139 protein-coding genes and 1 other RNA gene (2 of these 140 cut by a window edge) are annotated in these 230,686 nt (G+C 68.0%); 54 read left to right on the top strand and 86 right to left on the bottom strand.

The features are described 5' to 3' along the window. The 6 genes from KEG38_RS17680 to KEG38_RS17655 form a co-directional block, all read left to right on the top strand. A protein-coding gene (locus KEG38_RS17680; RefSeq protein WP_272420835.1) for a hypothetical protein crosses the window boundary here: on the top strand, positions 1-977 show its 3' portion. The gene continues 850 nt to the left of window position 1, outside the view; the window shows 977 of its 1,827 coding nt (coding positions 851-1,827); its start codon lies beyond the left edge, outside the window; it ends in the stop codon at positions 975-977. 18 nt (positions 978-995) lie between these two features. Next, positions 996-2,057: a hypothetical protein gene (locus tag KEG38_RS17675; RefSeq protein ID WP_272420833.1), complete on the top strand. Its 1,062-nt coding sequence runs from the start codon at positions 996-998 to the stop codon at positions 2,055-2,057. A gap of 136 nt (positions 2,058-2,193) precedes the next feature. Then, complete coding sequence (locus KEG38_RS17670) at positions 2,194-2,835, top strand: hypothetical protein (RefSeq protein WP_272420831.1); 642 nt, start codon at positions 2,194-2,196, stop codon at positions 2,833-2,835. 394 nt (positions 2,836-3,229) lie between these two features. After that, entirely contained in the window at positions 3,230-4,507 is a 1,278-nt protein-coding gene (locus KEG38_RS17665; protein WP_272420829.1) for an SPFH domain-containing protein, read from the top strand. Next, positions 4,504-6,195 (top strand): prolipoprotein diacylglyceryl transferase, encoded by a 1,692-nt coding sequence (locus KEG38_RS17660; protein ID WP_272420827.1) that lies wholly within the window; start codon positions 4,504-4,506, stop codon positions 6,193-6,195. The genes KEG38_RS17665 and KEG38_RS17660 overlap by 4 nt, the downstream gene beginning before the upstream one ends. Before the next feature lie 7 nt (positions 6,196-6,202). Beyond that, positions 6,203-7,579 carry a S28 family serine protease gene (locus KEG38_RS17655; protein WP_272420826.1) on the top strand — a complete coding sequence of 459 codons (1,377 nt, stop codon included), beginning with the start codon at positions 6,203-6,205 and terminating at the stop codon, positions 7,577-7,579. A gap of 1 nt (position 7,580) precedes the next feature. On the opposite strand, the gene KEG38_RS17650 is transcribed toward KEG38_RS17655, so the two are convergent. Together KEG38_RS17650 and KEG38_RS17645 are read right to left on the bottom strand one after the other, a co-directional pair. Further along, entirely contained in the window at positions 7,581-8,909 is a 1,329-nt protein-coding gene (locus tag KEG38_RS17650; RefSeq protein WP_272420824.1) for a polysaccharide deacetylase family protein, read from the bottom strand. Positions 8,910-8,963: 54 nt separating this feature from the next. Next, positions 8,964-10,583: a peptide chain release factor 3 gene (locus KEG38_RS17645; RefSeq protein WP_272420822.1), complete on the bottom strand. Its 1,620-nt coding sequence runs from the start codon at positions 10,581-10,583 to the stop codon at positions 8,964-8,966. 226 nt (positions 10,584-10,809) lie between these two features. Here KEG38_RS17645 and KEG38_RS17640 point away from each other — a divergent pair, with 226 nt between their 5' ends. Continuing rightward, positions 10,810-11,763 carry an RpnC/YadD family protein gene (locus KEG38_RS17640; protein WP_272420820.1) on the top strand — a complete coding sequence of 318 codons (954 nt, stop codon included), beginning with the start codon at positions 10,810-10,812 and terminating at the stop codon, positions 11,761-11,763. 23 nt (positions 11,764-11,786) lie between these two features. Here the strand turns inward: KEG38_RS17640 and KEG38_RS17635 are convergent, their stop codons facing one another. The 10 genes from KEG38_RS17635 to pilM form a co-directional block, all read right to left on the bottom strand. Further along, positions 11,787-12,227, bottom strand: a complete 441-nt coding sequence (locus KEG38_RS17635; protein ID WP_272420818.1) for a hypothetical protein — start codon at positions 12,225-12,227, stop codon at positions 11,787-11,789. Further along, positions 12,224-15,037 carry a hypothetical protein gene (locus tag KEG38_RS17630; protein ID WP_272420816.1) on the bottom strand — a complete coding sequence of 938 codons (2,814 nt, stop codon included), beginning with the start codon at positions 15,035-15,037 and terminating at the stop codon, positions 12,224-12,226. Before KEG38_RS17630 ends, KEG38_RS17635 begins: the two co-directional genes overlap by 4 nt. Positions 15,038-15,055: 18 nt before the next feature. Next, positions 15,056-15,781 (bottom strand): hypothetical protein, encoded by a 726-nt coding sequence (locus KEG38_RS17625; protein ID WP_272420814.1) that lies wholly within the window; start codon positions 15,779-15,781, stop codon positions 15,056-15,058. A gap of 120 nt (positions 15,782-15,901) precedes the next feature. Continuing rightward, complete coding sequence (locus KEG38_RS17620) at positions 15,902-17,626, bottom strand: MopE-related protein (RefSeq protein WP_272420812.1); 1,725 nt, start codon at positions 17,624-17,626, stop codon at positions 15,902-15,904. Positions 17,627-18,011: 385 nt separating this feature from the next. After that, complete coding sequence (locus tag KEG38_RS17615; RefSeq protein WP_272420811.1) at positions 18,012-19,850, bottom strand: MopE-related protein; 1,839 nt, start codon at positions 19,848-19,850, stop codon at positions 18,012-18,014. 44 nt (positions 19,851-19,894) lie between these two features. Further along, positions 19,895-22,204: a type IV pilus secretin PilQ gene (locus tag KEG38_RS17610; RefSeq protein WP_272420808.1), complete on the bottom strand. Its 2,310-nt coding sequence runs from the start codon at positions 22,202-22,204 to the stop codon at positions 19,895-19,897. 45 nt (positions 22,205-22,249) lie between these two features. Beyond that, the gene (locus tag KEG38_RS17605) at positions 22,250-22,882 is read right to left on the bottom strand and encodes a pilus assembly protein PilP (protein ID WP_272420807.1); all 633 of its coding nucleotides are present in this window, start codon (positions 22,880-22,882) and stop codon (positions 22,250-22,252) included. Continuing rightward, positions 22,879-23,523: a type IV pilus inner membrane component PilO gene (locus KEG38_RS17600; protein WP_272420805.1), complete on the bottom strand. Its 645-nt coding sequence runs from the start codon at positions 23,521-23,523 to the stop codon at positions 22,879-22,881. The genes KEG38_RS17605 and KEG38_RS17600 overlap by 4 nt, the downstream gene beginning before the upstream one ends. Continuing rightward, positions 23,523-24,161 (bottom strand): PilN domain-containing protein, encoded by a 639-nt coding sequence (locus tag KEG38_RS17595; protein ID WP_272420803.1) that lies wholly within the window; start codon positions 24,159-24,161, stop codon positions 23,523-23,525. Before KEG38_RS17595 ends, KEG38_RS17600 begins: the two co-directional genes overlap by 1 nt. Next, the gene (gene pilM, locus KEG38_RS17590) at positions 24,158-25,216 is read right to left on the bottom strand and encodes a type IV pilus assembly protein PilM (RefSeq protein WP_272420801.1); all 1,059 of its coding nucleotides are present in this window, start codon (positions 25,214-25,216) and stop codon (positions 24,158-24,160) included. Before pilM ends, KEG38_RS17595 begins: the two co-directional genes overlap by 4 nt. A 254-nt stretch (positions 25,217-25,470) precedes the next feature. Between pilM and KEG38_RS17585 the strand changes: the two genes are divergently transcribed. Next, positions 25,471-26,520 carry a peptidoglycan L,D-endopeptidase MepK gene (locus KEG38_RS17585; RefSeq protein ID WP_272420800.1) on the top strand — a complete coding sequence of 350 codons (1,050 nt, stop codon included), beginning with the start codon at positions 25,471-25,473 and terminating at the stop codon, positions 26,518-26,520. Positions 26,521-26,880: 360 nt separating this feature from the next. Continuing rightward, complete coding sequence (locus KEG38_RS17580; protein WP_272420798.1) at positions 26,881-27,525, top strand: sigma-70 family RNA polymerase sigma factor; 645 nt, start codon at positions 26,881-26,883, stop codon at positions 27,523-27,525. A gap of 40 nt (positions 27,526-27,565) precedes the next feature. Here the strand turns inward: KEG38_RS17580 and KEG38_RS17575 are convergent, their stop codons facing one another. Both KEG38_RS17575 and kal/cle read right to left on the bottom strand, forming a co-directional pair. Beyond that, positions 27,566-30,085, bottom strand: coding sequence for a hypothetical protein (locus KEG38_RS17575; protein ID WP_272420796.1), 2,520 nt, complete (start codon positions 30,083-30,085; stop codon positions 27,566-27,568). 34 nt (positions 30,086-30,119) lie between these two features. Continuing rightward, positions 30,120-31,457: a bifunctional 3-aminobutyryl-CoA ammonia lyase/3-keto-5-aminohexanoate cleavage enzyme gene (gene kal/cle, locus KEG38_RS54840; RefSeq protein ID WP_276073191.1), complete on the bottom strand. Its 1,338-nt coding sequence runs from the start codon at positions 31,455-31,457 to the stop codon at positions 30,120-30,122. Positions 31,458-31,534: 77 nt separating this feature from the next. On the opposite strand from kal/cle, the gene uppS reads away from it, so the two are divergent. The 3 genes from uppS to KEG38_RS17550 all read left to right on the top strand — a co-directional run bounded on the left by uppS (position 31,535) and on the right by KEG38_RS17550 (position 34,649). Then, positions 31,535-32,311: a polyprenyl diphosphate synthase gene (uppS, locus tag KEG38_RS17560; protein ID WP_272420794.1), complete on the top strand. Its 777-nt coding sequence runs from the start codon at positions 31,535-31,537 to the stop codon at positions 32,309-32,311. Between the two features lie 2 nt (positions 32,312-32,313). Then, positions 32,314-33,141: a phosphatidate cytidylyltransferase gene (locus KEG38_RS17555; protein ID WP_272420792.1), complete on the top strand. Its 828-nt coding sequence runs from the start codon at positions 32,314-32,316 to the stop codon at positions 33,139-33,141. Positions 33,142-33,323: 182 nt separating this feature from the next. Further along, positions 33,324-34,649: a Glu/Leu/Phe/Val family dehydrogenase gene (locus KEG38_RS17550; RefSeq protein ID WP_272420791.1), complete on the top strand. Its 1,326-nt coding sequence runs from the start codon at positions 33,324-33,326 to the stop codon at positions 34,647-34,649. A 76-nt stretch (positions 34,650-34,725) separates the two neighbouring features. Here KEG38_RS17550 and ygfZ read toward each other — a convergent pair whose 3' ends face one another. After that, on the bottom strand, positions 34,726-35,649 hold the full coding sequence (gene ygfZ / locus KEG38_RS17545) for a CAF17-like 4Fe-4S cluster assembly/insertion protein YgfZ (protein WP_272420790.1): 924 nt from the start codon (positions 35,647-35,649) through the stop codon (positions 34,726-34,728). A 180-nt stretch (positions 35,650-35,829) separates the two neighbouring features. Between ygfZ and KEG38_RS17540 the strand changes: the two genes are divergently transcribed. The 5 genes from KEG38_RS17540 (at position 35,830) to KEG38_RS17520 (ending at position 42,449) form a co-directional block, all read left to right on the top strand. After that, positions 35,830-37,815: a DUF4215 domain-containing protein gene (locus tag KEG38_RS17540; RefSeq protein WP_272420788.1), complete on the top strand. Its 1,986-nt coding sequence runs from the start codon at positions 35,830-35,832 to the stop codon at positions 37,813-37,815. Between the two features lie 100 nt (positions 37,816-37,915). Beyond that, positions 37,916-39,229: a serine/threonine protein kinase gene (locus tag KEG38_RS17535; protein WP_272420786.1), complete on the top strand. Its 1,314-nt coding sequence runs from the start codon at positions 37,916-37,918 to the stop codon at positions 39,227-39,229. Next, positions 39,207-40,205 (top strand): outer membrane protein assembly factor BamD, encoded by a 999-nt coding sequence (locus KEG38_RS17530; protein ID WP_272420785.1) that lies wholly within the window; start codon positions 39,207-39,209, stop codon positions 40,203-40,205. Before KEG38_RS17535 ends, KEG38_RS17530 begins: the two co-directional genes overlap by 23 nt. After that, positions 40,205-41,725, top strand: a complete 1,521-nt coding sequence (locus KEG38_RS17525; RefSeq protein WP_272420784.1) for a hypothetical protein — start codon at positions 40,205-40,207, stop codon at positions 41,723-41,725. The genes KEG38_RS17530 and KEG38_RS17525 overlap by 1 nt, the downstream gene beginning before the upstream one ends. Positions 41,726-41,753: 28 nt before the next feature. Continuing rightward, positions 41,754-42,449: a biopolymer transporter ExbD gene (locus tag KEG38_RS17520; RefSeq protein ID WP_272420782.1), complete on the top strand. Its 696-nt coding sequence runs from the start codon at positions 41,754-41,756 to the stop codon at positions 42,447-42,449. Here KEG38_RS17520 and KEG38_RS17515 read toward each other — a convergent pair. The 3 genes from KEG38_RS17515 to KEG38_RS17505 all read right to left on the bottom strand — a co-directional run bounded on the left by KEG38_RS17515 (position 42,439) and on the right by KEG38_RS17505 (position 44,969). Continuing rightward, a complete protein-coding gene (locus KEG38_RS17515) occupies positions 42,439-43,185 on the bottom strand; it encodes a hypothetical protein (RefSeq protein ID WP_272420781.1) in 747 nt (248 codons plus the stop codon). The genes KEG38_RS17520 and KEG38_RS17515 overlap by 11 nt on opposite strands. A 439-nt stretch (positions 43,186-43,624) precedes the next feature. Next, the gene (locus KEG38_RS17510; RefSeq protein WP_272420780.1) at positions 43,625-44,143 is read right to left on the bottom strand and encodes a hotdog fold domain-containing protein; all 519 of its coding nucleotides are present in this window, start codon (positions 44,141-44,143) and stop codon (positions 43,625-43,627) included. A 34-nt stretch (positions 44,144-44,177) separates the two neighbouring features. Then, entirely contained in the window at positions 44,178-44,969 is a 792-nt protein-coding gene (locus KEG38_RS17505) for an EF-hand domain-containing protein (RefSeq protein ID WP_272420778.1), read from the bottom strand. 176 nt (positions 44,970-45,145) lie between these two features. Here KEG38_RS17505 and KEG38_RS17500 point away from each other — a divergent pair, with 176 nt between their 5' ends. Continuing rightward, positions 45,146-45,325 (top strand): hypothetical protein, encoded by a 180-nt coding sequence (locus KEG38_RS17500; RefSeq protein ID WP_272420777.1) that lies wholly within the window; start codon positions 45,146-45,148, stop codon positions 45,323-45,325. A 145-nt stretch (positions 45,326-45,470) separates the two neighbouring features. On the opposite strand, the gene KEG38_RS17495 is transcribed toward KEG38_RS17500, so the two are convergent. Next, the gene (locus KEG38_RS17495) at positions 45,471-45,908 is read right to left on the bottom strand and encodes a hypothetical protein (RefSeq protein WP_272420775.1); all 438 of its coding nucleotides are present in this window, start codon (positions 45,906-45,908) and stop codon (positions 45,471-45,473) included. A gap of 265 nt (positions 45,909-46,173) precedes the next feature. Between KEG38_RS17495 and KEG38_RS17490 the strand changes: the two genes are divergently transcribed. From KEG38_RS17490 to KEG38_RS17455, 8 genes are all read left to right on the top strand, one after another. Next, on the top strand, positions 46,174-47,442 hold the full coding sequence (locus KEG38_RS17490; RefSeq protein ID WP_272420774.1) for a vitamin K epoxide reductase/DsbA family protein: 1,269 nt from the start codon (positions 46,174-46,176) through the stop codon (positions 47,440-47,442). After that, complete coding sequence (locus KEG38_RS17485) at positions 47,439-48,137, top strand: OmpA family protein (protein WP_272420772.1); 699 nt, start codon at positions 47,439-47,441, stop codon at positions 48,135-48,137. Before KEG38_RS17490 ends, KEG38_RS17485 begins: the two co-directional genes overlap by 4 nt. Beyond that, the gene (locus KEG38_RS17480) at positions 48,116-48,793 is read left to right on the top strand and encodes a TlpA family protein disulfide reductase (RefSeq protein ID WP_272420770.1); all 678 of its coding nucleotides are present in this window, start codon (positions 48,116-48,118) and stop codon (positions 48,791-48,793) included. The genes KEG38_RS17485 and KEG38_RS17480 overlap by 22 nt, the downstream gene beginning before the upstream one ends. A gap of 35 nt (positions 48,794-48,828) precedes the next feature. After that, on the top strand, positions 48,829-51,225 hold the full coding sequence (locus tag KEG38_RS17475; RefSeq protein WP_272420768.1) for a bifunctional serine/threonine-protein kinase/formylglycine-generating enzyme family protein: 2,397 nt from the start codon (positions 48,829-48,831) through the stop codon (positions 51,223-51,225). A gap of 162 nt (positions 51,226-51,387) precedes the next feature. Further along, entirely contained in the window at positions 51,388-51,609 is a 222-nt protein-coding gene (locus KEG38_RS17470) for a hypothetical protein (protein WP_272420767.1), read from the top strand. 11 nt (positions 51,610-51,620) lie between these two features. Then, the gene (locus tag KEG38_RS17465; RefSeq protein ID WP_272420766.1) at positions 51,621-51,911 is read left to right on the top strand and encodes a hypothetical protein; all 291 of its coding nucleotides are present in this window, start codon (positions 51,621-51,623) and stop codon (positions 51,909-51,911) included. A 12-nt stretch (positions 51,912-51,923) separates the two neighbouring features. Continuing rightward, complete coding sequence (locus KEG38_RS17460; protein ID WP_272420764.1) at positions 51,924-52,193, top strand: hypothetical protein; 270 nt, start codon at positions 51,924-51,926, stop codon at positions 52,191-52,193. A 17-nt stretch (positions 52,194-52,210) separates the two neighbouring features. Next, on the top strand, positions 52,211-52,504 hold the full coding sequence (locus KEG38_RS17455) for a hypothetical protein (protein ID WP_272420762.1): 294 nt from the start codon (positions 52,211-52,213) through the stop codon (positions 52,502-52,504). Positions 52,505-52,508: 4 nt separating this feature from the next. Here KEG38_RS17455 and KEG38_RS17450 read toward each other — a convergent pair whose 3' ends face one another. Then, positions 52,509-53,198, bottom strand: a complete 690-nt coding sequence (locus tag KEG38_RS17450) for a YkgJ family cysteine cluster protein (RefSeq protein ID WP_272420760.1) — start codon at positions 53,196-53,198, stop codon at positions 52,509-52,511. Positions 53,199-53,268: 70 nt separating this feature from the next. Between KEG38_RS17450 and KEG38_RS17445 the strand changes: the two genes are divergently transcribed. After that, on the top strand, positions 53,269-54,012 hold the full coding sequence (locus KEG38_RS17445; RefSeq protein WP_272420759.1) for a glutamine amidotransferase: 744 nt from the start codon (positions 53,269-53,271) through the stop codon (positions 54,010-54,012). A gap of 110 nt (positions 54,013-54,122) precedes the next feature. Here KEG38_RS17445 and KEG38_RS17440 read toward each other — a convergent pair whose 3' ends face one another. Then, complete coding sequence (locus tag KEG38_RS17440) at positions 54,123-54,764, bottom strand: TetR/AcrR family transcriptional regulator (protein ID WP_272420757.1); 642 nt, start codon at positions 54,762-54,764, stop codon at positions 54,123-54,125. A gap of 152 nt (positions 54,765-54,916) precedes the next feature. Between KEG38_RS17440 and KEG38_RS17435 the strand changes: the two genes are divergently transcribed. The 3 genes from KEG38_RS17435 to KEG38_RS17425 are packed head-to-tail and all read left to right on the top strand — an operon-like array spanning position 54,917 to position 61,345. Further along, the gene (locus KEG38_RS17435; RefSeq protein ID WP_272420756.1) at positions 54,917-58,513 is read left to right on the top strand and encodes a BadF/BadG/BcrA/BcrD ATPase family protein; all 3,597 of its coding nucleotides are present in this window, start codon (positions 54,917-54,919) and stop codon (positions 58,511-58,513) included. 25 nt (positions 58,514-58,538) lie between these two features. After that, positions 58,539-60,464, top strand: coding sequence for a 2-hydroxyglutaryl-CoA dehydratase (locus tag KEG38_RS17430; RefSeq protein ID WP_272420754.1), 1,926 nt, complete (start codon positions 58,539-58,541; stop codon positions 60,462-60,464). 56 nt (positions 60,465-60,520) lie between these two features. After that, positions 60,521-61,345, top strand: coding sequence for a phosphate/phosphite/phosphonate ABC transporter substrate-binding protein (locus tag KEG38_RS17425; protein WP_272420753.1), 825 nt, complete (start codon positions 60,521-60,523; stop codon positions 61,343-61,345). Here KEG38_RS17425 and KEG38_RS17420 read toward each other — a convergent pair. From KEG38_RS17420 to KEG38_RS17410, 3 genes are read right to left on the bottom strand one after another with little or no spacing between them, the layout of a single operon-like run. Continuing rightward, on the bottom strand, positions 61,342-61,890 hold the full coding sequence (locus tag KEG38_RS17420; RefSeq protein ID WP_272420752.1) for a thioredoxin domain-containing protein: 549 nt from the start codon (positions 61,888-61,890) through the stop codon (positions 61,342-61,344). The genes KEG38_RS17425 and KEG38_RS17420 overlap by 4 nt on opposite strands. After that, the gene (locus tag KEG38_RS17415) at positions 61,877-62,521 is read right to left on the bottom strand and encodes a hypothetical protein (protein WP_272420750.1); all 645 of its coding nucleotides are present in this window, start codon (positions 62,519-62,521) and stop codon (positions 61,877-61,879) included. Before KEG38_RS17415 ends, KEG38_RS17420 begins: the two co-directional genes overlap by 14 nt. Next, positions 62,518-62,886 (bottom strand): DUF4911 domain-containing protein, encoded by a 369-nt coding sequence (locus tag KEG38_RS17410; protein WP_272420749.1) that lies wholly within the window; start codon positions 62,884-62,886, stop codon positions 62,518-62,520. The genes KEG38_RS17415 and KEG38_RS17410 overlap by 4 nt, the downstream gene beginning before the upstream one ends. A 146-nt stretch (positions 62,887-63,032) precedes the next feature. Here KEG38_RS17410 and KEG38_RS17405 point away from each other — a divergent pair, with 146 nt between their 5' ends. After that, complete coding sequence (locus KEG38_RS17405) at positions 63,033-64,574, top strand: hypothetical protein (protein ID WP_272420747.1); 1,542 nt, start codon at positions 63,033-63,035, stop codon at positions 64,572-64,574. A 10-nt stretch (positions 64,575-64,584) separates the two neighbouring features. Here KEG38_RS17405 and KEG38_RS17400 read toward each other — a convergent pair whose 3' ends face one another. The 3 genes from KEG38_RS17400 to KEG38_RS17390 form a co-directional block, all read right to left on the bottom strand. Then, positions 64,585-65,820 (bottom strand): aspartate kinase, encoded by a 1,236-nt coding sequence (locus tag KEG38_RS17400; protein WP_272420745.1) that lies wholly within the window; start codon positions 65,818-65,820, stop codon positions 64,585-64,587. Between the two features lie 88 nt (positions 65,821-65,908). Then, positions 65,909-68,251: a tetratricopeptide repeat protein gene (locus tag KEG38_RS17395; protein WP_272420744.1), complete on the bottom strand. Its 2,343-nt coding sequence runs from the start codon at positions 68,249-68,251 to the stop codon at positions 65,909-65,911. Between the two features lie 176 nt (positions 68,252-68,427). Then, on the bottom strand, positions 68,428-69,024 hold the full coding sequence (locus KEG38_RS17390) for an MlaC/ttg2D family ABC transporter substrate-binding protein (RefSeq protein WP_272420742.1): 597 nt from the start codon (positions 69,022-69,024) through the stop codon (positions 68,428-68,430). A gap of 198 nt (positions 69,025-69,222) precedes the next feature. On the opposite strand from KEG38_RS17390, the gene KEG38_RS17385 reads away from it, so the two are divergent. After that, a complete protein-coding gene (locus KEG38_RS17385) occupies positions 69,223-69,474 on the top strand; it encodes a hypothetical protein (RefSeq protein WP_272420741.1) in 252 nt (83 codons plus the stop codon). A gap of 4 nt (positions 69,475-69,478) precedes the next feature. Here KEG38_RS17385 and KEG38_RS17380 read toward each other — a convergent pair whose 3' ends face one another. Beyond that, the gene (locus KEG38_RS17380; protein WP_272420739.1) at positions 69,479-70,786 is read right to left on the bottom strand and encodes a sensor histidine kinase; all 1,308 of its coding nucleotides are present in this window, start codon (positions 70,784-70,786) and stop codon (positions 69,479-69,481) included. Next, positions 70,786-72,006 carry a type II secretion system F family protein gene (locus tag KEG38_RS17375; RefSeq protein ID WP_272420737.1) on the bottom strand — a complete coding sequence of 407 codons (1,221 nt, stop codon included), beginning with the start codon at positions 72,004-72,006 and terminating at the stop codon, positions 70,786-70,788. The genes KEG38_RS17380 and KEG38_RS17375 overlap by 1 nt, the downstream gene beginning before the upstream one ends. A gap of 148 nt (positions 72,007-72,154) precedes the next feature. On the opposite strand from KEG38_RS17375, the gene KEG38_RS17370 reads away from it, so the two are divergent. The 3 genes from KEG38_RS17370 to KEG38_RS17360 are packed head-to-tail and all read left to right on the top strand — an operon-like array spanning position 72,155 to position 75,654. Next, a complete protein-coding gene (locus KEG38_RS17370) occupies positions 72,155-73,297 on the top strand; it encodes a serine hydrolase domain-containing protein (protein WP_272420736.1) in 1,143 nt (380 codons plus the stop codon). A 9-nt stretch (positions 73,298-73,306) separates the two neighbouring features. Then, positions 73,307-75,073, top strand: a complete 1,767-nt coding sequence (locus KEG38_RS17365; protein WP_272420734.1) for an ABC1 kinase family protein — start codon at positions 73,307-73,309, stop codon at positions 75,071-75,073. A gap of 56 nt (positions 75,074-75,129) precedes the next feature. Then, positions 75,130-75,654 (top strand): hypothetical protein, encoded by a 525-nt coding sequence (locus KEG38_RS17360; protein WP_272420732.1) that lies wholly within the window; start codon positions 75,130-75,132, stop codon positions 75,652-75,654. 3 nt (positions 75,655-75,657) lie between these two features. On the opposite strand, the gene KEG38_RS17355 is transcribed toward KEG38_RS17360, so the two are convergent. Then, complete coding sequence (locus KEG38_RS17355) at positions 75,658-76,467, bottom strand: M48 family metallopeptidase (RefSeq protein ID WP_272420730.1); 810 nt, start codon at positions 76,465-76,467, stop codon at positions 75,658-75,660. Positions 76,468-76,575: 108 nt separating this feature from the next. On the opposite strand from KEG38_RS17355, the gene KEG38_RS17350 reads away from it, so the two are divergent. From KEG38_RS17350 to KEG38_RS17340, 3 genes are read left to right on the top strand one after another with little or no spacing between them, the layout of a single operon-like run. Further along, positions 76,576-77,271, top strand: coding sequence for a TIGR00266 family protein (locus KEG38_RS17350; RefSeq protein ID WP_272420729.1), 696 nt, complete (start codon positions 76,576-76,578; stop codon positions 77,269-77,271). A gap of 34 nt (positions 77,272-77,305) precedes the next feature. Next, positions 77,306-77,974 carry a TIGR00266 family protein gene (locus KEG38_RS17345; RefSeq protein ID WP_272420728.1) on the top strand — a complete coding sequence of 223 codons (669 nt, stop codon included), beginning with the start codon at positions 77,306-77,308 and terminating at the stop codon, positions 77,972-77,974. 13 nt (positions 77,975-77,987) lie between these two features. After that, positions 77,988-78,677 carry a TIGR00266 family protein gene (locus KEG38_RS17340; protein ID WP_272420727.1) on the top strand — a complete coding sequence of 230 codons (690 nt, stop codon included), beginning with the start codon at positions 77,988-77,990 and terminating at the stop codon, positions 78,675-78,677. Here KEG38_RS17340 and KEG38_RS17335 read toward each other — a convergent pair. Beyond that, entirely contained in the window at positions 78,658-78,783 is a 126-nt protein-coding gene (locus tag KEG38_RS17335; protein WP_272420725.1) for a hypothetical protein, read from the bottom strand. The genes KEG38_RS17340 and KEG38_RS17335 overlap by 20 nt on opposite strands. 48 nt (positions 78,784-78,831) lie before the next feature. Between KEG38_RS17335 and KEG38_RS17330 the strand changes: the two genes are divergently transcribed. Together KEG38_RS17330 and KEG38_RS17325 are read left to right on the top strand one after the other, a co-directional pair. Continuing rightward, a complete protein-coding gene (locus KEG38_RS17330; RefSeq protein ID WP_272420723.1) occupies positions 78,832-80,340 on the top strand; it encodes an FHA domain-containing protein in 1,509 nt (502 codons plus the stop codon). A 10-nt stretch (positions 80,341-80,350) separates the two neighbouring features. After that, entirely contained in the window at positions 80,351-82,048 is a 1,698-nt protein-coding gene (locus KEG38_RS17325) for an SGNH/GDSL hydrolase family protein (protein WP_272420722.1), read from the top strand. Positions 82,049-82,053: 5 nt separating this feature from the next. Here KEG38_RS17325 and KEG38_RS17320 read toward each other — a convergent pair whose 3' ends face one another. The 6 genes from KEG38_RS17320 to KEG38_RS17295 all read right to left on the bottom strand — a co-directional run bounded on the left by KEG38_RS17320 (position 82,054) and on the right by KEG38_RS17295 (position 86,730). Continuing rightward, complete coding sequence (locus KEG38_RS17320) at positions 82,054-82,563, bottom strand: ATP-binding protein (protein WP_272420720.1); 510 nt, start codon at positions 82,561-82,563, stop codon at positions 82,054-82,056. Further along, on the bottom strand, positions 82,563-83,132 hold the full coding sequence (locus KEG38_RS17315) for a SpoIIE family protein phosphatase (RefSeq protein ID WP_272420719.1): 570 nt from the start codon (positions 83,130-83,132) through the stop codon (positions 82,563-82,565). The genes KEG38_RS17320 and KEG38_RS17315 overlap by 1 nt, the downstream gene beginning before the upstream one ends. Positions 83,133-83,135: 3 nt before the next feature. Then, a complete protein-coding gene (locus tag KEG38_RS17310) occupies positions 83,136-83,816 on the bottom strand; it encodes an anti-sigma regulatory factor (RefSeq protein WP_272420717.1) in 681 nt (226 codons plus the stop codon). Between the two features lie 43 nt (positions 83,817-83,859). Further along, a complete protein-coding gene (locus KEG38_RS17305) occupies positions 83,860-84,288 on the bottom strand; it encodes an STAS domain-containing protein (RefSeq protein ID WP_272420716.1) in 429 nt (142 codons plus the stop codon). After that, positions 84,279-85,286 carry an STAS domain-containing protein gene (locus KEG38_RS17300; protein ID WP_272420714.1) on the bottom strand — a complete coding sequence of 336 codons (1,008 nt, stop codon included), beginning with the start codon at positions 85,284-85,286 and terminating at the stop codon, positions 84,279-84,281. Before KEG38_RS17300 ends, KEG38_RS17305 begins: the two co-directional genes overlap by 10 nt. A 316-nt stretch (positions 85,287-85,602) precedes the next feature. Next, positions 85,603-86,730 carry an esterase/lipase family protein gene (locus KEG38_RS17295; protein WP_272420712.1) on the bottom strand — a complete coding sequence of 376 codons (1,128 nt, stop codon included), beginning with the start codon at positions 86,728-86,730 and terminating at the stop codon, positions 85,603-85,605. Between the two features lie 163 nt (positions 86,731-86,893). Here KEG38_RS17295 and KEG38_RS17290 point away from each other — a divergent pair, with 163 nt between their 5' ends. The 3 genes from KEG38_RS17290 to KEG38_RS17280 all read left to right on the top strand — a co-directional run bounded on the left by KEG38_RS17290 (position 86,894) and on the right by KEG38_RS17280 (position 91,479). Beyond that, on the top strand, positions 86,894-87,667 hold the full coding sequence (locus tag KEG38_RS17290) for a hypothetical protein (RefSeq protein WP_272420710.1): 774 nt from the start codon (positions 86,894-86,896) through the stop codon (positions 87,665-87,667). A 20-nt stretch (positions 87,668-87,687) separates the two neighbouring features. Then, positions 87,688-88,155: a hypothetical protein gene (locus KEG38_RS17285; protein ID WP_272420707.1), complete on the top strand. Its 468-nt coding sequence runs from the start codon at positions 87,688-87,690 to the stop codon at positions 88,153-88,155. Between the two features lie 96 nt (positions 88,156-88,251). Beyond that, positions 88,252-91,479 carry a DUF4215 domain-containing protein gene (locus tag KEG38_RS17280; protein WP_272420706.1) on the top strand — a complete coding sequence of 1,076 codons (3,228 nt, stop codon included), beginning with the start codon at positions 88,252-88,254 and terminating at the stop codon, positions 91,477-91,479. Positions 91,480-91,501: 22 nt separating this feature from the next. On the opposite strand, the gene KEG38_RS17275 is transcribed toward KEG38_RS17280, so the two are convergent. After that, complete coding sequence (locus KEG38_RS17275) at positions 91,502-91,777, bottom strand: oxidative damage protection protein (RefSeq protein WP_272420704.1); 276 nt, start codon at positions 91,775-91,777, stop codon at positions 91,502-91,504. A 308-nt stretch (positions 91,778-92,085) separates the two neighbouring features. Here KEG38_RS17275 and ssrA point away from each other — a divergent pair. Further along, positions 92,086-92,433: a transfer-messenger RNA gene (ssrA, locus tag KEG38_RS17270) on the top strand. A gap of 20 nt (positions 92,434-92,453) precedes the next feature. Here the strand turns inward: ssrA and KEG38_RS17265 are convergent. Next, the gene (locus KEG38_RS17265; protein WP_308216884.1) at positions 92,454-93,278 is read right to left on the bottom strand and encodes a tyrosine-type recombinase/integrase; all 825 of its coding nucleotides are present in this window, start codon (positions 93,276-93,278) and stop codon (positions 92,454-92,456) included. A gap of 346 nt (positions 93,279-93,624) precedes the next feature. Here KEG38_RS17265 and KEG38_RS17260 point away from each other — a divergent pair, with 346 nt between their 5' ends. Further along, positions 93,625-94,038 carry a DUF7478 domain-containing protein gene (locus KEG38_RS17260; RefSeq protein ID WP_272420702.1) on the top strand — a complete coding sequence of 138 codons (414 nt, stop codon included), beginning with the start codon at positions 93,625-93,627 and terminating at the stop codon, positions 94,036-94,038. A 50-nt stretch (positions 94,039-94,088) separates the two neighbouring features. On the opposite strand, the gene KEG38_RS17255 is transcribed toward KEG38_RS17260, so the two are convergent. Together KEG38_RS17255 and KEG38_RS17250 are read right to left on the bottom strand one after the other, a co-directional pair. Continuing rightward, the gene (locus KEG38_RS17255; RefSeq protein WP_272420700.1) at positions 94,089-96,080 is read right to left on the bottom strand and encodes an ATP-binding protein; all 1,992 of its coding nucleotides are present in this window, start codon (positions 96,078-96,080) and stop codon (positions 94,089-94,091) included. A gap of 20 nt (positions 96,081-96,100) precedes the next feature. Then, complete coding sequence (locus KEG38_RS17250) at positions 96,101-97,057, bottom strand: hypothetical protein (protein WP_272420698.1); 957 nt, start codon at positions 97,055-97,057, stop codon at positions 96,101-96,103. Positions 97,058-97,126: 69 nt separating this feature from the next. On the opposite strand from KEG38_RS17250, the gene KEG38_RS17245 reads away from it, so the two are divergent. Continuing rightward, positions 97,127-98,047 (top strand): pentapeptide repeat-containing protein, encoded by a 921-nt coding sequence (locus tag KEG38_RS17245; RefSeq protein WP_272420697.1) that lies wholly within the window; start codon positions 97,127-97,129, stop codon positions 98,045-98,047. Positions 98,048-98,076: 29 nt separating this feature from the next. Here the strand turns inward: KEG38_RS17245 and KEG38_RS17240 are convergent, their stop codons facing one another. From KEG38_RS17240 to KEG38_RS17085, 32 genes are all read right to left on the bottom strand, one after another. Beyond that, complete coding sequence (locus KEG38_RS17240; RefSeq protein ID WP_272420694.1) at positions 98,077-99,087, bottom strand: hypothetical protein; 1,011 nt, start codon at positions 99,085-99,087, stop codon at positions 98,077-98,079. Next, positions 99,066-109,814: a hypothetical protein gene (locus tag KEG38_RS17235; RefSeq protein WP_272420692.1), complete on the bottom strand. Its 10,749-nt coding sequence runs from the start codon at positions 109,812-109,814 to the stop codon at positions 99,066-99,068. The genes KEG38_RS17240 and KEG38_RS17235 overlap by 22 nt, the downstream gene beginning before the upstream one ends. Positions 109,815-109,832: 18 nt before the next feature. After that, entirely contained in the window at positions 109,833-111,527 is a 1,695-nt protein-coding gene (locus tag KEG38_RS17230) for a hypothetical protein (protein ID WP_272420690.1), read from the bottom strand. Further along, positions 111,524-115,972: a hypothetical protein gene (locus KEG38_RS17225; protein ID WP_272420688.1), complete on the bottom strand. Its 4,449-nt coding sequence runs from the start codon at positions 115,970-115,972 to the stop codon at positions 111,524-111,526. Before KEG38_RS17225 ends, KEG38_RS17230 begins: the two co-directional genes overlap by 4 nt. Before the next feature lie 23 nt (positions 115,973-115,995). Beyond that, positions 115,996-117,843: a hypothetical protein gene (locus tag KEG38_RS17220; protein ID WP_272420686.1), complete on the bottom strand. Its 1,848-nt coding sequence runs from the start codon at positions 117,841-117,843 to the stop codon at positions 115,996-115,998. A gap of 49 nt (positions 117,844-117,892) precedes the next feature. Then, positions 117,893-119,182: a hypothetical protein gene (locus KEG38_RS17215; protein ID WP_272420684.1), complete on the bottom strand. Its 1,290-nt coding sequence runs from the start codon at positions 119,180-119,182 to the stop codon at positions 117,893-117,895. Between the two features lie 21 nt (positions 119,183-119,203). Beyond that, positions 119,204-120,154 (bottom strand): hypothetical protein, encoded by a 951-nt coding sequence (locus KEG38_RS17210; RefSeq protein WP_272420682.1) that lies wholly within the window; start codon positions 120,152-120,154, stop codon positions 119,204-119,206. Next, on the bottom strand, positions 120,151-122,610 hold the full coding sequence (locus KEG38_RS17205) for a phage tail protein (RefSeq protein WP_272420681.1): 2,460 nt from the start codon (positions 122,608-122,610) through the stop codon (positions 120,151-120,153). The genes KEG38_RS17210 and KEG38_RS17205 overlap by 4 nt, the downstream gene beginning before the upstream one ends. Position 122,611: 1 nt before the next feature. After that, entirely contained in the window at positions 122,612-124,978 is a 2,367-nt protein-coding gene (locus tag KEG38_RS17200) for a putative baseplate assembly protein (RefSeq protein ID WP_272420679.1), read from the bottom strand. Position 124,979: 1 nt separating this feature from the next. After that, positions 124,980-125,381, bottom strand: coding sequence for a GPW/gp25 family protein (locus tag KEG38_RS17195; RefSeq protein ID WP_272420677.1), 402 nt, complete (start codon positions 125,379-125,381; stop codon positions 124,980-124,982). After that, positions 125,378-126,997, bottom strand: a complete 1,620-nt coding sequence (locus tag KEG38_RS17190) for a hypothetical protein (protein WP_272420675.1) — start codon at positions 126,995-126,997, stop codon at positions 125,378-125,380. Before KEG38_RS17190 ends, KEG38_RS17195 begins: the two co-directional genes overlap by 4 nt. Then, positions 126,991-127,686: a phage baseplate assembly protein V gene (locus tag KEG38_RS17185; RefSeq protein WP_272420673.1), complete on the bottom strand. Its 696-nt coding sequence runs from the start codon at positions 127,684-127,686 to the stop codon at positions 126,991-126,993. Before KEG38_RS17185 ends, KEG38_RS17190 begins: the two co-directional genes overlap by 7 nt. Next, the gene (locus KEG38_RS17180; RefSeq protein ID WP_272420671.1) at positions 127,686-128,771 is read right to left on the bottom strand and encodes a phage late control D family protein; all 1,086 of its coding nucleotides are present in this window, start codon (positions 128,769-128,771) and stop codon (positions 127,686-127,688) included. The genes KEG38_RS17185 and KEG38_RS17180 overlap by 1 nt, the downstream gene beginning before the upstream one ends. Before the next feature lie 27 nt (positions 128,772-128,798). Continuing rightward, positions 128,799-128,987 (bottom strand): hypothetical protein, encoded by a 189-nt coding sequence (locus tag KEG38_RS17175; RefSeq protein WP_272420669.1) that lies wholly within the window; start codon positions 128,985-128,987, stop codon positions 128,799-128,801. A 2-nt stretch (positions 128,988-128,989) separates the two neighbouring features. Next, on the bottom strand, positions 128,990-130,330 hold the full coding sequence (locus tag KEG38_RS17170) for a CIS tube protein (protein ID WP_272420667.1): 1,341 nt from the start codon (positions 130,328-130,330) through the stop codon (positions 128,990-128,992). Continuing rightward, on the bottom strand, positions 130,327-130,818 hold the full coding sequence (locus KEG38_RS17165) for a phage tail protein (RefSeq protein WP_272420665.1): 492 nt from the start codon (positions 130,816-130,818) through the stop codon (positions 130,327-130,329). Before KEG38_RS17165 ends, KEG38_RS17170 begins: the two co-directional genes overlap by 4 nt. Further along, positions 130,815-132,353 (bottom strand): phage tail sheath C-terminal domain-containing protein, encoded by a 1,539-nt coding sequence (locus tag KEG38_RS17160; RefSeq protein ID WP_272420663.1) that lies wholly within the window; start codon positions 132,351-132,353, stop codon positions 130,815-130,817. The genes KEG38_RS17165 and KEG38_RS17160 overlap by 4 nt, the downstream gene beginning before the upstream one ends. A gap of 77 nt (positions 132,354-132,430) precedes the next feature. After that, positions 132,431-132,889, bottom strand: coding sequence for a phage tail protein (locus KEG38_RS17155; protein WP_271926574.1), 459 nt, complete (start codon positions 132,887-132,889; stop codon positions 132,431-132,433). A 20-nt stretch (positions 132,890-132,909) separates the two neighbouring features. Further along, entirely contained in the window at positions 132,910-135,273 is a 2,364-nt protein-coding gene (locus KEG38_RS55540; RefSeq protein WP_272420661.1) for a phage tail sheath family protein, read from the bottom strand. A gap of 24 nt (positions 135,274-135,297) precedes the next feature. Next, entirely contained in the window at positions 135,298-136,068 is a 771-nt protein-coding gene (locus tag KEG38_RS17145) for a hypothetical protein (protein WP_272420658.1), read from the bottom strand. Continuing rightward, complete coding sequence (locus KEG38_RS17140) at positions 136,065-136,685, bottom strand: Pvc16 family protein (RefSeq protein ID WP_272420657.1); 621 nt, start codon at positions 136,683-136,685, stop codon at positions 136,065-136,067. Before KEG38_RS17140 ends, KEG38_RS17145 begins: the two co-directional genes overlap by 4 nt. Before the next feature lie 1,811 nt (positions 136,686-138,496). After that, entirely contained in the window at positions 138,497-139,843 is a 1,347-nt protein-coding gene (locus KEG38_RS17135) for a hypothetical protein (RefSeq protein ID WP_272420655.1), read from the bottom strand. A 16-nt stretch (positions 139,844-139,859) separates the two neighbouring features. Continuing rightward, positions 139,860-141,131, bottom strand: a complete 1,272-nt coding sequence (locus KEG38_RS17130) for a hypothetical protein (RefSeq protein ID WP_272420654.1) — start codon at positions 141,129-141,131, stop codon at positions 139,860-139,862. 53 nt (positions 141,132-141,184) lie between these two features. Beyond that, positions 141,185-142,204 carry a hypothetical protein gene (locus KEG38_RS17125; RefSeq protein ID WP_272420652.1) on the bottom strand — a complete coding sequence of 340 codons (1,020 nt, stop codon included), beginning with the start codon at positions 142,202-142,204 and terminating at the stop codon, positions 141,185-141,187. Then, entirely contained in the window at positions 142,201-144,738 is a 2,538-nt protein-coding gene (gene tssI, locus KEG38_RS17120) for a type VI secretion system tip protein TssI/VgrG (RefSeq protein WP_272420650.1), read from the bottom strand. Before tssI ends, KEG38_RS17125 begins: the two co-directional genes overlap by 4 nt. After that, positions 144,735-146,318, bottom strand: coding sequence for a hypothetical protein (locus KEG38_RS17115; protein ID WP_272420647.1), 1,584 nt, complete (start codon positions 146,316-146,318; stop codon positions 144,735-144,737). The genes tssI and KEG38_RS17115 overlap by 4 nt, the downstream gene beginning before the upstream one ends. Further along, positions 146,318-150,328, bottom strand: coding sequence for an RHS repeat-associated core domain-containing protein (locus tag KEG38_RS17110; RefSeq protein ID WP_272420645.1), 4,011 nt, complete (start codon positions 150,326-150,328; stop codon positions 146,318-146,320). Before KEG38_RS17110 ends, KEG38_RS17115 begins: the two co-directional genes overlap by 1 nt. Positions 150,329-150,330: 2 nt before the next feature. Beyond that, on the bottom strand, positions 150,331-150,822 hold the full coding sequence (locus KEG38_RS17105) for a hypothetical protein (protein WP_272420643.1): 492 nt from the start codon (positions 150,820-150,822) through the stop codon (positions 150,331-150,333). After that, complete coding sequence (locus KEG38_RS17100; RefSeq protein WP_272420641.1) at positions 150,819-153,014, bottom strand: type VI secretion system Vgr family protein; 2,196 nt, start codon at positions 153,012-153,014, stop codon at positions 150,819-150,821. The genes KEG38_RS17105 and KEG38_RS17100 overlap by 4 nt, the downstream gene beginning before the upstream one ends. Then, complete coding sequence (locus KEG38_RS17095) at positions 153,014-155,203, bottom strand: type VI secretion system Vgr family protein (protein WP_272420639.1); 2,190 nt, start codon at positions 155,201-155,203, stop codon at positions 153,014-153,016. The genes KEG38_RS17100 and KEG38_RS17095 overlap by 1 nt, the downstream gene beginning before the upstream one ends. Further along, positions 155,200-155,760, bottom strand: coding sequence for a hypothetical protein (locus KEG38_RS17090; RefSeq protein ID WP_272420637.1), 561 nt, complete (start codon positions 155,758-155,760; stop codon positions 155,200-155,202). Before KEG38_RS17090 ends, KEG38_RS17095 begins: the two co-directional genes overlap by 4 nt. Further along, entirely contained in the window at positions 155,750-156,763 is a 1,014-nt protein-coding gene (locus KEG38_RS17085) for a DUF2169 family type VI secretion system accessory protein (protein WP_272420635.1), read from the bottom strand. The genes KEG38_RS17090 and KEG38_RS17085 overlap by 11 nt, the downstream gene beginning before the upstream one ends. Before the next feature lie 610 nt (positions 156,764-157,373). Between KEG38_RS17085 and KEG38_RS17080 the strand changes: the two genes are divergently transcribed. Further along, the gene (locus tag KEG38_RS17080; protein WP_272420634.1) at positions 157,374-157,649 is read left to right on the top strand and encodes a hypothetical protein; all 276 of its coding nucleotides are present in this window, start codon (positions 157,374-157,376) and stop codon (positions 157,647-157,649) included. A 398-nt stretch (positions 157,650-158,047) separates the two neighbouring features. Next, positions 158,048-158,926, top strand: coding sequence for an alpha/beta fold hydrolase (locus KEG38_RS17075; RefSeq protein ID WP_272420632.1), 879 nt, complete (start codon positions 158,048-158,050; stop codon positions 158,924-158,926). Between the two features lie 30 nt (positions 158,927-158,956). On the opposite strand, the gene KEG38_RS17070 is transcribed toward KEG38_RS17075, so the two are convergent. The 4 genes from KEG38_RS17070 to KEG38_RS17055 are packed head-to-tail and all read right to left on the bottom strand — an operon-like array spanning position 158,957 to position 202,329. Next, on the bottom strand, positions 158,957-169,501 hold the full coding sequence (locus tag KEG38_RS17070) for a non-ribosomal peptide synthetase/type I polyketide synthase (RefSeq protein ID WP_272420630.1): 10,545 nt from the start codon (positions 169,499-169,501) through the stop codon (positions 158,957-158,959). Between the two features lie 14 nt (positions 169,502-169,515). Then, positions 169,516-191,124: a type I polyketide synthase gene (locus KEG38_RS17065; protein ID WP_272420628.1), complete on the bottom strand. Its 21,609-nt coding sequence runs from the start codon at positions 191,122-191,124 to the stop codon at positions 169,516-169,518. Positions 191,125-191,139: 15 nt separating this feature from the next. After that, a complete protein-coding gene (locus tag KEG38_RS17060) occupies positions 191,140-194,586 on the bottom strand; it encodes a non-ribosomal peptide synthetase (RefSeq protein WP_272420626.1) in 3,447 nt (1,148 codons plus the stop codon). 6 nt (positions 194,587-194,592) lie between these two features. Next, a complete protein-coding gene (locus KEG38_RS17055; protein WP_272420624.1) occupies positions 194,593-202,329 on the bottom strand; it encodes a type I polyketide synthase in 7,737 nt (2,578 codons plus the stop codon). A gap of 738 nt (positions 202,330-203,067) precedes the next feature. Between KEG38_RS17055 and KEG38_RS17050 the strand changes: the two genes are divergently transcribed. The 6 genes from KEG38_RS17050 to KEG38_RS17025 all read left to right on the top strand — a co-directional run bounded on the left by KEG38_RS17050 (position 203,068) and on the right by KEG38_RS17025 (position 209,578). After that, the gene (locus KEG38_RS17050) at positions 203,068-203,388 is read left to right on the top strand and encodes a DUF6312 domain-containing protein (RefSeq protein WP_272420622.1); all 321 of its coding nucleotides are present in this window, start codon (positions 203,068-203,070) and stop codon (positions 203,386-203,388) included. 31 nt (positions 203,389-203,419) lie between these two features. Next, positions 203,420-203,695 (top strand): DUF6200 domain-containing protein, encoded by a 276-nt coding sequence (locus tag KEG38_RS17045; protein ID WP_272420621.1) that lies wholly within the window; start codon positions 203,420-203,422, stop codon positions 203,693-203,695. A 139-nt stretch (positions 203,696-203,834) separates the two neighbouring features. Beyond that, entirely contained in the window at positions 203,835-205,661 is a 1,827-nt protein-coding gene (locus KEG38_RS17040; protein ID WP_272420619.1) for an ABC1 kinase family protein, read from the top strand. Positions 205,662-205,706: 45 nt separating this feature from the next. Next, positions 205,707-207,206 carry a flavin monoamine oxidase family protein gene (locus tag KEG38_RS17035; protein WP_272420618.1) on the top strand — a complete coding sequence of 500 codons (1,500 nt, stop codon included), beginning with the start codon at positions 205,707-205,709 and terminating at the stop codon, positions 207,204-207,206. A gap of 10 nt (positions 207,207-207,216) precedes the next feature. Continuing rightward, positions 207,217-208,074, top strand: a complete 858-nt coding sequence (locus KEG38_RS17030) for a 50S ribosomal protein L11 methyltransferase (RefSeq protein ID WP_272420617.1) — start codon at positions 207,217-207,219, stop codon at positions 208,072-208,074. A gap of 10 nt (positions 208,075-208,084) precedes the next feature. Then, a complete protein-coding gene (locus KEG38_RS17025; RefSeq protein ID WP_272420616.1) occupies positions 208,085-209,578 on the top strand; it encodes a substrate-binding domain-containing protein in 1,494 nt (497 codons plus the stop codon). 344 nt (positions 209,579-209,922) lie between these two features. On the opposite strand, the gene KEG38_RS17020 is transcribed toward KEG38_RS17025, so the two are convergent. The 9 genes in view from KEG38_RS17020 to KEG38_RS16980 are tightly spaced (at most 26 nt apart) and all read right to left on the bottom strand, a layout consistent with a single transcriptional unit that may run on beyond the window. Then, complete coding sequence (locus tag KEG38_RS17020) at positions 209,923-210,957, bottom strand: prohibitin family protein (RefSeq protein ID WP_272420615.1); 1,035 nt, start codon at positions 210,955-210,957, stop codon at positions 209,923-209,925. Then, complete coding sequence (locus KEG38_RS17015; protein WP_272420613.1) at positions 210,954-211,142, bottom strand: hypothetical protein; 189 nt, start codon at positions 211,140-211,142, stop codon at positions 210,954-210,956. Before KEG38_RS17015 ends, KEG38_RS17020 begins: the two co-directional genes overlap by 4 nt. Before the next feature lie 7 nt (positions 211,143-211,149). After that, complete coding sequence (locus KEG38_RS17010) at positions 211,150-211,746, bottom strand: YcjF family protein (RefSeq protein ID WP_272420611.1); 597 nt, start codon at positions 211,744-211,746, stop codon at positions 211,150-211,152. Between the two features lie 2 nt (positions 211,747-211,748). After that, positions 211,749-213,476 carry a cyclic peptide export ABC transporter gene (locus KEG38_RS17005; protein ID WP_272420609.1) on the bottom strand — a complete coding sequence of 576 codons (1,728 nt, stop codon included), beginning with the start codon at positions 213,474-213,476 and terminating at the stop codon, positions 211,749-211,751. Then, positions 213,473-215,209 carry a carbamoyltransferase family protein gene (locus KEG38_RS17000; RefSeq protein WP_272420608.1) on the bottom strand — a complete coding sequence of 579 codons (1,737 nt, stop codon included), beginning with the start codon at positions 215,207-215,209 and terminating at the stop codon, positions 213,473-213,475. Before KEG38_RS17000 ends, KEG38_RS17005 begins: the two co-directional genes overlap by 4 nt. A gap of 26 nt (positions 215,210-215,235) precedes the next feature. Next, positions 215,236-223,842, bottom strand: a complete 8,607-nt coding sequence (locus KEG38_RS16995; RefSeq protein WP_272420606.1) for a non-ribosomal peptide synthetase — start codon at positions 223,840-223,842, stop codon at positions 215,236-215,238. Next, positions 223,839-227,324: a non-ribosomal peptide synthetase gene (locus KEG38_RS16990; protein ID WP_272420605.1), complete on the bottom strand. Its 3,486-nt coding sequence runs from the start codon at positions 227,322-227,324 to the stop codon at positions 223,839-223,841. The genes KEG38_RS16995 and KEG38_RS16990 overlap by 4 nt, the downstream gene beginning before the upstream one ends. Positions 227,325-227,343: 19 nt before the next feature. Further along, the gene (locus tag KEG38_RS16985; RefSeq protein ID WP_272420604.1) at positions 227,344-229,440 is read right to left on the bottom strand and encodes a RiPP maturation radical SAM C-methyltransferase; all 2,097 of its coding nucleotides are present in this window, start codon (positions 229,438-229,440) and stop codon (positions 227,344-227,346) included. Beyond that, positions 229,437-230,686, bottom strand: the final stretch of a protein-coding gene (locus KEG38_RS16980; RefSeq protein WP_272420602.1) for a non-ribosomal peptide synthetase. 3,838 nt of this gene lie beyond the right edge of the window; the window shows 1,250 of its 5,088 coding nt (coding positions 3,839-5,088); the start codon falls outside the window, past its right edge; its stop codon occupies positions 229,437-229,439. The genes KEG38_RS16985 and KEG38_RS16980 overlap by 4 nt, the downstream gene beginning before the upstream one ends.

Here is a 230,686-nt window from a genome sequence, read left to right as displayed (position 1 = left end):
TCGGCCTGAAGACCGCCACGATCGTGCAGGTCGAGCAGACGCTGACGCCGGGCACGAGCGAGGTCGAGGAGATCCGCATCGGCCAGACGAACTACGGTGTGCTCGGCGGCGGCAGCGTCGACGTGAACGATTACCTCCACATCGACGTCGGCGGCGGCTTCTTCCAGCAGGGCAAGTTCGATCTGCCCGACGTCGCGGGGCAGAGCATTCACACGGCCGGCGCCTCGATGCGCATCCTGCTCCACGACAAGACCACGCCGGTGCCGCAGTCGATCGATTTCGCGCTGTACCGGAACGATCCGAACAAGCCGATGATCATCTTCAAGCCGGAGGTCTATAACCCCGGCAAGACGACGTGGTCGCTCGCGCTCGAAGGGACGAACCTCTGGCAACGCGTGAAGGACTTCGACGTCGCCGGCGGGACCACGTACCAGCAGGCACGGGCCGCGGCGGTGCAGGCGAACGTGAAGTCCGGCTTCTTGCGCGGCAGCTTCACGGCGATCTATCGCGACCTGCCGTACGTCCTGCGCAACCAGCCAAGCTACATTCCGTTCCAGTCGCTGCCGAACGACGCGGCGACCGCGAACGAGTTCTTCCTGGCCGTCGCCTCCGATTATCACATCCCGGCCCCGCGGCTCACGTTCGGGCTCGGCGCGGGCCTCCAGTTCCCGTCGACGTTCTCCACCTCCACGGTGGACCAGTCCGACGCCCCCATCTCGCGCACCGTCGTCGTGCGCGAGCAGGGCAACATCGCCATTCTGCCCGTCAACCAGGGCTCGGTGCCGATCTTCCAGGCGCGCGCGAGCCTGAGATGGGACCTCTCGTCCATCATGTCGGCGCTCCTGTGGCTCCAGTACGTGCGCGACAACAACGGCACGTACGTCGAGCGTGACCCGAGCGAGGGCACGCTGGCGCTCCGCACCTTCATCAGCCCGAACTTCCTCGGCTTCGGCGCCAGCGTCTCGGCGCGCTTCTGAGGCAACGAGGGCCATGCCGTGTCGCCCCGGCTGACCCTCCACCTCGACCGTCGCGATGCCGTCCACAGGCCCGGTGAGCTCATCACCGGGCGCGTGGAAATCGTTTGTCCCGAAAGCAAACGCTGCGACGAGCTCGTGGCCTCGCTCGATTGGGACGTCGAGAGCCGCGGCGAACCTTATGCCGTGCGCGGCGCGCCCCTCGTGCTCGCCGCGGGCCTCGCGCTCCCGGCCGACGAGCCGATGTTCGTGCCGTTCGAGATTCCCGCGCCGGCCGGCCCGCTCACGTACCACGGGCACATTCTCACGGTGAGCTGGACGTTGCGCGTCGAGGCGAAGCTCGGCTGGACGTCGCGCGAGCGCGTCGAGGCGCGCATTCTGCTCCTGCCGTGGACCGAGGAGGCGCGCGCGCTCACGGCGACGAGTTATCGAACGGCGCCGTCGCGCCATGCGCTCGTGTACAACCCCGGACCCTTGCCGGACGCTTCGCTCGGCAAGCGTGACGAACCGAAGACGCTCGAGCATCCCATCGTCGGCGTGGCGCTCGCGGCGGCGAGCGCGGCGCTGCTCGTCCTGCGCGCGGGGGCGTTCGCGCGGGTCTTCGCGTTGGTCCTGCTCGTCGGTGGGCTCTCGGCGCTCTTCGCGCATCTCCGGCGGCGCACGCTGCGCGAACGGCTCGGCCCGCCCGAGCTCGCGGTGCATCCGGAGATCGTGCGGGCGGGCGAGGTGATCACGGTGTCGGTCTCGTTCAAGCCGGGCCGGCCCGAGGTGCTGAAGGAGATCATCGTTTCGCTCGCGGCGCAGGAGGTCGTGGTGCGCCCGTCGAGCGAGCCGGACGAGCCGCGGCATTATCGTCATTCGCTGCACGGCGAGCGGCGCTCGGTCGATCGGGCGCGGCTGCGCTTGCCGCCGGGACACGTGACCGTGGTGCAGGAGATGTTTCGTATTCCGCTGCGCGCGCCGCCCTCGTTTGGCGCGCCGAACAACGAGCTGCGCTGGGAGGTCTCGGCGACCGTGCGCACGGCCGACCTCGTGTCGTGGAAGCAGACCCAGCGGATCCTCGTGCATCCGCCTGCGCCCTGAGCGGGCCTGAACGGCTCGGCCGTCGCCTGGCTGCTTTCCCCGCGACAACGGGAAAGACGAGTCTTATGTTCGGCCGCCAGGAGTCGGAGCCAGAACGATGAGATGCCAGAACTGCCGTCAGGATGCGCCCACCATCGTGCGAGGAGCTCGCGCGTATTGCACGGCCTGCGGCGCGCCTCGCTCGCTTCTGGAGGACACGCCCGTCAACGTCGCGGGCCAGCCGTCCAAGATCGGCGGCGGCGTGGCGAGCGTGGCCGGCTGGGTCATTCTGATCACGGGTCTCCTCCTGGCGGGTACGCTCGGGGGGCTGATCGGGCTCCTGAATGTGACGGTCGCGTGGATCGTCGGCGGGTTCCTGGGCGGCATGAGCGTGCTGTTCGGCCTCCTGTTCATCCTGGGCGGCCGCTTGCTCTGGAAGACGGGCAAGGAGCGCGAGCGCGGGGCGCACGAGCAGGCGGTCCTGGCGGTGGCGCGGCGGAATGCCGGATCGGTCACGCCGGCCGAGCTCGCGCGCGCCGTGAACATCACCGAGGCGGAGGCGGACGCCCGGCTCACGGAAATGGCGAAACGGCCGGATGGACGGGTCACGCTGGAGGTCGACGACGATGGGACGCTCCGGTATTACGTGAAGGACATGATGGGCGCGCGTATCGGCGCGCCGCGGGTTCGTGTGGGGACGGGGGCGCGGGTGCCTCCGCATTCGGCCGAGCAGGAGGCGCTCGCCGAGGCGGAGATGGGCGAGGAAGAGGCCCGCGCACGGGCCGAGCGGCGGCGTTAATCGAGCACAACGCCCCAGGAATCGACCTTTACGGCCTCGGGGATTGATCCTCGAAAGAACTGGTTTGGCCGGGCGTCGGGGCGGCGGTCTTTCACGTAGCGGGACCTCCGAAAGGCGACCGCAATGGGCAGGCCGCTCCGCCCACGCCTGGTGCCACGCCATTTTCGCAGTCCGGCCCGGAAGGGGCCGATACGGATTGCGTAGCTTTGCAAAAACGTGCGTGGGCTGGCCACCGACATGATTTTGACGCGGGGCGACGCGTAGCAAGAATCACGATCTCGGGAGGGGCTTGGCGCGCGGTAAAGGGTCTGATATTCGTGGATCGCCCGGGAAACGGAAGGGGGCGACGATGGGGAGGTTGGGGAGGCTTTGGGGGAGGTGCGGGGCGCTGGCCGTGACCGCGTTGCTCGCCGCGGGGTGCGGGGAGGAGGCGCCGCCTTATGATGCGCTTCCGCTGCGAGACGCGCTCCGCGCAGCGCCCGAAGTGATGGCGTCGCTGCCCAAGGAGACGCGACGCGAAGTGGCGCAGCGGCTGGAAGAGGCCGGGATCGGTCCCGTGGAGGAGCGGCTCGTGATCCCGCCGCGGGACATCACGACGATCGACGCGCTCGCGAGCGCCGCCGACGAGGAGCGCGAGGAGCAAGGAAAAGATGCGCTCGTGCTCGGCGCGATCGAGCGAGAGGGCGCGGAGCTCCACCTCGAAGCGCGTGAAGCCAAGGAGACCGGCGTCGCGAGCGAGGGGCCGCCGAAGATGCGGGGGCGCCCGGGGAACGTGACCGCGGCGCTCGAAGAGGCGGCGCTCGAAGGGCGCGCGGGGCGCTGGGTGCAAGACCTCGCGAAACGTTCGGAGGCGAAGGAGATCGTGCGGACCACGGGTCTGCCGATGGGCGCCTGGGCCTTCGAGGACAAGGTCTACGTGAATGCGTCGTGGCTCGTCGCGCTCGCGGCACTGGAGGAGGAGGGCGCGCAGGTCGTGCCCGTCCCCGCGGTCGTGCCGATGCCGGAGTGGCCGGGATCGAAGCCTTTGTCGGTCGATTTCAATCCGTACAAGCTGCCCGACAGCCTGGAGGAGTGCTCGCTGCAGGTGCAGACGACGTGCGGCTGCGCGGCGAGCGGGACGTGTGATCACGACGTGACGGATCCGACGTTCTCCGACGCGAATGCGGAGTGCACGTGGGTGAACCAGGCGGAGGCGAACGCGGCGGCGCTCTGCGTGCTCGCGCTGATGAACATCGATGGGGTGCGGGCGTGCGTGGAGTCGGGCGGATCGATCTGCGCGGCGCTGCCGGTGACGACGCGGGACGACGCGCTCGCGTTCCTGGCGAGCGAGAGCTGCATGAGCTTGCTCCAGCAATGCCTCTCGGACGGGAGCCTCTCGGGCGAGCCGTCGGGCGGCAGTAGCTCGTCGAGCTGCGGGGGTTGCTCGGGCGACTCGTGCGGCGGTTGCAACGACGATTGTTCGAAGTGCAACGACAATTGCTCGAAGTGCAATGACAATTGCTCGGATTGCAACCAGAACTGCAAGGACTGCAACAACAACTGCAAGGGCAGCCAGTGCGCCGTCGCGCGGCGGCCCGGGCGGTCGCCCCTGCCCGCGCCGGTCGGGACAGCGTTCTGGCTCGCGCTCCCCGTCGCGTATCTGTATCTCCTTTCGCGTCGGAGGCGGCCATGAGAACCCTCATCGTGGCTTGGCTCGAGCGCAACGGGCTGCCCGGGTGGCTCGCGCCCGATTACATGGTGATGGTCGGGCTCGCAGCGCTGCTCGGCGCGGTTGCAACGCAAAAACTGTCGCGGCGCGACGGGGCCGACGCGGGACTCGAAGGGCGGGCGCTCGTCGCGGCCTATGCCGGGGCGCTCGCGGGGGGTTACGTCTTCGAATGGCTGCGGGCCGTGCCGGAGGCGATCGCCGCGGGATCCCTGAATCCGCTGCTCCACGCGGGACGCGCGGCGTATGGCGGGCTCTTGATGGGGGCGCTCGCGGCGGCCTGGGTGCTGCGCCGCGGGGGCGCGAAGGCGCTGCCTTTTTTGGATCGAGCGGTTCCGCTTTGCGGGATCTCGTACGGGTTCGTACGAACGGGCTGTTTCCTCGCCGGGTGTGATTACGGCAAACCGACGGCGGGGCTGTTCGGGGTGCGTTTCCCGGCGGAAAGCCCGGCGGCGCTCGATCACGCGTCGCTCGGCTGGGTGCCGCACGGCGCGCCGAGCCTGCCCGTGCACCCGACGCAGCTCTACGAGGCCGCGGTGGGGCTCGTGGCGGGCGCGATCGCCTCGCTATGGCTGCTCGGGCCGCGGCGCGACGGGCGGGCGTTCGGGACGTGGATCGCGCTTTATGCGACGGGGCGGTTTTTCGTGGAAATGCTGCGCGGCGACGCGTCGCGCGGGACGTACGGGCCCTTGAGCTCGGCGCAGGTCGTGTCGATCGTGTTGCTCTTCGCGGTGGGCGCGGCGGTTCTGCTCGCCCGAAAGGGCCCGCGGTTGTCCCTGGCGTCGGCGATGCTGGCAGCGGCGGCGCTCGTCGTGCCGGAGGAGGCCGCGGCGCAACCGGCGAAGGCGGGACAAACCACGCAGGCGCCGGCGGGGCAGACGCCCAAGCAGCCGGCGGGACAAACCAGCGCCCCGCCGCCGCCCGCGCAGCAGGCGCAGCCGTCTCCGCCGCCGCAGGGCTCGGCGTATCCCTATCCGTATCCGCCGCCGCCGCAGGGCGCTGCGCCGTATCCGTACCCCTACCCGTATCCGCCGCCGCCGCAGGGCGCCGCGCCTTATCCGTACCCGTATCCGTACCCCTACCCGTATCCGCCGCCTCCGCAGGGCGCCACGCCGCCGAAGGCGGGCGTGAAGTCGGTGCCGGCCGAGGAGCTTCCGCCGGAGGAGAAGCCCGCGGATCCGCAGAAGGATTACAACAAGCTCCGTTTCGGGATCGGCCTCGCGGGCGGAGGGTATTTCGCGCCGGGCAGGTTCGCCGTGAAGGACGGCGCGCTCGTGGATCTCGAAGCGACGTACCGCATCTCGACAGGGCCCCGGCAGCGCTTCGAGGTCGGCCTCGAAGGGCGCTTCGTGGGGACGAGCGATGCGGCGCAATGGGGCATCGGCGTGCCGATCCGGTTCGTGACGGGGCTCGGCAGGTACTCGGAGATCGAGTTCACGGCCCTGCCGTTTTATTCGCGCGTGGTGTTCGACTCGGCCTATTTCGAGCCCGCGAACGGGTTCGGCGCGCGATTCCAGCTCGGCTTCGGCTTCCCGCTCACCTCGCATTTCGCCATCGGATTCACCCCGCTCGGCTTCGGGATCATGGGGTCGGGCAGTGTCAACACGCTCTTCACGTACGAGCCGCGGTTCTGGGTGAAGGTCGCGCCGCTCTGAGGGAACGATGATGTCTCGAAGGATGCGGGGCGCGCTTTGCCTCGTCGCCCCGCTCGCCCTTGGCTTTCTGCCCGCCTGCTCGGACGAACCCACGCGTCCGCCGCCGGAGGTCGATATTTTCGACCGGCTCGCGGCCATCCCCGGAATGGTGGTGACGGAGGAGAACTCGGGGGCCGAAGGATATCGTTACTTCGTGATGGAGTACGAGCAGCCGGCGGATCACGGCGCGGCAGGCGGGTCGGTCTTCCGGCAGCGCTTGCTCCTGCACCACAGGGACGCGGCCGCGCCGTTCGTGCTCGGCACGTCGGGGTACAACGTCAGTCCGACGCGACAAAGGATCCGGGAGCCGGCCATGTTGCTCGGCGCGAATCAGCTCTACGTGGAGCAACGGTTCTTCGCGCCCTCGCGGCCGGAGCCGGCCGACTGGTCGCTGCTCACGATCGAACAAGCCGCGGCGGATCACCACCGCATCGCCCTTGCGTTGAAGCCGATCTACACGGGCAAATGGATCTCGTCCGGCGGGAGCAAGGGCGGGATGACGTCCGTGTATCATCGGCGGTTTTTCCCCGACGACGTGGACGGGACGGTCGCGTACGTGGCGCCGCACAGCTTCGGCACGGCGGATGCGCGGTACCTCGATTTCGTGGGGTCGCTCGGGAGCTCGACCTGCAAGGACGCGCTGCGGTATTTCCAGCGGGAGGTGCTCGTGCGGCGCGAGGCGATGCTCGCGCGGATCGACGCGCAGGCCGCGGAGAACGGGCTCGGTTACGAGCTGCTCGGGCGGGAGAAGGCGCTCGAGGTGGCCACACTGCAGCTCATCTTCACGTTCTGGCAGTATTACGACGAGAGCGTTTGTCCCGACATGAGCATCGTGCCGACGGACGACGATGTGTGGACGTTCCTCGACGAGATCGCCTCGCCGAGCCTCTGGTCGGACGAGGAGTTCCTCACGTACGAGCCTTATTACTGGCAAGCCGCCACGGAGCTCGGGTATCCGGCGGTCACGGAATCGAACGTCGCGGATCTGCTACAGTTCCCCGGGATCGACGTGCCGGAGACGTATCTCACGCCGGGCAAGACGCCGGTGTTCGATGCGTCGGCGATGCAGGACATTTCCACCTGGATCTCGGCGGAGGGGGAACGGCTCCTTTTCGTGTACGGGGAGACCGATCCTTACACGGCGGCGGCCTTCGAGCTCGGGAGTGCGAAGGATAGCTACTGGTTCCTCGCGCCTGGGAAAAACCATTCCGCGTCGATCGTCGATCTGATGGAGCCGGACCGCGCGAAAGCGCTCGATGCGCTGGAAGCGTGGACGGGCGTCACGCCGGTCCTGCCGCCGGAGACGGCGTTCCGGGTGCGGAGGACGCGGCGCGATCCCGATTGATTCACCAGACGTTCGTGGCGTCGGTCATGTTGATGTAGATGACCGGGCCCTCGTGCTTCGAGGCGAGGAACTGGTCGACGTACGTGAAGAACGCGTCGAGGCGCTCGAACTCGTTCGGGGAGTAATACTGCGTGGTCGCGGGGTGGAAGCCCGTCGAGACCTGCGTGGGCGCGGTGAGCGCGCCTCCGCTCCAGTTCGCGTCGAAGATGTTTTCCATTTCCTCCACGGCCCAGTAATCGACCATGCAGCCATTGTCCGGGACCTCGAGCAGGCCGAGCTCGGGGCCCTTGCCGCCGGCGACGATGCTGTCCTCGGTCGGACGATACGGCTGGCTCGTGTCGCCGATCGGCGCCCATTGCGTTTTGTTGAACTCGTAGATGTCGTAGCCGATCCACTCCTCCATGAGCTTCCAGTTGTTCGCGGAGGAGTCGACCAAAAAGCCCGTATCGACGAGGGCCTGCGCGACGTGCGTCTCCAGCGTCCACGCGCCGGCGCGGAAGGAGGTGGGCTTGCCGAAGCCGACCTGCTCCCAGATCTCGTTGGCCTTGCCGAAGAGCGTTTTCCATTCCTCGCGGCTGTAGGCCCCGAGGCGCACGGTGTAACCGGTGGGGTCCCCGGCCGGATCGGCGACGGATGGCGAAGTTTTACAAGCCACACCCGCCGCCTCGACGAAGTTGCAATATGGATGGATGTGGAGGCCGATCTCGTCGCCGTACGTGCTGCGCATGCCCTGGGCCCAGCTCACGAGGTCGTCGCGGCGCTGCTGGGGAATGGCCGGATCCGTGAAGGTGTACGGGCCGATGAGGTGCGTGATCTTGAGCTCGGGGTGCGCCGTGTGAAGCTCGGTGTGGTGGTCGAGGACGCGGTCGTCGACGTCCGAAAAATCCCAGTCGGTCGAGATGACCATGTAGAGGGCGTGGCCCTTGACGAATTCCGCGCGAAAAAAGGCGTCCTTCGAGCCACGCACGGAGAGCATGAAGGAATGGTTGCCAATCGGGAGGTCGAGCGTCCCGATCTCGCCCTCCGACTGGTTGCCGTTGAAGACGAGCGGAACCGGCTCCGCGGCGCCGTCGATCCAGGCGTCGATGTCGACGATGTCCTTGGGGGCCGTGACGTTGATCTGAAAGGCCTTCGTGGGCACCGTGAGGCCGTCACCGGCGAGGACGTAGCGCGGGACGCCGGTCACGGTGAACGCAGGGTCGTTCTCGGCCGGCGGCTCCGGCCGGACCGGGGCAATGGTCGGGGGCGTTTCCGCGTCCGGGCCGCAAGCCGGCGCCACGAGGAGGGAGAGGGCCGTGAGGAGAAGGAAAGAGGGAGATCGAAGGCGCATGATCCCTTGTATCATGCGCCGGTCGCGCCCCGAAGGGCGTCCTGAGACGCGCGCTCAGTCCGCCGTGGGCAATTTGAGCGCGCCCGCGCCGAGCTCGACGAAGCGGGTCTTGGGGAAGGCCTTCGCGCAGGTCTCGAGCTGCCAGTCGCCCTTGAAAAGGACGACGGGCTGGCCATGCACGTCGAGCGCGCCATAGCCGTAGAGCTGCGATTCGAGCTCCGCGAGGGGCACGGGCTCGCCCTCGACCCAGCGCGCGATGTTCCACGAGAGGCGCTCGATACGGACGTCCGCGCCGTATTCGTTGAGGAGGCGGTGCTTGACGACGTCGAACTGGAGCTCGCCGACGGCGCCGAGAATGGACTCGCCCTCGCGGCCCTCCGGTGGCCGGAAGAGCTGCACGCTGCCCTCCTGCGCGAGCTGCTCGAGGCCCTTCTTGAGCTGCTTGCGTTTCATCGGATCGACCATCACCACGCGGCCGAAATGCTCGGGCGGGAACTGCGGGAGCGGCGCATATTTGACGTTCGCGCCGTCCGTGAGGGTGTCGCCGATGAGGAAGATGCCCGGATCGAAGACGCCGATGATGTCGCCCGCGAATCCGTCGTCGACGACGGTGCGCTCCTGCGCGAGGAATTGCACGGGGTTCGTGAGGCGAATGTCGCGATCGAGCCGGACGTGGCGGACCTTCATGCCGCGCTCGTACTGGCCCGAGCAGACGCGGACGAACGCAATGCGGTCGCGATGGGCGCGATCCATGTTCGCCTGGATCTTGAAGACGAACGCGGTGAATCGCTCGTCGTCGGGGGTGATCGCGCCCTTGTCGCTCGCGCGAGGGGCCGGCTGCGGCATCATCTCCACGAAGGAATCGAGGAGCTGCGGGAGGCCGAAATTCGTCAATGCGCTGCCGAAGAACATCGGCGTGACTTCGCCACGCGCGAGCTTGCCCGTGTCGAGGGCGTCGCCGGCCGCCTCAAGGAGCTCGACGTCGTCGCGGAGCTGCTTGACGCCCTCCTCTTCCACGGCCTGCTCGAGCTCGGGCGCATAGAGGTCGTGGGCCTGCATGGGCGCCATCTCGGCGCCGTGGGCGACCTGCTGAAAGAGGAACACCTGCCGGAGGAGGCGGTGGTAGACGCCCTTGAACTGGCCACGGACGGTGATGGGCCAGGTGATCGGGTAGACGCCGATGCCGAGGACCTCCTCGACTTCACCGATGAGCTCGAACGGATCGCGGCCGGGCCGGTCCATCTTGTTGACGAAGCTGAAGATGGGCATCGAGCGGAGCTTGCAGACGCGGAAAAGCTTCTTCGTCTGCGCCTCGACGCCCTTGGCCGAGTCGAGGAGCATGATGGCCGCGTCGGTGGCCATGAGCGCGCGGTAGGTGTCCTCGCTGAAGTCGGCGTGGCCCGGGGTGTCGACGAGCGAGAGCAGGCGGCCCTTGTAAGGGAACTGCAGGACGCTCGACTGGATGGAGATGCCGCGCTCGCGCTCCATCTCCAGGTAGTCGCTGACGGCGTGCGCGCGCGCGCGCTTGGCCTTGACGGCGCCCGCGAGCTGGATGGCCCCGCCGTAGAGCAGGAGCTTCTCGGTGAGCGTGGTCTTGCCCGCGTCGGGGTGGGAGATGATGGCGAAGGTCTTGCGGCGAGCGATCTCGCGCTGGAGGAGTTGAGGGTCGGACACGGCGGCGCGCGCACCTTAGCACCGGTTCCGCCCCGGGCTACGCTCGCGAAGAGCCACGGCCGAGGCCGAGGGGTCGCTTGGGCGCGCCTGGCGGGCGCCTGGCGAAAAACGGCGGCACCACCCCCGGAGGGCCGAAGTTCGCAGGGATTGCAGGGGCTTTGTCCTGGCACGAGGATCGCTCTCGGCCCCGCGCGTGCAAGCGACCGAGCGAGGAGCGGGGCGAGTCTTGGCGGGGGACGACATCGATCTGATCCTCCGGCACGTGTCGCGGAAGCTGCCCCACGCGGTCGCGCGGGCGCTGCTCGATTGCGAGGGGCCCATCGAGCCTTTGGAATGGGTCGATACGCAGGTGACGTCACGACAGCGGCGGCTCGATCGCGCGCTGCTCGTGAAGGCAGCCGAGGGAAAACGGCTGCTGCACGTGGAATGGGCGCGGACCATGACACGGGACGTGTCGTGGCGGATGTTCGAATACAACACCCTGACGGCGCTCGCGCTGGGGGACGAGGCGCGCGCGCGGCGCGGGACGAACCCGGACGAGAGGCCGCCGCGCATCGAGAGCGTACTCGTGCTCCTGGCCGGCCGCGACGAACCCTGGCCCGAGCAAGGCGTGTACCGAACCTCGCCGGACGATCGGCCGTTTTCCGGGGTCTCGTTCCGCGTGGAGCCGGTCTACCAGCGGACCGTGGCCGAGCTCGTACGACGAGCAACCGAACAAGGAAGTCCGTTCTGGTTGATCTTCGCGCCCCTGACGCGGGATGTGGACGCGGACAAACTCGCGCAGGTCATGGAGATTTTGCGCGCGCAGTGCTCCGCCTCGGAGCTCGAGGAACTCTGCGCAGCCATGAGCGTCCTCGCGGAGACAAACGATCGTGTGAAAGGGCTTGGGGATGTGGTAGCTTCTGTGGGGTCCGGGAGGTTGGTCATGCAAAACTGGATCTTCAGAGAAGGGCGTAAGGAAGGGCGCAAAGAGGGACGCAAGGAAGGGCGTCTCCAGGGACGTCTCGAAACACTCGCCCACCAGTTCGAACGGCGCCTCGGGCGCCCGTTGACCACGCCGGAACGACAAACCCTGGCCGACCGGCTCGCCAAACTCGGCGCGATTCGCGTCGGGGACGTCGTGCTCGATCGATCGCCGGACGAGCTCGCACGCTGGCTCGCGCCGCGGAACGAGGGGTAACCCGCGACGAAGCGCGCGCGGGGTTACGCCCTCGCCGCGCCCGCGAGCTTCGGGCGCATGTCCGTGAGCCACGCGCGCGCCTCGGCCTCGTCGTGGCCGTGGAAGAAGTATCGATCGCGGGCGCCGAGCACGGCGGTCGCGCGCATGAGCATTTCGACGGACATGCGTAAAGCAAAACCTCCCCCATAAAGGGCGAGGGCGCGCGGCGGGAGGCGAATCTGGTGCGACGACAATGCGACCTTCCGCGCCCCCGCGGTCCAGGTCGTGACGCGCGAGACGGAGGCGAGCGTGAGTATGTAGGGGCGGCCGACGGACCAGGCCTCGAGGGCCTCGACCAACGACTGGAGCTCGTCGCCGAGCTCGCCGCAAAGCTCGATATGGACCGTGTCCGGCTCCTCGAACGCGAGCCTGTGCGCGCCGAAACGTAGCTCCGTGCCCACCGATGGATCCCCCGCCGTCGTCACGCGGACCGGAGCTTACGCTCGATCCGACGTCTCCGCAGGAGAAAAAGCGCGGCAAGCGAGAGGAGAGCCGGCGATGTCCCCGAAGCGTCGTCGGTCATCCGGCACCCACAACCGTCATCCACGAGGATCGGACCCGAAGGCCGATCACCGCCCCCCGACGAAGCCCCACCGCCCATTCCACCAAGGCCCCCCTCCCCGCCCGCGCCGGCGCTGCCGCCAGCGCCGCCGTTTCCAGCGATGCCGCCAGTCCCGCCTGCGCCGCCACTTCCGCCACCGGCTCCGCCAGCGCCTGCGCCACCGCTTCCGCCTGCGCCTGCGCCTGCGCTTCCGCCTGCGCCTGCGCCTCCGTTTCCGCCTGCGCCACCGCTTCCGCCTGCGCCTGCGCCCCCGCTTCCGCCCCCGCTTCCGCCTCCGCCTCCGCCTCCGCTTCCGCCTCCTGCGCCGCCGGCTCCGCCGCCTCCATCGTCGGTCACGACCCTCGCCCGGACGCGAATTCGATCCGTCACGTCGTCCTGCGCCCCGTATGCGACGAGCACACTTCCAGGCGGCCCCGCGCAAGCGATCGACGGATTCTCCTCCGCCGGCTCGGCGCTGATCACGAAAGGCATCGCATCCACGGGCGTGCCATCCGTGTGCAGCCGAAGCCCCGCAATGTCGTTCGCGCTGTCCGAGGCAATCGAATACGTGACGACGTGGCGCGCGCCGTCGAAGGCCACGGAAGGCGCACGCTCGGCGCTGGGGGTCGCCGCGAGCACGAGGCTGTCCGGATCGAGGACGACCCCCGCGGCCGTGACCCGCGCGGCGTGAATATCGGGGGCCGTGGCCGCTCGGTCGTCCGACCACACGACGAGGAAATCCTTGCCATCGAGGCCGACCGAGGGGCTCGTCTGCGCATTCGGCGCGACCGATACGGGAATGCCCGCGGCGTCGAGGACTACGCCGCTCGGGTCGATCCGGAAGGCATACACGTCGCCTGTCGTGTCATTGCGGTGATCGGTGGCCACGGCGAGGTAGAGCGAGCCATTCGAGGCCATGTCCGAGATGTACTGGGAGCCCGGCGCGGTCGTGATCGGAAAGCCCTGGGGGTCCTGCACCGCGCCAAAAGGCGAGACACGCGCGCCATAGATGTCCCACGCCGTGGCACCCGTGCGATCGTCGAGCCATGCGACGAGCCAGGCGCTCCCCGTGGAGGCGACGGACGGCGACTGCTGCGACGAAGTGCCCGTGGCGACGGGAAATCCACCGGGATCGAGGACGGCGCCGGCAGGGGTCACGCGCGCCGCGTAGACGTCGGATTGGTTTTGCATCGTGCGTCGGTCGGTCCAGACGACGAGATGGTTTTTCCCGTCGAACGCGACGCGCGGGTCCGCGACGGGGCCCTGGCCGGTGGCGATGAGGATCGCCGAGGCATCGAGGACCGCCCCCGCAGGGCTCACGCGGACGCCGGCAATGACGCTCTCTCCATTTCGCGAGTCCGCCCAGACGACGAACCAGTTCGTCCCGTCGAACGCCGCGTCGCCGATGCGCTCCTCGTTCGGCGCCGTGGAGAGCAGCGCCGGAGGCGTGTCAACGGCCGTGCCGCCCTGGCTGATACGCGCGCCGACGATATCGCGGTTGTCCCGGTCGACATCCCAGACGGCGAGGGTGTGGGTCGCGCCGGGGGCAAGCGCGACGGAGAGGTCGTCCGTGCCGCCTTTGATCACGGCGAACCCGGCCGGATCGAGGACCGTGCCCTGGGAATCGACGCGGGTGGCATACAGATCGTACACGCCGCCGCCATTGCGCAGGTCTTCCCAGACGGCGACGAAGTTCACGCCATCCCAGGCGATCTGGGGATATCGCTGGGAGCCCGACGCGGCCGAGACGAGCACGCCCGCGGCGTCGAGCACCGTGCCGTTCGGATCGATACGCGCGCCGTAAATGTCGTACGAGCTGCCGCTGCGGTAATCACGCCAGACGACGAGCGAGCTCATGCCATTGCTGGCGACAGACGGATACATCTGGCTGCCCGCGACCGTGGAGACGACAATGCCCGCAGGATCGAGGACGACGCCCGCGGGCGTCACGCGCGCCGCGTACACATCCTGGTTCGTGCCGCTGCGATAGTCCTGCCAGGCGACGACGAAGCTCGTGCCATCCCAGGCGACCGCGGGGCGGCTCTGCTCGTTCGTGGCGGCGCCGATGGAAAGGCCGAGCGGGTCGAGCAGGACGCCGTTCGAGAGGAGACGCGCGCCGAAGATGTCGTTCGAGGTGCCATTACGGAAATCCTCCCAGACGACGAGGACGCGGCTATTTGCCGCGGCGATGGCCGGGGCGCGTTGCGCATTGGTGGCGCCGCCGAGGACGAACGAGTCGCCGAGCGGAGTACCGGTCGGCCCGAAGCGCCGCGCGCGAATGTCCCAGTTCGTACCGTCGCCCGGAACGCCGCTTTCCCAGGCGACGACCCAGTTCGCGCCGTCCCACGCGGCGGCGGGCGCGAAGTTGTACCCGACGGACGGCTCGATCTCGAAGCCCTGCGGGTCGAGCGGCGCGCCGGACGGGCCCACGAGGACGCCGCGCAGGCCCGAGGAAAAACCGTCCGCCGCGTGGTGTTCCCACACGACGAGCCAGTTCGTTCCGTCGTAGGCGACCGCGGGGGTCGCCTGTTTTCCCTTGGAAGGACCATAAGCCGGCGCGTCGAGCGGGATCCCGGGCGAGACGACGCGGGCCGCGCTCGGGCCGGCGTCGGGCAGGCGCGCGCCCGCGCCGACGAAGGCGAGGATCAGGGCGCCGAGGCCCGAGGACAAGGAGAGGAAGCGCTGCCGTGCCATGCCGGCAGGATACGATCGTCAGCGGGGTCGTTCGAGCGAGAAGGTGACCGTGACGCCGACGGGATCCGAGCTCGGGGCGCCCACGGCGCGGTTCTTGAGGAGCAAGCGGATGCAGGACGCCGCCTCCTCGGTGATGCCCTTCTTGCTCTCGATCTCGACGCCCTCGGCGCGGCCGCGCGCGCGGACGAGGAAGCTCACCTTGATCGAGCCCTTCGCCGCCTCGAGCCCGCCATTGTCGGCGATGCACTTGGCAATGCCTTCGAGGTTCGACGTGATGAACTTCTCGGCGCGGGGCACGTCGCCGCCCTCGAATTTGGGCGTGGAGATCGTGACGAGGGGCGGAGGCCCCGGCTTCGGTTTTTCCGGCGGAGGCGGCGGCGGAGGCGGCGGCGGCGGAGGCGGCGGCGGGGCCGTTTCAGGCGGCGGGGCCGCGTCCGTGCCGGCGTCCGGGGAAGACGGCTCGGGTTGCGGGGGCGGCGGGAGCCAGCCGGCGTCACGCTCGTCGGGGCGCAAGCAACGGACGAACCCGCGGTGCGGATCTTCGAGGGCGCCGTGGGGGCATTTCGACGGAGAATCGGCGCCTTCGCCGTCCGCGCGCTTGCGGGCGAGCTCGTCCGCTTCGGACGTGGAGGCGGTTTGCTTCGTGGAATCGGCCTCGGGCATGGCCGCGCCGCACGCGCCCGCCGAGGCGAGGCCGAGGAGGGCCGCGGTGGCTGCGCGAAACCAGTTCGAGTGCGGGGTCATCGGGGGGAACCTAGCGGCCGCGGGGCGGGAGGCAAAGAAATCGGCGGCGGATTCTTGGCCCGGCGCGCGCGTCGACGCGGGGGGCGGGCCTCACGTACCATGCAGTGGTCATGCGCACATTCAAGGCGACAGCTTGGCCACGAACACGTCGGACTCGCCCAGGTCCCCCGACGGGATCGTCCCGGTACCGAAATCGATGTTGGCCTCGAAATGGCCGGTGAGCACGACGTGGCCCATGGGATCCGTCGCCAGCGCGGCGCAGCCGTCGCTCTCGGGCGCCGGGGCGCCATAGTGCCTGCTCCAGATGGGGACGCCCGAGGGGCTCAGCTTGAGCACATAGACGTCGGTCTGCTTGCCCCCGCTCTCCATCGCGCCGCCGCCGAGGTCCATGGTGCCCGAGAAGCCACCGGCCACGAGGACGTTGCCAGCCGGATCCACCGCGAGTCTTGGCGTGCCAACCGTCTGGCCGGGGGTCGTGCCGTAGGTCCTGGTCCAGACGCACGCGCCGCTCGGATCGAGCTTCGCCACGTAGAACCCGGCGTAGTTCGGCGGCGACGCGGGCCCGCACCCGAAATCGATGGGATCCACGTGGGGGCCGGTGATCAGCATGTTGCCTTGCGCATCAAAGGCCACCTGGCTGACGGTCTGCTGCTCCGCGGTGCCGTACACCTTGCTCCACAGGTGGGTCCCGTCCGCGGAGAACTTCGCGATCGCGATGTCGCTGCCGCCCGCCGACGTGAGCACGCCACCGCCGAAATCAGCCGCGCCGTTGAGGTCGACGCCGAGCACGATCTCGCCTGCCGCGTTGACGGCGACGGTCCGGCCGTTCTGGCCCAGGTCGTCGTTCCCGAATCGTTTGCTGAAGACGTGGGCGCCCGCGGCGTCGTAGACGGCGAGGTAGGCATCGGCGAACGAACCTTTCAAGGCGCCGCCGCCGAGATTCACGGTGTCTCCCAAAGACGTCCCGGTGATCACGAGGCCGCCCGCCGGGGTCGGGGCGATGTCGAACAGGTTCTCCGGCTCGGTGGATGCGCCAATGACTTTCCTCCAGAGCACCGCGCCCGTGGAAGCGTTGTGCTTGAGGATGAAAATGTCCTTGCCGCCGCCGTTGGGGACGAGGGACGTGCCCCCCACGGTCATCTCGCTGGAGAAGGTTCCGGCCGCGAACACGTTGCCGGCCGGATCAAAAGCGACGGAATTGATACGGTCGTACTCGCCGGCGTAGTCGAATTGCTGCTGCCACAAAAAGCCGCCGCTCGGGTCGAGCTTGACGAGGAACGAATCGTCCGTGCCCGTCACCTTCATCTTGCCGCCGCCGAAATCGATGTCGCCGCCGCTGAGCTGGCCGATGACGGCGATGTTCCCTGCCGAATCCGTGGCGATGCCTTGTGCGTACTGCGAGGCCGCGTCGCTCCCGTATCCCTTGGCCCAGAGCCCGTTGCCGAGGGAGAGGCCGTCGTCGACCTGACCATTGCAGTCGTTGTCGAGCCCATCCGGCGCCTCGGGGCTCGGCTTTACGTTCGGCTCGCAGGTCACCGCGGCATTCTTGCAGGTCGAGGTGCCGGCCGCGCAGACGCCAGGGAGCGCGGTGTCGCACGAAAGGCCGGCGCCGGGGACGTCCTCGTCGACGCTGCCGTCGCAATCGTCGTCGAGGTCGTTGCAGATCTCGGGGACGCACGTCTGCCCGCCGGCCCCGCCCATGCCGCCGGCCTGCCCGCCGGTTGACGTGGACGCCGTGCTCCCGCCGTCGCCACAGCCGCCGATCGCGATCGCAGCCGAGCCGCACAGGCCGAAGAATACGTGGTGGAGAGAAAAGGAAGGACGCTTGGGTCGGTGATCGTTCAAGGTCATAAGCCTCACGGTACCTGGCTTTCGGGCGACCTGCCAAGGCGGTTACCTGCCCAGCGCCTCCCCCGCGGTCGACCCATCGGATCAGGACGCGATCCCCCTCTTGCAACGCGTGCAAACCGCGCTTTGCGCGTACCGGATGCCGCCTGCACGCGTTGCAAACGGCTCCGTGACCATACAAAGAGCCGTTTGCAAGCGTTGCAACCGGCTCCCTGTACACACAAAGAGGCGCTTGCAAGCGTTGCAAGCGGCTCCGTGACCATACAAAGAGCCGCTTGCAAGCGTTGCAACCGGCTCCCTGTACACGCAAAGAGGCGCTTGCAAGCGTTGCAAGCGCCCCCCGGTACGCGCAGACGCTACTTTTCGCGCGATTCCGCCCGGTTCAGGGCGAGAGCTTCGCCACGTACGCGTCTTGGTGGTTCAGGTCGACGGCCGAGATCGTCCCCGAGCCGAAGTCGATGTTACCGCCGAAATCCCCGCCGAGCAGGATGTTCCCCATCGGATCGGTCGCCACGTCGTTGCCCGAGTCCATCTCGTACACGACCGGGTCGCCATAGTGCTTGCTCCACACGTAGGCGCCCGTGGAGCTCAGCTTGAGCACGAAGATATCCTGAGACGATTCCACGGCGGTCATCATGCCGCCGCCGAGGTCCATGCTGCCCAGGAACGTGCCCGTCACGACGACGTTGCCCGTCGGATCCACGGCCATCTTGGATGCGTACACCCCTTTGACAGGGGTCGTGCCGTAGGTTTTCGTCCAGAGGCACGCGCCGTTCGGATCGAGCTTCGCCACGTAGAATCCGTAGTTGTTCACCGCCGATACGGGCCCGCATCCGAAATCGATGGGATCGTAATGGGTACCCGTGATCAGGATGTTGCCCTGCGCATCGAAGGCGACCCTGTTGACTGCCTGCTGCATCGCGGAGCCGTAGTTCTTGCTCCAGAGGTGGGTCCCATCCGCGGCGAATTTCGCGATCGCGACGTCGGTGGAGCCCGCCGACGTGAGCACGCCGCCGCCGAAATCGACCGTGCCCTCGAGGTCGACGGCGAGGGCGATCTCGCCCGCCGCATTGACGGCGACGCTCTTGCCGGACTGAATCAAGCCGTCCCCGAATCGCTTGCTGAAGAGATGGACGCCCGTGGCGTCGTACATGGCGAGGATGGCGTCGCTGGAAGATCCGGCCAAGGGGGCGCCGCCAAGGCTCACGGCGCCACCATGCACGGTCCCCGTGGCCACGAGGTTGCCGGCCGGCGTGGTCGCGAGGTCCGACACGCCTTGCGAGTTGGTGGACTCGCCAAACACCTTGCTCCAGAGCACCGCGCCCGTGGCGGCGTCGTGCTTGAGGATGAAAATGTCCCCGCTGCCGATCGGGTTGAGGGTCTTGCCCCCCACGGTCATGTTGCTGATGAAATATCCGGCCGTGTACGCGTTCCCCGTCGAATCGAAGGCGAGGGCCGAGACCCAGCCGAGATTGTTCGAGGCGCTGAACTGCTGTTGCCACAAGAAGCCGCCGTTCGGGTCGAGCTTGACGAGGAAGGCGTCTTCCAAGCCCAAGACGGTCATGGTGCTGCCGCCGAAATTGACGAACCCGCCCGTCATCCAGCCGACGACGCCGATGTTTCCCACGGAATCGGTGGCGATGCGGAGGACGCTCTGCGTCGACGTGTCATTGCCGTACCCCTTGGCCCAGAGCCCCTTGCCGAGCATGAGGCCGTCGTCGACCTGGCCATTGCAATCGTTGTCGAGCGCATCCGCCACCTCGGGGCTCGGAAGGACGTTCTGCACGCAGGTGAGCGCGGAATCCTTGCAGGCCGTGGTGCCGGCCGCGCAGACGCCCGAGAGGGCGGTGTCGCAGGACATGCCGACGCCGGGGATGTCCTCGTCGACGGTATCGTCGCAATCGTCGTCGACGCCGTTGCAGGTCTCGGGGATGCAGTTCTGCCCGCCGGAACCACCCATTCCACCGACGCCGCCAACGCCGCCAACGCCGCCGGCGCCGCCGGCGCCGCCCATTCCACCGACGCCGCCCATTCCGCCGGCTTGCATCGAGCCGCCCGCGCCGCCGCTGCCGCCCGTGGAGGGCGCGCCCGCGGAGCCAGACGTGCCGGCGCCGTCGTCACAACCGGCGATCGCGACGATCGCAGCCGTGCCCCAGATGCCGAGGAAGACGCGAGAAAGGGAAAAAGACGAGCGCTTGGTCCGGTGGTCGTTCGAGGTCATTCAGGTCGCCAGTTACCTGGCTTTCCAGCGACCTGTCAACGACCTCACTTCCCCAGCGACTCGGCCCGGTTGACGATGCGCGGCGTGATGAAAATCACGAGCTCGCTGCGGCTGTCGCTCGACCTGCGGCGCTGGAAGAGCACGCCGAGGATCGGGATGTCGCCGAGCACGGGGACCTGATCGAGGTTTCTGCCCGTGTTGCGCGTGAAGATGCCGCCGATGACCGCGGTGTGGCCGTCCATGATGAGCAGATCGGTCTCGGCCTCGCGCTTCAAGATGGTGGGATCGCCGCGCGCCGAGGTCTGGTTGAAGTCGGGCTCGTCGCGGTTGATTTTGACGTGCATCGAGACGCTGCCGTCACTCGTGACGTGCGGCTTGACGAGGAGCTGGAGCTTCGCCTCCTGGAACGTCGTCTGCACGCCCTGCGCGCTGATCTGCGAGAACGGGATGAGCGTGCCCTGGCTGATGCGCGCCTCGCGGTTGTCGAGCGTGAGGATGCGCGGGCTCGAGACGATCCGCAAAAGGCCGCTCGCCTCGGCCGCCGAGAGGCGCACGGAGAGGTTGACCGTGTTGTCGATCGAGCCGAGCGTCATGCCGATCGCGCCGCCGAGGCCCGTGCCCGTGGTGGCCGGCAAGTTGACCGCAAAGTTCGGGTTCGGGACGGTGTTCTGGAACGGCGAGAGGCCGCCCGTGGGCGTCGTCTGATCACTCGCGCCGCCCGTGAGGCCAATCTGCGAGGGGAAGACGAGGCCCGTCGGGTTGCCGGTCGCAGGGCTGAAGGTGCCGTCGCCGCCCCACTGGATGCCGACGTCGCGCAGGTAGCGGCTCGTGGCCTCGACGATACGCGCCTCGATGAGGACCTGCGGCGTCTGCGTGTCGAGCGCGCGCACGAGCTCTTCGAGCTGGTCGAGGTTGCCCGCAACGTCACGCGCCACGAGGACGTTCGTGCGCTCGTCGACGGCGAGTGAGCCGCGCGGTGAGAGCAGATCCTTGCCGCGCGCCTGGAGTTCCTTGGCGACGGCGTAGTTCACCGGGATGAGGCGCGTCTCCAGCGGCGCGAGCGCGAGCTCGCTCCTTCGCCGCGCGAGGTCGAGCTCGCGCTCCTTGTTGAGCTCGGCCTGGGGCGCGACGCGGATCATGTTGCCCTGGCGGACCATGCCGAGGCCCTTGGCCTGGAGGACCGTCTCGAGGGCCTGATCCCACGGGACGTTGCGCATCCGGATCGTGACGTTGCCCTTCACGTCGTCGGACGTGACGATGTTGACGCGGCCGACGTCGGAGATGAGGCGCAGGACGTTGTGGACGTCGGCGTCCTTGAGGTCGAGGTCGATGCGCCGGCCCGTGAAGCGGCGTTGCTGCGCGAGCGTGGTCGGCAAGAAGCCCGCGGCCTCTTCGCCGTCGATCGTCGTCTCGGTAGCGCGCGAGGTGCTCGGCGTCGCCAGGACGTCCTCTTCCCGCGCCACCGTGCGCACGCGGCGCGCGGCTCCGCCGTCGGCACCGACGCCGCTGAGCATCGGGTGCGCGGCCGTGTCCGCGAACGTGAGGACGAGCGTGCTTCCTTCCCGCGAGACGACGCCGATCGCATCGCCCTTGGGCTCGACCTCGACGACGACGCGCGAGGAGTCGCTCTTGCGCCGGTACGTGGAGATCGCCGTGATGGTGCCGCCGAAGGCGCTCACGTCGAGCTTGCGTTCGAGCGCGTCGGGCAAGCGCGCGCCTTCGAGCTCGAGGATCGAGCGGCCGCTCGGCGAGGTCACGTGCGAGAACTTCACGCTCTCGTTGAGCTCGACCGTGACGCGATCCTTGCCAGCCTGGTGGTCGTAACGGACGTTCGTGACGGCCGCGCCGGAGGCTTGCTCGACCTTGCGCGCCTCGGCCTTCGGCGTCGTCGCGGAGGGCGACGAGGACGTCACCACGGGCGCGGGCGCGCGCATCGGCGCGGTCGCATCCGCGGCCGCGAGGTCGACGACGAGGCCCGTGGGCGTCGCGCTGATGCGGTACTCGGCCGTGCGCGCGAGCTGCACGAGGACACGCGTGATCTTCTTGCCGTCCTGATCGAAGGTCTGCGTGAGGACGCCGCCGACGAGGGCGTTGCCTTGCGTGATGGCCGCGGGCGCGCCCTTGATCTCCGCGCCCGAGACGTCGATCACGAGGCGCTTTCCACCGCTGTCGACACGCGCGAAGAAGCGAGGCTCGGCGCTCGTCGTGATCGAGACACGCGCCTCGCCTTGACCCAACGATGCAAGCTTGACGTCCCGTACTTCGAGCCGCGTGTTCCCGTCGGCGGATGCCTTCGCGGGGACGAAGGAGAGGAGCGCCGCGAGAAGCATCGCGGAGCGCGGTTTCGTCAGCATGCCCCCGATCCTACCCAAACCGCGCGAAGGGGGCCCAATTCGTCGCTACCGCCGGGCTTCGTTCCCGGCGTTTTCCTCGGGGAAGAGCGCGATCACGCGCGTAACGGGGGCAATTTCCGGGTGTGCCGGGTCCTCGCGAACAAAGACGACATCCCCCTCGCGAATACGATCGACGCGCCAGTTGATGGCGACGTCGATCCCCGCGGGCCCGCCGGTGCGCACGATCTCGGGCTTGCCCACGTAATCGCCGACCTTGACGACCCACCCGACGTTGGCGGGGTCGATGAAGAGCGCGCGGGGCTGCGAGCGCGTGACGAGGCCGGAGAGCTTGAGCTCGTCGAGCGCGTACCGCTCGATCACCACCGTCCGCTGCACGACGGCGCGGCCCTTGGCTTGCTGCGCGAACACGCTCGCGAAGCCGCGGAACGGGTCGCGGTTCTTCTCGGTCTCGGTGAAGTCGGCCTCGACGAACTCCCGTTGCGGCAGCTCCGGCTGATCTTTCTTCGCGGCCGTCTGCGGCCCGCCGTCCGTGCCCACGCCGCCGTCGGGCGCAGCGCCGGGCGATGGAGTCGCGCTCGGCGGCGGCACCCAGAGCTCGTCTTCCTCGCAGCCGGAGGCGAACACGATGAGCACGAGCGCGGCGAAGAGGAGCCAGAAGAGCGAACGCGCGCGCTTCATTTGCCGGTCCCCCTGCGCTTCGCGCCGTCCTTGCCGTCGAGCCGGAGGGCGCGGAACGCGGTCGCGAGGCACTCGACGTTGACCTCCGGCTCGCCGGGGTTCTCGGGCTTCACCGTGCCGTTCTTCGTCGACAGCTTCATCTGGATGTCTTCCATGTTGATGATGCGGTCGATCTGCCCCACGCCGTGGAAGAACTTTGCGATCTGGTGGTAGCGGCCGGTGAGCGTGAGCTTCATCGGCACCTTCGCGAAGAACTCTTGCGGGATCTCGTCGACGGGCGTCCAGCTCGTGAGGTTCACGCCGGCGATGGTGGCCGTCTGCTGGAGCGAGGCGAGGAACGCGGGCGTCTCGGGCTCGTCGGGCAGGATCTTCTTCGTCTGCTCGGCGCGCGCTTCGCTGCGGATCTTCTCGTCGCGGTCCTTCTGGTAGGCATCCCTCACGGCCTCGGCCGCGCGCAGCTCGCCGCGGAGCGTGCCTTCGCGTTGCTTGGCGGCGGCGAGCTCGTTCGAGAGGTCCTCGTAGACGAAGACGAAGAAGAGCGCGCCGACGAGCGTCAGGAAGAGGAGGCCGACACCAATCTTTCCGGCAAGGGGCAGGCGATCGAGCGACGAGCTGCCCGCCGCGGGTGCTTTGGCGGCCATCAGTACCTCACCTTGAGCTGGAGCGCGAAGCTCACGAGATCGATCTTCGAGACGCGGTCCTCGTCCTTCTTTCCCGGCAAAAGTGTGACCTCGTAGAAGTAGGGCGAGAGCTTGAGCCGCTGCGCGAGCTCGTAGACGTCGTTGCCGTCGCGCGCGAGGCCCTCGACGCGCACCGTGCGCTGTCCTTCGAGGTAGCCCGTGAGCCAGAGCCTGCGCGAGTCCCAGGCCGGGTTGAAGACGGCGAGGGGGTTGTCCTTGCGCAGCTTCGCGAGTTTGTCCGGATCGGCCGAGGGCCCCTTGCCGGTCGTCATGATCTGCGCGAGCTCGAGCAAGACCGCGGTCGGCCCGGTGCGGCCCGCCTGGAGCTTCGCGATCGCCTCTTCGCGCGCGCGCAGGACGGCGAGGGCCTTCTTGAGCTCGTCGTGATCGGCGACGAGGCGCTTGATGTCGTCGATCTGGCTCTTGAGCTGCGCGTTCGTGCGGTTCTGCGCGTCGAGCTCCTCGCGCTTCGACTGGTAGAAGAGGAAGAGCCCCACGATCTCGAGCAGCACCACGGCGAGCACGACGAGCAGCCAGCGCTGGCTCGGGGCCCCCATCGCCGCGCCGCGCTTGTGCGGAAGGAGGTTGATCCGGATCACGCGCGCTTCTCCTTGTCTTTGCGCATGGCGAGACCCAGGGCCACGCAGAGCTGCGAGCCGCGGGTGCGGAGCATGTCGGCGCTGACGTCCTTGCCCTCGACGGACACGCGCTCGAGCGGCTGGAGCAGCTCCACCTGCACGCGCGAGCGCCGCGAGATCGCCGCCGGTAGCGCCGGCAGGTTCGAGGTGCCGCCCGTGAGGTAGATCCGGTGCATCTCGGGCTCGCCGCTCGTGGCGAGGAAGAAGTCGAGCGAGCGCTGGATCTCGCCGGCGATCGTGTCGCAAACGGCGTCGACGATCGGCGGCACCTGGGCCGTCGGGCCGAAGGGCTGCGCCACGCTCTGGCACTTGAGCTCTTCGGCCTGTTCGAACGTGACGCCGAGCTGCTTCTGGATCTGCTCGGTGACGTAGTTGCCCGCGTTCGGGATGTCGCGCGTGAACGAGCTCGCGCCGCGCGAGACGATGTTGATCGAGGTGAGCGAGGCGCCGACGTTGATGATCGCGAACGTCTGATCGGCGGGGATGCCGCGGCCGTACTCGAAGAGGTTCTGGACAGTGAAGGCGTCGATGTCGAGGACGAGAGGCTTTAACTTTGCTTGCCGTGCGATCTCCAGGTAGTCGCTGACCTCTTCGCGTTTTGCGGCGACGAGCAAAAGATCCATCTGCCCTGCTTCGGGCCGGCGACGGAGGACCTCGTAGTCGACGTGCACGTCCTTGATGTCGAAGGGGATGTGCTGCTCCGCCTCCCACTGGATCTGCTCGTCGAGCTCGCTCTGGGTCATGAGCGGCACCGTGATCTTGCGGATGATCACGGCCTGGCCGCTGATGCTCAGCGCCACCTCGCGCTGCTTGATCTTCGCGTCCGCGAGCGCCCGGCCCACGGCCGCGACGATCGCCGAGGCGTTCATCACGTGGCCGTCGACGATGCTCTGCGGCGGCAGCGTGCAGTAGCCGGCCCGGACCAACGACAGCCCTTTGCGCCCTTCCTTGAGCTGGCACACCTTGATGGCGCTCGAACCGATGTCGACGCCCACCAGGTTGTTTCCGTCCGCCATCGATCAGTCCTGGTCCTCGCAGCTGCGGCGCGGGAGGGCTCCGCCGGCCAGACCCCGGGAGGGGGTCGGAGCCAGCATCGCACCGCCGCCAATCCGCGGCCAAAATAGTGCTTTACGCATCGCACGGTTCCGCGTACCGAAGGTAAGACAGCCTTGGGTGCGCGTTCGTAGGGAGCCCCCGGGCAACGTTGAACACATCACACATGGACGCTTTCGCCTCGAAACCGGCTCGATCTTCGTTCCGGCTCCGCTGCGTGGCCTTGCTGGCCGGCGCCGCGGTCGCGCTCACCTCAGTATACGCCGAGGCGGGGGACGTCGTTCACGTCGTTGCCAAGGGGCAGGTGCTCGTCCAGATCGCCAAGCGGTATCGCACGACGGTGGACGCGATCCGAGCGGCAAACGGGCTGCGACCTGGGCAGCTTCTCAAGCCGGGTCAGGAGCTCGTGATCCCCGAAAAGGGGAAAGAAGCGGAGGCCGCGAAGAAGGCGGCGGCGGAACGAGCGAAGAAGGACAGCAAGAAGGCGGACACGAAGGAGAACGCCGCCGCTGGCAAGGGAAAAAAGAAGGGCGACGCGAAACCCGCGAAGCCCGAGCCGCTCGTGATGAAGCCGAAGCGGCCGGGGTTCGTGAAGCTCGTGCGCGGCACCGATCGGCTCGAGACGCAGCTGCTCACGAAGCACGGGCGGCTCGTGCCGTCGGCGCTCACGGGGCTCGGCAAGATGATGCGGCACGGGCCTTCAGGCGCGAAGACCGCGATCGATCCGCGCCTCGCCACGCTGATCGGCATGGTGAGTGATCACTTCGGCGGGCGTACGATCCACATCACGAGTGGGTTCCGCCCCTATTCCCCCACCCAGTACACCAAGCACTCGAACCACAACCTGGGCAGGGCGATCGATTTCAGCATCGAGGGCGTGCCGAACACGATGCTGCGCGATTTCTGTCGGACCTTCCGCAATGCTGGGGTAGGTTACTACCCGAACAGCACATTCGTTCACCTCGACGTTCGAACCACGAAGGCCTTCTGGATCGACTACTCCAGGCCAGGTGAGGCCCCCCGCTACGATTCCCCCGTGGCCCAAGCTTCGGCGGACGAGTCGACCGCGGACGTGGATCAAGCGCCTTCGGGCGCAACCCCTGCCCCCGGTGGGGCAGGAAAAGAAACGCCGCCTACACCCCCCACGCAGGGAGGTGGGTCCGGGGATACCCATCCCCCCCCTTCGCAAGTCGTTGATCCTTCAACTGGAAACTCCAGCACGCAGGATCCGACGCCTCGAAACGCGCCGAAGGCGGGTCAGAACTGACCCAGCCCCGGCGGGGCAACCGTAGGGATTTTCCTGATAGTCTGAGGGAATTTCCTGGTGCAGAATGCGTGGTGTAGATTCGTTTGCGGTCCTTCTCTGGAGGACGGGACCAGTGTACGTTTGGGACGAGCCGTTCCTTGCCACCTCACAAGGATGTGCCACGAACGTTGCTTACATCACGAGGTCCCTGAACAGATGCAGCAGTCCTACTTCCACCGACAGGATGTTCAGGAACGAGACGCGACCGTCATCACCCAGGCGGATCTGAGCGGGTGCACGGCCATGGTGTCGCCCTGCGCCCCGCAAGAGCCCGCCAGCATGGTCAGTCGCCGCTCGATCCCCGAAGGCCCGGTGTCCGACGTGAGACCTCGACGAGCGCGCGCGCTCCAAGAGGGGAGCCTGGCACCGGTGTGCGCGCAAACCCTCAAGAGCTACCTGCCGCTCGTGAACCAGATCGTCGCGCAGATCGCGCGGCGACTGCCGGCCAACGTGCTGCGGGACGACCTGCTCGCCGCAGGCGTGTTCGGGCTGCTCGACTCGCTCCGCAGAAACGGTGGCAACGGGGGCGAGACGTTCGAGTGGTACGCGCGCATGCGCATCCGCGGCGCCGTGGTGGACGAGCTGCGCGCCCAGGACTGGCTGAGCCGGCGAAGGCGCGCCGCCGTGACGGCCGCGCGAGAGGGCGACTCGAGTACCGCGCGGCCGACGTGCCTCGTGAGCCTGCACGAGCTCACGCCGATGGAGGAGCAGGTGCACCTCATCGCCGAGGACGAGGATCCGGCAGCGGCGTACGAGGCCCGCGAGTCGTACCGCGCGCTCTTCCGGGCGATGGAGCAGCTCCCCGAGCGCGAGCGGCAGATCGTCGGGATGCACTACTTCGACGGCGTGAAGCTGAAGGACATCGGCGCGCACCTCGGCGTGAGCGAGCCGCGCGTGTCGCAGCTCCACGCGCGCGCCCTCGGGCGGCTGAAGATCCTCATCCAGCGCGCCGCGGCCGCGGCCTAGCCGCACTCCCCTCTCCCGCTCGGAAGAGGGGCGCACGCAACTAGTTTGCTTTCGTAGAATCGATCAACGTGGACGCGCGGCCCCGCATGGGGCTCTCGAGGGCGTAGAGCGTCGTCTGCTCGTAACGCGCCTCGGGCGGCGTTTCGCCGCCGGCGCGGTGGACGAAGGCGTTGAGGTGCGCGCCGCGATCGAGCGCCACGACACGCGTGCAGCCAGCGTCCACGAGCGCCTCGGTCGTGGCCTCGTCCGTGTCGAAGGTGGTCGACGCGAGGAGGACCGCGCCGTCGCCGAACGCGCAGAGGGCCGTGCGCGGGCGCATCGAGCCGACGACACGCGCCTCGGGGAGAGGTCGGCCTTCGTCCGCGGTGAGAGGAAGCTCGGTCGCGTCGGCGTCGGGCGTGGGCGTGAAGGCTTCGCTTTTGTCGATGCGCACGGGGCCGTCGCCGACGACGAGCACGCCGGCGCCGGGGCCGAACTTGAGGCCGATGGAGCCGTCGATGGCGAGGCCACGCGGGCCCTTGCGGCGGCCCGTGCCGAGGCCTGTGGCGGCGAGGACGTGGGGTCGCTCGGCGTCGGAGAGCGCGGCCGGGAAGGTGCCGCCGAAGCGGTGCGAGAGCTCCTTCTCGCCGGCGCGGATGTGGAAGGTGAAGCGCTCGGGGGCAAACCACGCGAGGCGCACCTGCGCGCCGAGCTTGGAGACGGTCGCCGTGTAGATGCCCGGTTGCCAGAGCGGCGCAGGCTGCGTGCCGAGATCCGGCTCCCACGCGACGCCCTCGGGCAGCGGCGCATCCGGGTTCGCCTTGCGCACGACGACGTAGACGAGCTCGGTGGGCGAGCCGCTGAGCGCGCGCTCCGGGGCGAGGGACATGCCGGCCACGTGCGCGCGCGCGCCGATCTCGTCGCCCGTTCGCTGGAAGAAGCCGATGCCCGTGGGATCCGGGCTCGTGGCGAGCGGGAGCGCGTCGCGGCAGCCGGCGAGCACGAGCGCGCGCGCGAGGAGCTCCGCAGGCAGGGCCTCGCCCCAGCCGTAGATCAGGTGGCCCGCCTCGGTCACGCAGAGCGCCGAGCGATCGGCGAGGACGGCATCGGCCTCGGAGAGTTTTCCGATGTGGCCCGACGTGACGAGCGGCGCGCCAGTTTGCCGGAGGGAGCGAATCCCCACGGGCACGTCCGCGCCGAAGGGCCAGGCGCCGATCGAGGGACGGCCGAAGCGATCGACGGCGAGCGTGGAGGCATCCGGGCGCGGCGAGAGGAAGGTGCGGCGCTCGACGACGAGGCCGAGCGGAGGCGTGTTTGCCGGCGGGCCGCCCGCGAACACGGCGACGGCGGCGGGCACGTCGGCGGCCGGGATGCGGCCCTCGCCGCGCAGGCCCGTGGGCGTGCGTGGCGCGAGCGTGCCGGGCATCGGGCGCAGCTCGAGGCGACGGCCATCCATCGCGACGAGGTGCACGACGGCGTGCGGGCGATCGGGATCGGGGCGGACGAGCGTCGTGAAGATTGCGGGCGGCGCTTCGGGCTTGCTCATCGGCAAGGGATGCGCCGCGGGCGCCGGGATCCACAGGCCCTCGCCGGGCAAGGTCCGGTCGCGCTTCGTGGCCACGCGCGGCGGCGGGAAACCTTCGTCCGAGGGCGTCTCGGGCGGCGGCGCGGCCGGGAGCTCGGGCGGCGGCGATGCGGTCGCCTCGCGCAGGCGAATGGCGATCGTCCGGGCGCTCGTGGAGATCCGCTTCACGCGACCGGCCGCGCCCTCGCCGACGAGCTCGCGCGTGGTCTGTTCGAGGAACCGCGACCACGGGGTCACGTCGTGCGGGAGTCGCTGCGCCGCGAGCACGTGCTCATCGCGCAGGCCGGGGTTCACCGAGGCGTCGGCGAGCGTCACCGCGGCGGGCAGCGCGGCCTCGCCGAGGGCCATGACGAGCATGTCCTCCGTGAGCTCGAAGCGCGCTTCCTTGGGCGGCACGCCGAAGAGCACCGCGGTCTCCCCGATGCCACGCAGCGCGCCCTCGGAGAGCCAGTTCTCCACGGAGGCGCGCAGGCGCTCGCTTCGGGTGCGCGCGGCCTGCGAGGCCGCGTCGCCCGCGAGATCGAGGATCGTGATCCCCTGGACGAGGCCGTCGGCGCTCGTGGCATACGCGGCCCATCGGCCGTGCGCGACGAGGTCGTGCTCGTGCCCGAGCGGCGTGTTCGTCAGGTTGACGACCCTGCGCACGGAGATCGGACGACCGCCGCGCGAGATACGTACCTCCGCACGGTAGAGATCGTTCGTGGGCGTAGCATTCGGGCCACTCGGCCGCGCCGCGATGAACAGCACGCGACGACCGATCATGGCGTCGTGCACCAACCCGCCGCGCTCTTCCCACACGAAATCTTCGGGCTGGACGGAGCCGCCGACGGAGGCGCCGAGCATGGCCGCGATCGCCTCGACGCTGCGCGCGGGAGGCGCGGGGCTCGTGGCGACGCGGATCAGGAGCGCGACGAGCGCGATCCCGAGGACGAACGGTCCACGCGAGCGCGCGTGCGCCGCGAGGGTGTCGAAAAAAGGGCCTCGCGGCGACGTCATGGCTTCCGGGCGGGGATGTTCTGGGCTCGCACGATCACGCGGCGGCCGTGGTGATACCGAGGAGCACGCGGGCGCGATCGGGGTCGACGACCTCGCGACCGAGGCTCTTCGCGTACGCAGCGGCGCGCGCGACGAGCGGCGCGCTGCCCTCCGCGAGGACGCCCTTCTCCAGGTAGATGTTGTCTTCGAGGCCGACGCGCGCGTGGCCCCCGAGCTTGATCGCGAGCTCGGTCATGGGCCGCTGGTGACGACCAACCGCGGCGACGGCCCAGGTCGCGCCCGCGGGGATCTGCGAGCGCATGAACTGGATGACCGCCTCGCTCGGCATGATCGCGCCGGGCACGCCGAGGACGAACTGGAAGTGCAAAGGCTCGCCGATGAGGCCTTCCTTGAGCAGCGCGATCGCCTCGTGGATGTGGCCGACCTCGTAACACTCGAGCTCCGCGATGCTGCCGGCCTCGCGGATGCGGCGTGCGATCGCGCGGATGTCGGGACGCGTGTTCACGAAGATGTCGTCGCCGAAGTTGATCGTGCCGCAGTTCAGCGTGGCCATCTCGGGCTTGCACGCGAGCGGGCCGAGCCGCTCCTCGACGCTCATGCCGACGGCGCCGCCGGTCGAGGTCTGGATGATGACGTCCGTCTTCTCGCGGATGCGGGCGATCGCCTCGCCGAAGAGCTCGCTCGATTGTGACGCCGAGCCGTCGGCGTTGCGCACGTGCAGGTGGATCACGGCGGCGCCGGCGTCGCGGCAACGAGCGGCCTCGTCGGCGAGCTCCTGCGCCGTGATCGGCAGGTAGGGCGTGTGCGCGCGCGTCACCTCGGCGCCCACGATCGCGGCCGTGAGCACGAGCGGCGACTCGGGCGGCGTGACGATCACGTTCGGAGGCGGCGTGATGATCGGGCGCGGCTCGGGCAACTTGGCCACGAGCTCGGGGCCGGGCGAAGAGAGCGCGGGGAGCACGAGGCGCGGCCGGCGCTGCAGATCCTTCGGCACCACGCACGTGCCGATCGCGCGGCAGACCACGACGGGCTCGGCGAACGCGTCCGCCGCGGAGGGCGAGAGCGCGGGATCACGCACGTTCGCCACGACCTTGCGGGCCTCGAAGGCCATCGTGCGCGAGGTGTTGCCGACCTTCGTGATGACGCCGGTCGCCTCGATGTAGTCGCCGGCACGGACGGGCGCGAGGAACTCCACGGCCTCATAGGCACGGAAGAGGCCCTCGTCGCCGTCGAGGCGGATGAGCAGCTCCGTGGCGACGTCGCCGAAGAGCCCGAGGATTCGCGCCCCATCGACGAGCTCGCCCGCGTAGTGGGCGTCGTGGGCTCCGATACGGACGCGAAGCGTGACGGTCAAACCTAGGCCGATGCTCATGGCGGGAGACTCAACAGTCGACAGTCGGTAGTCAACAGGGGAAACTGCGCCGCGCCTTTCGGGCGTTCGAGACTGTGATGACGTACGTAGACGCGAGCAACCTCCCACACCACGTCGGGATCATCATGGACGGCAACGGCCGTTGGGCCGAATTGCGCGGCGAACCTCGTGAGGCTGGCCACAAGGCCGGCAGTGCAGCGGTCCGAAGGGTGGTCCGAGCGGCGCGGCGGCTCGGGCTGACGGCGCTGACGCTATACGCGTTCAGCGAGCAGAACTGGGCGCGACCGACCGGTGAGGTCGACGCCCTGATGGGGCTCTTGCACGAGTTTCTGGTCGCCGAGCGGAACGAGATCCTCGACAACGAGATCCGGCTCGTGGCGATCGGCGACCTCGAGCGACTGCCGCCGTTCGTGCGTGACGCGCTCGATCCGCTGCGCGCGGCCTCGGGGGACAACCGCAAGATGACGCTGGCGCTGGCGCTCTCGTACGGCGGCCAGGAGGAGATCGCGCGGGCGGCGCGGGACCTCGCGATCGAGGCGCGTGAGGGCAGGCTCGACCCGCAGACGATCGACACCCGGGCGATCGCCTCGCGCCTGCCGAGCCTCGGCGTCGGCGAGCCCGACCTCATCATTCGCACGGGCGGCGAGCATCGGATCTCGAACTTCCTGCTCTTTGGCGCGGCCTACGCCGAGCTCGCCTTCACCGACGTCCTCTGGCCCGACTTCACGGAACAGGACCTCTTCGAGGCGCTCGCGAGCTACCAGCGTCGCGAGAGGCGCTTCGGTCGCGTCCTGTCGCATGCTACGTCTCCGCGCACGGCTTCGCCCCTTGGCGGCGGGGCGATTGGGGTTTGACCTTGGCCCGTAGCAACCTCGCGATGCGCCTGCTCTCGGCGCTGATCGGCGTCCCAGCCATCCTGGCGCTGCTTTATCTCGGCCCCGCGTGGGGCTGGGCGATCTTCCTCGCGGTCGCGCTCATCGTCGGCGCGATCGAGTTCTTCGGCATGACGCATCCGCAGGACGGCCCGTCGCGGATCCTCGGCGTCGGCGTCACGCTCGCCGTGATGGCCGTGCTCTGGTTCTTCGGCACGGATGCGCGTGCCCTCGTGGCGCTCGTCTTCCTGCTGCCGACGGTCGCGCTTTTCCTCACGCTCTTCCGGCTCGGCTCGATCGAGACGGCGGCGTTGCGGGCGGCGGCGATGGGGTTTGGCCCGCTGTGGCTCGGGGGCGGGCTCGGCTCGCTCGCGCTGCTCCGGCGCGACGCAGGCGATAGCGGGCCGGGCTTCGTGGTGCTCGCGCTCGTGCTCTCTTGGTTCAGCGACACCGGCGCATACTTCGCGGGCCGGTTCCTGGGCAAACACAAGCTTTACGAAGCGGTCAGCCCCAAGAAGACGATCGAGGGCGCGATCGGTGGACTCGCGGCGGCCGTCATCGGCGCTGTCGTGGGGCACTATGTGTACGTGAAGAGTTTGCCCTTGAACCACGCGATCGTGCTCGGCCTCGTGGCGGGCGCGCTCGGCCAGGCGGGTGATCTCGCGGAGTCGATGATCAAGCGATCGGCCGGGGTCAAGGACTCGGGCGGCATCGTGCCTGGGCACGGCGGCATCCTCGATCGTGTTGATGCGCTCATGGTGACGGGGACGTTCACATACATCTACGTCCTCTTCTTCTGGGTTCGACCTTGATCGATCGAGTGACCACCCATTGACGCGCATCGTCGCCCGGGCGCGATGTTGCAGCGCACAATGGCAATTTTTTCGCAAAAGGGTCGATGCCGCGCGTCATCGGCGAATGACGCGCGGCGCGTGCGCAGAACCTCGAAACAAAAAATGGATTTGGGCTTTGGCACGGACTAGAACGGCCACCCATGGATAACCAACAGACGGTGAGCACTGCCGGGTCCGTGAGCGTGCCGCCCGCCTCTGTCGAGAAGCACCACAAGTACGAGTTCTTCAAGGTCGTACAGGGCTATCTGGACGAGGCCGCCCGCGTCATCGATTTGCCCGAGTACATCAAGACGATCCTCAGCCAGCCGAAGAACGAGATCATCATCAACTTCCCCGTGAAGATGGATGATGGCTCGATCCGGCTCTTCAAGGGCTACCGGGTCCAGCACAATAACCTGCTCGGCCCGTACAAGGGCGGCATTCGTTATCACGAGGGTGTCTCGCTCGACGACGTCAAGGCGCTCGCGGCGATGATGACCTGGAAGTGCGCGCTGATGAACCTGCCGCTCGGTGGCGGCAAGGGCGGCGTCAAGTTCGACCCGAACAAGGTCTCGCGCGACGAGCTGCAGCGGATCACGCGTCGGTTCTTCCATGCGCTCGGCTCGAACATCGGCCCGGATACGGACATCCCGGCGCCGGACGTCGGCACGGACGCGAAGGCCATGGCGTGGGCCATGGATACGTACATGAACACCGTCGGCAGCCTCTTCCGCCAGTCGGTCAAGGGCGTCGTGACGGGCAAGCCCGTCGCCTGCGGCGGCACGCTCGGGCGCGAGAAGGCCACGGGCCAGGGCCTCGTGTACTGCATCCAGGAGTGGGCCGAGGAGCGCGACTTCCAGCTCGGCGGCGCGACGCTCATCGTGCAGGGCTTCGGCAACGTCGGTTCGTTCACCTCGCTCATCCTGTCGCGGCTCGGCGCCTCGACGATCGCGGTCGGTGATCACACGGGTTACCTCTACAACCCCGAGGGCTTCAACCCGCACAAGCTTCAGGATTACGTCAAGAAGAACCGCTCGATCGCGGGCTACCCGGGCGGCAAGCACATCAGCCGCGAGGAGTTCTTCAAGATCAAGGCGGACATCTTCATCCCCGCCGCGCTGGAGAACCAGGTCGGCATCGACGAGGCGAAGGCGCTGAACGTGAAGCTCGTGGCCGAGGGCGCGAACGGCCCCTGCTCGCCCGAGGGCGAGCGGATCCTGATCGATCGTGGCATCGACATCCTGCCCGACGTGCTCGCGAACGCCGGCGGCGTGACCGTCAGCTACTACGAGTGGGTGCAGAACAAGCGCTCGGAGCACTGGACGCTCGAAGAGGTCGACGAGCGCCTGGAGAAGGCAATGCAGCGCGCCTACCGCGAGGTCGTCGAGGTCGCGCGGCAGAAGAAGTGCTCGATGCGCGTCGCCGCCTACGCCGTCGCGCTCCAGCGCATCGCCGCCGCCTACGGCGAGCGCGACATCTTCCCCTGATCCAAGCCCGATAAAGGCCGTCTTTGCGGCGCGCGAGATCTCGGATCCGCGCGCCGCTTTTTTTTCGGCCGATCCTTCAGGAAACGACGGCCGGCCGCCCTGCCACCGAGATCGCCGTGCCTTTCGCCGCGTGCTTGTACTTCACGTACCCGAGCGCGAGCACGCGACCCGCCTCGGGGCCCTTCGCCGCGCTCGTCACGGCGCCGATCACTTTGCCCGTGGGGTCGGTGATCTCCGCGGAAGCAGGCACCTCTGCGTCGCCCTCGATCGAGATCGGCACGAGCTTCTTCTTCACGTGCCCGCGGTTCTGCAGCATGAAGACCGCTTCCTGCCCGAGGTAGCAGCCCTTCTGGAACGAGACCGCGAAAGCCTCGAGCGAGGCCTCCTGCGGATAGTTCTCCCCGGAGAAATCCTTGCCCCAGCGGCCGAGGCCGATCTCCACGCGCAACGCGTCCCACGCGGCCTCGTCCGCGAGGAGCAGCGGCGCTGATCCTTTGCGCTCCAAGCGTCCGAGCGCGGTGTCGACGTCTTTGGGCTCGAACGCGAGCAGCGCCCCGCCCTTGCCCGACATATCCACCGACGCTGCGGCGAGGGCGCCGTGTGCACGCGCGAGCGAGCCGAGATCTTTCGCCCCGGGGCCGTGCGCGACGATCCAGGCGACCTCCTCGCTCACGTCCTCGAGCTCGACGTCCTCCATGATCACGTAGTGATCGAAGTGCTCGACGAGCGTGGCGATCCGATCCCGCGGCGCGCCCACGAGGATCCGGTCGTCCTCGATCAGGATCCGCAGCTCCGCGAGCATCTTGCCGGTCTTGGCGACGGCGAATCCATACGCGCCCTGCCCTGCTTTCAGCGGCCCAAGGTCGCAGGTGATCATCCCGTTCAGCCAGGTTTGTCGGTCCTTGCCGCGCACCGACAGCGTCCCAAGCTCGGGCGCGCGGAGGAGGAGGGCGCCTTCGGTGAGGGCGCGGCGCAGGGTGGCGATGTCGTTTTCGCTCATGGGGCTCGGCGTTTCATGGGGGTTCGGAGGGGAACGGGGCAAGGCCTCGGGGCTCTTCGGGCTAGAGCGAGCAAGCGGACCCGTCAAGCCCTTGCCATCCGCGAGCTTGCTCGCCCGTTCGCGCTATCTTCCATGATTGTGCCCAAAGCACACCCGAGGCCCCAGCAAAGGAGCTTGCCCATGCGACACAAACACGCCTTGCTTTTCTTCCCCCTCGCGGCCGTTTCCCTCGCCTCCGCGATCGCCGCCGGCTGCGGAGGCGGGTCCAATCCCGGCACGCCGGGCGGGACGGGGACGGGAGGCGCGCCCGACGGCGGCGATTCGGGCGGCGGGGGCGAGGGTGGGGACATTTTCGTCGGGTCCGGTGGCTCTGGCGGCGCGGGGGGCGAGGGCGGCGCGGGGGGCGGCGGCGGCGGCGATTGCGACGGCGGGCCCTGCGGGCCGGTGTGCGGCAATGGGATCATCGAGCCCGGGGAGACGTGCGACGACGGCAATGTGAACGCGGGGGACGGCTGCTCCAACGATTGCACCGTGATCGAGAAGGATTACGCGTGCCCCATGCCGGGCATGGCTTGCGTGAGCACGGTCGTCTGCGGCGACGGCAAGGTCACGGGCGCCGAGACGTGCGACGACACGAACGCGGCGCCGGGGGACGGCTGCGACGCGCTTTGCCAGGTCGAGCTCGGCTGGCAATGCCCCGTGATCGGCGCCGCCTGCCAGGCGGCTGCGTGCGGCGACAGCATCCTCGCGGGACAGGAGGAGTGCGAGGACGGCAATGTGGCGCCCGGCGACGGTTGCGACGCGAATTGCCAGCTCGAAATCGGGTGGGTTTGTCCGCCTGGAATGCCTTGCAAGCCCACCGTCTGCGGCGACGCCGTGGTCGAGGGCAAAGAGCCCTGCGACGACGGCAACAACGACATGGGCGACGGCTGCACGCCGTTCTGCCAGCGCGAGCCCGACTGCGCCATGGGCGCGTGCAAATCGACCTGCGGCGACGGCCTCAAGCTTCCGGGCGACGACGAGCAATGCGAGGACGGCAATAGCGCGAACGGCGACGGCTGCTCCTCGACGTGCCAGATCGAGCCGGGTTTTTCCTGCCAGGACGTCGCGCAGAATGCGGGCGACACGCTGGAGATTCCGATCGTCCTGCGCGACTTCAAGATCGCGCACCCCGATTTCGAGGGACCGAACGGCAGCGACCTCGGGATCGTGCAGAACATGCTCGGCCCGGACGGCAAACCCGTCTACGCGGGCAACCCGACCACGCCGACCACCTCGGGCAAGGCGAACTTCGATCAATGGTACCGCGACGTCGCCGGGGTGAACTTCACGGTCCTGCAGAATCTCACGCTGAACAAGTTGCCCTCGGGCGCGTACCGGTTCGACGACACGACGTTCTTCCCGCTGAACGGGCTCGGCTTCGGCAACGAGGGGAACGCGAACAATTTCCATTTCACGAGCGAGGTCCGGTACTGGTTCGAGTACAAGGGCAACGAGCAGCTCGATTTCACCGGCGACGACGACGTGTGGGTCTTCGTGAACAAGCGGCTCGCGGTGAACCTCGGCGGCGTGCACGGGGCGCAGACGGGCGGCGTCTTGCTCAACGCGGCGAAGGCGCTGGAGCTCGGGCTCGAGGTTGGCAAGATCTACGAGACCGTCGTGCTCCAGGCCGAGCGGCACACGTCGCAATCGAACTACCGGCTGACGCTCTCGAATTTCGTGAACACGAAATCGACCTGCCAGAGCGTCTGCGGCGACGGCATCGTCACCCCAAACGAGGCCTGCGACGACGGGACGAACGACGGCAGCTACGGTTCGTGCACGCCCGATTGCAAGAAGGGCCCGTACTGCGGGGACGGCATCGTGCAGGCGGAAGGCAACGAGGAGTGCGATGACGGCGTGAATTTGACCCCGTACGGCAATGGGTGCGCGCCGGGCTGCAAGACGGCCGCGTCCTGCGGCGACGGACAGATCGACAGCCTCTTCGGCGAGCTCTGCGACGACGGGACGAACGACGGCGGCTACGGCGAATGCGCCGCGGGCTGCGCGCTCGGGCCCCGCTGCGGCGACGGCATCGTGCAGGCGGGCTTCGAGTCGTGCGACGACGGAAACAAGACGCCGGGTGACGGCTGCGATCAGAAATGCGTGATGGAATCGCCCAAGTGAAACGCGTCACGCGGACGCCGGCAATCGCCGTCACGAGCACTCCCCCGGCGTCTCCTCCTTCTTGAACCGCCGCGCGAGGCCGGGGTACGATGGCGTTCACGTGAACGTCCCCTCGCGAACGGAGCTCTCCGAAGGCTCGATCTTTCACGGGCACTACCAGATCGTGCGTTCCGTCAACGCCGGGGCGATGGGCGTGGTCTACGAGGTCGTCGACCTCAAGACGCGGCGGCGGCGCGCGCTCAAGGTGATGCTGCCGAGCATCATCCAGAACGCCGAGATGCGCGAGCGGTTCAAGCTCGAGGCCACGATCACCGCGGACATCGTGAGCGAGCACCTCGTCGAGACGTTCGACGCCGGGGTGGATCCCGAGACGGGCGCGCCGTTCCTCACGATGGAGCTCCTCCAGGGCGACGACCTCGCGACGCTCCTCTACGACCGCGGCCGGTTCGCGCCCGACGAGGTCGTGACGCTGCTCTGGCAGGTCGCGCGCGCCCTCGACAAGACCCACGCCGCGGGCATCGTGCACCGCGATCTCAAGCCCGAGAACCTCTTCGTCACGCACCGCGACGACGGCTCGCCGCGCGTGAAGGTGCTCGATTTCGGGATCGCGAAAATGGTCGCGCAAAGCGAGGCCGCGGACCGGCAAACCCGCAATCTCGGCACGCCCCCGTACATGTCGCCCGAGCAGATCACGGGCGACGGGACGATCGGGCCGCGCTCCGATCTGTATGCGCTCGGGCACATCGCGTATGCGCTGCTCGTGGGGCATCCGTATTGGATGGACGAGTCGAAGACGAGCGACTCGGTGTATGCGTTCCTGATGACCATGATGCAGGGCGCGAAGGAGGCGCCGACGCAGCGGGCGAAGCGATATGGCGTGACGCTGCCCGAGGCGTTCGACGCGTGGTTTGCCCGGGCAACCGACATCGTGCCTTCCGTGAGGTTCGAGCGCGCCTCCGAGGAGATCACCGCGCTCGCGACGGCGCTCGGCGTGGCGCTGCCGGGGCCCGCGGAGGCCGAGGTACTCCGGCCTCTGGCCCCGGCGCCCGCGGTCGCCTCGGACAAACCCCAATCGAAGACCGGCGTGGCGGCCGTCCTCGTCGCCCTCATGGCCTTGCTCCTGGGCGCGTCGCTCGTCGTCGTTTTTGCGCGGTGGCCTGCACAGGAGGAAACCAGGACCACGCATGCGGCACCGCCCGAGAGCACGAACGCGGCACCGCCCGAGCCTCGGCCGTCCGCGCAGACGCCGCCCACGACAGCCGAGCTGGTTCCGGTCGCGGCAACGGCCTCGGCGCTCCCGACCGCGCCGACCGCCAGCGCTTCTGCTTCGCCCCGCGGGAAACCTCCGTCGCAGAATGCACCGTCCAAGCCAGCCCGCAAGACCTCCGTTTATGATCAGCTCAAGACTCTCTAGGCATTCCCGGCGCGCCGCCTGGGTCGGCCTCCTCGCGGCGGCCGCGTGGGCCCGTCCCGCGGCCGCCGCGGAGCCTTCCGTGCCGGATCCCGCGGCGCTCGCGCTCTTCGAGAGCGCGCGGGAGCTCGTGGAGAAGGGCGACTGGGCCGCCGGCTGCGCGAAATTCGAGGCGAGCTTGATGGTGTATTCAGCGCCGAGCACGATGCTCAACCTCGCGAAGTGCTACGAGCACGAGGGCAAGCTCGCCAAAGCCTGGTCCGCGTACAAGCGGGCGCTCGTCCTCAATCAGGAGACGCCCGGCGCGGAGCGGAAAAGCGCGCTCGACACGATCGCGAAAGAAGGCATCACGCAGATCGAGCCGAAGCTACCGCGCGTGAAGCTCACGGTCGTGAACCCGCCCGCCGGCCTTTACATCACGCGCAATGGCCAGGAGGTGCCCGCGGCCATGCTCGGGAGCGTCATTCCCGTGGACCCGGGCCCGCAGACGCTCGCCGTGCAAGCGCCGGGCTTCCGCGCGATCCGGAAATCGTTCACCGCGGCCGAGGGCAAGACGGAGGAGATTGCAATCAAGCTCGAACCAGAGAGCGGCGACGCGGCCACGCCGGGCGGCGGGCGCATTCCGGCATGGGCGTGGGTCGCCGCGGGCGGGGGCGTCGCGCTCGGCGTCGCGGCCGCGGCCTTCCGCATCGATCAGGCCCACATCGAGGGGCGGCAGGAGGCGCGTTGCAACGGCGACCTCGAGCGCGGGTGCCCGCCGCTCTCGGAATACGATCCCACGGAAGACAACGCCCGCAAGAAGCGGGATTTCGCGCTCTTCGTGGGCCTCGGCGCCGGGGGCGTCCTTGCGCTCGGCGCGGCGGTGACGGGGTTTGTCCTCGGGTCCCGGTCGCCCTCTTGGGGGACGTCGGCGGGCCCCGTGGTCGTCCCTTGGATCGGACCGAATGTCGCAGGTGCTGCCGTCGGGGGTCGATTTTAATGAAACCTATCGTCGCTCTGAGCTCGTCGGTCATTTTCCTCGCGGCTTGCCTCACGCCCGACGCCGTCCCGTCGCCCGAGCGCGACGGAGGCGCGGGCGGCATGGGCGGGCCGGGCGGCTCGAGCGCGGGCGGCGGCGGGGCCGGCGGATCGGGCGGCGCGGCGACGGGTGATGTCCTCTGGGGAAAGGCGTTCGGCGGCCAGTTCAACCACCAGCGCGCGTCGGGCGTCGCCGTGGATCCGATGGACGACTCCATCTACCTCGTGGGGAACTACGACGGGGGGTTCTCGTTCGATGGGGCGAACAATTCAACGAATGGACAAGGCTGGGACATCTACCTGGCCAAATTCAACCCGCTGGGCGCATTTCAATGGGTCGTGTGGTCGGGCGACTGGCAAGCCCAGTACGTCAACGCCGTCACCGTTGGCCCCGACCAAAACATCTTCATCGCCGGCTCTTATCAGGGGGAGCTCCAGCTGCCGAACGGCATCAAGCTCACGGACCTGGGCGGCCAATCCGACGTGTTCGTCGCGCGGCTCGACCCGGAGGGCGCGACCGTCTGGGCGAAGGGATTCGGGGACGGCTCGTCGCAGCCGAAGATTGCGACGACGATCGCCGTCGATTCGAAGGGTGAAACGATCATCGCCGGGTATTTCGAGGGCTCGCTGCAGTTCGCCTCGGGCCAGCTGATCAACGCGATAGGCGGTCGAGACGTCTTCCTCGCGAAGCTCGACAAGGACGGCAATCCGGTCTGGAGCAAGCGCCTCGGCAATGGGGCCCCGGGCGACCCGCCGAACCATATCCTCTGCCGCGTCGCGCTCGATCACCAGGACAACATCGTCCTGGAGACGGCCTTCGCGGGCACCATGAGCCTCGGCGATCCGCTCCCCGATCAGGCGAGCCCCGGCAGCCGCACCATGTTGCTCGCCAAGTTCGACACGAACGGCGTGCCGCTCTGGCAGAAGGTCTTCGGCGCCGCCAATACCGAGCAACGCAGCCGCGCCCTCGCGATCGACTCGAAGAACAACATCCTGCTGACCGGCGAGCTCGCCGGCACCATCAACTTCGGCGGAGACCCGCTCTCGAGCCCTTCGAACAGCGATCCGGACCTGTTCGTCGCGAAGTTCGATCCCGACGGGGCGCACCTCTGGAGCTTCCGCGCCGGCAGCGTCGGCCCGCAGGAAGGCAAGGCCATCGGCGTCGACGCCGACGACAACGTGATTGTCACGGGAAGTTATAAGGGCGTCCTCCAGTTCACGGGCGACGACGCGCTCATCAATAGCGGGCTCGACGTGGGCCGCTACGACCTCTTCGCGCTCAAGCTCGATCCGAACGGAAAATATCTGTGGGCGAAGCCGTTCGGGGACAAGGACGACGACCAGGTGACCGAGGGAATGGCCATCGATCGCGCGGGCAACACGATCTTCGCCGGCTCGTTCGACGGCAACATCAACCTCGGCGTCACGGAGCTTTCGAGCACCGGGTACGACGATATCTTCGTGATGAAGCTCTCGCCCTGAGCCCATCTCGTGGCAGGATACGGGTTCGATGCGACAACCCGTGCCCTTCCGCCGAGCCCTCCTCGGCTTGCTCCCGCTGCTCGCGGCGTGCCAGGCGACTGCGCCGCCGCCTGCCGCGTCGTCGCCCTCCACCACCCCACCGGCCGTGCCGGCGATCCCCGTGGACCTTCCACAGGCCGCGGAATGGTCGAACGTCGTGACGGTCTTCGTCGTCGTGGTCAACGCGAACGGCGCGACGATGATCGACGGGAACGTGGTCCACTCCGACGAGGAGATCCGCGCGGCGGCGGCGCGCGCGCACGAAAAAGCCCCGGACGTGAGGGCCGTCATCCAGGCGGATTCCGCGGCGCCGTGGAAAGACGTCGTGCACACGATGGATCTCTTGAGACAAGGCGGGATCGCGAAAATCGCATTCGGCGTCGCCCCGCAAAGGCCGGCTCCGAGCGACGCCGCGCCACCGCCGGGCGGGGTGAACACGTGGGATTGCCAATTCCCGAAGGCGGCCGACGCGGCGGAGATCGACGACGCCACCGTCATGCTGAGGGTCTGGGTCACCACCAATGGATCCCCGGAGTGGGTGCAGATCCTGAACGACCCGGGCCACGGGTTCGGCATGGTCGCAGCGCAATGCGCGATGGTGAGGAAGTATTCGCCAGCGCTCGACAAAGACGGCCGGCCCATGGCGGCGAAGACGCCGCCGATCCGGGTCCGATTCATCCGATAGCGGCCGCGTCCTTCTTTTCTTTCGCCGCCTTCGCCGCGCGATTTGCGACCTCGCGTCGTTGCTCCAGCTCGTCGAGGTAGCCGAAGATCTGCGCGTCGAGATCCCGCGGCAATTCGGGCATCGTCGCGACGTCGTCCGCGATCGCATTCCGCACCCGGTTCAGCAATGCCACCGTCTCCGACCGGAGCTTCGACGCGTGCTTGCGACCGTCCGTCTCCACGTCGGCCCGCTTGCTGAGCAGTGTCGACAGTTTTTCGCCTGCGGCCAGGTATGCGATGGCCCAGTCGTGGAGTGTGCCGCCCTTGGCGGTAGGGAAGAGCTTGAGATCGGCTTCGAGCGCGGGCAGGTCGTCCTTGCGCCGGACGGCGGCGGCGGCCTCGTCGGCATAGCTGTCGCGAAGGTCTTCGAGCTCGGGAATGAAAGCGGCGCGAATACGCTTGGCCGCGGCCACGAGGGCCGGATCCGCGCCTGGAAGGCGCAGGTATACCTCGGTCGTGTAGTAAAGCGCGGCGCCGAAGCCGTCATGCGCGCGGTCGGTCTCGTCGAGCTCCTCGGCGAGCGGACGCCCTCCGGTAAGGGCAGGTGGGAGATCATCGACGAGCTCTTTCTTGAGCTTGAGCGAGGGGACGTAACCCTTGCCGAGGGAAGACAGGGTCAGCGCTGGAAGACGCTGGGTGAAAAGGTCGTCGAGACCCAGCTTCAGGTCCGAAAGGTTGAGAAGGCGGAGACGTCGCATATGTAGCGGACGGTACGACGAACACAGCGAGCTTGGCAAGCGGGAACACGTCGCCTTGATGACTCGCCCTGAACCTCGTGGGGTGGGACGCCGCCCTCCACGTCCGCCGGGTGCGGCTGCGAATCGTGGCCCCTCTTTCACGCGCACGCTCGCGATTCGCCGTCGCCTCGCTTCGGTGACTCCCTGGAGATAGCAGGCGTCCCGTCGAGGCTTCGAGCTGACCCGAGGGAGCCCCAAGGCTCGCCAGCGAGGCTTCCGGGATGACCCGGGTCAGGGCGAAGGCTCGCCGACGGGGCTTCGAGATGACCTGGGTGAGGGCGAAGGCTCGTCGACGAGGCTTCGAGGTGACCCGGGTGAGGGCGGCGGCTTCTCGACGAGGCTCGCGGGATGACCCGGGTCAGGCGAAAGGCTCACGGGCGGGGCTCGGGGCTCCCCTGGGTCAGCCTGAAGCCTCCTCCGTCAGCCCCGAGGCCGCGTCCCCCTCCCCCACCTTCATCCAGACCGCGCTCTGCTCCCCCTCGTAACACACGTCGCCTTCGTGCCGGAATTCGAACGCGTATCGCACGAATTGTTTCGTCTCGCCCCGCCGCGCCCGCACTTCACGGCAGGTCGCGATGATCGGCTCCCCCGGCGGCACGAGCTTGCGGAACACCACCTGATAAAGGTGCGTCCCATATCCGATCCAGCCCGCCGCATGCCGCATTCCGTGCAGGTAATACGAATGGATGAACCCGAGCATCCCCGAGGCATGCACCATCGCCGCGCCCGCCACGTGCCGCGGGTGACGCACCGGGTGCGCGCGTTGCGAGATCGTGAACGGTAGCGGTTTGTCCGTGGGCATCCGGCAGACGACGCGTTTTCCGGCGGGGTCGAGCTCGACGATCGCGTCGAAGAGCAAGACCTCCGGGTCGTAGGGTAGATCGGCGAGGAACGCTTCGTCGAACGGCTGAAGGGACATGGCCCCGCGTGGTAGCAAGGCCCCTCCCCGCGCGTCAACGCGGCTCTCGCCCCCTGCCCTCCGGCCGCATCCGCTCCCGCATCCGCCGCTCGAGCTCCGGGCTCGTCCCCTGCGGCTGCCCTGCCGCCGCCGGCACGAGCGAGACCCAGCTTCCGAGCAGCGCCGTCGCGGCCTGCGCCTCCTCCGGCGAGAGCTCGCCGTCCTCGTTCTCGTCCGCCGCCGCGAACGCCGCGCGCGCCGGCACCAGCATGGCCGCCTCGAACTCGCTCGCGTCGAGCGTCCCGCTCCCGTTCGCGTCGGCCTTCTCGAATGCGCTCGTCGCCATCCGCTCGGCGAACGCGGCGGCGCCCTCGTGCAGCTCGCGCGGCGAGATCGTCCCGTCGCCGTCCTCGTCCACTGCGCCGAAGAGTGCGTCGACCGCGCGCTCGGTCGCCTCGCGCGCCTGCGCGGCCGAGATCGACTCGCCCCAGGTCACGCCGATCCGGGCCTCCAGCGCGTCGAGCGACTCGCCGCTCATCTGCCCCGTCAGCGCGCCGAGCACCCGCGACAGCGCCGGCATCGACGCCGACGCTTCTCGCGCCTCGTCGGCCGACACCACGCCGTCGCCGTCTGCGTCGGCCCGGAAAAACACGGCGCCGACGAGCATGTTGAGCTGCGTCATCGCCTCTGACCGCTCGATCCTCCCGTCCTGGTCCGCGTCGAGCCCGATGAAGGCGCGGTCGAGGAGGAGGCTCCCCTCCTCGGCGCGATCCTGGGCTCCTGCCACGCTTGCCGCCGCGATCGTCGCGAGCGCGACGAGCCCTTGCGTGAACCTCCGTGCTGCCATGGCTCCCTCTCTCTGGTCGGTTCGTCGCGGCACACGCTCCCCGTGAGAGCGCGCCCCGCGCGACGTGCCGGGGCAATTGTGGTGCCCGGAAAGGATTTTACGCGGACGGGCACGTGCGCGCGGGCAGCTCGGGATCGCGGCCCCGACCTTGCAGTGCGGCCCGGGAGGAGGTTGTCATGGCCGAGCAGAAGAAGGACCAGGAAAAGGGCTCAATGACGGTGCAAGAGGCCGGACGGCTCGGGGGCGAGAAGGGTGGGCAACGCGAGCGCGAGCTCGTGCAAAAAGGGCACGAGGCCGAGGAAGGCAGCGGCGGCGGCGAACAGGAGCAGAGCAGCGGCAAGAAGAGCAGTCGCTGAACGAGACCCGTCGGAGGATACGAGGGACCGGCGCGAGATCGCCGGTCTCTCGCGTTTTTTCTTGAATGGCTTTCCAGGACAAACGAAACGGGGAGCCAACGCGAGCACGCGCCGCTCCCCCGCGTTCGCATGAACGACCGCAAACTTACCGCTGGCCGCCCTGCTGCTGGCCGCCCTGCTGCTGGCCGCCTTGTTGGCGTTGCTGCTGCTGCTGCTGCTGCTGGGCCGGGCGGATCAGGACCTCGAGCCGCACCTGATCGCCCTCGTTGTAATTCTGGAGGGACGCGGGCGGGAAGTTGAACTCCAGTTGGCCGCGCTCGGTCTCCACCTTGAGGTCGCCCTTCTCCTTGTCGATGTCGACGATGCGGCCGGTCACCTGATGGCGCCCGATTCCAGCCTGCGCCATCTTCTGACCGCGCTGCTGCTTGTGCTGCTGCATGCCCTGCTGCTGCTGGGCGCCCTGCTGCGGCTGCTGGGCCCCTTGCTGCGGCTGCGGCTGCTGCTGCGCGCCTTCCTCGGCCATCGCGAGCCCCGCCGTGGTGGCGAGCGCGGCCGCGGCCATCAGACCAAAGAGTTTCTTCATGGCTTTCCGTCTCCTCCGACCCATTCGACGCTCGGGAAGCCGGGCCATGACGAGCCTGGTTCCCCCCCCGAGGTCCCGGTGGGCCTCCGCCCTCACCGCCTCGCAACGGTGGTGCCGTCCAGAACCGAGACGGATCGCGGACGCCCGCTTCTTCTCCGGAATGCCCGTCTGCGCAGACCCGAGACGCTCAACCGCAAGCCGCGCCGGCCCCTGCGCACTCCAGAGACCGTTTGACGGGCCGGTGTGTCCGGCGTAAGCCCTTTCCATGTCCGGCGCACCTCGTCGCTGGCCCTCGGCTCTCGCGCTCGTCGCATCGCTGATCGGGCTCGTCTTCGGCGGTCTTTCGACGCTCGATTATTCGAAGCACCTCGACCGCCAGGTCCACGACATCCACTGCTCGTTCATCCCGGGGCTCGCCTCCGGCGGGGCGGGTGAGAGCGCTTGCCGCACGGCCATGTACAGCCCGTACTCCGCGCTCTTCCGCGATCGGTACTGGGGCGGCATCCCGATCTCGCTCTTCGCGGTCGGCGCCTTCGCGTTCTTCGCGGCCTACGCGCTCTACCTTCTGCTCGCCGGGTCCACGGCCCCGCGCCGCGCCGCCCAGTTCTACGGCGCCGTGAGCGTCACGCCCCTCGTCGTCTCGGCGCTGATGTTCGCGATCTCGGCGCTCAAGCTCGGGCAGTACTGCAAGACCTGCGTCGGGATCTACATCTCGTCGGTCCTGCTCGCGATCGCCGGCATCGTCATCCTCCTCGACGCCCGCAAGGGCGCCTCGGCCCCCGCGCCCGCGGCGGACAAGCCGGAAGGCGCCGCGGAAGGCGGGGGCTCTGGCGGGCGGCCCGTGGGATCGATTTGGCTCGTGCCCGCCTGGCTCGTCGCGCTCGGGATCTTCACGATCACGCCGACGTTGATCTACCTGAGCGCGCTGCCGAGCTACGCCTCGTACATCACGGGTTGCGGCAAGCTCGCGAAGCCCACCGAGCCGAACAACGCGCTCCTCCGGCACACGCCGGCCGGGGCCAAGCAGCCGGCGACGCTCTTCGTCGACCCGCTCTGCCCGACGTGCAAGGCCTTCCACAAGCGCCTCGAAGCCGACGGGATCTTCGAGCGCCTCGACACGACGCTCGTGCTTTTCCCACTCGACAACGAGTGCAACTGGATGCTCGACCGCCCGCTGCACCCGGGCGCCTGCCTGGTCTCGAAGGCCGTGCTCTGCGGGGAGAACCGCGCGGTCGACGTGCTCGAATGGGCCTACGACAACCAGGATCGGCTGCTCGAAGGCGCGAAGTCTCCGGCGGGCCTGCCGACCGTGCGCGCGGCGATCCGGGAGAAATGGGCGAGCCTCGACGCGTGCATCGATTCGAAAGAAACGAAGCTCCGCCTCGATCGAATGCTCCGCCACATCGTGAACAACCAGCTGCAGGTCTCTACGCCGCAGCTCTTCCTCGGCGACACGCGGCTCTGTGACGAGGACAGCGACATCGGCCTCGCGTACAGCATCCGCAAGCTCGCGCCGGACTTGAGGTTGCCATGAAATACGCTGGAATCATCGGAATCGTGGCCGGGTGCACGCTGCTCGCCGGATCGGCCTTCGCGGTGCACGCGGAGGTAAAATCCTCGGCGGAGCGGCTGAAGACGGGGATCGCGGAGTCGGTGAAGCCGGCGGTGGCGATCGCGAACGACGCGGAAGCCCCCTATTGCACGCCGAAATTCAAGGAAGTGCTGGCCCGCGTGATTCATGCCTGCGGCCTCGAAGGCGGGGCGGCGCGGCGCGGCTGTCAGCCGGCCGACGTGAAGACGCTGGCCTCGATCAGCGACGACGATTTCAACGCGCTCTTCACGCCGCTGAAGGAGCGCGGGGGCGTCGTGATGTTCGACGACGGCTCGGAGAAGCTCGACGACGACGGCAAGAAGATGCTGGAGGAGCTCTGGGTCGAGCGAAAGGGCGCCCGGTATTTCTTCATCGTGGCCCGCGCCTCGAAGACGGGCACGCCGGACTTCAACCGGTCGCTCTCGCACAAGCGCGCGAATAGCGCGTTTTTCCACGTCGGCGACAAATTCAAGGAGCCCGATCTCGACAAGCAGGTGGGCCTGCTCTGGCTCGGCAACGAGTTTGCCCAGCTCGGCAAGGAATACTGCGAATGGAATGTCTCGCGGAAAGGCAAGCCCTGCGCCGCGGAGGCGATCAACCGGAGCGCGTTCGTGTCATGGGTCGATTGTCAGCTCTGATTCTCCCGGTCCTCTTGCTCACGGCGTGCCAAAACGGCGAAACGGCAAAGCCGGAGCCGCCGGTGACGGGCCGCAGCAATGCGGTCACGGCCCCGAATGGCGCGGCCGGGACGAACCCGGCTTCGGCCACGGCTTCCGCCAAACCGAGCGCCGCGCCCGCCGCGCCCCGCAAGCTCTGCGCCGATACGACGGCGCGCCCGGCGCCGAAGGGCGCGCTGAAGACCGCCGCGGCCCCGGGCGCGACGGCGCTGCCCGGGAGCCTTTCGTTCGGCGTCGGAAAATGGGTCTGGGTGAATCTCTGGGCGGCCTGGTGTGGGCCGTGCAAAGAAGAAATGCCCCGGCTCCAGAACTTCCAGAGCCGCCTGCGCAACGCCGGGGTGATGATCGACCTCGCGTTCGTCTCGCTCGACGACGACGAGCGGCAACTTTCGCGGTTCCTCGAAGCCCAACCCGAGGCCGGCGTACGCGCGTCCTACTGGCTGCCCGAGGGCGGCGGGCGCGACACGTGGATCTCGGCCCTCGGGGTCAAGGACGCGGGCAACCTCCCCGTCCACGCCCTCATCGCCCCGAGCGGGCAGCTCGCCTGCCTCATCCAGGGGGCCGTCGAGGAGACGGACTACCAAGCGATCGCCGACATCGTCGGCGCCAAGCGATGACGCGCGGCGCCGGAAGCGGTAGAAGCTAGCCGCCCATGTCGGAGCCCGAAAAGAACCGCGATCCCTTCCAGCTCTGCGGCACCACGATCGAGGGCAAGTACCGCGTCACCCAGGTGATCGGCGACGGCGGCTTCGGCGTCGTCTACCGCGGCGAGCACATCGGTTTCGGCGAGAGCATCGCGATCAAGTGCTTGAAGCTGCCCGCGGAGCTCGGCGAGAAGCAACGCGCCCAGTTCCTCGAGCAGCTCCGCGAGGAGGGGCGGCTGCTCCATCGGCTCTCGCGCGTGACCTCGGGGATCGTGCAGGCGCTCGATGTCGGCGCGTTCGTCACGCAAAACGGCACGTGGGTGCCGTACCTCGTGCTCGAGTGGCTCGAAGGCGAGACGCTCGGCGAGCTCATCAAGAGCCAGAGCAGCCGCGGCGGCATGAGCACGGCCGAGGCGATCGCCCTGCTCGAACCGGCAGCGCGCGCGCTCGCCGTGGCGCACGCGCAGAAGATCGCGCACCGCGACGTCAAGCCCGCGAACCTCTTCGTCACCGACGTCGGCGGCAAGCGCACCGTGAAGGTGCTCGACTTCGGCATCGCGAAGGTGCTCACCGAGCACGCGAGCTTCACCGAGGCGCTCGCCGCGACGAGGCAAGGCCCGACCGCGTTCACGCCGCGTTACGGCGCGCCCGAGCAGTTCAACAAGCAACGCGGCGCCACGGGCCCGTGGACCGACGTGTTCGCGCTCGCGCTGATCTTCGTGGAGCTCGTGAGCGCGCGCAAAGCGCTCGAAGGCGACGATCCGACGGAGCTCTACATCATCGCGGCGGATCCGAGCATGCGGCCCACGCCACGCGCACGAGGCGCGAACGTGAGCGAGGCCGTCGAGCGCGTGATCGAGCGGGCGCTCAGCGTGGAGCCGAAGCACCGCTTCCCCGACGCGGGCGCGTTCTGGGACGCGCTCGTCACGGCCGCGGCCGAGGGCAACGCAGGCGCGGCCAGGGCCTCGTCCCCGGACAAACACGCCGCGTCCATCCCGCCGACGATCCAGGAGTCTGCCGCCGACAGCCTGCTCTCGACGGCCGAGTTCGCCGAAAAGAAGCAGCTCGGCGTGGTGACGGAGCAGAACCGCGCGACGGGCAACATCCGGAACAGCGACGCGTTCGGCGCCACCGAGGCCGCGCCCACGGTGGGGAAGCCGGGCGCAAGGCCCGCCGGCCCCATGACCACGCGGGATCGGGATCCGATGGCGGAGACGCCGCTCGGCGAGCGGCTGCCGCAGCCTTCGCAGACGGGCCCGAAGCAGCCGCCCGCGAGCGCGACGCCGCTGCCGCCGGCGAAGGACAACACCGAGAAGACCGGGCTCGAAGCGACGTCGACGGCCGAGGGGAAAGGCAAGCCGGTGTGGCCGTGGCTCCTCGGCGCGCTGCTCGTGGGCGGCGGGGCGCTCGGCTACACGCTGCTCACGATGGGCTCGCCCAAGGGCAAACCCACGCAGAAGCCCGTGGCGAGCGCGACGGCGACCGTGAAGGGCTCGCCCTCCGGCGGCCCGAACACCACGCTGCCGTCAGCCCTCGCGAGCGCGAGCGCGAGTGCGAGCGCGTCGGCGATGCCCTCGGCGTCCGCGGCCGCGCCGTTCGTGCCGCCGCGGGACATGGTCCTCGTCGCGCCGGGCTCGGCCAAGCTCGGCGAGGGCCCGGATCAGCGGCAAGTGACGCTCACGAAGGGGTTTTACCTCGACGCGATGGAGGTCACGACGGGGCAGTACCGCGGCTGCGTCGCAGCCGGAAAATGCCCGGCGGCGAAGCAAGTCGTCCTGCCGGCCGAGAGCGCGGCGCAGCTCATGGCGTCGGCCGACGCGGAGGAAGATCCCGAGGCGAAGGCCTCGCCCGAGGAGTTCGCCCAGGCGTGGACGTCGAAGTGCAACGACACGCGTGACGCCACGGATCACCCGATCAACTGCGTCACGCACGCGGCTGCCGAGGCCTACTGCGCCTTCCGCGGCCGCCGTTTGCCCACGGAGGCCGAGTGGGAGATCGCCGCGCGTGGCACTGCGGGCCGCGCCTTCCCCTGGGGCGATAACGCGCCCACGTGCAACCGCGCCTGCTTCGATCGCAACGGCAAGTGCGTCGAGGGCAGCGAGGGCGTGGCCACGTGCCCGGCGGGCGGAAGGCCCCTCGATCGCACGCCCGATGCGCTCTACGATCTCGGCGGCAACGTGGCCGAGTGGGTCGCGGACGGCTACGCCGCGCCGCCGCCTGCGGGCAACGATCCCAAGGGCCCGACCAGCGTGCCTCTGCGTGTCATTCGCGGCGGCAGCTTCCTCGACCCGGCGAGCCGCATCCGCGCGAGCTTCCGCCTCGGCGTCATCCCGAGCGCGGCGCACGTCACCATCGGCTTCCGCTGCGCGCTCGACGCGCCCGTCGAGCCCACGCCCACGCCCTGATCCCCCCGCTGTCGAGTCCCCTTCGCGCGGGTACGTCCGAGTCCCCCGTGTCAGCACACGCACGTGGGAAAACGTTGACATAGACGTAAAAGTTGGCGAGCGTCTATGCGCGGCGGGGGGCCACACGCAGGCTCCGCGCGAGATCACAGGAGCTTGGTGCAGATGAGCAAATGGCTACTCAGCGCGGGCGCCTTCGTGGTGCTGTCGGGCGCCTTCGGATGTACGCCTCCGAAGGTCGTCACACAGATCACGAGCGCTCGTGACCAGATGAAATTCCTGGTCGTCCAGGGCAACTCCCAGCAGATCGTCAAGTGCCAGGTGGCCGCCGACGGCGCGCTCTCCGGATGCAAAACGATGCAGCTCGTCCTGCAGGATGAGGATTGAGAGGAATGACCATGTCCCGCATCCCGATGGCGCTCTTTGCCTTCGCCCTCGCGGCCCTCTCGACGGGTTGCGTCACGCGCGCGGTCGTCAACTTCGAGGACAACCTGAAGAGCCCAGTGACCGCGCTCGAGGTCCTGAAGACCGAGAACTACCTCTTCTTCGCGAAGAGGACGCACCAGTTCTACATGTGTCAGGACACGGGCGACAAGCTCGTGTGCAAGCTGTCCTGCGACGGCAAGAATGATGTCGTTTGCCCGCAGGGGCAGGCCGGTTACGGCGGCGCGGGTAGCAACGTCCGCTGAGGAGGAAGCACGATGAAATCGATTCAAATCGCGCTTGTCGCATTGATCGCCCTCTTCGGCGTCGCGTGTGGGCCGCCCCCGAAGGTCTTGACGCGTCAAACCTTCCTGGGCGGGGAGAAGGTGTACCAGGAGCGCATCCAGACCCGCGGCGAGATCGACCCGGCCACGAAGCAAATGCTCTTCGACTTCTCCGTCCAGGTCTGTGACGCGACCGAAACCGGCGCGACCAACTGCAAGGAGACGAAGGTCCTCACGAACGTCATCCCCCAAAGCATCTATTGAGCGGAGAAGCGACGACCATGAAAAAGACGTTGTTCCTGATCGGCGCGGCGCTCTGCCTGCTCTCGGGGTGCAGCAACAAGGTCCGTTACCGGACCGCCGGCGGCTGGCTCATGTCGGAAGAGCGCAAGCCCGTCGCCCTGTACCAGACCTACCTCGAGGGCACGTGCTCGAGCGGCTTCCTCGGCATGGGCCGGGGTTGCTCGGACGCGAACTCGAAGCTCATCCGCTGCAACCTGAACGCGGACAACACGCTCACCTGCGTGGAGGACGCGGCCGCGAACCAGTTCCTCAACAAGGACATCCCCGAGTAGTGATTCAGGGCCCTCGCGTGCGAGGGCCCCGATCGAACGCCTCGAGGATCTCGTCCCACGCGGCTCCGTCCCGGAGCCCGAGCGTCTCCCGCCTCGCCGAAAGGCACGCCTCGCTTCCCGCCACGAATGCCCTGCAGTCCCCGGGGCGAATCTCGTAAATCGTGCACCGTTTGTCCGGGCCGAGCAATTGGCAGCGGCCATCGTCGGCCAGACGAAGCGTGACCCGCCCGTCCCGCGACCGTTTCACGTAGGCCCGGCCCGCGAGGTCCCGTCGGCCCGCAGCGCGGAACCGCGCGAGGTCGTGCGCGTCGAGGCGCACGTCCGCGCCGTGGCAACAGGCCGCGCAGGTCGTGCAATCGAGCGGCATCGTCCGCGTCGGCCCCTCGTAGAGCGTGTCGCGCGCGCACCAGTCGAGCACGGCGGGCCGGAAGCGCGGCCGGACCCGCACGAGGGCGAGCCCCGCCGCCGGGCCGGTCTTCACGCGCTGAAATCGCCGCTGCTCCAGGGTGAGCAGGGCGCAGAGGCCGAGCTCGGTGAGTTTTCCCGCTTCGGTCAGCCCGAGCAGGATCTGCACCGAATCCCGGTCGTCCACGATCGCCGCGAACCCGCCCGCGCGCACGTGGGCCGCCGCGCGCGAGAGCCTGCGTGGTCGAAACCTGCGCCAGACGGGGCGCTCCACGGGCGGCGCGGACATGGGAAGCCCCTATAACGTGCGGAGCGCCGGGAGGGGGACCTTTTCCCGCAACATGATTATGATCGGCGTGATGGCAGCCGAGCGTGCGGACGTTACGAACCGGAAAATCTACATCATGAAGACGGGCGAACCCGTGCCCAAGGTGCGCGAGCGCCGCGGCGAGTTCGCCGATCTCATCACGGGCGTCATCGGCGACGCCTGGAGCGGCGACTACGAGACCTTCGACGCCCGCGAGGGCGGGCCGCCGGACATGCGCGACGCCGCCGCGCTCGTGATCACCGGCTCGGCGGCGAACGTGCCCAACCGCGAGCCCTGGATGCTCGCCACGGAGGGCTTTTTGCGCGAGGTCGTGGGCCTCGGCGTGCCCACGTTCGGGATTTGTTTTGGCCACCAAATTCTAGCCCAGGCGCTCGGGGGCGAGGTGCAGAGAAACCCGCGCGGACGCGAGATCGGCACGCGGCCGATCCACAGGCTCGCGGACGACCCGATCTTCGACGGCCTGCCCGAGGTCTTCCGGGCGAACGTGACGCACGTGGACACGGTCGTGCGGCTGCCGCGCGGGGCGACGGCGCTCGCGAAAAACGACCTCGAAGACCACCACGCGATCCGCTTCACCGAGACCTGCTACGGCGTGCAATTCCACCCCGAGCTCGATGCCGACGTGATGCGCGGCTACATCGAGCACCGCTGGGAAATCCTCGCCGGCGAGGGATTTGCGGTGGAGACGCTGCATGCCGACATCGAGGAAGGCGAGTTCGGGCGGCGCACGCTCTTGAACTTCATCCGCTACATCCTCCCGCGCCGCGCACGCTGACGCTCCGCGACTCCGCTCACGTTACGTCATCACCGTAAAAAACTGACTCGCGGGTCAGGTCATGACGAACCCCGCTCGCGGTTCCGAATGACCGGCCGGTCTGCGCTGCGCTAAGCGGTCTTTTTGCGGGTTTTGCGCGGCTTCGGGGGCACGGAGACGGGGGCCTCGGGGGCGCGATCGATGCGCAGGTAGCCGCGCTGCAGGAGGCGGAAGAGCTGCTCGACGAGCTGCTCGCGGGGCCAGGCCTGGCCTCGATCGGTGCTCTCGGCGAAGATCTCCTTGAGGGCGCCGACGGTGAACGTCGCGTACATCGAGGTATCGCCTTCAGCCACGATTCCGAGGCGCTGGCCCTCGTCGAGGCTCACGCGGAGCAGCGTTTTCACGCCGTCATAGAAGGAGCGGATCTTCGCGGCGAAGGCCGGATCGAGGCCCGGCGCGAAGGAGAGCAAGAGCTGCGTGAGCGCCGGGTCGTCGAGCAGGACGGCCACGATGCCGCGGATGTTGTGCTTGATCTGCGCCTCGATGTCGCCCTGCGTGTCGACGGTGAGGATCGCGCCGCCGAGGCGCGAGAAGAGCCCGTCGACGAGCTCCACGAAGACCGAACGCTTGTCGGGGAAGTAGAGATAAAACGTGCCCTTGGCGACGCTCGCCCGGGCCACGATGTCGTCGACCTTCGCCGCGTGATAGCCCTTCGTCGCGAAGACGTCGCGAGCCGCGCGGAGGAGCTCGAGACGACGCTCGGCCTTGTCCATGAAGGGCCTTGTACCACCTCGCCCGCGTGATGCGCACAACGGAAGCACGCCGAGCGAGCGGGCTCTGCCTTGCCTCGCTCGGGGCACCATGATACCCCAATCTGACTGACTGGACAGTCAGTCGGCGGCAAACGGCACGGGAGAGGGACCGCATGGAGAGACGTGACCCGGTGGTGGTCGGGATCGACGTGGGCTCGACGACGGTGAAGGCCGTCGTGCTCGATCCAGGGACGCTCGAAATCCTCTGGAGCGACTACCAGCGCCACCAGACCAAGCAGCCCGAGAAGGTGCTGGAGATGCTCCAGCAGATCGAGGAGGCGTTCCCGGACTCGCCGCGCGCCGAATGGCGCGTGTTCATGACGGGCTCGGGCGCGGCGCCGCTCTGCCCCTCGCTCGGCGCGAAGTTCGTCCAGGAAGTCAACGCCGTGACGCTCGCCGTGGAAAAACTCCACCCGGACGTGGGGAGCGTGATCGAGCTCGGCGGTCAGGACGCGAAGATCATCATCTTCAAGAAGGACGAGAAGACTGGCGACAAGACCGCGGCGCCGTCGATGAACGACAAGTGCGCCTCGGGCACGGGCGCGACGATCGACAAGTGCATGATCAAGGTGGGTTTGCCTCCCGAGGTCGTGCGCGAGATCCACTTCGACGACTCGAAGCTGCACCACGTCGCGGCGAAATGCGGCGTGTTCGCCGAGACGGACATCGTGAACCTCGTGAAGAGCGGGATCCCGTCGACGGAGATCCTGTGCTCGCTCGCGGACGCGATCGTCTTGCAGAACCTGTCCGTACTGACGCGCGGGTCAACCTTGAAACACAGGGTGATCCTGCTCGGCGGGCCGAATACGTACCTGCCGTTTTTGCAGGAGTGCTGGCGCAAGCGCATCCCCGAGACGTGGGAGGAGCGCGGCTACGCGTGGCCGAAGGATCGGCCGATCGAGGAGACGATCTTCGTCCCGGAGAACGCGCAGTACTACGCGGCGTACGGCTCGTGCGTGTACGGCCTGCGCGAGGCGCCCGAGGTGGGCCTGTACGCGGGGACGGACGGGCTCGTCGACTACATGAAGAACGGGCGCAAGGCGCGGCTCGGCGAGAGCGCGGGGCCGCCGCTCGTCCGCACGAGCGACGAGATCGACGACTTCCGCAAGCTCTACGCGATCCCGCGGTTCAAGCCGATGCAGCTCGAAGCCGGGCAGGTCGTGCGCGGCGTGATCGGCGTGGACGGCGGGTCGACGTCGTCGAAGGCGGTGCTCGTCGACGAGGACGGCGAGATCGTCTGCAAGGCCTACCAGCTCTCGAAGGGCAATCCGATCCAGGACACGAAGGAGCTGCTCGCGCAGCTGCGTGACTACGTGCAGGGGCACGGCGCGACGTTCGAGGTGCTCGGCTTCGGGGCCACGGGGTACGCGGCGGACGTCTTGCAGGAGACGATGCGCGCGGACGTGAACATCGTCGAGACCGTGGCGCACATGATGAGCGCGGTGCGGTACTTCGGCGACGTCGACGTCATCTGCGACATCGGCGGGCAGGACATCAAGGTCCTGTTCATGAAGAACGGCGACATCGCGAACTTCCGCCTCTCGAACTCGTGCTCGGCCGGCAACGGGATGCTGTTGCAGGCCATGGCCGATCAGTTTGGCCTCAAAGTGACGGAGTACGCGGACACGGCGTTCCAGGCCGAGCTCGCGCCGAAGTTCAGCTACGGCTGCGCGGTCTTCCTCGACACGGATCGCGTGAACTTCCAGAAGGAAGGTTTTTCGAAGGAAGAGCTCCTGGCCGGCTTGGCCCAGGTCCTTCCGAAGAACGTGTGGCAGTACGTCGTGCAGATCCCGCGGCTCGCGTCGCTCGGGCGCAGGTTCGTCCTGCAGGGCGGCACGCAGTACAACCTCGCCGCGGTCAAGGCGCAGGTCGACTACATCAAGGAGCGCGTGCCGGACGCGGAGGTGTTCGTCCACCCGCACACGGGCGAGGCGGGCGCGATCGGCGCGGCGTTCGAGACGCTGCGCGTGATCAAGCGGCGCGGGACGAGCACGTTCATCGGGCTCGAAGCCGCGATCGACCTCAAGTACCGCACGAAAAACGACGAGGAGACCGTCTGCCACTTCTGCCCGAACGAGTGCAAGCGGACGTTCATCGACGCCGAGCGGCCCGACGGATCGACGGCGCGGTACATCTCGGGGTTCTCCTGCGAGAAGGGCACCGTCGAGAGCGAGGACGCGATGCTCGCGCTCGTGGCCGACCGGAAGAAGATCGCGAAGCAGTTCCCGAACTGCGTCGACTACGAGTCGAAGCTCGCGTTCCGGAGTTTTTACAAGGGCAACGCGATGCCCGCCGACGGGACGCCGATCAAGGACACCGTCATCAAGAAGGGTCTCTTCAGCGTGCGGCGCGTGGAGACGACGCGGCCCTTCCGGCGAAGCGGGTACGAGGTGCAGGAGCGATTGCGCAGGACGCGCATCGGCATCCCGCGTGTCTTGAACCTCTACTCGACGGGCCCGTATTTCCGGGCCTACTTCGAGGCGCTCGGGATCCCGAAGCAAAACGTGATCTTCAGCGACGAGACGACCGAGGAGATGTGGGTCGAGGGCGGCAAGTACGGGTCCGTGGATCCGTGCTTCCCGTCGAAGGTGACGCAGGCGCACATCCACAATCTCTTGTTCCACCATCACTCCGCGGACAAACCGCTGAAGTACATCTTCTTCCCGATCCTCACGCACGTGCCGAGCTTCGGGAAGAACGTGATGGACAACGCGAGCTGCCCGATCGTCGCGGGCGTGCCCGACGTGATGAAGGCGGCGTTCACGAAGGAGGTCGACTTCTTCGCGACGCGCGGGATCGAGTACCTGGATCCGCCGCTCACGTTCGCCGAGCCGCTGCTCACGGCGCGTCGCATGTACGAGTGCTGGGGGCCGCGGCTCGGGATCACCGAGGACGAGAGTGATCACGCGCATCGCGAGGCGATGGCGGCGCTCAGCGCGTTCGAGCGGGATCTGCAGGAGAAGGGGCGCGCGATCCTGGAGACGGTCGAGGCGGAGAACCGCGTGGCGATCCTGATGGTCGGCCGGCCGTACCACTCGGATCCGGGGCTGAACCACGGCATCCCGGAGGAGTTCCAGGTGCTCGGCTACCCGATTCTGAGCGTGCGCTCGATCCCGCGCGACGACGAGTACCTGCGCCGTTACTTCAAAGAGGAGTACGCGCGCGGACAACACCCGCTCGACATCAACGACGTGTGGCCGGAGAACTACTCGGCGAACAGCGCCCAGAAGGTGTGGGCCGTGAAGTTCGCCGCGCGGCACCCGAACGTCGTCCTGCTCGATCTGTCGAGCTTCAAGTGCGGCCACGACGCGCCGACGTACGGCATCGTGGACGGGATCGTGTCGTCGAGCGCGACGCCTTACGCGGCGCTGCACGACATCGACGCGAACAAGCCCGGCGGCTCGATCAAGATCCGCGTGAAGACGTACGCGCACAGCCTGAAGCTCTACCAGGAGTCCTTGGAAGACCTCGCGAAGAAGAAGGCGGAGCTCGCGCACAACATCGACAAGAAGCGGCTCGAGCTCTTGCAGCTCAAACAAAAGCAGCAGGCGGAGCGGCGAACGTCGGATCCGGAGCTGGAGAAGCAGATCATGGAGCTCTCGGCGAAGGTGCGGGCCTACGAGGCGCCCCCGCCGGCCCCGCCCGAGCCGCCGAAGGGCCTCGTACAACTCAAGAAGAAGCGCGCCGACGGCAGCGTCGTTTCGGTTTGACGTCGAAAGAGTCAGGGAGGAATCGATGGAAACTGCAGTGCAAAGGACGCGGCTGCCGATCATGAACGGCGGCGCGAAGCAGTCCGTGGTCGACGAGGCTCTGGAAGCCGAGCTCCGCGCCTTCGAGGAGGCGGAGCGCGAGCGCCTCGGCATCAAGGCCGACCGCAAGCAGTGGGTCGACTCGATGTTGAACCCCCAGGTGAAGCGGGCCGAGCGCGAGAACGTGACGCTCCTGATCTCGGGCCTGACGGCGGCGCAGGACTTCCTCGTGGAAGGCGCGCTCGGCGGACTCGGCTACAAGATCAAGAACATCGGCTGTCCGGACCAGGAAGGCCTGCAGGTCGGCAAGGAGTTCGGCAACCGCGGGCAGTGCAACCCGACGTATTTCACCGTCGGCAACCTGGTGAACTACCTGATCAAACTCCGCGACGAGCAGGGTTTGACCAGCGAGGAGGTCGTCAAGAACTACGTGTTCCTGACGGCCGGCGCGTGCGGGCCCTGCCGCTTCGGGATGTACGTGACGGAGTACCGCAAGGCGCTGCGCGACGCGGGCTTCGACGGCTTCCGGGTGATGCTGTTCCAGCAGACCGGAGGCCTGTCGCAAGCGACGGGCGACGACGTGGGCATCGACATGAACCCCGCGTTTTTCGTGGGGATCGTGAAGGGCATCGTGTGCGGCGACGTGCTGAACGCGCTCGGCTACCGCATCCGGCCCTACGAGGTCGTGCCCGGCGCGACGAACAAGGCGCTCGAGGAGGCCAAGCGCATCATCTACAAGTCGCTGCACGATCAGACGAACGTGTTCGTCGCGCTCTACAAGTGCCGCAAGCTCTTCGAGGCCATCGAGGTCGACCGGCTGCGTGTGCGCGCGAAGGCGTCGATCATCGGCGAGTTCTGGGCGATGACGACGGAGGGCGACGGCAACTACCAGCTCCAGAAGTTCCTCGAGAGCGAGGGCGCCGAGAACGACATTCAGCTCACGACGGCGTGGCTGCTCTACAACGTGTGGGAGGTCCGTCACGACACGCAGGATCGCGAGGTGCTGCGCGGCGTGGACGAGGGGACGATGGGCCTCAAGGACCACCAGGGCGAGTTCGACGTGGCGAAGCGGATCGCCACGATGCGGCTCGCGGAGGCGGCGCTGAAGGTCGGCTTCCAGGCGTTCGCGCAACCGATCGGCCTGCACGACTATCACCTGCCGGACATGGACCTCGTCGCGCAGGTGGCCGAGGACTACTACTCGAACGATCTCCGCGGCGGCGAAGGGCACATGGAGGTCGGCAAGCTGATCGTGAACACAGTGCGCGCGAAGGCGCACATCACGGTGAGCGTGAAGCCGTTTGGATGCATGCCGTCGTCCGGCGTCTCGGACGGCGTGCAGTCGCTGATCACCGGGAAGTACCCGGGCACGATCTTCTGCGCGGTCGAGACGAGCGGCGACGGCGCGGCGAACTTCTACTCGCGCATCCAGATGTACATGTTCAAGGCGCGGATCGCGGCCGAGCAGGAGCTCGAGCGCGTGCTCGCCGAGGAGGGCGTGACGATCGAAGAGGTGCGCGCGTTCCTCGACGCGAACCCGAAGTACAAGAGCGCGCTCTACTACCCGCCCCACCGCGTCGCGGGGACGGCGGCAAACCTGGTCTACGTGGTGGCGCCGCTCATCAAGAAGTCGGCCGCGGAGCGCGCGATCGACAAGGCCAAACACGCGGCCGAGGTGCTGCGCGAGGCGGCCGTGAACGCGCCCGGGACGATCGCCGAGGTCTACCGAAAGGCGACGAATCCCGAGACGATCGCGAAGGCCCGCGAGGACGCGCTCGTCCTCCGGGACATCGTGCGCGGCAAGGCCATGGTGCGCTTCCGACCGCTCTTGGAGCAGCTCATGGGCAAGGCCGTGTTCGAGAACAACCCCGAGATTCGCACGACGACGTACGAGCCGATCGCCGCGGAGTGACAGGCCCGTCCTTCCTCCCGTCTTGACCACCGCGTGACCCCCTGCGACCGTGGGGCATGGCTCCGGAAGAAGAGAAGACGGCCCTCACCGTGGGCGTCGTGCTCACGTCGGATCCAGAGGGGTCACGCACGTCGCTCAACGCGTTCTGCAAGGCGCTGTCGGAGGCGACGGGCTTCGAGGTGAACGGCCTCGGAGGCTGGAACTACAACACACTGCTCGAAGCCCTGGAGACAGGCGAGGTCGATCTCGGCTGGCTGCCGCCACTCGTGGCGATGCGCGCGACGAGCCGCGCGCGCGTCATGCCGATCGTGCTGCCCGTGCGGAACGGGGCGTCGTCCTACATGACGGCGTTGTATGCGCCGAAGGCCTCGCCGCTGCGGGAGATCAGCGATCTCCAGGGGCTACGCGCGGCGTGGGTGGATCGGCAGAGCGCGGCCGGGTACATCGTGCTGCGGGCGCATCTGCGCTCGATCGGCGTGGACCTCGATCGCGCCTTCCGCGAGAACCTCTTCTTCGGTTCGCACGGCGAGGTGGCGCGCGCGGTGCTCCGGGGCGACGCGGACGTGGGCGCGACGTTCGTGCACGTGGAGCCGGATCCGAGCCATCCGCGCGGCGAGCGCGTGGTGCGGGCCGGATGGGGCGCGGCGGAGGTGCACGTGATCACGTGTGCGGGGCCGATCCCGTCCGATGTGATGGCCGCGAGCGTGCGCGTGCCGGTGTCGACGATGCGCAAGGTGCAACGGGCGCTCGTGGGCAGTGGAGACAGCGAGCTCGGTCGGGCCGCGCGAACGCTCTTCGGCGCGGAAGGGTTCGTCGTGGCGCTGAGCGAGCACCTGGATCCGCTGGCGAAGCTCATCGCCAAGCAGGATCCCGAGGCCTAACGCGCGTTCGTCTGCGGGGTCTTTCCCTGTTCCAGCGCGCGCAGGGCCGCGTCGAGAGCGTCGGCCGTCGCGAGGCCGAGGTTGCGGAAGACCTCGCGGCCCTGGGGATCGAGGATGACGACGCTCGGGACGTGGTGGAGGCCCTGGAACGGCCCCGCGCCCGCGATCGTGGCCTCGTCGGCCATGGCGACCGGATACGGCGGATCGACGACCTTCGCGAAGGACTCGACGAGCAGCTTGTGGTGCGGCGGTTCGAGGACGACGAGGCCGGCGTTGATGCGCGGGACATGGCGCCGCACCAGGGTCGAGAGGAAGCGGGCCTGCGCGTGGGACGAGTCGTCGTACGTCGCGACGAACCCGATCACGGTGTAGCGGCCGGCGACCGTGTCCGTCGACAACGCGCCGCCGTCGAGCGTCTCGTAGGAGAAGACGATGCGCGGGCCACGCACGAGCGGCTGCGTGGGCGCGTCGGGCGGAGGCGTGGACGAGCACGCGACCGGGGCCGCGAGGAAGGCGAGGAGCAGGGCGCGTCTAGCGCGGATCATCGATCGCCTCGAAGTCGGCGTCGAAGAGGTCGGCGAACTCGCGCAAGGACGCGGGTAGCTCGCCGCCGCGACGGCGATGGGCGAGGATCGCATGCGCGAGCTCCTCGACGACCGGGGTGAGCGGCGTGGTTTCGAGCAAGACGCCATCGACGACGGCGCCATTGCGAGGAGCGTCGCCCTCGCTGAGGAGGCAGTCGTGCCGGGCCCAGAAGAAGCCTTCGTCGGGCAAGTAGCGGCACCAGAGGACGCGGACGAAGCGAAGGTAGACGGGCTGGACGAGCGCGACGACACGCGCGCCGCCGCGCGCCATGCCCGAGAGGGCACGGATGGGCCGGCCACGCCACGCCGAGGTGTCGCCGAGGACGATGGCCGCCTCCATGCGCGCGCGGCGCTCGGGATCGGCCTCGACGGCGAGGAGCGGGGCGTAAAGGGCGACGAGGGGAACGGACAAACCGGGCGCATCCTCGGCGAGCGCGTCGAGCCAGGCGTCGCGGGCTTCGGGCGCGAGGCCGGCGTAGACGTCGGCCGCGGCGAGGGCCGCGTCGGCGTCGTTGGCGAGCGCGCCGAGCCACTCGCGCCAGGCCGCGAGGATACGAGGCTCGGGGTTTCCGGGCTCCTGCGGCTCGTTCATCGATCGCTCCCGGCTTGGGCCTCGGGATGGACGCGGACGTCGATCTCGCGCACGAGGTCGTCGAGCAGCTCGACGAGATCTTTTTCGCGATCGGGCGGCGCGGCGACGAAGAGCTCGCCGCCTCGCTCGGCGAAGATCGTGCCGAGGCCCTCGCTCGCTTCGAGGATGCCCTTGAGAAAAACGACATCCGCGGGGCGGACGTCGACGCGACGCACGAGCATGCCCGCCGAGACCTCGGGGATCGGCAGCGCGCGTCGCCTCCGTGCCGGGCCTCCGTGGCCAGGGCTTCGCGCGGAGGAAGGCGCTTGGTCGGCGTGAGGCGTGCAGGCGCCATCGGCGTGATGCGCCGTGTCGGACGGGGGCATGGGACGGAACAGGTAAGCACTGCCCAGCGCCGGGATCCAGCACGGGTACGACCCTCCACGCGTGCCATGTGGGGACGGCCTTTCCAGCCGAGGAAGCAACGCTCGCGCCGTGCTCGTCGGGGCAAAGGCGCTAGATTCGTGCCGCCATGTCGTACGGGAAAGACGATCCGGTTGCCGAAGTTGCTTGCGCTCCGCAGAGCCGGGAGGGGGAGCCCGGGAGGGAGGACGAACCCGGGCGCGCGCTCGCGTTCGGGGCCCCGGCCCGCGCACCCCGGAAAACCGAGGAAGAGGACGACGACATGGAGCTGCCGCCGCTCGACACGGACCCGAACGCCGGGGACGACGACGCGGACGACGGTAGCTTCGACGATGCGCTTCCAGAGCTGCGCGACGACGGCGGAGATCCGCTCGACGACGCAAACGCCCAGGATCTCGACGTGGGGCTCGACGTGGACGAGGACGCGGACGCAGGCTCCGGGGACGACGCCGAGGAGGGGGTCGACGTCGGGTCACTCGACGAGGATCTGGCGACACTCGACAGCGAGGAGAGCGCGCTCGACGAGGATCGGGACGAGAGCGCGTTCGGCGACGACGATGCGGCAGATCTGGAGCTCGACGCGACGCAGGACGACGGCGGCGCGGAAGGGACAGGCGAGAACGCGGAGAACGACGTCGACGAGTCGGCACTGCCGGAGCTCGACGAGAGCGCGAACGACGAGGCGGACGACGAGGCGCTCGCGGACGAGCTGCTCGAAGAGGCGGCGCGCGGAAAACTGCCGCCATGGGCGCCGAGCCGGTTCGTGGTGCTCGAGGGCGCCGGCGCGCCCGTGCCGTGCACCGCGGTGACGGTGTGCGGAGGGCGCGTGCTGGCCGCAGGGGACGTGGTGCTCGTGGTGGACGAGGGCGCGCACGCGGCGCGGCAAACGGGGCTCGATACGCCGAGCACGGCGGTCGTCGCGACGGACGAGGTGACGGTGGTGGCGTCGGCGCGCGGGGGGCTGCTCGTGAGCCGTGATGGATGCGCGTCGGCGACGCCGGTCGCGGGGTTCCGATCGGGCAAGAGCTCCGTGGAGCTCGCGGCGACGCCGGGGCGAATCTGGATCCTGCACGAGGGCTCGCTCTGGTCGATGACGGGCCGCGAAGGGACGCCAGTGCTCGCGCGGGAAGGCGGGGTGCGGGCGATCAAGGCGGCGGGCGGGACGCTCGTGGTGCTGGCGACGCGGCCCGAAGGCGCGGCCATCGAGAGGCTGCGCGGCGATGACGAGGCCTGGCAAAGGGCGCCGCTCGAAGGCGCGGCGGCCGAGCTCGCCGTGGGGGATCCGAGGTCGAGCCTCGCCGTCGCGGCGGCGGGGAGGCGCGTGGCGATCGTGTCGCCGCGCGGGCTGCTCCTGTCGAACGACGGCGCGCATTCGTTCGAGTCGGTCGATCTGCACGACGTGATCGGGGCGTGCTTCGCGGGCGATGAGGAGGATGCGCCGCTCTATGCGTTGATGGTGCCCCCAGGCAACGCGACGTCGTACGTGGTGCGCGTGGGCGAGGATGGCGACGTATCGCGCGTCGCAGAGTTACGCGGGCCGGATGGGACGGACCTCGGCGAGGCATCGATCGCATGGGACGGCTCGCGCGAGGTCGTCTGGATCGCGAGCCGCCTCGGCCTCGTCGCGCTCGGTCCGGCGCGGCCGCACTGACAGTGGTGGATCAGCTCTCGACGAAGGCGCGGTGCAGGACGCGCTGCGCCTCGGCGAGGGCGCTCGCGGGGAGGACGGCGCTGAGCCGGAGCGGCGTCGCGGTGAGGGCGCTCGGGGTCGCGGAGACGCCGCGGAGCGCGGCGAGGAACCGCGCGAGGGGCTCGGTCGTCGCGGCCAGGCCATCACCGACGACGCTGACGACGGCGACGTCCTCCACGAGCGCGAGCGACGGAAGCGCGCCGGTGAGCCGCTGCTTGGCGCCGCGCCAGTCGGGCACGTTGAGCAGGGAAACCACGAAGCTCGCGCCGCGCTCGTTCACGGCGAGATCCTTCAAGGGCACCTTCGCCTCGCCCGCGACGCGGAGCAGATCGTCGAGCTTCGCCACGTCGGGCAAGCTCCCGAGCGCGACATTGCCTTCGCCGACGACCGCGCGGGCGCGGAGATCCTCGCGGGGGCCGAACTTGCGCACCACGGTTTGCCGCGCGCCCTCGTCCTCCGCGTCGAACGTCGATCGCGCGTAGATCGCGATGTTCGCGCGGCGCGCCCATTCGACGGCCTGCGCGCAGACGACCTTCGCGCCGCACTCGGCCATCTCCTGCAGCATCGCGTGATCGAGCTCGGGCAGGTGCTGCGCGTCCGGCACGACGCGCGGATCGGCCGAGTAGACCCCGTCGACGTCGCTGTAGATCTCGCAGCGCTCGGCCTCGAGCGCGGCGGCGAGGGCGACGGCCGTGGTGTCGGAGCCGCCGCGGCCGAGGGTCGTGATCTCGCGCCGGTAGCTCATGCCCTGGTAGCCGGCGATGATCACGATCTGCCCGCGCGCGAGCTCGTCCTCGATGCGGTGCGGCCGGACTTCGATGATCCGCGCGTCGAAGTGGCGGTCGTTCGTGAGGATGCCGGACTGCGAGCCGGTGAAGGAGATCGCGGCCTCGCCACGCGCCTGGATCGCGATCGAGAGCAGCGCCATGGAGACGCGCTCGCCGGTGGAGAGGAGCATGTCGAGCTCGCGGCGCGGCGGATCGGCGGCACCTCCGGCCTGGTTCGCGACCTGCCGCGCGAGCGAGAGCAGGCCGTCGGTCGTCTTGCCCATCGCGCTCACGACGACGACGACGTCGTTGCCCGCGCGCTTCGCGGCGACGACACGATCGGCCACCCGCCCGAGCTTCTCGACGTCGGCCACCGAGGAGCCGCCGTACTTCTGGACGATGATCGGGCGCCGCCTTCCGTTCGACTCACTGCCTTGCACGAGGTACCTCGGAGAGAAGAGGGCGCGCGAGCGCGCCTTCGTCGACCGCTAGCACGACCGCCGCGCAAGGGGCAAACACGCGGCGAGGCTAGTCCTCCTCGCTCGCCGCCATCATTTCGTAGAGCTCCGCCTCCGAGGGCCGGCCCTCGGCCCGCGCCGTCTCCGCGAGCCGCTCGAGCACCGCGCGTCTGCGCGGCCAGAGCTCGCGCCGGACCTCCTCGCCGCCCTCTTCGATGCGCGCCGAGAGCAGCGCGAAGAGCTCGAGATCGCGACCAAGACGCGCGAGCGCGTCGGCGAGGCGGAGCGCGACCTCGTGATCGTGCGGGTTCGCGCGGAGCTTGTCGGTGAGGCGCTCGACGAGGATCTCGTCGCTCTCGTCGTCCTCGTCGTTCGTGGGTGCTTCGTCGAGCGAGCGAGCGGACTCCACCGACGGCGCGGGAGGCGTGAACGAAGGCGCGCGATCGGACGGCACGATCTCTTCCGCGGGAACCGGCGGAGGCGCGGCCTGGGGCGGAGGCGCGGGCGCAGCGCGACCGAGCTCGGTCGAGATTCGACGGAAAGCCGCACCGATCTGGCGATCACGCGGGCGCAGCCGGATCGCGATGCCGAGGTGGCGCTGCGCGGCGCGCAGATCCCCACGCGCGTTCTCCTCGATGTCGGCGGCCTCGACGAGCATCGCGGCCACGGCCGCGGCCCGATCGGGATCGTCCGGAGAAACCGCCTCCGCCGCTTCGCGCAGCCGCGCGAGCGCGAGCGAGGCGCCCGCGAGATCCCCGAGCTCGGCGCGCCATCGACCTTCGAGCGCACGCGCCTCCGCGGTCTGCACGAGCCCCGGCGGGATCGCACGGACCCGCGCGATCGCGGCGGGACGATCAGACGCATGCTCGACGAGCGCACGCGCGAGCTCGATCTCGACCGAAGGCAACGTGCGCCCCGCGCGCGCGGCGAGCGATGCGGCACGCGCGAGCAGATCCAGCGCGCGCCGTCCCTCCCCCGCGGCGCGGAGCGACAGCGCGAGCCCGAGCGCGGCTTCGGGGCTGTCAGGCGCATACCGGAGCGCCCGCTCGAACAGCACACGCGCCTCGGCCACGTATCCTCGCGACAGGAACGCATCGGCCGCGCGGCTCCAGATGCGATGCCGCGCCTCGGGCCCGCGGGCCGCGGCTTCGAGGTGCTCGGCATCGACCCGCGCGCCTTGCGCGTCTCCCACGTCGAGCCGCGCCTCGATCCGCGCCCAGCGCGCGTCCTCCAAGCTCGGCGACCGCACGACGGCCTGATCCAGCGCGTCGAGCCGCGTCGCGAGCTCCGGCGAGATCCGCGCGACCTCGAGCCACACGAGCGCCGCGAGCGGCCCGAACGCCTCGGCGTGCGCGGCGCGCGCGTACGCCGCGACCGCCCCGCCTTCATCGCCGATCGCCGCGAGCAGCGCACCGCCGAGCAGACCCGCGTCGATCGCCGGGATCGCGTCGACCAGCGTCGAGAGCGCGGCCTCGGCTCGCTCGCCCTCCGCGACGTCGATCCACGCGATCCGCGAGGAAATCTCGGGATGCCGCGGCGCGCGCTCCAGCGCGAGCAAGTACCGCCTGCGCGCTTCTTCCAGGTCGCCGGACGCCGCGATCGCGTCCGCATCCGCCGTGAGCTCGGCTTGCTCGATCGCCCGGATCGCCGCGGCCGGCAGCGCTGGCGGCGACGCGGTCGCATCGGCGCGCAGGGACAAACTCATCTCCTCCACGGCCGGCGCTTCCCACCGCGCACCATGCACCGACGGCGCGCGCGCTCCAGCCGCCGGCATCACGTGCCTGACGAGCGAAGCCACGGCATCGGGCAGGATCACCGCGCTGCCTGCAAGACGCCCGAACGGCCGACAAACCTCGGCGAGCACACGCAGCGCGAGCACATGCGGCGGCGCCCCGAGGCCCATGCCACGCGCGCGCTCGGGCACGAGCCGCACGTCTCGCTCGTTCGGCGCGATCACCACATCGAACGCGAGCGCCGCGCGTCCGAGCCGCATCCCCACGCGAAGCCCCACCTCCGTCGCGACGATCCCGATCTCGGGCGTCCCTTCCCCGAGCACACCCCGCGCGCGCGGCGCCGCGAACGCCGCGAGATCCTCGGTCCTCGCCGACACGGCGAGCCGCCCGAGCACACCACGTCGATGCCGGAACCGCGTCACGCCTCCCGTGAGATCCACCGGAAAACGCACGCTTGGCAGCGCGATCGCGAGCTCGGTCGCGACGAGCGGCCCTACGGCGAACGGCGCGTCGAGCTCGATCGAAAGCGTCCCTCGTTGCACCGAGAGCAGCAGGATCGGCCGATCCGTCGGGCGAGGCTTCGCCTCCGCGCCGCTGCTCCCCGTCGTCGTCGGGACGCGGAGCGGCTCAGCGCGTCCGAAGGGGCGCGCTCGCCCTCCTGGCCCGACACCAAAAGCCACGCGCCCTAGCCTACCAAAGAGGCGTGCCGTACCGCGAATTTCCCGAGCCGGGGGGTTTGGGGGCGTAGCCCGGCTCGTCCGGGCGGAGCCCCCGAGCGTCGATTGAGGATGTTCGAAAGGCAAACGGCCCCCGGGCTCGTTCGCCCGAGGGCCGCGTGTTCATGTCGGAAGCTGCTTCAGACGTCGCCCTTCGCGAGCTTGTCCTTCATCTTCTTGATGAGCGCCGGGAAGCCGTCCTTCTTGACGATCTTGGTGAACTGGGAGCGGTAGCTCCCCACCAGGCTCACGTCGTCCGTGATGATGTCCTTCACGCGCCACGTGCCGTTTTTCTCGGCCATCACGTAGGCGATCTCGACCGGCTCGCTGCGCGCGTCCTTCTTCGACACGGCGCGCGTCTTCACCACGATCGCGTCGCCCTTCTTCTCTTCGGACGTGTACTCGATGTTGAAATCGAGCGTCTTCTTGAGGTTTCGCTCGTACGACTTGCGGACGAGCTGCTTCAAGAGCTCGCTGAACTCGGCCTTTTCAGCGTCCGTCCGGGCCGCCCACTCCGATCCGAGCGAGGCCTCCGCGAGCGCCTGATAATCGAGCAGCTCGTCGAACATCGCGCTGACCTTCGCGTCGTTCGAGGGCTTCTTGAGGAGATCGAACAAGGCCGTCTGCTTGGCCTTCACCACGTCCGTCGCCGCTCCGGCATGCGCGAGGCCCGCGGCGCCCGCGAGCGACACGGCGAACGACAAGACCAACGCGCCGACAAAGTTCGTTCGTTTCACGTTCCAGCTCCTCCTGCCTCCACCGCTCTTCGCCGCCCGGGCGCCGCGGAACTGCAGGCAGACGTCCATAAGCCCGCTTTTATTCACCTTCCGTGCCACGCGCCGGATCTAGCCGATTCCGAACCCCGACGCAGGTCCTGTGAACGGGCGGCCACGACACGCGTGGCGCCACTGTCGCTCGCGGGCCACCATCGGGCCATGAAGCGCCGCCCGATCCTCCTCGCAGCGGGGCTCGCCGGCGCGCTCGGTTTCTTCGGCCTCGGCTGGCTCGCGTCGCGCGGGTTCTCGCCCCCGGAGGCGCCGCCCGTGCCCCGCGGCCAGGGTGCCTCCGAAACGCCCGACGCCGGCCCGCACGAGCCCATCCTGCTCCTCGACGCGTCCTCGATCGTGCTGCTCCCGGACGCCTCGCTCCGGATCGATCCGCCGGTCGCGCCTTTCGAGTCGCCCTGATCGTTCACCCGGACGCGAGCTCGAGCTCCTTCGAGGCCGGGATCCGCACGCGGAACGTCGTGCCCTTCCCGGGCTCGCTCTCGACCTCGATCGCGAAACCGTGATCGTCGAGGATCCGCTTCACCACCGCGAGGCCGATGCCCATGCCCTGCGATCGCGTCGTGAAGAACGCGTCGAAGAGCCGCTCGCGCGCCTCCGGCGGGATCCCCACGCCCCGGTCCTCCACCGCGAGCACGACCGCGCCGCCCGCGTCCGCCTCGACACGCACGACGACCTCCGCGCCGGCGGAGCTCGCCTGGATCGCGTTGCGCAGGAGGTTCCACACGACCTGCCGCACCTGCGCCATGTCACCCACGATCGGGAGCGAGTTCGGCCCCACGAAACGCAACGGGACGTCGCGACCACGGCCCGATTTCCCGGCCAGCACCACCACGTCGCGCGCCGTCGCGGCGAGATCCATCGGCGCCTTCGAGGGCGCGCGCGGGCGCGAGACGTCGAGCATGTCGGTCACCAGCTCGTTCAGGCGCGTCGTCTCCCGCTCGATGATCGCGCAGAGCGCTTCATCCTCGGCGCCGAGCGATCCACCCGTTCGCAAGAGCTCGATGGAGGCCACGATCGATCCGAGCGGATTGCGGATCTCGTGCGCGAGCCCTGCTGCGAGCCGGCCGAGCGCCGCGAGCCGCTCGGCTTGCTCGGCACGCGCCGTCGCCACGACGAGCCGGCCGCCCGTTTCGCGCAAACGCTCGGCCAGGTAACTCCCGAGCAGCGCGACCACGCACATGGCGAGCAGGTTCAAGACGAGCGGGAACGCGGCCTCCGACCAGTCCGTCGCGTACGCTTCGAGCGGCTGATCCGGCGGCGGCTTCAGGTAGCCCTGCACGAGCAGCATGCAGATCAGCGCGTACGACGAGGCCCCTGCGATCAGGCCGATGAGCGCACCGCGGAGGCCGAGCAGGATCGCTCCGCAAAGGCACGTGAAGCCGTAGAGCGAGGTCGCGCCGCTCGTCGCCCCGCCGGAGACGTAGACGATCATCGACCACGCAACCTGATCGACGAGCATCTGCCCATACGCGAGCAGCGGCAAACCTTTGCCGATCCGCAGCACCGCGGCGTAGACGCCCGTGAGCGCGAACGCGACGGCGAACGTGAGCATCGCGATCCGGCTCGAATCCGCGCGTGTGCCGATGCCGCCGAGATAGATCGTGGTCATCACGATCAGCACGATCGTGAGGACGATCAGGCGCAGGCCCGTGAGCCACGCAAAGCGAACCGCGAACGAGCTCTCGGCGCCGTCGCGGATGCCGAGCTTCATCACTCGCCCTTGATGTTGCCTGCCAGGCTGAAGATCGGGAGGTACATCGAGATGAGCACCACCCCGACGACCACGCCGACGATGACCATGAGCAGAGGCTCGAGCAGCGAGGTCAGCGCCGAGACCGCGACGTCGACCTCTTCCTCGTAGAAGTCGGCGATCTTGTTCAGCATCGTATCGAGCGCGCCGGTCTGCTCGCCGACGGCCACCATCTGCACGACCATGCCGGGGAAGACTTTGATCTCCTCGAGCGGCTCGGCCATGTTCCTGCCCTCGGAGATCTTGGCCCGCGCGTAGACGAGGCCCTCCTCGATGATCACGTTGCCCGCGGTCTTCGCCACGATGTCGAGCGCGTCGAGGATCGGCACGCCCGAGCCGAGCAAGGTGCCGAGCGTCCGCGTGAACCGCGCGACCGCGATCTTCTGCATCACCGGCCCGAAAATAGGCAACTTCAGCAGGAGTCTGTGCACCATGCGTTTGCCCTTCGGGTTTTTGTAAAACTGGATCGAGCCGAACACGAGGCCGATCGAGCCGACGATCGTGAAGGGCAAGGCGCTGACGAACGCGCGCGAGGTCGCGATGACCGCCTTCGTGAGGCCCGGCAGCGCGTCCTTCGCGCCGAACTCGGCGAACATGCCTTCGAACGCCGGGATCACGAACGTCATCAGCACGACGATGACCACGATCATGATGATGATGACGGCCACCGGGTACGCCATCGCGCCGCGCACTTGTCGTGCGAGCTTCGCGCGCTTCTCGATGTAGCCCGCGAGGCGGTTCATGATCGTGTCGAGGATGCCGCCCACCTCGCCGGCTTGAACGAGGTTCACGAAGAGCTCGTCGAAGATCTTCGGGTGCCGGCGCAGCGAGTCGCTGAACGTCGCGCCCTGCTCGACGCTGTTCTTGATGTCGCGCAGCGCGATCTGAAACCTGGGGTTCGGCTCCTGGTTCGCGAGGATGTCGAGGCACTGCACGAGCGGCAGGCCCGCGTCGATCATCGTCGCGAACTGGCGCGTGAACTTGACGAGGTCCTGCGAGCTGACGCCAGAGCCGAGCGTGACGTTCTTGAGATCGAGGCTTTTCCGCTTCTGCGTGATCTTCGTCGGGTTGAGCTGCAAGCCGCGCAGGCGGGTCTGCACGGCGGCCTCGTTCTCCGCATCCATCACGCCCTTGCGGACCTCTCCGGTCCTGGCACGGGCCTCCCATGCAAACTCGGCCATGGTTTCTTGCTCGACTCCCCGGTCTACCAGGATAAGGGGCGAGCGCGCTCGGGGTCAAAGACGCGGCACGATTGATCGATCCGCGAGATCGTTGACACCCCTTCCCGTTCTCGACGCTCGGGGGCTACGCTCGGCGATCCTCACCGCCGTGAAGAACCCCGCCCCCGCCATCGATCTCACGGGTGCCGCGCGCCTCGTCGTCGAAGATCACCGCGCCGCGCCGTGCGCCGTGGTCGCCGCCGCGAAGCGAACGAGCTCGGGCTGGATCCACGGCGCGGGCGCGGCAGGCACGCTCTCGTTCGAGGAAGGCGCGCCACGCGCGGATCTCGATACGCCCTTCGATCTGGCCTCGGTCACGAAGCCGATCACCGCGCTCGTGATGGCTCGGCTCGCTCGTCATGGTTCGCTCACTCGCTCGGAACCACTCGTCGATCTCGTGCCGACGCTTGCAAACACACGCTCTGCGCGTGTCTCGCTCGACCTCCTCTCGGCGCATCGCGCGGGCCTCGACGCGCACGGATCGCTCTACGGTCCGCTCGTGCGCGGCGAGCGCGTCGACGTCGAGGCCGCGCTCGTCATGGCCGCCGACGCGAGGCGCGAAGACTGTACGGGCGAACCGCCGCCCGAAGGATTTCCGCCGGTTTACAGTGACCTCGGATACGTGCTGCTCGGCGTGGCGCTCGCGCAGCGGAGCGGGCTCGATCTCGACGCGCTCGTGACGCGTGAGGTCACGGGACCGCTCGATCTCGACATCGGATCCGCGCGCATTCTCCGTGCGAAAAACTCTTCGTTTGATGCGCGTGTCGCGCCGACGGAGATCGTCCCGTTCCGCGACGGCCTCGTGCGGGGCGTGGTGCACGACGAGAACGCCTGGGCGCTCGTGGGGCATGCGTCCGCGGGGCACGCAGGACTCTTCGGGGATGCGCGCTCGGTCGTGCGGCTCGGGATCGCCGTGCTCGAAGCGCTCTCCGGCGACCGCCGCGACTTCCTCGACCCCGACGATCTCGCGCTGCTCGTCCGGCCTCGCCCGGGCGGCTCGCTCCTCGCGGGCTTCGATCGGCGCAGCGGCGACGCTCCGAGCTCCGGCGCGCGGCTCGGGCCGCGGACCTTCGGCCACCTCGGCTTCACGGGCACGAGCCTGTGGATCGATCCGGACGCGGGTTTCGTCGGCGTTTTGCTCACGAATCGGGTCCACCCGACACGCACCGCACTCGCGATCCGGCGCGCCCGGCCGGCCGCCTACGACGCCATGTTCGACGCGATGGTGGAGGCCCAACGAGCCGCGGGATAAGCTCGCCCCGTGTCGCAAGGCGCCCCGTCTCTCCAGGAACAGCCGCGCGCGAGCATCATCGCGCCCGCGGCGAAGGCGCCTTCGAAGCCCGTGAAGCGTGGCGCAGGGCCGCGCGGCGTAAGGCCGAAAGGGCGGCAGAGCTACCGCTTCATCCGCGCCTACTACACGACCTTCGTCGTCCTCGGCAGCTACCTCTGGTTCTTCTTCCTCGGGCGCTGGTTTGGCCAGACGTGGCTCGACGCGCGCATGGCCGACGTGCACGGCCGCAACGCGCGCCGCGTGCTCTCGACGATCGTCGAGCTCCAGGGCCTGTTCATCAAGGTCGGGCAGCTCCTCAGCATCATGGCGAACTTCCTGCCCGCGCAGTTCCGCTCGGGCCTGGAGGCGCTGCAGGATCAGGTCCCGCCGCGGCCGTACCGCGAGATCGCCGAGCGCATCGAGCGCGAGCTCGGCAAGCCCGTCGAAGACCTCTTCGAACGCTTCTGCGAGGAGCCGCTCGCGAGCGCCTCGCTCGGTCAGGTGCACGAGGCGTGGCTCAAGAATGGCGCGCACGTCGCGGTGAAGGTGCAGCACCGCGACATCGACGAGATCGTGCGGCTCGATCTCACCACGATCCGCCGCATCATGCAGATCGTCAGCATCTTCGTCCCCGTGCAGGGCCTGGACGCCTACTACCACCAGGTCCGCTCGATGATCCTGGAGGAGCTCGATTTCCAGAGCGAGGCGCGGAACATCACGCGCATCGCCGACAACTTCCTCCGTGATCCCACGGTGCGCTTCCCGCGCCCGATCGAGGGCTACTGCACGAGCCGCGTGATGACCACGGACTTCGTGCCCGGCGTGAAAATCGGCGACATCGCCGCGCTCGACGCGCGCGGCATCGACCGCAAGGCCCTCGCCCGCAAGGTCGTCCAGGTCTTCTGCCAGCAGATCTTCATCGACGGCGTCTACCACGCCGATCCGCACCCCGGGAACATGCTCGTCGGCGACGACGGCGCGCTGATCCTGCTCGATTTCGGCGCCGTCGCGGAGCTCTCGCCGCAGATGCGCGAGGGCATCCCCGAGTTCCTGGAGGGCGTGATCCGCCGCGACACCGATCAGCTCATCAAGGCCATGCGCAAGATGGGCTTCCTCTCGCGCACGGACTCGCCCGACGTGAGCGAGAAGGTCATCGAGTTCTTCCACCAGCGCTTCCAGGACGAGGTGAAGATCGACACCTTCAACCTCAAGGACATCAAGCTCGATCCGCAAAAGGGCATCGAGAGCCTGGTCGATCTGCGCAAGATGAACATCGGGCTGAAGGAGCTCTCGGGCGCCTTCCACATCCCGCGCGACTGGGTCCTGCTCGAGCGCACGATCCTCCTGCTCACGGGGCTCTGCACGCAGCTCGATCCCGAGCTCTCGCCGATGGAGGTCATCCGGCCGTACCTGCAGGACTTCGTGCTCGGCAACCGCGACTGGGCGCAGATCGCGGTCGAGGCGGCGAAGGACATGGCCCTCAAGGCCATCACGATCCCGGAGGACCTTCGCAAGTACCTGAACCGTGCGAACCGCGGCGAGTTCGAGCTTCGCGTAAAAGGCCTGCCAAGCGCGGCCCGGCTCGTCTACACCGGGATCCGCCAGCTCATCTACACGGCGCTCGCCATCGCCTCGGGCTTCGCCGCGTTACAGCTCCACCTCGCCGGCCAGGCGCACCTCGCCCGCTACTGCCTCTACGGCGCCGCGGGCGCGGGCGTGCTCCTCCTCGGCAGCATCCTGTTCGCGCGGGCGAAGTAAAAACTTCGCACTTTCCCCCGTTGACGGTGGCCCGGGACGAACGTCAACGTTCGCGCATGAGCAGCGAAGTGCGGGACAGGCTCGAGGCCGCCCAGAAGGCAGCGGAGGCCGAGGTCGAGCGTTTGAAGGCGGAACACGACAAGCTCGCCGAGAAAATCGCGAAGCTCGGCGACGACTCGCCGGATCGCAAAACCGAGCTCCGTCGCCGCAAGGCCATGGTCGTCGACGCGCGCGAGGTGTTGAAGGACGCGGAAGCCGCGCTCCGCCTGTTCGAAAAAACCGGCAAGGAGCACGCGATCGTCGCGGAGGGGACGCGTGTCTTCGGCTCGGTCGCCGTCCGCGTCCCGCCGGGCAGCTCGCACGAGGCGCGCGGCCGCGCCATCGACGACGAGCTCGCGGGGCCGCTCCACGACGTCGCCACCGAGCTCGGCGTGATCCTCGCGGCTGCGCCTTCGCGGTACACCCGCGAGCGCCCGGGCCGCGACGCCGAGGGCCGCACCGTGCTCGACGTCTTCGCCCGCGTCGAGGGCGACACGCTCGTGCCCGCGGTCAGCAGCGCCTCGCGCAACATCCGGAGCTGACGGTCACTTTCCGGCGCGCATCCTCTCGCGGATCGCCTTCGCGCGCTCCGCGCTGTCCGGGTGCGTCGAGAGCAGCTCCGGCACGGGCGCGGATTCGAGGCTCTCGAGGAACCGCGCGAGCCCCTCGGGGCTCTTGTTCGCCCGCGCGAGCAGTTCCACCCCGAATGCGTCGGCTTCTTCCTCCATCGAGCGGCTGTAGCTCAGCGTGTCGAGCTGCGAGGCGCCTGCGATCACCGTGGCCGTGATGTCGTTCAGGTCGCCCACGACGAACGCGATCGTCAGCCCGAACAGCGCATTTCGCACGAGGGATCGCACGCCGTGTCGCTTCACGGCGTGCCCGATCTCGTGCGCGAGCACGCCGCGCAGCTCTTCGTCGTCGTCCTTCGACCGATCGAGTAGCCCCGTCAGCACGAAGACCTCGCCGCCGGGGAGCGCGAATGCGTTCACCTGATCGTCCTTCAAGACCGTGATTCGCGGCGCCACGAGGATCCGTTTTTCCTCGTCCGTGAGGCTCGATCGCAGCTCCTCGAAGATCCGATCGACGCGCGCCTTCTGCTCCTCGGTCGGCGCGCCGGAGAGCCCGTGCTGCGCGCGCATCGCTTCGCCGGCGGTCTTTCCGATCGCCGCGTCGGCGTCGGGCGGGATCGCGGCGACGATGCCCGTCGACGCGCATCCTGCACATCCACGCGCGGCGAAGATCAGCCCGACGATGGCGAGGAGCAGGATCCCGAGCTCGGCCGCGAGGCGCTTGGGGCTGTGCCCGAATCCCGTACCGGACGCATCTTGCCCACTTCTCGCTTCCGCTCCCGACATGTCTCCGTTATACCCTGCCCGCTTCTCGGCCGCCCGTGGGGGGAGCGCGTCGAAACGCATGCCGTCCCGGCCGAAAGAACTCCTCCCGAACGAAGGGGAAGGATTCGGATGCAACACATCGTCAAGTACGAGCCGACGTTCTCGATGCTCCAGGTGAGCCTCGCTCCGGGCGAGACGATCATCGCGGAGGCTGGGTCCATGGTGGCCCGCTCGAGCAGCCTCACGATGGAGGTCAAGCTCAATGCGGGTAAAAACGCCGGTTTCTTCGGCAAAATGAAGGCGTTCTTCATCGCGATCATCCGCAAGATCGTTGGTGGTGAAACCTTCTTCGTGAACCACTTCTCCAGTCCGCAAGGCGGCTGGGTATGGCTCGCGCCCTCTCTCTCGGGCGGGATCAAGCCGATCCAGCTCGCCGGCAACTCCATGATCTTCAGCGCCGGCGCGTTCCTCGCGAGCGCGGGCGACATCGATCTGAAGATGCGCTGGGGCGGCCTGCGCGCGCTGCTCGCGAAGGAGGGCGCGTTTTTCGTCGAGGCCTCCGGCAACGGGCAGGTCTTCGTGACGAGCTACGGCGCGATCGACGAGATCGACTGCAACGGCAGCTACATCGTCGACAACGGCCACATCGTGGGATTCGACTCGTCGCTGAACTTCAAGATCAAGAGCGGCGGCGGCGGCCTCCTCGGCTTCATGGCCTCGGGCGAGGGCATCGTTTGCGAGTTCCAAGGCCAGGGAAAGATCCTCATCCAGTCGCGCAACACGAGCGCGCTCGTCGACTGGCTCACGCCGATGCTGCCGCCGTGAGGCGAGGGGCAAACGGAGATAAGGACGAACAGCGATGCAAGTGAACCTTCTTTACCGCCCGTCCCAGTCGCTCGCGCAGTGCTGGCTGCAGAACGGCGAGTCCGTGGTCGCCGAGAGCGGGGCGATGGTCGGCATGTCGACCAACGTCCAGATGCAGACGCAGTCCGGCGGCCTCATGAAGGGCCTGAAGCGGCTCTTCGGCGGCGAGTCGTTCTTCCGCAACACGTTCACCGCGCAAGGCGGCCAGGGCGAGGTCCTCTTCGCCACGCCGCTCTGCGGGGACATGGCGGTGCTCGAAGCCGGCCACAAGCAGTGGTGCATCCAGAACAGCGCCTACGTCGCTTCGAGTCCCTCGGTCGACGTGAAGACGAAGAGCGGCGGCTTCAAGGGCATGTTCTCGGGCGCGGGTCTTTTCACGCTCGAAACGTCGGGCATGGGCCAGGTCATCATCGGCACGTTCGGCGCGCTCGAGCAGGTGCAGGTCGACGGCAGCATGGTGATCGACACGGGCCACCTCGCCGCGTGGGAGTCGACGCTCCAGTACAAGGTCGGCAAGAGCGGAGCCGGCTGGATCGCCTCGTTCCTCTCGGGCGAGGGGCTCGTTTGCCACTTCGAGGGGCAGGGCACCGTGTACCTGCAGTCCCGCAACGCCGCCGAGTACGGCTCGGCGATCGGCGCTCTCTTGCCACCGCGCGAGCAGTGAAGAGGTCCTAACCGTGCGACACGAGATCCGTCACAACCCCGACTTCGGCCTGGTCCAGGTCTACTTCGACCAACCCGGCGAGCAGATCATCACCGAGAGCGGCGCGATGGTCGCGCGCGACACGGGCATCGAGATGAAGACGAGCTTGCAGGGCGGCATCGGCGGTGCCCTCAAGCGCAAGCTCCTCGGCGGCGAGAGCCTCTTCCAGAACACGTTCACGGCGACGGCGCCGGGGCAGAGCATGTGGTTCGCGCCCGCGCCCGAGGGCGCGATCGTGTGCATCACGATGCAGCCGGGCATGGAGCTCTTCCTGCAATCCGGCGCCTACCTCGCCTCCACGCCGGGCGTCACGCTCGACACGAAGTGGCAAGGCGCGAAGGGCTTCTTCTCGGGCGGCCTCTTCCTCATCCGCGCGTACGGCCAGGGTTATCTCTGGTTCAACTGCTACGGCGGCGCGCACGTGCTCGACATCGGCCAGCAGTACTACGGCTACATCTGCGACAACACGCACATGGTCGCGTTCACGCAGGGCCTCCAGTACAACATCAGCAAGGTCGGCGGCTTGAAGAGCCTCTTCCTCGGTGGTGAAGGCCTCGTGTGCAACTTCCAGGGTCAGGGCCGCCTCTGGCTCCAGACGCGCAACCCGAGCTCGCTCGCATCCTTCCTGCACCCGTATCGCCCGGTCAAAGCCAAATCGGGTTGAACGTGCGCGCGACGAGGCCCGAGAACACGATGGTCTCGTCGCGCACCTCGCCCGAGAACCCCTTTCCCCCGTCCACAAACGAGCATTGCGTTCGGCGGGGATCCATCGGTAAAGTACCTCTATCCGTCGAGCCACGCCTCGCGGCAACCCGTCTATGTGGAAGCTAACGATCGAGGACGACGAGGGGAAACAGACCGTACTCCCTCTCGCCCACGACGAGTACGGGCTCGGACGCGGCGAAGGTAACTCGATTCGCCTGACCGACCGCAACGTCTCGCGTAAACACGCGCAGCTCAAGCGGAACGGCCAGGGATGGTCGATCTCCGATCCGTCGAGCTACAACGGGACCTTCGTCAACGGCGTCCGTGTCGTCGGGGAACAGGCGATCAACGGCGGCGACGTCATCCAGCTCGGGGACTACCGGATCGAGCTGGTCGACGAGTCGAAGGTCGTTCCGACCCCGGACCCGACCGCGCAGCAAGGCGCGCTCGCGCAGGTGCCGGTCCATCAGAGGCCGAACCGCCTGGTCGTGGTCGTCGGGCCAAACCCGGGCGCCGAGTACCCGCTCGATCGCGAGCACTTCACGATCGGCCGCGCCGAAGAGGCGACGATCTCGATCAACCACAGCTCCGTCAGCCGCCTGCACGCCGAGCTCATCGCGCTCGGCAACGGCCGCTACGAGATCATCGACAAGGGCAGCGCGAACGGCATCCGCATCAACGGCGTGGAGCTGAAGCGCGGCATCCTCGAGGCGGGCGACGCGCTCGAGCTCGGCGACGTGCGCCTGCGCTTCGTTGGCGCGGGCAAGATCTTCCGCGCCGGCATGGGCCTCGGCGTCGACGGCCAGGCCATGCGGCCGATGGGCTCGTTCGACAACGTCGCGACGAGCGTGGGCACGCCCGCGCCGCCGCCGCGTGGCCCGAGCCTCGGCAAGCTCATCGGCATCGGCGCGGTCGTGGGCCTCGGGGTGATCGGCGTGATCGTCGGGATGACGCGGACCACGACCACGACCACGACGAACACCGTCGAGACGCCGGAGATGAGCGCCTTCGAGGCGCAAGTCCTGAAGGAAGCCAAGGAGCTCGTCGACGCGAAGGATTTCGATCGCGCGCACACGAAGCTCCAGGCCATCAACGACAACTCCCCCGTCCGCGAGAGCCAGCCGTTCAAGGACATCGAGTCGAAGTGGGCCGACTGGATGTTCAGCAAGGCCGATCAGCTCGAGGACGTCACCGAGAAGAAGCGCATCCTGCAGCAGATCGCCTCGACGCCGAGCGTGAGCGCGGATCAGCGCAAGAAGGCCGCCGATCAGCTCCACGCCCTCGCCGGCCCCGAGCCGACGGCACCCACGCCGAACAACGGCGGCGGCGTGTACGTCCCGCCAAACAACGGCGGCGGGAGCTTCAACGGCGGCGGCACCACGGGCAGCACGGGCACTGCGCCGGTGAAGTCGTCGGAGCCGGCGGCGCCGACGCAGACCGCGCCGCCTCCGCCCGGACAGTTCGACGAGGCCGCGATCCGCAAGGGCCTCGAGCCGAAGGTCTGGTCCGGCAAGGCGAGCGAAGCGGACATCAAGATGCTCATCGCGATCTGCAGGCACCAGCGCGACACGGCCTGCAAGGACCGCGCAATCGCGATGCTCAAGCAAAAGCAGGGCGGCTGAGCACGCGCCGATGACCGGTCGTCGTCGGCGCCGCGCGGCACAAGCCTCGCCGCGCGCACAAGCCAAGAAGTCCCCCCCGAACGCACGAGCGCCCGAGGCGACGCCGAAGGCGGCCCCTGCGCCGCAGGAAGCGCCGCCAAAGGCGCCGCAGGCCAAGGACGCCCCGCAGGCCAAGGACGCGCCCCGCGTCGCGCCTTCGCCCCCGGAGGCGGCAGCGCGGCCCGCCACGACGACCGACGAACCCGAGGCGCCGCGCATCAACGGACTGCACTCGCAGGCCGCGATCGCGCTCATGACGCTCGCCACGCTCGTGGCCATCCCCTACTTCTCCCCGTCGCTCGCGCGCCTGCGCCTGCTCACGCCGTTGCCCGAGGGCGCAGGCCTCGTCGCGGTGTCGCCCGCGCCCGAGCCCACGGCCTCCGTCGGCGAGACGGCGCTCGCGATGGAAACGACGGAGCAGGCCGAGCTGCGCCAGCCCGAGGAGGTCGCGCTCCCGCCCGCCGCAGCCGAGATCGTGCCCGCGGCGAGCACCACCGAGACTGGAAAACCCCCGCGATCAATCGAGGATCCCTCGGGCCACGCGCTCGCCGCGTTTTACGGCCGTCTCGCCGCCGTCGAGCGCAAGGAGCCAAAGGCGATCGCGCGCGTCACCTACTTCGGCGACTCGATCGTCGCGAGCGACTTCGTCACGGCGACGCTGCGCCGCAAGCTCCAGCGCCGCTTCGGCGACGCGGGCCATGGCTTCATGCTCATGGCGAACGCCTGGCCCGGCTACTTCCACAACGACGTCGTGCGCTTCGCGGCGCCTGGCTGGCAAGTCAGTCGCGTCGTCGGCCCCTACGCGAAGGACGGCTTTTACGGCCTCGGCGGCGTGTCGTTCCGCGCGCAGGGCAAGGGCGCGTTCTCGCGCTTCTCGACCACGAAGACCGGCACCTTCGGCCGCGCCGTCTCGCGCTTCGCCGTGAGTTACCTCGAGCATGAAGGCGGCGCGCCGATGACCGTGAGCATCGACGGCGCGCCGCGCGAGACCATCGACACGCGCGCGGAGGCGTCGGCGTCGCGGCATCGCGTCTACGAGGTCCCCGACGGCCCGCACGAGCTCGAAGTGCGCGCCGAGGGGCCCGGCGTGCGCGCGTTCGGCGTGACCATGGAGCGCGACGTTCCCGGCGCCGTGCTCGACGCGATCGGCATCCAGGGCTGCCGCATCCGCTTCCTCGACAAGAGCGACGACGCGCATTTCGCCGAGCAATTGAAGACACGTGATCCTGCGCTGACCGTCTTCCAGTACGGCATGAACGAGAGCGAGGACGGCGAGCTCTTCCCGCTCGATCAGTACGAGTCCACGATGAAGGCCGTGCTCGTGCAGGTACGCGCGGCGCTGCCGCAGGGCTCGTGCTTGCTCATCGGGCCGATGGATCGCGCCGACAAGAAGGGCTCGGGCTACTCGAGCCGCCCCGTCGTGCCGAAGCTCGCGGCGATCCAGCGCAAGGTCGCGGCCGAGGTCGGCTGCGGATACTGGGACACGCTGAGCGCGATGGGTGGGCTCGGCTCGATGGGCGTGTGGGTGCAGCGTGGCCTCGGCGGGGCCGATCTCGCGCACCCGTCGAGCGCCGGCGCCGAGGTGCTCGGCGGCTGGATCTACCTCGCGTTGATGGAAGGCTACGAGGCCTTCCTCGCGCGGGGCGGCGGACGCGCGGCGCCTCGCTGAGCGAGCTACCGCGCGCTGCTCGGCCCCGAGGCCGGGTACGGGCCGGATCCGCCGCGCGGCGGATCGAGCCACTTGAGGCAGACGACCCGCAAGCCGCGGCTCGGCACGTTCTCCATCTCGACGTGGCTCATCATGCGCGCCACGGCGCCGAGCCCGACGCCGAGCCCCTGCCCGCTGCGCCTTTGCGTGCCCGGTTCGAGCCTGCGCCCCTCGGAAAAACCGTCCTCGAACACGCTCGCGGGGTTGTCGATGCCGGGGCCCGCGTCCTCGACGACGATACGGATGCCGAGACGCGGCTCGGTCACCGTCGAGAGCGCGAGCGTGCCTTGCCCCGCGAACTTGGCGACGTTCGAGACGAGCTCGGCGATGCAGATCGCAACCTCGCCCTGGGCCTTGGCGTCGAAGCCGATCACGGCGGCGTACCTTCGCCCCTCGGCGGCGCACCAGAAGCGGTCGTGCTCGTTGCCGATGTCGAACGAGAGCGGCTCGGGCACGATCGCGGGCACCTTCGACATCAGCGATCCAGGTAGCGCACGACCACGCACGTCGCGTCGTCGTGGGATTTGCGATAGCCCTCGAGGACCGAGCGAGCGATTGCCGTGGCGCTCTGGTGTTTGACCTGATCGATGTCGAAGCTGCCGGAGATGCCGTCCGTGTAGAGCGCGAACATGTCGCCGTGCACGAGGCCGTAACGGAAGATCCGCACGTGGCGAATGCCACGGCCGAGCACGCCGCGCGCGGGCAGCGGCTGGATCTTCTCCTTGCTCCACGAGCGGAGCGCGACGTTGCCGACGCCTGCGACGTCGAGCGTCGCCGTCTGCATGTCGACGCGAGCGAGCATCACCGCGGCGCCGCGCGTGCTGGCCACGGCCCTGTCGGCGCCGCGCAGGAGCATCTCGAGCGGCTCTTCGGCGTGCTCTTCGATGTACTTGCAAAGCGTCGAGGCGGCGAGCGCCGCGTGGGGGCCGTGGCCGAGGCCGTCGGCGACGAGGATAAGCGTGCGGGGCTTTCGCTCCAGGATGAGGTGTGCGTCGCCGCAGACGGTTTCCCCATCTGCGGGGCGCTCTGCCGTGCCTATATCCACGGGCTACTCGGCGTACTTTCGGATGCGGACCGTGGTGCCGAGGCCGGGATGCGTGTCGAGCTCGAACTCGTCGACGAGCCGCTTGGTGCCGCGGAGGCCCGCGCCCATACCCCATTTCGAGCGATAGGCGCCGCTGAGGATCAGCGCCGGATCGGAGATCCCAGGCCCTTGATCGCGGGCCACGACCTCGATGCCGCGCTTCTTACCTTCGATCCGCCGGATCCGGATTTCGCCGGTCCCTGCGTACTGGAAGATGTTGCGCGCGAGTTCGGAGACGGCCGTCGCGACCTTCGTCTGGACGACCTCGGAGAACCCGAGCTGCTTGGCCATGTCCTTGCCGAGCGTGCGGGCACGAACGACGTCGTGCTCGGCGCGGATCGGGACGCTGATGCCATCGGGGCGCGACTCGGCCTGCTGCGGCTGGGACTCCATGGGGATCGATGGAGCGTTCTCCACGGCCACGAGCGCGAGCAGACTCTTGCAGTTCTGGAGCTTCTCCGGCTCCTGCAAGAAGATGTTCAAGCCCGGACCGAGCTGCTGGACGAGCTGCGGGATCTCGGAGCGCACCAGCACCTCGAGCCTCACGTTCGCTCGTCTGGCGGCGGACGTGAGGAGCGACCGGCTCGTCGGCTCCGAGAGGTACCGCCGCAAGATGGCGAGGATTTCCCCCGCGACCTCGTTCATCGATCGCGCCTCCTCCTCCACCGCGTCGTCCGAGAGACGATGGTCACGCCTCGCCCTCCCACTCGTCCCCTTCGCCGGCGAGGTCGTGCGGCAGCCCGTCGGGCTGGAGTGAATCGAGCAGCGCGAGCGCGCGATCGAGGTTCAGCGCCGTGCGCACGCCGGGCAGCTCCATGCCCATCTCGACGAGCGTCATCGCGACGGCGGGCCGGAGGCCGCAGACCACGGTCTCCACGCCCATCAGCCTCGCCATGACCGCGAGGTCACGCAGGCTGCGCGTGATGTAGCTGTCGAGCACGTCGACGCCGGAGACGTCCACGACGAGCCCGCGCGCGTCACCCTTCTCGCAAGCGGCCGCGACGTCTTGCTGCAGCCGATCCACCACGGTGTCCGAAAGCGCGGTCTGGATCGATACGATCAACTTTCCAGACAGGCGTACGATCGGGATCCGCTGCGTTTCCATCATCATGACCATCGGGCCCTCCTGGCCTCGCCCTCGCTCACCGCGTTCTGCCCGGTATCCTCGGCATCGAGCCACCGCAGACAGTAGCGAAGCCCGTGCTTCAAATTTCGCAACGTCTCGAGCTGGCCGAAGTTGACGTCGAGATCGACCAACGTTTGCGCGACCGCGGGCCGGATACCGGTCAGCACGCAACGCGCGCCGATCAGCCCGACGGCCTTGACCAGCTTCATGAAGTGATCGGCGGTCGAGGTGTCGATCACCTCGACGCCCGTGAGATCGATGATGACGAATCGCGACTGACTGCGCACGATCTCGTCGAGCAGCCGCTCCATCATCTCGGCGCTGCGCCGTGAATCGACCACGCCGATCACGGGGAGCGCGAGCACGTCCTCCCAGAGCGTCAGGATCGGGGTCGAGAGCTCCTGCACGGCCATCCTGAGCCGCGCGATGAGCTCCGACTTCTCCGACTCGCTGGCGACGAGCTCCTTGTTGCGCAGCGCGACCTCTTCCTCGAAGTTCTTGCGCGCCTCGCTGTCGATGAACACCGAAACCGCGCCCGTCTGCTTGCCGGAATCGTCGCGCAGCGGCGCCGCGTGGACCTCGAGCCACACGCCGTCGGGCACGTTGCCGTTGCGGAAGAAGAGCTCGGCCGTCCGGACGGACTCGCCGCGGAGCGCGCGCGTGTGCGGCAGCTCCTCCAGCGAATAAGGCGTGTTCTTGTCGGCGTGCAGGTAGATGGCGCCTTCGCCCCACTCTTCCACGGGCGGAGCCGTGGGCGCCGTCTCGGGGACCCCGAGGAGCCGATCGGCCTCGGGGTTGCCCATGGTCACGTTGCCTTCGTGGTCCGTCGCCCACACCGCGACCGGGAGCTGCCGGAAGAGCGTGCGCAGGGCCTCGTTCTCCGTGCGCAGGGCGGCTTCGGAGCGCTCACGCTCCTCGAGCTTCTGCTGAAGGGCCGCCAATTCGGCCTTCAGCCGCTCGATCTCCGAACCTTGGTTACCCTCTTCCAAACTCGCCTCCGACGGAGCCGACGACGCACGCGCAGACGCTCAGGATATACACGAACCGCAATCGGAAGACGACTGCTGCCGGCACGTGCACGCGAAAAGGATCTTCGCCGTCACGGCGAGCTGTGGGAAACCGCACCCGAACACAAGTTCGCCCCAAACAAGGGAACGAATACGGGAAACGATCCGCGGAAGAAGACGAAGAAGCGTCAACTGATCGCCGCTTTCGTCCACGTCGTCCTCTTCGATAGCGCGCGCCGACGCGCTGGGGCCGCCGGAAAACTGCTACGCTGTTCCGATCGTGCTCTGCGCGTTGCGGCTAAAATCCGCGCTTGCGCAGCTCGGCCACCACGTCGGCGTAGAAGACTTTGTGCTTCCAGCCGTTGCCGATGCCGGCCGAGTCGCCGAAGAGCTGGCCGACCTCGTCGAGGTGATCGACGGGCAAGCAGCCCCAAAACTCGCCGCGCTTCGAATCGACGACGCGCACGAGCCCGTCGTTCGGATACGGATCGCCGAAGCCTCCGTCGAGGATCGTCTCGAAGACCGAGAGCAGCGGATCCACCGTGTCGAGCTTTCCTTGCCACTCGGCGATGAACGGCAGCGAGACGTCGGCGTCGCAGATGTCGCCGCCGAGGTGCAGGTCCGTGCGGCCCGCGATCGAGGCGTAAAACACGCCGGGCTCGTCCAGGTGCGCCTTGTTGAAGGCGGTGATCCCGGGCTGGCTGAAGAGCTCGAGGGGCTTCCATACGTTCGTCTGCTCGCCGAACTCGTCGTAGAGCGGCGCGCCGATGATCTCGAGCAGATCACTCACGACGTCCTGCGCGGCCGGATCACTCACGAGATCGAGCGCGATGTCCGCGACGCGCGATCCGCCGTGGGGCGTCGCCACCGTGACCACGCTGGCCACGAGGTCGGGTCGGAGATTCGCCGCGACGCGGGCGTCGAGCCCGCCCTGCGAGTGGCCGATGATGTTGACCTTCTCGTGGCCGGTGATCGCGAGGATCTGCTCGATGTGCTCGACGAGCTGCGCGCCGCGAAAGTCCGAGGTGTTGAACGGATCGACCGCCGGCGTGAACACGAGGACCTCGCCCTGCGACGCGAGGTGATCTTTGACCTCGTAGAAATAGGTCGCGAAACCGGCCCCAGCGAAATCTTCGAACCCAAAGAATCCGTGCGAGAGCACGATCGGATAGGGCGGCCCGAGCTTCACCTCGCCCCCGCCCGAGCCGCCTTCGCCGCTGGAACTCGATGACGACACGGACGACGCCCCGCCCGAGCCGCCCACGCCCACGCCCGTGAGCACGCCGCCGCTCCCCCCGTGGCCACCGGACAGAAGCCCGCTCGACGTGGTTTCTCCGCTCGAACCACACGCGGCGGCGAGGCCCATCAAAACGAGCGCGCACGTTGGCCACGCGTGCGCGGCGAGCATCCGGTCGAGCAAGCGCATATCCATCCCTCCGAAGGCGTGAGAAGGCGGCACGAACAGCGTCGAACGACGATCTCGTCGCGTCAAGGATGCGCGCCCCTGGGAAGACGCGCTTCCACCCCGGCGACGCACCGACTTTGCGCCCCGACGCACCGGACGTTCGGATAGCTTGGAGCGTATGCACGTGTCCTTCCCCGCCCCCACGCGCCGCCGCGCTTGGTGTTCCGTCCTCGGCGCCGCCTCGCTCACGATCGCCCTCTCCGGCTGCGGCGGATCGGCCGAGCCCGCGAAAGACGCGTCCCAAGAGAAGCCCGCGCCCAAGGCCGACGTCGGCGACGGCCTCGATGCGCCGAAGGAGGCGCCCGTCGCGTTCCCCACGGCGTGCGCGAACGAGGGCTCGGACCTCTGCGTGCCTCCGAGCGCGTTCGTGCAACGCCTCTGCGCCGCGGGGATGCCGGAGATGGCGCTCGCCCTGTTCGGCAAGGGGACGCCATGGGTGCGCGGATATCTGGCCCGCGCGACCGAGGCGTGGGACGCCTCCGGAGGGCCGTCTGCGAGCAGCAAGCTCGAGTTCGAGGAGGAGGTGATCATCCTCGTGAAGCGAACGCCGAACACCGGCGGCATGGTCGTGAGCGGCGCGAGCGGCGGCAGCTACGACGTGCTGCGCTGGAACGGGAGCTGCGCCTCGCTCCAGGCCGAGGAGATCCGGATGCGCGTGCCGCCCGAGCCGCTCCACGCCGAGATCCCGTGGCGCAAGCTCGACGACGACGTGCAGCAAGCGCTGCTCGAGGACGAGAAGATCGCGACCCGCGCCGCCGAGCACAAGAAGGAGTGCAAAGGTATGTCGGCGGGTCAGGCGAACCCGAAGTGCGAGAAGGCGCAAAAGGCGCTGGGGAAGGCGATCGTGGCGTTCGTGCGCCGCGGGGGCGCGCTTCCGCCGCCGCCGAAGTTGCCGTGAATGACGACGGGGAGGCTTTCATGTCGAGGCTCGTGAACGTGCTTGGGATCGCGGCGATGACGCTCCTCGCTGCACTGTCGATCGGCTGCCGGCAGGACGACGATCCGGACGGCGCCGACGAGCTCTGGACGCGGATAAAGGACGCGAAGTACCGCACGTGGGAGCGCGCGCCGGGCTACGAGACGCGGAAAAGTTCGAGCGCGCGGCACGGGACGTCGGTGGAGATTTTCATGAACGACGTGGTCGCGGGCGCACTCCTTGGCCCGAAGATCACGGCATGGCCCGACGGCGCGCTCCTCGTGAAGGACGGCTTCGACGACGACGGCAGCCCGCACATCGTGGCCGCGATGGAGAAGCGCGGGGGCGCGTGGTTCTTCGTGGAATGGAGCCCCGAGGGGGAGTCGCTTTACTCGGGCGCGCCGTCGATCTGCACCGATTGCCACGCCGTCGGCGCGGACATGGTGCGCGCGTTCGACTTCCCGCCGTGAGCCGCGGCGCACCGCACGAATTTGTTCTGAACACGTAGCGGTTTGTCCGATAGTGGGACGCCGGACGGACCGGCCACAGGTTCTGGGGTTTGTCCCATGAAACGAACACGCTGGATGTCGATGGTGACGCTCGCGACGGCGGCCTTGCTCGTCGCGTGCGGAGACGAGGGGCCCGAAGGATCGGGCACGACGAGCTCGAGCAACAGCGGCCCAGGATCGGGCGGAGCCGGCGGCATCGGCGGCACGGGCGGTTCGGGCGGGACCGGTGGCGTCGGCGGGACCGGAGGTTCGGGCGGGATCGGTGGTTCGGGCGGCCAAGGCGGCGCGGGTGGCGCAGGGGGAAGCGGCGGCGCGGGCGGCATCGGCGGCGCAGGGGGAGCCGGCGGCGCGGGCGGAATCGGGGGCGCAGGGGGAGCCGGCGGCGCGGGCGGTTCGGGCGGCGCGAGCGCGGTCTGCGGAGATGGCGCCGTCGAGAGCGCGGAGGGCTGCGACGACGGCAACACCACGGCATCCGACGGGTGCGACGATCAGTGCGTCGTCGAGCCCGGATTCGTCTGCGCCGGCGCGCCAAGCACGTGCAGCACGCTCTGCGGCGACGGCATTCCCGCGGGCGCCGAGGCCTGCGACGACGGCAACATGGCCCCGAACGACGGCTGCGACAGCACGTGCGCCGTCGATCTTGGTTGGACCTGCAACGGTATGCCAAGCGCCTGCGCGACGAGCTGCGGCGACGGCATTCCTGCAGGCGCCGAGGCCTGCGACGACGCGAACCCCGTGCCGAACGACGGCTGCGACGCGTGCGCCCTGGTCCCCGGCTGGACCTGCACGGGCGCGCCGAGCGCGTGCGCGACCACCTGCGGCGACGGCATCTCCGCGGGGAGCGAGGCCTGCGACGACGGCAATACCGCGGCGAGCGACGGCTGCAGCGAAGCCTGCGTGATCGAGGCTGGATGGACCTGCACGGGCAGCGCGCCGAGCGCATGCGCCGGCATCTGCGGTGACGGGCAAAAGGTCGGCGCGGAGAGCTGCGACGACGGCAACGCCGCGGCGAACGACGGCTGCAGCGACACCTGCGCCGCCGAGCCCGGCTGGACCTGCACGGGCACGCCGAGCGCGTGCGCGACGAGCTGCGGCGACGGCATCGCCGCGGGGAGCGAGGCCTGCGACGACGGCAACACCGCGACCGACGACGGCTGCCTGCCCTCCTGCCAGGCGCCCTCGGGCGACTCCTGCGCCCAGCCCCTCACGCAAGCCAACGCGCTCGTCATCGGCAACCTGCACCGATGGTCCCTCGCTGAGGCCAGCGTCACGACGACCGACGGCGCGTTCGCCTGCGACCCGAACGGCATCGGCCCGGACGCGGTCATCAAGTACGTGAAGACGTCCCCGGACCTCGCGAACGGCGGCAAACTCCTGCACGTCGAGGCGCGCACCCCGCAGACCACCGCGAGCGCGCTGCTCGACATCGAGATCATGAGCGGCACGTGCGACCCCACGCTCGCCGTGTCGGAGAAATGCCTCTGGTATAAGCAGATGTGGGGCGCCAACGTCGACGGCCCACCCGGCACCTATTTCGTTTGGATCGCAAAGAATGCCACCGGCACCCCCTTCCCGCCCGTCACGGTGACGATCGAGGAGATCGATCCCGCGGCCGCAGAAGGCGAGGGCTGCTTCGCGCCGTACACGACGGCGAGCGCGAACTACACGCCCCCCGCGCAGCCCGAAGACCCGCACGTCTGGGCGCTCCCCGACACCGTGAACGCCTTCGACATGGCCGCGACCTGGGGCGAGCCGGGCTCGATCTCGTGCGACAACCACACCACCTACGGCGACATCCACGGCGTCGACGCGGTCATCGAGTACGACAAATCCTCGCCCACGAGCATCCTGCAGGTCGAGGTCGAGAACCTCGATCCGGTCCTCACGCAGAGCGCGCTCAACGTCGAGGTCCTGAACGAGTGTGATCCCGAGTCACCGACGAAGGTCTCGTACAACTGCCGCGCGAACGCCGACACGCACAACATCACGATGCCCGCGCCCCAGGGCCCGCTCTACGTCTGGGTGAGCACCGAGGCGACGAGCCAGGACTTCAACGGCGCGACCGTGAAGATCCGCGAGATCAACCCCGGCCCCGGCGAGAGCTGGGGGACGGCGGAGCCCCTCCTCACGGCAGGCACGGTCCCCATCAACCCGACCTCGACGATGCGGCTCGATCCGCCGAGCTGCTTCTCCGCCGGCGTGAACGTGCACTGGTACGTCTACACCGTGCAGAACGGCGCCCTGGCCCTGCAAGGGGATCCCGTGGGCACGATCGCGCTCTTCGACGCAAGCAACCAGCAGATCTTCTGCGGTCCGTCGAGCCCGCTCGCGAGCCTCGGCGGCGTCTACCCGCCGGGCACGAAGTTCTACGTCGCGGTCCCCGTGGGCGGCACCATCACGTCGCTCGCGATCACGGACATCGTCTACAGCGGCGTGAAGACGCCGGTTCCGCTGGGCGTCACGTTCCCCTCGACGGCGTCGTCGACCTACGGCATGGCGGTGAGCGGCACGGAGATCTTCGTCGGCGGCACGAGCAAGGTCTTCCAGTTCCCGATCGCAGGCGGCGCGCAAGCCGTCCAGCGAGGCACGGCCGACGGCCTCACGACGACGCATCTCGGCTACGATCTCACGTTCGCGAACGGCCAGCTCTTCAGCGTCGACAGCACGACGACGACCAGCGCGAGCCGCCTCTTCCGCATCCTGAACGGCACGACGTGGGGTCCCACGACCTGGGATCTCACGCCCTCGTACCCCGCGAGCTCGGGCTCCTACGCGGTCACGTTCGACGGGACGAACCTGCTGCTCGCGACGCAAAACACGTCGGGGAAGACAGACTTCTACTCGTTCTCGCCGACGGCGCCGAGCGCGCCCGTGCACCTCGGGACGAACACGAGCGTCGACTACGTGGTGGGCCTCGCGGCCGACACGCAGTTCGTCTACGTGGCAGGAAGAACCGTGGGCACGTCGAGCGAAGGCGTCTACCGCATCCCACGCGCGTCCTTCACGAGCGCGGCGACGAAGCTCGCGACGATCGACACGAGCACGCTCTGCACGAACGTGGAGATCGACGACCTCGTCACGCCGCAGCACCTCTACGTGCGATCGAACGGCGGGTTCATCCACGCGGTCGTGGATCCGGCAGGCCCTTCGTTCACGCACATCCCGAGCATCTCGACGCTCGGCGACACGACGGACTTCGCGATGACGTTCGACCGAGCGACGAAGACGCTCTACTTCGTGGAGACAGCGACGGTCGCGAACGGCGCGGTCTGGAAGCTCCAGTGATCCGCGCCTCGCTCCCGTGCGGCTACTTGCTCTCTTCGGGCTTGAAGTCGGGCGGGAGCGCGGCGCCCTCGCCGAAGAAGTACTTCTCGCACTCGGTCATCCAGATGCGCTGACCGTGCTCACTCATGAGGTCGAGGCGAAACTCGTTGATGAGCATCTTCGAGTGCTCGAGCCACATCCTCCACGCCTGCTTGGAGACGTTATCGAACACGCGCTGGCCAAGGGCCCCCTTGAAGGGCGGCTTCTCCAGCCCTTCCGCCTCCTGACCGAGCTTCACGCACTGCACCATCCTCGACATGTCGACCTCGCTGGGAAGAGCCCTGACCCGGCCAAGTGCGCCCGTCCGGCGCCACCCTGGGGGCCCCTCTCCGTCTAGTCGAGCCCCGAAAGGTCGTCGAGGGGCGCGCCGAACCGACGAAGACGTTGACGGCCCCGGTCGCGAGCCCCAAACACGACGGAAGCCTCGCAAAAGGAGGCCGGGGTCGGGGCGCGAGCCGAGCTCGCCCGAGCGAAACCCCTAGGGCGCCCAACGGAGGGGTTGACGTCAAAGGGTGGTGTCCTATGCTTTCGTGGCTCGGACCTCTCGAAGGTCCGAGGTCACCACGAGGGGGCGATCGGCTTCGACGTGGGGACCGAAGGTTCATCTGCGTGCTGGCGGCTCCTGCACCGCCTATCAAGCGGGACGTTATACGTGCGAACGACAACGCATACGCTCTCGCGGCCTAAGAACCGACGATAGCCGCCCGACGGAGAGATCGTCCTGGTATCCGAAGGGTGTCAACCACGAGGGCTGGACCGCGCGAGGGTGCCCTCGATAGCGTGGTCGAGAACAGCGAGGGATAGGTCGCGGCCGAATCCGCGGACCCAGTCGCAGGGGATACGGCGACTACGCACGTGAACGAAGGTGAACTGTAGGCCTTGCGGACCCGGGTTCGATTCCCGGCGCCTCCACTCAATTTCTTCGGGAAACCTCGCTATTTTTGCTTCAGCCTCCGCTCATGTGCCGTGTATGTGCCGTGAGCTTGCACGGCGCCCTCGTCGGGCGTCGGGGGACCGTCGAGGAGCTTGACGGCACCACGGCGGACGTCCGGGGACAGGTGCGCGTAGCGCATCGTCATCTCGATCGTCGCGTGGCCGAGGAGCTCCTGGATCGCCTTGAGGGCGACCCCCTTCATGGCGAGGTGGCTCGCGAAGGTGTGACGGAGCACGTGCCAGCCGATCCGACGTAGGTCGGCGCGACGGCACGCTCGCCAGAGCGGGTGCTTGCACTCGCCCTTCTTCAGCATGCGGCCATCCTCTGCGCAGAAGACGAGCGGTCCGCGGAGGTGGCGGAATGCCTTGAGGATGCGGAGCACCTCCTCCCCGAGCGGCACTTCCCTGCCCTTTCCGTTCTTCGGAGTTCCGACGATGCCATCGACGACGGAGCGGCGAACGAGCAGCCGCCCGGCCGCAAGGTCGACGTCCTCCCACCGAAGCGCGAGGAGCTCGCCCTGCTGCAGGCCCACGACGATCATCGTGTGCCATAACGACAAGTCCGCTGCGCTGACGAGCCTGGCGGCCTCCTCGAACCTCAGGAAATCGAAAGGCTGTTCCGGAACGCGAAGCCAACGAATGACTGGCACCGTCCGGAGCTTCCCCCATTCCACGGCCAGCGCGAGCAGCCGACGCAGAACTGTGAGGTGGTTGTTCACCGATTTCGGTGACAATCCCTCCCTGAGCTTTCGGGCCTTGTAGGTCTCGACCTCCTTCGGTCCGATTGCATCGAGGCGCAGCTTGCCGAATGCAGGCACGAGATGCACCCGGAGGATTGCATCCTTCGACCGCACCTCGCTCGGCTTATTGTTGTTTTCGCGTACGTCGCGAGGAACTCCCCGGCGAATGCCTCGAACCGCGGGGCCTCCTCCACCCCCTCCTTCTCGACCTTGGAGGAGCCCATGAGCAGCTCGGCGCGCAGGTCGCGCTCGTACTGCTCGGCGGCCTGCTTGTTCTGGACCGGGGCGACCCTCCGCCCCCGCTCCCGCCGGCCGTCCTTGTGCTCCACCATCACGTCGATCATCCAGCATTCCTTGGTCACGCCCGTCTCCGGATCGCGCCACTTTCTACGTCTCACGCTCATCGTGAACCTCTCGAGCGCGAGACGTGACCTTGACCCTCACGTCGGTGTGCGCGCCGAGCCCGGACCCGTTCCCCGGCAACCGCTGCTACACGCCGTGCACCTCGGTGAACGATTGTTTCCATCCGGGCGCCCCTGCGACCAAGGACGCCGACAACTTCGCCTGCATCGATGGGATGTGCCGGGACGTGGGTTGTGGCTCCGACCAAGAATGCATCAATGCCCTCGGCGAGCCCGACCTGGTGTGCGCGAAGTTCGCCGACCACCTCTTGAAGATTTGCGTACGCAAGTGCAGCGTCGCAGCCGATTGCGTGACCCTGGGCGCGCCGCCGACGCGCGACGAAGACAACTTCGTCTGCACGAACGGCCTGTGCAAGCCCACGGGGTGCAACGCGGATCTGGAGTGCAACGCGACCGGGGATCCGATTCCGTTCGTGTGCCGGTGACGCCTCGGTCGTTCGTCGCGGGAGGCGCGCCGGGCCGCGCCCGCTGTGACCTACCGGAACTCCGCCGGCACGGAGCGGCCGAGCTTGCGATATTCGCCCGCGAGGCCGCAAACGACATCCGCCATCTCGATGGGCCTTTTCTCCTCGCGCGCCAGCACGGCCGCCGTCAGCACCACGTTGCGGATGTGCCCGCCCGATAGATCCACCGCGGCCGCCAGGCGATTCAGGTCCCGCGGCGCGATCCGGTGCGCCCCGCCGAGGTGCGCGAGCCAGAGCGCGCGCCGCTCCTCCGGCCCCGGCAGCGGGAACTCGATGATCGCGTCGAGCCGGCGCGCGAACGCCGCGTCGAGCCGGCTCTTCGCATTGCTCGTGAGGATGGCGATCCCGTCGAACGACTCGATGCGCTGCAGGAGGTAATTCGTCTGCGCATTGGCGAACCTGTCGTTCGCGTCGCGGACGTCGGTGCGCTTGCCGAAGAGCGCGTCGGCCTCGTCGAACAGCAACACCACCTCCGTCTCCTCCGCGCGCGCGAAGAGCTGCGCGAGGTTTTTCTCGGTCTCGCCGATGTATTTGCTCGTGACGGACGCGAGATCGACGCGGAACAGCGGCAACGCGAGTTGCGTGGCGATCCAGGCCGCCGCCAGCGTCTTTCCCGTGCCGGACGGCCCGATGAAGAGCGCCCGCAGGCCCGCCTGATAACGCGCGCGCGCCGAAGGACCGAGCCCCTCGGCGAGCTCGTCGCGGCTGCGGCATCGAAGCAAGAGGACGCGCAGCTCCGTGCGTAATGCCTCCCCGAGCACGAGCGCGTCGTCGCCGATGGAGTCCGCGATCGGCTGCGCCAGCGCGCCGAGCCCGCCGCCTTCGCTCGTCCGGCTTGCCGCGAGCACGTCCTCTTCGAGTGGTTTTTCCCGACCGCACAGCGTCGCGTGGTGACGGGCGATGCGGCCTATCTCGGCGATGCGCCCGGCCCGGTGGCGGTGCGTGATCGCGAGCTTCTGCGCGAGCTCGTCCCCGCCGATCGCATCCCTCCAGAGCGGCTCGCGCTCGGCCCGCGAGGGCCGCGCCGGCGTGAATTCGAGCGGCGAGAGCTCGCGCCCGTCGATATGGCCGTCGGACCCGCAGAGGACGAGGACTGGGCCTCCGTAATGGGCGATCACCGGTATCTGCTTGCGCTCGCCGGGCGCGAGATCGAAGCAGAACACGGGCAAGAGCCGCCTCGAAAAGAGCCACGGCCCGAGCCCCGCGGTCCGGTCCGTCTCGACGAACGCCGCGCGGCCCCCGAGCTCCGCGGCGATCACGGTCGCGATCGTGCGCCCCTCCGCGCCCGGCGACGCGCGAAGGACGAGCGCGCGCCGCGCCGGCCCTGCCGCCGCGAGCGCCCGCGCGTGTGACCGCGCCTCCTCATGCAGCGACGGGTGCAGCGGGACGGCGGACAACCGGCCGAGGCCGATCATCGTTCCGGGAAAAACCTGATCTCGCCCCGCGAACGCGAGGACGAGCGGCAAAGGCACCACGAGCGCCCGCTCCGGCAGCGGCGCGGCCTCGTCGCGCAGCTCGAGCAGCCCACTCGAGAGCGCCGCGCCCGTGAGGATGATGTCCAGCGCGCGCGCACCCTCGCTCGTCGCCTCGGCGAACGCCTCTGCGACGAGCCCGAGCGTCGGCCTCGCCGTGTCCGCGCGCCCGAGCGCGTGCGCGACGAGCCGCCCCACCAGTGGATCCTCGTCGACCGCGGCAGCGAGCGCGATCGTGAGCGCCTCGACCAGCGACGAACCGAGCGCTCGCGAGAGATCGAGCAGCGGTCGATCGGCCGGCGCCGGTGCTTCGAGGTACGCGGCGAGCGAAGTCCTCCACGAGCCCGTCGGCGCGACGGCCGCCGTGAGATGATTCCGCAAGACCGTGGCCTCGACTCCCGCGTTCACGTTGCCCGAGAGCGTCGTCCGCGCCACGGCCGCGAGCGCGAAGGTTCGGAGCGACAACCCCGAGGTCGTCGTCGCCGTCGGCTGGGAAACGAGGAGCTGGTCCGAGGTGGTGGATTTGCTCATCGCAGATCTCGTGGAGTTCGTCAGGGCGTGATGCTTGCGAGGCTCGAGGGCTCGGCGCCGATGTCGAACGTGACCGAGAGGCCGGGCGGCTCCGTCGAACGAAAATGAACCTCGAAAGCGGCCGCGCGCTCGACGTTCAGCGCTCCGGCGATCGCGCCGAGGCGCGTGCCGAGCGCGGGCAGAGGGTCGAACGTCGTCCACACCTTGACCACGTCCTCGATCGGGACCGCACGGTACTCGACGCCGACCTCGCGCGAGAGCCCCTCCGGGCTCGCCACGAGCCGCGCGGAAATGGCCCTTCCGGGCGCCGCGAGCGCGCCGTACGTCTTGACGAACCACCTCCGCTGCGGCTCGGTGACGCCGAGGGCGCGCATCACGCCCTCGACGCGCCTCGCGCCGTCGTCGAGCGGCCGATCGGCGCGCAGGACGAACGCCATCCGGCCATGGCGACCCCGGGGATCCATTTCATCGGACACGGCGTCGGCGCTCGTCTTCCAATGGGCGCCGAGATCGAGCAGCGAAGAGGCGGCCCCCGTGGACAAACCCGCGCAACCACCGCCGAGCAGCATGCCAAGCGCGGTCGCGAGGCTGAATCCCCCCGGCGTGCTCCTCTTTTCGATCGCGAGCGAAACCCCCTCGTCGTCGAGCCCGATCGTGACCGCGACGGGTCCGCCGTGCTCTTCGAGCCCGCTCGTCGCGGGCGGCGAAACATCACCGCCGGCCCCGATCGCCGCGAAGAGATCGCCGAGCCGCTCGCCGAACCCGCTCCCGTCCGCCGGATCGCCGCGCGTGACGAGGGCGATCGACGCGAGCCCGGACGCGACGCGTACGGCAAAGCAGCGCTCGAGCTCGGGCGCGAGCGCGACGAGCGCGGGCACGATCGGCCGCACATCGAGGCCGATGCTCGTGGCGGCGAGGGAGAAGCGGGCCGCGCGCTCGCCGGCTCGCTCGATGGAGGTCACGTTCGACGGGGACATGTGGAGATCTCCGAGGCCCATTCATTCCACGTCTGGGCGCCTGCCCGCGGTGGTGATAGAGGAGCGTACATGCTCTCTCCGAACGATCGCGACGCGTGGCTCGAGCTCTTGTTGCGTGATGTGGCCGAATTCAACGCGCAGAGGGAAAAGCTCGCGCCCGGAGTACGCATCAATCTTCGGGGCGCGGATCTCGCGGGGCGCGATCTCGCGGCCGCTCGCCTTTCCGGGGTGGATCTGACGGGAGCGCGGCTCGCCGGCGCGCGCGTGCGCGCCATGTTGCTCACGATGTCGAGGCTCGAGGGCGCCGATCTCACGGGCCTCCGGGCGGCCGACGACGATCCGGGCCAGCTCGAGCGCGTCGAGCTCCTCCGCCTCCTCTGGGACGACATCGATGCATTCAATCGCCGCCGCCCCGAGATTCTGCACTTCGTCCTCGTCGATCTCTCGGGCGCGAACCTCGCCGGGGCCGACCTGCACGAGATGGAGCTCGGCAAGGCCAGGCTCTCGGACGCCGATCTCTCGGGGGCGAACCTCGATGATGTGGGGCTCTCGGGCGCGAACCTCGAAAGGGTACGCTGCACGGGCACCGTCATCCGCTACGCCAATTTCACGAAGGCTCGCCTCACGGGCGCCGATTTCACGGGCTCCGAGCTCCTCCGCATCGACATGGACGACGCGCTCGTCGACGCCGCGACGTTCGAGCGGACGAAGATCGTGGGCTCGGGGCTCCAGCGCATCGCCGGTCGAGGCGCCTCGTTCCGCGGCTCTTCGTGGAGCCAGATCGCCCCCATTCTCGCCGCGCTTCCGGAAGCCGATTTCACGGGCGCCACGCTCGAGAGCGTCGAGTTCCTCGAGACCAACCTCCGCGGCGCTCGATTCACGAACGCCACGATGCGCGCCGTCACGTTCCGGCGCGCGAAGCTCGAAGGCGCCCACCTCGACGCCCTCGGCGGCGAGCCGCCCGTCTTCGAGGACGTCACCGGGAGGTGACGACGAGGATCGGCGGCGCGCCGGCGCGGTCAAGATCGCACCACCACGGAAGCGCGGAGGACGGCAGGCCTACGGACGTCCCTGCGCCATTCGATATGGTATCTCTCGCTCCCGATCGTCGTGTAGACCTCCCCCTCGTCCTCGCTCGGATCGGGTTCGGCCTCCCGCAACGTGCGCTCGCAGAAGCCGAGCCAATTCACGGGTTTCATCGAGGGCGGCGTCGGTATGCCCAGGCGAAACCAATCGATCGACACCCACGCGTCGAGCACCCCCTCGCCTTCGGGCGCGTCCGGAATGTACCTCTTGCGCGCCGGATCCCGCAGGTAGCGAAGGAGCGCCACACCGGCGTCGTAATACCCGAGGAGCGCCGTCAATCGAGCCTCGACGAGCCATTGACGTTTTTCCTCTTCGCCGCCCTCCTCGAACAGGCCCGCGGCATCCATTTCGATGAGCAAGCACGTCCGCCCGCCCAGCTCCGTCCCCTCGTCCCGGGGCGTCTTCGGGGTCTTGCGCGCCACCATGTCGAGCTCCGCGGCCCGCTCGTCGAGCTCGATCGCCGTGCTGCCCGTGAGCAGGGAAAACGGCGGCTCCGTGGGGGTGGGGGGCGCCTCGGGCTCGGCTTCTCCCGACGGCGGCCGCTGTCCTCGGAGCTCACCGAGCTTGCGCAGGATCCGGAGAAGGGTCTTGCCCGGCATGATCATGTCGGCGCTGGTGAACGTCGTCCCGATGATGAATGCATCCGTATCGTCGAGCGTCCTCCCGCCGAGGTTGCGCCAGTTCAACCGGTCCGCGTACGCGACGTCCTCGGGGCGCACGGGCGTGGCGCCCATCGCCTGGGGGACGTTCGTGCCCCGGCGCTGCATGATCGATTCTTCGAGGTCGGACCAGCCTCCCGTGAGTGCAGTGTTCACGACGTACGCCAGCGTCGAGCGCGGGTCGTCGCGTGGATGGTCCGTGGCGAGCAGCGGCCCTGCCTCGGTCTGCTTCAAGCGGAGCCGCAAGCCGTCCACGTCCAGCGTCAGGTCGTCTTTAAGAACCATCGTGCGTCCAAGTATACGGTGTTCAGGATGAACTGGTAGGCCGTCGCCGGCGCATTCGGGGGCACCGCCTCGTAGTACCCGCCGAGCTCGACGCCGTCTTTCGTCGCAGCCGTGCCTTTGCCGTCCTTGTCGCGCCCGAATCGATCGTTGTCGTCTCTGGGCTTCACGCTCGCATGCCATGCCACCAGCGCATCCTCGCCGAGGCGCAGGACGGCGGCCAGATCGTCTGCGGTCGTCTTGGGTTGGTCGGCCTTCATCCATTTGGACATGTCGCACATCGAACCGCCCGGCCGCTCGTCCGGTTTCGTCGGCACCTCGCCCGGGCCCTTCCAGCGATATTGCTCGTACAGATGCACGCCGGTGCCGTCCGGGAGTGTTTTGCTCTTGATATGGACCAGTTCGATCTCGGGCCGGTGCGCGAGCCATTCTTTGACCCGTTTGTCGTCGTGTCCTCCCGAGAGCCCGCGCTCCGTCCACAATTCCTCGGTCTTGTGGAGGTCCCTGGGGTACATCAGGTGCTGCATGACGTGCGCATCCAAGAAGACCGTCCCTGCCTGCGGCCGCGGCCCCGCCTCGTAACGCCGGTATGCGGCATCCGCCTCCCTCTGCTGGACGGGCAGCGCCAGGTCGTCGTGAATTCGCTCCACGAGTTCGTCGGGCACCCCCGCCTTTCGCAAGAGCTCGAGCTTCTTCGGCAGGTCGGCCGGGTCGCGTAGCCCCATGGCCTCGAGCATCCGGCCACGCCGAGCGACCAGGGGACGAAGCTCGTCCTCTTTTTCTTTGAGAGTATTTTTCTGCGAGACGATGCCCTTCTCTCTCTTATTTATCTCATTTTCGAGCTCCTGGATCTTGGCGGTGTCGGCTCCTGCCGTCTTTTTCAACTTGTCGAGCTCGACGCGGTCGGCGGCGAGGAGCTGCTCGTTCGCATCCAGGCTGCCGCGGATCGTCTCGATGTTCCGCTCCTTCTTCGGTATCCCATCGTGCAGCGACACGAGCTCCTCGACGGCCGCGCGATCGTGCGCGGTCATGTCGGTCTCCGTGCTGCCTCTCTTCCACACCTTCGCTTGCTGTTCCTTCCGAATGGTCTCCTCGGACGCCTCCGGGTGCTTGTACACGATGTCGGCGACCTCGGACAGCTCGTGCACGAGCACGTGCGGGACTTCCTGGTTGGGGTGGAGGCGGCGTCGCACGAGGACGTGCGCGGTCCACTTTCCGCCTTCGTATTTCACGATGACGCGTCCGGGGCCCGATTCGTCGACGCCATTCTCTTCGTGAGGCCCGGGCGGCAGCACGGCGACCGCCTCGAGCGTCACCTCGACGAGAATGGTCTTCGAGGGATCGTCTGGGTGGGGCACGGCGAGCTTCAGGCCGTCCGGCGCATCGACGATCTGGCTCTTGTGCACGAGCTCGCGCCCCGATTGCGCGGTCTTCTTGGCCCAATCCGTGAGCTTGTCGTTGTTGACGCTCCCCTTGCCCTCGTAGACGTCCTTCCCGTACGTGCCGCCCACGCCCTCGTTTTCCGTGCCTGGCGGCGGAGCCTTCTCTGCGGCTTTTCCTCGCGCCAATGCCGTCGCCGCCTGCGTGAGGTCGATCAAAACGCGACGCAGCGCCGCGACGTCGAGCTTCCCGTCGGAACCGACGAGCTCTTTCATGGGCTGCTTGCGGAGCGCCGCCTCGATCGCGGCCTCGTCGAACGTCGTGGGATCGGAGCGCATCGACTTGAGTCCGTGGATGGCCTCCAATGCAGCGATGATCGCCTTGAACTCCGCGACGCGCTCCGGCCCGAGCGTGCCCGCCGCGCCGTCGAGCAGCTTGGGGATCTCGAGGTGGCGGAGGCTTTCGAGGTAGCGGCCGAGGTATTTCGATGTCTGCACCGCTGCGCGGTCGGGCTCCGATCCGTAATGGTCGGGCGAGAGGTCCTTCAGCGCGTCGCCGAACTGCTCGCGCATCGATTGGATCATGTGGGCATCGCTGAGCGTCTTGCCCTCTCCGGCCTGCCCCCCGACGACGTGCAAAACCGCGCCTTCGCTGTTGTAGACCTCGTTGGCGTAGAGCGCCGCCACGGCCATTTGCGTGCGGATTCGAAGGGTCAACTCGTCGACGGAACTGCGCAGCTCGTCGTTGTTCGGGTCCTTCGCCAGCGCTTCGAGCGCGGCGTCGCGCTCCCTTCGCCACGCGTCGACTTTGCCCAGCGCCTCGGCGTAGAGCTCGTTCGCCGCGCGCAGCCGGACGTCCGCCGTCCCCGCGTGTTCCGACCCGTCCGCCTTCGCATCCGCCTCGATCTTCGCCGCGCGCGCGTCGATTTTGGCTTCGGCGTCCAGGAACCGCTTCTGTGCCTCCTGCATCCGGGCTGCGATCTCGCTCCGCATCTCCGGCGGCGCGAGCTCGAGCTCTTTTTTGGTGTATTCGTTCCACGCCTCCTCGGCTCGTTTTTGCGCCTCCTGCCGAGAGAGCCCTTTCTCTTGCACGTCCGACCCGATGTACCGGCGGACCTTCGCGAGGGACATGATGTCCTGCAGCCGGTCGTTCTCGTGGCGGACCTGCGTGTCGTTCCCGAGAAAATCGGGCGCGTACCCGGACGCCAGGTGCATCGCCTCGCCGTAATCGTAGACGTTCGTGTCGAGCGTCGTGCCCGACTCGGCGCCAAAAACCTCGCGCGCCTTCTTGTTGAACTCCGCCACCATCTCGGCGACGTTGTGGTGTTTCTCCGCGCCCGCCTTTCCCTCGGCGACGAGGTGCTTGGCGAAGAGCTGCAAATCGTAATCGGAGACGAGCGTCGTGCTCCCCACGGCGCGCAGCTCGACGCCGTATTTTTTGCCGAGGGCCTTCAGGGTCGCGTCGACCCACATCTCTCGCGCGTCGACGATGGCCTGCGCGCTCGCCGGATCGTTCTTGAAGGCCGCCTTGAGGTCCGCCCAGTTCTTGACCTCCTTCATGGCCTTCAAGGCCTGCTCGGGCGTGCGCAAAGGCCCGTGTTTGTCATAAATCTCGCGCGGCGTGAGCTCTCCATGGCCCTTCGCGCTCGCGGGCGGGGGCCGATATTGCGGCGATACGCCATCGATCCGGAAGGGGGCCCGCGGCGCGCCCTTTTCGCCCAGCGCGAGCGGCTCGTTCGGCGCGCCTTTCTTCGTCGTCTCCGCGTAAAACTCGGGTTCCGCGACGGCCCGTGCCTTCACGGCGATCTTCGTGAACCTGTCGCCGGGTCGAATGTCACTGGGTTTCTCGACGTGCTTGCGCCCCTGGACCTCGACCGCGCTCATCGCCTGCGCGACGAACGCCATTTGCTCGGGCGTGGGTTTGGGCGCCGAGGGGTCCGGCTTGACCACGATCACGACCTCGAGCGTGTCTCCGTGCTCGAACGTGAGCTCCTGGATCGGCGGTGGTTTGCCCGGCTTCACGGCCCCGGCGCCCGTCACGTAAATCTCGACGGTTCCTTTGATCCCTGCGGCCACGAGGGCGTCCGCGCCCATTTTCACGAGCGCCCCGACGGAGCCCGGCGCGAGCCCGTGCGCGAGCCTCCGCTCGTGCTCGTTGCGCCCCGCGTGCCGCGCCCCACGCGCCTTCATGTAGGCCAGAAGCGAAGCTGGATCGACCCCGGCCACGCCGTGATTTGCGCGGGCCAGCGCTCTGTAAACTTCGAGCGCCATTTGCTCGAGCGACGTCTGCTCGATTTGGCCCTCGTCGCGGGCCTTCTTCGCGCGCGCGTCCGCCTCGGCGATCGCCTTGTCGACGCGATCGATGACCTCCTTCTGGTGCTTGCCCAGCCAGGCCTCCGGCTTGGGCACCGCGGCGTTCCCGCTCCAATGCGCGAAGTCGAGGTCTTCATCGCGCCGGACGTGCTCGAGATAGGCCGCTCGCTCGGCGTCCGTCATCAGGTCTGGATGATTTTCGAGCCTCTTCTCCGCGTCGCGCACCCGCTCTTCCCCGCGGTCCTGCTTCTGCCGCCGGTAGGAGTCGTGAATCGCGTCGGCGAAATCCTCGAACGAGACGCCGGGCTCGCCGTGCCTCGCCTGGACGAGCGCCTGGTATTCTTGAACGGCGAGCGCGTCGAGGTGCTCCTCGACCGTCTCCTTCCGGCCCTCCTTGCGTGCTTCATCGTACGAGTCCCTCGCCCTCGCGATCACGCTCTCGTGACGCTCGGCGACGTCGGCCCGGTGCTGCCGCAGCCAGATCTCCGGATCTGCGACCGCGAGGTCCTCGGCGCGACCTGGCAATGCCTCCGCGTTGCGCTGGCCGCGCAGCGCGTGCATCATGTACGATTCGTGCTCGGCCGGGGTCATCCTCGGGCCGCCCGCGTCGTCTTTCGGGTTCGTGCGATATGGACTGCCCGTATCGCCCTTGCCCTCTTCGGGCTTCAGGCCGCGCTTCGTGAGCAATTCGTCCGCGCGCTTCACCCTCCGCGTCGCGAGGAGCCGCTCGCGGTGGTGGAACATCCACGTATCTTTGATCCCTTGCGACAAACCACCGCCGAGGTGCTCGAGGTACCTGTCGCCGATGTTCCCGCTGCTCCTGTAGGTCTCCTCGCTCGTCATCAGCTCGACGAGCGCCTGGAGCGGCGCCTGCTCCACGTTGCCGCGCATCATCGCGATCGCCTGCGCGCGCGCGGCCTTTCCTTTCGGCGACGCTGCGGCGACGAACCGATTCACGTCGCCAGGTTTGCCCGCGGGCACGGGCGCCGGCGGCGGGTGAGCCTTCTCCGGCAGCTTGAGCTTCTTCCGCGCCTTCTCCCCGAGCTTACCTGCGCCCTGCGAGAGCGAATGCTGGAGCGCGCCCGTGACGAACGCGTGCCAGGCCTCGCCGGGCACCGAGGCCAAACGCTCCTTCGCCGCCTTCAGGTTTCGCTGCCATCCCTCGTTGAGCCCGTGTTTGACCAGATCAAACGGGTTCAAGAGCGCCGCCGCGCTCCCTGTGAGTCCATTGAGCGCTGTATCGGCGGCCCCGTAAACGCCCTGCTCCGCAGCTTCGATCAAGAACCGCGTCGCTGGCGGCATCTCCTTGATGGATTTCTGGATTGACGAGAGGGCCCCTGCCATCTTGCGCGTCTCGGCGATCCTCGCGATCGCGCTCCGCGCCCAGTATCCGCCGAGCGCCGTCACCGCGCCCATCACCGCGTCCGTCGCGATCGATTTGAGCCCCTCGTTTCCGAGCTCGTAATCGCTGCCCTCGATCGCCTCGTGCACGAGCGCGCCCGCCGCCGCCGAGCTCGCGCCGACGAGCGCGCCCGCGAGCGCCACCATGAGCGGGCCAGCCGCGCCCGCGGTCAATACCGTCACGACCGCGGCCACGAGCGTGCTCACCACGGTCGCGGCGATGTTTGCGACCTTCGCCTTCGCTTGCCGGAACTCCTGCAGCGCCTCTTTGGCGCGCTCCGCGGCCGGCGCGATCTCCTCCTCGGCCTCCGTCTCGGTGACGTCGCCGTAGAGCTCGCCTTTTTCTTTTTGCGTGACGCGCGCCTTGCGCAGCGCGGCCCGGTATTCCTCGTTCGCGATGTCGAGGGAGCCGCCGCTCACGCCGAAAGACGCCTGGAGATCGAAGCCCGCATCGCTCGTGCCGTCGCGGGTCCGCTGAAGCTTGTAATCGTCCTGGAAAAACTCGAACTGCGTCGTCGCGGCGCGCGTCGGCCCCTGGATGAGCGCGAGCTCCGCCTTTTGCTCTGCGGGGTTCGCGCCCTCGTGCGGCGCGCCGATCGCCGACGCGATGATCGCGGACGGCAGCCCCGGGATGCGGTCCCGCACGAGCTTGCGTAGGTCGGTGTATTCTTTGTTGTCTCGAGCGCGCCGCTTTTTCCTGTCCTCGTCCGTGTATTCGGCGTCGTCCGCGAAGGCGCCGCCGGTATGTTTCAGGACGAGATCGTCGAAGCTCTTCGAGACGTCGATGACGTGACCCGCGAAGACCGCGCGCGCCACGAGGGTGCGCGTGTGGTAGGGCTCCGGTGGCTTTTCCGGCTCCGGCTCGGGCGCGGCCTTTTCGTTGACCCCGGGCACGCTTTGGGCCGGGGCGGGCGGCGGCGCGGCATTCCCGTCGGGGCCTTTGGGCCCTTCGGCCGCCTTGGCGGCTGCGCTCGTATCGTTCGGCTTTGGAAGCTCGTCGCTCGTCGGCGGCGTGCTCGCCTCGGGCCCTTTGGGTTTGTTTTTCTCGGCCTCCTCTTTCTCGGCCGTCTCCTCCCCCTTGCGCGCCGCGACCCACGCGTCGTATTTCGCCTGGAGCGTATCTTCCGCGCTCCCGCCGGGCGGCGGCTTCGCGCGGGTGACCGAGGTCCATTCGTGGATCAAGTGCTCGTTCGAGGCCCCGCGCACCGCGGCCAGCATTCCCTCCTCGTCGTCGTCGATCCCCAGCTGCTCCTTGAAGTACGCGTCGGTGGGATCCTCTTCTCCGAGCACCGCCCTGCCAATCACGTCGCCCGCGTTCACGTCGGACGGCGTACCGCTGCCCGATTTCGCGAGGTTCTCCGTCACCTCGTTTTTGACTTCTTTCCATACCCGACCGCGCGCCGCGGTATTCTCCGCCTTGGACGTCGTGCCTACCTTCGCGAAGAGATCGTCGTCCCCGTACGTCTTCTCCTTTTTGTTGCCGTCCGTCTTCGTCGAGGGCGCGGCGGGCTTTGCTTCTTCCTTCTTCGGCTCGCCCGCCGGCTTCTTTTCATCCTTTTGCTCGATCTTGCATTCCGTCCGGTAAACGGCCTGCGCTTGCCGGAGCGTCGCATTCCAGGACATCATCGACGCCGCGGCGAGCCCCGTTTTCGCTTGGTGCTCGATCACGCGCAGCCGCGCCTTGGCCTTCGCCATCGCGTCGTTCGCGCCCGCGATTGGGTCCGGCGCGCCGGTCGATTCGATGTCGAAATCGAGGATCCGCTCGATCATCTCGAGCCGAGCAGCGTCGTGGCCGCAAGCCTTGCGCACCTGCTCGACGAGCGACGCGTCGGCGAGCAAGGCCCGGAGTTGCTCCGGAGACAGCTGCACCAGGTGATCGAGGATCTCCTGCGCGTCCGCGCGGCGGGGTGCTCCTCGTGCGCCCGGCGAGGTCCCCCCAGCGGGTTTGCCCCCCTGGCCGGCGTAATACGTCGGATAGGGGCGCGACTTTGCCTCGAGCGCCGACAGGTGATCCTCTCCGCCCTCCGCCGGGTTTTCGGCAGTCGTGCCATAGAGGATGTTCATCGCCTGCCGCATCTCGCTCGGATCGTCGAGCATGTCCCCGAGCTTCGTCAAAAACTCGGGATCCTTGCGCAATCGCGCCCGATCCGCGTCGGACAGCGTGCGGAGCTTCGGCAAAATGGCCCCGTCTGCGTCGCTCCAATCGCTCCCCGTGAGCACGAGATCGCCGGGCGCCGCCTCGCCGCCGTGCAGGACCATCGATTGGATCTCGGACATCTCGGCGCCCGAGAGCTCCCCGTCGATGATCGCTCGCAGGTTCGGATCCGCGAACGTGCGCACGCACTCCTCGCGCATGCGCCGCATGATCTCCGCCCCTTTTTCTTCCTTCGACCTCTTCTGGAACGCCTCGTCCGCGTCGACCTCCTTCACGAGCGCGGCTTTTCGCCGGCGCATGTACGCGCGGATGTCGTTGCGCATCCCCTCTTCGTGCGTGAAGCTGAAGAGCCCCGAGATGCCGCCCTTGCCGTGGGCGCGCGACTCCATGATGTCGACGATGTCGGCCTGATTCGTCAAACCCTTGTAGATTCGATTCCACTCGACGTCACGGCCGGCGCCTCGCAGCGCCGCCATCGTCCGCCCGTCGGCGAGCGCCGCGCTCCTGTCCTCCGGCTTGGCGCTCTCGATCGCGCGGAAAATCGCGTCCACGTCGCCTGCCTCGGCGAAGATACGTAGCTTGACCACGAACGAGCTCTTGCCCTTCTCGGTCAGCTCGAGCAATCGCTCCACCTCGGCGCGGCTGCCTTGCAGCCCTCCCTGGCCCTGCGGCATCCGCTTCGCCTGGTGGGATTGCACGAAGAACCGTATGTCCAGCCCTCCGCTCACCTTGCGGAAATGGGCCTGGATGAGGCGCTGCTCCTCGGGCAGGTACCCTGCGAGTTTGTCGCCGATGATCTGAGCTCGCGGGAAGGGTTGCTTGAGCTCGGCCTGGATTTCCGAGGCGATCTGCTCCGCCGTCTCCTCGCTGAACTCCGGGGAGACCGAGAACCTGTCCTTGATCGCGAGTTCGTCGGCGGCGACCGCGATCGGCGCGCCCTCGACGGGTCCGCCCATTTCAGTGAGGAGCTGCTCCTTTTTCTTTCCTTGCGACAGGTAAGGGTTGTTCGCGACGCGCTCGGCGGTCATCACGAAATGATGCGCGACCGTGATGCCATACTCCGCGCGGTAAAACTTCTCGAGCTCCGCCGCTGCGTCGGGGTCCGCGTCCCCCTCCTTGTTCGGGGGCAGGTTCTCGGGCTTCGGCGCCCTCGCCTCCGCGTATTTCTGCCCGATGGCCTGCAAGTTGTGCGGGGCGGCCCGCTCGAGCAATGAAAAGAGCTCGCCCGCGGCCTTTTTCCGTGCTGCCTCGAGCATGCCGCGGCGCTGCGCGGTCGTGTCGTCGCCGTATGTGCGCTGGTCGATGGCCTCCTGGTTCATGCCGACGGCGGCGAGCGCGCTTGCCCTCTCCTCTGGCGTGGTCCTCTTCGTGATATCGACGCTCAGCGACCCGCCGAGCTCTTGATAGGCCGCCTCGTGCAGCACGTACAAATTGGGCGGCCCCTTGCCCGTCAGGTCACCAACCTCTTTGAGCTTCGCGTCCGTGACGTGCGATTTCAGCTCGTTGAATGCGGTTTCGATATCGCTGCTATCGGCGTACGAGAATTCGTTGACCTCGTCGTATATTTTCTGCGCGCACTCGTGGATCCAGAGCGTGACCGGCTTGTCGTCCGCGAGCACCTCGCGCAGCGCCTGCTCGAGGCCGGCGGCTTTTCGGGGGCCGGCGAGATCCTTTCCTTGCGCGGCGTCCGTCGCCGCCGAGTCGCGCCGGATCCCGAGCACGCGCTCGCATTCGGCGAGGTTCGCCCCCGCGTCGATCCCCGCGTTGATCTTCGCGCGCAGCCCTGCGCCGTGCTTTTGCTCGTAGAGCTCCAGGAACTTCGGCCCCGGCGCGATCTTTCCGCGCCGTACGATCGTGACGTGAGGCTCCTTCGCGACGTCGGCCTGAAACCCGTGCAGGATGCCGAGCACGTTGCTGTCGGATACGTACGTCCACGTATCGAGCTGGGCGTATAGCTCGTCGATCTTCGGGTAAAACACCGTCTCGTAGAGCTCGTCGAGCTCCTTCTGCGAAGGCGGGTCCGCGTTGTCGCTGACGTTCTCCTGCACCTGCGCGTCGGGGGAACCGGGCAACTTGAATACCCCGGACAAACCCCAGGCCTGCAGGCAGAGGTCGTACGGGCGAGCCGTGAGGCCATCCACCGTGACCGTGCCCTGGAACGAGAGCATTGCATGGTGAAATTTGAGATCGAACCGGAGCTCGAGGAGCGTTTCGCGATCCGAAAGGAGCTTCGCGAGCGCCGCGCCGAGATCGACGGAGTTGCTCGCGGCGACCGCCGCATGGACGCCGTCGAGCGGCGTGGGCTCGTCGATTCCGCTCTCGACGAGGCGCAGCGCCCTCCGGCGGGCGGGCGTCGAAATCGGCGGGCGCAAGGCCGCGTGAAAGCGCTGATCGCGCATCAGCCGATCGCGCGCGGCCCGGCCCGTCTCCCCCGAATGCTCGGTGCAATACGACGCGAGCGCGTCGATCACGGCCTTGTCGGGCGATCCCGCCGCGGCCATCCGGGCCTGCATCATCCGATTGATGACGGCGCTCGTCTGATCGAGCTCCGCGACGAGGCCGTCCATCTGCGTGGCGCTCGTGTATTGCCTGAGCTTCGCCATCAGGGACGCGTCGGCATAGAGGCGATCACGCACCTTCGGCTTCGCGGCCTGGACGAGCTCTTTGATCGTGGCGAGCTGCTTCTCCTCGAGCTTCCGCTCCGCGCGCTTCTTCGACGGCGGCGCTTTCCCGAGCGCGACGTCGATCTTCTTGTGCAGCTCCTTGTACGCCGCCTCGATCTCCTCGCGCTCCTTTTTCTCGCTCTCCGGCGCGCCGATCGCCGAGGTGACTGGCGCCTCGAGCTTTTGCAGCATCGCGACGCGCGCCGCCTCGCGGATCTCCGCCGTCTCGCTCCGCGTCGCTTTGGGCGTGAAGCTGCGGAGCGCGGTGAGCCGCGAGGGGTCGGCCTGCATGTTCCGCCTGCCGTCGGGGCTGATCGGCAGATAGGCGCCGAGGAACGCGGACGACACATTCGCCGCGGAGCCGCCGGATGTGAACTGCGCGATGGCTTGATCGAGCGTCGTCACGTATTTGATGTCGGCCGCGTGATCCTTCGTCGCCGCGGCGAGCGCCTCCTTGTGGGGCGCACGCTCCGGCGGCAATGCCTCGAGGAAGGCGGCGAGCGGGGCGTCGCCGGCCGCGCCCTTCCATTTCAGATCATACGCGGCGCTCCGAAAATCCTTCGGGCTCGGCCCGGGCGGCAGCGGATCCGCGTCCCAGACCATGAGATCACCCGCGCACGCCCTCCACTCCGCCGAGGTGACGGCGGCGTCGAGCTCCTCGAGCCGCTCGCGCTCCTTTTGCTTCGCGGGGTCCTCGACGTGCTTGGCCAAATACGCCGGCAGGCCGGCCTTGCCGGAAGGCTCGGCGGACTTGCTGCGCGGAGAAGGCGCGGCGCTCTTTTCGGTCTTCGTCGGGCTCTGTGCGAATTGGGGTGGCATGTCTTCCCGGGCTCCCCTTCACGCGTCTGCGCCGTGCAGATAATGATACCTCACCACCCGGCCGAGCCAAGGCACCCATCCCGGATCCAGATCGAGCCCCGCTCGCCTCACGCGGATGTCGACCGCTTCCAGATCGAAGACGACGTCGATGTGCGTGCGCGTCGACCCGATGCGGCCCGGGCGGCAGACCAAGTCGCGTAGCCCGAGCCGGAGGTTTCTCCGGCAAAACCTCCGCGCCTCGAGCAGGAGCTCGCGCACGAGCCTCTCGACCTCCTCCCCGAGCGCCGGATCTTCGAAGCTTGCGTCCACGCGATCGCCGCCGAGCGCGAGGAACGCGGCATCTTCGGCAGGCGCGCCGAAACGACGAGCGACACTGACGAAGAAGCGCGCCGCGAGCCCGACGTCGAAGAGGCGCGGATCGGCCTCGAGCCGCGCCGAAATTCCGATTTGCTCGAGCACCGGAATCAAGAAAGACAAGCCGCCGACCACCGTAGGCCGCAGAATTCCGTCGCCCCAGCCCCCCGTCGCCCAGGGCTCTTCGTCCGCCGTGTCGGGTGAAACTTTCCCGACAAGTGCTCCCTTCGCGAATCCCGAAAGGCCCGCGATCCGCGCGGCCGCGGCGGGTTCGTCGGAAACGCCCCTCGGCGAAGCTTCGGACAACCCACCCCCTTCACGAGGTCCGCCCGGGCGGGGTTTTTCCGGGCGGGGTTCGCCCGCGACGCCCACGCTCGCTCCGTCCGTCTCCTCGGCGGCGTCTCGCGCGGGTTTCCCTTTGAATTCGACACGCCCTCCCGCCGAGTTCGTTTCGACAACCTCGCCCGCGGGCGCCGGCGCTGCGAGTGGCGACTCTGCCACGGCCTCGTCCTTCGTCGTGGTTTGCCCTCGCTCCTGCGGGTCTCCGTTCGTCGCGACGATCGCCGTCGCGACCGCCGCCGCGCGCTCTGCAAGGCGCGGATCCGCGATTCGACCGGGCTCCTCGATCAACAAAAACATCGCCGTGAGCCATACCGATCGCGCGTCGCTCGGCCCCCAGCTCGCGGCGAACCGAGCGATGGTCTCGCGAAACGATTTCGTGCGTATCGAAGGCGCGGCCGCATTCATCGAGTCTGTCTGGACGAACGGACGCGCCTCGGCCGTCATCCCTCCGAGCGACCGTACGAGCGCCGATCCCTCCTGCCATCGCAAAACGAAGAGCAGCGGCTCGAGCGCCCCGCGCGTCGAAAAAAGTGCCTCGACGAGCGCCGCCGCCGCGAGTGGCCCCGCGCCGGTCTCCATCACGCCCCGCAGCGCAAATCGCAGCGCTTCTTCGCGACCCATCCCCGGGACGAACCCCGGTGCCGCGTGCGGCCAAAACCACGCGTCCGCGCGCCCGCCTCGGCCCAAGCGCCGCGCGAGCGCCACGAAGGGCTCGATTTCGTCGCGAAAAAACACCACCTCCGCGCGCTCGGCACCGGGCTCTTCGCCGTGTACCGCCGACGACACGAGTGCGCGCACCCGCTGCTCGAGCGCGAGCGCCACGCTCGCGGGCGGCATGTCGGCTCGTATCACGCCGATATCGAGCCAACGCAAGAGGAGCACCCGCCCCGGCCCTGCCCCCGGTAATGAAGCCGTCCGGAGCGCGTCCTCGAACAAAAGCGCGCCGCGGCGCACGAGCTCCTCGCGCCTCGCCTGGAGGCGCAAGGTCCCCACACGCCGCAGCGCCTCCACCGTCACGTGTTCGCCCCCGAGGACGGCTCGGAGAACGTGACCGTCGCGCCCTTCGGGATCTGCACGGCCGAAGCGGTCGCGCGAATGACGCGCACGAATGCCGCATTCGGGCCGAGATCCTCCACGACCCCTTGCACCGTATTCGACTCGACCGCGACGATGGCGTGCATCCCCGCGCGCAGCCGCTCCGCGTCCACGGTCACCTCGAAGAGCCCGCCGACTTTCGCGAGCACGTCTTTCGCCACCGGGCCCGACACGAGCCGATCCACGGGCACGTGGCTCGCGAGCAGGAGCGCCGCGCGCACGATGTCGTTCATCAGGCCCATCGCCTCGGGCTCGGCCGCATTCACGCGCGAGAAGAGCCAATCGACGAGCGCCTGCAAGTGGAGCCGCAGGACGACGTCGACCTCGTCCCATCGCGGCAATGCAGCGAGGCTCCGCAGGCCCACGGCCGGATCGTAGGGCCCCATGACCTCCGACCACGCGAGCCGCAAGGTCGCCGGCACCTTGCCAAAGCGCAGATAAACGCTCGTCGCGACGCGTGCGATGTGCTCGAGCTCCTCGGCCGCGCGCCGGGCCACGCGAGGCCCGCCGTGCTCTCCCGAGGCCAGATCGCCGAGCGAAACGATCTCCTCCGCGGCGCGCCGCAGATCCCTCAGGCTCTGCTCCTCTTTCGGGCGAATGACGTAACCCGCCGACGCGACGCGTTTGTTTTTGATCGCCCCTGACCACGCGTTCCACATCCCCGTGAGCTTCACGGCGGCGGGGCTCACCGCGACGAATACCCGCTCGGGCGCCACGCCCGCGCGCGCCCGCGCCATGAGCAGCGCGCGCCGGAGGATGTCGAGTTTGTCCAAATCCCGCAGGATCACCGGACCCTGCGTGAACCAGCCGATCGGCGCGTCGCGCAAGAGATCGAGAAGCTCGCGCAGATCGTCCGGCGGCTCGACCGTCGTCGCGAAGGCCGCGGGCAGGATGGCCCCGAGTGATCCGGGGATGAGATCGACCGCGGGCATCTCTGCCGCGGGGTCGATGCCGCGGGGCCGGTGGTACACGAAATACGGCACTCGATTCTGCAAGACGTCCAGGCGCCGCGCATTGACCCCGTCGACGCGAATCGTTTCCTCGGCGAGCAGCGCGCGCGCGGCGGTGATGTCGACCCGCGCCTCGGCCACCTCGCCTTCGATTTCCTGGAGGCGCACGCCGGCCTCCTTCACGAACTCCTCGATCTTCGCTTTGACCTTCTCGTAATACTCGGCCACGTCGACGAGCCCCCCCGCCACCCGCTCGAGATCGCGCAGGAGCGCGAGCGAATGCTCGTGGAGCTCCACCGCAGCCCGGAAGTAATCGCCTTCGGCCCACGAAAGCATGTTGTGGACGAGCGTGGTCGGGATGCGCTCCACCTCGGCCTTGATCCGGGTCATCACCGACTGGACTACGCTGTTCGACCAATACACGAGCTCGAGGGGTATGTCCTCGCGCAGGACGACCTTCGTCGGTTCGCCGTTTTTCTGGGCCAACACCACTTGCTCCCCCTCGAGGTACGCGAGGCCTCGGATGACGAGCTTCGTCGTGTCGAGATCGTATTCGCGGACGAGCCACGCGACGCTGCCGAGGATGTCGGCCTTGGTGTTGGCCGCGTCCGAGAGCGCCTCCACCGCGTCGGGCAGGCTGAGCTTTCGGCGCTCGCTGCGCGATCGCGTGCGGCGGAAGAGACCTTCAAGATCGTATCGCGTGGCGGCCGGGCTCTGCCCCATGGCGACGCCGAGGACCGGCGACACCGCGAGCCGGCTCGCCTCGGTCGTCCCCGTGATCATGAGCTGCCTCGCGCGCTGGACCTCGCTCTGGACGCGGAGGAACCCGCTCTCGATGAAATCCTCGACCTTTTGCCTCTTCTGATCGATCTCCGCGACGAGCCCCTGGAGGCCCTTCTGCGCGATCATCTGGCGCGCGTCATCCGCTTTCTTCACGTAATGATGGAGGGAGTACGGACCGCCGGTCGGCGGCTGGAGGGCGTCGATCACCTCGAACCCGCCTTCGGGCGTGCGCACGGCGTCGAGGACGAGCGCGTCATTGTGGTCCCACGCGGCGATCACGCGCGAATTCGCCCCGCCGAGCAACCGATGAACGATCCTACTGTTCGACCTGTCGTGATAAATGAGATCGAGGAACCCCTCGCGCCGCTGCGTGACCGCGAACGAGCCGATGATGTTGTCCTCGGTCACCTGCTCGAAACCCTGAAAAATGTTGTTCTCGAGCCATCCGCGCATCATGGGCCTGTCGTCCTGGTTCACGACGACGTCGATCCTCGACGAATTCGTGGCGACGAGGCCGATGCTCTTCGTCGACATCGGCTCGACGGCGGCGTTCACGGCCTGCGCCGACCACGCGACGGATGGAGGGGCGGTGCTGATGGTTGCCGAATACCAGGTGAGCTTCGTGGTGCCATCGTAGACGCTCGCGAAGACATAGGCTTTCCCCTCGTGGAAGATCGCCGAGACGGAGCCGGTGAACACCTGCGAGCTGGGCAGCTGCCGCGACGCGACGAGCACGTTCAGGTTGCTGGACAGGCTCTGAACGATACAATGGAGATCGTTGCCGCTCACGACGAAGACGGCAGCGTACCCATTGCCGAGGGATACGGCCGCGAGCGAGGCCGTGGGATTGAACCCGGTGTAGACCGTGCTCATCTCGTATCGCCCGAGCGTGCTCGACCAGCGCCAGCGGCGGAGCTGGCCTTGCTGCCCATTGAAAGCAACAATGCCAAACAGATCCACGTGCGGGCCCCCCGTATTCACGGCGGCCGCGCGGGACATCGTTTCGTTCGATCCGAAGGGCAAGGCCGCCACTCGATAGCCTATGGAGTCACGGCGGATCCAATACGCGCCGATACCGCTGGCGACGAGCCCCTCGAGCGCCCCGTCTGCGGCGCGCGCGAGCGAGATGTCGGCGACGTCGTGGATCTTGTCCTTGAGGGTCCGAGGATCTTCCCACGTGCCGTCGAGCCATCGCGCTGCGAGCGCCTCTTCGAGGGCGGGGATCAGGTCGCCGTCGGTGCCGTATGCCTTCTCGGGATACGCTTCGGGATACGAGGGCTCCGGCTCGTCCGCAATGGCGCCCGCGTCGACCGATGGGAACCGATCGGTCTTTTTACCCTCGAGCGAGTCGAGCAGGACCGTCTGCCGCTCGCGCACGTAATCCCTGCGCCACAGCCACTCCGAGAGGCGGGTGAGCCCATTTCCGATGGCCTCTCCGAACGCTGGCGACACGAACTCGGGCTGGAGCAGCCCTGGCTCGTAATCACGCTCGGTCACGGGTACGAGCAAGCGGACGCGAGCAGCCTCCTTCGTATCGAGAGGCGCCAGCGACGCGCACGCGGCGAGGATCCCGTCGAGCTGCTCGATGGGCACCGGAGCGACCTCGACGTAGAAGTTGCCGGAAAAGAACTGCTTTTGCCATTGCAGAAACCACGGGGCGCCCTCGCTATTCAACTGAATGAAGTCTATCGCGGCCCTGGGCAACACACCGAAGGGGGGCAGCCACCGGAAATCGTGAATGGCCGTTTTGTCATCGAATCTCGAGGGATCGAGCGACGCGATCTCGTCGCCGAACTGCTCGACGCGCGCCTGCCAGAGCCGCGCGCTTCCTCCGCCGAAGAGCCGGGTGCGCGCCCGCGGGACGCCGCCGCGACGAACCACCGAGTGCCGATCGAAAAAGAGAGGGTGGCCGGTCTCCGATCCGGGGAGCAAGGAGACGAGCCCGATTGGCACGCCTTCGATCTCCCACGGCAAAACCTCGCCCGGCATGAGCGCGCGCTCCTTCTCGAAGACCTGCCAGGCGATCCTGTTGCGCGTCGACGCGGCGGGCACCCACGGCCACGGGTGCAGGAGCAGCTCGCAGCCCTCGACGATGCGTAGATCCTCGAATGCGTAATCCTCCGGGTCCAGATCGAAGGGGACCGGATCCTTGCGCTCCCAGACGACCGGCCGCAATACGAGCACCCCTGCATGAAAGCTCCCGGCGGGCCATCCATCGGACGTGGGCGGCTGGAAGAACGCCTGACTGCGCTGGATCACGTCGATCGACTTCACGCGCATCTTGCGGGGCACGACGACGTCCTCGCCCCTCGCGGTGAGGCCTCGGCCCGGGCTCACCTCGACGTACGAGACCATGACGGTGGTCTCGGTGCCGTTGACCATTTTATTCTCGGCGACGAGCGAAAAACGCACGTCGAGCCCCGCGACGACGCCGGGCGTGACCCATTGACCGGCGATGGCGAGCCGCCCCTCGCGCGCGACTTGATCGCTCGCGAGCGTGGTGTGGGTCAGGGTTCGTCCGGTATATAGATTCGAACGCGCGCGCCACCCCGCTTCCACGGCGGGCGCCATTTGGGGTTCCACTGCGACGGCGTGCTCGCCGTCGAACGGCATTGCGATGGGTCGGACGCGCATGGTGCAGGTTTACCCTTCAGGTCTCAGCGCCGGGTGGTCCCCGACGGCCCGGTGATCCGGATCGTGTTCGGATGGAAGTAGTTTTTCAGGAGGACCGCGATCTGGTCCCCGCTCGAGTTGCCGTCGAGGAACTCCCCGATCCTCGTGAGACCGTCCCCCTGGGTATCCCCCTTCACGTGGCGCACGATTTCGGGGACGCACAGGCACGTGGCAAAGCCCTTGGCCGATGCGCCCGTGACCCCGAGCGTCGACCCCTCGACGGCGCTTTCGATATCGGACAGCGCCCCCGCGTCGAGCGTGGCGAACCTCGGCCCGACCACCGCCGGGTCTGCGAGTGAATCTGCAGGGGCGAACAGCTCGCCCACGAGCCCCCAGCGCAAGACGCGCGTGGCGTTCGCGTGGAGCTCGAGCAAGGCGGCGACGGCGAGCACGAGGTCCTCGTCGAACTCGCCGTTCTGGAGGGTCACGATTTTTATCTCGTAATTCTCCAGGAGCTGCAGATCGGAGAGGTAGGTCGAGATGAAAGCCCACGCGGGCCCGACCAGGTCCGGCGGTGGTGGCGGGATGGCATCGGGGTTGTACCCCGGCATTTCGAGCTCACCGAGCGCCGAGGCCGAGAGGAAATTCTTCCGCCGCACGTACCAAACCGTCTCGGAGGGGGCAGACTGGATCACCGAGAGCCAGATCGCCGCGTTGGCGCTCGCAGACGCCAGGTCCCTGAGCGAATACGCGCCGGTGAAGATCATCGCCTCGCGGGGCACCGGCACGAGGATGATCACGCTCGTCCCTTCGAGCGACTCGCTCCCTTGCGTCAGATCGATCGGCGGCATCAGCATGCATTCGTCGAGCACCGCCGGGAGCTCGTCCTCCGGTACGCCGCCGATCGACACCTCGATCTCCGGCGGAAAGAAGTGTTGCTTGCCTCCCGTGATGTCGATCGACGCCTTCGGGATGCGCCCGACCGGCGGCAATGCCAGGAAACGCTCGGTCGCGGCTATCGGCCCGCTCTGGGCCTGATCGACGCTGGCGCCGAAGACTTCGGAGATGTGCGCGTCGTATTGCAGCAGGTGCGCCTCGCGCTGCGCCCGCGAAGGCCTCCCGGCCCCGAGCACGTGCGTCCGTTCGACGACCACCTCGCGGCGCACGAGGTAGGGATCGATCCATTGCAAGACGCCGTGATCGAGCGCCACCATCGCGATGGGCAGGACGTCCTCACGGGCCCCGGGCGAGGCTCCCCTCACGAAGATCGCGTGCACGGCGCGGTGCCTGCGGTCCTCGAGCGATCCGCTCGCGGCGCGCTCCGGGAACGGGATGAGCGTGATCGCGACCGCCTCGACGACATCGGCGTCGTGCGCGACGCGCCCCTCCTCGAGCGACGCGGGGTATTGCGCCACGGGGTTCGCCGTGTATTCGACCGGGCGGAGCGCGAGGACATAAAGCCCGGTGCGGTGGCGGGCCGGCGCGCTCGGGATGCGCGAGATCCCGAACGCTGCGTCGAGCCTCTCGATATCGGGCACGGCGTCGAGCCGGAGCGTGAGGTCCTCGCCGAGGACCACGATTTCGCCGCCCGGCGTGATGCCGTGCCCGCGGTCAATCTTGATCGTCCCATCGGGCACGTGCGAGGTGATCCCTGGGTAGACGCGCAGCCCCCGGACGACGCCGCCTCCGACGCCCCGCGCGAGATCGGCCTGCCGGGTCGCAAAATGCGCCTGATCGCGGGTGAGATCTTTCGCAGTGAGGAAGCGGCCGTCGAAATAGGACGAGCGCACGCGCCGATCGTCCGCGACGAGCGCGCCGTCTTTCGCGAGGGTGCGCGCGAGCGTGCTCGGGATGTTGTATCGCGCCGGGACCGTCGTCGGATTGGAGGACATCGCCATTTCCTGGGCTCCTGAAGCTCGAAACGGGGCTCGCGCGTTCGGTTCAACTGTAGGGGAAATGCAGCACTCCCTTGGGCGTGAAATTCTTTCGACGGACGAACCACAACGATCCGCCCGACGTCTGCGCGATCGCGGCCGCCCACGCGGCCTGGTTCTGCGGCGTCGTGGCGAGATCCGCGGGCCCGAGCGTCGCGATCATTTCGTCCATCTGCGCGCGCGGCACCGGGATGAGCACGATCACGCTCGCGCCCTCGAGCGCCACGCCCTGCAGCCTCAAATCGATGGGCGGCAAGTGCGCGGCCTCGTCGAGCACCGCGCCGAGCTCGTCGTCCGGCACGACCGAGAGCGACACCTCGACCTCGGGCGGGAAAAACCACTGCTTACCGGCAGTGACGTCGACCGCCGCGAGCGGCAAGCGCCCCGCCGGGGGCAACGCGAGGAAATGGTCGATCGCCGGGAAAGACTGCCCGCGACCCATGAGCGCGCGCGCCTCGAGGACGTCGGAGAGGTGCGCGTCGTATTGGAGCAGGTGCGCCTCTCGCAGCGGTCGCGACGGGCCGCTGACGCCGAGGATGTTGCCTTGCTCCTGGGCGACCTCGCGGCGGACGAGGAACGAATCGATCCATTGCAGGGCCCCGTGATCGAGCGCGACGAGCGCGAGCGCGAGCGCATCCTCGCGCGTGCCCGGGCGCGCGCGCTCCACGAAGATCGCGTGGGCCGCGCGGCTCCGGCGCTCGTCGAGCGTGCCCGTCGCGATGCGCTCGGGATAAGGCAAGAGCGTGATCGCGACGGCCTCGACGATGTCCGCGTCGTGCGTCGACCGCCCGCCGTCGAGCGACGTCGGATAGGACGCGACGGGGTTCGTCGTGTATTCGACCGGCCGGAGCGCGAGGACGTAGAGGCCCGTGCGCGTGCGCGTCGGCGCATTCGGGATGCGCGCGAGCCCGAGCGCCGCGTCGATCTGCTGCATTTCGGGGATTCCGTCGACGCGCAGGGTCACGTCCTTGCCGAGCACGACGATCTCGCCTCCCAGCGTGAGCCCGTGCCCGCGCGAAATCTTGATCGTTCCATCCGAGCGGCCGCGGACCGTGCCCATGTCGACGACGAGGCCGCTCACGACGCCGCCGCCGATGGCGCGCCCGAGATCGGCCTGGCGCGTGAGGAAATGGACCTGGTCGCGCGTGAGATCCTTGGCGGTCAGGAACCGGCCGTCGAAATAGGTCGAGCGCACGCGCCTGTCGTCGGCAACGAGCGCGCCCTTCGCGAGCAGCGCTCCCGCATCCTCGCTCGAAAGGGTGCCCCGCGCGGGGACATTCGTCGGATCGAAGGACATCGCCATCTCCTCGGTCGCTCCTCAGAATCCCAACCACCAAGAGAGTGCCGCCGCGGACAACGAGAAAGGCCTGTGCTCTTTGTCCACGAAGACCGTGCCATTCCGGAGCGGCCGCGACGTACCGTCGTCGGCCGTCTCGGTTTGCCCTGCCGTGATACCGATGACGACCCGAGCGAGCAGGATCCACGCCGGGTCGGGATCTCCGTCCACCGTATCCGGATCCTTGCGCATCGATTCGGGCAAGAACGTGTCCTTCCGAATCGCCTCGAGCTGCGCCTCGCGGTTGTCATGCCAGGACGAGAGGATCGTGTCTCGCACGTTCCTGCGGCGCTGCACGAGATCGCTCGGATCTGCGGGATTGGTGAATGGCACGCCGCCCTCGGGCAGAGGCCACGGCGCCACGGGGACGGGCGGCACGGTGTTTTCGGTGCGCAGCACCCATCGGAGCTCGTATCCGTCCCTCATTCGCGCCGGCTGGACGGCGTCTGTCGCGTCGAACGGGCCCGCCGCGAGCGCCGGGGTTTTTCCGCGCGGCTGGCTCGAGAAGCGGAGGAAGACGTCGGCCACGACGCCGCGCGCGAGGTACGGATCTCCCGTCGCCGGCCCGATCCCGTAATTGCCGTCCGTACGCACGACCGATCCATTGAAGACATCCTCGTCGTGCCCCTCGTACCAGCGCTTCACGCGCACGCACGCGGCTCGGGGCACCTCGACGAGCCGCCCGAGGGGATCGAGTGCGATCCCGGGCTTCACCTCGAGCTCCTCCGCGCTGCCGTTCACGGGCGGCTTGTGGTGCACCAAGAGGCCCGCCACCGTCCCGAATCCGTGCAGATACGCGAGCGCCCGCGCGAGCCGGCCGCGATGGTACGACTGCTCGGCCACGAAATCCGCGGCATCGAGCAACACGCCCGTCGCGTAATGGACGCGATCAGGCGCCTCCGCCTCGAGCAGGGGATCCTTCGGCGTGCTCATTGCGAATCTCCTCCTTCCAATCTAGGATCCAGGCTGGGCAAACGGGCGAGGACGTCACGCACCCCGAGCGCGCTCCGACCGACACGCACCGAGCCCGGTAAAACCGGCGCGCCGAGGAAGCTGTCGACGCCCACGAGCGAGGCAATGCCGACCATGAACGGGTGGCTCGCCCTCGCGACGGAGACACGCACGTGCGCAGGCGCTTCGAGCTCGGCCAAGCGCCGCACGAGCGCGATGTCGGCCGGGGGGAGCGCCTCGTGGACGAGGATCGTCACGCGATGCGCGAGCCTCTCGAAAAAGGCCTCCACGGCCTCGTGCTCCGCGGCCGTCCGCTCGATTCCCTCGCCGAAGAGCGCGAGGAACTCCTTTTGCCCCTCGGCGCCCAGAAACAGCGTATCCCCCACATAGGAATTACCGCTCTCGACGAGCCCCGGCAGGAGCGGGTCGTCCTCCGTGTCGAGGTTCGCCCCGAGGATCGTCGAGAACGTACGCCGGAGCCTGAAATCCTCGACGATGACGAGCGCTCCCCGGGCGACGGCGCCGTCCGTGACCGCATCGAGCGCGAGCGACAAACCCCGGAGCGTCCCGCGCCAGGGCCGAATGCGAGGCGCTGCCGTGAGCAGGCGCCGGCGCCGCGCCTCCGGGACCAGCGGATCGAAGCTCAGGCCGATGAAGCTCGCGAGCCATTCGAGCGATTCCCCCGGCGCTTTGCGTGGATCGGTGAGCATGAAAGCGCTCGCCACGCGATCCTCGATCGGGGTGAGCACGCCCTCGACGATCCCGAGGAAACGCTCCAAAAAATCCGCGGGCGTCGCGCGCGCCAGAGACGCGTCGGCCTCCTCGCCGAAGATCTCCTCCCGATAGAGCTCGGGCAGGTATTGGTTCAAGTAGGAAAAACGGGGGCCATACATCCTCAACGCGGCGACCTCGGGCGTCGCGCGGCCGTCGCCGACGAGCTCGATGCGCACCCAGAGATAACGGCCCCGGAGCGAGCGCACGCGCCTGTTGCTGCGCTGGACGAGCGCGGTGAAGAGCCCCCTCCGCTCCGGCTCGATGTCGCCCGACAAGAGGCCCTCGTGGAAGGGCAACTCGGAGGCCGCGGGCACCCACGCGCCCCGCGGCACGTCGGGCGCATTCGATCGAGGCTCGACGTCGCCGAAAAGGTGCTCGTACCACGCGCCCGCGTCCTCCCGAGACGGGCGCTCGAGCGTATTCGTCGCGGCTAGAAAGACGCGGACGCCCGTGCGCACGGGCAAGCAGGCCTCGAGGTAGATGCGGTGCCACGTCGCGCCCGGCTCCCCCGCGTCGATCGGCGGGACGCCGTCGCCCATCGCGTTCTCCATCTCGCCGCTCGTCGCATAGGAGGGAAACGAGACCTGGTGGAAGGGCGCCGGAGGCTCGCCTGCACCGGGATCGTAATGAGGCGGAGAGGACACCGAGTGCAAAAAATGAGCCGTCTTCGGCGGCAGTGGATAATAATCGCCGAGCGGCACCGCGGGCTCGCCATCTTTTCCGATCGAATAGGCGAGCGCGACGGCCTTGCCGCCGAGCATCGTGCCCTCGGAGACGCGGAAGATCACGGCGATTGTACCCTCCGCGAGCCACGTGAAGCTCGTCGGGCGGGAGAGCCCCTGGAGCGGGATCGCGTCGCCGAGACCGTTTTCCCCGACGAACCGCAGCTCCGCGGGAGCGATCGTCCCATCCTGCGCCGGCTGTCGCCAGCAGACGACGGCGACTCGCCCGCCCGGGCTCACGGCGACCGCGGCCGGGTGTATGCCCTGGAAGAGTCCCAGCGATTGCATCGAAATCTCGGGCGGATTCGGGTTTCTCTCGCTCGGCTCGAAGACCCCCGGCGGAGCCTCCGGGGGCACGAAAGGCAGGGGGCGCCCCACGACCCGCGCGAAGCGGGCGCTCATCGACGAGGGAATCGGCGTCGGTTGAAGCTGCCCCGGCGCGATCGGCCCCGAGAGGGCGACGCAGCCGCCCGCCGGGTGCGCCGCGAGCCGCCACGCCGAAAAACCCGGGGTCGAGAGCTGCACCGGGGCGAACCGGCGGCGTAGGTCCAGCAATACGACGTTTCCGCCGGCCGCGACATAAAGGATGTCGTCGTAGCCGATCGCCACGTCGGTGACGTTGCCGTACGGAAGGAGCGCCGCCGAATCCAGGATCACGTGCGGCTCGGGCCCCGCACCGGCCGCGACGACGTTGACGCCGTCGAAATACGCCCACGTGCCGAATCGATCGATCGATGCCGGCACGTTCGTCAGGTACGGAAGGATGATGCCCGGAGCAACGATTTGATTGGCATCCCGCCACGGCGGATCCGCGAGCACGCTCTGCAGGCGCAAGGCGCGACGCTCGTCCTCGAAACGGATCCGATGCTCGTCTTGCTGGGTCGCGGGCGAAAAGCGAGCGCGCTCCGCGAGCATCCAGAAGCGCTGCTTGTTCGCATCCATGTCAGCACACCTCCGGCACGACCGGCACCGCGATCCCACGCTCGCCCGCGAAAGGATCGGGGCTCGCATGCAGATCCGTCGGCACCGCGCCGTCCGCGTCGACGACGACGCCGAGCAATTCGGGCAGCTGCCAGGGCCGGAGGACGAGCTCGACCGGCGCGCCCCCGCCCTCGAGCGCGACGAAGCGCTGCGCCTCGGCGGACGCGGAGCTCTGCGCGGCGCTGCCTCTCGGCGTCAATACGCGCTCGTAACGGGCAGCGCCCATCGATCCGTCGCCGCGCGGCGGGAGCTTCACGAGCGCCCCGGCGCTGAAGAGGCGCACGCCGAGGATCGTCTCGACGCCCGGGACCTGCGCGACGACGACCTCGATTTCACGGTCCCGCACCGACCGCGCAATGGGCCAGCCCGCGCCATTGGGCCCTCCCGGCGGGAGCGGCCACAAGAAACGACCGAGGATCTCGCGCACCGCATTGATGACCGCCTCGCGACCGAACCCCTCGCGTATCGTGATGCCGACGCCGACCCCCACGGGGACGTATTCGCATCCGATCACGTAGAGCTCGCCCGCAAGCGGGCGGCGCGCGTCGAGGTGCGCGTGCACGGCCTCGAGCATGGGCCGATCGGCCCGCGGGTTCGGCGCGCGTAACGAGCCCGAGAAGGGCAACGCCATCACGGAGACGACGCCCGGCACGTCCTCGCGGCGCTGGTGAGGCTTGAATCGCGGCAGCACCTCGACGCGGCCGAGCGTCACGCCCGGGGTCTCCGCCGCGAGCCTGCGATAATCGTCGGCCGTCACCGCGCGCTCGCCGTGGCGCAACGTCGCGGGGATGCGCCGCTCGGCCTCGGCCAGGGTCTCGGCATTTTTCCCGCCCGTCGTCGCCAGCCGCTGCAATACCTCGAGTTTGCCTGGACGCACGCCCGTCACCGTGAATGCGTCGATCTCCTTCAACGTGCCGGGCGGCAGGTTGCCCGCGCTCCCGCCGCCGGCCCTCGCCCGCGCGACGCGCACGCGCATCCCGGAGCCCGGGATACGGCCACGCGCGCCGTCGCCGAATCGAATGGTGCCCGCCTCGGCGTCGAGCTCGAAAACGACGTCGTCGCGGCCCGCGAAAACGAGATCGTCGATCCTCTGCCAACCCCGGTATCCGAGCCCGGGCTCCTCGACCTCGATTTCGAGCGAGTCTTCCTCGACGGAGCGCGAAGGTAAACGCATTTCTTGGTCGGCCGTGCCGTTGCTCTCTCCGATCACGACGCCCGTTGCGGTCGTGCGGTGCTCGATCTCGACGGCGTGCACCGAGGCCCACGCGAGCGCGAGCGATTCGACGCGCGCGGTCGGCCGGAGCCGGATCCACGCGACGAGCCGCGAGGCCCTGTCCGGATCGTCGAGCCGCGGCGGCCTGTCGCCGACGCCCGCATGTAGATCTTTTCGCACGTCGTCGGCAGGCACGTCGATCCCGCCCCCGGGCATGACGAGCTCTACGACGCCCGTGCGGGTCAAACCCATCGTCGTGTCGCGCGCGACGGCGAGCCTCTGATACGTCGGCTCGGCTCCAGCCGGCGATTGCACGATGATTTCCCACGTGTGCGGGACGCGGGCGCGGGGGCCGATGTCTTCGAAGAGCTCCGGGACCACGATCGCCGGAGCAATGCCCACGGAGAGGACGCGCGGCGCTCCGGTCGTCTTGCCCTCGAAATCCTCGCGCAGCGCTGTCACCGCGGCCGCCGCGGCTGCGGCCGACGTCTGGGGCGGCACCGGATCCACCTTCGGCGCGAGGAGCGCGATCCAGAGGCATCGATCCACCGCGCGCGTGGCGAGATCGAACCCCGCCGGCTCGGCGGCGCCGCCCGGAAAAACCGGGGTCGTCTTGTAAAACGACGCCGTCTCGTTCGCGTCGAGGCCATACACGCGCCTGAGCCCCGGCAGGAGCTTCGCCATTCCGGTGCGCTCGTCGTCGGTGAGCGGGCGTTTGCAATACACCTCGCCGAAGACGTGGGGCACGGTGAGCTCGGCGCGCGTCTCGAACGTGGCCGGCCCCTTCACCGTCGCGAGCGGGCGCAGGACCACGGTCGGCTGGAGCTTTCGCTCGCTCTCCGGGTATCGCACGGCGACGAGCCCCGTCGCGGCGGCGGCGGGCCGCATCCGGATGCCGAGCAGGCGCAAGAAGGCGAGCCGCTGCCGCTCCGGGATCAGGTTCGCGCGATAAAGAATCGTATCCGCGAGCCAGGCGAAGAGCTCGAGCAGCGTCCGCCCTGGATCTCCGACCCGCGGGTGCGTCCATTCCGGGGTATGCCCCGGGATGCGCGCGACGAGCTCGTCGACGAGATCCTCAAAACTGCGGTCATCGAGGCGGGGAGGGACGATCGGCATCCTATCCTCCGAGATCCATGGTCAGCCCGAGCGATTGCACGAGACCCGTGCGGCGCAGGCGGTAGACGATCTCCACGCGGACCTCCGCGGGCGCGCTGTCCACGTCAACGACGTCGATGCGCTCGACGTCGATGCGGTCTTCCCAGCGGGCGAGCGCATCGGCGATGGTGTCGCGGATGCGGCGCCGCGTGGCGAGCGTGCTCGGCTCGCCCACGAAGCTCTCGAGCCCCGCGCCGAACGCCGGGCGCATGAGCTGCTCGCCCGGGCGCGTGCGCAGGATGATCTGAATCGCCTGGCGCACGCTCTCCTCGAGCGTGGGGAAATGCAGTTCGCCCGCGTCGTCGGGCACGGCGAGCAAGGGAAAACCCACCGGCGGGCGCGGGGGCGAGGCGCGGCTGGTCATGACGTCATCCCTTTCGGCAGGCCCTGGGTGAGGCTCTTCGGCACCGGGATGCATATCTTGATGAATGCAATCCAGAAGAAGACGATGTTGAAGAGCCCGATGAAGATGTTCAGCACGAGGAACGCGCAGAGCGTGATGATCGGGATGTTGAACCCGCAGATCCAGTCGATCCCGCCGCCGCCCTCCTTCGCCTTCCCGTCGAGGAAATCCTCGGGCTTGTTCTTCGCGAGCATGTCGAAGATGTTCTTCGGGACGCGGAAGGCCACGTTCGGCAAAAACTTCTTGATGTTGTCCTTGTCGATGGGCGGCAGCGCGACCTGGATCGGCGGCAGGTTGCCATTCTCGTACCAGGGCGCCACGCGGAAGCCGCGGCTCGGCGCTGCGCAAAACGAAAGCTTCGGCGGGCACCCGTCGTCGCGCTTCACCCGGACGAACGCCTGGATCTCGTACGTCGCGTCGATGTCGTCGAAGCGCCCCCGCCGCGGCGCGATCGCGGCGACGCGCTTCTGCGACGCGAGCGACGCAGCGGCCGCGATCGTCGCCGCCTGCGCCTGCGTGATCGCCGGCCACGACGCGGGCATCACGAACGATTGGTTGCGCTTGTCATGAACGAACACTTCCGCGGCGTCCGCGAGCGTCTTGCCCGCGGGGCGCCCTTTGGCCTCGCCCTTGTAGGGCAGGAGCACGCCATCGAGCGCTTTCTTCATGCTCGGATTCTCGAATGCATCGAACACGGCGGAGAGGCCGCGCAGCATGATCACGAATCGCTCGAGCGTCGCGACGGCGGTGTTCCTGAGCGTCTCGGCGAGCGCCTTGTCGCCCCCCGCCTCGGCGAGGAACGTCTTGTCCTCCGCGAGCTCCTCGCGCCATTTGCGCGTGAATGTTTTACCCGCGAGCCCGCGCAAGCTCGGCGCGGAGGGCGAGACGACGAAATAAGGCGAGAGCATGTCGCGGATCTCGCCCTCGTCGTATTTCGGCGGGGCCAGGTTCGTCCTCGCGAACTCGCTGCTGGCGAGGGGCACGAGCCCATAAAGAATGGTTTTTCCCACCGCGGCGCAGACGTTCGGCGGCGCGACGAAGAGCAGGGTCGTCGCCTCCTCGAGCGGATCGGGCGCGCCGAGGGTCGAGGCGAGCCGAGCCTCGATCTCGGCATTGCCGGCCGCGTGGGGCGATTTCCGGCGCGCGGGATCCGGGTCCCGATCGAGCTCCTCCGGGCCGAGCTCGACCCAGCCGACCGCCTGCCCATTCTTGCGCATCCACCCCTCGCGCGCGCCCGATTTGTTCACGCGCCGCAGCACGAGGCCCGCGGAGTCGATCTGCTTCGGATCGAGGCGAGGTTCGCCGAACACCTCGCAGACGACCTCGAACACCGCGAGGTAAAACGAGCGGTGAACGGGCTGAAGCAGCGAGAGGGACGTGACGGGCTCGCCCGCGCTCCGCGTCGCCTTCGCGATCGCCTTGCGCCCCTCGGCGGTCGCGAGCTCCGCGAGGAGAGCCACGACGAAATCGTCGTCCGTTCGCTCGACGAGCACCGGACGGCCCCCTTCGGCGGGGAGCGGATCCCCCGTCCGCCCGTCGAACCCGAGCCCTCGCAATGAAACCGGATGCGCTACCATACGTTCCCAGCTCCCGGCGTGTAGGTATTGGCGACGACGGTCACCGCCTGGAGGACGTCGCATTTTACGATGCCCGAGAACGTCGACATCACGGCGTTGACCTTGACGTCGGCCGCATTGACCTCGACCTGGGCGCCGTTGACCGTCACCTTCTGGGCCGCGTCGACCGTCACGCCCTTTGTGTCGAGGGTGATCTTGTTGTTCGCCGCCTCGACGACGATACGGCCGCCGCTCGTCTGCTCGACGGTGATCGATTCGCCGCCGGGCGTGCTGATCGTCACCGTCGCCTGCCCGTCCGCCGCCTCGACGATCGCGACGCGGCTGCCCCGCTTTCCGGTGATCGTCCACCGATCGACGCGATTGCCGCCGAGCTCGTCCGGCGCCTTCGCCGAGCCGCTCCAGAGCCCACCCACGACGAGCGGCTGGCGCGGATCCCCATTGACGAACACGACCGCGACCTCGTCGTCGACGTCTGGCAGGAAAAACGCGCCCCGACCGCCCCCGGCGAACGGGACCGCGACGCGGGCCCACACCGCGGCGTCGGTATCACCGACGCCCGGCGACGTCGTCGTGAGCCGAACCTTTACCCGCGCGAGGTTTTCCGGGTCGGCGACGTCGACGACGCGGCCGAGATAGGTCCCGTGGAGCGCGCCGAGGCTCGGGGTTCGAGGGGCTTCGGGGGCTTGCATCACGGTCCTCCCAGGAAGGCGCATTCGGCCTCGAAATCGATCTCGTACCCGCGCTCGACGTCGAAGCGGTGCTGGGCCCGCACGACGACGTACGTATTGTCGAACCGCGGGCCGAGGCCGATGAGGCGGACGTGCGTGCCCACGCGCAGCGCAGGGTTGCCCTCAGCCGTCGCGTCGACGCAGACGAACCGGCGCGCCCGGCGATCGAAGCTCGCCTCCGCAATCGCGCGCGCCTCGTCGTCCGTCGTCGCAGGCACGTCGCGCAGGTGCTCGATTCGCGCGCCCACGGCGGCCTCGAGCAGCGCCGATCCGCGCCGCCCCGCGCCGGGCCCGAGGTTCGTCCCTGTGCCGCTGCCCTCGACCCTCCGGCCCGCGACCGCGTCCCAGCCGCCCACGGTCACCTCGGTGACCTGATGCGCCAGATCGGCCGTGACGCGCGCGCGGCGCAGCGTGCGGCCGAGCATGAGCTCGAGCACGCCGCGGCGGACGTCCTTGCGCGGCGAGACGTGCAGCTCTTTGCCCACCACCTGCACGTCGCCGTCACGCGCGGCGAGCATGCGCCGCAGGAATGCGAGGTCCGTCTCGTCGAGCTGCACCTGCGTGCCGAGCGACTCCGTGAAACCTTTCACGGCGGGATCGAGGCCGATGCGCGAGGCGAGTTCCTTCGCGATCGAATCGATGCGCGCGTCCTCGATCACGCGGGTTCGCCTCGACAAGCGCGCCCGCTGGAGCGCATCCTCCGCGAGCACGAAGAGCTCCGGCGCCACACCGACCTCGAACGTCCCCTCGAGCCCCGTGACGAGGCCGCGGAAGATCTCCTGCGGGCTCAGCTCGTCACCCGCATAAACCGCGATCTCGACGCCGTGCCGGATCGTGGCCTCGTCCTCGAAGGCGAGCTCGACCTCGCCGTCCTCGAAGCGCGCGGCATTGAGCAGGCGCAACTCGAGCGACGACATCCCGCCCTCGGATTCCTCCATGCGCATGCTCGACAAGAGCCTCGTCACCCCGTCGGAGGCCTTGCCGGAGACCCGCACGGTCGGCCGCACGCGGTTGATGTCTTCTTCGGTGAGGTTCGTCTCGGCCATGGTCGTTCGTGCTCGCCCGGGGACCTTTCAATCGGCACAGCGACGCGCTCGCCGCGCGGCGCGAATGCGGAGCTCGCGCTCGATCTCGTCGATGCGCTCCTCGACCAGCGCGCCCTCCTCGGGCGCGGCGTCGCGCGGGCTCGATAGCTCGCCGCCGGAGCCATCGCCGGGGCCCTGGACGACGCTGCCCACCACCTTGTCGATCGATATGCGCATGCTCATTCCTCGTCGAATCGAACGCGCCTCTTCGCGCCGCCGAGCCGCGGCGCGCCGGCCACGAGCTTGCCCCCGATCTCGAACACCGCGTCCTCGTCGACGCGCTCCGTTCCCGGCTCGGACGACGGGAGCAGCCGCGAAGGATCGAGCCGCGGCCTCCGCGCGGCCCCCTGCCCGGGGGAAGGCGTGTGAATGCCATCAAAAGCGCCCTGGGTCGCCGGGACGCCCGCCGACGCGCGGCTCCCGCGGGCCGGACCGCCTGCGGCGGCGGAGGTTTGGCCGGGCAGTCCACTTCGCGTCCCCCGCGTCGCGCCGGCGGCAGCGCCGCCGGAGAGCCTCGCGCGCGGCCCCGCGGCCCCGACGGCGCCGAGCGTCCTGCCCCCGGACGAACGCGAGGGTCCCGCCGACGCACCTCTGGGGCGGCTCGTGCCCCCCGCCGACGAACCAAGACCTCCGGGCACGCCGCCACCCGAGGAGCCCCCGATCCCGGACGAACCTCCTCCTCCGCCGAAATCGGCAGAGATCCCAAAATCGGCCGAGACGCCGAGGCCGAACTCGGCCGACACGCCGAAATCGGCCGAGACACCAATACCAAACTCGGCCGATATCCCGAACTCGGCCGATATCCCGAATCCGAGCTCCGCCGACGCACCGAACCCCGCGCCGGATCCCCCCTCGGCGAACGGGACGGGCGGCGCGAGCGGGGCCGCGTCGTCCACGGTGAGCGTGTCCGACTCGGGAAAACGCATGTTTTCCTCGCTATTTTGCTCCGCGATCGCCCGGCCGGCGTTCGGATCGCCGCCCTCCGTGCCCGCGTCCGTCGTCGATTGCCCCGGCGCGCGCGGCGTCTCCGTCGCGCCCTTCTCCATCGACGAGGATCCGGCCCATTTGCCCGCCTTGAGGCCGTCCGGGCCGCGATTGAAGACGTCCTTCTTGCTCGTCATCCCGAGCGCGACCGTCGAGCGGAGCGGGACGCCGTCGGCCGAGAAAAACTCGATCGTCTCCTTGTACGAATCCACGAGGCCCGTGAACGCGAATGCGCCCCAGGAAAACAGGACCTCGGGCGGGGGGCTGCCCTTCGTGTCGCCGAGCATGCGCGCGACCTGCTCGGTCTTGTCGCAGACGTTCGCCCCCGTGGCCGTCGTATCGAACACGAGCTCCATCGAGAGCTTCGAGGTGCTCTCGTTGACGACCTGCTGCTTGCCGAGCTTCTTGTCCTTGCTCTGGGCGAGCTTGGTCTCCATCGTGAGCTGGAGCGACGCCGGATTGAAATCGACGTCGATCGTCTGCTTCTTGCCGCCAGCTCGCTTGACCACGAACTGGGCTCGCTTCGGATCGCTCACTTGCCGCCTCCCTTGCCGAGCTCGAGCGTGAGCCCCTCGTGGACGAGGTGCAGCTCCTCGATGCCCACCTCGGTGGCCCTCGCATTCAGATCGGCGGCCTTGAATTTCACCGGCATGGCGCGCGAGAGCTTCCAGAGGAGCGGCTCGCTGTCCCCGTCGGGCGGGAAGACGGTGATCGTCACGCCACACCGATGACCGTAATCGCCGCTCGCCACGCGGTGAAACCATTTGAAGAGCTGCCCGCCGCGCGAGATGCCGCGCCGGAGCACCACCGTGGCGAACGTGACGGGGCCGGCGAGCTGCTTTCCGCCATAATTGTTCCCGCCCGCCTTGATCACCTTCGGCTCCATCGTGGCCTCGAGCCCGGTGCACTCGGCGAACGAGCCGACGGTCTCGCCTTTCGGCCGCTTGAACGGCTCCGGATCGAACGCGAGCTCGAACCGGAACGCGTACATCGGCGGTCGCAAGAACGGCGCTTTCGTCGTCACGGCGCCTCCCTCCTCCCGAGCGACGCGGCGCCGTCCTCGCGCAGCGTCAATGTCACGCGAATGCGCTCGATCGCGTGCGCCGGGGAAAACTCGATCTCGGCCACGAGGCGCCCCGCGTCGACGTCGGCCTGCGTCGTCGTGGTATCGTCGCAGCGCACGGAAAACGCCTCCTCCGGCGCCGCGCCGCGGAGCGCGCCGAGCTCCCAGAGCCGCGTGACGATCCCCTCGATACGCCGCACGATGCGCGCGCGTGTCTGCATATTGGCCGGCTCGAACACGATGGCGGCGCCGACGTCGCGCAACGCGCGCGTGAGCACCGAGACGAGCCTCTGCAGCCCGCCCTGACGATATGCCTCGTCCGGCGAGGTCGTGACGTCCGAGAGCAGCCGCAGGCCCGAAGGCGTCGTGCCGAGGAGCGAAATGCGGTCGACGAGCGGCACGTCGAGCGCGCGCTTCGTGTGCCCGCCCTTCGTCACCGGCCCGAGCATCGAAGCCCGCGGCCGCGACGCGATCGCGCTGCGCTCGAGCAATGGGAAAATTTGGAATACGTCGGCGAGCTCCGCGCCCATCGCGCTGCGGAACGTGCCGCGCGCGAGGGCATTCCGCGCGAGCACGCCCGCGAGCACGGCGTCGGGGCTCTCGACGCCGCCGGGCAAGAGCGCCGACGCCGGCGTCTTCACCCACGGATACACGATTTGAACGAATGAGCTCTCGATCCGAGGAAGGAGCGCCCACGCGCCGCCCTCGCCGCCGGACGTGAGCAAAAACGCGTGCAGGTCCTCCTCGGCGAGCGCGGTATCCTCGTCGCGGAGCGGAATGGGCAGCGCCGCGACGAGCTCGACCTCGCGCGCGTGGCGCGCCAGCATCGCCCCCGCGCGCGCGACGAACGTGGCCCACGCGTCGTACCCCAATGCATTGCAGCGAGGCACGCCCGCGGCGGGCGGCGACATGGTGAAGGTCGAAGACGCCTCTGGCGTCGAGCATTCCACGAAGACCTCGGGCGCGCCCGAAGGCACCACCGGCGGCGCCGGGGGAACGACGTCGGCCGCGCAGAGCGCCGCGAGGTCGGGCAAGCAGAGCAGCGAGACGTCGGGCAAACCGAGCACGTGCGCCGCGCCCCTCCAGAGCGCCCGATCGACGGGAGACGCGTCGAATGACACGCCCACGCCGGGGAGCAGCTCCGCGAGGTGCGTCAAACGGTCACTCTGGCTCCCCTCGGACCATTTCGGTGGGGCGAGCGCGACGACGTAACACGCCCGCCCCCCTTGCGCGAAGAACGAGCGGACGGCGGCGCCGAGGTACGTCCCGGCACGCGGCGCCGAGAGTCCGTCGCGACGATCCCACGCGAAATGCCGATCGAAGGTTTCCCATCGATCGATCGGCACCGGCACGTCGACGAGCGTGGGATTCTCCTCGTCGTCTCGCTTGTAAGGCCCGCGCGTCCAACCGGCCTCCTCGAGCCAGCGCTTGATCGAGGCCGCGACGGGCACATCGGCGCGGCGCTCGGCGAACCCCACGAAGAGGGCCACATCCATTCGCGCACTGCCCCTCGCGGGAGCCCGAGGGGCGCTATCGAAGACGAGCCGGTTCATCACGCGCGTAGCCCCGTCGATCAGGTGACGTCAGGGAAGCCCATTTGAATGTCCTCGGCCGAGAGGACGATCTCCTCCATGGCCACGTCGCCGCCGCCCTTCGCTGCGAGCGTCGGCCCCGTGTATTTCATGGGGGTCACGTTGAGGAGCTTCCACGCCTGGACGGGCTTGCGTGCCTCGTCGAGCAGCGTGATGAGCACCTCCTTGCGGCCGAGCGGCCCGCGCTTGCGGATGTCGGCGATCCAGTCCCAGAACGCCCTGGAATCGACGATGCCGCGCTTGAGCGTGACGTCGCCCGTCTTGTAGATGCCGGGCACCTTGCGGACGTGGTTGTCCGGGTCGCTGCCCTCGCGGTACTCGGCCATCGTGAACTCGGTGTTGAGCCCGGAGACGTCCGAGAACCCGCCGAACGCGTCGCTCCCGTCGATTGAGACCGTGAAATTGAATGCCCCGTAGGGCGGTCGCTTGCTCGTGCTCATGGCGATCTACGTTCTCCTCGTCAGTTGCCCGCGTCGGCGGTCTTCTGGCCGATCCGGAAGATGACGAACTCGGCGGGCTTGACGACGGCCACGCCGACGAGGCAGATGAGCCTGCCATTGTCGAGGTCGTTCTGCGTCATCGTGCTGCGATCGCAGCGGACGAAATAGGCCTGCTTCGCGTCCGCGCCGAGCAGCGCGCCCGAGCGCCACTCGTTGTAGAGGAAGCTGCCGATCGTCTCGCGTACGTTCGCCCAGAGCCGCTCGCCGTTCGGCTCGAAGACGGCCCATTGCGTCCCGACGTCGATCGAGCGCTCGATGTAGTTGAAGTAGCGGCGCACGTTGACGTATTTCCACTCGGGATCCGAGCTCATCGTGCGCGCGCCCCAGACGCGGTATCCGCGGCCGGAGAGGTAACGCAGGCAATTGATCCCGATCGGGTTCAAGACCTCCTGCTCCGCAAAATTCACGTCGGTGTCGAAGCGGAGCGCGCTCCGGACGACCTCGTTCGCGGGCGCCTTCCACACGCCTCGCTCGACGTCGCTGCGGGCATAGATGCCGCAAACGAAGCCGGACGGGGGGAGCACGAGTTCGCGCGGGTCCGTGCTGCCGGGCCTCGCGAGCGGGTTCGGTACGACGACCCAGGGGTAATAAAGCGCCGCGCGCGTCGAGTCGTGCTTCGCGCGGAGCGTCTGGACCTCCGAAATCGTGAGGCCCTTCGGCGGATCGACGACCGCGATCCGGTAGGTGCGCCTCGTCTCCGCCGCGGCGATGAGCTCGGTCCGAATGCCGTGCGCGTCCGTGTACGCCGACGAGCCAGGGGCCGCGATGATCGAGATGTCCTCGACGCCGCCGAGCGCCGCGAAGCCCTTCGCGTAGCTCGCCGTGACGGGCTCGCCGCCGTCGTCTCCGCCCGCGAGCTGCCGCACGCCGCTGTTCGCGAACAGCGCCGTCAAGAGATCGAACGTATCGACGTTCGTCGAGACCGTCACCGAGAAGAGGCGCCCGAGGTGATCCGCGCGGCTCTTCGCGTCCGGTGGGAGGACGTTGCCGATGAAGCGCGGGTGCGCCTTGTCGACCGCGAGGTTTTCGTACGTCGTCTCGTCGCCGTCGGCGTCGATCGTCGTGAGCGAGAGCGACAAGAGGGACACATCCCCCTGCGCGAGCAGCTGCGCGGCCGTGCTCGTATTGCCGTCCGCGTCCGCCCAGTTTCCATTCGCGAGCTTCTTGAAGAACAGATCGGTCGCGCTGCCGTCGCCCTCGCCCACCGTGTTGGCCTGGGTGTCGAAGCCGAGCGCGGCGTTCGCGGTCCCCGTCCCCTCCACCGTGATCTTTGCCTTCGAGCCGGTCGCCGTCGTGGCGAACGTGAGTTTGCCGTCCTTGTCGATGAACACCTTGACGGCGAGGTTCTCCGCATTGATGCGGGCCTGGATGTCGCTCACCCCGACCGCGTGGATGTCGGGGATGTTGTTGTTCGCCGTGTCGTTCGCATTGTCCTTGAGCGGCGTGGTGAACGCGATCGTCGCGGGAGACGATTTCACCTCGATCCGAGCGCCCGTGCCCGCCGCGTCCGTGCCGAGGACGAGCGTCGCGCCGGACACGAACGCATACCCGCCGCGCAGGCTCTTGTTGATCTCGATGGCGATCGCCTCGAGCGAGGTGCCGGTCGTGAGGGGGATCGTCTGCTCGAGATCGCCGATCTCGATGACGAGCGCCTCACCATTGGCGATCGTCACGTTCCCGGGCGTGCCCACCGTATCCGACGTGACCTCGGCCGATTTGCCCTTGAACGTGATGGTCTTCGGTGTGGCGACGTTGTTCGCCTCGGCGATGAGCTCGAGGGTGGTGAGGTTCTTCAAGTCGAACGTCGGTCCGAGCGCCGTGTCGGCCTTCGCGGCCGCGGGCGACGCGTTCGCGGTGACGACCGCGATCGTCCCCTCGGAGGCGCCGGCGAGCGCCGCATCGGCGGCCGGCGTCCTCACGCCGCGGAAGACGAACTTGCCATTGCCCGTGCTGCCGGGGAAGCGTGCCGCGAGCGTCACGTTGTGACCCCCCACCGCGAAGGTGAGGCTCGCGATCCCGTCCGTCTCCGGATCACCGCCGAAGACGCGGGCGACGTAGAGCCTGCCGCCTCCCTCGTTGAAATAGGCGCGCACGGCGTGCGCGAGGTAATTCAGGGGATCGACGCCCTGGCCGAGATCGAGATCGGCGAGCCCGCCGAAGAGCCGCGCGAAATCGGCGAAGCTCGTGACGAGCTCGGGCTCGCCGACCGGGCCCTTGCGCGCGGGCCCAGCGAAGCCAGTGGTGCTGGTGCTCACCCCTTCGATGGATTTGGAGCGGAAGCTCGTCTCTTCCACGTATACTGCAGGCGCGAGGTATTCAGGCACGAGGGCCCCTCCTTCGAGGATGGATCAAGGTGTAGGTGGGTTCGTCGAAATGGTAATGGGATCGAGCCGGTGCTCTCGACCCGAGACGAGCTCGATGGCCCCCTGCCAAGCGAGCGTCGCGTTGTTCTCGTCGCGCTCGTCGGGATAAAGCGGCGCGTAGCCCGCCTTCGCGAGGTAGACGCGCGCCTCTCCCTCGAAAGGAGCCGTCGCGACGGCCCCGCTCGTGTCCTCTCCCCATCGGACGACGGGGATACGCGGCACGAAGACGATCGCCTCGCCGCGCGCGTCGGACAAGCCGCGGCCGACACGCGTGACGTTTTCGTCGACGGGCACGGAGACCTCCACGATCGCGCCCGCGACCTTCTCCCCGTCGTCGTACGAGATCGACAGCCGCACGCTCGTCGTCACCGCGACGGGGCGCGCGATGGGGGATGGATAGAGGAGGTACTCGACGGGCGAAAACGCGGCATTCGATTGGCTGCGCGGCAGGTGCACGGTGCCGACACGCGAGAGGTACCGCCCGCCGGGATCGGCGACCGTGAACTCGAGCGCGACGGATCCATGCGCCGGCGCGCCGGGCGGCGCTTGAAAGGAGCCCGTGAACGCCGCGAGCTCGGCATCGATGCTCGCGGCGCCCGTGCGCGCGCGGGTGATCACGAACATGCCCGAGCGATTCGCGACGAAGCGTATTCCCTCCCCGGCGACGGAGAGAGGACTCAGGATCGGCAATCCCGTCTCCGCATCGAGGAAGCGGATCGCGCCGAGCACGCGGTCGTCGACGAGCTCGACGATCACGAGCCACCTCCCTTGCCCTGGACCTCGAAGCGCCGCGCGAGGACGGGTTTGGCCGGATCGTACGTTCCGAGATCCTCGAGGCGCACGACGCGCGCGATGTACGAGGCGCTGAGGCAGTAGGGGCGCCGGATCGCGTCCCAGATGCGCATCAGATCTTCGTTCGAGAGCTCGGCGGGGATCACGTGGATGACCTCGTCCGGCCCGAATTTGCCTTCCTCCGTGAGATCGGAGGCGCCGAGGATCTGGTGGGTGTGCAGCTTCAGCATCGTCCACCCCATGATCCTGAGCTCGTCCTCGACCTTGTCGGACCACACCGTGAGTAGGAAATGCAGATCGAGCGCGAGCGGGGGCGGCGCGTCGGAGGGCCTCGCTCCGAGCGGCTGATTTCTGAGGTGCTCGTTGACCGTCGCTCGGTACATGTAGAGCGACACCCGCGGCTTGACGGGCGCGTCTTCGCCTTCGCCCACATCGCCCATTTCACCGCTCGACAGGACGGCGAAATCGCAGCTCGGCAGGAGCGACGAGTGCTCGGGCTTCGCCTGATCCGCCTGATACGCGTACCTCAGGTACGACGCCAGCGAATCGGCGACGGAATGAATGGCATAAAAGCTCGCCACGAACCGCATTCCTCCGGCACGGGTACCTTCGGTTGCACCAGCAGGCAGTCGATGAACGTGCTGCGCGCCCTGGATCGTCGGTCGTCGTCCGCGGAATACCGGAGTATTCCTGCGTCCGCCTCCCTGGATCCAGGGCGCTCGCGGCGCTTCTCGACTGCCTGCTATGCTCGACGTCGCGCTCACGGGGCGCGCAGACGTCTCCCGGCGTCAACGCCGGGGATCGGCCGTTCTAAGAATACTCAAGGAGTCCCCGGACGCCCGTGCACCTTATCATGGATTTGGGATTCGATGTCAACACTTATCTTTCGGACGTCGAAAGTGCGAACACGAGTACGCCAGCACTTCTCCTTATATGGGCGCGCGCCATGGGTAGCTGCTTCGCATGTCTTCCAATGCGAACCGAAAAGGACGCACTGCTGGATGACGCGTCTCCCGAACGGCGCGGCGCGGCGCGGGCGGGCGGCACCCTTTTTGCCATTGACGTGGCTGCCCTTCGCCCGAACCTCTGTCTCCTCTTGTAAGCCTCGGCGGGCACTCCATGTTCCTGGAATTCGTCTTGCGCGCCGCGCGCTCCTCTACGCACCTCATCATCCTCATGTCCGCTGCGGGGCATTCCTTCCGGTTATGAACCGGCGGACGGGTGTCGCTGCGCCGGCGCCCCGCGAAGCACGCTCCCCGTCGACGCCACGCCTGCCCCTCGCCTCGGGGCGCAAGGGACCCGAAAGGGCCTCGCGTCCCCCGATCCCCGAGGCGCGAGGGACCCGTCCGCGTCCCGTGCGCCCTGCGCCTCCGGAATCAGTCCACCCGTCACGATTTCGCGCCCTCTCGACCTCCCGCCGGACGACCCGAGCGTAACTTTCCTGCTCCTCGTGAATCCGCGCCGCCATTCCTGCATTCAACGCGCACCCGACGGCGCTGCCAGCGCTGCGGGCACGGAATCGGACCATCACCGGGCCTTCGGCCCAGGGAGCTCGAAGGCGCGTGTCAAAGACCGCCCAATCGGATCCCAAGCGGGTCGGCCAAGCGGATCTGAACTTCGGGGGTCGGGTCGTCATTCATCGAGACGCCACTGACGCACCTACACTTCATCTACGCCAACACCCCCGCTCAGGGTCCCCCGACCGTGCCCCAAATCGTGCCCAGACATCACGAACGCCGGCGAAATTTAGCGGACTTCAGAGGGACGACGGGGCCACCCAGCAGGAACAACCCCCAATGATTCCGGTCAGTTCCAGCAGACTCGCCCGAACGTCACACAACGTCTCCCCCGCGTGAGTCCGTATCTCGACGTGATCTCGGGGGCCTGTGCGGGCGCAGCCTCGAACTCCACGCAAAGCGACACGTATTGCTCGAACGTCAGCGGTGAAGGCGCCTGCCCCGCATTCGTCGACGGTTGCGGCGCCGACGGAGATTCGGCTGGCGAAGACGCCGGAGCGCTCGGTGATGGCCGCTCGAAGGGCGTAAGACGGTTTCTCCGAGGGCGGATGTGGCCGAGAGAGCCCGCGCCGCGCGTTACGCGCCACTCGCGCGGAGGGCCGGTCCACTCATGCGCTGCTGCCTGAAACAGCAGCGGAGGGCCGGGCATGACGAACTGCACAGGCATTTGTCTGGTCGAGTTGCACCGCCGGCGGCGGCGCAGCAGCCACGATGGGAGCTTGCCTCTCAACGGGTGCCGGGCGAATCTCTTCGCCGCCCTCGGTACGCTCGTGCCACCCTTCGGCGCGATCGCCGGCGGCGCCCTCTCCTCCTCGACCCCCCAGTGCTCCATCGGCACGAAGAGTTCACGTCGTCGGCCGCGGGGTTGCCGGGGCTCACCTGCGCATGAGCCAATCCCGATACGTCACACACGCCCTCTCCCACGCAGCCCGCACGTCCGGCTCGCTCGCCATGCGCCCTTGCCAGTAGGCATTGACTTTCTTCCACTGCTCATGCGTGAGCCCGTACCGCCACGCAACCGCCTGCGCGTGCCCCGGCGCTGCAGTGAGCTCGACGCAGAGGGATGCATATCGTTCGAGCGTCAATGTCGGCGTATTGGGTGGGGTGCTCGAACCGGGCTGCGCGGCGGGCACCGGCATCGGCTTGCCGGCCCCAGGCCGCTCGAAGGGCGTGGCTGGCTTTTCCCCTCTCATCGGGTCCAAGACGGTCGACAGATCCACCGTGCTCTCCAAGGGGTCGCGGTGAGCGGGCGCCGGGTTCTGCGCGCCCGCCGGAGGCGGCTTGTTCGGCAACGCATGGGCCTCGGCCGAGAACACGATCCGTGGGGCTGCCTGCGGGCCCTGTGCCGGGCGACGGAAAGGCACCGGTTCCCGCAGCGCCTCGTTCAATCGATCCACTTCCGTGAATTCGGTCGTCTTGTTCGCACCCGAACGCATGTCGCCCGGCTCCTGCTTTTTCTCCTCCACGCGCGAAATTGCGGACGGAGCGGCTGGGTCGAAGGGCAAGGGATTCCTTCGGTGCACGTCCGCAGCGACGAACGACCCCGTGAGGGTCAGGGTCGTTTCCAGGCTCGGAGGCGCCGGAGCCACCACAGGGATTGCCTTTACGAGCGGCGGTGGGGCCGAGACTTCGTGCGCTGCTCGTGCGCTATTCGGATCGAATACCGGCGGGACGGGCGTCCGACGTTGATCCGCCGGAGGCCTCGCCTGGGAGGGAGTCACCGCCCCCTGGCGCACATCGTCACCAATGACCCGCGGCTCCACGCGCAGCGCCGGGACGGGCTCGAGCGGCGCGTGCGCAGCCTGGAGAGCCTGGGTTGCGAGAGAGGGATCGGCGCCCCGTTTCCCGGCCCATGCACGTTGCAGCCGCATGACATCGGCCATTTGGATGCCGCACGCCGCGAGGAACACGTCGGGATCCACCGCGGCAGCGAGGTGACGGGAAAACTGCGTCCATGCCACGATGTCGCTCTCGAGCGGCTCGATCCGTGGGGCAAGCAAATCCGCCACGCGAAGCACGTGCGTGTCGTAGGCGACGAGTAGGGAGCAATCGCCCGCTGCGCTCTCCACGAGGCGTTCATTCCAGGCAGCCTCTGCCGCGGACCACTGCTCGGGCGCGACCTCCGCCCACGAGAGCGCGCGTGCGAGCGAGTGCCCGGCAGAGCGCGCGGCGTGAACCTTGGCGAATGCGGAGAGCGGGATCGTCGCGGTCTCTTTCGGCATGATCGTCTCCACGATGTCAGTCGCGGCGCAGGCCCCTCGGGAGGTTGCGCCACACATCCTGCCCGAGCGCACCCCAGCGCGCGGGATCGCCCGCCAATCGGCTGCCCGTACGCGCCGCAATCTCGTCGAGCCGCACGCGCCTCGCTCGCACCGAGTGCTCCGGTCGTCGAGCCTCGGCGACCGCAGCTTCCGGCGACCATGGCAGGCCGCCGCGATGACGGCCGCCTCTCTCGGCGAACCGCGCGAGCACCTTCTTCCACGCCCCGTGCGGATCGGGCTCCGTTTCAGGGACCTGCGCGCCGAATGCCGTGACGAGCGCTTCCCACGCGGTCGCCGCCAGCTCCGGCTCCTCGAGAGCGCGCAATGCGCCGTGGAGCAGCTCCGGCACGCCGAACCGTCCGAGCGCTTCGATGAGCGCCTCCGAGGTCGGGAGCCGCGCAATCAACGCCTGCGCGGCCCCCACGAGCGACTCGTCGCCGGCGAGCGCAAGGTTCTCCACCGCGAGAGAAGCGGCGCTCTCCGGCATATCGTCGACCCGAGCATGGAGGTTCGTCACCGGCCGGAGGTCGCCGAGGATGAGGCGCGTGCGCGCCTCTTCCCGCAGGATGTCCGGGTCCGTCGCAACGAGGAATGGGGCGTCGAGCAACGGCTGGGGAGCGATGTCAGGGGAGCGGGTGGCCGCACGAAGCGCCGCCAGCATGAGGTACGGGTCGGTCCCAGGTATGGGTATGCCCGCGCCTTTCGGTGAGATCTGGCGTTGCGAGAGCACGTCGATCGCCGTCGCACGCAGGATGCTGGAGGAGCTCGTTCGCGATTCGGCGAGCATATCGAAGAGCTCTGGGTGCGACGATGCCGAGAGCGCATCGGTCGCCGCGAGCCACGCGGAGAAAGGCGCCTCGCGCAGCGATTGCAGCCACGTCGAGAGCGCCGGTCGCGCGCCGGGCTCGTCCCACGAGGCGAGCAAGAATGCCGTGCACCACGCCACCTCGGGGTCGGGATCGTTCCCTTCCCAGAACGCCAGAATATCGGGGACGCGCATACCGAGAACCGCTGCCGCATCGATTTGCGCAAGCAAGCGGCGCTCGACCTCGTCGCGCTGATCCATCGGGCCTTCATAGCGATCACGGGCGAGGACTTCGGCGCGCTCGAGGCAACCGGCGATTTGAAACTGGCGCACTTCGCGGAGCCGCACGGACGCCGCCCGATCGGCCACGATTTTCACGCGAAGCCCCTCGGACGGAGGCGCCGGCGCGAGCGCAGGCTCGGCGACTTCAATGCTCGAAAGCAACGGAGCGGGCGTCCACAGCCGTGGCTCGCGAGAGGCCATGCGAGGCGCCGCTTTCACGAGCCCCCCCGAACGACGGCGACACCCCGCAAACCATCGGGAGACGTCGCCCACGCGAGCGCGTGCTCACCGCGAGGCGGCGAGGCCCGATCGACCCGGTATGCCGCATGCTTTCGCATCGCGGCGCCGAGGGCGAGGTGCAGCGCGCCGGAAGCCGCCCCCACGCGCCCGAGGACGCTCTCTGCGCTCACGACCTCTGCATCGATCTCGAAACGAGCGTTCTGCCGCGCGAATGCGAGCTCCCACTCGCGCCGCCGGAGCGGATCGACGTCGGCCGGACCAAGCGCCAGACCAAAACGCCCCCCATTCATGGGCAGATTTGCGAGAAGCGACGAAAGCGCCGCGCCGTCTTCGTCGACGTCGTTGTCGTCACGCGCGCTCCCGCTCGTGGTCGCCGCGTGCACGAAGGTGCCCTCCGTGGACAATCCGAGCCTGTGGGCGCGCTCTCGCGTCACCAGCACGAACGCCACTGCGGCCTCGCCGATCGGACCGAGATTCGCTCCCCATGGATCGAAGCGAGACGCGGACCATGCATCGATCGCGCGAAGCGCCACGTACGAATCCACCGCGAGTACCAGCACGGAGCCTTCGGACCGAAGCTCGGCTCTCGCGGCTTCGAGCGCGGACATGGTCCCCGCGTCGCCGCGGAATGTGACGATGTCGGGATTGCGCACCGCGGCCTTCAATGTGGATCGCAGCGGAGCGACGTCGCTCTCTCGAAAACCAGGACGGTCCGCCGCGTGGACGAGCAGGACACGGGAGGGCCGCACTTCGTCCGGCACGCCGCGGAGCGCCGTGCTCGCGGCCTGGAGGCCCAGGATGCGGAGCCGCGAGCTCAGGGGGCGATCCGCGCCGATCCATGGGCACGAGAAGACCGGGAGGAATGTCTCGTCGTCGTCGACGAAGGCTCCCGTTGCCAGCGGCGCCGCTTCAGCACGCAGAAGGAATGCGTGCTCCTCCGCCGTTCGACCGAGTGGGCTGACGAGCGCGGACGCGACGATGGCGAGATCGGTCATCCCACGCTCTCCTTGCCGCTCTTCACGGTCTTGCCGTTGATCGTGATGCTCGCTGCCGCGAGCGTGACCCCGCTGCCGTGCACGATCACGCTCGCGCCCGGAACCTCGAATACGACCTTGCTCCCCTCGAGCGTCGCCGGGCCCCCGACTTGAATGGACATCGACCCCTTGGCCTGTAATAGAAAGCCCGCGCCCGCATTGGCGGTGTAGGCGCCCGCGACGCGCCGCGTGTGCGCTCCGGTCACGTTGCGCCCGATGGCCTGCGCGGCGGTGACGGCAATGGTCGCCGACGTGTCGCGCGACGCGCCTGCCGTGAGCCTGCTGATGCGCACCGCGCTCGTCGTGTGGCTGCCACCAATGGCAAACGTCGACGCTCCGAGGGTGGTCCAGTTGATCGTGCTGGGCGTCTGCATCCCGAGCAGCGCTCCGATGGACTCCGTCATCACGCCGTCCACGAGGGTATTGCGGTGGCCTGCGGCCGCAGCTGCCCCGTCCGCGCCGCTTCCGCTCGAACCGCCCGAACCGCCGCCTGCCGCCTGCGCCCCGCAGCGATCCTGCGCGCGCTGCGACCATGGGGTCAATCCCATCGGGTCAGCTGCGGCGACGATTGCATCCCCGCCGGGGATCGCGCTAGCGATTTCGTTGATCGCCGTCTGCCCGGCGGCTTGCAGCAGCCCCTCCATTCCGCCGCGCGCATAGCCTTGCCCGAGCGCCTTCCCGATGTTGTAGCCACGGGTCAGCGCCGCGCCCACCACCGGGATGCTCCCGACGCCCGCGAGCGCGGCCGACTCGGCGAAGCTGGCGAGCCCATCCTTGGGATTGCCCACGAGCTCGATGAGCGCACCGCCGATGGCGACCGACTCCGACGCGACCGTCGTCGAGCCCGTCGCCTTGATCGTGATGGTCTGGTTGCCGCCGACGGTGAGCGATTGCGACGCCGCACCGACGAGGGCTGCATTCTGCACGGAAATCGTCTGATGGCCGCCGATGGTAAAGCTCTGGTTCCCCTTCACGTGGACCGATTCGAAGCCCACCGTCTGATTGAGCATGTCGTTCGCGACGGTCGTCGTCATCCCGAAGCCGGCCGTCCATACGAGGTGCTGGCGCCCGGCGCCGTCGTCGAACCGCACCATGTTCGTCTGGCCTCCCCCAGGGGAGCTGGCCGTGCCAATGGTCGTGATGGTCTTGTTCGCGGGGAGCGGAAACGGCGGTAAATTCCGGCCATTGTAGACCCGCCCGAGCACGTAGGGTCGCTCGGGATCCCCGTCCTCGAAGGCGACCTGCACCTCCCAGCCGACGCGCGGAACGAGCATGGAGCCCGGCATGTTCGGCTGCATCACGCGGATCGGCAGGCTGGCCGTGTGATCGTTCGGGGCCTCGCGGTCCCACGAGAATCGCACGTGCACGCGTCCGAGCTCGTCGGTGTGAATCTCCTCGCCCGGAGCACACGTCACGAACGCCGGCTGAACGCCGTGGATGCGCGGACGCGGCGTGACGTGCGGGAGCCGATAGACACGATCACGCGGAATGGCCCACACGCGCGCGGTGAAGCGCCCCTCCCCTGCCGTCCATTCGAGGTGTGTCCGTGTGGCGAAGTATTTTCCCTCGGGAATCGCCGTGCCCGTCGCGAGATCGCTCTGGATCTCGAAGAACTTGCCCGCCGCGATGTCGAGCGCCGATGTCTCCAGGACGATGGTCGAGGCATCCGCGCGCAAGCTTTCCGCAAGCAGGCGCGCCCGCAGCTCACCTCCCGCCTCGTCCAGAAACCCCGCAGGCGCCGCGTAGACCTCGATCGCCCTCTCCGTGTCGAGCCCATCCTCGCACTTTCCTTCGAGCTGCACGCGGGGATTGGCCACGTTGTAATCGCGCACGACGACCTTGCCCGGCCGGCGCTTGCGCCGCGCGCTCGCGCTCCACGCAATGCGGTCTTCCGCGCCGAGGGCGTGGGTATCGACGAGCCGCACAGCGCCGCCGGGCGCTTCGTCCGTCGTCGTGGAGGAGTCGCACAGGACGAACCTATCGAATCCATCCTGCTCGTCATGGCGAAACCAGAGCCCCTCGCGCTCGCAGAGGCGCCGCACGAAAGCCGCATCCGTCTCGTCGTACTGCACGGTGTGCTCGCGCTCGGCGTGCTCCTCCAGCAGCTCCTTGCCGAACTGCTCTCCGGTGACCCCGACGTCGGCGAGCACCTGCTCGATGATCTGCGGCACCGTCTTGCGGCGAAAAACGCGGGAGCGATGGCGCAGCTCGAGCCTCTGGCAATGCGAAGTGAGGAGCACCTCGCATTCTCGAGCGGCCCCCGGATCGGCGCTCGCGACCGCGGAGATCTGCGCGATGAAACCGTGCATCGTGCGCTCGCCGTGTGGCCCCCGGATACGCACCGCGGCGGGGCTATCGAGCCAGGCGCGAGGATCCTGCGGCGTTTGCAGGAAAAGGCGAATGCGCGCGCGATGCGCCTCGCCCACGGCGGTGTCGAGGACGAGCCTCGCGGCGGGGTAGGTCACACCCTCGACGCGCATCTCCACGGTCCTCATGGTGAGTTGTCCTCATCGTTCGTGGAGGGTCCAGACTGACCGGCGAGTAGCCCGACGGCTGTGACGATGTCGTCTTCGAAGTGGATCGATCGCCGCATCCTTCCGAGCGGGCTCGGCAACCAGCGAGAGAGGATGATGGATTCCTTGCCGCCGTGTTCCAGCACGCTCCGCTCCCATCCTTGCCCGATCAGCTTCTCGGCGTCCTCGACCGACATGCATTGCCATAATTCGAGATCGTCGTAGGGCACGGCCTCCTCGACGTCGCCCGGCTCGATATGGAATCCCGCGAGATGCGCGTGATCCGACGAGGCGAAGACCTCGAGCGCGGGATACTTGAGAATGGGGGGATCGATGCCCGGGGAGGAACGGGACCAGGGCTCTCCAAAGAATTTGATCACGTCATCGAGCCGGCTCCCGACCGGCAGCGGGCCGAGCCGCCCCTCCAAGAGCCAGTCGAGCAGACGCTCTCCCGTCGGACTCTGCGGTGGTTCGTAGACCCTGGGCAGATACGTGTTCATTCGTTCGGGAGGCGAAGAAATGGGTGGGGCAGCCATTCCAGGCGGGACGCGCCGCTCCTTCACGGAGACGTGGATGCTCTCCAGGCGAGAACGCCGTCGATACCACGAGAAAAAGAGCACGAGCCGAACGAAGCCGACCTCGCTCGGCGTTTCGAGCTCCAGCGTGGAGATGCCGTGCGGCGTCGGCCAATCCTTCCGGATGAGCCCGAAGGAGCGCTGGGCGTCCTCGATGGACATCGAGCGCCATTTCTCGAGATCCGCGAACAGGACGAGTTGCCGATCCTCTCGCAGAGCGACGGAGAATCCCCGCACACGCGCTCGATCCGCCGTGAGCTTCACCAGCAATCCGGGATAATGCAAGGACGGACGCCCCTGCTCGGCGCTGCCGAAGAGGGTCGAGGCCTCGAGGGAGGGTGCGCCGAGCGCGATCGGCCCGAGCTTCCGTTCGCGAACCCATTCCTCGAGCAAGGCTGCCTTCAAGAACTCGGGCAGCCGCTTGCGAGCGTGCTCGTGAAAGGCATCGTCGCTGAGGTCGAGAAAGTCCGGAGCAACCACCTCGACCTCTGCCGCGTGTCCGTTCTCGTCGAAGAGGATCTGTTGCTTGACGACGCCGACGGACGTCGCCTCCGAGCGTCCCCAGGTGGTCGAATTGTCGTAGGAGGAGACATCGGTGAGCTCGAGGCCGAAAGAGCGCTCCGCTTCCTCCTTGGAAATGGCTCTCCACCTCTCCAGGTCGACGAAGGGGATCAGGGGCTCTTCCTCGCGCAGCGCCAGGCGAAACCCGGCGAGGGTGTCGCGATCCGCAGCGACGAGCAATGTCAACCCGGGATAGAAGAGGTCCGAGCATCGAGCGCGGGGTTGCCCGATCACCTCGAGGGCCTCGGAGACCGCACTGCCAATCCCGACCGGACCGAGGCGGCATTCGCGGAACCAATCCTCCAGACGGGCGTTCAACAGACAATCGTGCAGTGCGCGCGGCGCCTTCGGATCATCGATGCGCCGCCGGAGCCTCCAGAGGGGCGCCGAATGGAAGGCTGCTCGCCGTGCGTCTCGCTCGTCCATCACGCCCTCTTGCACTTGGTGATGTTCCGGATCGCGCGCTCGACCTTCTTTGCCTCCTGCGCGCGGTCCTTGCGATTGAAGTTCTTGAACAGGCTCTCCTTCGCCTCACGCGCGGCTTTCTGCAGGCGCAACCGCCACGTCGCGTCCGATTTGAACTTCTCTTCCGAGAGCTGCACAGCCCTGTCGCGCTGCCGCTCCTCGTGCGCGCCGTCGGGATTGAATGCGCCCTGAAAGACGATGTTCCCCTGCGCGTCGGTCGTCACTTTGACCTCCGGCAGGGGGTTGCCCCTCCGATCGGCCGTGTTGAAGTGAACGCCTTTCGAGATGACGTCGTCCTCCGTCGCGGTGTGGGGATGCCACGGATCGTCCGCGAGGCCCAGCGGATCCACCACGGCGAAGGGCGACCCCGGGTAGGCGAAGAGATTGTCACCGCCGATCAGATCGATCGGATCCGAGCTCAAGAATCGAGCCGTATCCGGATCGAAATAGCGAAATTGCATGTATGCGAGGCCGGTCTCGGGATCCGCGTACTGGCCGAGCAACCGGAACGGGCTCTCCACGTCGGTGTCGAAGTCGCGCTGCACCTTTTCGATTCTTCCCCACGCGGAAGCGAAGGCGCGCCAGGCCACGCGTCCGCGTTGATCCACGAGCTCGGCCGGCACGCCCATGGGCGTGGTCACGCAAAGGAATACCTCCCCGCGCTCGGCGTGCAAGAGAGGCGTGAGCGTGCCCGGTTCGTGCACGAAGACACGCCGGCCGGCGCCGTCTTCGCGGCCGCTGTCCCGCTCCTCGCAGAGGGCATGATCGTCCCAAAGAAATCGTACCACCCGCACCGACGGCAATGCAGAATCACCGCGCTCCTTCATGCGCGCGAGGGCATCCGCGAACGTGCCGGCGACGGGCGCAATGACGTGCTTGCGCACGCGACGCCCGAAAGCGTCGTAATAAAAGCGCACCTTCGCGCCGTACGGCGCGACGACCTCGCGCAGGCGGCCGCGCGCATCCCAGCCGTAATACGTCGAGGCGCCGCCGGCATCCCGTTTCTCCATCCGCGCGCCGCGATCGTCGTCCTCGTAGCTCGTGCCGCCAGCGCGCAGGAGTCGATTGCCCATGCCCATGCGCCAGGCGGTCGGAGCTTCCTCGCTCGTCGACGATGCGCCGCGCACGGATCCCGTCGTCTCGTACACGAAGGTCTCGGTGAGTACGGGCGAGCGCATCCGAACGAGTCGCTTCATCGCGTCGTGCACGATCGTCGTTCGCCCCCATGCGGCGTCTTCGATCGATGTCGGCAAACCCGCGGAATCACGGGTGTAGACGCGGCTCACGGAGGCGCGGGGCGACGGCTCGCCTGCGCGTAGATGCGCGCGGACGTCCACCTGCATGACGTTCCCGCCCGCATCGTAACCCGTCTTCGCAACGACATCGCTGCCGAATCTGCGCTCGCGCTCTCGACCGTGCGCATCGCGAAAGATGCGCACGTCCACGCCCCCGTGCGCCGCCGACAGCAGATCCCCGTGTTCGTCGTAGCGGTATTCCGTGCGCGCGCCGTCCGGCAAGGTGCGCGCCGTGCGCTGCCCCATCGCGTCGTATTCGAACAAGATCGGGCGGCCATCCTGGATCTCTTTCACGATGCGCCCGAACGCGTCCCGCTCCACCTCCACCACCACGTCGCCCGAGTACTCCGACAACGTGGCTTTCATGATCCTCCCGAGCGCGTCGCGCTCGAAGACGATCTTGCTGTCCGCGGTGCGATCTTCGACGACGTTGCCGAGCGCGTCGTACGAGAATTCGCGAAAATCGCCGTTCGCGTAATCAATCCGTGAAATACGGCCCGCCGCGTTTCGACGGTACGTGGTGGTCCTCCCGTCGAACGCCGTCTCGCGCACGACGCGACCCACGCGGTCGTACTCGAACTCGTACCGCTCGGCGCGTGGATTCTCGATGCTCGTCCGGCGCTCGTCCAGATCGTAACGAAAACGCGAGAACTGCCCGTCCGCGCTGGTGGTGCGTGCCAGCACGCCGGTCCCTTGATACTCGAAGCGCGTCACGGCGCCGAGCTGATCCATGAAGCGCGTCACCTGCCCCTCGCAATCGCGCTCGTACATGACCTGCGAGCCGTCCGGATACGTCACGCGGAGCACGCGACCGCACGCGTCATTCTCGATGATCGTCTGTCCGCCCGCTGGATCGATTCCACCGACGAGGCGACCCAGCGCGTCGTAGGTCGTGCGGAAGATGCCGCGGCCGTGCAATGCACGGCTCACGAGGTTGTGGTGAGCGTCGTACGCGAGCCGCTCCAGGGCGCCTTCCGGGCCGATGATCGCCACCGCGCGCCCTTCACGGTCGCGTTCGATACGGAACGTGACTCCGGTCGTGGACGTGAGGCCGATCAGCGCGCCGTGCGCGTCATACTGAAAGCGGGTCTCGTTCCCCTCGGGATCGACTGAGCGGATCAGGAGATCGTCCGAATGCTCGTAGGTCGTCACGTTGCCCGCAGGGTCGACCTCCTTGACGAGGTTGCCGCGCTCATCGTACGCGCGCTCGATCTTGTGGCCCGCTCCATTGGCGCGCGCCAGCAAGTATTGATCGGCGTCGTACTCGTTCGCCTCGATCAGCGCGCCATCCAGCGTCTCCTCGCGGATCACGAGCCCCTGATCGTTCCAGGTATAGCGCCGCGGCTCTTCCGTCGTGTGGGTGACCGTCTGCCGGGCATCTACGTCCTGCTCGAGCCGCACCTCCTGCAGCCCTCCGTCACCCCAGGCCCGAATGCACGTGCCGCGCTCTTCGTCGTATTCGTAGCGGAACGTGATGCCGCTCCGCCACGTGTGCTCGATCATGCGGTGCTGCCCGTCATAGACGTATCCCTCCGCGTGACCGAGCGCGTCCATGGCCGACGCGAGCTCACCCTCCGGATGATAGGTGTAGCTGAAATGGGTCCGCAAGCGCGCTGGCCCTTCCCCCGAGGGATTCGCCGCCCAGACCTCGACGCGAACGATGCGCGCCTCGCCGTCGGTCGTGATGCGGAGCTCGCGACCCACGCTGTCGTCCACGCGAACGAGACGCTCGCCTTCATACGTGAACCGGACGCTCTGCCCGCGCGACGTCTCGATTGCCATCAAGAGCCACGCGCTGCCAGGGCCCGGCGCGAAAACATGCAAAAGGCGTGTGACGTGGTCGCGCACGACGATCTCGCGCTTGCTGCGACGCTCGAGCGTGAGCCGCTCGCCGTGATGGAAGGTCGCCTGGTCCGCGCCGAGCGCCCCGAACTCGACCCAGCGCCCATCTCGGTTGCGCAGCCGAAACGAACCTCCCACCGGCTCGAGCCGCTGATCGAGCGAGAGCGTCCAGCCGCCCCGCCCGAGCGCCGTGCGCTCCTTCGCGAATCCCGATGAATAGCGCCGCTCCCATACGAGAGGGATCGGACCGGGGAGCTCGAGATCGACGGCGCGATCGCCGACGTAGCAGGTGGCGACGTCGACCGGATCGCTCTTCCATTTCGGCTGCTTTGCGGGCTGCGCCGGGAGCGCCTTCTTCTTTTTCTCCTCCCGGCGAACGTTTCTCAGGATGGACTTGACCGTGGTATCGATGTCCGCGCCTTCCAGCAGCGGCACCGTCGCCTGGCTGGCTCTCGCCTCGTCCATCATCACGTTGGTGGCCACGGTATCGCCCGTGCAGCAGATGGGTTTGCCCGAGACCTTGAAGCCGCTCGAGCCGCTCGTCATCACGCCGATGTTGAACGTCGCGTGCGTCAGCAAATCGCCGCCGCCGGTCTGCGCAGGCTGATTCGCCGGCGGATCGAGCTTCATCGTCGAGCCCACCACGAGCACTGGCTTGCTAGCGACCTTGAGCTTGCTCTTGGTCTTCTTCGCATTGGCGGAGCGACCCACGTAGGGGAACGGCGTCGGCGCCGGCGGCGCCGGCGGACTCACCAGGCTCGGCACGGGGGGCGTGACGCAACCGTGATTGCTACCCCGGTGGGCGACGTTTTTCTTGCCAGCGTTCGTGCTCATGATCACGGGATCTCGGTCAGGGCCGAGAGCAGCCGGATCGCTCGCGGCATGTCGAGCGTCGCGGCCTGCCCCGAAATGCGCACCGTGCCGTCTGCCAGAAGCTCCACGCGCGCTCGCCCGACGCGAAGCACGAGGCGCTTTTCGGCTTCGAGCACGAGCTCCGGCTGCGGCGCACGCGCGGCCCGCGTCTGGAGCGCACCGAAGATGCATGCCCCCTCAACGCCATCCGCCACGATGACGGGCCGGCGTTCGCGCATTGCTTCTTCCACGAGCGCCTCTTCCACACCCGGCCCCACAGTGACGGTCACCTCGCGACCGCATGCGAGGCGCACGCGATACCCGCCCCCCTCGCGCGCTTCGACCTCGCCAATGTGCGCGCCCGGCCCCAGCAATCCGGCTCGTTTCTGCGAGGACCGCGCTCCTCGCCGCTCGCGCTGGATGGGGATCACCTTCGACTCCCCCTTGCGGCTCGTCGCCGGCACTCTCGCCTTCATCCGATCTCCTGTTCTCCGGTGACCACGCTCGCCGCGCCCCCGTCGACCTTGCCTTTCACCTTGATGGCCCCCGACGTGAGCGTGATCGTCACCCCACCGGCCTTGATCGTGATCTTCGACGTCGCCTTGAACAGCACGCCGGCGCCTTTCATCGTGAGTGCTCCGCCCACCTTCACGCGCCCCGACGCCCACGCATACGTGATTGCACCTCCCGCCGTTCCTGCATAGCTCGCATAGCTCTCGGTGAGCACACTCGCGTTCACGACCGCATTCTTCGCTTGGACCGTGAGCGCTCCGCCCGCCACGAGCGAGCTCCGACCGAGGACGCTCTGCGCGCTCGAGAGCCCGCCGACCTCGGCCCAGGTCCCCCCCACGCTCACGCTCGAAGCCCCCGTCACGTGGCGGTTGATTCCCTGGATTGCAACCACTTCCTCCGCCGCTCCGACGACGCGCGCCAGCGTCGCGCATTTCGTCTGGTAATCGCCGCCTACCATGAACTTGCGCAGGCCGCCGATGACCACGGACTCCGCTGCTGCCGCGACGTTGTGCGAGCCCACCGAGGTCACCTCGCGATTGCCTCCGATCGACGTCGTTTGCGCCCCGAGCACCACGACCTTGTCCTCGATGCCCACCGTCACCATGTGGTTGGCTCCCACCTCGTTCGTGTCATCCGCCGTGACCTCTAGCACCCGGTCGTTCTCGGTCCGATCATTGAAATCACGCGAGGCATTGCGTAAAAATCCCTCGTTTCCCGCGGTATCATCCGTTCGCAGCACGTTCGCGCTGCCGCCGCCCGGCGTGGTCGCGCTCCCGAAGCACGATCGTACCTTTTGATCGGGCATCGCCTCGGGCGGCACGGCCGATCCGTTCGCAAGGCGGCCGAGCTCGACCGGCGTGTCGCCCGTCGTCGTGGGCGCGGACATGAAACCCGCGAGCACCTCCCAGCCCGCGCGCGGCAGAAGAAAGCCTCCCGAGAGCAGCGGCTGCATCGGCCGGATCCAGGCGCTCGCGCGATCGTCAGCCGCGCTCCTGCGGTCCCACCGGAACTTCGCTTTGATGCGGCTCTGCTCATCGGTGTGGATCTCCGCGCCGCTCGCGCCCGTGATGTCCATCGTCTGCACGCCGCCGAGCCCCGGACACCCGAGCCGCGCAGGCCGATATGCCAGGTCCGCAGGCACAGCGCGGAAGGCGGCTTCATACGTTCGCTCTGCCAAACCGCCGTTTCTCGGAGAGCGGCCCCGGTGCTCGAGCTCCACCACGAGCCAGCGCCCGTTCATCGAGGTGCGCGGCGCATCGGTCAGCTCGAGGACGTGACCCACGCACAGGCGCCGCGAGCTCGTCCGGCCCGTCAGCACGCGCGCACGGCTCCGAAGCTCGCTCCGGCGAATACCCGCGAGCTCTCGCCCCACCGAGGGATCGCGGTAGCCGCCGGGATACTCGAAATGCTCGTAGGAGCTGCCGCTGCCCGCCTGCACCGTCTGATCGAGCTCCGGTTTTGCCTCGTCATAGTCCACGAGGCTCACCACCTCGGGGCTGCGCGCCGACGAGATGCGCGCCGCCAGAACGCATTCTTCGCCCACGAGCGCGGCATCTCCGTCCGCCATGAACCGGATCGAGGCGCCGCCCGGAAGTGGCGAGGGGGCATTTTCGTGATCCCCCAGCACAACATTCTCCGCGTCGGGATCGCCGGACATCCAGAGGGCGATGCCCTCGTCGGCCAGGATGCGCAGGATGAAATCGAGCGAGGTCTCGAACGACTGCACGCATTGGCGCCGCTTCGGCAAGGCCCGGAGGACCCGCACGTCGACTTCGAGACCCGCTTCCTCGAGGAGCTTCGTCGCGATCGCCACGGCGTCTTCCTCCACGAAGACCCGGAAATCACGCGACAGCGCGAGCGTGTGCGTCGCCGCGGCAATGACCAGCTCGTAGCCGAACCCGCGCGCTCCCACCTCCTCGACAATCCCGGCGATCGAGCGCTCCAGATCCGAGCTCCCCGTGCCTCCGAGGTGGAGCGTCGCGGGTTTGCCGATCCACTCTTCGGGATCGATCTGCACGACCTGGCTCTCTGCCGTCGTCGCGTCGACAAGTACCGAGAAACGGCGCTGCCAGTGGATGATCTCGCGCCCCTCGAAGGACAGGACCGGCAGATCGTCGCGCCCGCCTTTCACGGAGAGCCGGAACGGAGCCGCCATCACTCCACCTCCGTCGTTCGCTTCACCTTGGTCTTCGCGCCGTCCATCACGAGCTTCCCCGACGCCTTCAGCGCGCCCTGGAGCTTCATGATCGATCCGCCGTTGGCCGTGAGGCTGGCGGCACGGAAATCGATCGACGCCGCGTCCACCACCAGGGTCCCTCCAGCGTTGAATGCAGCCACGCCGCCGACGTTGATGCTTCCGCTCGCCGTCGCCACGCACGCGATGTGGGTGCCGGCATTGTCCGTCGCGGCGCCCGCCGTGACGCTCTTCGCCCCGCGCGTCGTATCGGCATAGACCGAAGCCGCCGTATACGCGCGCAGCCCGCCCACCCGCTCGCCGCGCGCCGCCGCGACGGACTGGTTGGTCCCGAGGCCCGACGTGGTGCTCAGCGCGCCGCCGATCATCTGCGAGAACGCTCCTTGCACCTTGGTATTGGAGGCATTGCAACGGAGGCCATAAAAACCACCAATCAGCTCCGTGTACGTGCCCTCCACCTGCGTGGTCTGCGAGCCGACGAGCCCTATCTCCTCGTTTCCAGCGACGACTTGCGATCGGCTGCCGGTGACGGCCACGTTGCAGTTGGCGCCCACCGTGACCGATTGATTGCCCCCCACCGATGTGCTCTGCGCTGACTCGACGGTCGTCTCCCGGCTCTTTTTCACGTCGTCGCTGCGGTTGGAGGCCACCGTCGTCTCGTTGCTCCCGCCGACGGTCGTCGTCTGATCGCGCGTCGCATGCACGAACATCTCCATCGCGCCCGCGTCGTCGCCCATCCGCAGCTCGTGGGTCGTTCCATCGGAAGGCGACGTGGCGGTCTGAAAGGTCGTCGTGGCCTTGTGCGCCGGCTGCGGATAAGGGCTCTTCGCGCCACCGTTGTAGACACGCCCAAGCAAGAGCGGTCGATCCGGATCCCCATTCTCGTAGGCGATCGGTACCTCCCAGCCCACGCGCGGCAAGGCCATCGAATTGGACATCGGGGCCTGGATGGAGCGGACCCAGCAGGAGGAGCGATCATCGGTGATGCCCGAGCGGTCCCAGCGGAAACGCACCTTCGCTTGCCCGAGGCCATCGACGTGGATTTCCTGGCCGGAGGGACCCGTCACCACGGCCGTGTCGAGGCCGTCGACGGCAGGGCGGGCGGACGGGATTGCGGGGCGGAAATAGCGCTCCTCTCGGAAGGGCACCAGGAGGGCCCGGTTCGCGTACGCGCGGGCAGCCGCCTCGTCGCGGCTCGGCGGGCGCGCCTCGTGCTCCACGGACACGACGAGGAACTTGCCGTCGAACCACGCATCCGCCGCGCCTGCGATCTGCACGACGCGGCCGGGCCGCAGCCTCAGATTGCTGCTCTTCGCCTCCAGGCGGTGCGCGAATCGCGCGAGCTGCTCGAGCCGCACCGCGGCGCGTGGAGCAGCGGAATCGGTGATCGACAGGCGCGCTGGATACTCGTAATATTCCGCCGCGCCCTCCCCCGCCGTTCCCTCCACGAGGACATCCGGGTGCTCGGGCGAATAGTCGCGCACCTGGGCTCTCGTCGGTGTCGTGGACCATATCGCCGTGAGATGGGTGATCGCCGCCGGGCTCGTGACGAGCCCCCCCGGATCTTCGAAGGGCAAGAAAGCGCCCCCCTCGATCCCGTCGTGCGACGTGTTGCCGTCCCCGAAGAGGATCGTCGGGCGCTCGTCCAGCTCGTCGAACCAGACGTGAATGCCCTCTTCGCCGAGCAGCCGCGCGAGGAAATCCCACTCGGATTCGCCGTACTGGACGGTGTACGCTCGCTTCGCGTATTGCCCGCCGATGCGCCATTTCACGTCGGTGGCGCCGGCCGCGCGCAGCAGCTCGTCCACGATCTCTTGCGTCGTTTTGTCCTGAAAGACGCGGTATCCGCGACGTATCACGAGCGACGAGAGGCGCGATTTCAGAATGATCTCGTAGCGGTGCCCTATCCGCTCCATGCCGATGTAGGCCGCCTCGTCCACGATCAACGGGATCTGGCGGACGTTCCCGACCGAATCGGTAAGGCCTACCGCGGCCTCCTGGTCGAGGAGCGCTTCGACGTCGATCTCGCCGTCGTCGCTGACGACCTCCACGCGCCATACGGATAACTCGTCCATGGCCTCCCGACCCGACACGGACAGGACGCGGTTTTCACCGAATGCGTCGCAGAAAAGCGCAACGACTTCGCTCATGGCGTCTCTCGATCCAGCGGCAGGGCCCGTCGCAGGCGCGCCTGTCCGCGCACGACACGCGCGACGGGGGGTGAGGTCTCCAGGGCAGCCTCGGCGGCCCGCGCGCGCAGCACCTCGTCCTCGGCGAAACGCCTTCGCCATAGGTGTGCGAGCCGGACGAGATCGGTCGGGAGCAGGCCAATGGCTGCGAGCCACGCGGCGGGATCCGCGAGGGTCGCGAGGTGACGCTCGAGGGCCATGTACGCGCTCACCTCTTCGTCGAGCGGCGGGAGGCGGCGCTCCCAGCGCAGAAGCCCGTCGCCGAGCGCGGCGTCGTGGATCTCCGCAATCGTCGTGCCCTCGTCGCTCTCGAGCGCGTCGAGGAGGCGGCGCTCCCACACGGGCTGAGCCCGCGCCCACACGTCGGGAGCCACGTTCGCGACCTCGAAGGCCTCGGTCATATCGATGGCATCCATGTGCGCCGCGACGAGCAACACGAATTTGCGGAAATCGACCCCCTCGACGCCGCCGCCGAGCGCACTCGGGAGGGTCTGAGGACCCGAGCCATCAATCCACATCGACGCGCACCTCCCGTAATCGACCCGGACCGCGACCGACGCGCAGGACTTCTCGAAATGTTAGCTCGAACGTCGAGCGTTCAGGCTCCACGAGGAGCAGGTCTGCGCGGGGGCGGTGCTCGATGGTCTTGCCGTCCTCGCGTTTCTCGAAGACCTTCACGACGAGCCGCGGGACCGTGAAGTTGAACAATCCCGCCTCGCTCATCCCGAGCACGGCGACGGGATCGCCCGGCGAAAAAGGCTCCTCGAAGCGGAGCGCCGGCGGTGCGACGTGAAAGAATGCGTCCAAAAAGTCCTCGGGCGGGAGCGGCATGCGCGTGCGTTGCCAGCCGGCATCGAAGGTCCCGGCGTGACGCTTGCGCTCTGTCCAGTGGGTCGCGAGGGCGCCGAATCCGTACGGCAGATAGTCCTGGCCGGCGCGATAAGAGACGCCGGGGTCCTCGATGCACGGGGCGAGCTTGCCGTCGAGCTCGCGCTCGTTCCGGTGTACACCCCGCCCCACCGGATTGCGCCAGTCCACCAGCGTGCCGTCCGCTGAACGACCGCCGTACGCCCGCTCGTACGTCACCGGAGCCCTCTCGAACATCGCGGCCACGCTCATGCCCAGGCCCATGGGGCTCCACACGAAGGCCCGGTCGCCATGGACGCGCAGCGTCACCGTGCGCCCTTTCGCACGGACTGCGACGTCCGCGGCCCTGGCCTTCGTCCGAGGCACCGCGTCCCCCACGATGAGGAGATCGGCTCCGGGCTTCTTCAGACCGATATCGCTCGGATAGCGGATGCTGCTCTCCTCGCCGCGCGAGGGGGCGTCGGGGTCCACGAGCACCTCGTTGATGCGCACGGCGGGCTGCGCGTCTTGGAGCACAGCTGGCGCGCCGGGCTGGGGCACGACGAAGGTCGCCTTGACCAGGGCGATGACGGCGGTCCCGCCCGAGGATGAACGATAAGGCACAGCATCGGCTGCCAGGCGGGAGGCATTCGAAAAGCCGTGATTGCGTGCCATGGTGATCAAGATAAGGGTAGATGCTACCTCACAACTCCACCTATGTGCGAACCGCAAGAGAGTGTCAACCAGATCTTGCGGTGGGCAGCAGGTTGGCGACGTGAAAGACGGACGTAATCGGCCGCCTCGAGCCCTACGCCTCGGCCGCATGTGTGACCAAAGAATGTTGAATGATCGACGTGGTCGTGGAGCACAAGAACGGCCCGGCGGGAGCAGGGGCGGAAGGTCGCTCCGGTCCAGAGCAAGCGGGTTGCGTGTATACATGCGCAAAGACCAATGATGCTCGCGCTTCGGTGAAACGACGTCGACCTCGTGGCAGGGCGGCTTCTGATTCGCAGCTCTGTCGTCGATGGTACCGTCGGAATCCCGAAGAGCTGGCCGTTCGCGCAAAGAAGGAACGTCATGCGAGAGTGGCAGAACCTTTCGCACGTCCGATGGTGTGGATGCATTCGCACGCGAGGGACATCGCACCACGGTGGAGAGGGGGTCGTCACGGGGGCGGATACACGCGTAGCCCTGGCCTGCCCATTGGCACGGATTGCCGCAGCGCCTGGAGATGTCGTCGATGACAGCTTCTCGTACGGCCATTACCTCAAGGCACACTGCGCCGATGCGCCAAGAAAAGGCCCCGGCCGGGCGCTCTGACGCGGACGTTGTCTACGGTGTCGTGCTCAAGCTCCTCGAAAAGAACGCCAAGGACCGTGGGCTTGCGATGAACGAGCCGAACGACCGCGTCCTCGCGCTCGAAGCCCTCGAGCGGGCGCTGCGCGCACGCAGACCGGCACACCACTCCGACCGCGGCAGCCCCTACGCCAGCGACGACGACCGGCAGGTGCTGCGTGAGCGCGGCATCGCCGCTAGCATGAGCCGCGCCGGCGACTTATGACAACGCCGTCGCAGGAGCTTCTGGCGCCCCTCAAGACCGAGCTGGTCGACGCAACGCACGACCCGACGAGGGATGCCGCGATGGCGTCGAGCGGTGACTACCTCGAGCGGTTCTACAACCACGCCCGGCGGTACTCGTACCTGGGGTACTCGAGACCGGTCGAGTTCGAATCGAGAACACGCACGTGGCCGCGTTTGATGCACAGTCGGCTTGTTTACCAAAGTGAGAAAGAACACCATTCGCTATTTCGAGCGACTTCCTCGCCCCATGTGCAAACCACGCATACGGCGCGCAGATGTTGCTCCATTCCTCCTGGATCGGCCGCGTGAAATCCGCACACTCTACCAATGCAATCGCCAAGCGTGGAGAGGAACGCCTCTTGCCCCTGGGCACTCTCCATGCTCGACAAGACCATGACACTCGCGGACGGACGCAAGCAAGCGTTCGACATCTATGGCGATCCTGCCGGCACCCCATTGTTTCTTTTTCACGGGTTGCCCAGCTGCCGGAGGATCGGCGTCACATTTCACGACGTCGCGGTCGAAAGACATGTGGCTGTCGTCTGTCCGGATCGCCCCGGCGTTGGGCTCTCGGATTACCAGCCGAGGAGGCGCATCGTTGATTACCCCAAGGACATCGCGGCGCTCGCCGACCATCTCGGCTGGGAGCGCTTCACGGTCCTCGGGATCTCCGGCGGGGGGCCCTATGCAGCCGCAGTGGCGCACGACCTTCCAGGCCGCGTCATCCGGGCCGGAATCGCGAGTGGTATCGGTGAACTATCCAATGCATCGGTGTTCGCCGAGATGATACCTGCCAATCGATTGCCATACCGGCTCTTGCGCAGCTTGCACGTCGCCAGCTATGCGCTTGCCGCGATCTCGGCGCTCATTTACACCACGCGACTGGCAGACTCATTTTTCCATCGCATGGCTGCGATGATGCCGCCCAGCGACGCAAAGATCCTTGCGGATGGCCCTTTCATGCAATTTTTGAAGGACGAGGTCCGCGAATCCTTCCGTCAAGGCCTTCGCGGATTCGCCACGGAGCAACTTCTCGTCGTCCTTCCATGGCAGTTTCTTCTGGAGAATGTTCGTGTTCCCATCATCTTCTGGCACGGAGACCAGGATCACAACGCACCCTACTCGCTCGCGCAGAACATGGCGTGCGCCGTGCCTGGGAGTCGCCTCATCGTCTGGGGTGGCGGTGGTCACCTCGCCAGCGTCGAGCATGTCCCGGAAATCCTGGACGAGCTCTTCCCTGCTCCGGTACGGGCCTGAAAGAATGGCCCGGCCCGTTGATTCACCTTCTCACGTGCCCTCCCCGACCTGCGGCGGATCCACTGCGTTCAGACATCCTCGCAAGCGCTCGGCAAGGACCGTCACATGGGGCTCGCGCACCAGCGTGTAGTGCGTCCCGGGCACGTCGTGGCACTCTACCGGGCGAGACGAATACGCCCGCCACGCATCACCGAAATGCGACGTGTGCTGACCGCTGTTTCCCGCACTTTCCGTCGCGCGAAACAAGTCCATACGGCAGGGAAGCCGCGGCCGGTACCGCAATCCCGCGGAGAGATGCGCGTCGATGTGGGTGAGGAGCCTCTCGACTCCAAGCTCCGCCGGAAAGATCTCCAGGGCGCGAATGCGCTCGAATACATGGGCGACACGTTGCTCAGCGTCGAGCCCGTCGAGCTCGGCGCTCGCGATCGGACCGCCGAGCCCCTCGGCCATCCTCAGCAGCGTATCGAGAGAATTCATCGGCGCCTCGTCCTGCAAGGTATCCGGCGAGGCGGTATCCAGCACCGCGAGGAAAGACACCTCCTGCCCTTGCTCCACGAGCTGCGCCGCCATCTCGATGGCGACCAGCCCGCCGAACGACCATCCACCGAGCAGATAGGGGCCCTCCGGCTGGATCGCCCGGATCGCCTCGACATAACGCTCGGCCAGCGCCTCGACGCTGTTCAATGGCGCGAGATCGTCGAGGAGGCCTGACGCCTGGAGACCATAAAAGGGTCTGTCCGTCCCGAGAAGGCGCGCGAGCGGCACGTACACCATGACCGTGCCCACGATGGGGTGGACGAAGAAGAACGGGCGCCCACGACCTCTGGGTTGAATGGTCACGGCCGGCGACCAGGGCCCGGGCGCGGAACGATCGCGGATGCGCTGCGCCAGCGCCGCGGGCGTCGGCGCCTGGAGGAGCGCCGCGATGGGCAATTTGAGACCGAATTGGCGCTCCACCGCCGTCATGAGCGAAACCGCCAGGAGGGAATGTCCGCCGAGCGTGAAGAAGTCGTCGTGAATGCCGACACGCGGGACCGACAAGACGTCCTCCCATACCCGGATCAGGTCGAGCTCGACGCCGTCCCGAGGCTCGACGTGCGTGCCGTGCGGATCGGCGCCGCCAGGATCCACGTCGGGCAGCGCGCCGCGATCGATCTTGTCGCTCGCCGTCCGCGGCATGGCATCGAGCGAGACGAAGATCGATGGCACCATGTAATCGGGCAGCGTCCTCGTGAGGTACGTCCGGAGATCGCTCGCCGGGATCGGCTGCGCACCCTCCCGCAGAACGGTGTACGCGACGATTCGCTTTTCTCCGGCCTGATCCGCCCGCACGATGACGGCGACTTCGTCGAGCAACGGGTGCCGGGCGAGAGCGCTCTCGATCTCCCCGAGCTCGATCCTGTAGCCGCGCACCTTCACCTGATGGTCCGATCGACCGAGGAACTCGAGATTGCCATCGGCGCGCCACCGCGCGATGTCTCCGGTCCGGTACATTCGATCCGTGCCGTGGGGCGAGAACGGATCGGTGAGGAAGCGCTCGACCGACAGTTCCGGTCGATTCACGTATCCGCGCGCCACGCCGATACCAGCGACATGGAGCTCTCCAGGAACGCCGATGGGGGCGGGCTGCATTCGTCGGTCGAGGACGTAGGCGCGCATGTTCTGAATGGGTCGCCCGATCGGCGCCGGCCGATCCGAGCCGACAGAAGCGTCGATATCGTACGTGCAAGCAATGACCGCCGCCTCCGTGGGGCCATACGAGTTCACGATGCGTAACCCCGGCGTCTTCTCCGCGATGCGCGCGAGTGTCCGCTCGGGGATGGGCTCCACCCCGACCATCAGGCGGCGAAGGGACGTAGGCCCGCGACCGGACTCCAAGGCCGCGAGCGTCTCGTCGATCATGAACGGCGGGATGTACGCGCCGCGGACGTCCCGCGCGCGAAGCCAGTCCATGAATGCCGCCGGGACGAGGCGAACTTCCTCGGGCGGGATGTGAATCGTCCCCGCGCACAGGAACGCCGAGAAGATCTCGAATACCGACGCGTCGAAGCTTAGGCTGCTCCAGAAGGAATGGGCGTCGCCGGGCGCGAGCGTCGCTTTGCGCTGGAAGTGAGCGATGAGGTTCGTGATACCGATGTGATGGCAAAGGACGCCCTTCGGCTTGCCCGTCGACCCGGAGGTATAGATCACGTAGGCTGCGCGATCCGGATCGGTGAGGTTCTCCGGATCGGCGTCGCTTTCAGCTTCGAGCGCCCCGGCATCGGTGTCGAGCAGCACCGCGGGCACGGGGCTGCCGGAGAGCGCCTGCACGTGCGTGGACGCGGTCACCAGAGCCCGTACCGATGCGTCCTCGATCATGAACGCGAGTCGCTCGCGTGGAAGCGACGGATCCAGGGGCAGATACGCACCGCCAGCCTTGAGCACGGCGATGATGGAGACGAGCAAAGCGCTCGATCGAGGCAGGCAAAGCCCGACCGTCGAATCGCGCCCGACGCCCATCCTGCGCAGCCGATGTGCGAGGCGATTCGCCCTCCTGTTCACCTCGTGATAAGAAAGCCGCTCTTCACCGGAGACAATCGCGAGGACCTCGGGATGGGCCTTCGCATGCTCCTCGAATACCTCGTGCAGACAGGCTCCCCTCGCGAAGCTCGCGTCGGTGTCGTTCCAGTCCACGAGGAGCTTTCTCTGCTCGTCCGGCGATAGAAGCGGGTATTCGGACACCCTGCGCCCCGGCCCCTCGACGATGGCGGCGAACAACGTCGAGATGCCCATTGCGAACCGGGCAATCGTACCCCGATCGAAGATGTCCGTGTTGTACCGAAGTGACGCCGACAGGCCATGGCCCGTGTCTGCCACAAGCAGCGCGAGGTCGACGGGCGCCCCGCGATCTTCGAGCGCAATCGATTCCCCCTCGAGCGGTCCGAGCGCGACACGCGCGCCACCTTCCCCGAGCACCAGCGCGGCCTCGTCGCTTCCGCGGTGCGACTGCTCGAGTGCGAACATCGCCTGAAACACGGGCGAGTACGCAGGATCCCGCGACACAGCGAGTCGTTCGACGAGGTGCGAGAACGGATAGTCCTGATGCTCGAGCGCGGAGAGGACCGTTCGATGGATTTCGCCGAGCGCCGCGCGGAAGCTCGGATCGTCGCGGAAGCTCGCGCGCAGCACGATCGGATTGACGAAGTATCCAACCACCGAGCTCCACTGCGCGAGGCTTCGACCTGCCGCGGGGGAGCCGACGAGGATGTCATTTTGCCCGGACCAGCGGTGAAGGAATACCTGAAACGCCGCCAGGAGAACGGCGAACAACGTTGTTCCTTCGGCGCGCGCCAGCGCACGGAGCCGCTCCTCGACCTCCTTCGGGAACGTGAACGCATGGGACGAGCCACGATAGGACAGCACGGGAGGACGAGGCCGATCCGCAGGCAGCCGGAGAGGCTCGATATCCCCGCGGAGCTCGTCTCTCCAGTAGGCGAAGTGCTTCTCCCCTTCCGCGCTCTCGAGCATCCTCGACTGCCAGCGGACGAAATCGTCGTAATCATGGGTGACGATTGGAAGATTCGCCTTCTTTCCGGTGAGGCCCGCCGTGTAGAGCGACCAGAGCTCCTCGTGAACGATGGCGAACGACCAGAGATCGAGCCCGATGTGGTGTGAATCAATGAACAGCACGCATTCATCGACGGCGCGGCGGAAGATGGTCACGGTGAGCGCCGGGCCAAGCTCGAGATCGATGGGCTTCTGCGCCGCTGCTCGAAGCCGAGCGGAGAGCTCTTCCTCGGTCCACGACGCGGCATCGATGTCCTCGAACCGAACAGCGCCCCGCGGATCGACGTGACGAACCACGTCGCCGTCATGCATCGTGTAGGTCGAACGCAGCACCGGATGTCGCATGACGACCTGGTGGAATGCATTCTTCAGCGCGTTCACGTCGAGAGAGCCCCGGACGCGCAGCGCTGAGCCGACGTTGTAGACCGTGCTCCCGGGCGCCGCGCGATGAAGGAACCACAAGGCGCGCTGGTTGTGGGAAAGGGGCGACCACGCCTCCGTCGTGGGTTCGGTCCTCGACGGCGCTGCGGCGAGCGCCGTGCTCGCATCTCCGGCGGCATCGGCGCCGAGCTTGCCGAGAATCGTCTCGCAGACGGCAGCGATGTCGGGATGCGTGAGCAGGATCGTGGCCCCGAGATCGAGCCCGAGACCTGCGTTTACTCGATTGCGCAGCTCGAGGCTCATCAGCGAGTCGACGCCGAGTTCCTTCAAAGGCGCGTGCTCGTCGAAGCGCGAAGGATCGAGGCGGAGCACGCGGGAGAGCTGCTCGACGACGTATTCCTCGACGAGGCGCCTGCGCTCGTCTCCCCGCGCCGCCCGGACGCGCTCACGCAAACCCCCGCCGGCGCCGGGCGCGCCTGTCTCGCTCCGCGCGCCGCCCAGGAATTCAGCGAAATAGCCCGATGCGAGCGCCGGATGGTTCGCCTGGGAAATGCGCTCGACATCCATCCGCACCACGCCCACGACCGGCCTCGGATGCGCGAAGAGCTTCTCCATCAACGAGAGGCCTTCGGCGGGCGACAGCGTCATCGCGCCGAGGGCGCCGAGGTGGTCCTTGCGCCGCTCCGTCGCCGCCGCCATACCGACCTCGGAGAACGCTCCCCATTGAATGCTCATCGCAGGCAGCCCCATGCGGGACCGCTCGTGAGCGAGCGCGTCCAGGAATGCATTGGCCGCCGCATAGTTCGCCTGTCCCGCGGAGCCGAAAAGCGACGCCGCGGAGGAGTACATGACGAAGAAGTCGAGGTCGCGCTCCAGCGTCGCCGTGTGCAGATGATGCGCCCCGCAAGCCTTGGGGCCAAAGACGCCGCGGAACTCGGCCTCGCCGAGCTCGAGCAAGGAATGATCGTCGAGCACTGCAGCCGCATGCACGACGCCGCGCAGCGACGGGAATCGGGCGTCGATGGACGCGAACACGCGATCGACATCCTCCCGGCGCGACACGTCCGCTCGAGCACACTCGACCCGGGCTCCCGCCTGCTCCATGGCGCGGATGGCTTCGAACGCATCCCCCGAAGGCCCTTTGCGCCCGACGAGCACGAGGTGCCTCGCACCCTTTTCGACGAGCCACCGCGCGAGCGACAACCCGAGTCCACCGAGTCCGCCGGTGATCAAGTACGTGCCGTCCGCTCCAACCGAAATGGGCCGCGACGACCCGGGGAGGAAGACGCGCGCCTGCGCATCCTTCATCGAAAGCACGATCTTTCCCATGTGCTTCGCCTGCGCCATGAGGCGGAACGCGCTCTCCGCATCGGATGCGACAAACGACGTGACCGGCAGCGGCTCGAACCGTCCTTCCACGAAGTGCCGCGTCACGTCTTCCAGGAGGGACGCGAACAGATCGGGCCGCTCTGCCGACATGCCCGCGAGATCCACGGCGCTGTACGAGATTGCCTTTCGGAACGGAAGAAGTCCGATCTTGCGATTCTCGTAGATGTCGCGCTTCCCAATCTCCAGGAAACGGCCATAAGATGCCAGAACTTCGAGGCTCTTGACGAGCGCATCGCCCGTGAGCGAGTTGAGCACCAGATCGACGCCTCGTCCCTCGGTGACGCGGAGAATCTCCTCCGCGAACGAGAGCGAACGGGAATCCATGACGTGCTCGATACCCATGGACCGCAGGTGGCTTCGTTTCGATTCGCTCCCCGCCGTCGCGAAGATCCGCAGCCCGAGCATCCGCGACACCTGAATGGCCGCGAGCCCCGTGCCGCCGGTCGCGGAGTGAATCAAAATGCTCTCACCCTTGCGCGCCCTGCCAAGGTCGTGGATCGCATACCACGCGGTCATGAACACCAGAGGCACGGCCGCCGCCTCGGCGAAGCTCATGGAGGGCGGTTTTGGTGCCACGTAACGCGCGTAGGTCGTGACGTGCGACGCGCAGGCCGCAGGCGCCAGCGCAATCACCTCCTGTCCGATTTCCAAGCCCGAGACCCCCTCGCCCACGGACACCACACGCCCCGAGCATTCGCCTCCGAGCGCGACCCTGCCTGGACCGAGCCCCGGATACGTGCCCATGGCCTTGAGGATATCGATGAAGTTGAGCGCCGCCGCCTCCACCTCGATCTCCACCTCGCCATGACCGGGCGGCATGCGCCGCGAGGCATGAAGCGCAAGGTTCTCCAGGTAGCCAGGCTTCTCCGATTCCAGCCGGAATGGGCGCCCCTTCGCAAGCACATGGGCTCGACCGGACGGCGGGTCGCCGGGTGCATCGAATCGACCGTGAACGATCCTGGCGACGTGACGCCGAGCGCCGCGCATCGCCACCTGGTGCTCCTGGCCGCATTGCGCGAGCGCGCGCGAGAGGCTGGTCGCGTCGTCGTCTCGACCCGCAATGTCCAGATCGATGCAGGTGCAGCGGAGGTCCGGATGCTCGAGGACAATGGTGCGCCCGACGCCCCACAAGGGCGCTTGTGACAGGGAAACGTGCTCTCCTTCGAGGACCGCCTGCGCGCCGCGCGTGACCAGGAAGAGTCGCGGCGCGTGCTCCGCGTTTCGATGCGCGAGCGCCTTCACGACGTTCGTCGCGCTCACGCTCGCGCGCGACAGGGCAAGCGTGAGGTCCACCGCCGGGTCGAGCGGCCGATCCTCGTCGAGGGAGAACAGGTGGACGACGCCATGGCACTGCCCGCGATCGCCCAGCGCGTCATGAATGACGCGGCGGTAGTCATCCTCGTTTTCCGGGTTGATCCGGTACGAGTCCGCGCCCGTCGATTCGTATGCAAGGGCTTTCCCGATACGAATGCAGCGCTCCGCCGTCGTCGAAAGGGCACCAAGAAGCGCATCCGCCGTGCCGCCGTCGTCCGCGAACACCATCCAGGTGCCCGTCGGCGAACGCGGCTGGTCATCCATTTCGGAGGGGCGCCATGCGACGTCCATCAAGCACTGCTCGAGCTCGTCACGCCGCTCCGCGCCCGGCATTCTCCGCACACGAAAGCCCACGATGTCTGCGATCTTCCGCCCGTCGGAGCTCTCGATCGACAGATCCACCACGCGCTCTTCGTCGCCCGCGCGGGCCGCGCCACGCAACCTGCCGGATACCCAAACCTCCCGGCCCGGGCGGCCTTCGAGCTCGATTCGCTCGATGCCGACAGGCAAATAGAGCTGCTCGCCCGACGCCTCGCCGAATAGACCCCCGAGAATCTGAAAACAGGCGTCGAGGAGCGCGGGGTGGACGCGGTACCGCGCGTCGAGCATACCCTCGGGCAACTTCACGCGTCCGAGAACCTCCCCCTCGACCGTGACGATTTCCTTCAAGCCCTGGAAGGCCGGGCCATATTGAATGCCGGCCGCCGCGACGCGGCTGTAATGATCCTCGGGCGAGACACCCCCCGAGGAATTGAGCCTCCGGGCGATCGCTTCTCCCGATGTCCTTTCGTGCTGGCGCTTCGTCACACGGAGGAGCTTGCCCCTGGCGTGCACGACCCACGCGGCTCCTTCGCGAGCGCGGCTCGCGATCAGGAAGGACCGTTCGGAGGGTCCTTCGCTGGTCAGAACGAGCTGCAATGTGCAACCTTCCCCTTCGGTCAGCACGAGCGGCGCCTCGATCTCGAGACGCTCGATGGCGCAGGCGTCCTTCTCGCCGCGCGCGGACCCTCCGGCAAGCGCCATCTCCACATAGGCCGCCGCTGGAAATACGATGTCGCCCATGACGCGGTGATCGGCGAGCCACGGCGTGGACCCGACATCGACGCGCGTCTCGAACACGAGCTCCTCGGGGCGGGCGGCCGATGCAATGGGCTCACCGACGAGCGGATGCCCGCTGCGTTTCGTGGGCGCACCACCATCCACGGTCGGTAGCCAATGGCGAGCACGTGTGAAGGGATGATTCGGCAGGGACACGACGCTCCCCCCCGCGGAATACACCTGCGCCCAGGAGACCCTGCAACCCTGCGTGTACAACGATGCCAGCGCGGAGAGTATGCGCTCGTGATCGTCCTCGCCACGCCGCAACGTAGAAACGGAGGCCCCGCTGATCTTCGAGGACTCGAGGATCTGCGTGATGTCCAGGGACAAGGTCGGATGGGGACCTACCTCCACGAACAGGCGGGCGTGAGCTGCGAGCGCCGCGGTCACGGCTGGCGCAAACTGGACCGTATTGCGCAGATTGTCACCCCAGTAGGCGGCATCCATGCGCTCTCCCGGCGTGACTTCACCCTTCACGGTGCTGATCATCGGAATCGCGCCGCGCCGCGCCGCGACCTGCCCCAGCTCACGAAGCAGCTCGGCACGCAGGGGCTCCATCTGCGGGCTGTGAAATGCCACGTTGGTCCTCAGAGGCCGGCAATGGATCCCGCGCGCCTCGAGCCGCGCCGTCACCTCGCCCATGGCCGCGACGTCCCCTGAAAGCACCACGGATTTCGAGTGGTTGATCGCAGCAATACCAACCCGATCCGAGAGCCCCGCAATGGCCTCCTCCGCCTCGGCCACCGTCGTCGCGCAGAGCACCATTTTTCCGTGCCCCGTCGCGCTTTGCATCACACGCGCGCGCCGCGCGCAGAGCCGCACCGCCTCGTTCAGCTCCAGGATCCCGGCGACACGGGCCGCGACAAGCTCGCCCACGCTGTGCCCGATCACGATGTCGGGTGTAATCCCCCACGATTCCAGCAGGGAAGCGAGCGCCGATTCGATCGCGAAGAGGGCCGGCTGCGTCACCAGCGTATCGCCAATACGCGAGACCTCAGCAGGACGCGAGATCTCCTCGATCACGGAGAGCCCCATCTCCTGCCGAAAGAGCGCGTCGCATTCCTCCATCGCCCGTCGAAAGACTGGCTCCTCCTGCATGAGCCTGCGTCCCATGCCGGCCCATTGCGAACCTTGGCCTGGAAAGACGAACGCCACCTTGGGCGGAACGCTCGGCGCCTTTCCACGCCAAGCTTTTTCGGGCATGTCGCCGCGAGAGAAGGAAGCAAGCGCAGTCGCCATCTCCTCCTTGTTGCGGCCCACCACGGCGAGCCGCTCCTCGTGGTGGCCCCGCCGTGCGCTCGCGCTGTACACGATGTCGGCGATGTCAGCGCTCGTCTTCGCGAGGTGCTCGGCATGAGCTCCCGCAAGCGTCGTCAGAGCTTCCGGGCTCTTGCCCGAGATGGGAAGGACGAAGCAGGATCGAGCCTGTGGCGCGGTCCCGGCACCTTCCTTGCGCGGCGCCTCCTCGAGAATGACGTGCGCGTTCGTCCCGCTCATTCCGAACGAGCTCACCGCTGCGACGCGCAAGTCGTTCTCTGCCTTCCACGGGAGGGCCGTGCGTGGCAGGACAAACGGTGTCCCCTGGGTCGATATCCGAGGGTTCAGCGTCTCGAAATGAAGGTTTTTCGGGATGGTCCCCCGCCCGAGGCAGAGGATGGCCTTGACGAGCCCAGCCACACCGGCGCCAGCCTCGAGATGTCCGATATTGGTCTTCACGGCGCCGAGGACGAGCGGAGAGCCGTCCTCGCGAGGTTTGCCGTAAACCGCGCGCAAGGCCTCGAATTCGATGGGATCACCGAGAGGCGTCCCCGTGCCGTGCGTCTCGACGTACCCTATCCGCTCCGGGCCGATACGAGCGTCCTCGAGCGCTTGCCTTATCAGAGCCTCTTGCGAGAGCACGTTCGGCGTGGTCAATCCGGTCGACCGACCGTCCTGGTTCACGGCCGAACCGCGAATCACGGCGAGGATCGGGTCGCGATCTCGCTCGGCATCCGAGAGCCGCTTCAATACGACGACGGCACCCCCTTCGCCTCGTACGAAGCCGTTCGCGCTCGCGTCGAAGCTGCGGCATTTCCCGTCCGGGGAGAGCGCGCCGAGCTTGGCGGACGCACGCGAGGCGAACGGCGTGAGCATGAGGTTCACTCCGCCCGCGAGCGCGAGTGAGCACTCACCGCTGCGCAAGCTCCGGACGGCGAGGTGCAGCGCGACGAGCGAAGACGAGCACGCCGTATCCACGACGAAGCTCGGCCCGACGAGTCCCAGCGCGAACGAGAGCCGGCCAGCGGGGAAGCAATGCCCATTGCCCGTCGCCACGTACATGTCCTGCGCGTCCGGAGGGAGCTGCATGCAGAGCGAGGCATAATCGGTGTTCATGATGCCGAGAAACACCCCGGTCCTGCTCCCGCCGAGGTGTTCCGGCACCTGTGCCGCATTCTCGAGCGCCTCCCACGCGAGCTCCAGGAGCAGGCGCTGCTGCGGATCCAGGGCCTGCGCTTCGCGTGGAGAGATGTTGAAGAACGATGTATCGAAGAGGCTGACGTCGTCCTTCAGGAATGCGCCCCACCGCATCGCCCGCGCGGCGGCATCCTCTGCACCATCCTCGCTCGAATCGACGCGGAAGCGCCCGGCGGGGACTTCGCCGACGGCATCGATTCCCGCGTCGAGCAGGTCGAAAAACGCCTCGGGGGTGTTTGCTCCGCCGGGGAAGCGGCACGCCATGCCAATGACGGCGATCGGCTCCGATCTTGATCGCTCGAGCGCATCGATCTTCGCCCGCGCTTTCCTCAAGCCGAGGAGCGCGCGCTGCAAGGGGGACAACTCCTCGCCGTCGCTAGCCTTATCGTCCACTTTGCGATCGGTGCTCATAGATCGTCGTCCTCGAGCGCAGCGAGTTCCGCCTCGATCGCCGCTTCCGTTTCCTGCTCAGTCAACCGTCCTATGCTCGCTCGCTCCACGTGCGCCGGTTCGTCGGACGGCGCCGACGCTCCTGCGCCCGCCGGCGCCACCTCGGCCGGGCCGAGAGCTGCGCCGAGCAGGTGCTCCGCGAGCGCGAGCGCGGTCGGGTACGTGAAGAAGATCGTCGCGGAGAGCCGCACCTCGAGGCCCGCCTCGATGCGGTTCCGGAGCTCGAGGCTCGTGAGCGAATCGACGCCCATCGATTGCATCGGCGCCGCAGGATCGACGGCGGACGCGTCGACACGAAGCACGCTCGACAGCTCGCTCCGTAGATACTCGACGAGGAGTGAAGCCCTCTCGGCCGCGGCAGCCTCCTGCAGGCGCTTGCGCAGCGCCCCCGCGGCGATCCGCGGCCCCGGCTCCTTACCCTGCTCGTCGCGCAAGGCGTCGAAGAAAGGCATCCCCGCGGCCCGCGGGTAGAACTCGAGCCATTGCCGGATATCGAATTTCACCACGCCGATGACACCCGACGGGCGCTCGAAGAGCCTCTCGAGCGCCGTGAAACCCTCTGCGATCGTGAGGCTCTGCGAGCCGCGCGCCGAGAGGCGAGCCCCTCGGATGCCTTCTGCCGCGGCCAGCCCGACTTCCGCGAAAGCGCCCCACTGGATGTCGAGCGCCGTGAGGCCATTTCGCATCCTGTGGTGGGCGAGCGCGTCGAGGAACGCATTGGCCGCGGTATAGTTCCCCTGCCCCGGCGAGCCGAAGAGCGACGCCGCAGACGAGTACAGGATGAAGAAATCCAGCGGCGTGTGCTTCGTCGCGTGGTGCAAGTGGAATGCACCGAGCGCCTTGGGGCCGAAAACGCGGCGGAAGTTTTCGCTCGAGAGCTCGAGGATCGTGTGATCGTCGAGCACCGCCGCGGCATGGACGATTCCCTTCAGCGGTCGCCCCTCGCGCGCGACCGTCTCGAGCAATCGATCGACATCTTCCCGCCGCGATACGTCGGCGGCGACGGTGCGGATGTTCGCTCCCGTCTTGTTCATCGCTTCGATGGCCGCCGCAGCACGCTCATCCGGGCCGCGCCGCCCCACGAGGACGATGTGCCGCGCGCCCTTGTCCACCATCCACTGCGCGAGCGAGAGACCGAGCCCACCGAGGCCGCCCGTGATCACATAATCGCCCTCGCTCGTAAGGACGAGGGGTGAAGCCCCCGCGGTATCTCGCTGGGCTCGCGCGACCCGGGCCACGTATCGCCCCTCGCGTCGCAGGGCGACCTGATTCTCTTGATCGTGCGTCGCCGCCTCACGAAGGAGGAGGGCGACCTCGTCCTCGCTTCCTTCGACCGGGAGATCGATCATCTTGCACTTCAGCTCGCCGTGCTCGAGCGCGAGGGTCCGCCCGAGGCCCCAGATCGGCGCCTGGGACACGGAGATGGCTGCCGGGTCGTCGCCCACGCCTTGCGCGCCGCGTGTGACGAGGCAGAGACGCGGCATGTCGCGATACCCCATTGCCAGCAACGCCCGAGCAAGATGGACGACGCTCGTGGGCCCATGGTCGAGGTCGGTGACGAGGCTCTCCGGCGTGGCGAGCTCGAACGGCGCCGCGTCGAGGCCGAAGAGGTGCAGGACGCCGCGACAATCCTTTCCGTCGCCGAGGACGTCCACGACAATACTCTCGTGATCGTTTCGACTCGAAACATCGATGCTGTAAATGTCCTCGCCGATCTTGGCGAAGCGATCACCCGACACGACCCGCACGCAGCGCTGTCCCTTCGCAGCAAGCGCCTCGGCGAGCCGCGCGGCCATTCCCCCGCGATCCCCGAAGACGAGCCACGTGCCACTCGAAGAGAACGCCGGGTCCGCGGGTGGTTCCGCTCGACGCCATGCGATGTCGAGCATCCATTCGTCACTCTCGTGTCGCACGCGGTGGCGCACATGGAGCGGTCGAAGCCGGAGCGCGCGGATGTCCAGCAAGACGCGGCCCTCGTCGTCGACGATTCGCAGATCGACGACGCGTTCGCGCGTCTCCGGATCTTGCTCCCCGGACGGTTGCGCCAGCACCCACACCTCCCGCGTCGGCCGCGCGTGAAGCCGGATCGACGAGGCCCCCACGGGCACATGAAGCGATCGCGATGCGGTAGACGCGGTGGACCGAGAATCGAAGAGCCCCGCGGATACCTGGAGGCAGGCGTCGAGCAGGGCCGGGTGGACCCGATATGCGCCGGTCGACAGGTCACCCGGCAGCCGCACGCGGCCGAGCGCGAGGCCTTCGCCCCTCGCGATATCGACGACTCCCTGGAAGGCCGGCCCATAGGGAAGGCCAACACCGGCAAGCCACTCGTAATGCTCTTCCGACGAGCAAGTCCCGTCGAGCCGGGCCCGAAGCGAAGCAGGCCGCTCCTCGAGGCGCGGCGCCTCGTCCGGCGCCGCGGTCACGACCAATCGCCCCGTCGCGTGGGTTCGCCAATCGGTGTCGGCATCCACGCGGCTCGCGACAAGGACGGAGGCTCCGCCGCTCTCCTGATCGAGCGTGACCTGCAGGGACGTCTCCGTATCCGGCGGCAACGCGAGCATTTGATCGATCGAGAGTCCCTCGATGGAGACGGGCGATTCCCCATACGACGCATGCGCCGCCGCGAAGACCATTTCCACGTATCCAGCCGCCGGGAAGACGACATCGTCGCCGACACGGTGATCTTCGAGATAGCTGGGAGCCGTCTCGAGTCGCATCGAGCTCTCGAAGATGCGCAGTCGGGGCAATCCAGCGATGCTCTTGCCTTTGCCCAAGAGCTCGTGCTCGTGCCCCGGCTTCTGCCGACCCCGCCGCGGTGTCGCGTCCGGCGCCTTCATCCAGTATCGCGCGTGCTGCCACGGATAGGTGGGAAGCGCTGCGACGCGTCCTTCTCCCGGATGGAATTGCCGCCATGCGATCGGCAACCCTTGCGTATGGAGCGCGCCGAGCGACGCGAGCAGGCTCTTCCGTTCGTCTTGACCACGGCGCAGCGACGCGAGGGTCTGCCCGCTCGTGTTGGATGCGCGCAGATTCTCCTCGACGGAGGTGAGCAAGATCGGATGCGGGCTCATTTCGAGGAACGTCGTGTGTCCCTCCGCGATCCAATGCGAGACCACCTGCGAGAAGAGCACCGGCTTGCGCAGATTGTCCGCCCAATACGCAGCCACGAGCTCCTCGCCCTGCAAGTGTGCGCGGCTGACCGTCGACAACATCGGTACACGACCCGCCCTCGGACGGACCCCCGCGAGCTGGGCCAGGAGATCGTCCCGCAGTTGATCCATCTGCGGGCTGTGGGACGCAACGTCGACCTTGACCTTGCGGTGGAATACGCCTCGCTGATCGAGCTTGGCCAAAAGCTCTGCGAGAGCCCCCTGCTCTCCGGAGATCACCGTCGAGCGCGGCCCGTTGCTCGCTGCGACGCTCAATGCGTCCTCGAAGCCCTCGAGCGCGTTCTCCACGTCGTCGAGCGCGAGCTCCACGAGAGCCATCGCGCCGGTTCCGCTCAGCTTCCGCATGAGTCGGCTCCGACGGCAAATCACCGCAGCCGCGTCTTCGAGGGAAAGCATCCCCGCGACGAACGCCGCCGCGACCTCGCCCATGCTATGACCCACGACCGCGGCGGGCTCGATGCCCCACGATCTCCACAGAGACGCGAGCGCGACCTCGACGGCGACGAGCACCGGCTGCAGCACGTCGATTTCACCCAATCGCGAGGTCGCCTCGTCCCGCAGGAGCTCGTCGATGACGGAGAATCCCGCTTCATGCCGGATCGCCGCGTCCCAGGTCGACAGGGCCTCGCGGAATGCGGGCTCCTTTTCGAGGAGCTCTCGCCCCATCCCCAGCCATTGCGACCCCTGGCCCGGAAAAACGAAGACCACCTTGGGCGGCGTGGCGCTCGCGCGCCCCTGGCAGAGCCCCGCAGGGCTCTCGCCGCGAACGAAGCCGCCGAGGATCGCAGCGATCTCCTGCTTCGTCTCGCCCACCACGGCGAGCCGATGCTCGTGCTGGGAGCGCCGCGTGCTCGCGGTGTACGCGATGGCTTCCAGGTCCTCCTCGGCCCTTGCGAGGTAATCGCTGTACATGCGCGCAGTCGCCGTGAGCGCCGCGCTGCTCTTCGCCGACAGCGGCAGGAGATAGGTCCGCGGTGCGCTGCTCGACGGCGGCGGAGCCACGCGGGGCGGCGCTTCCTCCAGGACGACGTGGGCGTTGGTGCCGCTGAAGCCGAACGAGCTCACGCCGGCAATCCGCTTCTTCCGGCCGGGCTTCCAGGGGATTGCCTCCGATGCCACCTTCAATGGCAGCTCCGACCAGGCGATGTGCGGGCTCGGCGCCGAGAAGTGCAGGCTCCTCGGGATCTCGCCGTGGCGCATGGCGAGCAGCGTCTTGATGACGCCGCCCACGCCAGCCGCCGACTGCGTGTGCCCGATGTTGGACTTGAGTGAGCCAATGATCACCGGATCATCGTGCGTCCTGACATCACGGAGCACGGCGCCGAGCGCGCTCGCCTCGATCGGATCTCCGAGGGTCGTGCCGGTCCCGTGCGTCTCGACGTAATCCACGGCGCCGGGGTCGATGCCTGCGTCGGCGAAGGCGCGCCGGATGACTTGCTCCTGCGAGGGGCCATTCGGCGCCGTCAGCCCTTGGCTCTTTCCGTCCTGGTTCACCGCCGACCCGCGAATGATCGCGAGGATCGGATCGCCGTCGCGCTCCGCGTCGGACAATCGTTTGAGCGCCAGCATTCCGCAGCCCTCGCTCCACGCGACGCCGTCGGCGGAGGCGGAGAAGGTCTTGCAGCGCCCGTCCCGCGCGAGGCCTCCGAGGCGGCTGAATTCGATGAAGGTCGAAGGCGTCAACATCACGGCGACGCCGCCCGCGAGCGCCATGCTGGATTCCCCGGAGCGGAGGCTGCGGCACGCGAGGTGAATGGCCACGAGCGAGGAGGAGCACGCCGTATCGAGCGTCAGGCTCGGTCCGCGGAGGCCGAGCAAATACGAGAGACGTCCGGACGCGATGCTGCCGGCGTTTCCGGTCCCCATGTAGCCGTCGAGCTCCTCGGGCGCGCCGCCGGTCATCCCTGCATAGTCATGGTACATGAGCCCCACGAATACGCCTGCGTCCCGCCCCATCAACGTCTCCGGGGCGATTCCTGCATTCTCGAGCGCCTCGAAGCTCGTCTCGAGCAGCAATCGCTGCTGGGGATCCATCCGCTCCGCTTCTCGCGGCGAGATGCCGAAGAATTGCGGGTCGAACTGGTCGATTTCCCGCAAGAAACCACCCATGCGTGTCACGATCTTCCCGGGCACGGACGGATCGGGGTCGAAATATTCGTCGATGTCCCAGCGCTCCTTCGGCACCTCGCCGATCGCATCGACGCCATCGGACAGCAATCGCCAGAACGTTTCGCCGTCGTGGACACCGCCAGGGTACCTGCAACCGAACCCGATGATGGCAATGGGTTCCTCAGGTCGTGCGGTGGCTTTCGGCGGCGCCGCCACGACCCGAGCAGCCGGGGCACGCGTCATTTCTAGCAAATAACGCGCGAGCGCGCCCACAGTCGGGTAATCGAAGACGAGCGTCGCAGGCAATGGCTTGCCGATCCGCTTCGACAGCGCGTTTCGCAGCTCCACGGCCATGAGCGAGTTGAGCCCGAACTCCTGGAGGGGTCGATCGACGGCAATGGATGCCTGTTCCAGCGACATGACTCTCGCGACGGCTGCGCGCACCATCGCCTCGATATCCTCCTGGGCGGGGACCGTCGAATCGAGCGCCGAAGTCCGCTCGACCGGCAGAGGCCCGTTGCGCCGCGGCGCCTGCCCCACGGCCGTCGCGAGCAAGTCGCTCCAGGGCTTCTCCGGCTCGGCGCCCCAGTACGCCCCCAGCGCCGTGACATCGATCGGCATCAACAGGAGCTCCGCCTCGGGGTGTGCGAGCGCGCGCCCGAACAGCGCGAGCCCCCGTTTCGATTCCAGCATTCGTATGCCCATGCGCGCGAGCCGTGTTTTTTGCGCTTCGGGCAGGTTCGCCGCCATGCCGCGATCGGCAAACGGACCCCAGTGATACGCTTGGGTGGAGAGCCCCTCGGCACGACGGTGGTGCGCGAGCGCGTCGACGAACGCGTTGGCTGCCGCATAGTTTCCCTGCCCCGGCGTGCCAAAGAGCGACGTCGCGGACGAGAACGACACGAAGAAATCGAGCTTGTGGCCCCGGGTTGCCTCGTGCAGGTTCCAGGCGCCGAGGACCTTCGGCGCCATGACCTTCTCTAGACGCGCAGCGGTCTGGTCGAGGATCGGCGCGTCGTCGAGCACGCCCGCAGCATGCACGATGCCTCGCAGCGGCCACGCCGCGGGGATGGAATCGACGAGCGCCTGAACGGAGGGCCCCTCTGAGACATCCGCGCGCATGACCGTGACATGCGCGCCCTCGGCACGAAGACGCTCGATTTCCTCCAGCTGTGCGGCCGTCGGTTCACTCCGACCCACGAGCAGGAGGTGCGCGGCTCCGTGCGCCTCCCACGCCCAGCGAGCGACCCAGAGCCCCAGCGCTCCGAGACCGCCGGTGATGAGAATGGTCCCCTCCTTCCAGCCGATCTCGGCGCTGCCTTGCCCGTGCGTTGCCTGCGCACGGACGATCCGCGCGGCGAAACGCTGACCTCCTCGATATGCGACCTCCGATTCGCGATCGGTGCTGTGAATCTCTCCCAGCATCGCGTCGACCTCGCCGACGGTCGCCTCCTCCAGGTCGACGAGCGTGCAATGAACGTCCGGATACTCCTTTGCGAATACGCGGACGAGGCCCCAGAGCGGCGCCTGCACGATCGAAATGGGGTCACCGGCTGCGGTCGACTGCGCCCTCTCCGTCACCCAGATCAGGCGTCGCGGCATCTGCTCGCGTCGCAGGAGCGTCTGCAAAACATGCAGCGCGTCGATCGTATTGCTCTGCGCCCGCTCCGCCGCGGACCTCCCGTCATCTCGCGCCGAAGCCCCTCCCCAGGAGCACACGACGCCGTCGATCGGCACGTTGATCGAGGCATCACGTGCGTCGCCATTGCCGCGGGTGAACTCGTCCACGGTCCTGGCGAGGCAGTTCGCCCCCGACGCACGAATGCGTGAAGCAATCTCGTCGACGACCGATGCGTTTTGCCCGATCGCGAGCCACGTCCCCGCGATCTCTTTTGCGGATGGCTGGATGGGCCGAGGGGACCAGCGCACGACGAACATGCTGTCTTCGGGCGATTGCTCCCCGATGGCTGCCTGCAGCGCAGCGTGCGTCACCCGCCGCAGCCTCAGGCGCGAGAGGACAGCGAATACGCGACCTTCGCGGCCCATCAGCGTCACCGTGGCTTCCAGGCTCGCGCCGCTCGTCTCGGGACCACGTGTCGCCTGGACGTGTACGTAGGCCTCCGTCGCCCCGGTCCCGAACACGTCGATTTCTCCGAACGCGAACGGCACGTGCGTGTCGACGGCGGAGATCTCGAGTAAGCCGAACAGAGTATGGAGAGCCGCGTCGAGCAAGACGGGATGCAAACCATACGCGTCTCCGGGGGGCACCATCGCCGCGTCGAGAACGACGTGCGACAATGCCTCCCGAGGACCTCGGTGAAGCTCCCTCATGGCACGGAACGCCGGGCCATACGCGAGGCCTACCTGCGCGAGGGCCTCATAAGCTTCCTCCGGCGCAATGACCTCGCGGCAACGAGCACGCACGGCGTCCAGATCCACGAAAGGCACTTCTGCAGCCTCGTCGAGCGGGCGTGCGACTCCCTTCGCGTGCGTCGTCCATGCGCCGGACTGCGCGGAGGCGCTCGCTCGGCTATGGATGGTCGCCTCGAGGAGCCCCGCACGTTCCGCCAATGTGACCTGCATCGGTCGAGCCTTGCTCGACGCGAGGAGCATCGGTGCCTCCAGGACGAGATCCGTGATCCGGACGCGCTGCGTTCGGAAATGCTGCGCAGCCGCCGCGCGCGCGAGCTCGACGAGCGCGGTACCGGGAAGCAGAACCTCGCCGAGGACCCTGTGATCTCCGAGATACGGTGCGGCGGAGAGGCTCACCTCGCCCTGAAACACGGTTTGCTCGCCCGCGAGGGACAGCTGCGCGCCGAGCCATGGATGGCCGGTTCGAGCCGCATCGATTCGCGTGAGCGCATGAGCATCGGCTGCGGTGTCGATCCAGTACCTCTCCCGCTGCCAGGGGTACTTGGGCAATGCGACGAGCCGTCCGCCCTGCGCATACATCCGCTTCCAGTCGACATGGGCTCCCGCTGCATGGAGCGCGCCCACCGCCGAGAGCACGTGCCGCAAATGCTCATCATCCTTGCGCACGGCCGCGATCGGTTGGGCCTTCGTATTCTCCGCCAGGCAGCGCGCCACGTTCGACGACAGGACGGGGTGAGCGCCCACCTCCAGGAAGAGGTCGTGCCCTCCCGCCGACGCAGCCGATATGGCTTCGGCAAACCGGACCGTCTGTCGCATGTTCCTGCGCCAGTAGGCGGCAGTGAGCTCCTCCCAGTCCACCGCGGCGCCCGTCACGGTGCTGATCATCCCGATCGCTGCTTTGCGGCAGGACAGGGCGCCGAGCGCCTCTTCCAGCTCGACCTCGAGGTCGGCCATGAGCGGGCTATGGAACGCGTATTTCACCCGCAAATCACGGCATTTCACCGCGCGCGCCGAGAGCGACGCGACGATCTGCTCGAGGAGCGCCGCATCTCCGGAGAGGACCACCTGCTCCGGATCGTTGACGGCCGCGATCCCGACCCGATCTTCATGACCGGCGAGCGCCGCGCGAGCGTCTGCCTCAGAGAGCGAGACCGCGACCATTCGACCTCGATCGGTGGCCCGCTGCATGATCGAACCTCGAATGGCAACCAGACGTGCGGCCGCCCCGAGATCCAGGATTCCCGCGACGTGCGCGGCAACGATCTCGCCGACGCTGTGGCCAATGACCAGATCTGGCGTGACGCCCAGGCTCGAATAGAGCGCAGCGAGGGCGACCTCGTACGCGAAGAGCACAGGTTGCGCCACGAACGTCTGATCGAGGCGTGAACGCTCGGGAGGCGAGGAGAGTTCGTCGATCACCGAGAAGCCCGTATGCGGACGGAGAGCCGCGTCGCACTCCTCGAGCGCCCGGCGGAATGCAGCCGATTGCTGCAGCAAGCCCATGGCCATGCCGGACCACTGCGAACCCTGCCCGGAGAACACGAAGACGACCTTCGACGCGGTGCTCGGGGCACGCCCCAGCGAGACGCTGGAGGGAGCCTCCCCACGCACGAATGCATGCAGGAGCTCGGAGAGCTCGGCCTTCGTCCTGCCGGCGGCCGAGAGCCTGTGCTCGTGATGAGCGCGCCGCGCGGACGCAGTGTAAACGATATCCGCGAGCGGCGCGTCCGTTTGCGACAAGTACTCGGCGTGGTCGCGCGCCGCCATGGCGAGGGACGCAGGGCTCTTGGCCGATAGCGTGAGAAGATACGCCGGCGCGTCGTCGCGCGACGCAGGGAGAGCCTCGCGTCGGGGGGCCTCCTCGATCACGACGTGTGCGTTCGTTCCACTGAACCCGAACGAGCTCACGCCGGCGATCCGTGGCCTTCCATTGGGCTTCCACGGCGTCGCTTCCGACGCGACCTTGAGCGGCAGCTCGGACCAGGGAATGTGCGGGTTCGGCGCCGTGAAATGCAACGACCGCGGGATACTCTGGTGCTGGAGCGACAGCACGACCTTGATCATGCTGGCGACGCCGGCAGCCCCCTCCGTGTGCCCGATATTCGATTTGACCGACCCGACGATCACCGGATCGGAAGACGTCCGCCCCTCGGCCAGCACAGCGCCGAGCGCCTGCACCTCGATGGGATCACCGAGCGGCGTGCCCGTGCCATGGGCCTCGACATATTGCACGGAGGACGGGCTGACGTTCGCCTGCGCGAGGGCCTGCGTGATCACCGCCTCCTGCGACGGACCATTGGGCGCCGTCAGCCCCTGGCTCCGACCATCCTGGTTGATCGACGAGCCACGTATCACCGCGAGGATGGAATCGCCGTCCCGCAGCGCGTCGCCGAGCCGCTTCAGCACGACCACGCCACAACCCTCGGAGCGGACATACCCATCGGCGTCCGCCGAGAACGCGTGGCATCGACCCGTCGGCGACATGGCTCGCAAGCGACTGAAGTAGACCGTGACATCGGGGTTCAGCATCAGATTGACGCCACCCGCTACGGCGAGCGTGCATTCGCCGACGCGGAGCGCCTGGCAAGCGAGGTGCACGGCCACGAGCGCGGACGAGCACGCCGTATCCACGGCGAGGTTCGGCCCCTTGAGCCCGAGCCAATACGACAAGCGACCCACGCTGGCGCTGTGCGCCGATCCGAGCAGCGAATACGCGTCGAGCCGCTCCGCGCCTTGGGCCAGGGTCATCGCCTGGTAGTCGTTACCGCAGATCCCGACATAAACACCTGTCGAGCTTCCCCACAGATCGTCGGGAACGATCCCAGCGCTTTCCAAGGCCTCCCACGTCGTTTCCAGAAGGAGCCGCTGCTGGGGATCGATGCTCGCGGCCTCGCGGGGCGAGATCCCGAAGAACAGGGGATCGAATCGATCGATATCGTCGAGAAATCCGCCCCAACGCGTCGTCATCTTCCCTGCGGCGTCGGGGTCCGGATCATAAAGAGCATCGACGTCCCAGCGCGAGCCGGGCACGGTCCGAATCGCATCGACCTCGTCCACGAGCAATTGCCAGAATGCCTCGGGATCAGGCGCGCCCGGGAACCGGCAGCTCATTCCTACAATCGCGATGGAATCGGCGGCATCACGGGGGCGCGGCGCGGCCACGACCGCCGAGGCGGGCGCTGCGATGGCGAGCTTCTTGTCGAGCAAGTACCGACCGAGCTCGCGAACGGTGGGATGATCGAACAGGAGCGTCGCCGGGAGGGCCTGACCAACGCGCTTCGCGAGCGCATTTCGCAGCTCGACTGCCATCAGAGAATCGAGCCCGAGCTCCTGGAGCGGCCGGTTGTCGACAATCTCGTCCTCGGACGCGAGCGAGAGCACGCGAGCCGCCTCGCGACGCACCATTGCCTCCACTTCCGACGTGCGCGCCTCCGCGGAAAGGAGCGAAAGCTTCTGCGCCCATCCCTCGAGTGCTCGAGGCGAAGGCTGGCTCGACCTCGCCTTCACGAGCAATCGCCAGAGAGCGGGAATCTCACGCCCCAGCGATTCTCCGAGCGCGCGCAGGTCGAGAGGCAGGATACCGAGCTGCGGAGCCGCCATCGAGAGCGCCTCGCCGAGGAGCGCAACGCCCTCGGACGGGGAGATCGCCCCGACGCCGAGCCGCCGGTAGCGCGCCCGCTGGATGTCCCCCAGCGCGTCGGCCATCCCTCCTCCGCTCCAGGGGCCCCAGTTCAAGCTCTGGGCCGCGAGCCCCTCGGCGCGCCGCGCATGCGCGAGCCCGTCCAGGAACGCATTCGCAGCGGCATAGTTGCCTTGCCCCGCAGAGCCGATGAGCGAAGCGCCCGAGGAGAACAGCACGAAGAAATCGAGGCCCATGCCTCGTGTCACCTCGTGGAGGTTCCACGCACCGCGCACCTTGGCCCGGAACACCTGCCCGAACGACGCGGGGGTTTGTCGGGCGATCACGGCGTCGTGGACCTCGCCCGCCGCGTGAATCACGCCCCGCAGGGGGAGCTCCGGGGGCATTTCATCGAGGACACGCCGTAGCGCCTCGATGTCCGCCACGTCGGCCTGCGCCACCGTCACACGTGCACCTGCGGCACGCAGCGCCTCCACGGCTTGCAATCGCTCGCCAGAAGGAGCGCTCCGGCCGAGCAGCACGAGGTGCGAGACGTGATGCTCCTCCCACAACCATCGTGCCACAGCGAGGCCAAGAGCTCCCAGGCCGCCGCTGATGAGCACGGCTCCGCCCGGAGCGATGGCATCGCGCCTCGGCGCGGGCAATACGACGATCTTGCCAATGTGACGCGCCTGCGCCATGAACCGGAACGCCGATTCCGCCTGTTCAATCGGAAAAACGCGCACCGGCAGGGGGCGGAGGTGCCCTCGGACAAACCCGTCGACCACGAGCCGGAACATCTCCTGGATCCGATCCGGGCCTGCCTCGAAGAGGTCGAAGGCGCGGTACTCGACGCCAGGGTGACGTCGAGCCACGTCCTCCGCCGATCGGATGTCCGTCTTGCCCATTTCGAGGAATCGCCCGCCGGACCGCGTCAGCGAGAGCCCCGCATCCACGAACGCGCCGGCGAGGGAATCGAGCACGACGTCGAACCCGTCACTCACCGCCCGGAACGCGTCCGCGAAAGCGAGGGAGCGCGAGCTCTCCACGTGCTCGACGCCCATCGCGCGCACGACATCCCATTTCGACGGGCTCGCGGTCGCGAAGACCCGCGCGCCGATCCATTGCGCGATCTGCACCGCCGCCATGCCGACGCCGCCCGCCGCCGCATGGATGAGAACGCTCTGGCCGGCCTCGAGGCGACCGAGCTCGCGCAGGCCATACCACGCCGTCAAGAACACGATCGGAATCGCCGCGGACTGCTCGAGGGACAACCCCGCCGGCGGCGCATGCGCGAAGCGCGCGTCCACGGTCGTATATCGCCGGAACGCGCCCCGCACGATGGCCATCACGGGGTCGCCCACCGAGAAACCCGTCACGCCCTCGCCGACGGCCGAGACGATCCCGGCGCACTCGCCGCCCATCTCGACGCCCTCGGCCGGATCCATTCCGAGCGCCCGGATCACGTCGCGGAAATTCAGCCCGGTGGCCTTCACCTCGATCTCGATTTCACCCGGCGCGGGCGCGCTCCGCTCGGCAGGCACGAGGTGCAGTCGATCGAGCATGCCCTTTTGGGCGATCTCCAGGCGATACGACGGCGCATCCGGGATCTCGAATCGCTTCCGATCCGCAACGCGCGAGAGACGCGCCACATGACGTGTCGCGCCGCGCCACAGCACCTGCGTCTCGCCGTCGCTCGCCGCGAGCTCCGCCCACAACGCGGAGAGCGAATCGCGGCCATGGGGATCGAGGTCGACGAGCCGGCAGCCGAGCTCCGGACGCTCCTCCATGATGGTGCGACCGAGGCCCCAGAGCGATGTCGCGACCATATCCACGGACTCGAATGGCGCCGCCGCATGCGCGCCCACCGTGACCAGCGTCAAGCGCGGCGTCGCGCCGTCAGCTCCGAGAAGCGACTGCACGAGGCTCAACAGGGCAATGCTTGCGTCTTCGGACCGCTCCGACGGCGAGAGCGATCCGGGGGCACCTTCCTGCGAATCCCACAGGAACACGACGTTGGACGGTCTCGATTCGAGCGCACCCTCGATCGCAGCCCCGAACGCGTCTCTCGCACCGATGTCCACGAATCGCGATGACGCGCCCGCGGCCTGCAAGCGCTCCGCGAGCCCGCGCGCGAGCGTGCTATCGGCCCCGACCAGCAGCCACTCGCCAGCCTGCGCCTCGCTCGCCGGGCGCTCCGAGCTCGACGGCAGTGGTTTTTCCGGCCAGGTCAGTTCGTAGAGCCATTCCTCTCGCGTGTGACGCTTCGGGGCTGGCATGGCCGCGGCGTCAGCGCGCTTGAAGCTGATGCTCTCGATCGAAAGAACGTGCTCCCCTCCCGCGTCGAGCAGCACGACATCCCCGGTCAGCACCTCGCCGCGGGATGTTTCGGGCGTTCTCGCCGTGGCGTGCACGAAGACCGACGCCGGGACGCGCTTCCACAAAGAAAACGTACCCAGCTCGAAGGGCAGGTACGCGCTGTCGTCCGACAAGGAGAACGCCGCTCCGATCGTCTGGAGTGCGGCGTCCAGCAATGCCGGGTGACAAGCATGGCTCTCCCCCACGTCACCTGCGCTCTCCGGCAGCTCCAGGAGCGCGAGCGATTCTCCCTCGCCGCGATGGATCTCTCGAATCCCCCGGAAGGCGGGGCCGTAGTCGACCCCTCGCGCGCTGAAGCTTTCGTAGAGCCGAACCGTGTCGACGGGAATCATGCAGCGCGAGCGAATGGCCGACAACGCCGAATGCCTCGGCGCCTCGGGAGGGGCTATCCTGGTGAAGCGCCCGCTCGCGTGCTCGGTCCACGCTTCGCCGGGCTGCGCCGACAGGGACTGACCATGGATGGCGACCGCCCCCGCTTCGCCCTCTGCGTCCGAGATCGACACCTGCACCCGCACCGCGCCTTGCTCGGGCAATACGAGAGGCGACTGGATCGTCAGGCCCTCGACACGCAGATACGCGCCTTCCCCCAGCACCACCTCCGCCGCGGCGCGAGCCAGCTCGAGCAGCGCCGTCCCGGGAACGACGGGACGGCCGAAGACCCTGTGGTCCGACAAGTAGGGCGTCGTCTCGATCGCGAGCACGGCCTCGAAAACGGCGTTTGCTTGTGCCGCGTGAACCTGAGCGCCGAGGAGCGGATGCCCGGTCGAACGCGCGCCGCGCCTGCCCAGTTGCGTTTGCCCTCGGTCGATCCAGTATCGCTTCCGATTCCATCGATAGCTCGGCAGCTCCGAAAGCGATCCACCATGGGGATACAATCGTCCGAGATCGTTCACGTCGCCGCCAACATACAGAGACGCGACCGTCGAGAGCAGGCACTCGTTCGCGTCCTTTCCGCGCCGCAACGTCGGAACGACCCGACCTTCGATGTTGCGAGCGGAGAGGAACTGCTCGATATTCTGCGTCAGCACCGGATGGGGCCCGACTTCCACGAAACTGCAATGGCCCGCGGCCGCCGCAGACTCCAGGGCCCGCACGAAGCTCACCGTCGATCGGACGTTTGCCGCCCAGTAGGCGGCGTCGAGCGTGCCCCCCTCCACGCGCTCGCCCGAGACCGTGCTGTACATGGCGATCATGTGCGGGCCGTGCACCGTCTTCACGGCCCCGAGCGTCGCGAGAAGATCGTCGGCGAGCGGCCCCATCTGCGGTGAATGAAACGCGTAATTGACGCGCAGCCACCGTGAGGATACGGACCGCGCCGTGAGCTCGTGCATGAGCTCCGTGAGCGTCGCCTCGTCCCCCGCGAGCACGATCGAGCCCGGGTCGTTGATCGCCGCGATCCCCACGCGATCCTCATGACCTCGCAAGAGCACGAGCCCGTCCGCCGCGCCGATCGAGACGGCGAGCATCTTCCCGAGCCCCGTGGCGCGTTGCATGATTCGGGCGCGCAGGCAAACGATCCGCACGGCCTCCTCGAGGTCGAGCGCGCCGGAGACGTGGGCCGCCGCGAGCTCGCCGACGCTGTGACCGATCACGGCGCTCGGAACGACGCCCCACGAGCGAAGCAGCGCGGTGAGCGCGACCTCGACCGCGAAGATCGCCGGCTGTGCCACCTCGGTCTCGTGGATACGCGAGGTATCCTCCGGCGCGAAAAGCGCATCGACGAGAGAAAAACCCCCGTGGCGCTGGACGAGCGCATCACAAGCCAGGATCGACTCGCGGAACACGGGCTGCTCGTCGAACATCCCGCGCGCCATGCCGGCCCATTGTGAGCCCTGCCCGGAGAAGACGAAGACCGGACCGCCGATCGAATCGCCACGAATGCGCCCTGTGTGGACGTTCGGGCTGGTTTCCCCTCGGGCAGCCGCACGCAAGCCCTCCGCGATGTCCTCCCGCGTGCCCCCAATGACCGCGATACGATGCTCACGGTGTACCCGCCGCGTGCTCGCGGAGAATGCGACGTCGTGAAGCGAAGCAGCCGCGCCCTCGCCGTCCTCGGTGAGGTGATCGGCGTATGCACTTGCGAGGGACGAGAGCGCCACGGGGTCGTGCGACGAAATGGGAAGGAGTACCTTCGCCGGCGCTGCGGTGATGACATTCTTCGGCGACGGGGGCGCCTCCTCGAGCACGGCATGCGCGTTCGTCCCGCTCAAACCAAACGCACTGACGCCTGCGATCCGTCGCGCGCCACGCGCGGGCCACGAAGTGACTTCCGTGGCGACCTTCACGGGCAGGTTTTCCCAGGGAATGTGGGGGTTCAACGTGTCGCAGTGAATGCTGCGCGGGATCGTTCCGTGCTGGAGCGAAAGCACGGCCTTGATGAGCCCGGCGACGCCGGAGGCCGCCTCCGTGTGCCCGATGTTCGACTTGACCGATCCGAGAATGACTGGCTCGGCTTCCGCGCGTCCCTCGCTGAGCACCCGGCCGAGCGCCTGCACCTCGATCGGATCCCCGAGCAGGGTCCCCGTGCCGTGCGCCTCGACATAATCGACGGCAGCGGGCGCGAGCCCAGCCTGCGCGAGCGCGCGACGGATCACGTCCTCCTGCGCCGGTCCGTTCGGCGCCGTCGGACCATTGCTCCGGCCATCCTGGTTGATCGCCGTTCCGCGAATCACGGCGAGCACGCGATCGCCACGACGAATCGCATCCGAGAGACGCTCGAGCACGAGGACGCCGCAGCCATCGCTCCGGACAAACCCGTCCGCGTCGGCCGAGAAACTCCTGCATCGACCCGTCGGCGACATCGCCCGCGTCCTGCTGAGGGCGATCGAATGGTCGGGCGTCAGCATCAGGTTGACACCGCCGGCCAGCGCGAGCGAGCATTCACCTGCACGAAGCGCCTGGCACGCGAGGTGAATCGCGACGAGCGAGGACGAGCACGCCGTGTCCACGGGCATGTTCGGCCCTCGGAGGCCCAGCCAGTACGACAGCCGGGCGACGGCCATGCTATGCGCCGTGCCGAGCGTGACATACGTCTCGGGGTGCTCGTTGGCCTGCCGTGCCATCCATTCGTAATCGTGCAGCGATACGCCCACGAAGACGCCCGTATCGCTCCCCATGAGCTCCGGCTGCGTCCGTCCCGCGCGCTCCAGCGCCTCGAAGCTCACTTCGAGCAGGAGCCTCGCCTGCGGATCCATCCCTTCCGCTTCGCGAGGCGAAATCTCGAAGAAAAGCGGGTCGAAGGTATCGACACCCTCGATGAATCCGCCCCAGCGACTCATCATCTTGCCGCGGGCGTCGGGATCGGGATCGTAGTAATCGTCGATGTTCCATCGATCCCTCGGAACCTCACGGATGACGTCGTCACCTCGCTGGAGCAGCTCCCAGAAGCTCTCGGGCCCTGATACGCCGCCCGGGAAGCGACAACCGATCCCGACGATGGCAATCGGATCGTCCTCCGCGACGATAGGGGTCGCCGCGCGAGCCGGGGCGACCTCCTCCCCGAGCTTCATCACCTCGGTCAGCAGGAAACGAGACAATGCCTGCACCGTGGGATGATCGAATACGATCGTGGCCGATAGCCTCGCCTCGACGCGCGCCGCGAGCCTGTTGCGCAGCTCGAGCGCCATCAACGAATCGAGCCCGAGCTCGCGGAGGGGACGATCGAGCGGCACCTTCTCGGCGGAACCGAGCGAGAGGACACGCGCCACGTCGGCCCGCACCGCGGCCTCCACCTCTGCGCGGCGCGCCTCCGGGGAAAGCCCCGCGAGCCGCGCTCGAAAGCCCTCGTCGGATTGCTTCTCGCTCCGCGCGGGGCTGGGCGCGGCGAAGGCACGGAAGAGCGGCGGCAGCGCTCGTCCAGCCAAACCTTGGGTGAGCCCGTCCAGATCGATCGAGAGCGCGCCGAGCTGCGCCTCGCTTCGGCCGAGCGCCTGTCCGAGCAGCGCGAGCCCGTCGCGGGGCGTCAGCATCCCCAGGCCTTCGCGCTGGAAGCGCGTCTTCTGCTGGGCGCCGAGGGCGGCAGCGAGCCCGATCTCCTCGAAGGGACCCCAGTTCAAGGATATCGCCGGGCGCCCCGCGGCCTTGCGCGCGTGCGCGAGGCCATCCAAAAATGCATTGGCGGCGCAATAATTCGTCTGTCCGCTGCCGCCGAGGATCGATCCTGCCGAAGAGAAAAGGACGAAGAAATCCAGCGCGAGATCACGCGTCGCTTCGTGCAAATTCCACGCGCCCCGCATCTTCGGCGCGAGCACCCGTCGGAATCGCCCATCGTCCTGGTTCTCGATGAGGCCATCCTCCAACACGGCCGCGGAATGAATGACGCCCCGTAGCGGGAGCTCGGGCGGAACGAGGCGCAGGAGCGCATCGACGTGCGTCGCGTCCGCGACGTCCGCGCGCGCCACCGTCACCCGCGCGCCGGACGCACGCAAGGCCTCGATGGCTTCGAGTTTGTCCCCGGTGGGCTCACTCCGACCCACGAGCACGAGATGAGAAACCCGATGCTCGTCCCAGAGCCATTGCGCTACCCGCAGCCCGAGCGCTCCCAGGCCGCCCGTGACCAGCACCGTGCTCTCCGGCGCAATGCGCGCGGCAGCCGCGTGCGTATCCGCAGGCCGCGCCGGCGCAAGCCGAGCCGCACGCCGAACCCCTTTTCGCCAGGCGACCTGATCCTCGTCGTCGTTCCTTTCGAGCTCGAGGTAGATTCGCTCGCCGATATCATCGGCCAAAGGCTCCACGTCGACGAGAATGCACCCGAGCTCGGGGCGCTCCTTCATGATCGCGCGACCGAGTCCGAAGAGGGCGGCTTGATGGGGCGAGACGTGATCGCCCACGGACACGGCGTTCGCGCCCTCCGTCACCCAGAGGAGACGCGAGGGGATCTCGCCCATCCGCTGGCAAAGCCGCCGGACGAAATGCAGCGCCTCGATGCAGGCGCTCTCGGCCTGCGCAGCCGGAGAGGCGCCGTCCGCCAATGGCAGCGCATTCCACAGACAAACCACCCCCGTGAGGCCGCGAGCTTGTTCGAGCGTCGATGCCACCGCGTCGCTCCCCCGCGAGAGGTCGACGGTCTGGCACGTGATGCCCGCTTGCCGAAGGCGCGCCTCGACCTTATGGACCGCGCCTCCGCCCCCATGCACGAGGAGCCATGAGCCCACGCCGGCGCGCGCGCTCCGCAAGGGTGCGTCTTGCCACACCATCTCGTGCAATCGAGGCATGGGGCGGATCGCGGCCTTCGGGCTCGGAGCCGAGGCGACGGTCGTCGACGCGGAGGATTCTCGAGACTGCTCCGGCTCCCGCCAGAAGCGCTCCCGCTGCCAGGGATACGCGGGCAACGTGACGACGCGTCCACCGCCGGAAGACGTGCGCTTCCAGTCGATAGAATACCCCTGCACGTAGAGCTTCCCGAGCGACTCGAGGAGGCTCGCGCGTTCGTCTGCGTGACGTCGCAGCGACGCAATCGCGGCGCCGCGCGCACCGCGCTCGCTCAGGTTCTCCTCGACCGCGGGTAGCAGGATCGGGTGCGGGCTCATTTCGAGGAACACCGTGTGTCCCTCGGCAATCAGAGATTGCGTGACGTCGGAAAACCTCACGGGCTTGCGTAGGTTGTCGACCCAGTAGGCCGCGTTGAGCTCGTTGCCCGAGAGAGACGCGCCGGTCACGGTCGAGCGCATCGGGATCGCCGCGTCTTTCGGCCGCAGCCCTCCGAGCGCGCGCAGCAATTCGGGGCGCAAGGGATCCATCTGCGGGCTGTGCGACGCCACGTCCACCTTGACCCGCCGGCAGAAAACCTGCCTGGCCGACAGCTCCGCGAGGACTTCCTCGAGCGCCGCAGGGTCACCCGCGATGACGGTGGAGCGTGGACCATTGCTCACCGCCACGCTGAGCCGTCCCGCGTGCGCCGCCAAAGCCTGCTCCGCCTCGGCCATCGGCAGCTCCACGAGAGCCATGGCTCCCTGGCCGCTCACCTTCCGCAGGAGCTTGCTGCGCCGGCAAATGATCCTGGCAGCATCCGGGAGCGACAGCGCCCCCGCGACGTACGCCGCCGCGACCTCGCCCATGCTGTGCCCCACGACGGCCGAAGGCTCCACGCCAAACGAGCGCCAGAGCGCCGCGAGAGCGACCTCGATCGCGAACAGGACGGGCTGGACGACGTCGATCTCCCCGAGCCGCGATGCGCTTTCGTCCGCCGCAAGCTCCGCGAGGACCGAGAATCCGGCCTCACGCCGGATGGCCGCATCGCATGCCGAAAGCGCCTCGCGGAAGGCGGGTTCGTCCTTCAATAACGCCCGCCCCATCCCCACCCATTGCGACCCTTGCCCCGGGAAAACGAACACCACCTTGGGCGCCGACGCGGCGGCCGCGCCCGTGACGACGGACGGTGGCACATCGCCCCGTGCATACGCCGCGAGTGCCTCTGCGAGCGACGCCTTCGAATCGCCCGTAACGGCGAGGCGTACCGGGTGGTGCCGACGCCTCGCGCCCGCCGTGAACGCGATATCGTGGAGATCCGCATCGGAATCGCCGAGAAACGTGGCGTACGAACGAGCCATGGCCTCGAGTGCGGCCGGGCTCTTCGCCGAAAGCGGCAAGAGCACGACCTTGGCCTCGGGCGCCTCTGCCATTTCCGGGGTCGCAGGTGCCTCTTCCAGGACGACATGGGCATTCGTGCCGCCAATGCCGAACGAGCTCACCCCCGCGCGACGCGGCCCATCGTCCGCGATCCATTCGTGCGCTTCTCGACGGACATAAAATGGGCTATCCTCGAGCCCGAGCTCGGGGTTTGGCACCTCGAAATCCGGGTGTGCCGGGATCCGACCGTGCTCCATCGCGAGGACGGTCTTGATCAGCCCACCGACGCCCGCCGCCGATTCGGTATGGCCCACGCTCGCCTTGAGCGCGCCGAGCGCGATCGTATGCTTGGCCGCATCGCTGAATGCCTGCTTCAGCGCCGCCACTTCGATCGCGTCGCCGAGGGACGTCGCGGTACCGTGGGCCTCGATGTACTGGATCGTGCTCGGATCCACGTCCGCGACGGCGAGCGCCTCGGCGATCACTTGCACCTGACCGACCACGCTGGGCGCCGTGAAACCGACCTTCGAGGAGCCGTCATTGTTGATCGCGCTGCCGCGGATGACGGCGCGGATGTGATCCCCGTCCGCGATCGCGTCCTCGAGACGCTTCAGCACGACGACGCCTGCCCCGTTGCCGGTGAGCGTCCCCTTGCCATTCGCGTCGAAGGTCCTGCAATGGCCGTCGGGCGACAGGATGAAGCCCTCTTCGTAGTTATAACCCAGGCCTTGAGGGAGCCGCACGGTCACGCCACCGGCCAGCGCGACGTCGCATTCACGCGCGAGCAGGCTGGCGCAGGCCACGTGCACCGCCACGAGCGACGTCGAGCACGCCGTCTGGATGGCGACGCAGGGACCACGCAGGTTCAGCTTGTAGCCGACGTAGGATGGAACGTAATCCTTGTCGTTCGAGATGAGGAGCTCGAAATCCCTCGCGAAATGATTCGGATCGATCTGGAGCGAGAGATACGAGCTGGGGCTCGCGCCTGCATAGACGCCGATGGCCCCCTCGTGGACGAACGGATCGATGCCGGCATTCTCGAGCGCCTCCCAGGCGCATTCGAGGAAGATACGGCGCTGGGGATCCAAGAGCTCCGCCTCGCGGCGGCTGATCTCGAAGAAGGACGCGTCGAAGAGGTCCACGTCCTCGAGGTACCCCCCGGCCGGCACGTAGTTCGGGGAGCTCGCGAAGGACGGACGCATGTCCTCCGCCACGAACGATATGCCCCGTACGCCGTCGCGCAGGTTCTGCCAGAACCGGTCGAGGTCCGGCGCGCCGGGAAAGCGGCCCGCCATGCCAATGATCGCGATCGCCCCCTCCGGGACGTCCATCTCGTTCTCTTTCATTGCTCGACTCTCTGCTCAGCGGCGCGCGCGGGCCCTGCGGCGCGCCTCGGCGCGCTCGAGGGCCTTGTTCTGAGATACGGCCTGGGCCTCGGGCACGGCCAGGGTCGCGGCGAGCGCCCCGACGTTCGGCGATTGAAACAGAAGGGTGACCGGGATCTCGCGGCCAAGGACCTTCCGGACGCGTTTGGCCAGGATGATGATCTGAAGGGAGGTCGCCCCCGCCTCGAAAAAGTTCTGATCCACGCGGATCTCGGGAATGCCGAAGACCTCCTGCGCGATGCTCACGAGGCTCTCTTCGAGCGCGTTTTGCGGTGCCGCGCCTTCGCCGGTACGCGGCTTCGGCGCCTCCGGTTGCAGCGCGAGGAGCGCCTTGCGATCGACCTTCCCATTGGACGTCAACGGCATCGCGTCGAGCTCGACGAACGCGCCGGGGATCATGTACTCGGGCAACCGGTGCGAAAGGAAGGCTCGCATGACCTCGGAAAGCGCTCCTTCCGATCGCTCCCCTGCCCGCTGCACGACATACGCGCAGAGACGTTTGTCCACGGCCTTCTCTCCGAGCGCCAGCACGACCGCGTCCGCCACGTCCGGATGCGCTTCGATGGCGGCCTCGACCTCGCCGAGCTCGACGCGATAGCCGCGAATCTTGACCTGGAAGTCCGCACGCCCGAGGATCTCGATATTGCCATCGGGGAGCCAACGGCCGAGATCGCCCGACCTGTAGAGGCGCTCTCCCGTCACGGGGTGAACGATGAAGCGCTCGCGCGTCTTAGCCTCGTCTCGCCAGTAGCCGCGCGCGAGCCCCACGCCGCCGATGTACATTTCGCCCGGCACCCAGTCCGGACGCTCGCGGAGCCCCTCGTCCAGGATATGATACGTGGCGGCGCGCATGGGACGCCCGTATGGAATGCTCTTCCACGCCGGGTCGATATCGCCCATCGGGTAACAGATGTCCCAGACCGTGGTCTCCGTCGGACCGCCGGAGCCGATGATCGTGATGCCGGGGACCAGCGAGCGAAGCCGGTCGGGCAGATCGACGGGGATGAAATCGCCCGAGAAGATCACCCAGCGCAGCGAGGCGAGCATGGAGAGGGGCAAGCTCGTGTTCCCCTCGGCATACTCGACGAGCATTTGCATGAACGCGGGAACCGAGTTCCACAGCGTGACCCCGTGCTCCTGCACGAGATCGGCCCAATGCCCGGGGTCTCGCGTCTTGTCCGCGTCGGGCAGGACGATCGTCCCGCCCACCATGCCGAGCACACAGAAGATGTCGAACACCGAAAGGTCGTGATGCAGCGCCGTCAATGCGATCGCACGATCCTCCGGGACGAGGCCGAAGCGCTCCTTGACCTCGCTCATTCGGTTGGTCACGGAGCGGTGCTCGATCATGGCCCCCTTGGGCTGCCCCGTGGACCCCGACGTATAAAGGACATACGCCAGGCTGCGCGGGCTCTGCGCGGAGGGGAGCCGCCGCGCGTCCTCGTCTTCGAGCGCCCGATCGTCCACGACGAGCACTTCGAGCCCATTTCCCCACGTGCGGTTTGCGTACTTCGGCTGCGTCAGGACGATCCGCGCCTGACTATCCTCGATCATGCGCGCGAGACGCTCCTCCGAACCCGCCACGTCGAGGGGGACATACGCCCCCCCCGCCTTGAGCACGCCGAAGACCGCGACGACCTGCTCCCAACCTTTCTCCATGACGATCGGGACGAGCTGGTCGGGCGTGACGCCCCGAGCGCGCAGCTCCCGCGCGAGTCGATTGGCGCGGCGGTCGAGCTCCGCGTACGTCAGCACCCGGCTCGATGTCACGAGGGCGGGTTTGTCCGGCGCCTGATCCACCTGCCGCTCGAAAAGCTCGTGGAGCAGATCCTCCGGAGGCGGGCCGGCGCTCGTTGCATTCACCGCCTCGCGGCGCGCCTTCTGCGCTGCCGGCAAGAGATCGAAATCGTAGGCGTCCCAGGCCGCATCCTCATCGGCGAGGCGGCGCAGGAGGCCCGTGTATGCATCGAACATCTCCTGGACGAAGCCGTCCGGAAAAACGCCCGAGACGACGTCCCAGATGACCCTCGCATCCCCGTCGAGCTGCCATAGCTGCTGATCCAGGACGAGCTGCGGGGTCTGCGTGATCCCGTAGACCATCTTGCCAATCTTGTCGAGGGCGTGGAGTCCTTCGATTTTCTGGTTCTGCAGGCTCGTGAACACCACGGGGAAGAGAGCGCCTCGATGCTCGCCGCGGGCGCGCGCGACCTCCCGCTGCACGTCGATGCCGCTCACCTCGCGATGCTCCATGGCCTCCCAGAGGTTTTGCTGCACCGAGAGCGCGCGCTCCGCGAAGGTCTGTCGCGTCGACGTATCGACGGTGATGAGGAGCATCGACGTGAAATCACCGATGATGGTGTCGATCGCCGGGTGCACGGGCAAGCGATTGAAGAGCGTCACGTTGACCGTGAGCCGCCCGTTCGATCCGAAGCGGCCGAGCACCTCGGCGTATGCCGTCAAGCAGACCACGGAAACCGACACCTTCGCCGCGCTCGCGCGTCGCTGGAGCCGCGACCATGAATCGGTGTCGAAGTGCGCCGACATGTGCTCGAATCGGACCTTGTCGAGGGTCGACGGATCTCGGGCGACAGGCAATGCCGGCGCGGGCGCGATGTCCGCGGCGCGCTTCTGCCAGAACTCGAGAGATCGCTGGTACGCGGGGAGGAGCTTGCGCGACTCCAGCGCGAGCACGTAATCGCGATAGGTGAGCTCGATCGGGGGGAGCGACGCGTCGGGGTGCTCGTAGAAAAACACCATCTCCTTGAAGACGATGGCGAAGCTGCCACCATCGACGTTGATGGCGTCGATGCTGACGATGAGGCGCGTCACGCGCTCGTCGAGGCGCACGGCGACGAGGTGATGAAGGGGGGCGTGATCGGTATCGTAGATCCGGTGGGACATCGCCGCCCGTATCTCCGAGAGCCTCGCCTCGCGCTCGACAGGGCTGAACCTGCGCAGGTCTTCGACCTCGATATCACCATGGAGATCGGGCTCGACGATCTGGAGCATGTCGGGCAGGGTGTGAGCCCGCAGCATGTCATGCCGCTCGACGACCTTGCTGAACGCGTGACGAAGGCGCTCGACGTCGAGATCAGTGCAGTCGTACTCGCGGTACAGGTGAATGCCGGTGGGTACGGTGAAGGCGCCCGTTCGACCGAGCCAGTATGCCTTCTGGATGTCGGTGAGCGGAAACGGGAGGAAGCGGTCCTCCAGTGCGGGCTCGATGCCCGCCTGCTCCTCGCCTCGCGCCTCGAGGGGTCCCTCTCGAAGCAGCGCCAGGAGATCCGATTTGTTCTGAGCAATTCGCTCGCGCAGCGCGGGGGTCAAGGCCCCTTTCGGGGCCTGGACCTGCAGTTGTTCCCCGCTGACGGAGATCTTGATGCCAAGTTGCGCGAGCTCGTGGACGAGTTGATGGATGCTCATGTCGCCTCAGAACGTGATGGTCTCGAGCTCTTCTTCCGCGTCGGCATTCGAAGCCTTCGCCTGCGCGCCCTCGAGCAGGCGCGCGAGAGAGACCTGCTGGTGCAGGTATGTCGCGAGCGAGCCGATGTCGTCGTATCGGCTGAGCGCCACGATCGAGGGCTCGAAATCGAGGCCCGTTCGAATGCGATTCCGGAGCTCCAGCTTCATCAACGAGTCGAGCCCGAGGTGATGGAAGGACGCGTTCCGCTCGATTTTGGACGAATCGATGCGGAGCACGTGGCCCATCTCCCGCGCCAAGAACCCCTCGAGCAACGCGAGCCCCTCATCGTGGTTCGCTCCCGCGATCGCCGCGCGCAGATCCCGGGACCTGTCGGAGCTCGCCCTCTCGTCGCGAGACCCCGCCGCGAGCAACGCGCCGAGGTACGAGGATCGGGCTGCATCCGGGTAAAACTCGACCCATCGCTGCGCGTCGAATCGGACGACGCTCACGTTCGCGCGCGGGTGAGCGAGCAGGCGCTCGAGCGCGAGCAGCCCCTCCCGGGGCGTCAGGCTGGCCATGCCGCGAGATTCGAGCCGCTTGCCGCGGCTGTCATCCGCCGTCGCGAGGCCAACCTCGGAGAACGGGCCCCACTGAATGCTCATCCCACAGAGGCCCCGGCGCTGCCGCTCATGCGCGAGCGCATCGAGCATCGCATTGGACGCCGTATAGTTGGATTGTCCGGGCGAACCGAGGAGCGCCGCGATCGACGAGTACAGGATGAAGAAGTCGAGGTCCTGGCCCTCGGAGAGCGCGTGCAGATTCCAAGCCCCAAGCGCCTTCGGCGCGAAGACGCTCCGGAAGCTCTGCTCGGTTTGCTCGAGCAACGTGCGGTCGTCGAGAACCGCGGCGGCGTGGACGATCCCTGCGAGCTTCGGCATCTGCGCGTCCAGCAGGCCGAAGACCCGCTCCGCTTCCTCGCGGCGTGATACGTCCGCCGACACGACGAGGATCTTCGCGCCGCTCGTCTCCATAGCGGCGATCGCCTCCTGCGCCTCTCGACCTGGGTTTCTACGCCCGACCAGGGCAACGTGCCTTGCGCCTCGATCGACGAGCCCGCGCGCCAGAGAGAGCCCGAGCCCCCCGAGCCCACCGGTGATCAAGTACGTCCGGTCCCCGCGGATCGAAACGGGCTCCGCGGACGCCGGAACGATCCGGGCTTCCGGATCCTTCATCGCAATCGCGAGTTTGCCGATGTGCTTCGCTTGCGCCATGTACTGGAATGCCTCGGCGGCACGCGAGGCCGGGAACGTTCGCACGGGCAGCGGCGCGAGCGCGAGCGCCTCGAACATCTCCATGAGTTCTTGAAGGAGCGCGCCGATCTCCTCCGGCTGCTGCGCCAAGAGCGCGAGCAAGTCCACGAGGGAGAACGACAAACTCCGCAGGAACGGTCGGAGGCCGAGCGGTTTGTCTTCGTAATAGTCCCGCTTCCCGATCTCGACGAATCGCCCGTAATCACGGAGCAAGGACAGGCTCGCCGGGATGAACTCCCCCGAGAGGGAGTTCAGGACGACGTCCACACCCTCTCCGCGCGTGATCTGCTTGATCTCGTCGACGAAAGCGAGCGAGCGTGAATCGAACACGTGATCCACGCCGATCGAGCGAAGGTAAGCACGTTTCTCCTCGCTCCCCGCGGTCGCGAAGATCTCCGCGCCGACATGCTTCGCGAGCTGGATCGCCGCGAGCCCCACCCCGCCCGCGCCTGCGTGGATCAACACCCGCTCGCCTCGCCGCAGGCGGCCGATGCGAACGAGCGCATAATAGGCGGTCGCGAAGACAGCGGGCAGCGTCGCCGCCTCCGCCCACGAAAACCGCGTCGATTTCGCTACGATATGCTCGCTCCGCGCGAGCACGTGGGAGCTGAATGTACGCACGCCGAACCCGAGAACCTCCTGGCCGACGGACCACTGCGTGACGCCTTCGCCCACGGCGACCACCCGCCCCGCGCATTCGAGGCCGAGCCGCGGTCCCTGCCCATCGGCCCCCGCCGCATCGTCCGGCAGCACGCCCATGGCGAGCAGGACGTCCCGGAAATTCAGGCCGGCCGCCTCCACCTCGACGAGCACCTCCCCGGGACCAGGAACGAGCGCACGAGCCTCGTGCAGCGAGAGCCGCTCGAGCACACCTGGCGATTGAATTCGTAGCTGGAAAGGTTTGTCTTGCGCGGGAACCTTGCGTGCACCGAGAGAGGCGTGCTCGCCAGGCTCGAACGTTCCCCGAACGAGCTCCGCGACGTACCGCTCTTCGTCCCGCCACGCGACTTGATCCCCGCCGCCCTTGGCCAGGAGCTCACGCCGCAAGAGCTCGCCATCTCGTTCGCTCGCTGTCGCGGCGAGATCAATCGACGTGCAGGGCAGCTCGGGGTGCTCGAGGACGAGGGTCCTCGCGAGCCCGATGAGCGGCGCCTGCCCCACCGAGACCGGCTCGCCCGCGCGCACGGCCTGCGCCCCGCGCGTGACCAGGAAGAGCCGCGGCGGCGACCGAAAATCATTCCGGAGGAGCGCCTGCGCCAAATACAACGCGCTCACGCTCCCGCGCGCAAGGCCCGCCGAGAGCGTCTCCAGCGTTGTCGCGTCCGGCGACGCGGCGTCGAGGCTCGCGAGGTGAACGGCGCCGAGACAAACTCTTTCGGCGCCGAACGCATCTCGAAGCAATCTTCGGTAGTCGTCCGCGTTCGCCGGATCGATTGTGTAGAGATCCGGCTCGATGCGAGCATACGAAGAGCCCGGGAAGACACGCACGCAGGATCGTCCGGCAGCGCTGAGCTCCGTTTCGAGCGAGGCGCCCACGCCGCTTCGATCCATGAGCAGGAGCCACGCGCCCCCCTCCGGCAAACGCGCGGGAGGCTGAGGCTCGACGTGCCTCCAGGCGATCTCGTGTACGCATCCCTCGAGCGGATCCTTCGTCGACGACGAGGCCGCTTCGAGGGGTTGCGCTCGGAGCCCCTCGATCTCGACCAGGGCGCGGCCATTCTCGTCGACGATCCAAAGATCGCAATGCCCCGCGACCTTCGTCACCACGACCCATGCCTTTCGTGACGGCCGCGCGTGAACGGTGAGCCGCGCAATGCCCACGGGCACGTACGTCACGGCATCCGCGGTCGTCGCGAGGAAGCTCATCGCGCTCTGCAAGCAAGCATCGAGCAAGGACGGATGCAGAATGTACCCGTGATCATCCACGATGTCGGGCAGCTCGACACGACCGAGCGCCTGGTCCTCCGCCGTCCGCAGCTCGGCGAGCGCCTGGAAAGCCGGACCATAATCGAGCCGTCGCGCGGACATCTGCGCATAATGCTCGGCGGCAGAAAGACGGCTCGAGAACCGCTGCCCGAGGCTCTCCGGCTTCTCCACCTGTCGCGCGGAGTCCGGGCTCCCGCCGTCGATGCGCATCACGCCTCGCGCGTGGCGCGTGAAATGGGAATCCTCCGGCTCGCGGCTCGCGATCCGGAACGAGCATCGCCCCGCGCCCGTGTCGGTCAACACCACCTGCGCGATTCGTTCGCTGTCGTCGTCCCCGAGCACGAGCATCTGCTCGAACGTCACGTCTTCTAGAACCAGCTTGGCTGCGCCGAGTTTCTCTCGACCCGCGGCGAGCGCCATCTCCAGGTACCCTGCCCCGGGGAAAACGACGGACGCTTGCACCCGATGATCACGGAGATACGGCGTGACCCCCACGCCGAGAGTCTGTTCCCACCAATGCTCGTCGTTTTGCGCCGATGACACGAGAAGCCGCGACCCGAGGAGCGGGTGCTCGAAGCGTCCCTTCCCGCTCTCCGTGCGCCTCCGCGTGTGCGTGACGGGCGCCCGATTGGGCTCGATCCAGAATCGCTCGCGTTGCCACGGATAGGTCGGCAGCTCCACCACGCGCCCGCCCTCCGGATGGGTTCGCCTCCAATCGATGGCGCGGCCATGCACGAAGAGCCTCCCCAGGGATTGAAGCAGGCTCTGCCGCTCGTCGGCTTGCCGGTACAGCGAAGCCAGCGCCACACCTTTCGTTCCGCTCTCGCGGAGGTTCTCCTCCACCGAGGGAACCAGAATCGGGTGAGGGCTCATTTCCAGGAAGATCGTGTACCCCTCCCGAATGAGCTCTCGTGTGGCCTGGGAGAAGAGTACGGGCTTGCGCATGTTCTCGGCCCAGTAGTCGGCACCCAGCTCGTCGCCCGAAACCGGTGCACAGGTCACGGTCGAGCGCATCGGGATGCTCGCCTTTCTCGGAGAAAGGCCGGCGAGGGCCGCGACGAGCTCGCCTCGCAGCGGCTCCATCTGCGGGCTATGGGACGCGACGTCCATTTTCACGCGTCGGAAAAATACCTCTTTCTCCTCGAGCCTCGCGAGAACCTCCGCGAGCGCTTCGGTCTCACCGGCGATCACCGTCGAGCGCGGGCCATTGCTCCCGGCCACGCCGAGGCGCGTTTCGTATCCGACGAGCGCCCGCTCCGCGTCCGGCAACGCGAGCTCCACCAGCGCCACCGCGCCGTTCCCGCTCATGGTGCTCATCAGCCGACTTCGGCGACCGATGACCGCCGCAGCATCCTCGAGCGAGAGCGCGCCGGCCACGTAAGCGGCCGCGACTTCGCCCATGCTATGGCCCACCACGGCGTCCGGCACGACGCCCCAGGACCTCCAGAGCGCCGCGAGCGCCACTTCGACGGCGAACAGCACCGGTTGCACCACGCTGCCCTCGGCGAGCCGCGATCTCGCCTCTTCGGCGCGGAGCTCGTCCACGACCGAAAGGTCGCACTCGGGCCGGAGCGCGGCGTCACAGGCCTCGATCGTCTCGCGAAACACCGGCTCCTCCGCGAGGAGCTGCCTGCCCATGCCCACCCACTGCGAGCCTTGACCGGGGAACACGAAAGCCACCTTCGGCGCCGACAGCGGCGAGGTACCGTGCGCGATGGCCGTCGGTTCCTCCCCGCGCCCGAAGGCCTCGAGCGTCTCCGCGATCTCGTCCCTCGAATTGCCCACGATGGCGAGGCGATGTGCGAGGTGGCTCCGCCGGACGCTCGACGTGAATGCGATGTCCGAGAGCTCGACGTCCGGCGTCTTGCGGATATGCTCTCCCATCCTTCTCGCATGATCGCGGAGCGCCGACGCGGTGTGCGCCGACAGCGGCAAGACCTGGGACCTTCCGCGGTCACGCAGCTCCTCGGGCTCGCGCGGACCCAGCGCGGCAAGCGATTCGGAGAGCACGGCATGGCTCCGCTCGTCTCGACGCATGGTCGGCAGGGTAAGCCCGGACAGACCCAATTCCGCGGAACATTGCTCGATCGGACGCACGAGCAAGGGATGCGGGTCGAGGTCGAGGAAGGTCTCGTGTCCCTGCCGGAGGAGGAGCGACGTCGTCTCCGCGAAGAGCACGGGTTCGCGGAGGTTCCTGCACCAGTAAGCCGCGTCGAGCGCCGCGCCGTCGATGCGGTTCCCCGTCACCGTGGAGTAGAACGGAATCGCGCCGGAGCGCGGCGACAACCCCTCGAGCGCCTCGGCGAGAGAAGGCAGGAGCGAATCCATCTCGCGGCTGTGGGATGCGTAGTCGACCTTGATTCGCCGGCAAGTGACGCCGTCCCGCTCGAGCTCCGTGATCAATGCCTCGAGCGCCGCTTCGTCCCCCGAAAGCACGGTCGCGCTCGGGCTGCTGCTCACGGCAATGGACACGCTGTCGCCGCGGCCCTCGAGCGCCCGCTGCGCGGCAGCCATCGGGAGCTCGACGACGGCCATCGCCCCCTTGCCCGACGCCTGCGTGACGAGCTTGCTCCGTACACAGATGACGCGCGCGGCGTCGTCGAGGTCGAGGCAACCGGCCACGTGCGCGGCGGCGACCTCGCCCATGCTCTGTCCCACCACCGCGCAGGGCTCGACGCCGAGCGACCGCACGAGCGACGCAAGGGCGACCTGCACCGCGAAAATGGCCGGTTGCACCTTCGGGGTCTCCTCGAGCCACCCTGCGTCTTGCGAGAGTAGCACATCGAGGAGGGAGCCCTCCAGATGAGGACGCATCGCCACGTCGCAGCGCTCGATTGCGGCTCGAAACGCAGGCTCGACGAGGAGGTCCATCCCCATTCGCAGCCATTGTGAGCCCTGTCCGCCAAAGACGAACACCGGCGCGACCCTGGGACGAACGCGGCCGAGCCTCTGCGCAATCGTCATGCCGCCTTCGAGGACGACATGGCAATTCGTTCCGCCGAACCCGAAGCCACTCACGCCGGCCAGCCGGCGACCCCCGTGCTCGGGCCACGGCTCGACGGTGGTCGGCACCGCGAGGCGAAGAGATTCGAAATCGATGTGCGGGTTTGGCGATTGAAAATGGAGGTTCGGCGGGACCACGCCATTTCGCAACGAGAGCGCCGTCTTGACGAGCCCGGCGATTCCTGCGGCTGCCTCGAGGTGACCGATGTTCGTCTTCACCGCACCGAGCCGGAGCGGCCTGTCCGGGGAGCGCCCCGCCCCGAGCACGGCTCCGATCGCACCCGCCTCGATGGGATCGCCGAGCATGGTGCCCGTCCCGTGCGTCTCGACGAAGTGAACATCGCGCGCGTCGATCCCCGCGTCCGCATACGCGTCGTGGAGGACGAGCTCCTGCGCTTTCGGGCTCGGCGCCGTCAATCCATTGCTCGCGCCGTCATTGTTCATCGCGCTGCCGAGCAGGATGCAATGGATGGTGTCGCCATCGGCGAGGGCGCGTGAGAGGGGCTTCAGCACGACGACGCCGCCGCCTTCGCCCCGAACGTAACCGTTCGCCCGTGCGTCGAAGGCCTTCGATCGCCCGTCGGGCGCCATGGCGCCGAACTTCGACATCGCCACCGTGCTCTCCGGTGAGAGCAAGAGGTTCACGCCGCCCGCGAGCGCGAGATCGCATTCGCCGAGCTCCAGGCTGCGGCGTGCATGGTGAACGGCGACGAGCGACGAGGAGCAGGCTGTATTGAAGGCAATGCTGGGCCCACGGAGACCGAGCGTATACGACACGCGGGCCGGAATGATGCTGAGGTCCTGTCCCGTCGCCGAATGCTGGGTCATGGCGATGCGCCGGTCGTCCGGGATGTCGGCGTAGTCGTGCCACATCGCGCCCATGAAGACGCCCGTCCGGCTATCTTCGAGCGAGCGCGGTGGGATGCCGGCGCTCTCGAGCGCCTCCCACGCGAGCTCCAGCACGAGCCTCTGCTGCGGGTCCATCTCCATCGCTTCTCGCGGGGAGATACCGAAGAACTGGGGATCGAACTGGTCGACCTGGTCCAGAAATCCGGCCCATTTCGTCGACATTTTCCCGGGCGCGCTGACGTCTCTGTCGTACAGCGCGTCGATGTCCCATCGATCCCTGGGCACTTCGGAGATCGCGTCCACGCCCGAGCAAAGCATCCGGAAGAACGAGGCGGGATCCGAAGCTCGGGGGAACCGGCAGGCCATCCCGACGATCGCCATCGGCTCCTTCGCCGCCACCCCGCTACGCGCGGCGAGCCGCGGCGCGACGGGCTCTTTTCCCCGATCGCCGGCCAGGTAACCGAGAAGGGCCGCGAGCGTCGGATACTCCCAGGCGAGCGTTGGAGCGAGAGGACGCCCGAGCTTGCGCCCGAGGTCCGCCACGATCCGGGTCATATCCATCGAGTCCAGGCCATGGCGGCTGAACGGCTCGTGCACGTCGATCGAGTCGGGCGATGCCCCCCGTTTGGCAGCCACCCGTTGCATCAACCAGCTGCGGAGGTCCTCCATGTCCATCGTGTCTCCTTACCTATGTTTCCTGGAGCTCGAGCTCGCCCGCTGACGCCCATTGAGCACGTGGATGGAGCTTCGCCATACCGCGCAACCGCGGCGACGGGCGGCGAGAATCACTCCGCACGGATGAGACTGCTTCGCCGAAAGCGAAAGTATTTATGCTAACCCTGCCCCTCGGGGCTCCCGCCAAAACGCTGCTACCACGACCACCCTGACTCCGAATACAGGTTCGATGGTCAGCGGCACATTTAGAACAATGGCGCGCGAGTGGCAAGCAAAAATCTCGCCGGGACGGCGCGTGGTGCGCAACGAGCCAGAACCCGCGCAGGATCCATCGAATCTGCCATGGGGAGGGTGAGGACTGGATCCCGCAATCGACGTCGGGGGTGAGGTCTGGGCTCCGCAATCAACCCAGGCGCCATGGATCGTATGATCCAATGGGCTCAGGTGAGCCATGGACAGAAATCGGGCGAAGACCGGGACGAGGCAGGTGCCTTAAAGCCGAATTTTCGCTTAAAATTCAACATGTTGGTACACATCGGACGCACGCACATCGGGGTGGTTCGATCGATCCACTCGTCTGGACGACCCTGCATGTTGAGGGACCTCGGGAGAGCCAGGTCCCGGGCTCGTGTGTGATACCGCTTTTCCTGTGGACATTTCTAGATGCGCTTCACTACGATGCGCGCTCGCGAGGGGGCTTCGACCTGAGCCGTCCCTCGTCACTGTCGGAGGTAAATCATGGAAATCAGGCGAATCAAAGGCATCAAGCGGATCGTCATCCCGCAACAGGCCGGCACCCCCGGCGCCGCCTCGAATTCCCTGCAGCTCGTGGCGGGCCGCAGGCGGAAGCGGAAGAAGCTCTCGAAGAGCTCCAAGTTCCTCGAGAAGGTGACGCGACGGGCCGCGAAAGCGAATCGGTCCGGTCTCGACGACTACTTGGCCCGCCACGATCGCTCGAACCGCAAGAAGAAGAACGGCTGGCTGAAGGACCTTTCGAAGAACGTCTTCCGGTCAAGCAAAAAGGGCCGCAAGAGCTTCAAGCTGAGCTCGCTCTTCTGACCAACGCATCGACCGGATAACGGAGAACATCATGGCAACCGAAACCGTGACGAATACGAAGCCGGCCGCATCGGCCGGATCCACCGCATCGGCCGCAGAGCCGATCGTCATCGACATGGGCAAGAAGAAGCGCAAGCTCGTCAAGAAGCTGCGCCGCGGCAAGCCGAACCGGCTGATGGACCGCATCCAGGAGGTCCTGCAGGAGGCGAGGGACGCCAAGGCGATCCCGGCCGGCGCGCAGCCGGTCGTCATCGTCATCCGTGAGAAGAAGAATACGAAGTACGGCAAGATGTGGGGCCTTGGCTGATAGCTGAGGGCTCATTGCCCGGGAGCCGATCGAAGCGTTGATCGGCTCCCTCTTGTTTCCGTCGCCCCATAACGTGGCTCTATTTGCGGGCGGGCGGTCTCTACAGAGTCTCTTGCGTCGCGCGATATCACGAAGGCCCATGCTGAAAAAGAAGCTCATTCCGACACCACTCGAGCTGGGCAACGTCCACCGCAGCCGCGTGGGGGCCCGAAAGGCCACCAGCCCGGTGCGCTACCGGCTCCTCTTCATCTTCTGGCTGTGCCTCCGTGTCGTATGGCACCTCGTGATGGCGCGCATCCGGAAGCCCGCGGGTCCGGGCGGCAAGTACACGCCCCTGCGACTCGCGCAGCTCGTCCGGGAATCGGCGGAGCGGCTTGGCGGCTTGTGGATCAAGGCCGCGCAGATCATGGCCATGCGCCGTGATATCTTCCCCAAGATATTCTGTGACGAACTCGCCGCGCTTCACGATCGAGCGGTCGGGTTCCCTGGGGACGTCGCCGTTCAGATCATCGAACAGGAGCTCAACTGCTCGATCAAGGACGTCTTCCGCGAGTTCGACGTCGTCCCGCTCGCCGCGGCATCGATCGGCCAGGTCCACGTGGCGCGCCTCCGGGAGACCGGAAAGAAGGTGGCCATCAAGGTCCAGCGCCCCGGCATCATCGACTCTTTCCGCAACGACCTCGACATCTTCGCCGGGTATCTAAACTTCCTCAAGCTTATCCGCTTTATGCCCTGGGGGAGATGGGACGAGATGTTCCAGAAGCTCCAGGGGACCCTCGCCGACGAGGTCGACTATCGCATCGAGGCCGCCGCGATGCGCCGCATGCGACGCACCTTGAAGCAGGACAAGATCTATGTTCCCCGGGTCTACTCGCGTTATTGCTCCAAGCGAGTGCTCGTCATGGAGTTCATCGATGGCGTGCTCATGTCGGATTACATCCACTCGCTCATCGACGAACCCAAGAGGGCCAAGCAATGGCGCAAGGAGAACAACGTCAGGACCAAGAAGCTCGGCGAGCGCCTGTTCCTCAGCTTCCTGATGCAGGCCCTCGAGGACAACCTGGCCCACGGCGATCTTCATCCCGGCAACATCATGTTGCTCAAGAACAGCCGGATCGCGTTCATCGACTTCGGCTCGGTCAGCGTCCTCGACAAGGGGTTTCTCGAGAAATACAGGATCGCGATCCGGTACGTGGCCCTGCGTGACTTCTCGAAGTTCTTCGACGTGAACCTGACCATGGTCCCAGGAGTGCCCAACGTCGATATCGAGAAGATGCGCTCGGAGGTCGTGCGCGAGCTCGAGGGCTGGGAGGCGCTCACCGACGTCAAAGGCATTCCCTACGAGCAGCGGGCGCTGACGGGCGCGAACGTTCGGCTCGCCGCGATATTCGGCACGTACAAGGTCCCGCCGAACTGGGGGCTCCTGCGATTGATGCGGAGCAGCGCGGCGCTCGACGCGTCGCTCAAGTTCTTGATCCCCGAGGTCAACTTCTTCAAGCTGACGCGCCGCCATTTCCAGCGGCTCAACCAGCGAAGGGCGAAGTTCGTCCGGTCGAAGCACAGCCGCGAGGCCCTCGCCAACACCATCGGCGACTTGATGCGATTGCCCGCCGGCGTCGGCGAAAACCTCATCTTCCAGGGCGAGCTCATTCGCAAGCGCGCCATGAACTTCCAGGCGCAGATCTCGAAGGCCGCCGAGGTGGGAAAGGCCCTGCTCACCACCGCCCTGAACATCGGCCTCATCGCGACGGTGCTCGTCGTCGCGCGTTACCTGTCGAAGCAGCACGATGTGGGAACGAAGGCGCTCGCGCAGCTCCCGGTGCGGGACGTCTTCAGCTCGATGCCACACCTCTCCCCCGGCATGTGGCTCGTCGTCATCGTGCTCTCGTTCTACCTGCTCCAGAACTTGCGAAAGCTCGTGAAGGTCCTCGGTGTCACCGGCGTGGGCACGAACCCGTTCGTGTGACACGCGTCGCCGATCCGTGGCATGGGTGAGGAGATGAGGCATACCGTGCGTAATTTTTCGAAGCCTCTGCCGTTGACGCGAAGGGAGCTCCTTCGTGGCACGGCTCTCGCCGCGGGCAGCATGCTCGTGGGTTGCGGACAACGCGGGTGCTCCCGATCCGCACCCCTCGAGAAGCGGACCGCGGACGTCGTGGTCATCGGCGCTGGTTTGTCCGGGCTCGTCACGGCGCGAGAGCTCCTCAAGGCGGGCGCCGGCTCGGTCGTGGTGCTCGAGGCACGCAACCGGGTCGGAGGCTTGACCATCAGCCAGGAAGCTGCGCCGGGCGTCTTCGTCGACGGGGGCGGGAGCTGGGTCAGACCCAATCACACACGAATCCTCGCGCTCGCAGAGGAGCTCGGCGTGAGCGCGGTGGACGTGTCCGAGGGCAGAGGAAGCCCCATTTTCCTCTTCGACGGGGTCCGCATTGCAGGCGCTGGGCGGCTCTTCTCGCGCGCCGAGATGCGAGAATTGAGAGGCCTACGGGACAAGCTCGAAGCAATGGGGGCCGAGCTGCCGGACGGGGCTCCGTGGAATGCGCCACGCGCGGCGGAGTACGATTCCATCTCGATGTTCAACTGGCTCTCGGAAAATTCGACGACCGTGTGGGGAAGACGCGACGTCGAGATGGCCATCGACTGGACGTTCGGATGCGGCCCCGAGGAGATCTCGCTCCTGCGGTTCGTCGCGGCGGTCAAGGCCCAGGGCGGACTCGAAAACCTGATGGCCATTTCTCGCGAGATTCCCAAGGTGTTCGTCGGAGGATCGCAGCAGCTCTCCCTGAAGATGGCCGAGCTCCTCGGGGATCGTGTGCTCCTCGGTTCGCCGGTGACCCGAATCGTCGACGAGCCCTCGGGGCCGCTGCGCGTCGAGACGGAGCGCCTCTCCATCGAGTGCCATCGTGTCGTGGTCGCGATGATGCCCGCGGATGCTCGTCGAATCGACTTCGAGCCGTCCTTGCCCAAGCCGAAGAAGGAGCTCATTCGCCAATGGAGCGGCTCCCCGGACTACAAGGTGCATATCGTGTACGAGAAGCCTTTCTGGCGCGCGAACGGGCTCAACGGGATCGGGGTCGGGGATGGCAGCGTCGTCGATTTCATCTTCGACAACACGCCCTCGTCGGGCGCGCCGGGCATTCTCGTGGCGTTCGGCGCAGGGGAAGAGCTGCCGGCGAGCCTGCGAGCGCGAAGAGAAGCGGTCGTCGAGGCGCTGCTCGACTTCTTCGGCGACGAGGCACGAGAGGCGATCAATGTCGTCGACATGGACTGGTTGAGCGAACCGTGGTCGAGCGGATGTGCTTCGCCGCTCAGGCCGGGCGTGCTCAGCAAATACGGCGCGGCGTTGCGTGACCCCGTGGGCCGGATTCACTGGGCCGGCTCGGATACGTCGCTCGAACACGATGGGAGCATGGAAGGCGCGGTTCGCTCCGGAGAGCGGGCCGCCGCCGAGGTGGCGACGGCCTTGCGCGAACGCGGGGTCATCCCCGCGCCGGCGACGTCGAGCGGATGAAGCATCGAGCATGCACGCGATCGATCTCCTTGTCCGAAGCGCGCTCGCCGACAAGCGGCTGAACGTCATCGACGGTCTTCACGTCGTCACGGATCGGCTCGATTACCGCGCCATCGATCAGGTCTTCCCGCTCTTCGCCGAGCAGCAGTTCTTCCTGGACGAGCTCTTGCGCGACAAGATCCAGGGCGCCGAGGTGCTCGAGATCGGCCTCGGCTCGGGCGTCCTCTCGATCGGGGCCCTGCGCGCAGGGGCGAAGCGGGTGACCGGTCTCGAGATCAATCCACGCGCCAAGATCTTCGCCGGCTTCAATGCCATGATGAACGGCGTCGCGGACAACCTCGTGATCCTCGACGGAAATGAGCAGATCTTCCGCCCCGTGGAGGGGCGGACGTTCGATTACATCCTGTCGAACCCCCCGTTCGAGCCTACGCCGCCGGGCATGGCGTATTTCTATCACTCCGCCGCCGGGCCTTACGGGCTCGATTTCCTCGCCAAGCTCTTCCGCGGCCTCGACGCGCACCTCGCCGACGGCGGGCACGCGCAGATCGTGACCGCGGCGCCGGGAGACGCCGAGGAGCCGACGTTGCTCGTCGAGCTCGCGCGGACGCACCTCGCGGGGCAGACGCGGATCGTGCGAAATGCCGTCACGATGACGTTCGACGCGATCATGGATCGGCTCGCCGCGAAGGACATGGGCCCGGTCGCCGCGGTCGACACGCTGCGAGAGATGGCGCGACGAGATGGAGTGACCCACCTCCACCTCTGCGTCATCCATTACGAAAAGGGGCCTCGCGATCTCCGCGTCGAGACCGCGAAGAAGATCTACGACGACATCTGGGATCTTCCCGCCACGGAGATCGTGCTGTAGACTTTCCGAAGTGGCAAGTCGAAGCGACAAACCCAGCCTCGCGCCGAGCGCGATGGGGCCCTTTGGGTGGCGCGACACGCTCGGGCTCCTCGTGGTCGTTGGGATCCTCGGGGCGCTCGGATCCGGGTTCGTCCGTGATCAGCTCCGCATGCAGCACGTCGAGACGCCTCTCATCGTCGACGTGAAGACCACCACCGGCACGCAGACCGACCTCTGTGGTCCCGTGACGCGGGACGGGCGCCCGGAGGTGATCAGCATGCTCTACAGCAACGACAAGACGGCGTGGATCGAGGAGGCCGCCAATCGCTTCGCGAAGCTCTGCCCGAACATCCAGGTGAAGATCACGGCCATGGGCGACATCGATTCGGCCAACGCGATCCTCGCCGGAGAGCAGGCGCCCACGTTATGGGCGCCCGCCGACGAGCTCATCCTGCGATACCTCGACGTGCGCTGGAGAAAGGAGAAGGGTCAGGGCAAACCGCTCTTTCAGACCTCCGAGCAAACGTCCATCGCTCGCTCCCCCCTCGTCGTGCTGATCTGGGACGACCGGCGGCAAGTCGTCGAGGCCGTCTCGAAGGCCCGGCCCCCGAAGACCGGACCCTGGGTCGAGCTCCTGTGCCCCGTCGTCCCGACAAACCCTACCCTCGCTGGAATGGCCATCGAGGACATGGTGCCGGGGAAATGGATCGACTGGTACAACCCGCTCGTCCCCCTCCCCACGAAGGCCCCCGCGCGAAAGAAGGACGCCGAGCCGAAGCCCGAGGAAGAGGCGCTCGTGTATCGCGCTCCCTTTCCCACGATCGCGCAAATGCGATCCTGGGGCCGCATGAAGTTCGGGCATACCTCTCCGACGCGATCGGCGTCGGGACTCGAGGCGCTCTACCTCATGGCATTCGATTACGTGCTGCCCCCGGGCGAGCGACAGCGCTCCACGGAGCAGGGCGCTCTCGATTTCGAGCGCGCATTCACCGAGCAAAAGCAGGCGCTCGGCGCGTGGCTGCGCCGATGCGAGGCGGGCCTGGATCCGGCGCCGGACTCGGCGCATCTGCTCACCGATACGATCTTCAACGTGGGCACGTCCCGGTATGACGCCGTCGTGACCTACGAGCACCTCACGTTTGATGTCTTCGACCGGTTCGACCGGTTCGCCAGCGCCATGCCGGGCCTGCGCGTCCTCTACCCGGAGCCGACGATCATGAACCAGCACCCGGTCGTGTTCCTCGACCTCGAGCGAAACCTGACCGACGCGCGGAAGGTCGCCGCGAGGAAGTGGATCGATTACCTCCTCAGCACGGAGACGCAGAAGGCGGCGATCGAACACGGGTTTCGCCCGGCGAGCCCCTCGGTATCCATTCGTGATCACGACTCGGAGAAGAACGCCTTCCTGCGCTTCCGGCGGTATGGCGTGACGTTCGACACCGTCGTGAACGAGCCGCCGCGCGCGGACGGCGAGGTCGTGCACGAGCTCGTGCGGCTCTGGCAGGACGCGACGGGCCGGAACTGAGGGTGTTCCGAGGGCGTATCGCCGGGGTTTCACCCCGGACCCGACCAGGGGCTCTTCGCCCCTGGACCCGAACCAGGGCAAGCCCTGGACTCGGGTTGGAAGAACCGCGCGATGCGCGGTTCTTCCACAGGCCGGTGGCAAGACCAGGGACGGCGTTGCCAGCGCGGCTGTCTTGCTTGGCAGGGTCGTAGCTGGTCTTGACGTGGCCTGCTCGATGAACTGCGCATCGCGCAGTTCATCGACAAAAGGTCCAGCGCTTGCGCAGGCCCCGGGTCCCGGGGCGGATAGCCCCGGGTGGGGCCTGGGGCAACGCCCCAGCGAAGCGCCTCCCACCCGCGAAGCCGTCAAGGTTTGACGGGCTCGGGCGGCGGCGCCGGCGCCGCCGCGGGAGGCGGGGCGGGCGCGGGCGGCTCGGCTTTGGGCTTCTCGTCATGCGCGGCCGCGGCAGCGCCCGCGTGGGCTCCGCCCATCGCCGCGTCGACGTTGAGAAGCATCTGCGCGCCCTGGCCTCCGCCGAGGACGACGACCTTGCTGTTCTCCGATTTCGCGAGCTCGAGCGTGGCGTCGATGCTCCGCCAGCGCAAGAGATCGGGGTTCACCTTGGCGACGATGAGGTTGTAATCGCGAATGCCCGCCGCCTCCGTGCGCTTTCGTTCCGCCTCGTTCTCCTCGCGCTCGAGCTTGTAGCGGTACTCGAGCATGAGCTGCTCCTGCTTGTACTTGTCTGCGATCGCCTGCTCGACGATGACCGGCAGATCGATATCGACGAGCTTGAGCTCCTGGATGACCACGTAAGGGCGGGAGCTCAAGGCCGCGCCGTCCTCCTCGAGCCTGCCGAGGACCGGGATCTGCCCGAGCTCCTGGAGCACGTCGCGCTTACTCGAGTAGATCTCGTGCGCGGGCCTCGAGCCAAAGGTGCGTCGCACGTGCGACTCGACCTCGGGCTTGATGAGCCGGTTGAAGTACTCCGTCCCGATGTCCTGGTGCAAAAACCCGAGCATCTCCTTGTTGGGGCGATACCGGATCGACACCTTGACGCCGAGGTCGAGCCCCTCCTCGCTGAGGACGTCGAACTCGAGCGTCTTTTCCTGGAGGCGCGTCTCGTAAATGGTCAGGGTGTCCCAGGGCGGGATGACGTTGAGCCCCTCGGGCCATACGCGGTTCGTCACCGTGCCGCCCTTGAAGAAGCGGTACATGACGGCGTGGCTGCCGGCCGGGACGCTGATGAAGATGCGCGGCCACAAGAAGCCGAGCGCGAGCAGCACGAGGACGAGCGTCGTGTAGGCGTAGAACTGGACCTTCTGCAGCCATGTCAGGAAGCGGATTCGCAGGCCGCGTTCACGCTGCTCGTCGCTCTCGGGGCGCGCTTCCTGGATCATGTATTCTTCACCTTGATGCGCCTCGGGCCGGATATCAGCGTCACGAGAAAACCTCCGAGCGGTGTTAGCAGGATCGAGGCGATGACGCCGCCCCAGAACCCGATACGCCGCGTCCTCCCGAGCAGCCCTACGGCAAACGCCGTGAGGAAGGGCAAACCATACTTGAAGAGCGGCTCGAGCTCCATGCTTCGCTCAGCTCGCCTTGCCCGACTTCGCGCGTTCCTCCTCCTGCACCTTCGCAACGGTCTCTTTCGCCTTCTCGAACTCTTGCTTGAAGTAGGCGCGCATTGCTTGCGGGTCGAAATCGAGGAGCGTGCCGCCCGACTCGAAATGCATCATGAAGACCTTGCCCGTCGCGTGCGTGAACGCGCCCGCGATGAGCGGCACGGTGACGATCCCGAGTGCCGTCCCCACGCCGGGAATGAGCTTCGCGAAGCTCGCGCCGATCGCCGCGCCGAGCGCCGTGCCGCCGAGGCTCGAGAGCAGCGCGCCGACGACCTTTTTGGCGGCGTCCTCCTTGAAGCCGACCTCGTAGAGCTCCGAGAGCTCGGCGAGCATCTTGATCTGCACGCCCGACACGGCGAGCGTGTCGACGAACGGAATGGGTACGACACCCGCGCCGAGCGACCAGAGCACGTTACGCCGGATGATGGCCTCGGCGCGACCGATACGCGAGACCGTCTCGGCGGCCGGCTTGGGCTCCTCCTTGGCGGCCGGCTTGGGCTCCTCCTTCGTCTCGACCTTCGGCTCGTCCTTGTCGTCTTTGGCTTGCGGCTTCTCGGTTGTCATGGTCATGACCTCGCTTCGCTTGTCGATTCGTTCGAGGAGGGTATGCTGCTGCGGGAGGGCGCCGGGGCCGCGTGTTCGATGGTGCGAATCTTCCCGTAGTCCATCGTAACGACGCGATCGGCGCAATGAAAATATCGATCGTCGTGGCTGACGGCGATCACCGTCTTGCCGCGCCGTTTGAGGGACGGGAGGAGCTCGTCGTAGAAGTGCTTGCGGAACTCCGGGTCCTGATCGGCGGCCCACTCGTCGAAGACGCAGATGGGCCGGTCCTCGAGGAGCGCGACGATCATGGCCAGGCGCTTTCTCTGGCCGGTGGACAGCTCGCGCTTGGTGAACCGGTCCTTCTGGAAATCCGTCTTGCCTTCGAGCTGCATCTCGACGAGGAGGCGACGCACGTGTGCTTCGTCGACGCCGAGCAGACCGTACACCCTCGAGAACAGATGAAAGTCCGAGAAGATCGCGGAGATCGTCTCGCGGTACGAGGCCACGTTCTCGGGGCGCACACGCTCGTCGCCCGCGCGAAGCACGCCCGCGGTCGCCGGATACAGTCCCGTCAGGACCTTGAGCAGGGTGGATTTTCCGCTGCCATTGCCTCCGACGATGAAGACGATCTCCCCGGGCTCGATGGAAAGATCGATGGGGCCGATGCGGAAGGATGCGTCGCCGTTCGTCCCGGCGTACGCGTACTCGACGTCCTTCATCGCGATCACGCCCGGCTTGCCCTTCCACGGGTCCTCGGCTTGCTCGACGCGCGCGGCGTCCGCGGCAGCGTCGAGCTTTTCCTCGAGCGCGAGGATGTCCTTGACGGCATGGTTTGACCGGACATACGCAGGATAACCGCTGACCGCAGCCTGGAGCGGGCCCCAGAGAAACATCGCGGCGGTGACGAGCTTCGAGAGGGTGACCCCCTCGATCGTGACGTGTCGGGGCAGAACGAACACCAGCGCGCCGAGAAGCGCGAACTGCGTGCAGCCCACGAGGATGAAATTCTCGTCGAAGAGATGATTGGCCTTGCGAGAGACGTCGCGGAGCGATGCCGATGTCGCGTCGATGTCGGCGCGAATCTCGACGCTGCGCGCGCGTCCCAGCTTGGTCTCCTTGAAGCCCCGCAAGAGATCGGTGAGGCTGTCGAGGAATGCGATACGCGTCCGCGCGAGCTCGCGGAGGAGCGGGGTCATCCCCTCCGAGCGCGTGAAATAGAGCGTGAGGCCCACCGCGACGAGGAACGCGACGAGCACGAACGCCGGCAGCGAGAGCCACGCGACGTAGAGCACCGCGAACACGAAGATCAGGATCTGCTGCATCACGTTCGTGACGACGCCCGCGGCGTTCGAGATGAGCGTGGCGTTCTCCGTGATGCGATCGTAGATCTCGGCCGTGCCGAGGCGCTCGAGGCCGGCGAGCTCGGCGCGCTCGATCTTCTCGACGATGCGGCTCTTCAGCCGGAACAGGATCTCCTCGACGATATCCGTCATCCGGTGGAAGACGTAGCGGGCGCCGAATACGTACACGACGACGGCCAGGGCAAAGAGCAAGAAGACCTCGATGCCCACGTCGTCCGGTGATTGCGCGACGAAGCCGACGAGCGTGACCACCAGCGTGTTCGAGATGCCGGCGCCCGTCGCGGCGATGAGCAGCTTCGGGCGTTCATCGGCGGCTTGCCGGAAGATGAAGCCGATGACGTTCGTGCCCGCGGGGCTCCCCCCGATGCCCGTGACCCTGGTTCTCAATGTGCCCTGCCGTTCGGCCCGCTCGGCCGATTCGATGGTTGCTTTCGCGCGTCGACCAGAAAATCGCCGATGGCGAGCGCGTCGATGCGCGTCCCCTTGAACGTCTCGATCGCATGCTCGGGCGTGCAGACGATCGGCTCGCTGTCGTTGAACGACGTGTTGAGCAGCATGGGCACGCCCGTGATGGCCTGGAAGGCGGAGATGAGCTTGTGATACCGAGGATTCGTCTCGCGGCGGACGGTCTGCACGCGGCTCGTGCCGTCGACGTGCACGACGGCGGGGATGCGCTCCCGCTGCTCGGGTCGGGCAGGATAGGCGATCAGCATGAAATCGGAGGCGTCAGCGCTTTTCCCGATGCAGAACCATCGCCCGGCCTCCTCGACGAGCACGCTCGGCGCGAAGGGGCGGAACGGCTCGCGGTGCTTCACGCGGTCGTTCAGCACCTCCTTCATCGTGGGGGAGCGCGGATCCGCGAGCAGGCTGCGATTGCCGAGGGCGCGCGGGCCGTACTCCATGGCGCCCTGGAACCAGCCGACGATGTCGCCGCCGGCGATGAGCTCGGCGACCTTCCGCTCGATGTCGGCAACGCGCTCGTAGACGAGCCCGGAGCTCGCGAGGGCGCGCTCGATGGCGTCGTCGTCGAAGCTCGGCCCCGTGTAGGCGTGGCGAAGGGGAGATCGCTCGGGGTGGGAAAGCATGCCGTGCCAGATGTAGAGCGCCGCGCCGAGCGCCGTGCCCGCGTCGTGCGCGGCCGGCTGGACGTAGAGCCTTTCGAAAGGGCTCGCCTCGAAGGCGATGCGATTCGCGACGCAGTTGAGCGCGACGCCCCCGGCCATGCAAAGGTTTTTTGATCTCGTGCGCCTCGCGAGGTGGAGCATCATGTGCGTGATCGCGCGGTTCGTGATCTCCTGGAGCGCCGCGGCGATGTGCTCGTGCGCGGCGAGGACGGGCTCGCCCTTCTTGCGCGCGTGGATCTGGAACATCGCCTCGAGCAGCTGATACTCCTCGACCCGGAAGCAGAGCGTGTCCCCGTCGAGCGCGAAGCGCCCCTCTGGCGCGAGCGAGAGGAGGCGCTCGAAGTGCGGCAGGTAGCGCGCGGGATCGCCGTAGGACGCGAGGCCCATGACCTTGCACGCGTCGTACTCGGAGAACCCCAGGAACTTGGAGAGTTTTTCCCAAAGGAAGCCAAGGGAGGAGGGGTATCCGATCTCGTCGAGCGCCTCCATGCGGGTCCCGCTGCCGTATGCGAAGAGCGTCGATCCGAGCTCGCCGATCCCGTCCACGCAGAGAATGGCCGCCTCGCCAAACCCGGAGGGATAAAACGCCGACGCAGCGTGCGCGAGGTGGTGGCCCACCCATTTGAGTTCCCCGGTCATTCCCATGGCGCGGAGCTCCGCGGGCACCCGCTGCAGGAGGTCGAAGAAGAGCTGCTCGCCCTCCGTGCTCCCCCATCCGCCCGGGAGGACCCGATCCGCGATGTCCTTGTTCGCAAGGCGCGCGCGAGGATCGAGCGAGTAGCCGACCCACGAGACGTCCCGGAGCGTGATGCCCGCCGCGTCGAGGCAATGCTGGATCGCGAACCGCGGCAGCTCGTGGCCATTCGAAGGTTCGGCGGTCTTGCCGTGCTTCCGGCGCGAGAGGCGTTCTTCCTCGATCGCCGCGACGACCTTGCCATCCTGGAGCAGGCAAGCCGCCGATTCGTGATATGCCGCATTGATTCCCAGCACGTACATGATGAGCTCCAACCGAGGAATTCGACCTACCCGGCGTCCGTGAAGTACTCCGAAAGCACGCTGGCCAGTGTTCGCACGTGAGGCTCCCGCAGCATCGTCACGTGACCTCCGGGGACGACCCTCGCCGTCACCGGGACGAGCTTCGAGAACCCCGCCACTTTGCGCTCGGCGATCTCGGCGCCGCTCTCCTCGGCGGCGAGATAGAGGAGCGGGATCGGCGCCGGATGGTTCGGCTCGTAGACCAAACGCTTCGATGCCTGGTAGACGTTCACCTGCCCGCGCGCCTCGGCAATGTCCGAGCCCGGCGGGAGCAGGCTGATCCTCTCCAGGTGGCGCTGGAAGAATGCGAGCCGCTCGTCCGAGGTCATCGCTGCGAGCTCGGCGTGAGAGACGTCCACGCTCCCCTCGCCAAGCTCCTCGAAACCCGTGATGATCTCGTGGATGACATCGACCTCGTCCCACGCGCGCTCCGGCATGTGCCGCGCGCCGGGCGGAATCGAGTCGAGCACGACCACACGCGACCGCTCGCCCATGGCATGAAGGTGCTGCGCCATGGCGAAGACGACCTTTCCGCCGAAGGAATGACCCAAAAGAGAGTACGGACCACGAGGCTGAATGGCGCGGATCTCGTCGACGTAACGCTCGACCATCGGATCCATCGTCGTGTGAGGTGAGGTTTTTCCAGACAGTCCAACCGACTGGAGCGCGAAAAACGGCTGGTCCTTGCCGAGATGGTGGGAGAGCAGGGACAGGTAATGCACGTTGCCGTGGCCCCCGGGGACGCAGAAGATGGGCCGCCTCTCGCCGCGCGGTTGAATCGCGACGAGCGGCGCCCAGACGTCGACCTCCGGCGGGCTCCCGAGCAGGCGGGCCATCTCCTCGATGGTCGGATGCTGGAAGAACACCGACACGGGGATTGTCTGGCCAAACAGATCCTTCTGCTTCGAGAGGAGCCGAACAGCGAGGAGGGAGTGTCCGCCGAGATCGAAGAAGTTGTCCCGGACGCCGATGGGGCCCTTGCCGAGCACCTCTTCCCAGAGGCGCACGAGCATTCGTTCTTCGGCCTTGCGCGGATCGACGCCCCCCTGCCCTCTCGTTGTCTCCGCGCCCGATCGCGGCAGCGCCCTCCGGTCGACCTTGCCGTTTGGCAGCAGGGGAAGCTCATCGAGCCAAACGAAGGCACTTGGGACGATGGAATCGGCCAGTGTCTCGAGGAGATGCTTCCGAAGGGCGGAGCCATCCGGGCGAATTCGTCGGCCGCGCGCCTCGTCGCCCCGGGGGACGACATACGCGACGAGCCGCCTCTCGATCCCCTCGCCCTCGGCCACGACGACGGCCTGCGCCACGTCAGGGTGCCGGCAAAGCGTCGCCTCGATGCCCCGGAGCTCGACACGCACGCCCCGGATCTTCACCTGATCATCGGTCCGGCCGAGGATGTCGAGCGAGCCGTCGAGGCGATACCTGCCAATATCGCCGGTGCGATAGAGGCAATCGTTCGGATCGTCCGTGCGCGGATTGCGCTGGAATCGTCGCGCCTGCTCGTCGGGGTCGTGGAGATAGCCCCGCGTGCGGAAGGGCGTGCGAATCACGATCTCCCCGGGCTCGAAGGCGCCGCAGAGCTCGTCGCCGCGGAGCACGAGCGCCTGGGTGTCCGGCAGTGGAAATCCGACCGGCTGCACGCCCGGACGCGGGACGGGAGGCACGACGTGGGCGCATTTGGCCAGCGTGGTCTCGGTGGGGCCGTAGAGGTTGATGATCTGGCAGCCCGGGGCGCGCTCGCGAAAGCGGAGGACGAGCGCGTCGGTGAGCGGCTCGCCTGCGAAAAACGCATACCGAAGCCCGGAGATGGCGCGGCCCTCCGGCGCGTCCGCGAGCCAGGCCTGGGCGAGGGAGGGTACCGAATGCAGCAGCGTGATCGACTCCCGCTCGAGCCATTCGAAGAGGCGGCGCCCGTCCATGGGATCGTCGTCCGGAGGCAGGACGAGCGTGCCTCCACTCACCAGCGCGACGAAGACGTCGCGCAGGACGACGTCGAACGAGAGGGCCGTGAGCTGCGCCGCGCGGTCGTCCGGGCCGATCCCGAAGGTTTGTCCTTGCCATTGCAAGAAATGCGCGAGGCCCTTGTGGAGGCCGACGACACCCTTGGGGGTGCCCGTCGTGCCGGACGTGAAGAAGATGTACGCCGGCGCGTCGGGCGCGAGCGCGGGGAAGGCCGTCGGCCGCGCCGCGAGCGATGCCGGGGACAAACCCCGGTCCGGGTCCAGGTTCACGACGAAGATCCCCTCGGGGGGCTGCCAGGCCGGCGCTTGTCCTTCTGGTACAACGACGATGGCGTGGCGCGCGCCGGCCTGCGTGAGCATCCCCTCGCGGCGCCCTGGCGAGAGGCGAGGATCGAGCAGGAGGAGCGCGCCGCCGGCGGCGAGGACGCCGAGCATGGCGGCGATCAGACCGAAGGAGCGTGGCCCCGAAACCGCCACGGCCCGGCCCGGCTCGATTCCGGCCTGCTCCAATGCGCCGACGACACCGGCCGCCTGATCCACGAGCTCTCGGTAGGACCACGCCGCGCCTCCTCGCGCAAGGGCGCGCCGATCCGGCGCCTCCGCAGCGATGCGTGCAACCCGCGCCGGGACGGGCTCGATGGGCCGCTCGGGCAGGGGGAGCGACATGTCCGGGAGCACGGCCTGCATCGAGGGCGTGACGAGCGAGAACGCATCGATGGGGCGCGTCGGATCGTCGCAGACCTGCGCCAGCAGGTGCCGGAACTGTTCGAGCACGTGCGCGATCGTATCGGCGGCGAAGAGGTCGGCCTTGTACACCGCCCGCATTTCGAGCTCGTCCCGGGCATCGGAGACGTAGAGCGAGAGGTCGAACTTCGCCGGCTCGTCTCCGAGCCCGGTCACGCCCGAGACCTCGACGCCCGTGAGCCTCGGCGTCTTCGCCTCCGCCGGCACCATGTTGAACAGGACCTGGAAGAACGGGCTCTGGCGGAGGTCGCGCGACGGCGAGAGCTCAGCGACGAGTTTCTCGAAGGGAAGGTCCTGATGCGCGAACGCCTCGACCGTCGTGCGCCGGACGCGCTGCACGAGCGTGGCGAACGTGGGGCTCCCGGAGAGATCCGTGCGGAGCACGAGCGAGTTCAGGAAGAGGCCGAACACCCCTTCCAGCTCGACCCGGTTTCGATGGGCAACCGGCGTCCCCACGACGACATCGTATTGCCTAGACAAACGAGCGAGCAAGAGCTCGAAGGCGGCGAGCAGGGTGACGAAGAGCGTCACGTCCTGCTTTTGGCTGAAGGCGCGGAGCCTCCGGTGGAGGGACGCGGGCAGCGTGAGCGACGCGGCGGCTCCGCGCGACGACGGCCGCTCGGGCCGCGGACCGCTTCGCGGCAAGCTCGGCGAAGGGGGCGCGCCTTCGAGCTTTCGCTTCCAGTAGGCAAGCTCCTCGGCCATTCGCCCCGACGAGATACACGCCCGCTGCCATACGGCGAAGTCGGCATATTGAATCGACGGTTCGAGGAGCGGTGAGGGCAAACCCGCGCGAAACGCGTCGTAGAGCGCCTCGAGCTCGCGGACGAGGATCCCCATGGACCCGCCGTCCGAGACGACGTGGTGCACAACGACGAGCAAGATATGCTCGGTTTCGCCGTGCAAACGGAGGAGCGTCGCGCGGAACAGCGGATCGTTCGCCAGGTCGAACGGGCGCGCGGCCTCTTCGGCCGTGAGGCGGAGCGCGGTCGCTTCGCGCGCTCGCTCGAAGGCCGAGCGAAGGTCCAGCACGGAAAGGCGAAAATCGGCATGACGGATGATCTGCGTGGGCTGATCCGCCACGGTGACGATGTTCGTTCGCAGGCTCTCATGGCGCCGCACGATCTCGGCGAGGCTCCGCTCGAGGGCCGCAACGTCGAGCGGCCCCGAGACGCGGAACGCCATGGGCATGTTGTAGGCGGCGTCGCTGCCTTGCAGCTCGTTCAAGAACCAAAGTCGTTCCTGGGCGGCCGAAAGCGGCAATGCGCCATTACGCGGCGCGGGGCGGAGGACGGGCGTTTCGCTCGCCACGAGAGGAGCGCCGGGCGGCGCCGCGCCCGCGTCCATCCACGCGGCAAGGGCCGCGATCGTCGTGTGCTCGAAGAGGATCGAAAGGGGCAACTCGCGCTCGAATGCTTTGCGCGCCCGTGCCGCGACCTGGGTGAGCAGCAGCGAATGGCCGCCGAGATCGAAGAAGCGGTCGTGAATGCCCACCGCCGAGAGGCCGAGCACCTCGCGCCAGATCCCGGCAAGGATCTCCTGCGTGGGCGTGCGTGGGAGCGCCCCGGCGGCTTCCTGCGAAAACGATAACGAAACGGGTGGCGGCAGGGCCCTGCGGTTCACCTTGCCGTTCGGCGTGAGCGGCAGCGCGTCGAGCGTCACCCATGCCGCGGGGATCATGACCTCGGGCAACGTGGCGCGGAGGTGCTCGGCGAGCCGGGGCCAGAGGCGCCGGTGAATCTTCCCGCGCAGAGGGTTATTCGTGTACGTATGCCACGGCCGCGCCGCAGCCCTCGTGGAGAGAGCCGGATCCGACGTGGGTTTGTCCGCATCGCGCTGCCAGAACACCACGTCCATTGCGCCCGGCGTGCCCGACGCGGAAGGGCCGATCTGCGCGGTATAACCGAGTTCGTCCGCGAGCGACCACAAGGCCTCGGGATCGACGCCGTCGCGCGCCTGGGAGAGCGTTTGTCGCAGGTGGGAGACGCGATCCTCGTGCGCGCCGACGAGCCACGCGACTGTCCGCACGTCGTCCTCGACGCGCGCGTCGGGGACATCGCGAACGACGATGGAGGCCGGAAGCGCCTCGGCGAGGTGCCGGTGGAGCGACGCAACGGAGAAACCCGCCCAGCGAACGTCATGTTCGGCAGGCGCGAAAGGAGGGGCCGCGCCGCCGGCGATGCGCAGGACGACCTGATAACGGAAGCGGGTCAGCTCGTTGGAATGACGCCCGCGCTTGACGCGAACCTCCGCCGCGCCGATCTGCGGCAGGCGCGCCGAGAGCGCCAGGAAAAACGCAGGGTCGATCAAGAGCTCTTCCTCGTCGAGCATGCGCTGCTCGACGAGCGCCGCGAGCCCGGCGCGATCGAGGTCGTCCGGCGCACGATGACGCTGCACGGATGCGTGATACGCCGAAAAGAGCGCGTGATTGCGCACGTCGCCGAGGTAGATCGCGCCGCCCGGCCTCACCGCCCGCGTCGCGCCCTCGAGCACGCGGATCAGGTAATCGACGCTCGGGAAGTACTGCACGACCGAGTTGATGAGCACGACATCGAACGCGCCTTCCGGGATGCCCTGGAAGTCGTCGGCCGCGCGCTGCTCGACCGTGACGCCTTCGAGCCCCTTCATGGTCCGCCGCACGCGCTCGAGCCGAGCCACGGCCTCGCCAGAGAGGTCCGTCCCGAGGTAGCACGCGCACGTCGGCGCGAGCCGGAACAGCAAGAGCCCCGAGCCGCAGCCGATCTCGAGCACGCGACGGGGCGCGAGCGCGCGCATGTCGGCGACGGTCGCCTCGACCCACTCGTGCATTGCCTCGGCGGGGATCGGCGCGCCGGTGTAGCTGTCGCTCCAGCCGCGGATGTCGAAGGTCGGATCCACCACATCGGCGGTTTGTCCGTACGTCTCCTCGTACAGGCTTCGCCATTGCTCGACGTGGCTCGCTTGCGCCTCGACGTCGCTCGACGCGGGGACCACGTACGCGACGAGGCGCTTGTCGCCGGGCCGGTCCTCTCGGGCGACGACCACGGCCTCCCGCACTGCGGGGTGCGATCCGAGGATCGACTCGATTTCGCCGAGCTCGATGCGATGGCCGCGGATCTTCACCTGATCGTCGACGCGCCCCAGAAACTCGAGGTGGCCTTCGGCGCGGCGTCGAACGAGATCCCCGGTCCGGTAGAGCTTCCCTTCGCCGAAGGGGTTCGGGACGAAGCGCTCGTTCGTGAGCTCGGGCCGATGCAGGTAGCCGCGCGCGACGCCCACGCCGCCGATGTAGAGCTCGCCCGGCGTGCCGAAGGGTACGAGCTTCTGTCGGCGGTCGAGCACGTAGACCTGCGTGTTCGGGATCGGGCACCCGATGCGCGTCGCGTCGGCGGGCTCGGCACAAGGATTCGCGGTGGACCAGATCGTCGCTTCGGTGGGGCCGTACAGGTTGAAGAAGCGACGCCCGCGGGCCCACGCCTCGACGAGCGCGGGCGTGCACGCCTCGCCCGCGACCGCGATCGTGCGGAGTGCCGGCAAATCTGCGACGGGCAGGGCCGCGAGCGCCGAGGGGGTGAGCGTCGCCATCGAGATGCGATGACGCGACAGGAATCGCCCCAAGGGTTCGCCAGGTAAAACGTCCTCCCGCGGGCCGAGGCAGAGGGTCGCGCCCGACGCGAGCGCGAGCCAGATCTCGAACGTGGCGGCGTCGAAGCCGAGCGGCGCGAGCTGAGGCACCCGGTCGCCCGCCCCGAGCTCGAAGATGCGACGCTGGGCCTCGGCGACGTTGACGAGCCCCCGGTGCGAAAGGAGCACGCCCTTCGGCTTGCCCGTCGTGCCCGACGTGTAGATGACGTACGCGAGATCGTCCGGACGAACACCGCTCTCGGGACGACCGCGTGGCGCCGCCTCGAGCGCGGACGCGTCTCGATCCAGACAGACGAACCGTATGCCGCTCGCCGGTATCTTCTCGACGAGCGAGGTGTGTGTCACGACAACCTCGGGCCGCGCGTCCTCGAGCATGAAGCCCAGTCGCTCGCGCGGGTACGCCGGATCGAGCGGTAGGTACGCGCCGCCCGCCGCGAGGATGCCGAGGAGGCCCACCACCCGATCGAGGGACGGATCGAGGCAGATCCCCACGATCTGTCCCCTCCTGATCCCGCGCGCTCGCAGGTGATGCGCGAGCGCGTGCGCGCGCTCGACGAGGGCGCGGTACGTGAGCGTCTGCGGCGCGTCCCCACCGTCGAAGAGCACGGCGATCGCGTCGGGCGTGCGCCGCGCCTGCGCCTCGATGAGCTCGTGCGCCGAGAGCGCGTCCGGGTACGCCGCCGCCGTCTCGTTGCCCTCCACGAGCACGCGGCGCCGCTCGGCCTCGCCGAGGAGCGGAAGGTCCCCCACCCGCCTCCGCGGATCGGCCACGATCCCCTCGAGCAGCACGCGAAATCGGTCGATCATCGGCTCGACGGTGGCCGCGTCGAAGAGGCCGGTGTCGTAGAACAGGAGCCCGTCGAGCCCGCCGTCCCGTTCGTCCAGGTGAATCTCCAGATCGAGGCGCGCCTGCTGCGATTGCACGTGAAGCGGCGTCGTCCGGAGACCCGGCAGCGAGAACGCGCCCCGCGGCGTGTTGTGCAGGGCGAACGCGACCTGATACACGGGATGATGGCTCGCGCTCCTCTCGGACGAGAGCGCCTCGACGAGTTTGTCGAAGGGCAGATCCTGGTGCGCGTAGGCATCTTGCGTGATTTGTTTCACGCGGCCGAGGTGACCGAGGAAGGTCGGATCGTCGGAGATGTCCGCCCGCATGGGGAGGCTGTTCACGAAGAGTCCGATGAGCGGCTCGAGCTCCTGCCGATTGCGGCCGGCGATGGGCGTGCCGACGACGACGTCGTCCAGGCCAGAGCACCGTGCAAGGAGCACCTGGAAGGCGGCGAGCAGCGTCATGAAAAGCGTCGCGCCCGCGTCCTGCCCGAGCGCGCGCAGGGCGGAGGTCAGCTCCGGCTCGATCCGAAAGCGGAAGAGCCCGCATGGCGATGCGCTCGCCGCCTGCCGGGGGCGATCGGCGGGCAGCTCGAGGACGGCCGGCGCGCCGTCGAGCATGTTCTTCCAGTACGCGATGTGCGGCGCGAGGACCGCGGGCGTGAGCACGCGGCGCTGCCAGACCGCGACGTCGGCGACCTGGAGGTGGAGGTCCGGGAGCGGCGACGCCCGTCCCTCGACAAACGACCGATAGAGGATCTCGAGCTCGCGAAAGAAGACGCCCATGGACCAGCCGTCCGAGGCGATGTGGTGCATGGTCGAGAGCAGGACGTGGACGGGCTCGGGCCCCTCGGCCAGCCGGAGCAAAGAGGCGCGGAGCAGTGTGTCGGACGCGAGGTCGAAGAGCCTCTGCCCCTCGGCCTGCACACGCCGCGCGACCTCGGCATCCTGCTCGGCGGCGGAGAGGTGGCACAGGTCGACGAGGGGCAGAGCCATCGCCTGCGGCGGCCGTATCACCTGCGCGGGCTCGCCGCCCCGGGCGACGAACGTCGTGCGCAGGCTCTCGTGGCGGCGCACGATCTCGGACAAACTGCGCGAGAGCGCGTCGATGTCGAGCGGGCCCTCGAAGCGCATGGAGAGCGGCATGTTGTAGGCCGTGCCGCTGCCCATCTGGTCGAGGAACCAGAGTCGCTGCTGGCCAAAGGTGAGCGGCAGCGGGCCTTGCCGCGAGGCCGGCTCGAGCGGGAGGCTCTGGTCCTTGCGGCTCCATCCCCGCAGGAGGAACGAACGGATCTCGCCCTTGTGCGCGGCCATCGCCTCGCGCAAGGCCGGCGTCAGCGCCCCCTCGGGGGCCCGGAAACGCAGGCGGTCCTCCTCGATCCAGAACCGCACGCCGAGCCCGTGAAGCTCGCCGAGGAGCGCTTCGACAGCGCTCACAACTCGCCCTCTTCCCCTCGTCCCGCGCCCTCGGCGCCCACGCCTCCCGAAGCGAGCAGGTCCTGCGCGAGCCTCGTGCGATCGATCGACGCGGAGAGCTCGACGACCGTGCTGTTCTCGAAGACGGCCTGGAGCGGCAGGTGTAGCGAGAACGCGCGGTTGACGCGCAGGACGAGCTGGGTCGCGAGCAGCGAGTGTCCGCCGATGTCGAAGAAGCTGTCGTGAATGTTCACGTGCGAAAGCTTCAGTACCTCGCAGAAGATGGCGGCGACCTGCTCTTCCGTCGGGGTGCGCGGCAAGGTCTGATCACGCGCGACGCCGACCTTCGCCGGGTCGGGCAGCGCCGCCCGGTCGACCTTGCCGCTCGTCGTGACGCGCGGGATCTCCGCGAGCGCAAGGAATCGAGAGGGCACCATGTGCTCGGGCAGCGTTCGTCGCAAGGCGCCGCCGAGCTCCCGATCGAGATCGTCCTCCGCGATGCCCTCCGGGACGACGTAGGCCACGAGGGAACGATGCCCCTTCGTCTCGTGGACGACGACCACGGCGTCGCGGAGGGACGGGTGCCGCCGGAGCTCGGCTTCGATCTCGCCGAGCTCGACACGATAGCCGCGGATCTTGACCTGGTTGTCCGTTCGGCCCAGGAAATCGAGCGTGCCGTCCGGTCGCCACCGGCATCGATCCCCCGTCCGGTAGACCCGACCTCGTCGTGCCGCCGGAGAGAGCTCCGCGACGAACGGCAGCGACGCGACGGCGACAAACCTCTCCGCGGTCAGCGACGGCTGATTCAGGTAGCCGCGGGCAGGTCCGATCCCGCCGAGGAAAAGCTCCCCCGGCACGCCGATCGGTACGGGCTGAAGGTTCGGGTCGAGCACGTACGCTGTGCGGTTCGCGAGCGGCATGCCGATGGGGATGCGCGGCAGCCGAGCATCGAAATCGCGGGGCACCTCGTACACGGTGGCCGCGACCGTGGCCTCGGTCGGGCCGTAGACGTTGAAGAGCCGCGTCCGCGTCGAAAGCGCCGTTCGTCGCCACCGCGGTACGACCTCCACCGGCATGACATCGCCGCCGACGATCAAGCTACGTAGACGCAGACGTTCGGCGAGCGCCGGCGTCTCCAGCCATGCATCCACCAGCCCTCGCCAATGCGCGCCCGAGGTGTCGAGGAGCGTCACCTCGAGCTCGGCGAGCTTCTGCGAGAAGGCACGCGGCTCGAGCTCCCAGTCCGGCAGGATCACGCAGGCGCCCGCGACGAGCGCCGGGAAGATTTGCTCCACCGAAGCATCGAAGTGAAACGCGGCGAGCGCGAGCACCCGATCCGAGGGCGTGAGGCCGTGAAAACGGACGTACTGGGTCGTGTGCGCCACGAGCGCGTGGTGCTCGATCAAGACGCCCTTGGGCTCCCCGGTCGAGCCCGAGGTGTACATGACGTACGCCAAATGGCCGGGGGCCACGTCGTTCCCGAGGTCGTGCGTGGGCTCGGCCGCGAAGGCAGTCGCGTCGTCCAGAACGACGACACGCGCCTCACCCATGGGCAAGCGAGATGCGAGGTGCGCCTGGGTGAGCACGACGGGCGCGCGGGTGTCCGCGAGGAGGAACGCCAGGCGGTCCGGCGGGAGCGCAGGGTCGAGCGGCACGTACGCGCCACCGGCCTTGTGCACGGCGAGCATCCCGACCACCATCGAGACCGACCGATCCGTGAAGAGGCCGACCAGCGTCTCGGGCCCGACGCCCAGGGCCACGAGGTGGCGTGCGAGCGCGTTCGCCTGGTCGTTCAGCGCGCGGTAGGTGAGCCCCTGCCGGAAGGTCCGCGCGTCGTGGACCACGGCCATCGCTTCCGGCGTCCGCGCCGCCTGCGCCTCGAAGAGCCGGATCACCGCGCCTTCCTGGGGCAGGTCGGCGGCCGTGTCGTTCCACTCGACCAGGATCCGATGTCGCTCCTCCGGCGGCAGGAGAGGCAGCGCTCCGATCCGCTTGCCTGGGTCCGCCGCGATCCCCTCGAGCAAGGTCCGGAACTGCGCCACCATCCGCTCCATCGCCGCGCGATCGAAGCGGTCACGATCGTAGACCCAATACCCCTCCAGGTGATCGCCGACCGGCAGGACGTCGACCTCGAGATCCATGCGCGCCGCCCGCGTCGGCACCTCGATCGGCGTGGCCTCGATTCCTGGGAGGGAGAGGTCGATCCGGACGGCATTCTGGAGCGCGAAGAGCACCTGCACGAGCGGGTTGCGCCGCGGGATCCGCGGGGCCCCGAGCGCTTCGACCAGGCGCTCGAAGGGCGTGTCCTGATGTTCGTACGCTGCGACCATGTGCGGTTTCGCACGCGAGAGAAAGTCCGCGAACGTCGGGTCGTCGCCGAGCTCGGCGCGCAGCACGAGCGTGTTGACGAAGTAGCCGATCATCGGCTCGAGCGCCTGGTGCGTGCGACCCGCGGCGGGTGTGCCGACGAGCACGTCGTCCTGCCCGCTGACACGCGCGAGCAAGACCTGGAAGGCCGCCATCAGCGTCATGAACAGGGTCGCGCCCCTCTCCTCGGCGAGCCGAGAAAGGCCCCGCGTCGTCTCCGCGTCGATGCGGAAGTCGAGCCGGGCACCACGCGGCTCGATGGGAAGCGCCTCCTCGGGGCTCTGCTCCCTCGCGATGGGTAGATCGAGCAGCGTCGGCGCGCCTTCGAGCCGCTCTCGCCAGAACCGCAGCGAGCGCTCGAGCGCCTCGCCTCGCAGTCGCTCCCTCTGCCAGACCGCGATGTCGGCCATCTGGACGGAGAGCTCCGGCAAGGGCGTCGGCGCTCCGGAGGCGAACGCGGCGTAGAGGGCCGAGAGCTCGCGCGTGAGCACCCCGATGGACCAGCCATCGGAGGCGATGTGGTGCAGCGTCAGCATCAGGACGAAGCGGTCCTCGCCAGTCCTGATCGAGAGGGCACGCAGCAGCGGCCCCTCGGCCAGATCGAAGGGCCGGTCCCGCTCGGCGGCGATCGCGTCGTCGAGGGCCGCCTTTCGCGCGGCCGGCTCGAGCGCCCGCAGGTCGAGCTTCGCCACGGGGACACTCGCCGGGTCGCGGATGACTTGGCGGAGCTCGCCTTCTACCTGGACAAACGTGGTTCGCAGGCCCTCGTGGCGCCGGGCGATCTCGTCGAGCGCGCGCCCGAGCACGCCTTCGTCGAGCTTGCCGACGAGCTCGACGGCGAGGGGCACGGAGTACACGGAGCGATACCCGAGCTGATCGAGGACCCAGAGTTGTTGCTGCCCGAACGTGGCCGGCAGCGGCCCGCCGCGAGGCACGGGGACCGGCCCGCCAGCCGAGGGCGACGCCGCGGACGCGCGCAGGAGCTCGATGAGCTCCGGCTTCTTCGCCTTGAGGACACCGATGAGCTCCGGCGTGAGGGCGCCGGGCGGTGCGGAGACGCGCAGGTCCGCGCCGTCCACCCAGAGCTTGATGTTCTTTTTCCGGACGTCCGCGAGGAGCGCGATCAAGGTATCCATGGTCTCCATTGCTCGCGGGTCAGAGCGTGATCACCGTCCGGAGCTCCGATTGCTGGGAAACGGATCCCCACCCGCGGCGGAGATCCTCCTCCGGGCGGAGCGGCGCGCGCCCCGGCAGGACAAGGCTCAAGTATCGCTCGCCCTCCTGGAACAGGAGCCCCTTGTTCACGAGGAACTCCATCTCCCGGTCCATGTCGACGTCGGGCAGCGCTCGGCGCACCTCCGCTGCCGCGCGCTCGAGGGGCGCGGGTTTGTCGAACGAAAGGAGCACGGACCAGGTCGAGGGCGCGATGACGTGCTCCACCGCCCGGCCCGAGCGCGAATCGTGGATCACGAGCTCGTCGCCGCGCCTCGCCGCGTAGAGCTCGGCGCGCCCCTCCGGATCCTTCTCCGGCCAGCGATCCCTCCAGGTCGCGACGAGGTCCTTGATCATCGTGAACCATTGCGCCAGGTGCACGAAATAGGGCGCCTCGAAGTTCTCGTCGCGGAAAAAGTACGCCATGTCCCGAAGTTTGCTGGGGCCGAACGGGTAAATCATGGCATAATGTTCCATGGGCGCGAGCCGGAGCCCGTACTCCTCGGCGTTCGTGAAGTAGGGGCTGAACCGATCAAAACGCACCTGGAGTGCGTCCGACGGCGGCGGCAGGTGCGAAAAGAGCGGGATGATGGCCGCGTACCTGCGATACATCTCCTCGTCCGAGCGAGGAATGCCGAGCAGCAGGTTCCAGGCCGGGAAGATGCCGTACATCACGCAGCGCTTGAGCAGCATGATGTTCTGGAAGACCGTGCTGCCTTTCTTGATGAGCTTCAGCGTCGACGTCGCGAGCGCCTCCACGCCGGGCTGGATCGTAAGGACGCGCGCCTGGGCCATCGCCGCGACGTTCTCCTCCGTCAGATCGCTCTTCGCCTCGTAAAAGATCTCCATCGTGTCCGGCGTCTTCAGCCGGGGAAGCATGTCGTCGAGGAAGCTCTTCGGGATGATGACATCAACGGCCATCAATCGTGACGCCCGATCGGCGTACCGGAAGAGTCGCTCGAACTGCTGGACCGCCTGATCCGCCGCCATCGCCCGGTACCCCAGCGTGAGATCGTTCAGGCCGCAGAAGGTGCAATGCGACCGCTCGCCCCACCAGCAGCCGCGCGACGTCTCCACGAGCAGCGTTGCCTTCTCGGCGTGCGGCGGCCGGTTTCGCTCGAACGCATCGAGGTAGTCGTCGTAATCGAGCTCGACGTCGTAATCGAGCGGCAGCTCCTCGCCGACCTGCTGCAGGCGCGGCGCGCGGCAGGCCGGCCCGGATGCGGCACGCGCCGCGTCCGTCACGAGGTCGAGCCGCTTGACGCGTTTCGACGGGAAAAACGCGCCGGAGCGCACGAGATCGTCCGCGAGCAGGAGCTTGTCCTCCTCCGGAACGAACGCGCCGAGGTTGTCGCGCGAGATGACCCCGTGGATGCGGTGGCAGGCCTCCTGCTCGCCGTCGAGGAGGTTCCGGACGAACCCCGCGAAGCTTTTCAGGCCGGGCCCGGAAAACGCGAAATCGATTTGCGGCGCCTCCTCGACCAGCACCGCGCCCATGGGGTATTCGCAGTTCGGTCCGCCCATCACCGTGACGACATGCGGAGCGCGCGCCTTGATCTTGCGCGCCATGGCGAGGCTCGCCATGTTCTGGATGAAGATCGAGGTGAAGCCGACGAGATCGGCCTCGTGGAGCCGGTGCTGATCGAGCAGCTCTTCCAGAATGGCGTCGAGCTCCGCGCGCAGCGGCAGGATCCGCGCCCGGAGCGATTGCACCTCCGGCGTACGCCGTGGATAGCAGCGCCGGAAGTACTCGTCCACGTTGTCGTCCGCATCAGGGAACGCGCTCTTGCGGAAGAGCCAATCGCCGAGGCCCGTGTGGAGGTGCTCCATCGAGTCCTCGATTTCGTGATAAATGGCCCCGATCCGGCGCGAAACGTCGAGATTCAGATAGCAGATCTCGACCCGCACGCGCGCGCCGAACTCGCGCCGCAAGACGGACCGTATCTGGGTGAGGGCAAGCGACGGCAGGTGCTCCGCCGCAAACGGCATGTTGATGAGCTTGATCTCGTACGGCTCGGCTGTCGTCGCCAGGCTCTTCACAGCGAAATCTCCTCTTGACCTGAATGAGGCGTGGTCCGCGAGGGCTCGAGGGCGCGCGCGAGCTCGAGCGCCTCGATGCGGGCAGCCATCCCAGCGACGGTCGGCTCGTCGAAGAGCGATCGGAGCGAGAGATTCACGCCGAGTGTCACGCGGATACGGGCGATGACCTGCGTCGCGAGGAGCGAATGGCCCCCGAGCGCAAAGAAGTCGTCGTGCACGCCGACCGCGGAGAGGCAGAGGACGTCTCGCCAGATGTCCGCGATCGCGGCCTCTGTTGAGCCCCGCGGCGCGACGAGCGCGTTCGACGGGCCGCGGTCCTCGCGAGAAGGCGCCGGGAGCGCCTCGACGTCGAGCTTGCCATTGGGGCCGAGCGGGAGCGCGGAGAGGGGGACGATGACGGACGGCACCATGAAATCGGGAAGGCGCGCCTCGAGGTGCCGCCGGAGCTCCTTGCCGGCTTCGAGTGCCTCGTCGCTCCACGCTCGTTTCGGCGCGCTCGGGACGACGTAGGCCACGAGCCGGGCGTCGCCGGGCCGATCCTCGCGGACGACAACCGCTGCCTCGCGCAGGCCGGTGTGGGTCAAGAGGGCCGCCTCGATCTCGCCGAGCTCGACGCGGAACCCGCGGATCTTGACCTGACGATCGAAGCGGCCGAGGAACTCGAGTGTACCGTCCTCGCGATGACGCGCGCGATCACCCGTCCGGTAGAGTTTGCCTTCCCCGAACGGATTCGGCACGAACCGCTCCTCGGTGAGCGCGGGCCGGTTCAGATACCCGCGCGCGACGCCCGCGCCGCCCACGCATAACTCGCCCGGTGTGCCCATCGGCGAGAGCTGGGCGTGTTTGTCCAAGATATACACCTGCGTATTCGGGATGGGGCGGCCGATCAGGGTCGGCTCGTGGGGATCGCGGATCGACATCGCGGTCGACCAGATGGTCGCCTCCGTGGGGCCGTAGGAATTGACGATGCGGCGCCCCTGTCTTCGCCATGCGTGCGCGAGCTCCGGGGCGCACGTTTCCCCTCCCAGGTTGAGGAGCCGCAATGCGGGGAGATGGGCGACGGGAAGGGCCCCGAGCGTGGACGGCGTCAGGGAGAGGATCGTGATTCGGCGGTGAGCGAGGAACCTTTGCAAGGGCTCGCCGGGCGCGAGATCCTCGGGCGCGCCGAGGCAAAGCGTCGCGCCCGCCGCGAGCGCCGTCCAGATTTCGAGGTTCGAGACATCAAAGCTCAGCGAGGCGAGCTGCA

Source organism: Polyangium jinanense, from assembly GCF_028435265.1.
GTDB lineage: Bacteria > Myxococcota_A > Polyangia > Polyangiales > Polyangiaceae > Polyangium > Polyangium jinanense.
This window is presented reverse-complemented; position numbering and strand designations above follow the sequence as displayed.

What these genes read in the sequence shown, in the direction of transcription:
- KEG38_RS17185 (WP_272420673.1), bottom strand. Translation starts at nt 127,686, where the DNA reads ATGCAAGCCCCCGAAGCCCCTCGAACCCCGAGCCTCGGCGCGCTCCAC.
- KEG38_RS17235 (WP_272420692.1), bottom strand. Translation starts at nt 109,814, where the DNA reads ATGCCACCCCAATTCGCACAGAGCCCGACGAAGACCGAAAAGAGCGCC.
- KEG38_RS17085 (WP_272420635.1), bottom strand. Translation starts at nt 156,763, where the DNA reads ATGGCACGCAATCACGGCTTTTCGAATGCCTCCCGCCTGGCAGCCGAT.
- KEG38_RS17525 (WP_272420784.1), top strand. Translation starts at nt 40,205, where the DNA reads ATGAAACCTATCGTCGCTCTGAGCTCGTCGGTCATTTTCCTCGCGGCT.
- KEG38_RS17010 (WP_272420611.1), bottom strand. Translation starts at nt 211,746, where the DNA reads ATGACAACCGAGAAGCCGCAAGCCAAAGACGACAAGGACGAGCCGAAG.
- tssI (WP_272420650.1), bottom strand. Translation starts at nt 144,738, where the DNA reads ATGAGGACCGTGGAGATGCGCGTCGAGGGTGTGACCTACCCCGCCGCG.
- KEG38_RS17045 (WP_272420621.1), top strand. Translation starts at nt 203,420, where the DNA reads ATGGCAACCGAAACCGTGACGAATACGAAGCCGGCCGCATCGGCCGGA.
- KEG38_RS17500 (WP_272420777.1), top strand. Translation starts at nt 45,146, where the DNA reads ATGGCCGAGCAGAAGAAGGACCAGGAAAAGGGCTCAATGACGGTGCAA.
- KEG38_RS17030 (WP_272420617.1), top strand. Translation starts at nt 207,217, where the DNA reads ATGCACGCGATCGATCTCCTTGTCCGAAGCGCGCTCGCCGACAAGCGG.
- KEG38_RS17250 (WP_272420698.1), bottom strand. Translation starts at nt 97,057, where the DNA reads ATGTCCCCGTCGAACGTGACCTCCATCGAGCGAGCCGGCGAGCGCGCG.
- KEG38_RS17225 (WP_272420688.1), bottom strand. Translation starts at nt 115,972, where the DNA reads ATGCGCGTCCGACCCATCGCAATGCCGTTCGACGGCGAGCACGCCGTC.
- kal/cle (WP_276073191.1), bottom strand. Translation starts at nt 31,457, where the DNA reads ATGAGCATCGGCCTAGGTTTGACCGTCACGCTTCGCGTCCGTATCGGA.
- KEG38_RS17415 (WP_272420750.1), bottom strand. Translation starts at nt 62,521, where the DNA reads ATGAACGAGCCGCAGGAGCCCGGAAACCCCGAGCCTCGTATCCTCGCG.
- KEG38_RS17090 (WP_272420637.1), bottom strand. Translation starts at nt 155,760, where the DNA reads ATGTGGATTGATGGCTCGGGTCCTCAGACCCTCCCGAGTGCGCTCGGC.
- KEG38_RS17355 (WP_272420730.1), bottom strand. Translation starts at nt 76,467, where the DNA reads ATGTCGGGAGCGGAAGCGAGAAGTGGGCAAGATGCGTCCGGTACGGGA.
- KEG38_RS17380 (WP_272420739.1), bottom strand. Translation starts at nt 70,786, where the DNA reads ATGAAGCTCGGCATCCGCGACGGCGCCGAGAGCTCGTTCGCGGTTCGC.
- KEG38_RS17205 (WP_272420681.1), bottom strand. Translation starts at nt 122,610, where the DNA reads ATGGATGCGAACAAGCAGCGCTTCTGGATGCTCGCGGAGCGCGCTCGC.
- KEG38_RS17490 (WP_272420774.1), top strand. Translation starts at nt 46,174, where the DNA reads ATGTCCGGCGCACCTCGTCGCTGGCCCTCGGCTCTCGCGCTCGTCGCA.
- KEG38_RS17540 (WP_272420788.1), top strand. Translation starts at nt 35,830, where the DNA reads ATGCGACACAAACACGCCTTGCTTTTCTTCCCCCTCGCGGCCGTTTCC.
- KEG38_RS17575 (WP_272420796.1), bottom strand. Translation starts at nt 30,085, where the DNA reads ATGACGTCGCCGCGAGGCCCTTTTTTCGACACCCTCGCGGCGCACGCG.
- KEG38_RS17275 (WP_272420704.1), bottom strand. Translation starts at nt 91,777, where the DNA reads ATGTCGAGGATGGTGCAGTGCGTGAAGCTCGGTCAGGAGGCGGAAGGG.
- KEG38_RS17320 (WP_272420720.1), bottom strand. Translation starts at nt 82,563, where the DNA reads ATGTCGAAGGTGCCCGCGATCGTGCCCGAGCCGCTCTCGTTCGACATC.
- KEG38_RS17460 (WP_272420764.1), top strand. Translation starts at nt 51,924, where the DNA reads ATGAAATCGATTCAAATCGCGCTTGTCGCATTGATCGCCCTCTTCGGC.
- KEG38_RS17470 (WP_272420767.1), top strand. Translation starts at nt 51,388, where the DNA reads ATGAGCAAATGGCTACTCAGCGCGGGCGCCTTCGTGGTGCTGTCGGGC.
- KEG38_RS17245 (WP_272420697.1), top strand. Translation starts at nt 97,127, where the DNA reads ATGCTCTCTCCGAACGATCGCGACGCGTGGCTCGAGCTCTTGTTGCGT.
- KEG38_RS17330 (WP_272420723.1), top strand. Translation starts at nt 78,832, where the DNA reads ATGTGGAAGCTAACGATCGAGGACGACGAGGGGAAACAGACCGTACTC.
- KEG38_RS17020 (WP_272420615.1), bottom strand. Translation starts at nt 210,957, where the DNA reads ATGATCCAGGAAGCGCGCCCCGAGAGCGACGAGCAGCGTGAACGCGGC.
- KEG38_RS17345 (WP_272420728.1), top strand. Translation starts at nt 77,306, where the DNA reads ATGCAAGTGAACCTTCTTTACCGCCCGTCCCAGTCGCTCGCGCAGTGC.
- pilM (WP_272420801.1), bottom strand. Translation starts at nt 25,216, where the DNA reads ATGGCGGACGGAAACAACCTGGTGGGCGTCGACATCGGTTCGAGCGCC.
- KEG38_RS17420 (WP_272420752.1), bottom strand. Translation starts at nt 61,890, where the DNA reads ATGATCCGCGCTAGACGCGCCCTGCTCCTCGCCTTCCTCGCGGCCCCG.
- KEG38_RS17080 (WP_272420634.1), top strand. Translation starts at nt 157,374, where the DNA reads ATGCGCCAAGAAAAGGCCCCGGCCGGGCGCTCTGACGCGGACGTTGTC.
- KEG38_RS17615 (WP_272420811.1), bottom strand. Translation starts at nt 19,850, where the DNA reads ATGACCTCGAACGACCACCGGACCAAGCGCTCGTCTTTTTCCCTTTCT.
- KEG38_RS17625 (WP_272420814.1), bottom strand. Translation starts at nt 15,781, where the DNA reads ATGACCCCGCACTCGAACTGGTTTCGCGCAGCCACCGCGGCCCTCCTC.
- KEG38_RS17375 (WP_272420737.1), bottom strand. Translation starts at nt 72,006, where the DNA reads ATGGCCGAGTTTGCATGGGAGGCCCGTGCCAGGACCGGAGAGGTCCGC.
- KEG38_RS17175 (WP_272420669.1), bottom strand. Translation starts at nt 128,987, where the DNA reads ATGCGCATATCGATCGACAAGGTGGTGGGCAGCGTCGTCCAGGGCCCC.
- KEG38_RS17650 (WP_272420824.1), bottom strand. Translation starts at nt 8,909, where the DNA reads ATGCGCCTTCGATCTCCCTCTTTCCTTCTCCTCACGGCCCTCTCCCTC.
- KEG38_RS17405 (WP_272420747.1), top strand. Translation starts at nt 63,033, where the DNA reads ATGTCGTACGGGAAAGACGATCCGGTTGCCGAAGTTGCTTGCGCTCCG.
- KEG38_RS17105 (WP_272420643.1), bottom strand. Translation starts at nt 150,822, where the DNA reads ATGAAGGCGAGAGTGCCGGCGACGAGCCGCAAGGGGGAGTCGAAGGTG.
- KEG38_RS17335 (WP_272420725.1), bottom strand. Translation starts at nt 78,783, where the DNA reads ATGGATCCCCGCCGAACGCAATGCTCGTTTGTGGACGGGGGAAAGGGG.
- KEG38_RS17200 (WP_272420679.1), bottom strand. Translation starts at nt 124,978, where the DNA reads ATGCCGATCGTCCCTCCCCGCCTCGATGACCGCAGTTTTGAGGATCTC.
- KEG38_RS17505 (WP_272420778.1), bottom strand. Translation starts at nt 44,969, where the DNA reads ATGGCAGCACGGAGGTTCACGCAAGGGCTCGTCGCGCTCGCGACGATC.
- KEG38_RS16990 (WP_272420605.1), bottom strand. Translation starts at nt 227,324, where the DNA reads ATGGATACCTTGATCGCGCTCCTCGCGGACGTCCGGAAAAAGAACATC.
- KEG38_RS17135 (WP_272420655.1), bottom strand. Translation starts at nt 139,843, where the DNA reads ATGCCGAAAGAGACCGCGACGATCCCGCTCTCCGCATTCGCCAAGGTT.
- KEG38_RS17240 (WP_272420694.1), bottom strand. Translation starts at nt 99,087, where the DNA reads ATGGTTCTTAAAGACGACCTGACGCTGGACGTGGACGGCTTGCGGCTC.
- KEG38_RS17220 (WP_272420686.1), bottom strand. Translation starts at nt 117,843, where the DNA reads ATGTCCTCCAATCCGACGACGGTCCCGGCGCGATACAACATCCCGAGC.
- KEG38_RS17125 (WP_272420652.1), bottom strand. Translation starts at nt 142,204, where the DNA reads ATGACCGATCTCGCCATCGTCGCGTCCGCGCTCGTCAGCCCACTCGGT.
- KEG38_RS17215 (WP_272420684.1), bottom strand. Translation starts at nt 119,182, where the DNA reads ATGTCCTTCGATCCGACGAATGTCCCCGCGCGGGGCACCCTTTCGAGC.
- KEG38_RS17465 (WP_272420766.1), top strand. Translation starts at nt 51,621, where the DNA reads ATGTCCCGCATCCCGATGGCGCTCTTTGCCTTCGCCCTCGCGGCCCTC.
- KEG38_RS17210 (WP_272420682.1), bottom strand. Translation starts at nt 120,154, where the DNA reads ATGAGCACGCCGAAGGATCCCCTGCTCGAGGCGGAGGCGCCTGATCGC.
- KEG38_RS17050 (WP_272420622.1), top strand. Translation starts at nt 203,068, where the DNA reads ATGGAAATCAGGCGAATCAAAGGCATCAAGCGGATCGTCATCCCGCAA.
- KEG38_RS17630 (WP_272420816.1), bottom strand. Translation starts at nt 15,037, where the DNA reads ATGGCACGGCAGCGCTTCCTCTCCTTGTCCTCGGGCCTCGGCGCCCTG.
- KEG38_RS17495 (WP_272420775.1), bottom strand. Translation starts at nt 45,908, where the DNA reads ATGAAGAAACTCTTTGGTCTGATGGCCGCGGCCGCGCTCGCCACCACG.
- KEG38_RS17310 (WP_272420717.1), bottom strand. Translation starts at nt 83,816, where the DNA reads ATGAACGAGGTCGCGGGGGAAATCCTCGCCATCTTGCGGCGGTACCTC.
- uppS (WP_272420794.1), top strand. Translation starts at nt 31,535, where the DNA reads ATGACGTACGTAGACGCGAGCAACCTCCCACACCACGTCGGGATCATC.
- KEG38_RS17455 (WP_272420762.1), top strand. Translation starts at nt 52,211, where the DNA reads ATGAAAAAGACGTTGTTCCTGATCGGCGCGGCGCTCTGCCTGCTCTCG.
- KEG38_RS17655 (WP_272420826.1), top strand. Translation starts at nt 6,203, where the DNA reads ATGATGTCTCGAAGGATGCGGGGCGCGCTTTGCCTCGTCGCCCCGCTC.
- KEG38_RS17385 (WP_272420741.1), top strand. Translation starts at nt 69,223, where the DNA reads ATGAAGCGCCGCCCGATCCTCCTCGCAGCGGGGCTCGCCGGCGCGCTC.
- KEG38_RS17190 (WP_272420675.1), bottom strand. Translation starts at nt 126,997, where the DNA reads ATGGTAGCGCATCCGGTTTCATTGCGAGGGCTCGGGTTCGACGGGCGG.
- KEG38_RS17480 (WP_272420770.1), top strand. Translation starts at nt 48,116, where the DNA reads ATGGGTCGATTGTCAGCTCTGATTCTCCCGGTCCTCTTGCTCACGGCG.
- KEG38_RS17475 (WP_272420768.1), top strand. Translation starts at nt 48,829, where the DNA reads ATGTCGGAGCCCGAAAAGAACCGCGATCCCTTCCAGCTCTGCGGCACC.
- KEG38_RS17515 (WP_272420781.1), bottom strand. Translation starts at nt 43,185, where the DNA reads ATGCGACGTCTCCGCCTTCTCAACCTTTCGGACCTGAAGCTGGGTCTC.
- KEG38_RS17075 (WP_272420632.1), top strand. Translation starts at nt 158,048, where the DNA reads ATGCTCGACAAGACCATGACACTCGCGGACGGACGCAAGCAAGCGTTC.
- KEG38_RS17110 (WP_272420645.1), bottom strand. Translation starts at nt 150,328, where the DNA reads ATGAGCACGAACGCTGGCAAGAAAAACGTCGCCCACCGGGGTAGCAAT.
- KEG38_RS17155 (WP_271926574.1), bottom strand. Translation starts at nt 132,889, where the DNA reads ATGAGCACGAGCAAGCGACCGCCCTACGGGGCATTCAATTTCACGGTC.
- KEG38_RS17445 (WP_272420759.1), top strand. Translation starts at nt 53,269, where the DNA reads ATGGCAGCCGAGCGTGCGGACGTTACGAACCGGAAAATCTACATCATG.
- KEG38_RS17550 (WP_272420791.1), top strand. Translation starts at nt 33,324, where the DNA reads ATGGATAACCAACAGACGGTGAGCACTGCCGGGTCCGTGAGCGTGCCG.
- KEG38_RS17015 (WP_272420613.1), bottom strand. Translation starts at nt 211,142, where the DNA reads ATGGAGCTCGAGCCGCTCTTCAAGTATGGTTTGCCCTTCCTCACGGCG.
- KEG38_RS17605 (WP_272420807.1), bottom strand. Translation starts at nt 22,882, where the DNA reads ATGAAGCGCGCGCGTTCGCTCTTCTGGCTCCTCTTCGCCGCGCTCGTG.
- KEG38_RS17430 (WP_272420754.1), top strand. Translation starts at nt 58,539, where the DNA reads ATGGAAACTGCAGTGCAAAGGACGCGGCTGCCGATCATGAACGGCGGC.
- KEG38_RS17000 (WP_272420608.1), bottom strand. Translation starts at nt 215,209, where the DNA reads ATGTACGTGCTGGGAATCAATGCGGCATATCACGAATCGGCGGCTTGC.
- KEG38_RS17295 (WP_272420712.1), bottom strand. Translation starts at nt 86,730, where the DNA reads ATGCGCTTGCTCGACCGGATGCTCGCCGCGCACGCGTGGCCAACGTGC.
- KEG38_RS17520 (WP_272420782.1), top strand. Translation starts at nt 41,754, where the DNA reads ATGCGACAACCCGTGCCCTTCCGCCGAGCCCTCCTCGGCTTGCTCCCG.
- KEG38_RS17660 (WP_272420827.1), top strand. Translation starts at nt 4,504, where the DNA reads ATGAGAACCCTCATCGTGGCTTGGCTCGAGCGCAACGGGCTGCCCGGG.
- KEG38_RS17610 (WP_272420808.1), bottom strand. Translation starts at nt 22,204, where the DNA reads ATGCTGACGAAACCGCGCTCCGCGATGCTTCTCGCGGCGCTCCTCTCC.
- KEG38_RS17065 (WP_272420628.1), bottom strand. Translation starts at nt 191,124, where the DNA reads ATGAAAGAGAACGAGATGGACGTCCCGGAGGGGGCGATCGCGATCATT.
- KEG38_RS17410 (WP_272420749.1), bottom strand. Translation starts at nt 62,886, where the DNA reads ATGCCCCCGTCCGACACGGCGCATCACGCCGATGGCGCCTGCACGCCT.
- KEG38_RS17115 (WP_272420647.1), bottom strand. Translation starts at nt 146,318, where the DNA reads ATGGACGAGCGAGACGCACGGCGAGCAGCCTTCCATTCGGCGCCCCTC.
- KEG38_RS17060 (WP_272420626.1), bottom strand. Translation starts at nt 194,586, where the DNA reads ATGAGCATCCATCAACTCGTCCACGAGCTCGCGCAACTTGGCATCAAG.
- KEG38_RS17425 (WP_272420753.1), top strand. Translation starts at nt 60,521, where the DNA reads ATGGCTCCGGAAGAAGAGAAGACGGCCCTCACCGTGGGCGTCGTGCTC.
- KEG38_RS17180 (WP_272420671.1), bottom strand. Translation starts at nt 128,771, where the DNA reads ATGGCCGAGACGAACCTCACCGAAGAAGACATCAACCGCGTGCGGCCG.
- KEG38_RS17100 (WP_272420641.1), bottom strand. Translation starts at nt 153,014, where the DNA reads ATGGCGGCTCCGTTCCGGCTCTCCGTGAAAGGCGGGCGCGACGATCTG.
- KEG38_RS17485 (WP_272420772.1), top strand. Translation starts at nt 47,439, where the DNA reads ATGAAATACGCTGGAATCATCGGAATCGTGGCCGGGTGCACGCTGCTC.
- KEG38_RS17440 (WP_272420757.1), bottom strand. Translation starts at nt 54,764, where the DNA reads ATGGACAAGGCCGAGCGTCGTCTCGAGCTCCTCCGCGCGGCTCGCGAC.
- KEG38_RS17325 (WP_272420722.1), top strand. Translation starts at nt 80,351, where the DNA reads ATGACCGGTCGTCGTCGGCGCCGCGCGGCACAAGCCTCGCCGCGCGCA.
- KEG38_RS17055 (WP_272420624.1), bottom strand. Translation starts at nt 202,329, where the DNA reads ATGGACATGGAGGACCTCCGCAGCTGGTTGATGCAACGGGTGGCTGCC.
- KEG38_RS17305 (WP_272420716.1), bottom strand. Translation starts at nt 84,288, where the DNA reads ATGGTCATGATGATGGAAACGCAGCGGATCCCGATCGTACGCCTGTCT.
- KEG38_RS17160 (WP_272420663.1), bottom strand. Translation starts at nt 132,353, where the DNA reads ATGGATGTGGCCCTCTTCGTGGGGTTCGCCGAGCGCCGCGCCGATGTG.
- KEG38_RS17095 (WP_272420639.1), bottom strand. Translation starts at nt 155,203, where the DNA reads ATGAGCGAAGTCGTTGCGCTTTTCTGCGACGCATTCGGTGAAAACCGC.
- KEG38_RS17350 (WP_272420729.1), top strand. Translation starts at nt 76,576, where the DNA reads ATGCAACACATCGTCAAGTACGAGCCGACGTTCTCGATGCTCCAGGTG.
- KEG38_RS17530 (WP_272420785.1), top strand. Translation starts at nt 39,207, where the DNA reads ATGATCAGCTCAAGACTCTCTAGGCATTCCCGGCGCGCCGCCTGGGTC.
- KEG38_RS17360 (WP_272420732.1), top strand. Translation starts at nt 75,130, where the DNA reads ATGAGCAGCGAAGTGCGGGACAGGCTCGAGGCCGCCCAGAAGGCAGCG.
- KEG38_RS17280 (WP_272420706.1), top strand. Translation starts at nt 88,252, where the DNA reads ATGAAACGAACACGCTGGATGTCGATGGTGACGCTCGCGACGGCGGCC.
- KEG38_RS17195 (WP_272420677.1), bottom strand. Translation starts at nt 125,381, where the DNA reads ATGACCAGCCGCGCCTCGCCCCCGCGCCCGCCGGTGGGTTTTCCCTTG.
- KEG38_RS17285 (WP_272420707.1), top strand. Translation starts at nt 87,688, where the DNA reads ATGTCGAGGCTCGTGAACGTGCTTGGGATCGCGGCGATGACGCTCCTC.
- KEG38_RS17255 (WP_272420700.1), bottom strand. Translation starts at nt 96,080, where the DNA reads ATGAGCAAATCCACCACCTCGGACCAGCTCCTCGTTTCCCAGCCGACG.
- KEG38_RS17435 (WP_272420756.1), top strand. Translation starts at nt 54,917, where the DNA reads ATGGAGAGACGTGACCCGGTGGTGGTCGGGATCGACGTGGGCTCGACG.
- ygfZ (WP_272420790.1), bottom strand. Translation starts at nt 35,649, where the DNA reads ATGAGCGAAAACGACATCGCCACCCTGCGCCGCGCCCTCACCGAAGGC.
- KEG38_RS17600 (WP_272420805.1), bottom strand. Translation starts at nt 23,523, where the DNA reads ATGGCCGCCAAAGCACCCGCGGCGGGCAGCTCGTCGCTCGATCGCCTG.
- KEG38_RS17450 (WP_272420760.1), bottom strand. Translation starts at nt 53,198, where the DNA reads ATGTCCGCGCCGCCCGTGGAGCGCCCCGTCTGGCGCAGGTTTCGACCA.
- KEG38_RS17510 (WP_272420780.1), bottom strand. Translation starts at nt 44,143, where the DNA reads ATGTCCCTTCAGCCGTTCGACGAAGCGTTCCTCGCCGATCTACCCTAC.
- KEG38_RS17040 (WP_272420619.1), top strand. Translation starts at nt 203,835, where the DNA reads ATGCTGAAAAAGAAGCTCATTCCGACACCACTCGAGCTGGGCAACGTC.